This is a genomic window from Pseudomonas sp. GL_090 (assembly GCF_057837765.1).
Map to the genome: position 1 here is coordinate 2758997 of NZ_CM174452.1, position 226354 is coordinate 2985350.

Annotated in this window: 205 protein-coding genes, 3 tRNA genes, 5 pseudogenes and 2 riboswitches (2 of these 215 cut by a window edge); of the genes and pseudogenes, 89 read left to right on the plus strand and 124 right to left on the minus strand. The window is 59.8% G+C overall.

Translation table 11 applies throughout. The features are described from left to right. From AC3ITA_RS12335 to AC3ITA_RS12345, 3 genes are all read right to left on the minus strand, one after another. Window positions 1-829, minus strand: the 5' portion of a protein-coding gene (locus tag AC3ITA_RS12335) for a LysR family transcriptional regulator (RefSeq protein ID WP_151213699.1). 35 nt of this gene lie to the left of the window's left edge; only the first 829 of its 864 coding nucleotides appear in the window; it begins with the start codon at window positions 827-829; its stop codon lies beyond the left edge, outside the window. Window positions 830-968: 139 nt separating this feature from the next. Then, window positions 969-1283, minus strand: coding sequence for an SCP2 sterol-binding domain-containing protein (locus AC3ITA_RS12340; RefSeq protein WP_007946492.1), 315 nt, complete (start codon window positions 1281-1283; stop codon window positions 969-971). 64 nt (window positions 1284-1347) lie between these two features. Then, complete coding sequence (locus AC3ITA_RS12345; RefSeq protein ID WP_489280453.1) at window positions 1348-2058, minus strand: histidine phosphatase family protein; 711 nt, start codon at window positions 2056-2058, stop codon at window positions 1348-1350. Window positions 2059-2259: 201 nt separating this feature from the next. On the opposite strand from AC3ITA_RS12345, the gene sohB reads away from it, so the two are divergent. Continuing rightward, window positions 2260-3282, plus strand: coding sequence for a protease SohB (sohB, locus tag AC3ITA_RS12350; protein ID WP_414927814.1), 1023 nt, complete (start codon window positions 2260-2262; stop codon window positions 3280-3282). Window positions 3283-3424: 142 nt separating this feature from the next. Here sohB and AC3ITA_RS12355 read toward each other — a convergent pair whose 3' ends face one another. Next, window positions 3425-4012 (minus strand): hypothetical protein, encoded by a 588-nt coding sequence (locus tag AC3ITA_RS12355; protein ID WP_414927815.1) that lies wholly within the window; start codon window positions 4010-4012, stop codon window positions 3425-3427. Between the two features lie 286 nt (window positions 4013-4298). Here AC3ITA_RS12355 and AC3ITA_RS12360 point away from each other — a divergent pair, with 286 nt between their 5' ends. Next, entirely contained in the window at window positions 4299-8186 is a 3888-nt protein-coding gene (locus AC3ITA_RS12360; protein ID WP_489280455.1) for a dermonecrotic toxin domain-containing protein, read from the plus strand. Between the two features lie 51 nt (window positions 8187-8237). On the opposite strand, the gene AC3ITA_RS12365 is transcribed toward AC3ITA_RS12360, so the two are convergent. Together AC3ITA_RS12365 and AC3ITA_RS12370 are read right to left on the minus strand one after the other, a co-directional pair. After that, on the minus strand, window positions 8238-8732 hold the full coding sequence (locus AC3ITA_RS12365) for a DUF934 domain-containing protein (protein WP_095941879.1): 495 nt from the start codon (window positions 8730-8732) through the stop codon (window positions 8238-8240). Continuing rightward, window positions 8716-10374: a nitrite/sulfite reductase gene (locus tag AC3ITA_RS12370; RefSeq protein WP_095941880.1), complete on the minus strand. Its 1659-nt coding sequence runs from the start codon at window positions 10372-10374 to the stop codon at window positions 8716-8718. Before AC3ITA_RS12370 ends, AC3ITA_RS12365 begins: the two co-directional genes overlap by 17 nt. Window positions 10375-10896: 522 nt before the next feature. Here AC3ITA_RS12370 and AC3ITA_RS12375 point away from each other — a divergent pair. Further along, complete coding sequence (locus AC3ITA_RS12375) at window positions 10897-11982, plus strand: ABC transporter substrate-binding protein (RefSeq protein ID WP_095941881.1); 1086 nt, start codon at window positions 10897-10899, stop codon at window positions 11980-11982. Between the two features lie 6 nt (window positions 11983-11988). On the opposite strand, the gene AC3ITA_RS12380 is transcribed toward AC3ITA_RS12375, so the two are convergent. Then, window positions 11989-12207 (minus strand): DUF2970 domain-containing protein, encoded by a 219-nt coding sequence (locus AC3ITA_RS12380; RefSeq protein WP_095941882.1) that lies wholly within the window; start codon window positions 12205-12207, stop codon window positions 11989-11991. A gap of 167 nt (window positions 12208-12374) precedes the next feature. On the opposite strand from AC3ITA_RS12380, the gene AC3ITA_RS12385 reads away from it, so the two are divergent. Further along, window positions 12375-16700, plus strand: coding sequence for a dermonecrotic toxin domain-containing protein (locus AC3ITA_RS12385; protein WP_489280457.1), 4326 nt, complete (start codon window positions 12375-12377; stop codon window positions 16698-16700). Window positions 16701-16743: 43 nt separating this feature from the next. Further along, on the plus strand, window positions 16744-19038 hold the full coding sequence (locus AC3ITA_RS12390; protein ID WP_489280459.1) for an NEL-type E3 ubiquitin ligase domain-containing protein: 2295 nt from the start codon (window positions 16744-16746) through the stop codon (window positions 19036-19038). 152 nt (window positions 19039-19190) lie between these two features. Here AC3ITA_RS12390 and metH read toward each other — a convergent pair whose 3' ends face one another. Continuing rightward, complete coding sequence (gene metH / locus AC3ITA_RS12395; protein ID WP_150673385.1) at window positions 19191-22901, minus strand: methionine synthase; 3711 nt, start codon at window positions 22899-22901, stop codon at window positions 19191-19193. 156 nt (window positions 22902-23057) lie between these two features. Between metH and AC3ITA_RS12400 the strand changes: the two genes are divergently transcribed. Then, the gene (locus AC3ITA_RS12400) at window positions 23058-25355 is read left to right on the plus strand and encodes a fatty acid cis/trans isomerase (protein WP_489280462.1); all 2298 of its coding nucleotides are present in this window, start codon (window positions 23058-23060) and stop codon (window positions 25353-25355) included. 218 nt (window positions 25356-25573) lie between these two features. Then, complete coding sequence (gene nfuA, locus AC3ITA_RS12405; protein WP_007912592.1) at window positions 25574-26158, plus strand: Fe-S biogenesis protein NfuA; 585 nt, start codon at window positions 25574-25576, stop codon at window positions 26156-26158. A gap of 168 nt (window positions 26159-26326) precedes the next feature. Here nfuA and cobM read toward each other — a convergent pair whose 3' ends face one another. The 4 genes from cobM to AC3ITA_RS12425 form a co-directional block, all read right to left on the minus strand. Continuing rightward, window positions 26327-27073: a precorrin-4 C(11)-methyltransferase gene (gene cobM / locus AC3ITA_RS12410; protein ID WP_489280463.1), complete on the minus strand. Its 747-nt coding sequence runs from the start codon at window positions 27071-27073 to the stop codon at window positions 26327-26329. Window positions 27074-27156: 83 nt separating this feature from the next. Further along, on the minus strand, window positions 27157-27570 hold the full coding sequence (locus AC3ITA_RS12415; protein ID WP_150673387.1) for a cobalamin biosynthesis protein: 414 nt from the start codon (window positions 27568-27570) through the stop codon (window positions 27157-27159). Beyond that, a complete protein-coding gene (locus AC3ITA_RS12420) occupies window positions 27567-28274 on the minus strand; it encodes a CbtA family protein (protein ID WP_150673388.1) in 708 nt (235 codons plus the stop codon). The genes AC3ITA_RS12415 and AC3ITA_RS12420 overlap by 4 nt, the downstream gene beginning before the upstream one ends. Before the next feature lie 11 nt (window positions 28275-28285). Then, complete coding sequence (locus AC3ITA_RS12425) at window positions 28286-28477, minus strand: CbtB domain-containing protein (protein WP_095941889.1); 192 nt, start codon at window positions 28475-28477, stop codon at window positions 28286-28288. Window positions 28478-28598: 121 nt separating this feature from the next. Beyond that, a riboswitch (cobalamin riboswitch) is annotated at window positions 28599-28824 on the minus strand. A gap of 177 nt (window positions 28825-29001) precedes the next feature. Beyond that, window positions 29002-29214: riboswitch (cobalamin riboswitch) on the plus strand. Window positions 29215-29317: 103 nt separating this feature from the next. Here AC3ITA_RS12425 and cobW point away from each other — a divergent pair. The 5 genes from cobW to AC3ITA_RS12450 all read left to right on the plus strand — a co-directional run bounded on the left by cobW (window position 29318) and on the right by AC3ITA_RS12450 (window position 37887). Then, window positions 29318-30388 (plus strand): cobalamin biosynthesis protein CobW, encoded by a 1071-nt coding sequence (gene cobW / locus AC3ITA_RS12430; RefSeq protein WP_095941890.1) that lies wholly within the window; start codon window positions 29318-29320, stop codon window positions 30386-30388. Window positions 30389-30391: 3 nt separating this feature from the next. After that, entirely contained in the window at window positions 30392-34219 is a 3828-nt protein-coding gene (gene cobN, locus AC3ITA_RS12435; protein ID WP_489280466.1) for a cobaltochelatase subunit CobN, read from the plus strand. Between the two features lie 160 nt (window positions 34220-34379). After that, a complete protein-coding gene (locus AC3ITA_RS12440; RefSeq protein ID WP_489280468.1) occupies window positions 34380-35387 on the plus strand; it encodes a magnesium chelatase ATPase subunit I in 1008 nt (335 codons plus the stop codon). 119 nt (window positions 35388-35506) lie between these two features. Continuing rightward, a complete protein-coding gene (locus tag AC3ITA_RS12445; RefSeq protein WP_414927821.1) occupies window positions 35507-36052 on the plus strand; it encodes a vWA domain-containing protein in 546 nt (181 codons plus the stop codon). A 188-nt stretch (window positions 36053-36240) separates the two neighbouring features. Next, window positions 36241-37887 (plus strand): phospholipase D-like domain-containing protein, encoded by a 1647-nt coding sequence (locus AC3ITA_RS12450; RefSeq protein WP_489280469.1) that lies wholly within the window; start codon window positions 36241-36243, stop codon window positions 37885-37887. Between the two features lie 7 nt (window positions 37888-37894). Here AC3ITA_RS12450 and AC3ITA_RS12455 read toward each other — a convergent pair whose 3' ends face one another. After that, window positions 37895-39121: an NADH:flavin oxidoreductase/NADH oxidase family protein gene (locus AC3ITA_RS12455; RefSeq protein WP_150673393.1), complete on the minus strand. Its 1227-nt coding sequence runs from the start codon at window positions 39119-39121 to the stop codon at window positions 37895-37897. A 77-nt stretch (window positions 39122-39198) separates the two neighbouring features. On the opposite strand from AC3ITA_RS12455, the gene AC3ITA_RS12460 reads away from it, so the two are divergent. After that, complete coding sequence (locus tag AC3ITA_RS12460) at window positions 39199-39603, plus strand: MerR family transcriptional regulator (RefSeq protein ID WP_150673394.1); 405 nt, start codon at window positions 39199-39201, stop codon at window positions 39601-39603. Between the two features lie 86 nt (window positions 39604-39689). Here AC3ITA_RS12460 and AC3ITA_RS12465 read toward each other — a convergent pair whose 3' ends face one another. Then, a complete protein-coding gene (locus AC3ITA_RS12465) occupies window positions 39690-40418 on the minus strand; it encodes a hypothetical protein (protein WP_095941897.1) in 729 nt (242 codons plus the stop codon). Window positions 40419-40862: 444 nt separating this feature from the next. Between AC3ITA_RS12465 and AC3ITA_RS12470 the strand changes: the two genes are divergently transcribed. The 8 genes from AC3ITA_RS12470 to AC3ITA_RS12505 all read left to right on the plus strand — a co-directional run bounded on the left by AC3ITA_RS12470 (window position 40863) and on the right by AC3ITA_RS12505 (window position 47539). Beyond that, window positions 40863-41711 carry a transporter substrate-binding protein gene (locus AC3ITA_RS12470; protein WP_489280472.1) on the plus strand — a complete coding sequence of 283 codons (849 nt, stop codon included), beginning with the start codon at window positions 40863-40865 and terminating at the stop codon, window positions 41709-41711. A gap of 51 nt (window positions 41712-41762) precedes the next feature. Further along, a complete protein-coding gene (locus AC3ITA_RS12475) occupies window positions 41763-42425 on the plus strand; it encodes an amino acid ABC transporter permease (protein WP_353740840.1) in 663 nt (220 codons plus the stop codon). Between the two features lie 9 nt (window positions 42426-42434). Then, the gene (locus AC3ITA_RS12480) at window positions 42435-43097 is read left to right on the plus strand and encodes an amino acid ABC transporter permease (RefSeq protein WP_489280473.1); all 663 of its coding nucleotides are present in this window, start codon (window positions 42435-42437) and stop codon (window positions 43095-43097) included. Beyond that, window positions 43094-43888: an amino acid ABC transporter ATP-binding protein gene (locus AC3ITA_RS12485; protein WP_489280474.1), complete on the plus strand. Its 795-nt coding sequence runs from the start codon at window positions 43094-43096 to the stop codon at window positions 43886-43888. Before AC3ITA_RS12480 ends, AC3ITA_RS12485 begins: the two co-directional genes overlap by 4 nt. A 30-nt stretch (window positions 43889-43918) precedes the next feature. Further along, window positions 43919-44308 carry a RidA family protein gene (locus AC3ITA_RS12490; protein ID WP_150723638.1) on the plus strand — a complete coding sequence of 130 codons (390 nt, stop codon included), beginning with the start codon at window positions 43919-43921 and terminating at the stop codon, window positions 44306-44308. Window positions 44309-44452: 144 nt separating this feature from the next. Further along, on the plus strand, window positions 44453-45217 hold the full coding sequence (locus AC3ITA_RS12495; RefSeq protein WP_095941901.1) for an IclR family transcriptional regulator: 765 nt from the start codon (window positions 44453-44455) through the stop codon (window positions 45215-45217). A gap of 39 nt (window positions 45218-45256) precedes the next feature. Then, window positions 45257-46474, plus strand: coding sequence for an amino acid deaminase (locus tag AC3ITA_RS12500; RefSeq protein ID WP_095941902.1), 1218 nt, complete (start codon window positions 45257-45259; stop codon window positions 46472-46474). A gap of 132 nt (window positions 46475-46606) precedes the next feature. Further along, entirely contained in the window at window positions 46607-47539 is a 933-nt protein-coding gene (locus AC3ITA_RS12505; protein ID WP_489280476.1) for a sugar kinase, read from the plus strand. 28 nt (window positions 47540-47567) lie between these two features. Here AC3ITA_RS12505 and AC3ITA_RS12510 read toward each other — a convergent pair whose 3' ends face one another. The 12 genes from AC3ITA_RS12510 to AC3ITA_RS12565 form a co-directional block, all read right to left on the minus strand. Next, a complete protein-coding gene (locus tag AC3ITA_RS12510) occupies window positions 47568-47843 on the minus strand; it encodes a peptidylprolyl isomerase (RefSeq protein ID WP_007898282.1) in 276 nt (91 codons plus the stop codon). Between the two features lie 67 nt (window positions 47844-47910). Continuing rightward, window positions 47911-50448, minus strand: coding sequence for a PAS domain-containing hybrid sensor histidine kinase/response regulator (locus tag AC3ITA_RS12515; RefSeq protein WP_489280477.1), 2538 nt, complete (start codon window positions 50446-50448; stop codon window positions 47911-47913). 190 nt (window positions 50449-50638) lie between these two features. After that, window positions 50639-52594 carry an acetoacetate--CoA ligase gene (locus AC3ITA_RS12520; protein ID WP_489280478.1) on the minus strand — a complete coding sequence of 652 codons (1956 nt, stop codon included), beginning with the start codon at window positions 52592-52594 and terminating at the stop codon, window positions 50639-50641. A 123-nt stretch (window positions 52595-52717) separates the two neighbouring features. Continuing rightward, a complete protein-coding gene (locus AC3ITA_RS12525; RefSeq protein ID WP_095941906.1) occupies window positions 52718-53491 on the minus strand; it encodes a 3-hydroxybutyrate dehydrogenase in 774 nt (257 codons plus the stop codon). Window positions 53492-53498: 7 nt separating this feature from the next. Continuing rightward, window positions 53499-54890 (minus strand): GntP family permease, encoded by a 1392-nt coding sequence (locus AC3ITA_RS12530; RefSeq protein ID WP_095941907.1) that lies wholly within the window; start codon window positions 54888-54890, stop codon window positions 53499-53501. Window positions 54891-55175: 285 nt separating this feature from the next. Beyond that, window positions 55176-56591 (minus strand): sigma-54 interaction domain-containing protein, encoded by a 1416-nt coding sequence (locus AC3ITA_RS12535; protein ID WP_489280479.1) that lies wholly within the window; start codon window positions 56589-56591, stop codon window positions 55176-55178. Window positions 56592-56732: 141 nt separating this feature from the next. Then, window positions 56733-58310, minus strand: a complete 1578-nt coding sequence (locus AC3ITA_RS12540) for an ABC transporter ATP-binding protein (RefSeq protein ID WP_489280480.1) — start codon at window positions 58308-58310, stop codon at window positions 56733-56735. 27 nt (window positions 58311-58337) lie between these two features. Continuing rightward, on the minus strand, window positions 58338-59360 hold the full coding sequence (locus AC3ITA_RS12545; RefSeq protein WP_172435287.1) for an ABC transporter permease: 1023 nt from the start codon (window positions 59358-59360) through the stop codon (window positions 58338-58340). Next, window positions 59360-60421: a microcin C ABC transporter permease YejB gene (locus AC3ITA_RS12550; RefSeq protein ID WP_150673994.1), complete on the minus strand. Its 1062-nt coding sequence runs from the start codon at window positions 60419-60421 to the stop codon at window positions 59360-59362. Before AC3ITA_RS12550 ends, AC3ITA_RS12545 begins: the two co-directional genes overlap by 1 nt. Continuing rightward, window positions 60421-62289 carry an extracellular solute-binding protein gene (locus AC3ITA_RS12555; RefSeq protein WP_489280482.1) on the minus strand — a complete coding sequence of 623 codons (1869 nt, stop codon included), beginning with the start codon at window positions 62287-62289 and terminating at the stop codon, window positions 60421-60423. The genes AC3ITA_RS12550 and AC3ITA_RS12555 overlap by 1 nt, the downstream gene beginning before the upstream one ends. 135 nt (window positions 62290-62424) lie before the next feature. Further along, window positions 62425-62706 (minus strand): peptidylprolyl isomerase, encoded by a 282-nt coding sequence (locus tag AC3ITA_RS12560; protein WP_008051985.1) that lies wholly within the window; start codon window positions 62704-62706, stop codon window positions 62425-62427. Window positions 62707-62813: 107 nt separating this feature from the next. Next, window positions 62814-63695: an esterase/lipase family protein gene (locus AC3ITA_RS12565; protein ID WP_095941924.1), complete on the minus strand. Its 882-nt coding sequence runs from the start codon at window positions 63693-63695 to the stop codon at window positions 62814-62816. 335 nt (window positions 63696-64030) lie between these two features. Between AC3ITA_RS12565 and AC3ITA_RS12570 the strand changes: the two genes are divergently transcribed. Further along, on the plus strand, window positions 64031-65095 hold the full coding sequence (locus AC3ITA_RS12570) for a hypothetical protein (protein WP_489280484.1): 1065 nt from the start codon (window positions 64031-64033) through the stop codon (window positions 65093-65095). Window positions 65096-65156: 61 nt separating this feature from the next. Here the strand turns inward: AC3ITA_RS12570 and AC3ITA_RS12575 are convergent, their stop codons facing one another. Beyond that, window positions 65157-66233 (minus strand): 3-deoxy-7-phosphoheptulonate synthase, encoded by a 1077-nt coding sequence (locus tag AC3ITA_RS12575; RefSeq protein ID WP_489280485.1) that lies wholly within the window; start codon window positions 66231-66233, stop codon window positions 65157-65159. A 337-nt stretch (window positions 66234-66570) separates the two neighbouring features. Next, window positions 66571-66699, minus strand: coding sequence for a hypothetical protein (locus AC3ITA_RS12580; protein WP_489280486.1), 129 nt, complete (start codon window positions 66697-66699; stop codon window positions 66571-66573). A 93-nt stretch (window positions 66700-66792) separates the two neighbouring features. Here AC3ITA_RS12580 and AC3ITA_RS12585 point away from each other — a divergent pair. From AC3ITA_RS12585 to AC3ITA_RS12620, 8 genes and pseudogenes are all read left to right on the plus strand, one after another. Then, window positions 66793-67032: pseudogene (locus AC3ITA_RS12585) on the plus strand (GNAT family N-acetyltransferase); the annotation flags it as partial. A gap of 96 nt (window positions 67033-67128) precedes the next feature. Continuing rightward, entirely contained in the window at window positions 67129-67770 is a 642-nt protein-coding gene (gacA, locus tag AC3ITA_RS12590; protein ID WP_032829778.1) for a response regulator transcription factor GacA, read from the plus strand. Window positions 67771-67772: 2 nt separating this feature from the next. Then, window positions 67773-69596: an excinuclease ABC subunit UvrC gene (uvrC, locus tag AC3ITA_RS12595; RefSeq protein WP_150673990.1), complete on the plus strand. Its 1824-nt coding sequence runs from the start codon at window positions 67773-67775 to the stop codon at window positions 69594-69596. A 32-nt stretch (window positions 69597-69628) separates the two neighbouring features. Beyond that, a complete protein-coding gene (pgsA, locus tag AC3ITA_RS12600) occupies window positions 69629-70189 on the plus strand; it encodes a CDP-diacylglycerol--glycerol-3-phosphate 3-phosphatidyltransferase (protein WP_007992985.1) in 561 nt (186 codons plus the stop codon). A gap of 63 nt (window positions 70190-70252) precedes the next feature. Continuing rightward, window positions 70253-70328 (plus strand) — tRNA-Gly (locus AC3ITA_RS12605). Between the two features lie 46 nt (window positions 70329-70374). Beyond that, a tRNA-Cys gene (locus AC3ITA_RS12610) sits at window positions 70375-70448 on the plus strand. A 306-nt stretch (window positions 70449-70754) separates the two neighbouring features. Then, entirely contained in the window at window positions 70755-71264 is a 510-nt protein-coding gene (locus AC3ITA_RS12615; RefSeq protein ID WP_489280487.1) for a response regulator, read from the plus strand. Beyond that, window positions 71231-72181 (plus strand): hypothetical protein, encoded by a 951-nt coding sequence (locus AC3ITA_RS12620; protein ID WP_141249977.1) that lies wholly within the window; start codon window positions 71231-71233, stop codon window positions 72179-72181. The genes AC3ITA_RS12615 and AC3ITA_RS12620 overlap by 34 nt, the downstream gene beginning before the upstream one ends. Window positions 72182-72613: 432 nt before the next feature. Here the strand turns inward: AC3ITA_RS12620 and AC3ITA_RS12625 are convergent, their stop codons facing one another. After that, complete coding sequence (locus AC3ITA_RS12625; RefSeq protein WP_150673985.1) at window positions 72614-73027, minus strand: CBS domain-containing protein; 414 nt, start codon at window positions 73025-73027, stop codon at window positions 72614-72616. A gap of 351 nt (window positions 73028-73378) precedes the next feature. Between AC3ITA_RS12625 and AC3ITA_RS12630 the strand changes: the two genes are divergently transcribed. From AC3ITA_RS12630 to otnI, 8 genes are all read left to right on the plus strand, one after another. Next, on the plus strand, window positions 73379-74878 hold the full coding sequence (locus AC3ITA_RS12630) for a sensor domain-containing diguanylate cyclase (RefSeq protein ID WP_489280488.1): 1500 nt from the start codon (window positions 73379-73381) through the stop codon (window positions 74876-74878). A gap of 115 nt (window positions 74879-74993) precedes the next feature. Then, window positions 74994-75383: a YkvA family protein gene (locus AC3ITA_RS12635; RefSeq protein WP_489280489.1), complete on the plus strand. Its 390-nt coding sequence runs from the start codon at window positions 74994-74996 to the stop codon at window positions 75381-75383. A gap of 610 nt (window positions 75384-75993) precedes the next feature. Beyond that, window positions 75994-76080: transfer RNA gene (locus AC3ITA_RS12640), tRNA-Leu, on the plus strand. A 546-nt stretch (window positions 76081-76626) separates the two neighbouring features. Next, window positions 76627-77532, plus strand: coding sequence for an L-threonate dehydrogenase (gene ltnD, locus AC3ITA_RS12645; RefSeq protein WP_095945035.1), 906 nt, complete (start codon window positions 76627-76629; stop codon window positions 77530-77532). A gap of 10 nt (window positions 77533-77542) precedes the next feature. Beyond that, window positions 77543-78841 (plus strand): 3-oxo-tetronate kinase, encoded by a 1299-nt coding sequence (gene otnK / locus AC3ITA_RS12650; protein ID WP_150673977.1) that lies wholly within the window; start codon window positions 77543-77545, stop codon window positions 78839-78841. Beyond that, complete coding sequence (gene otnC, locus AC3ITA_RS12655; protein WP_095945037.1) at window positions 78838-79476, plus strand: 3-oxo-tetronate 4-phosphate decarboxylase; 639 nt, start codon at window positions 78838-78840, stop codon at window positions 79474-79476. Before otnK ends, otnC begins: the two co-directional genes overlap by 4 nt. A 189-nt stretch (window positions 79477-79665) precedes the next feature. Further along, the gene (locus AC3ITA_RS12660; protein ID WP_095945038.1) at window positions 79666-81126 is read left to right on the plus strand and encodes a GntT/GntP/DsdX family permease; all 1461 of its coding nucleotides are present in this window, start codon (window positions 79666-79668) and stop codon (window positions 81124-81126) included. 21 nt (window positions 81127-81147) lie between these two features. Beyond that, on the plus strand, window positions 81148-81936 hold the full coding sequence (gene otnI, locus AC3ITA_RS12665; RefSeq protein ID WP_489280493.1) for a 2-oxo-tetronate isomerase: 789 nt from the start codon (window positions 81148-81150) through the stop codon (window positions 81934-81936). A 44-nt stretch (window positions 81937-81980) separates the two neighbouring features. Here otnI and AC3ITA_RS12670 read toward each other — a convergent pair whose 3' ends face one another. After that, a complete protein-coding gene (locus AC3ITA_RS12670; protein WP_095945040.1) occupies window positions 81981-82802 on the minus strand; it encodes a DeoR/GlpR family DNA-binding transcription regulator in 822 nt (273 codons plus the stop codon). Window positions 82803-83064: 262 nt separating this feature from the next. On the opposite strand from AC3ITA_RS12670, the gene AC3ITA_RS12675 reads away from it, so the two are divergent. Next, window positions 83065-84612 carry a phospholipase D-like domain-containing protein gene (locus AC3ITA_RS12675; protein ID WP_489280495.1) on the plus strand — a complete coding sequence of 516 codons (1548 nt, stop codon included), beginning with the start codon at window positions 83065-83067 and terminating at the stop codon, window positions 84610-84612. A 164-nt stretch (window positions 84613-84776) separates the two neighbouring features. On the opposite strand, the gene AC3ITA_RS12680 is transcribed toward AC3ITA_RS12675, so the two are convergent. Both AC3ITA_RS12680 and AC3ITA_RS12685 read right to left on the minus strand, forming a co-directional pair. Continuing rightward, complete coding sequence (locus AC3ITA_RS12680) at window positions 84777-86366, minus strand: J domain-containing protein (protein WP_489280496.1); 1590 nt, start codon at window positions 86364-86366, stop codon at window positions 84777-84779. Between the two features lie 3 nt (window positions 86367-86369). Further along, a complete protein-coding gene (locus AC3ITA_RS12685; RefSeq protein WP_414927541.1) occupies window positions 86370-88067 on the minus strand; it encodes a molecular chaperone HscC in 1698 nt (565 codons plus the stop codon). Window positions 88068-88409: 342 nt separating this feature from the next. On the opposite strand from AC3ITA_RS12685, the gene AC3ITA_RS12690 reads away from it, so the two are divergent. Together AC3ITA_RS12690 and AC3ITA_RS12695 are read left to right on the plus strand one after the other, a co-directional pair. Then, a complete protein-coding gene (locus AC3ITA_RS12690) occupies window positions 88410-89870 on the plus strand; it encodes an MFS transporter (RefSeq protein WP_414927542.1) in 1461 nt (486 codons plus the stop codon). A gap of 254 nt (window positions 89871-90124) precedes the next feature. Continuing rightward, on the plus strand, window positions 90125-90730 hold the full coding sequence (locus tag AC3ITA_RS12695; protein WP_095945045.1) for a transglycosylase SLT domain-containing protein: 606 nt from the start codon (window positions 90125-90127) through the stop codon (window positions 90728-90730). Between the two features lie 274 nt (window positions 90731-91004). Here AC3ITA_RS12695 and AC3ITA_RS12700 read toward each other — a convergent pair whose 3' ends face one another. From AC3ITA_RS12700 to AC3ITA_RS12710, 3 genes are all read right to left on the minus strand, one after another. Then, the gene (locus tag AC3ITA_RS12700) at window positions 91005-91187 is read right to left on the minus strand and encodes a hypothetical protein (protein WP_095945046.1); all 183 of its coding nucleotides are present in this window, start codon (window positions 91185-91187) and stop codon (window positions 91005-91007) included. Window positions 91188-91422: 235 nt separating this feature from the next. Further along, window positions 91423-91617, minus strand: a complete 195-nt coding sequence (locus tag AC3ITA_RS12705; protein WP_150673972.1) for a hypothetical protein — start codon at window positions 91615-91617, stop codon at window positions 91423-91425. Between the two features lie 92 nt (window positions 91618-91709). Further along, a complete protein-coding gene (locus AC3ITA_RS12710; RefSeq protein ID WP_489280498.1) occupies window positions 91710-92552 on the minus strand; it encodes an NAD(P)H-binding protein in 843 nt (280 codons plus the stop codon). A 177-nt stretch (window positions 92553-92729) separates the two neighbouring features. Between AC3ITA_RS12710 and AC3ITA_RS12715 the strand changes: the two genes are divergently transcribed. Further along, window positions 92730-93395, plus strand: a complete 666-nt coding sequence (locus AC3ITA_RS12715) for a TetR/AcrR family transcriptional regulator (RefSeq protein WP_095945049.1) — start codon at window positions 92730-92732, stop codon at window positions 93393-93395. 193 nt (window positions 93396-93588) lie between these two features. On the opposite strand, the gene AC3ITA_RS12720 is transcribed toward AC3ITA_RS12715, so the two are convergent. The 7 genes from AC3ITA_RS12720 to AC3ITA_RS12750 form a co-directional block, all read right to left on the minus strand. Next, a complete protein-coding gene (locus AC3ITA_RS12720; RefSeq protein WP_007975977.1) occupies window positions 93589-93819 on the minus strand; it encodes a hypothetical protein in 231 nt (76 codons plus the stop codon). A 130-nt stretch (window positions 93820-93949) separates the two neighbouring features. Beyond that, window positions 93950-94171: a hypothetical protein gene (locus AC3ITA_RS12725; RefSeq protein WP_095945050.1), complete on the minus strand. Its 222-nt coding sequence runs from the start codon at window positions 94169-94171 to the stop codon at window positions 93950-93952. A 72-nt stretch (window positions 94172-94243) separates the two neighbouring features. Beyond that, on the minus strand, window positions 94244-95269 hold the full coding sequence (locus tag AC3ITA_RS12730) for a DNA topoisomerase IB (protein ID WP_371918286.1): 1026 nt from the start codon (window positions 95267-95269) through the stop codon (window positions 94244-94246). Between the two features lie 75 nt (window positions 95270-95344). Continuing rightward, entirely contained in the window at window positions 95345-96424 is a 1080-nt protein-coding gene (gene modC, locus AC3ITA_RS12735; protein ID WP_489280499.1) for a molybdenum ABC transporter ATP-binding protein, read from the minus strand. A 3-nt stretch (window positions 96425-96427) separates the two neighbouring features. After that, window positions 96428-97108 carry a molybdate ABC transporter permease subunit gene (modB, locus tag AC3ITA_RS12740; RefSeq protein ID WP_095945052.1) on the minus strand — a complete coding sequence of 227 codons (681 nt, stop codon included), beginning with the start codon at window positions 97106-97108 and terminating at the stop codon, window positions 96428-96430. Further along, window positions 97109-97876: a molybdate ABC transporter substrate-binding protein gene (gene modA, locus AC3ITA_RS12745; RefSeq protein WP_095945053.1), complete on the minus strand. Its 768-nt coding sequence runs from the start codon at window positions 97874-97876 to the stop codon at window positions 97109-97111. 122 nt (window positions 97877-97998) lie between these two features. Beyond that, the gene (locus AC3ITA_RS12750; protein ID WP_489280501.1) at window positions 97999-99066 is read right to left on the minus strand and encodes an NAD(P)H-dependent flavin oxidoreductase; all 1068 of its coding nucleotides are present in this window, start codon (window positions 99064-99066) and stop codon (window positions 97999-98001) included. 236 nt (window positions 99067-99302) lie between these two features. On the opposite strand from AC3ITA_RS12750, the gene acuI reads away from it, so the two are divergent. Continuing rightward, window positions 99303-100286 carry an acrylyl-CoA reductase (NADPH) gene (gene acuI / locus AC3ITA_RS12755; protein ID WP_150673965.1) on the plus strand — a complete coding sequence of 328 codons (984 nt, stop codon included), beginning with the start codon at window positions 99303-99305 and terminating at the stop codon, window positions 100284-100286. Here acuI and ada read toward each other — a convergent pair whose 3' ends face one another. The 5 genes from ada to AC3ITA_RS12780 form a co-directional block, all read right to left on the minus strand. Beyond that, window positions 100287-101351: a bifunctional DNA-binding transcriptional regulator/O6-methylguanine-DNA methyltransferase Ada gene (gene ada / locus AC3ITA_RS12760; RefSeq protein ID WP_489280503.1), complete on the minus strand. Its 1065-nt coding sequence runs from the start codon at window positions 101349-101351 to the stop codon at window positions 100287-100289. Between the two features lie 87 nt (window positions 101352-101438). Then, on the minus strand, window positions 101439-102119 hold the full coding sequence (gene alkB / locus AC3ITA_RS12765) for a DNA oxidative demethylase AlkB (protein WP_489280505.1): 681 nt from the start codon (window positions 102117-102119) through the stop codon (window positions 101439-101441). Further along, window positions 102109-102813 carry a 2OG-Fe(II) oxygenase gene (locus tag AC3ITA_RS12770; RefSeq protein WP_095945058.1) on the minus strand — a complete coding sequence of 235 codons (705 nt, stop codon included), beginning with the start codon at window positions 102811-102813 and terminating at the stop codon, window positions 102109-102111. The genes alkB and AC3ITA_RS12770 overlap by 11 nt, the downstream gene beginning before the upstream one ends. Window positions 102814-102930: 117 nt before the next feature. After that, window positions 102931-103098: a hypothetical protein gene (locus AC3ITA_RS12775; protein WP_008053023.1), complete on the minus strand. Its 168-nt coding sequence runs from the start codon at window positions 103096-103098 to the stop codon at window positions 102931-102933. 37 nt (window positions 103099-103135) lie between these two features. Beyond that, complete coding sequence (locus AC3ITA_RS12780; RefSeq protein WP_007912251.1) at window positions 103136-103438, minus strand: DUF1883 domain-containing protein; 303 nt, start codon at window positions 103436-103438, stop codon at window positions 103136-103138. Window positions 103439-103639: 201 nt separating this feature from the next. Between AC3ITA_RS12780 and AC3ITA_RS12785 the strand changes: the two genes are divergently transcribed. Together AC3ITA_RS12785 and AC3ITA_RS12790 are read left to right on the plus strand one after the other, a co-directional pair. Then, window positions 103640-103996: a hypothetical protein gene (locus AC3ITA_RS12785; protein WP_095945059.1), complete on the plus strand. Its 357-nt coding sequence runs from the start codon at window positions 103640-103642 to the stop codon at window positions 103994-103996. A gap of 72 nt (window positions 103997-104068) precedes the next feature. Further along, window positions 104069-104299 carry a hypothetical protein gene (locus tag AC3ITA_RS12790; protein WP_046038394.1) on the plus strand — a complete coding sequence of 77 codons (231 nt, stop codon included), beginning with the start codon at window positions 104069-104071 and terminating at the stop codon, window positions 104297-104299. Between the two features lie 11 nt (window positions 104300-104310). Here AC3ITA_RS12790 and AC3ITA_RS12795 read toward each other — a convergent pair whose 3' ends face one another. Both AC3ITA_RS12795 and AC3ITA_RS12800 read right to left on the minus strand, forming a co-directional pair. Then, window positions 104311-104592: a hypothetical protein gene (locus AC3ITA_RS12795; RefSeq protein WP_095945060.1), complete on the minus strand. Its 282-nt coding sequence runs from the start codon at window positions 104590-104592 to the stop codon at window positions 104311-104313. Between the two features lie 139 nt (window positions 104593-104731). Then, on the minus strand, window positions 104732-104920 hold the full coding sequence (locus tag AC3ITA_RS12800) for a hypothetical protein (protein ID WP_095945061.1): 189 nt from the start codon (window positions 104918-104920) through the stop codon (window positions 104732-104734). Between the two features lie 289 nt (window positions 104921-105209). On the opposite strand from AC3ITA_RS12800, the gene galU reads away from it, so the two are divergent. From galU to gorA, 3 genes are all read left to right on the plus strand, one after another. Next, a complete protein-coding gene (galU, locus tag AC3ITA_RS12805; RefSeq protein WP_095945062.1) occupies window positions 105210-106049 on the plus strand; it encodes a UTP--glucose-1-phosphate uridylyltransferase GalU in 840 nt (279 codons plus the stop codon). 335 nt (window positions 106050-106384) lie between these two features. Beyond that, window positions 106385-107899, plus strand: coding sequence for an MFS transporter (locus AC3ITA_RS12810; RefSeq protein WP_150673961.1), 1515 nt, complete (start codon window positions 106385-106387; stop codon window positions 107897-107899). Window positions 107900-107990: 91 nt separating this feature from the next. After that, window positions 107991-109349 (plus strand): glutathione-disulfide reductase, encoded by a 1359-nt coding sequence (gene gorA / locus AC3ITA_RS12815; protein WP_414927547.1) that lies wholly within the window; start codon window positions 107991-107993, stop codon window positions 109347-109349. Here gorA and AC3ITA_RS12820 read toward each other — a convergent pair. Next, on the minus strand, window positions 109346-110356 hold the full coding sequence (locus AC3ITA_RS12820) for a DNA-binding protein (RefSeq protein ID WP_489280508.1): 1011 nt from the start codon (window positions 110354-110356) through the stop codon (window positions 109346-109348). The genes gorA and AC3ITA_RS12820 overlap by 4 nt on opposite strands. A gap of 178 nt (window positions 110357-110534) precedes the next feature. Here AC3ITA_RS12820 and AC3ITA_RS12825 point away from each other — a divergent pair, with 178 nt between their 5' ends. The 3 genes from AC3ITA_RS12825 (at window position 110535) to ahpF (ending at window position 113865) form a co-directional block, all read left to right on the plus strand. Further along, window positions 110535-111473, plus strand: a complete 939-nt coding sequence (locus AC3ITA_RS12825) for a site-specific integrase (protein ID WP_150673958.1) — start codon at window positions 110535-110537, stop codon at window positions 111471-111473. Between the two features lie 138 nt (window positions 111474-111611). Further along, complete coding sequence (ahpC, locus tag AC3ITA_RS12830) at window positions 111612-112175, plus strand: alkyl hydroperoxide reductase subunit C (RefSeq protein WP_007975937.1); 564 nt, start codon at window positions 111612-111614, stop codon at window positions 112173-112175. Between the two features lie 127 nt (window positions 112176-112302). After that, a complete protein-coding gene (ahpF, locus tag AC3ITA_RS12835) occupies window positions 112303-113865 on the plus strand; it encodes an alkyl hydroperoxide reductase subunit F (protein ID WP_489280510.1) in 1563 nt (520 codons plus the stop codon). A gap of 183 nt (window positions 113866-114048) precedes the next feature. On the opposite strand, the gene gloA is transcribed toward ahpF, so the two are convergent. Next, window positions 114049-114570, minus strand: coding sequence for a lactoylglutathione lyase (gene gloA / locus AC3ITA_RS12840; RefSeq protein ID WP_489280512.1), 522 nt, complete (start codon window positions 114568-114570; stop codon window positions 114049-114051). 144 nt (window positions 114571-114714) lie between these two features. On the opposite strand from gloA, the gene AC3ITA_RS12845 reads away from it, so the two are divergent. Next, the gene (locus tag AC3ITA_RS12845) at window positions 114715-115233 is read left to right on the plus strand and encodes a DUF4946 domain-containing protein (protein ID WP_414927551.1); all 519 of its coding nucleotides are present in this window, start codon (window positions 114715-114717) and stop codon (window positions 115231-115233) included. 163 nt (window positions 115234-115396) lie between these two features. On the opposite strand, the gene AC3ITA_RS12850 is transcribed toward AC3ITA_RS12845, so the two are convergent. The 3 genes from AC3ITA_RS12850 to AC3ITA_RS12860 form a co-directional block, all read right to left on the minus strand. Beyond that, window positions 115397-115762 carry a histone-like nucleoid-structuring protein, MvaT/MvaU family gene (locus tag AC3ITA_RS12850; RefSeq protein WP_008051761.1) on the minus strand — a complete coding sequence of 122 codons (366 nt, stop codon included), beginning with the start codon at window positions 115760-115762 and terminating at the stop codon, window positions 115397-115399. A 234-nt stretch (window positions 115763-115996) separates the two neighbouring features. Beyond that, a complete protein-coding gene (locus tag AC3ITA_RS12855; protein WP_489280514.1) occupies window positions 115997-117529 on the minus strand; it encodes an EAL domain-containing protein in 1533 nt (510 codons plus the stop codon). A gap of 113 nt (window positions 117530-117642) precedes the next feature. After that, window positions 117643-118515: a LysR family transcriptional regulator gene (locus AC3ITA_RS12860; RefSeq protein ID WP_095945070.1), complete on the minus strand. Its 873-nt coding sequence runs from the start codon at window positions 118513-118515 to the stop codon at window positions 117643-117645. Between the two features lie 77 nt (window positions 118516-118592). On the opposite strand from AC3ITA_RS12860, the gene AC3ITA_RS12865 reads away from it, so the two are divergent. Both AC3ITA_RS12865 and hppD read left to right on the plus strand, forming a co-directional pair. Beyond that, window positions 118593-119537, plus strand: a complete 945-nt coding sequence (locus AC3ITA_RS12865) for a DMT family transporter (protein WP_489280516.1) — start codon at window positions 118593-118595, stop codon at window positions 119535-119537. A gap of 250 nt (window positions 119538-119787) precedes the next feature. Beyond that, window positions 119788-120864, plus strand: a complete 1077-nt coding sequence (gene hppD, locus AC3ITA_RS12870) for a 4-hydroxyphenylpyruvate dioxygenase (RefSeq protein WP_057714671.1) — start codon at window positions 119788-119790, stop codon at window positions 120862-120864. Between the two features lie 126 nt (window positions 120865-120990). On the opposite strand, the gene rarD is transcribed toward hppD, so the two are convergent. The 3 genes from rarD to AC3ITA_RS12885 form a co-directional block, all read right to left on the minus strand. Next, on the minus strand, window positions 120991-121872 hold the full coding sequence (rarD, locus tag AC3ITA_RS12875) for an EamA family transporter RarD (RefSeq protein ID WP_150673953.1): 882 nt from the start codon (window positions 121870-121872) through the stop codon (window positions 120991-120993). Between the two features lie 197 nt (window positions 121873-122069). Then, window positions 122070-123083, minus strand: a complete 1014-nt coding sequence (locus AC3ITA_RS12880; RefSeq protein WP_095945073.1) for an aldo/keto reductase — start codon at window positions 123081-123083, stop codon at window positions 122070-122072. A 207-nt stretch (window positions 123084-123290) separates the two neighbouring features. Further along, entirely contained in the window at window positions 123291-124601 is a 1311-nt protein-coding gene (locus tag AC3ITA_RS12885; RefSeq protein WP_150673951.1) for an MFS transporter, read from the minus strand. A gap of 170 nt (window positions 124602-124771) precedes the next feature. Between AC3ITA_RS12885 and AC3ITA_RS12890 the strand changes: the two genes are divergently transcribed. The 3 genes from AC3ITA_RS12890 to AC3ITA_RS12900 all read left to right on the plus strand — a co-directional run bounded on the left by AC3ITA_RS12890 (window position 124772) and on the right by AC3ITA_RS12900 (window position 128519). Further along, entirely contained in the window at window positions 124772-125893 is a 1122-nt protein-coding gene (locus AC3ITA_RS12890) for a sugar diacid recognition domain-containing protein (protein ID WP_150673950.1), read from the plus strand. Between the two features lie 207 nt (window positions 125894-126100). Then, on the plus strand, window positions 126101-127243 hold the full coding sequence (locus AC3ITA_RS12895) for a glycerate kinase (protein WP_095945076.1): 1143 nt from the start codon (window positions 126101-126103) through the stop codon (window positions 127241-127243). 88 nt (window positions 127244-127331) lie between these two features. Beyond that, window positions 127332-128519 carry a pyridoxal phosphate-dependent aminotransferase gene (locus tag AC3ITA_RS12900; protein ID WP_489280520.1) on the plus strand — a complete coding sequence of 396 codons (1188 nt, stop codon included), beginning with the start codon at window positions 127332-127334 and terminating at the stop codon, window positions 128517-128519. Between the two features lie 4 nt (window positions 128520-128523). Here the strand turns inward: AC3ITA_RS12900 and AC3ITA_RS12905 are convergent, their stop codons facing one another. The 8 genes from AC3ITA_RS12905 to AC3ITA_RS12940 form a co-directional block, all read right to left on the minus strand. After that, complete coding sequence (locus tag AC3ITA_RS12905) at window positions 128524-129501, minus strand: 2-hydroxyacid dehydrogenase (protein ID WP_414927558.1); 978 nt, start codon at window positions 129499-129501, stop codon at window positions 128524-128526. Window positions 129502-129522: 21 nt separating this feature from the next. Next, on the minus strand, window positions 129523-130821 hold the full coding sequence (locus tag AC3ITA_RS12910) for an MFS transporter (RefSeq protein WP_095945079.1): 1299 nt from the start codon (window positions 130819-130821) through the stop codon (window positions 129523-129525). A gap of 103 nt (window positions 130822-130924) precedes the next feature. Further along, window positions 130925-131911 carry a sugar kinase gene (locus tag AC3ITA_RS12915; RefSeq protein ID WP_489280523.1) on the minus strand — a complete coding sequence of 329 codons (987 nt, stop codon included), beginning with the start codon at window positions 131909-131911 and terminating at the stop codon, window positions 130925-130927. Continuing rightward, complete coding sequence (locus AC3ITA_RS12920; RefSeq protein ID WP_489280524.1) at window positions 131904-132686, minus strand: sugar phosphate isomerase/epimerase family protein; 783 nt, start codon at window positions 132684-132686, stop codon at window positions 131904-131906. The genes AC3ITA_RS12915 and AC3ITA_RS12920 overlap by 8 nt, the downstream gene beginning before the upstream one ends. Before the next feature lie 152 nt (window positions 132687-132838). Then, complete coding sequence (locus tag AC3ITA_RS12925; protein WP_489280526.1) at window positions 132839-133864, minus strand: LacI family DNA-binding transcriptional regulator; 1026 nt, start codon at window positions 133862-133864, stop codon at window positions 132839-132841. Window positions 133865-134004: 140 nt separating this feature from the next. Beyond that, the gene (locus AC3ITA_RS12930) at window positions 134005-134613 is read right to left on the minus strand and encodes a LysE family translocator (RefSeq protein ID WP_489280528.1); all 609 of its coding nucleotides are present in this window, start codon (window positions 134611-134613) and stop codon (window positions 134005-134007) included. 53 nt (window positions 134614-134666) lie between these two features. Beyond that, window positions 134667-135506 (minus strand): AraC family transcriptional regulator, encoded by an 840-nt coding sequence (locus AC3ITA_RS12935; protein WP_095945084.1) that lies wholly within the window; start codon window positions 135504-135506, stop codon window positions 134667-134669. 76 nt (window positions 135507-135582) lie between these two features. Further along, a complete protein-coding gene (locus AC3ITA_RS12940; RefSeq protein ID WP_150673945.1) occupies window positions 135583-136224 on the minus strand; it encodes a DUF1345 domain-containing protein in 642 nt (213 codons plus the stop codon). A 218-nt stretch (window positions 136225-136442) separates the two neighbouring features. Here AC3ITA_RS12940 and AC3ITA_RS12945 point away from each other — a divergent pair, with 218 nt between their 5' ends. Together AC3ITA_RS12945 and AC3ITA_RS12950 are read left to right on the plus strand one after the other, a co-directional pair. After that, on the plus strand, window positions 136443-136748 hold the full coding sequence (locus AC3ITA_RS12945) for an IS3 family transposase (protein WP_008047186.1): 306 nt from the start codon (window positions 136443-136445) through the stop codon (window positions 136746-136748). Next, window positions 136745-137581 carry an IS3 family transposase gene (locus tag AC3ITA_RS12950; RefSeq protein WP_489277972.1) on the plus strand — a complete coding sequence of 279 codons (837 nt, stop codon included), beginning with the start codon at window positions 136745-136747 and terminating at the stop codon, window positions 137579-137581. Before AC3ITA_RS12945 ends, AC3ITA_RS12950 begins: the two co-directional genes overlap by 4 nt. 86 nt (window positions 137582-137667) lie before the next feature. Here AC3ITA_RS12950 and AC3ITA_RS12955 read toward each other — a convergent pair whose 3' ends face one another. Beyond that, on the minus strand, window positions 137668-140766 hold the full coding sequence (locus AC3ITA_RS12955) for a multidrug efflux RND transporter permease subunit (RefSeq protein WP_489280531.1): 3099 nt from the start codon (window positions 140764-140766) through the stop codon (window positions 137668-137670). Between the two features lie 15 nt (window positions 140767-140781). Continuing rightward, window positions 140782-141939: an efflux RND transporter periplasmic adaptor subunit gene (locus tag AC3ITA_RS12960; protein WP_095945087.1), complete on the minus strand. Its 1158-nt coding sequence runs from the start codon at window positions 141937-141939 to the stop codon at window positions 140782-140784. A 267-nt stretch (window positions 141940-142206) separates the two neighbouring features. Here AC3ITA_RS12960 and AC3ITA_RS12965 point away from each other — a divergent pair, with 267 nt between their 5' ends. Together AC3ITA_RS12965 and AC3ITA_RS12970 are read left to right on the plus strand one after the other, a co-directional pair. Further along, entirely contained in the window at window positions 142207-142908 is a 702-nt protein-coding gene (locus tag AC3ITA_RS12965) for a response regulator (protein WP_095945088.1), read from the plus strand. A gap of 4 nt (window positions 142909-142912) precedes the next feature. Next, window positions 142913-144214, plus strand: a complete 1302-nt coding sequence (locus AC3ITA_RS12970) for an ATP-binding protein (protein ID WP_150673943.1) — start codon at window positions 142913-142915, stop codon at window positions 144212-144214. A 47-nt stretch (window positions 144215-144261) separates the two neighbouring features. Here AC3ITA_RS12970 and AC3ITA_RS12975 read toward each other — a convergent pair whose 3' ends face one another. The 7 genes from AC3ITA_RS12975 to AC3ITA_RS13005 form a co-directional block, all read right to left on the minus strand. Next, window positions 144262-145023 (minus strand): anti-sigma factor family protein, encoded by a 762-nt coding sequence (locus AC3ITA_RS12975; RefSeq protein ID WP_489280533.1) that lies wholly within the window; start codon window positions 145021-145023, stop codon window positions 144262-144264. Further along, window positions 145023-145505 carry an RNA polymerase sigma factor gene (locus AC3ITA_RS12980; protein ID WP_412072631.1) on the minus strand — a complete coding sequence of 161 codons (483 nt, stop codon included), beginning with the start codon at window positions 145503-145505 and terminating at the stop codon, window positions 145023-145025. The genes AC3ITA_RS12975 and AC3ITA_RS12980 overlap by 1 nt, the downstream gene beginning before the upstream one ends. 66 nt (window positions 145506-145571) lie before the next feature. Then, a complete protein-coding gene (locus AC3ITA_RS12985; protein ID WP_095946426.1) occupies window positions 145572-146114 on the minus strand; it encodes a tetratricopeptide repeat protein in 543 nt (180 codons plus the stop codon). Window positions 146115-146252: 138 nt separating this feature from the next. Beyond that, window positions 146253-147206: a D-2-hydroxyacid dehydrogenase family protein gene (locus tag AC3ITA_RS12990; RefSeq protein ID WP_489280535.1), complete on the minus strand. Its 954-nt coding sequence runs from the start codon at window positions 147204-147206 to the stop codon at window positions 146253-146255. Window positions 147207-147219: 13 nt separating this feature from the next. Continuing rightward, window positions 147220-148245, minus strand: a complete 1026-nt coding sequence (locus tag AC3ITA_RS12995; protein ID WP_489280537.1) for an alpha/beta fold hydrolase — start codon at window positions 148243-148245, stop codon at window positions 147220-147222. 85 nt (window positions 148246-148330) lie between these two features. Continuing rightward, window positions 148331-148765: a YqaA family protein gene (locus tag AC3ITA_RS13000; RefSeq protein WP_489280538.1), complete on the minus strand. Its 435-nt coding sequence runs from the start codon at window positions 148763-148765 to the stop codon at window positions 148331-148333. After that, window positions 148765-149211 (minus strand): DUF411 domain-containing protein, encoded by a 447-nt coding sequence (locus tag AC3ITA_RS13005; RefSeq protein WP_095946088.1) that lies wholly within the window; start codon window positions 149209-149211, stop codon window positions 148765-148767. The genes AC3ITA_RS13000 and AC3ITA_RS13005 overlap by 1 nt, the downstream gene beginning before the upstream one ends. Window positions 149212-149596: 385 nt before the next feature. On the opposite strand from AC3ITA_RS13005, the gene AC3ITA_RS13010 reads away from it, so the two are divergent. After that, a complete protein-coding gene (locus AC3ITA_RS13010; protein WP_095946087.1) occupies window positions 149597-150127 on the plus strand; it encodes a hypothetical protein in 531 nt (176 codons plus the stop codon). A gap of 28 nt (window positions 150128-150155) precedes the next feature. On the opposite strand, the pseudogene AC3ITA_RS13015 reads toward AC3ITA_RS13010, so the two are convergent. After that, window positions 150156-150242: pseudogene (locus AC3ITA_RS13015) on the minus strand (hypothetical protein); the annotation flags it as partial. On the opposite strand from AC3ITA_RS13015, the pseudogene AC3ITA_RS13020 reads away from it, so the two are divergent. Further along, window positions 150216-150326 (plus strand): annotated as a pseudogene (locus tag AC3ITA_RS13020) (LysR family transcriptional regulator); the annotation flags it as partial. The pseudogenes AC3ITA_RS13015 and AC3ITA_RS13020 overlap by 27 nt on opposite strands. Before the next feature lie 7 nt (window positions 150327-150333). Here the strand turns inward: AC3ITA_RS13020 and AC3ITA_RS13025 are convergent. Beyond that, window positions 150334-150471: a hypothetical protein gene (locus tag AC3ITA_RS13025; RefSeq protein ID WP_008054152.1), complete on the minus strand. Its 138-nt coding sequence runs from the start codon at window positions 150469-150471 to the stop codon at window positions 150334-150336. Between the two features lie 157 nt (window positions 150472-150628). Between AC3ITA_RS13025 and AC3ITA_RS13030 the strand changes: the two genes are divergently transcribed. Next, window positions 150629-150817, plus strand: coding sequence for a hypothetical protein (locus AC3ITA_RS13030; RefSeq protein WP_007970993.1), 189 nt, complete (start codon window positions 150629-150631; stop codon window positions 150815-150817). 8 nt (window positions 150818-150825) lie between these two features. Here AC3ITA_RS13030 and AC3ITA_RS13035 read toward each other — a convergent pair whose 3' ends face one another. Next, window positions 150826-151197 carry a fe2+ zn2+ uptake regulation protein gene (locus tag AC3ITA_RS13035; RefSeq protein WP_095946086.1) on the minus strand — a complete coding sequence of 124 codons (372 nt, stop codon included), beginning with the start codon at window positions 151195-151197 and terminating at the stop codon, window positions 150826-150828. Window positions 151198-151445: 248 nt separating this feature from the next. On the opposite strand from AC3ITA_RS13035, the gene pvdQ reads away from it, so the two are divergent. Beyond that, window positions 151446-153794 carry a bifunctional acylase PvdQ gene (gene pvdQ, locus AC3ITA_RS13040; protein WP_489280539.1) on the plus strand — a complete coding sequence of 783 codons (2349 nt, stop codon included), beginning with the start codon at window positions 151446-151448 and terminating at the stop codon, window positions 153792-153794. Window positions 153795-153851: 57 nt separating this feature from the next. Here pvdQ and AC3ITA_RS13045 read toward each other — a convergent pair whose 3' ends face one another. Continuing rightward, window positions 153852-154853 carry a FecR family protein gene (locus AC3ITA_RS13045; protein ID WP_095946084.1) on the minus strand — a complete coding sequence of 334 codons (1002 nt, stop codon included), beginning with the start codon at window positions 154851-154853 and terminating at the stop codon, window positions 153852-153854. A gap of 213 nt (window positions 154854-155066) precedes the next feature. Continuing rightward, entirely contained in the window at window positions 155067-159899 is a 4833-nt protein-coding gene (locus tag AC3ITA_RS13050; RefSeq protein WP_489280541.1) for a dermonecrotic toxin domain-containing protein, read from the minus strand. Between the two features lie 234 nt (window positions 159900-160133). On the opposite strand from AC3ITA_RS13050, the gene AC3ITA_RS13055 reads away from it, so the two are divergent. Then, window positions 160134-161174: an Ldh family oxidoreductase gene (locus tag AC3ITA_RS13055; RefSeq protein WP_095946082.1), complete on the plus strand. Its 1041-nt coding sequence runs from the start codon at window positions 160134-160136 to the stop codon at window positions 161172-161174. Between the two features lie 136 nt (window positions 161175-161310). Here the strand turns inward: AC3ITA_RS13055 and AC3ITA_RS13060 are convergent, their stop codons facing one another. After that, on the minus strand, window positions 161311-161628 hold the full coding sequence (locus AC3ITA_RS13060) for an ElaB/YgaM/YqjD family protein (RefSeq protein ID WP_489280542.1): 318 nt from the start codon (window positions 161626-161628) through the stop codon (window positions 161311-161313). A 164-nt stretch (window positions 161629-161792) separates the two neighbouring features. Here AC3ITA_RS13060 and AC3ITA_RS13065 point away from each other — a divergent pair, with 164 nt between their 5' ends. Continuing rightward, window positions 161793-162047, plus strand: a complete 255-nt coding sequence (locus AC3ITA_RS13065; protein ID WP_057400121.1) for a hypothetical protein — start codon at window positions 161793-161795, stop codon at window positions 162045-162047. Window positions 162048-162056: 9 nt separating this feature from the next. Here the strand turns inward: AC3ITA_RS13065 and AC3ITA_RS13070 are convergent, their stop codons facing one another. Continuing rightward, window positions 162057-162965: a LysR family transcriptional regulator gene (locus AC3ITA_RS13070; RefSeq protein ID WP_489280544.1), complete on the minus strand. Its 909-nt coding sequence runs from the start codon at window positions 162963-162965 to the stop codon at window positions 162057-162059. Between the two features lie 84 nt (window positions 162966-163049). Here AC3ITA_RS13070 and AC3ITA_RS13075 point away from each other — a divergent pair, with 84 nt between their 5' ends. From AC3ITA_RS13075 to AC3ITA_RS13100, 6 genes are all read left to right on the plus strand, one after another. Further along, entirely contained in the window at window positions 163050-163973 is a 924-nt protein-coding gene (locus AC3ITA_RS13075; protein WP_489280546.1) for a carbon-nitrogen hydrolase family protein, read from the plus strand. Between the two features lie 136 nt (window positions 163974-164109). Continuing rightward, window positions 164110-165774 carry an AMP-binding protein gene (locus AC3ITA_RS13080; RefSeq protein WP_489280548.1) on the plus strand — a complete coding sequence of 555 codons (1665 nt, stop codon included), beginning with the start codon at window positions 164110-164112 and terminating at the stop codon, window positions 165772-165774. Window positions 165775-165790: 16 nt separating this feature from the next. After that, window positions 165791-166552: an SDR family NAD(P)-dependent oxidoreductase gene (locus AC3ITA_RS13085; protein ID WP_095946077.1), complete on the plus strand. Its 762-nt coding sequence runs from the start codon at window positions 165791-165793 to the stop codon at window positions 166550-166552. A gap of 12 nt (window positions 166553-166564) precedes the next feature. Beyond that, on the plus strand, window positions 166565-167758 hold the full coding sequence (locus AC3ITA_RS13090; protein WP_095946076.1) for an acetyl-CoA C-acyltransferase: 1194 nt from the start codon (window positions 166565-166567) through the stop codon (window positions 167756-167758). 141 nt (window positions 167759-167899) lie between these two features. Continuing rightward, on the plus strand, window positions 167900-169027 hold the full coding sequence (locus AC3ITA_RS13095) for an acyl-CoA dehydrogenase (protein WP_150673936.1): 1128 nt from the start codon (window positions 167900-167902) through the stop codon (window positions 169025-169027). A 30-nt stretch (window positions 169028-169057) separates the two neighbouring features. Beyond that, window positions 169058-169831, plus strand: coding sequence for an enoyl-CoA hydratase (locus tag AC3ITA_RS13100; RefSeq protein ID WP_056724587.1), 774 nt, complete (start codon window positions 169058-169060; stop codon window positions 169829-169831). 741 nt (window positions 169832-170572) lie between these two features. Here the strand turns inward: AC3ITA_RS13100 and AC3ITA_RS13105 are convergent. From AC3ITA_RS13105 to AC3ITA_RS13115, 3 genes are all read right to left on the minus strand, one after another. After that, window positions 170573-171724 (minus strand): acyl-CoA dehydrogenase family protein, encoded by a 1152-nt coding sequence (locus AC3ITA_RS13105; RefSeq protein ID WP_150672446.1) that lies wholly within the window; start codon window positions 171722-171724, stop codon window positions 170573-170575. 3 nt (window positions 171725-171727) lie between these two features. Further along, complete coding sequence (locus tag AC3ITA_RS13110; RefSeq protein ID WP_489280550.1) at window positions 171728-172834, minus strand: enoyl-CoA hydratase/isomerase family protein; 1107 nt, start codon at window positions 172832-172834, stop codon at window positions 171728-171730. Between the two features lie 164 nt (window positions 172835-172998). After that, window positions 172999-173892 carry a LysR family transcriptional regulator gene (locus tag AC3ITA_RS13115; RefSeq protein WP_489280552.1) on the minus strand — a complete coding sequence of 298 codons (894 nt, stop codon included), beginning with the start codon at window positions 173890-173892 and terminating at the stop codon, window positions 172999-173001. A gap of 101 nt (window positions 173893-173993) precedes the next feature. On the opposite strand from AC3ITA_RS13115, the gene AC3ITA_RS13120 reads away from it, so the two are divergent. After that, the gene (locus AC3ITA_RS13120; RefSeq protein WP_150672449.1) at window positions 173994-175085 is read left to right on the plus strand and encodes a polyamine ABC transporter substrate-binding protein; all 1092 of its coding nucleotides are present in this window, start codon (window positions 173994-173996) and stop codon (window positions 175083-175085) included. A gap of 20 nt (window positions 175086-175105) precedes the next feature. Further along, window positions 175106-176065 (plus strand): agmatinase, encoded by a 960-nt coding sequence (gene speB / locus AC3ITA_RS13125; protein ID WP_095945610.1) that lies wholly within the window; start codon window positions 175106-175108, stop codon window positions 176063-176065. A 116-nt stretch (window positions 176066-176181) separates the two neighbouring features. On the opposite strand, the gene AC3ITA_RS13130 is transcribed toward speB, so the two are convergent. Continuing rightward, window positions 176182-177234 carry an aldo/keto reductase gene (locus tag AC3ITA_RS13130; protein WP_489280553.1) on the minus strand — a complete coding sequence of 351 codons (1053 nt, stop codon included), beginning with the start codon at window positions 177232-177234 and terminating at the stop codon, window positions 176182-176184. 158 nt (window positions 177235-177392) lie between these two features. Between AC3ITA_RS13130 and zapE the strand changes: the two genes are divergently transcribed. From zapE to AC3ITA_RS13145, 3 genes are all read left to right on the plus strand, one after another. Next, complete coding sequence (zapE, locus tag AC3ITA_RS13135) at window positions 177393-178511, plus strand: cell division protein ZapE (protein WP_489280554.1); 1119 nt, start codon at window positions 177393-177395, stop codon at window positions 178509-178511. Between the two features lie 26 nt (window positions 178512-178537). Next, window positions 178538-179119, plus strand: coding sequence for a DinB family protein (locus AC3ITA_RS13140; RefSeq protein ID WP_095945613.1), 582 nt, complete (start codon window positions 178538-178540; stop codon window positions 179117-179119). A 118-nt stretch (window positions 179120-179237) separates the two neighbouring features. Further along, on the plus strand, window positions 179238-179729 hold the full coding sequence (locus tag AC3ITA_RS13145; RefSeq protein WP_150672453.1) for a GNAT family N-acetyltransferase: 492 nt from the start codon (window positions 179238-179240) through the stop codon (window positions 179727-179729). A 60-nt stretch (window positions 179730-179789) separates the two neighbouring features. On the opposite strand, the gene AC3ITA_RS13150 is transcribed toward AC3ITA_RS13145, so the two are convergent. The 3 genes from AC3ITA_RS13150 to AC3ITA_RS13160 form a co-directional block, all read right to left on the minus strand. Further along, window positions 179790-179999: a hypothetical protein gene (locus AC3ITA_RS13150; protein ID WP_095945614.1), complete on the minus strand. Its 210-nt coding sequence runs from the start codon at window positions 179997-179999 to the stop codon at window positions 179790-179792. A 167-nt stretch (window positions 180000-180166) separates the two neighbouring features. Next, a complete protein-coding gene (locus AC3ITA_RS13155) occupies window positions 180167-181903 on the minus strand; it encodes a phosphoethanolamine transferase CptA (protein WP_489280556.1) in 1737 nt (578 codons plus the stop codon). A 216-nt stretch (window positions 181904-182119) separates the two neighbouring features. After that, window positions 182120-182284, minus strand: coding sequence for a DUF6026 family protein (locus AC3ITA_RS13160; protein WP_191628375.1), 165 nt, complete (start codon window positions 182282-182284; stop codon window positions 182120-182122). Between the two features lie 272 nt (window positions 182285-182556). Here AC3ITA_RS13160 and gnd point away from each other — a divergent pair, with 272 nt between their 5' ends. After that, window positions 182557-183537: a phosphogluconate dehydrogenase (NAD(+)-dependent, decarboxylating) gene (gene gnd, locus AC3ITA_RS13165; protein WP_150672455.1), complete on the plus strand. Its 981-nt coding sequence runs from the start codon at window positions 182557-182559 to the stop codon at window positions 183535-183537. Next, window positions 183534-185048 carry a glucose-6-phosphate dehydrogenase gene (zwf, locus tag AC3ITA_RS13170; RefSeq protein ID WP_095945617.1) on the plus strand — a complete coding sequence of 505 codons (1515 nt, stop codon included), beginning with the start codon at window positions 183534-183536 and terminating at the stop codon, window positions 185046-185048. Before gnd ends, zwf begins: the two co-directional genes overlap by 4 nt. A 115-nt stretch (window positions 185049-185163) precedes the next feature. Here the strand turns inward: zwf and nhaB are convergent, their stop codons facing one another. The 3 genes from nhaB to AC3ITA_RS13185 form a co-directional block, all read right to left on the minus strand. Next, window positions 185164-186666, minus strand: a complete 1503-nt coding sequence (nhaB, locus tag AC3ITA_RS13175; RefSeq protein ID WP_095945618.1) for a sodium/proton antiporter NhaB — start codon at window positions 186664-186666, stop codon at window positions 185164-185166. Between the two features lie 78 nt (window positions 186667-186744). Continuing rightward, complete coding sequence (locus AC3ITA_RS13180; RefSeq protein ID WP_095945619.1) at window positions 186745-188034, minus strand: NHL repeat-containing protein; 1290 nt, start codon at window positions 188032-188034, stop codon at window positions 186745-186747. A 285-nt stretch (window positions 188035-188319) separates the two neighbouring features. Next, the gene (locus tag AC3ITA_RS13185; protein ID WP_007970062.1) at window positions 188320-188586 is read right to left on the minus strand and encodes a hypothetical protein; all 267 of its coding nucleotides are present in this window, start codon (window positions 188584-188586) and stop codon (window positions 188320-188322) included. Window positions 188587-188928: 342 nt separating this feature from the next. On the opposite strand from AC3ITA_RS13185, the gene AC3ITA_RS13190 reads away from it, so the two are divergent. Beyond that, window positions 188929-190254, plus strand: a complete 1326-nt coding sequence (locus AC3ITA_RS13190) for a sigma-54 dependent transcriptional regulator (RefSeq protein ID WP_095945620.1) — start codon at window positions 188929-188931, stop codon at window positions 190252-190254. 53 nt (window positions 190255-190307) lie between these two features. Here the strand turns inward: AC3ITA_RS13190 and fapF are convergent, their stop codons facing one another. From fapF to pnuC, 9 genes are all read right to left on the minus strand, one after another. Then, the gene (gene fapF, locus AC3ITA_RS13195) at window positions 190308-191579 is read right to left on the minus strand and encodes a fibril amyloid transporter FapF (RefSeq protein WP_095945621.1); all 1272 of its coding nucleotides are present in this window, start codon (window positions 191577-191579) and stop codon (window positions 190308-190310) included. A gap of 46 nt (window positions 191580-191625) precedes the next feature. Next, window positions 191626-192387, minus strand: coding sequence for a fibril amyloid subunit FapE (fapE, locus tag AC3ITA_RS13200; RefSeq protein ID WP_150672456.1), 762 nt, complete (start codon window positions 192385-192387; stop codon window positions 191626-191628). Window positions 192388-192413: 26 nt separating this feature from the next. Then, a complete protein-coding gene (locus tag AC3ITA_RS13205; RefSeq protein WP_095945623.1) occupies window positions 192414-193094 on the minus strand; it encodes a C39 family peptidase in 681 nt (226 codons plus the stop codon). 61 nt (window positions 193095-193155) lie between these two features. Further along, on the minus strand, window positions 193156-194013 hold the full coding sequence (locus AC3ITA_RS13210) for a heme utilization protein (RefSeq protein ID WP_095945624.1): 858 nt from the start codon (window positions 194011-194013) through the stop codon (window positions 193156-193158). A gap of 65 nt (window positions 194014-194078) precedes the next feature. Beyond that, window positions 194079-194657, minus strand: a complete 579-nt coding sequence (gene fapB / locus AC3ITA_RS13215) for a fibril amyloid subunit FapB (protein ID WP_489280562.1) — start codon at window positions 194655-194657, stop codon at window positions 194079-194081. 1 nt (window position 194658) lies between these two features. Continuing rightward, window positions 194659-195096 (minus strand): hypothetical protein, encoded by a 438-nt coding sequence (gene fapA, locus AC3ITA_RS13220; RefSeq protein ID WP_095945626.1) that lies wholly within the window; start codon window positions 195094-195096, stop codon window positions 194659-194661. Between the two features lie 98 nt (window positions 195097-195194). Further along, window positions 195195-195401, minus strand: coding sequence for a hypothetical protein (locus AC3ITA_RS13225; RefSeq protein ID WP_489280564.1), 207 nt, complete (start codon window positions 195399-195401; stop codon window positions 195195-195197). Window positions 195402-195448: 47 nt separating this feature from the next. Continuing rightward, complete coding sequence (locus tag AC3ITA_RS13230; RefSeq protein ID WP_150672556.1) at window positions 195449-195973, minus strand: AAA family ATPase; 525 nt, start codon at window positions 195971-195973, stop codon at window positions 195449-195451. Continuing rightward, window positions 195970-196533, minus strand: a complete 564-nt coding sequence (gene pnuC / locus AC3ITA_RS13235; protein ID WP_095945628.1) for a nicotinamide riboside transporter PnuC — start codon at window positions 196531-196533, stop codon at window positions 195970-195972. Before pnuC ends, AC3ITA_RS13230 begins: the two co-directional genes overlap by 4 nt. Before the next feature lie 296 nt (window positions 196534-196829). On the opposite strand from pnuC, the gene AC3ITA_RS13240 reads away from it, so the two are divergent. Then, complete coding sequence (locus AC3ITA_RS13240; protein ID WP_095945629.1) at window positions 196830-197660, plus strand: undecaprenyl-diphosphate phosphatase; 831 nt, start codon at window positions 196830-196832, stop codon at window positions 197658-197660. Continuing rightward, the gene (locus AC3ITA_RS13245; protein WP_489280565.1) at window positions 197657-198085 is read left to right on the plus strand and encodes a DUF1294 domain-containing protein; all 429 of its coding nucleotides are present in this window, start codon (window positions 197657-197659) and stop codon (window positions 198083-198085) included. The genes AC3ITA_RS13240 and AC3ITA_RS13245 overlap by 4 nt, the downstream gene beginning before the upstream one ends. Before the next feature lie 11 nt (window positions 198086-198096). Here AC3ITA_RS13245 and AC3ITA_RS13250 read toward each other — a convergent pair whose 3' ends face one another. After that, on the minus strand, window positions 198097-198456 hold the full coding sequence (locus AC3ITA_RS13250; protein ID WP_095945631.1) for an MmcQ/YjbR family DNA-binding protein: 360 nt from the start codon (window positions 198454-198456) through the stop codon (window positions 198097-198099). Further along, window positions 198453-199361 carry a LysR substrate-binding domain-containing protein gene (locus AC3ITA_RS13255; protein ID WP_095945632.1) on the minus strand — a complete coding sequence of 303 codons (909 nt, stop codon included), beginning with the start codon at window positions 199359-199361 and terminating at the stop codon, window positions 198453-198455. Before AC3ITA_RS13255 ends, AC3ITA_RS13250 begins: the two co-directional genes overlap by 4 nt. A gap of 131 nt (window positions 199362-199492) precedes the next feature. On the opposite strand from AC3ITA_RS13255, the gene AC3ITA_RS13260 reads away from it, so the two are divergent. Continuing rightward, a complete protein-coding gene (locus AC3ITA_RS13260) occupies window positions 199493-200104 on the plus strand; it encodes an FMN-dependent NADH-azoreductase (RefSeq protein ID WP_095945633.1) in 612 nt (203 codons plus the stop codon). Between the two features lie 167 nt (window positions 200105-200271). Next, window positions 200272-201309, plus strand: coding sequence for an alpha/beta hydrolase family protein (locus AC3ITA_RS13265; RefSeq protein WP_095945634.1), 1038 nt, complete (start codon window positions 200272-200274; stop codon window positions 201307-201309). 123 nt (window positions 201310-201432) lie between these two features. Here AC3ITA_RS13265 and AC3ITA_RS13270 read toward each other — a convergent pair whose 3' ends face one another. From AC3ITA_RS13270 to AC3ITA_RS13285, 4 genes and pseudogenes are all read right to left on the minus strand, one after another. Next, a complete protein-coding gene (locus tag AC3ITA_RS13270; RefSeq protein WP_489280566.1) occupies window positions 201433-202620 on the minus strand; it encodes an MFS transporter in 1188 nt (395 codons plus the stop codon). Window positions 202621-202894: 274 nt separating this feature from the next. Then, complete coding sequence (locus AC3ITA_RS13275) at window positions 202895-204481, minus strand: ABC-F family ATPase (protein WP_008053703.1); 1587 nt, start codon at window positions 204479-204481, stop codon at window positions 202895-202897. A gap of 12 nt (window positions 204482-204493) precedes the next feature. Beyond that, window positions 204494-204711: pseudogene (locus AC3ITA_RS13280) on the minus strand (site-specific integrase); the annotation flags it as partial. Window positions 204712-204989: 278 nt separating this feature from the next. After that, window positions 204990-206078 (minus strand): acyltransferase family protein, encoded by a 1089-nt coding sequence (locus AC3ITA_RS13285; RefSeq protein WP_489280567.1) that lies wholly within the window; start codon window positions 206076-206078, stop codon window positions 204990-204992. Window positions 206079-206524: 446 nt separating this feature from the next. Between AC3ITA_RS13285 and lpxO the strand changes: the two genes are divergently transcribed. Next, entirely contained in the window at window positions 206525-207424 is a 900-nt protein-coding gene (lpxO, locus tag AC3ITA_RS13290) for a lipid A hydroxylase LpxO (protein WP_095945648.1), read from the plus strand. A 66-nt stretch (window positions 207425-207490) separates the two neighbouring features. On the opposite strand, the gene ku is transcribed toward lpxO, so the two are convergent. Continuing rightward, window positions 207491-208342, minus strand: a complete 852-nt coding sequence (gene ku, locus AC3ITA_RS13295) for a non-homologous end joining protein Ku (protein WP_489280569.1) — start codon at window positions 208340-208342, stop codon at window positions 207491-207493. Between the two features lie 192 nt (window positions 208343-208534). On the opposite strand from ku, the gene AC3ITA_RS13300 reads away from it, so the two are divergent. Together AC3ITA_RS13300 and AC3ITA_RS13305 are read left to right on the plus strand one after the other, a co-directional pair. Continuing rightward, window positions 208535-208882: a hypothetical protein gene (locus tag AC3ITA_RS13300; protein ID WP_489280571.1), complete on the plus strand. Its 348-nt coding sequence runs from the start codon at window positions 208535-208537 to the stop codon at window positions 208880-208882. A gap of 67 nt (window positions 208883-208949) precedes the next feature. Beyond that, complete coding sequence (locus tag AC3ITA_RS13305) at window positions 208950-210092, plus strand: PQQ-dependent sugar dehydrogenase (RefSeq protein ID WP_489280573.1); 1143 nt, start codon at window positions 208950-208952, stop codon at window positions 210090-210092. Between the two features lie 55 nt (window positions 210093-210147). Here the strand turns inward: AC3ITA_RS13305 and AC3ITA_RS13310 are convergent, their stop codons facing one another. Then, window positions 210148-210483, minus strand: coding sequence for a DUF2834 domain-containing protein (locus tag AC3ITA_RS13310; RefSeq protein ID WP_150672462.1), 336 nt, complete (start codon window positions 210481-210483; stop codon window positions 210148-210150). A 112-nt stretch (window positions 210484-210595) separates the two neighbouring features. Further along, a complete protein-coding gene (eco, locus tag AC3ITA_RS13315; protein ID WP_095945639.1) occupies window positions 210596-211078 on the minus strand; it encodes a serine protease inhibitor ecotin in 483 nt (160 codons plus the stop codon). A gap of 277 nt (window positions 211079-211355) precedes the next feature. Between eco and AC3ITA_RS13320 the strand changes: the two genes are divergently transcribed. Then, entirely contained in the window at window positions 211356-211622 is a 267-nt protein-coding gene (locus AC3ITA_RS13320; protein WP_095945640.1) for a DUF1652 domain-containing protein, read from the plus strand. Here AC3ITA_RS13320 and AC3ITA_RS13325 read toward each other — a convergent pair. From AC3ITA_RS13325 to AC3ITA_RS13395, 15 genes and pseudogenes are all read right to left on the minus strand, one after another. Next, the gene (locus tag AC3ITA_RS13325) at window positions 211619-212014 is read right to left on the minus strand and encodes a hypothetical protein (protein ID WP_095945641.1); all 396 of its coding nucleotides are present in this window, start codon (window positions 212012-212014) and stop codon (window positions 211619-211621) included. The genes AC3ITA_RS13320 and AC3ITA_RS13325 overlap by 4 nt on opposite strands. Window positions 212015-212105: 91 nt before the next feature. Beyond that, a complete protein-coding gene (locus AC3ITA_RS13330) occupies window positions 212106-212372 on the minus strand; it encodes a DUF2790 domain-containing protein (protein ID WP_095945642.1) in 267 nt (88 codons plus the stop codon). Between the two features lie 302 nt (window positions 212373-212674). After that, entirely contained in the window at window positions 212675-213619 is a 945-nt protein-coding gene (locus AC3ITA_RS13335) for a carbohydrate kinase family protein (RefSeq protein WP_414927577.1), read from the minus strand. Between the two features lie 6 nt (window positions 213620-213625). Continuing rightward, window positions 213626-215131, minus strand: coding sequence for a xylulokinase (gene xylB / locus AC3ITA_RS13340; RefSeq protein WP_095945644.1), 1506 nt, complete (start codon window positions 215129-215131; stop codon window positions 213626-213628). A 146-nt stretch (window positions 215132-215277) separates the two neighbouring features. Next, window positions 215278-216750, minus strand: a complete 1473-nt coding sequence (locus AC3ITA_RS13345) for a mannitol dehydrogenase family protein (RefSeq protein ID WP_150672465.1) — start codon at window positions 216748-216750, stop codon at window positions 215278-215280. Window positions 216751-216766: 16 nt separating this feature from the next. Further along, complete coding sequence (locus tag AC3ITA_RS13350) at window positions 216767-217870, minus strand: ABC transporter ATP-binding protein (RefSeq protein ID WP_095945646.1); 1104 nt, start codon at window positions 217868-217870, stop codon at window positions 216767-216769. Between the two features lie 189 nt (window positions 217871-218059). Then, window positions 218060-218890 (minus strand): carbohydrate ABC transporter permease, encoded by an 831-nt coding sequence (locus AC3ITA_RS13355; protein WP_150672466.1) that lies wholly within the window; start codon window positions 218888-218890, stop codon window positions 218060-218062. 8 nt (window positions 218891-218898) lie between these two features. Further along, window positions 218899-219825, minus strand: coding sequence for a carbohydrate ABC transporter permease (locus AC3ITA_RS13360; RefSeq protein ID WP_489280577.1), 927 nt, complete (start codon window positions 219823-219825; stop codon window positions 218899-218901). A gap of 153 nt (window positions 219826-219978) precedes the next feature. Then, a complete protein-coding gene (locus tag AC3ITA_RS13365; protein WP_489280579.1) occupies window positions 219979-221289 on the minus strand; it encodes an ABC transporter substrate-binding protein in 1311 nt (436 codons plus the stop codon). Window positions 221290-221579: 290 nt separating this feature from the next. After that, window positions 221580-221714: pseudogene (locus tag AC3ITA_RS13370) on the minus strand (AraC family transcriptional regulator); the annotation flags it as partial. Window positions 221715-221760: 46 nt separating this feature from the next. Continuing rightward, on the minus strand, window positions 221761-222627 hold the full coding sequence (locus tag AC3ITA_RS13375) for a phosphatidylinositol-specific phospholipase C domain-containing protein (protein ID WP_150672468.1): 867 nt from the start codon (window positions 222625-222627) through the stop codon (window positions 221761-221763). Between the two features lie 245 nt (window positions 222628-222872). Then, window positions 222873-223778, minus strand: a complete 906-nt coding sequence (locus AC3ITA_RS13380; protein WP_150672469.1) for an AraC family transcriptional regulator — start codon at window positions 223776-223778, stop codon at window positions 222873-222875. Window positions 223779-223839: 61 nt separating this feature from the next. After that, the gene (locus AC3ITA_RS13385; RefSeq protein ID WP_489280580.1) at window positions 223840-224730 is read right to left on the minus strand and encodes a phosphatidylinositol-specific phospholipase C domain-containing protein; all 891 of its coding nucleotides are present in this window, start codon (window positions 224728-224730) and stop codon (window positions 223840-223842) included. 105 nt (window positions 224731-224835) lie between these two features. Continuing rightward, window positions 224836-226134, minus strand: coding sequence for a glycosyltransferase (locus AC3ITA_RS13390; RefSeq protein WP_489280581.1), 1299 nt, complete (start codon window positions 226132-226134; stop codon window positions 224836-224838). Window positions 226135-226208: 74 nt separating this feature from the next. Next, a protein-coding gene (locus tag AC3ITA_RS13395; protein ID WP_414927582.1) for a response regulator crosses the window boundary here: on the minus strand, window positions 226209-226354 show its end. 217 nt of this gene lie beyond the right edge of the window; the window shows 146 of its 363 coding nt (coding positions 218-363); its start codon lies beyond the right edge, outside the window; the stop codon is at window positions 226209-226211.

Consider the following 226354-nt stretch of genomic DNA (forward strand, 5'->3'; position numbering starts at 1 on the left):
CGTCGGAGTCGATGACCTTGCGCAGCAGGTCGAAGGCGTGTTGCAGCGTCGGCGAGTCACGATCGCGCGAGTAGACCAGATAGGTCGGGTAGTTGAATTCCGGTGCCTTGGGCACCCGTTCCAGGGCGCCGCTTTGCAGATAACTCTGCACGACGCGGGTGCGAAAGTAGCCACTGCCGCCGTTTTCGAGAAGGTACTGCAAGCCCAGCGGACCGAGATTGAAGCTCAGCGCAGCCTTGGCTTTTTCCGGCAGCGCGGCATCGTGCTGGCGCCGGAAATCAGCGCCCCAATCGATGTACACATAAGGATCGGGCTTGTCGGCCTGGCGCACGAGAATCAGCTTTTCTTCGAGAATCTGCTCGACCTGCAGACGCGGCCAGTACTCGGGCTGATACACCAGCGCGGCATCCAGAACGCCCAGCTCCAGTTGCCGCAGCAGGTTTTCGCCGTCGCGGATTTCCATGCGCAGGGCGTGGCTGGGGATGTTCTTGCGGATTTCTCCGGCCCAGCCGAGCATCAGCGGGTTGCACAGACTCACCTCGCCACCGATGTGCAGCACATCGCGATAACCCTCGGGCAACGGCAAATCACGCCGCGCGGCTTCCCAGGTTTGCACCAGCTGATTGGCGTACACCACGAACGCTTCGCCGTTGGGCGTCAGACGGGCGCCGGCACGGTTGCGCACGAACAGGGTGCCGCCCAGTTGGCTCTCGAGTTTTTGCACCCGTGCGGTGATCGCTGTCTGGGTGACGTGGAGTTTTTCCGCGGCGGCAGCCAGGCTGCCATGGCGGACGATTTCGAGGAAGGTGCGGGCGAGGTCGATGTCCATGGGGTGGCCGGTGTGGGGAGTGCGGATATTGTATGAGCACCACCGAACCTGTGGCGAGGGGGCAAAAACGACGAATCCCGCCACTAAGGGCGGGATTCGTTTACAGCAGGCACGCTCCCGACGGCCGGGAGTCAGGTGCTTACGACGGGAACAGCTCGGACAGTTTCATCGCCAGCATCATGTCGCCTTCAGCGCGCAGTTTGCCGCCCATGAACGCTTGCATGCCGTCAGTCGAACCATCGACGATGCCTTGCAGGGTTTCGCCGTCCATCACCAGAGTCACTTGGGCGTCCGGGTTCTCGCCTTCCTGCAGCTCGCAGGTGCTGTCCTTGACGATCAGCGAGAAGTTCTTGGTGTCGTCGATGCGGAAACCGAAGACCAGGTCCAGACCGGCAGCGGCGGCTGGGTTGAACTTGGCTTTCATTGCTTGTACGGCATCAGCTACGGAGGTCATGGTTCGATCCTTTCTTGGGTAATAAGAGCTGGGTGATTACAGCCAGGGTCACAATAGTCCGGACTCAGCGAAACGTGATGAGTTCCGGGGCCTTCAACAGTTGCAGGTGTGCATGACTGTTGAAGGAAGCCAGCGACACCTCGCGACCACGAAACTTAAGCTGGTTGAGCGAGGTGTTGACGATTTGCCAGTTCAATTCAAAGGCCTGCCGGGCAGGCATTTGCGTAATCAGGTGGAGCAGGGCGGTGATAGTGCCGCCGGAGGTGAACACGGCGATTTTCTGAGTGTTGTCGGCCTGGTCGAGGATGCGCTGCAAGCCCGCCTGCACCCGCTCGACAAACCCCAGCCAGCTTTCCAGGCCCGGTGTGTCATAGGTTCCGGCCAGCCAGCGCTCGATGATCAGGGCGAAGATACGCTGGAATTCACCACGGTTTTGCGCGGCGTTGCGCAGGATGTCCAGGGCTTCGGGTTCGTCCGGCAGCATGGCCGGCAACAGCGCGCGGATCACCGCATCGGCGTCGAACTCGTTGAAGGCGGAGTCGGTTTCCAGCAGCGGCACCGGCAGGCCCGCCGCGGCGAATTGTTCCAGTGCGCTGTTGGCCGTGTGCTGCTGGCGACGCAGGTCCCCCGCCAGGCAGCGGTCGAAGCTGATCCCGAGTTCGGCCAGGTGCCGGCCAAGGATTTCAGCCTGACGAATGCCGGTCGGCGACAGGACGTCGTAGTCGTCTGCACCGAAGGAGGCCTGGCCATGTCGAATCAAATAGATGCTGCCCACGTCCGCGTCTTCCCGGTACGTTGAAGGTTTGGCGAGGTTATGAGGATGGCGGTGTGCTGTCAATGAAAAAACATACGCTTGTTTGAAATGCTTGTTACAGGCCTATTGCCAGAGGTTTCACGGCTGGTCGCAAGGTCGGCGCATGGGTATGCTGGAGGTATCCCGCGCGCGATCATGCCGCGCATCGTTTGAGGAGTCCCTGTGGAGTTTTTTTCCGAGTACGCCATTTTTCTGGCCAAGACCGTGACCCTGGTGATCGCCATTCTGGTGGTCCTGGCCAGTTTTGCGGCCTTGCGCAGCAAGGGACGGCGCAAGTCGTCCGGCCAGTTGCAGGTCAGCAAGCTCAATGATTTCTACAAAGGGCTGCGCGAACGCCTGGAGCAGACCTTGCTCGACAAGGACCAGCTCAAGGCGCTGCGCAAATCGCAGGTCAAGACCGAGAAAAAACAGAAGAAAAAACCCGAGGCCAAACCACGGGTTTTCGTGCTGGACTTCGACGGTGACATCAAGGCGTCAGCTACCGACAGCTTGCGTCACGAAATCACTGCGCTGCTGACGCTCGCCACGCCAAAAGATGAAGTGGTACTGCGCCTGGAAAGCGGCGGCGGCATGGTTCACAGCTACGGCCTGGCGTCTTCGCAACTGGCGCGTATCCGTGAGGCTGGCGTGCCGCTGACCGTGTGCATCGACAAGGTGGCAGCCAGCGGCGGCTACATGATGGCGTGCATCGGCGAGAAGATCATCAGCGCACCGTTCGCTATTCTGGGTTCGATCGGCGTGGTGGCGCAGTTGCCCAACGTCAACCGCTTGCTGAAAAAGCACGACATCGACTTTGAAGTGCTGACCGCCGGTGAATACAAACGCACCCTGACCGTGTTTGGTGAAAACACCGAGAAAGGCCGGGAGAAATTCCAGCAAGACCTGGACATCACCCATCAACTGTTCAAGAACTTCGTGTCGCGCTATCGCCCGCAGCTGGCGATCGATGAGGTGGCCACCGGCGAAATCTGGCTCGGTGTCGCGGCGCTGGACAAGCGCCTGGTCGATGAACTCAAGACCAGTGACGAATACCTGGCAGAGCGCGCCAAGCAGTCCGAGCTCTATCACTTGCACTACGCCGAGCGTAAGAGCCTGCAAGAGCGTATCGGCATGGCGGCCAGCGGTTCGGTCGATCGCGTGTTGCTGAGCTGGTGGAGCCGTTTGACCCAGCAACGCTTCTGGTAATTATGCGCTCAATCAACTAAACGCTATTGTCCGCTTTTGTACCATGAACGATTAAAAGGCCTTGAACGATGCCATGCAGGCAATATTCAAGGCCTTTTTTATGGAGACTGAAAACTTAAGGGGGCAAGTGTTTATCCGTTGCTCAGTGCTGCCATGTTATTTTTGGAGTTCGGACAAGGCTGTTATTGATATTCCAATCCAGGATCCTTCCATTATCGCCATAAGTGGCCGACGCCTTGATCAGTGAATCGATGTCGGCAAAGCGAATTTCATCCATGGCGCTGATCAGTCCTTTTCTCAGATAAACACTATCGTCATCAACCGATATTGGAAACGCCGATGGTCCTGGCGCATGGCGATTGAACTGAAACTGGAATTTATAGAGGCGGTCGAGCATAAACATCCCGGGTTCATTGAGTTGCTCTTGTAATGTAGTCGGGAGATCAGGATATGAAGACCATGGCAGCTCTAAGCTGTCCATTTCACCTGGAACCTGTTTAAAGCCATTTGCCTCCAGGGCATCAAGCAGGTTATCGAGGCTCTTGAAGCGAACATCGTCAATTTTTGGCCATTCCTCGTGTTTAATATAGATGAGAGTGTTATCAGTCTTGATGGGAGTGTAGCCAATATCGCCATTGGCATCGCAGTATAAAATGGCGAGATAACTAAGATCTTCTTCTTTCCAAAGTGTCTTGAATGCGGAGTTTCGGGCTTGATCGGAAATATACATTGTGCAAAATCCTTTTGCGGTTAGTTGGTGGGGCAAACTCTATCGCGAAAAACTTAAAAGTATTGCTCGGAGTTTATTACTGGGGTTTTCAAGTCAATATTGCGACGTTGGCTGTCTGGCCGATTAGCTGGTTTGAGTTGTGTCCCGTTTTTTTGCCTGCGAACGCTTGCCCGATGTCCTCCACGGCCTGGCGAAATCTCCGTAGGCAGCAGGCGACCGTTCCTGCTTTCGGCAAGGTAGCGGCTGGTTATGTTGGTGTTCCAAAAACAGTTGCCATGGAACGCACATGAATGACCATCGGACACCGCTTCACGCCGAACATCTGCCGCTGGGCGAAACACTCAAGTCTGTGGTGAGCGCGGCTTTGCCGCAGTCTCCCGAGCAGTTCGGTGCACAGTTGATCAAGGAAAAATGGGGGCAGGACATCGATCCGCACACAGCGCTGCTGGTCACCCTGGATTATCGCTATCGCGGGCACCCGCCGCAGGACGGTATCGAGCAAGGCCAGGTGGCAAATTCGCAAACCCTGGTGCAGGCGTTGCTGAAGAACTACCAGAGTGTCGGTGACGGGCGTTTTGCCGAAAGTCTGTTTGGCTTGTTCACGCCGCCCGATGTCGGTCCGTCCATTCGCATCGTGGATCATGTCGATGAATTCGCCGACCACGGCAATGGCAACCACCACACCTACGAAGGCATCTATCGCCGGACCACGCCCCAGGTGTATGGGCCGGCAACACAAATTGCCCTGAGGCCGGCGGCGTTCAAACAGTGGGTATGGGATCTGGATCTGCAGACCCGCTATCAGGCTTACCTTGATCGCGCCTGGCCCTCCGATAAGCGAATCCTCCAGGCGGCGCCTTTCGATCTGAGAACCTCGGCCAGGGCCGCTTTCATCATGAGCGCCTGCCTGCAACATCAGGAGGGCAGTTTGAGTCAGGAGGGGCTGGCCCTGGCCATGCAGGCCGCCGGTTTGCCAGCGGAGCAGGCCTGGAGTGCGTTGACCATCGAACAGGTACAGGTACCCACTCGCGTCAGCCCGCCGATCGAGGTCGGGCGGCTGACGATCTATCGTTACACATCGGACGATATCTGGTGTTATTGCCACCGCCGCAGCGGCCGGATCTTGTTGAATATCCCCGGCAACTCCTCACCCTTGCATGAGTTCGCCGACTGGTCGCAGCTGCGCCAATGGGTCGTGGCCCAAGGCCGGGTTGTCGCGACACGGCAAGCGCTGGTCGCGCATTTTGCGGAGGACGATCGTGAAGACGGCACTTTCCATGCGGGCGTGTTGACGGCGCTGGACGGCATGGCGGTGTACCCGAAGGAACACTGGCTGAAAAAGAACGCGGGGTTCTTCAACAACGATGGTTTCTGGGACCCGCAGGACTACATAGACCTTGAGCGTGCGCCGTCCGATACCGATCCGTTCGCGCAACTGGTGCTGACCATGAAGCAGGCTTCCATGGCCAGCGTCAAAACCATCCGCGACGATGCCCAGGTCAATCGCGACAACCTGAGCGCGGTGGTGGAGCCGCTCGTGCAGTGGATCAACCGGCTGGGGCCTTTGGCATTGTTCATTCCGGGCGGTGAGGGCGTCCTGGTGCTGGCCGGGCTGATCGACGCCGGTTACGGCCTCGATCAGGCCATCAACGGTAAAACACCCGGGCAGCGCTCCGAGGGCGTGACGCGCACGGTGTTCGGCTTGCTCAATGCGCTCCCGTTGGCCGGGGCGGTGGCGGCACTCAAGGGCGAAGAAAAAATCGCCGGAACGCTGCACGAGCCGGGGGAACCGGGGAGCGAACCTCATCCCGGTGCGCCGGCCGAGCCCACGCCCGGTTCGTCTGCGGTGCCCATGCCGACGCGTGTGGAGCTGATGCGAGGCGTTTGCGCACCGCTTGCTGCCTTCAGTGACGAGGTATTGGCGCAGATCGCCCGGGTCAGCACGGTCGACGACGATATGTTGCGCCTGATGCAGACCGGTCGCGCGCCGACGCCGATGCTTGCCGACACCATCACTCGCTTCAAGCTCGATCAGGCGCTCGAGACCGTCGCCGATCCGCAAGCGCGGGCCGGATTGTTCAATGCCCGCTATCAGGCGCTCCAGCACACGGATCAGGATTGGATTCGCCTGTTCCAGCGCGAGTACCAGGGTTTGCCGAAAAGTGCCGTGGAGCAGATCCTCGACCGTTCGGGAGTCGACATCGATCGGCCCATCGATGCTGTCGAGGCACTGCAACTGTTCAAGCGCCTGGACAACAAGGCGCGCGAGTATCAGCAGCATGTACGACTCAACCGGGCCTATGAGGGCCTGTACTTGCGCTCGGTCAGTCATCCCGATTCCGATGTCCTGGCGCTGCATTCCCTGCAGCGTCTGCCCGGTTGGCCGAAAGGCTTGCGCATCGAGGTGCTCGACGGGTCGATCAGTGGCCGGGTCCTGGACCGTTGTGGCCCTCGTGATTCAGCGGATTGCCGGCGCTTGATCAAGGTCGGTGATCGCTATCGGCCTACCAGGGTGGCAGCTACCGACGGCGAGGGTTCGGGTCTGTTTACCGCGCTGGTCGATCTATTGTCCGGGGAGGAACGCGCGGCGATGTCGCTAAGCGCGTCCGACACGGCCAGCCAGTTGCGTTTGCGTATTGGCGCGCATGCCTTGTCCCGCGCCGAACTGTTGCTCGGCCTGGATCGAATGGATTCGCGGCTGTCGTTCGAAGCCGGGGGATTGCGCGGCGGCGGCTTTCCGAACACGCCACCGGGCGCTGTGCTGGCTCACGAAATCATGCGCATGCAGGTCAGGGATCTGTATCCGGAATTCTCCAATGCCCAGGCGGACGAGTTACTCCTGACGGCGGGTGCCGGGGCCCTGGCGCTGTTGGATCGCCTGACGCTCGAGGTGCGGCAGTTGCATGCCGATCTACGTCACTGGGTTGACCAGGCCGTGCTGGATGTCAATGACATGGACGTGGATTTTCTCGCGGTGGGCGATGATGACGCGGCGGGGATGAGTCCTCAGCAGGTGGCGGCGCACAATGCCGAACTGCTGCAAAACGTGATCGACTACGAGCGTGAAATGCGAACCGAACTGGGCGACGAACTGATGAGCATCTGGCAAAAGTGCCCGCCCCAGATCAATCGAGTCTTGTCCGGCGAGGTGTTGCTCGGTTACAGACTGGACCTGGGGTATCTGGACTACCACCGCTTGCCGACAATGAACGTTCGCTTCAATGAAGTCGTAGAGCTTTCGATGCCGCGCCTGCATATCGTCGAGCGGGAGAGCCTGAACGCTTTTCTCGATAGTTTCCCCAATCTGCACACACTTAACCTGAAAAGCGTCGATCTGCGTCGGTTCAATGCAGATGATGTGCTGGAGGCGGTATTGCCTCCACCTGTTCGGCAAATGACTCGTCTCACAACGCTTAACCTGAGTTCCACCTTTCTTCGGCTTCAGGAGAACACGGCTTCGCAGTTTCGTGATCTGGTGAATTTGCAAACGCTGGATCTGAGTGAAAACCCGTTGACTGTCCCGCCCGTGGTATTGGGGATGAATGAGTTGCGTGTGTTGAACCTGAGAAACACCGGGATCAGCCATTGCCCGATTGGTGTCGCCGATCAGCCTTGTTTCACCTCCCTGGACTTGCAAGGCAACCGGATCAGCCGGGTTCCCTACGCGATACTCAATCAGGCGGTCTCCCGGGACCGGGTGAAACTGTGGGGTAATCCACTGACGGATGAAGAGACGTTGCTGCGTCTGGTCGATCATCGTGAACGCACCGGCATCAATCTGTGGCTGAGCGAGCCGGGTGCCGATTATGGCAGTGCGACGCCCTGGCTGGAGGAGAGTGATGAAAGCGTTCGCGAAGCGCGGCAACAGATCTGGCAACGATTGGTCGCCCTGCCATCGGGCAGTGCGTTGCTCCGGGTCATGGATGGATTGAGCCTGACGGCGGATTTCCAGGTCGGCTACCGGTCGTTGCAGGCACGGGTATGGCGCTTGCTGCAGGAAGCGGATACGTCAGAAGAGTTATGGGGTTGGTTGCGTCAGTGTGTCGAAACGCGGAGGGGCGATGCGCAGAATCCGTTCCGGTTGTTCGTGGTGCTGGAGGATCGAGTCCGGCTGTACCGCGATTGGGTCGCCATGGGGCGGCCAATGCCGCTGGCCGACTATCCGCTGTTTTAACGGGGAGGGTGAAGCGCCTTGAACCCTTAGCCTGGGTCCAAGGCGTAACGGTCAGCGACGACGGAACAGCGGCAGCGGTTCGTCGGTAGCGGCCTGGTAGGTCACCGAGAAGTCCTTGAGGCCTTCAAGGGCTTCGTGCGGGTCTTTGTCGGCGCGAATGGCAAACGCGTCGAAACCACAGCGATGCATGTAGTACAACTGGTCACGCAGCACGTCGCCAATGGCCCGCAACTCGCCCTTGAAACCGTAACGGTCACGCAGCAGGCGGGCGTTGGAGTAGTTGCGGCCATCGGTGAATGCCGGGAAGTTCAGGGCAATGACCTGGAACTGCGCCACGTCTTCGCCGATTTCCTCGGCTTCTTCATCGGCGTCCAGCCAGATGCCCAGGCCGCCATCGCGGGCCAGGAGCATGCGGCTGTGTTCGCGCCACAGCTGCAACGGCACGATGAGGTCGTCGCAGTTGCTGATCTCATCGATGTTGAAGTCCTTGGGCAGCAGGTGCCAGGTCTCGTCGACGACCTCGTTGTTCTTAATGATTCGCTGCATAGACACGCTCCTTGAAGAGGTCGATACCAATACGCTGATAGGTGTCGATGAAGCGTTCGTCTTCGGTACGTTGTTCGATGTACACGTCGATCAGCTTTTCGATCACGTCAGGCATGGCTTCCTGGGCAAAGGACGGGCCGAGGATCTTGCCCAGGCTGGCGTCACGGCTGGCGCTGCCGCCGAGGGAAACCTGATAGAACTCTTCGCCTTTCTTGTCCACCCCCAGGATGCCGATGTGGCCGACGTGGTGGTGACCACAGGCGTTCATGCAACCGGAGATGTTCAGGTCCAGTTCGCCGATGTCGAACAGGTAGTCCAGGTCGTCGAAACGGCGCTGGATCGATTCGGCGATCGGGATCGACTTGGCGTTGGCCAGGGAGCAGAAGTCGCCGCCCGGGCAGCAGATGATGTCGGTCAGCAGGCCGATGTTCGGCGTGGCGAAGCCTTGCTCGCGCAATTCGCCCCACATGGCGAACAGCTTGTCCTGCTCGACGTCGGCCAGGATGATGTTCTGCTCGTGAGAGGTGCGCAGTTGACCGAAGCTGTAGCGGTCGGCCAGATCGGCCACGGCGTCGAGCTGTTTGTCGGTGATGTCGCCCGGTGCAACGCCGGTTGGCTTCAGGGACAAGGTCACGGCCACATAGCCCGGCTTCTTGTGGGCCAGGGTGTTGCGCACGCGCCAGCGGGCGAAGCCCGGGTGCTGCTGGTCGAGTTCGGCCAGGGCGGCGCTCTGATTGTCCAGGGCCTTGTAGTCCGGGTCGACGAAATGCTTGGCGACGCGCTGCACTTCGGCTTCGGTCAGCGTGGTCTGGCCACCGCGAAGGTGCTCCATTTCCGCATCGACTTTCTGTGCGAAGACTTCAGGCGTCAACGCCTTGACCAGAATCTTGATCCGCGCCTTGTACTTGTTGTCGCGACGGCCATAGCGGTTGTAGACCCGCAGGATGGCGTCGAGGTAGCTCAACAGGTCTTGCCACGGCAGGAATTCATTGATGAATGCACCCACCACCGGCGTACGGCCCAGGCCACCGCCGACCAGGACACGGAAGCCCAGTTCGCCCGCGGCGTTGTGCACCGGCTCAAGGCCGATGTCATGGACTTCGATGGCGGCGCGGTCGGAAGTCGAACCGTTGACGGCAATCTTGAATTTGCGCGGCAGGTAGGCGAATTCCGGGTGGAACGTGGTCCACTGGCGCACGATCTCGCACCATGGGCGCGGGTCGATCAGTTCGTCGGCGGCGACACCGGCAAACTGGTCGGTGGTGACGTTGCGCAGGCAGTTGCCGCTGGTCTGGATCGCGTGCATCTGCACGGTGGCCAGTTCAGCGAGAATGTCCGGAATGTCTTCCACGGCCGGCCAGTTGAACTGCACGTTCTGCCGGGTACTGATGTGGGCGTAGCCCTTGTCGTAGTCGCGGGCAATCCTGGCCATCATTCGCACCTGGCGCGAAGTCAGTTGGCCGTAAGGCACGGCGACTCGCAACATCGGCGCGAAACGCTGGATGTAAAGGCCATTTTGCAGGCGCAGGGGGCGGAATTCTTCTTCGCTCAGCTCGCCTGCCAGATAGCGTCGGGTCTGATCACGGAACTGCTTGACGCGGTCCTCGATGATCCGCTGATCGTATTCGTCGTATACGTACATATAAGTCCTGTTCTCAGGCTTGGGCCGGTCGGAAACAGCGGCGTATTTTGGCTTGCTGGCGTCCGATAAAACCTCGGCAATTCTGCGCGCACGGCCGCGCACTCCCTACGGAGCCGGGGCAAGATACCAGTTTGCAGTTATGCGTAAAAGTGATGTTTGAGCATATGTAAAGAACCAAATCGCCTAATGAGAATCGTTGTTGCAAAGACCCTGTTTGTGATGCGGGCAATCGTCGTCTTTACTCTGCTCGAGTCTTTATGCAATCACCGATAAAACCGACAAGAGGCGATGCAATGAGCAACCCAACCAAAGCACGGAAAAGCGATAGCACTGTTGATGCATGGGCCATTTTGTTCCTGATCATTCTGGTCGTGGGGACGGCTGTTTTCTGGGTCAGTCATCAGTAAGCGACCCCGTCCGGGCCCGGTTCCGACGATTGTCTGACAAAAACCGGAAAAATCGCCGTTTTGCGGATGTTCGCTGGCTATAATGCGCGGCGAATTTCCGGGGCTCGGACGACCAATGTTGAAGTTTCTGTGTGGCATATTACTGACACTGGGCATGGTGGTGGGACATTGTGCCCAGGCGGCGTCTGTGCTGTTCCTGAACCCGGGAACCCCCACGGAAGCGTTCTGGATGAGTTACTCGCAGTTCATGCAGGCCGCGGCGACCGACCTGGGGATGGATTTGCGCATCCAGTATTCCGACCGCATCTCTGAAAACACCATCGGCCAGGCTCGCGAAGCCCTTCAGGGCCACCATCGCCCCGACTACCTGGTCTTCGTCAACGAGCAATACATCGCCCCCGAAATCCTGCGGCTGGCCAAAGGCAGTGGCGTGAAGCTGTTCATGGTTAACAACGCCCTGACCCCGGATCAGATGAAGTTGATCGACGCCCGTCCAGACAAATATCCCGATTTGCTCGGCAGCCTGGTGCCCAACGACGAGGAGGGCGGCTACCTGATGCTCAAGGAGTTGATCCGCCAGCACGGCCCGGTGGCCCCCGGCCAGACCATCGAGTTGCTGGCTTTTTCCGGATTGAAGATCACCCCGTCCGCGCAATTTCGCGAGAAGGGCATGCGGCGTGCCTTGGCCGAGCACCCCGAGGTGCGTTTACGGCAACTGGTGTACGGCGGCTGGACCCGGCAGCGTGCCTATGAGCAGGCCAGGTTGCTGTTCAAGCGCTACCCGCAGACGTCGCTGGTCTGGGCCGCGAATGACGAAATGGTGTTCGGCGTGATGCAGGCGTATGTCGAAGCGGGAGGTGTGCCAGGCAAGGGCGCGCTGTTCGGCGCGATCAACAATTCACCCGCGGCGTTGCAGGCGCTGCTGGACCATCGCCTGAGTGTCTTGCTGGGCGGGCACTTCAGCCTCGGTGGCTGGGCGCTGGTGCAATTGCATGACTACGATGAAGGCGTGGACTTCAGCCAGTACGGTGGCCGTGATCGCCAGATCCCGTTGTTGCAACTGATCGATCGGACACAGGCCAGGCGACTGCTGGCGATGGGCACTGCGCAGGACTTCGGCGTGGATTTCCACAAACTCTCGGCCAAGGGGCGTCCCGCGTCCTGGCGTTACCCGTTCACCCTGCAGACCCTGATGCACTGAGTACCGTCAAACCCCGGCCAGAAGCAGTACCAGCTTGACGATGCCGAACAGCGTCAATGCAAACACCGCCGTGAACACAATCCCCAGAATCACGAAATGACTCGGCTTGCCGTGAGTGAAATCACGGGCCCGGTTCTTCCCGCTCTGCACCCCGAACGCCGCCGCCATGACACTGTGCAGCATTTGCCAGAAGGTCGGTGGCTTGTTGTTGCCCGGATCGTCCATAAAACCCTCGCCTGAAATTGGGTCCCCACAGCATAGCCAATCTGCCGATTCATGCCGTGGCTGCCTGAAACGCTTTGTCTCGCCTTTTCGAACTTGCGGTAACTATGTACCGCAGGTGTCCAGGCTCGGGGTGGTGTCCTGTCGCTCCATTTACCAGGAGAGACAGTATGAGCATTTCATCCCGCACTTCGTCCCCGACGTCGAAGGTGCAGTCGCCTATTGAAGGTTCAGTGTCGAAGCCGTTGCTGCCCGGCAAAAGCAGTATGCACAGTGAATTGCTTGAACGCATGACCCCCGATTGGTTGATCGACGCCACGTCGCCAAGGCGCGCCGCGATCAAAGATAGCGCAACACGCCTGCCTGACTGGTACCGGCACGCATCCGGCGCGCAACAGCAGGCACTGAGGGAATGCTTCAACGCCAGTTTTATCTCGCAGACCCGGCTGGACCAGGCAATGTCCGCGCTGCACGACGCCGAAACATTCGCCGGGCCGATATTGACCAAGGCTCTCAAGGACAGGTTCTCGATCGACGTCGATGTCAACAAGACCTGGGTGTGCCTGCGGCGCCCCCTGGAGGTTGGCGTGCTCGAAGTCGAAATCACGTCTTTCGAGGTGTTGAAGCTGTCCTTGCTCCAGGCAGCATTGCACAACTTTGAGGCCTCGGAGTGTGAAGAAGGGGCCTTCCACCGTGATTCAGGCTTCGTCGTCGAAACGTCGACCCCCGGTACATTCCGGGATGTTGCGCTGGACATGACGGTCAGGCAGTTCTTGTCGCTGTGCAGAACCCTGGACATCGGAGCGCAGTATCAAACCTGCGTGAACGGATTTTTCCAGCCAGCCGATACGCAGGCGCAAGCCAACCTGCGCGAGCAATTCATCGACAGCCAGAAAACCGCGATGAGGGCGGCTGCCGAGTTGGCGTTGTTGAAAAAGGACATCGAACCGCAAGACTATTCGATGATCCTTTCGGTCATTGGCGGGGAAGTCCACCCCCGGATGGGCGACAGACAGGTCTGGTTCCGCGACCTCATCTTGATGAAGCGCCGGATGACCGGCTGTGTGGTGTTCAGCATCAGCGAACAGTATCGCTACACCAGCGATTTCATCGTCTACATTCCCCATGATCCCGAACATCCGCTCAAGCGCTACACCTCGGCGCAGTTGCGTGACGAATTCAAGCGCCAGTTCACGGCCGGCAATTCACGGTCCGCAAGCGATGGCAAGCCGACCGCGCACCAGCGGTTTTTCAGTCAATTCGTGGCTTACGCCGACCGCCCTTACTACTTCAGCCAGTTCACCCGCAAGGCCGCGGATTCTCCGAGCGATCCGTTGCACTCCATCTGGGTCAAGGTCGCCCGGTACATTCCACCGGCCTCTACGTTCGTCGGTATCAAGGAACTGCCCCCTGAGATCCAGGGCAAGCGCGAACCGGTGGAAGATCCTTACCTGGACCCAATGGGCACGACGCGTAAAGACGTAGCCGGAATCTGGTCCGCCAACACCGATCTGTGGACTTATCTCTACGAGCAAAACCGCGCCAAGGTCATTGCCGATGCGCGCAGCCATGCCGTGCCCACGGCTGACGTCGATGCAAAGGTGCGGGCAGAAAAGCTCAATCACCTGATGGAAATCGGCATGCTGGGCTTGAACTTGGTGTCGATGTTCGTGCCGGTGCTGGGTGAGATCATGCTGACGGTGATGGCCGGGCAATTGCTGTATGAATCGTTCGAAGGGGTTATCGAATGGAGTGAAGGTGATCGCGTTGCTGCCAAGGCGCATTTGGTCGATGTGGCAGAAAACCTGGCGCTGATGGCGGTAATGGCCGGGGGCGGCAAGGTACTGGGCAAGAGGGTGCGGGTTGCACCCGAGCCCGTGATCGAAGGGCTGGACGCCATCAAGCGCCCCGATGGTGCGACACGGCTGTGGAAACCCGACCTGAAGGCCTATGAGTCCAGCGTTGTGTTGGACGATGAAATCGTCCCCAATGCCCTGGGACAGTTTCGTGCGAACCGCAGGACTTACATCCGCCAGGCGGGCAAGGTGTATGAGATCACCTTTGATTCATCGGTGAGAAAGTGGCGCATCAAACACCCTTCCGATACCGGGGCCTGGCGACCGATTCTCGAACACAACGGCCACGGTGCCTGGCGCCATACGCTGGAGCGTCCTCTGAAGTGGGACCGACTGACCCTGTTGCGGCGCATGGGCCACGCGACCGAAGCCCTGACGGACGAACAACTGCTCACCATCGCCGATGCCAGCGGTATCAGTGACAATGCCCTGCGCAAGATGCACCTGGATCACCTGCCGCCACCTCCGGGGCTGGCCGATTTGTTGTCGGCGTTCGAGGCTGGCCCGGGGAGCACCGAGGCGGGCAAGGGGCCGGTGGCGATGTTGCAGCGTGCTTGCCCGGGGCTGAGTGAATCCGCTGCCCACAGGGTTTTGCTCGATGCCAATGCCGAGGAACTGGCGCGGTGGCAAGCGACGCGGCGGATCCCCTTGAACATGCTTGAAGAGGCCCGCTGGTATGCACGGCAAGGGCGCGTCAACCGTGCATTTGCCGGGTTGCCTCTGGAGCGCATGGCGTCGGCGGACAGCCGATGGCTTGCACTGCATTCCCTGGAAAAGCTGCCGGGCTGGTCCGACAGCGTGCGCCTGGAAGTGCGCGACGGCCACGTCGAGGGGCCGCTGATCGATGGCATTGGCAGTGAGACTGCCGACACGCGCAAATATGTGGTCAAGAAAGGGCCGGCTTACCAGGCGTTTGATGAGCGCGGTGAGGCGCTCAACGGCATTCCTCGAGATGGCGACAATTTTTACTCGTCGATCATGCATGCCTTGCCCGACGAGGCGCGCCAGGCGCTGGGCGTTCCCCACGTGGCTCAGGGCAGCCAGTTGCGCACGGCAATCATCGACCATGCCTTCGCCCATCGTGCCGAGCTGGCACAGAGCCTGGAGGCACGTACTGACAAGCATGCGACGTTCAAGCCGCCGGTTCGGGTCAACGAACGGTTGGTGGGGTACTACGCCAGCGGGCGCGGGCAAGGGATCAACCCTTCGCTGGCAACGCGGGTACGGGATGTCTATCCGGCGCTGACCGAACAGCAGGCCAACGGATTTGTCCTGGCGCAGTTGCGGGCGGGAAAAACCGACGCGCAGATTTACGGTTTGTTGCAGGCCCGCCTGCGCGAGTGGGAGGCGCTGGAAACGACGCTCGATCATTGGGTTGGCGAGCCATCGTCGGGCTCTGCCCTGGAGCGCATGTTGGGCGGCAAGGCCTCGGTCGCGCAGAGTCTCAAGGATAGCTGGCGCAACTCGCCGTTGGCCGCGGAGCACGCGCGCTTCACATTGCTTGACCTGACCTGTGATGAAGCGCTGCCTGCGTTGTCGGCGGATTTTTCCCATGTGCGTGATCTGTACGTCCGGGGCCGGTGCATCACCGACGCCAATGCCGATGCACTGCTGGGCAATTTCCCCAGGTTGAGAAAACTGCGGATCACCGCCACGGGTAATCAGTTCAGCAATGTGCCCGAGGTCATCGGCAGGATGCCGGAGCTCACCGACCTGAACCTGTATTCATCCGCTCCCTACGCCGCCGACATGCCGTCGAGGCTGGGTGCGCTGACCAGGCTTGAGTACCTCAATGTCCATTGTTCGGGGTTCGCGCCGATTGCGCTGGATGTCAGCCAATTGCGCAATCTGCGCCTGTTGGAAGTGCTTGCACCTTCGTTGTTTGAATGGCCCGCCGGGGTTCTCGATCTGCCGCGACTTGAGCGATTGAATCTCAAGGGCACCGGGATCAGAACCTTGCCCGACGGCATTTTCAGCGGACATGAAAAACTCTGGTCCGGACTGTCGCTGGACTGGTCGAATTTCCTTCGTGAAAACTTCAGGCCGGCGTATGAGTACGCCAAACGGCAATCCCCACACCGTGTTGATCTCGAGACAATGGTCAGTGATTACAGCAAGGGTGAGTTGAGACGCCTTGGGGATGGCTCCAACGAGAATTACGAGGCGTTACTCACTCAGTTTGTCGAGCAGTGGCAGGACGCCGAGGCGAGGTACGGGGCGATCGAAGCCTTGAGTGAGCAACACCATGTACTCAACCGCAACCTCAACGACTGGTCCTATCGTGTGTTTAAGGTACCGACGGCGATCAACGAAATGACAGGTCGGACATTGGCGGCGAATTCCCTGAGAGCCTGCTGGCGCAACGGCGTTTTCAAGCGCTACGGCGCCACAGTCAATGCCTCGGTGCTCGACTTGCCCAATCTGGGGCTCAGTGATTTTCCCGAGCTGCCGGCCGGTGCTTTCCAAGAGGTGCGAACGTTGTATCTGAGGGGGAGTAAAGCGCCCGCAGCACAGATTCGCGGTTTCATCAGCGGGTTTTCCGGTCTTCAAGCACTCGACTTGCGTAGTTGCGGCCTGACTGAAATCCCCATCGGTCCCCGGCGATCTCGGAAAATTGACTCAGCTGGATCTCTCCAGTAACGGGATTGTTGTCGATCCAGGGGTTCAGCAAGGTCTTGATGGGTTGCAGACGCTTGAGTATCTGGACCTGAGCAGCAACCCCCTGAACACCCTGGACCTCAGCGCAATGGCTCACCTCAAGGCCTTGAACCTGCGCGCGACTGGGCTGAGGGAATGGCCGGCAGGTGCTCAGAGCTTGCCGGAGCTGACCTGGCTGGACTTGCGCGACAGCAGGATTTCCGAGCTGCCGGTGGCGGTGCTGGAAAACGAGGTGTTGCTCAAAACCAATCTCGGCGGTTCGCCATTGACCCCTCAGGCTGGCGCAATGCTCCGGACCGCCTGGCAGCGAACGGAATTGGCCAGGGGGCTGCCAGAGGGCACCCTGCAGCGGTTCGACATGGAACCGATACCGCTTGCTTTCCCTCCGCCCGAGAGTGGGTTTTCCATTGCGCAGCATTTGCTGGTGCTGCCTGAGGTTCCGGCGGGAGAGGGGGGCGAGGTTCTGACAAAACGCCTGCAACGTTTGAAGCCGACACTGGCCGATGATGAAGCCTTGCAAGCACTGGAACAGATGCGTGAGCGCGGGGCGACCGAGGTGCAAATCAGCGAGCGCCTTGCCGGTTGGGAACAAAGCTTCGAAGCGCTTATCCGTCAGTTGAATGGCTGGATCTTTACACGGGGAGTCCGCGGCACAGGCTGGACAACGTCCTCAAGCATTCGCAGGTTGGGCGCCTTGCGCATCCTCGAATGCTGGCGCGAAGGCCTGGCTGGCGTGGAGAGGGTAGCCGATGCCGTATTGGATCTGAGCGGCCTGCAACTGGGTGATCTCCCGGAGATGCCGACAACGTTCGAGCACGTCGGCAGGTTGAACCTGACCGGTGTAGTACTGACCCGGGCAGGCTCCGACGGGTTCCTCACCGCCTTTACCCGGCTCAAGACCCTGGAACTCAACGGCAATGGGCTGGAGGCCATACCCGAGCCGGTCCAGCACATGGGTACGCTCGAACGCCTTGAACTGACTTCGAACCGGCTGAGTGATGCCGAACACCTGTACGCCTCGTTGAGCAATCTGGAACGTCTGAACCGTCTTGACCTGGGCTACAACGAACTGGACTCCTTCGATCTCGACATTTTCGAAGCGCTGGTGACACTCGATCTGCGCAATAACTATCTGACGCAATGGCCGGGGGGCGTGCTGGATGCGGCCCACCTCAGAGTCCTGAATCTGAGTGGTAACTACATCACATCGGTTCCGGCGCAGGTTCTGGATGGCAATCACAATGTCCTTATGATCGGCATCGACCTGAGTGACAACAACCTGGCGCTCGAGAGTCTCGAGCGCTTGAGGGCCTACCGAGACTCGGGAGCACGGGACACCGTGCTGGGGATCTCGCGGACTGAACTCGACGAGGCGCTGGATGATGCTCACGACCAAAGCGACAGCATCGAGTCGGATGAAGAGCTGCCTGAGGTTGAGCCTGATTCCGCGCAAAAGGCCCCTTGGTTAACCAATTTGACCCCGGAGGAGTTGGCCGGTAAAAGCCGGATCTGGGATCAACTGGCGGCCGAGCCGGACAATGCCGCGTTCTTTCATTTGCTATCACGATTGCAGGACACCCAGGAGTTCCGGGTGGCCAATGCCGACTTGACGCGACGGGTCTGGACAGTGATGGAAGCCGCGGCCAGTAACAGCGAACTTCGGGAAGTCCTGTTCGCCAGTTCGGCTACCCATGGCACCTGTGTCGACGGGCGAATCCTCACGTTCAGCGGGCTGGAAAGCAAAGTGTTCACCCACAATGCCTTGCTCGACATGCCGCCTGGAGGCTTGAGTGTGAAGGGCCAGGCATTGCTGAAACTGTCCAGGCAGTTGTTTCGACTGGACAGGATCGATGATCTGGCGACCAAGGCCGCGGCGAATACCGGCGAGGATGAGGCCGAGGTGCGCCTGGGCTATCGAATCGGCCTGACTTCAGGCTGGGATGACGGTCTGACCTTGCCGGGGCAGCCGAAACACATGACCTATGCCTCTGGTGTCACGCGGCAACAACTGGTGGACGCGCGCGTGGAGGTCGGTAATGCGGAGCGGTCCGACGGGTTTTTCGAAGACTTGATCCAGCGCGACTATTGGGTGGATTACCTCAAGGAGAAATACCCTGAAGAGTTCAGGGCACTCGATGAGGCGCAGAGTCAGGCAGGGGAGGATGACGGTGCCGATAGCGCCGATGATGGTGCATTCCTGAACCTGCTGTTCGAACAGGCGGCGGCGCGCAACGCGAAGATGATCGAGTTGTCCCGCAAGGAGGTTTTGGAACAGGCGGGTGGGGAGCCGCAGCCAGGGACATCGGCCAGGAATAGCTAAATCAGCCGCTGGCTAACTAATGTAGGAGCGAGCCTGCTCGCGATAGCGGTCTATCAGTCAACATTAATGTTGAATGTTACTCCGTCATCGCGAGCAGGCTCGCTCCCACAAGGGATCTTTACCGACCACGATGTTGTGGTCGGCAAAGCAGTTTAGTTGTCGTAACCCAGGTTCGGCGCCAGCCAGCGCTCGGTCACGCTCAATTCCTGACCTTTACGCGAGGTGTAGCTCTGCACCTGGTCCTTGTCGACCTTGCCCACGGCAAAGTATTGCGCCTGCGGGTGGGCAAAGTACCAGCCGCTGACTGCCGCCGCCGGGAACATCGCGTAGTGCTCGGTGAGGAACACGCCGCTGCGGCCTGCGCGCATTTCCTGGGCCTCTGGATCAAGCAGGGCGAACAGTTGGGCTTTCTCGGTGTGATCCGGGCAAGCCGGGTAGCCCGGTGCCGGACGGATACCGCTGTACTGCTCCTTGATCAGTGCCTCGTTATCCAGCGCTTCATCCTTGGCATAACCCCAGTAGTCTTTACGCACCTGCTGGTGCAGCCACTCGGCGCAGGCCTCGGCCAGGCGGTCGGCCAGGGCCTTGACCATGATCGAGTTGTAATCGTCGCCGGCGTCCTGGTAGGCCTTGGCCACTTCTTCGGCGCCGATCCCCGCGGTGGTGATGAAACCACCCACGTAGTCGGTCACTTCACTGTCCTTTGGCGCGACAAAGTCGGCCAGGGAGAAGTTCGGCTTGCCGTCGGTCTTGATGATCTGCTGGCGCAGGTGATGCAGCTTGGCCATCGGCTTGCCGTCATCGCCATAGAGCTCGATGTCGTCGTCATGCACCTGGTTGGCCGGCCAGAAACCGAACACTGCGCGGGCGCTGATCAGCTTCTCGTCGATCAGTTTGGTCAGCATTTCCCGAGCGTCTTTATAGAGCGAGGTGGCGGCTTCACCGACCACTTCGTCCTGGAGGATGCGCGGGAACTTGCCGGCCAGATCCCAGGATATGAAAAACGGTGTCCAGTCGATGTACTCGGCCAGGACGTTGAGGTCGATGTTGTCCAGCACCCGGGTGCCGGTGAAGGTTGGCTTGACCGGTGTGTAGCTGGCCCAGTCGAATTGCGGCTTCTTGGCGATGGCCGCGCCATAGCTCAGGCGTTCGGTGCGGGCGCTGCGGTTGGCAGTGCGCTCGCGAACCTCGATGTAGTCCTGGCGGGTCTTCTCGACGAAACCGGCCTTGAGCTCCTTGGACAGCAACTGCGTCGCCACGCCCACGGCGCGGGAGGCGTCGGTGACGTAGATCACTGCATCGTTGCTGTACTTGGGCTCGATCTTCACCGCTGTGTGCGCCTTGGACGTGGTCGCACCACCGATCATCAACGGCAGGTGGAAGTCCTGTCGCTGCATTTCGCGGGCAACGTGGACCATCTCATCCAGCGACGGGGTGATCAGGCCGGACAGGCCAATGATGTCGCACTTCTGTTCTTTGGCCACTTGCAGGATTTTTTCCGCCGGCACCATCACGCCGAGGTCGACGATGTCATAGCCGTTGCAACCCAGCACCACGCCAACGATGTTCTTGCCGATGTCGTGCACGTCGCCTTTGACGGTCGCCATCAGGATCTTGCCCTTGGCCTCTGGCTTGTCGCCTTTTTCCAGTTCGATGAACGGGATCAGGTGCGCCACGGCCTGCTTCATCACGCGAGCGGATTTCACCACTTGCGGCAGGAACATTTTACCGGCGCCGAACAGGTCGCCGACGATGTTCATGCCGGCCATCAACGGGCCTTCGATCACTTCGATCGGGCGGGCGAAGGACTGGCGCGACTCTTCGGTGTCTTCAACGATATGGGTGGTGATGCCTTTGACCAGCGCATGCTCCAGACGCTTGTTGACGTCCCAGTTGCGCCACTCTTCGGTCTCGGCTTCCTTGACGCTGCCGTCGCCCTTGTACTTGTCGGCGATGGCGAGGAGGGCGTCGGTGCCTTCCGGGGTGCGGTTGAGGATCACGTCTTCGACGGCGTCGCGCAGCTCCGCCGGGATCTGGTCGTAGATCTCCAGTTGCCCGGCGTTGACGATGCCCATGGTCAACCCGGCGCGGATCGCGTAGAGCAGGAACACCGAGTGAATCGCCTCGCGCACCGGGTTGTTGCCACGGAACGAGAACGACACGTTGGACACGCCACCGGAGGTCAGCGCATACGGCAGTTCGTCACGGATATAGGCACAGGCGTTGATGAAATCGACGGCGTAGTTGTTGTGTTCTTCGATACCGGTGGCGACGGCGAAGATGTTCGGGTCGAAGATGATGTCTTCCGGCGGGAAGTCCACTTCGTTGACCAGAATGTCGTAGGAGCGCTTGCAGATTTCCTTCTTGCGCGCTTCGGTGTCGGCCTGGCCGGCTTCGTCGAAGGCCATCACCACCACCGCAGCGCCATAGCGCTTGCACAGCTTGGCGTGATGGATGAACTGCTCGACGCCTTCCTTCATGCTGATCGAGTTGACGATGCCCTTGCCCTGGATGCACTTGAGGCCGGCTTCGATCACTTCCCACTTGGAGGAGTCGATCATGATCGGTACGCGGGAGATGTCCGGCTCGCCGGCAATCAGATTGAGGAAGGTCACCATGGCCTTCTTCGAATCGAGCATCCCTTCGTCCATGTTGATGTCGATCACCTGGGCACCGGCTTCGACCTGCTGCAGGGCGACTTCCAGGGCTTCGGTGTAGTTGTCTTCGCGGATCAGGCGGGCGAACTTGGCGGAACCGGTGATGTTGGTGCGCTCGCCGACGTTGACGAACAGCGAGCTGCGATCGATGGTGAACGGCTCAAGGCCCGAGAGGCGGCAAGCCTTCGGGATGTCCGGAATCTCGCGCGGCGCATAACCGGCCACGGCCTTGGCGATGGCTTCGATGTGGCCCGGCGTGGTGCCGCAGCAGCCGCCGACGATGTTGAGGAAGCCGCTCTGGGCGAACTCTTCGATGACCTTGGCGGTTTCCGACGGCAGTTCGTCGTACTCACCGAATTCGTTCGGCAGGCCGGCGTTCGGGTGCGCGGAAACGTGGGTGCCTGCCTTGTTCGACAGTTCTTCGAGGTACGGGCGCAATTCGCGGGCGCCGAGGGCGCAGTTCAGGCCGACGGAAATCGGCTTGGCGTGGGCCACGGAGTTCCAGAACGCTTCGGTGGTCTGGCCCGACAGGGTGCGGCCCGAGGCATCGGTGATGGTGCCGGAAATCATGATCGGCAATTCAATGCCCAACTCCTCGAACACGCCTTGCACGGCGAAGATCGCGGCCTTGGCGTTGAGGGTGTCGAAAATGGTTTCGATCAGGATCAGGTCGGCGCCGCCTTCGATCAGGCCTTTGGTGGACTCGGTGTAGTTCTCCACCAGTTCATCGAAGGTCACGTTGCGGTAGCCGGGGTTGTTCACATCCGGGGACAACGAGCAGGTACGGCTGGTCGGGCCGAGCACGCCGGCGACGAAGCGCGGCTTGTCCGGGGTTTCGAGGGTCTTGGCGTCGGCAACCTTGCGCGCCAGGCGTGCGCCTTCTACGTTTAACTCATACGCCAGGCCTTGCATGCCGTAGTCAGCCAGGGAAATCCGGGTGGCGTTGAAGGTATTGGTTTCCAGAATGTCGGCGCCGGCGTCCAGGTAGGCTTTTTCAATGCCGCCAATCACGTCCGGACGAGTCAGTACCAACAGGTCGTTGTTGCCTTTGACGTCGCTTGGCCAGTCAGCGAAGCGTTTGCCACGGTAATCCTGCTCTTCGAGCTTGTAGCTCTGGATCATCGTGCCCATACCGCCATCGAGAATCAGGATGCGCTCTTTGAGGGCGTGCTTGAGAGCTTGAAGGCGAACGCTGCGATCGGACATTTGGACTACTCGGTAAGACCATGACGAAGGGCCGGGATGATAGCAAACCTGTGCGCTTTTGGAGCATGACTCGAATTTGCATGAATATCGTTCATGTTGGTAAGGATGACAGACCGGTAGAATCGCGGCGTTTTTTCAGGATTCAGGACCAGGGACATGTCGTATCGCTTCGTCATCGGCACATTGCTGCTGTTTTTAAGCTGGGGCGCCGTGGCGCAAGGACCGGCGATTTCCTCTGCCATTTCATACAGCCGCGACATTCAACCGATCTTCACTGAAAAGTGCGTGGCCTGCCACGCCTGCAACGACGCCGCCTGTCAGCTCAACCTGGGCAGCGGTGAGGGCGCGGCACGTGGTGCGACGAAAGTCCCGGTTTATGACGGTGACCGCACTAAAGCGGTGGCACCAACCCGACTGTTCTATGACGCCTCCGGCAAACAGGCCTGGCAGCAAAAGGGCTTCTATTCGGTGCTCGATGCCCAGGGCAGCCAGGCTGCACTGATGGCGCGGATGCTGGAGCTTGGCCACAGGACTCCGTTGCAACCCAACGCGAAACTGCCGGAGGACATCGTCCTGGGCCTGAATCGGGAAAACATGTGTGCCATGCCCGCAGAGTTCGACGGCTACGCCGCCAGGCATCCGAAGGAGGGCATGCCGCTGGCAGTGACCGGCCTGACCGACCTGCAGTACCAGACGCTGCAACGCTGGCTGGCGGCGGGCGCGCCGATTGATCAGCAGGCGCTGGCGCCCAGCGCCAGGGAAGCCTTGCAGGTGGTGCAATGGGAAAATCTGCTCAATTCGCCGGGCGCCCGGGAAAGTCTGGTGGGGCGCTGGCTGTACGAGCACTGGTTCCTCGCCCATCTCTACTTCAGGGACGGCGAGCCTGGGCATTTCTTCCAGTGGGTGCGTTCGCGCACCCCGAGCGGCCAGCCGATCGACCTGATCAACACCCGTCGCCCCAACGATGATCCGGGCACGGAGTTCTACTATCGCTTGTGGCCGGTGCAGGGCGTGATCGTGCACAAGACCCACATCACCTATCCGCTGAGTCCAGCAAAGCTGGCGCGGGTCAAGAGCCTGTTCTACAGCGGCAACTGGCAGGTCGACGCGTTGCCGGGCTATGGACCGCAGAGCCGGGCCAACCCGTTTGCCACCTTCGAAGCGATTCCGGCCCAGGCGCGCTATCAGTTCATGCTCGATAATGCCGAGTACTTCGTGCGCACCTTTATCCGTGGGCCGGTGTGTCGTGGTCAGATCGCCACGGACGTGATCCGCGATAATTTCTGGGCGCTGTTCCAGGCGCCCGAGCACGACCTGTATGTCACCGATCCGAACTATCGCGGGCAAGCCACGCCGTTGCTGGCCATGCCGGGGCAGAACGATGATGTCGGCAGCGTCCTCAGCCTGTGGCACGACTACCGCGACAAGCGCAACGAATACGAAGCCTTGCGCCGGGACAGCTACGCCGATGAGCCGGCGCCGAGCTGGTCGACCCTGTGGGCCGGCAACGACAATGCGTTACTGAGCATCTTCCGCCATTTCGACAGCGCTTCGGTGACCAAAGGCCTGATCGGTGAGGTGCCGCAAACCATATGGCTGTTCGACTATCCGCTGCTGGAGCGCACCTACTATCAACTGGCGGTGAACTTCGATGTGTTCGGCAACCTGTCCCACCAGGCCCAGACGCGCCTGTATTTCGACCTGATCCGCAACGGTGCCGAGCAAAATTTCCTGCGCCTGATGCCCGCCGATTCCCGGGACGACTACCTGGATGACTGGTATCAGAATAGTGGCAAGTTCAAGATGTGGCTGGACTACGAGACCATCGATGACGATAAACCGACCGCGCTGAGTCTGAACCCGGCTGATCCCAAGCGTGACTTTGCCCATCAGTTGCTGGCCCGATACGGCGACCTTAATGCCAGGCCCGACCCGATCAACCGTTGCGATGGCGCTTACTGTTCGCGGCCGAACATCGACCCGGACCTGCAAAGTGCCGAGCAGGCGTTGAGCCGCCTGACTTCGCGTCCGGCCGCCGGGCTGAAGGTCATCGATCAGTTGCCGGAAGCCACCCTGCTGCGTATCGAAACCAGCAGCGGCAAGCGAGAGGTCTATAGCCTGCTACGCAATCGTGCGCACAGCAATGTGGCGTTTTTGCTCGGTGAGTCACTGCGCTACCAACCAGGTCTCGACACCCTGACGATTTTCCCGGGGGTGCTCAGCAGCTACCCGAACTTCATGTTCAACATCCCGGCCGGGCAAGTGCCGGCCTTTGTGGATGCGATGGAAAGCGCCAAGGACAGCGACAGCTTGGAGAAAATCGTCGAACGTTGGGGAATACGCCGCAGTCATGCGCAATTCTGGTTCTATTTCCATGACCTGAGCCGCTATATCCAGGAAAACGATCCGGTGGAAGAGGGCGTGCTGGACATGAACCGCTACGAGAACCTCTGATCCGCCACAAATCCCCTTGTAGGAGCGAGCTCGCTCGCGATGGTCTTAAGTGCTCCGCGTAAACCCGGGAGTGCGCGTTATCGTTGGCGACCATCGCGAGCAAGCTCGCTCCTACAGAAAACCAGGGGAATAGTCGGAATCTTTCCCGACAAAAATACTAGGACTTTGTCCGGCGCGTTGATTGGCGTAAACTGCGCCCAAGCCTGCGAGGAGTTTCCATGACCGCTATTACCATCACCGACGCCGCCCACGATTACCTGGCTGATCTGCTCTCCAAGCAGAACACCCCGGGCATCGGCATCCGCGTCTTCATCACCCAGCCTGGCACCCAGTACGCCGAAACCTGCATTGCCTACTGCAAGCCGGGCGAAGAAAAACCCGAAGACACCGCGCTGGGGCTCAAAAGCTTCACCGCGTACATCGACCACTTCAGCGAAGCCTTCCTGGACGATGCCGTTGTCGACTACGCCACCGACCGCATGGGCGGCCAGCTGACCATCAAGGCGCCAAATGCCAAAGTACCGATGGTCAACGCCGACAGCCCGGTCAACGAGCGCATCAACTACTACCTGCAAACCGAGATCAACCCGGGGCTGGCCAGCCACGGCGGTCAGGTCAGCCTGATCGACGTGGTCGAAGACGGCATCGCCGTTCTGCAGTTCGGCGGTGGTTGCCAGGGCTGCGGCCAGGCCGACGTGACGCTGAAGGAAGGCATCGAGCGCACCTTGCTCGAGCGCATCCCGGAGCTCAAAGGCGTTCGCGACGTGACCGACCACACGCAGAAAGAAAACGCCTACTACTAAGGTGTTCGCTGCGAATTGAAAAACGGCGCCCCGTGAGCGCCGTTTTTTTATGGGTTGAATTCATTGACGCCTTCGCGAGCAGGCTCGCTCCCACAGTAGATCTTCAGTAACCAGGGACTTGTGCCCCGCACAGACCATTGTGGGAGCGAGCCTGCTCGCGAAGGGGGCTTATGGGCGATAGAGATGCGCATGCCCGGCGCGATACAGCGACGACTCACTGAAGTGGTCACTGCCCAGCACCCGACCCACCAGAATCAACGCGGTACGGCGAAAGCCCTTGGCTGCAACCTTCCCGGCAATATCCTCCAGCGTGCCTACCACCCAATCCTGATCCGGCCAGCTCGCGCGGTGCACCACCGCAATCGGGCAATCGGCGCCATAATGAGGTAGCAGTTCCTCAACGATCTTCGCCAGGTGATTGACCCCCAAATGAATTGCCATGGTCGCGCCGTGCTGCGCCAGGCTGGAGAATTCCTCTCCCGGTGGCATGGCGGTCTTGTCGGCGTAGCGAGTCAGGATCACGCTCTGCGAAATGTCCGGCAGGGTCAGCTCCGCGCCCAGGAGCGCCGCGCAAGCGGCGGTGGCCGTCACGCCGGGTACGATTTCGAACGCAATGCCCAGCTCACGCAGATAGCGAATCTGCTCGCCAATGGCGCCATACAGGCTCGGATCGCCGGAGTGCACCCGGGCGACATCCTGGCCTTTGGCGTGGGCGCTCTTGATCAGGTCGATGATCTGTTCCAGATGCAGTTCGGCGCTGTTGACCACCTGTTCGGCACAGTGACCTTCCAGCACGGCGGCGGGCACCAGGGAGCCGGCATAAATGATCACCGGGCAGCTGCGAATCAGCCGCTGGCCCTTGACGGTAATCAGTTCGGGGTCGCCGGGACCTGCGCCAATGAAGTAGACGGTCATGGTCGGTTCCTGTGGGGAAATAGAGGCTGAACAGGGCTTCAGATGAAGAATGTTCATGATCAAAGGCGGGGATTATCGGTTTTTTACGCAGCGCCGGCCAATGCCAGTGTTGCCTGGGCGTATTTTTGTCGTGGAATCAGCAGTTTTGCCGGGGCCTGGGCCAGTTGTTCCGCCAGGGCCAGTGCGGCGCTTTCCGCCACGCCGTAGCAACCGGTGCGTTCAAACGCTATTTGCGATTGATGACTGAGTTGCGGTTCATAAGCGGCCAGTTGTTCACTGCTGAAATACATCAATTCCAGGCCAAGCTGCTGAGCCAGTTCGATTAACGCAGGTTCGTCGCGCTTCGAATCGATGCTGGCCAGTGCCTTGATTTCATGACGCCCAATCTGGTGCGCCTCCAGCGCCTGATCGAGCAGCGCCAACAACGTGCTGACAGGGCAGCCTCGCTGGCAGCCCAGGCCGACCACCAGGGTCGGCGCTGTGCTGATATCGGTCATGCGTGGTATTGACCATCGCTTTTGCGACGGAACAACCAGGCGCTGATCAGGCCCAGGGCCAGCCAGAACGCCACGTTGGTCAGTTGCGAAGCGATTTTGAACCGGGTTTCCAGCGCCTCTGGAGCGAGCATCGAATGCACTTCCGGTTGCGGTGCGCCAATCACATGGGGAACGGCGAGGATCGCTGCACCCAGGACTTTCATCAGCCAGTGACGGCTGAACACGATCAGTGCGATACCGACGGCGGTGGAGGCGGCGGTACCGACCCACCACAGTTGCCGTTGTGCCAGGTCGGCGGCGGCGGTGCCGGGCAGTTCAGGTGGCAGGCCGAGGGTCGGCGCGAGCACGAAGGTCGCGTAACCGGCCAGGCCCCAGAGCAGGCCTTGCGAGGTTCTGGTCGGCGCACGCAAGGTGTACAGGCCAGCGAGCATCAGGGCGAAACCGACGGCCACCACCAGGTTGCCGCCAGTGGTCGACAGCACGCGCTGCCAGCCGTCTTCCGGCTCCCAGGCTTGCGCATCGTGAGTGTGGGCAGCCGTCGCACCGTCGGCGTGTTCATGCATTTCAACAGCGGCCGGTTCGGATTTTTCGTAGGTCTCGGCCTGCAAAATCAGCGGGGCGACCCAGAAGCTTTGCAGCAGGGTCAACAACAGGGCGGCCAGCAGCCCTGTGAAACCTGCGGTTTGCGCAATACGCTTGATCATGTCGACAGCTCTCAATGGCACGGGAACGCGGAGCTGTGACGGGTATCGTGGGCGGCGTTGTGCACCGCTTCGATGTGCGAGAAACCGGCAAAATACACAAGGCAGGCGCCCAGAATCGACGCGCAGACGGCGGCGGTCAGACGTTGGGTCAGGGTTGAGGTGGTGCTCGCGGCTGTGTGTTCGGCGCTGCTGATGATCGACATGGCGTTTCCCTCTGGTCTGTCAGCGGGGAATAAGAGCGCATGCAAAAACCCGCACGACCAGGCGCGCAGAGGTTCAAACAGCGCCCGCCCACCGCGGGTTTGTTGGTTCAGTGACCGTACTGGTCACTTTGTGTTGCGGGCCGGTCTCCGGGCTCACGAGGGGCAAAGGCTTTGGCCTGAACCTGAAAACATCACCTTCCCATACCTTGCAGGCACAGTGGATCTGACGCTTCGCTCGCTTACCGTTGCGGGGGCAGCACCGGACTGACATGGCTTAAGAGTAAAGCACATGATTCACCGGTTTCCCGTTTCACCCTGTGAAGGGCACCCGTAACAAGGCGTGTAGGAGAGCATGGGCGGGGGTTGGGCGTCAATTGGCAAGGGTTCTCAACTCGAAACCGAGGTGACTTCATCGCGAGCAGGCTCGCTCCCACAAGGGACCGCATTCCAATGTGGGAGCGAGCCTGCTCGCGAAGGGGGCACCGCCGATTTCAAGTGAACATTGACCCGCCCCAAGACCATGCGTAGCCTTGCGCTTTCGAGGTTCTTCGGCGTTTGTCGAAGCTAAGAAGGGAACGCGGTCGATGCCGCGGCTGCCCCCGCAACTGTGAACGGTGATGTTCGTTGCCACGCCACTGCAGGCTCAAGTCATGAGGCCGGCGGGAAGGCGCAGCGAATGCCAGGCTCAAGGCCGGCACACCGTCAGCCAGGAGACCTGCCTCGTCACAGATTCTCACTTTCAACCGGGCGGGGTGATCCGGTGGCGAACTCTTCAGGCACGCGCGTCCGTGTTGCCGGTCGTCGTCCCGTATGCCCGCCACTTAAGCCATAGGGCATCCGATGAAAACACTGGCCAAACTCCCCGTCACCATCGTCACCGGCTTTCTCGGCTCGGGTAAAACCACGCTGCTGCGGCACATGCTCGACAACGCCCAGGGTCGCCGCATCGCGGTGATCGTCAACGAATTTGGCGAGCTGGGCATCGACGGCGAAATCCTCAAGCAGTGCTCCATCGGTTGCACCGAAGAAGAAGCCAACGGCCGTGTCTATGAGCTGGCCAACGGCTGCCTGTGCTGCACCGTCCAGGAAGAATTCTTCCCGGTGATGCGCGAACTGGTGGCCCGTCGCGGCGATCTGGACCACATTCTCATCGAAACGTCCGGCCTGGCGCTGCCAAAGCCGCTGGTGCAGGCCTTCCAGTGGCCGGAAATCCGCAGTGCCTGTACGGTGGATGCGGTGATCACCGTGGTCGACAGCCCGGCCGTGGCCGCCGGCACCTTCGCCGCGTTCCCGGATCAGGTCGACGCCCAGCGCAAACTTGACCCGAACCTGGACCACGAATCGCCGTTGCACGAACTGTTCGCCGACCAACTGGCCAGTGCTGACCTGGTGATCCTCAACAAGGCTGACCTGATCACCCCGGCGGACCTGGCCCGCGTGCGCCTGGAAGTCGCCGAGGAATTGCCGCCAGCGGTGAAAATCATCGAAGCCAGCAGCGGTCGCCTGCCGCTGGACGTGCTGATCGGCCTGGGTGCCGGCTCCGAAGAACACATCGACGGCCGTCACAGCCACCACGACCATCATCACGATGGCGACGACGATCATGACGACCACGATCACGACGCCTTCGATTCGATCTCCATCGAACTGCCGCAAGCCGACGAAAGCCTGCTGCTGGACGCGTTGACCCAACTGGTGGTCCAGCACGGCATCCTGCGGGTCAAGGGTTTTGCGGCGATTCCGAACAAGCCGATGCGCCTGCTGATCCAGGGCGTGGGCACGCGTTTCGACAAGCATTTCGACCGCCAGTGGGGCGCCGAAGAAGCGCGAGTCACCCGCCTGGTGCTGATCGGCCAGCAACTGGACGCCACTGTTCTCGAAGCGCAATTGCGCGCCGCGCTCAGCGTGTAAGCCATGCACCTGCTCAGGACCCAGCCCGGCGGTTTCGTGTCGGATGACAATATCGCCGACCTTGGACAAACCCCCGCCGAGCTGGTGGTCCTGTGCAGCGGCGATTCCAGCCTGGCGCTGCTTGCCGAAGCGGCGCAACAGTTGCCCGACGATTACCCGAGCGTGCGCCTGGCCAACCCGATGCAGGTGCAAAACCATGCCTCGGTGGATTTGTATGTCGATGAAGTGCTGCGTCACGCCCGGGTGATCCTGATTTCGCTGCACGGCGGCATCGCCTATTGGCGTTATGGCATCGAGCGCCTGGTCGAGCTGTCGCAGCGCGGTGTGCAGGTGATTCTGGTGCCGGGCGATGATCGCCCGGACCCGGAGCTCAGTGACCTGAGCACCGTCGGTGCCGAAGATCGCGACCGGCTCTGGCAGTTTCTGCGTCAGGGCGGTATGGGCAACGCCCTCGATTTCTTCCGCTGCCTGGCCAACCGCTGGCTGGCCCGTGATTACACCTGGGGCGAGCCGCAAACCCTGCCACGCACGGCGGTTTACCATCCGCACAAACATTCTGCCGCACTGAGCGACTGGCAGGCCGACTGGCAGGCCGGTCAACCGGTGGCGGCGGTGTTGTTTTACCGCTCGCATTTGCAGGCGGCGAACACCGCGTTCATTGATGTTTTTTGCCAGCGTTTGCAGGCGGCGGGGTTGAATCCGTTGCCGATTGCCCTGGCCAGCCTTAAAGAGCCCGGTTGCCTTGGCGTGGTCGAGGACTGGCTGGACGAGGCCAGCGTCTCGGTGATCCTGAACACCACTGGCTTCGCCCAATCCAGTCCCGAAGCACCGCATCTGCGCCCGTTTCGCCGCGATATTCCGGTGATCCAGGCGATTTGCGCCCAGGACAACGAACCGGGTTGGCGCGCCAGCGAACAGGGCCTTGGCCCCCGTGATCTGGCGATGCACATAGCCTTGCCTGAACTGGACGGACGCATCATCAGCCGCCCGATCAGTTTCAAGGACCTGGCGTGGCGCAGTGAGCGCAGTCAGTCGGATGTGGTCTGCTACCGGGCCCAACCTGAGCGCATGGACTTCGTTGCCGAACTGGCGCGGCGCTGGGTCGATCTGGCGCGGGTGCCCAATGCTGAAAAACGCATTGCCTTGATTCTCGCCAATTACCCGACCCGCGACGGTCGCATCGGCAATGGCGTCGGCCTCGATACCCCGGCCGCCGCGCTGAATATCCTGCGGGCGCTGCATGCCGAAGGTTATCCGTTGCCGGCTGAGTTGCCGGACAGCGGCACCGCGCTGATCCAGCAGTTGCTGGGTGGCGTCAGCAACGATCTTGAGACCCTCGACCTGCGCCCGTGCCAGCAAAGCCTGGGCATGGATGATTATCTGGCGATGTTCAACGCACTGCCCGAAGCCAACCGTGCGGCGGTGCTCGAACGTTGGGGCGCGCCGGAAAGCGACCCGATGTGCCGCAGCGGACGGATGATGATCGCCGGCCTGCGCTTGGGCCTGACCTTCGTCGGCATTCAACCGGCGAGGGGTTATCAGGTCGATCCGAGCGCGGTGTATCACGACCCGGACCTGGTGCCGCCCCACGGTTACCTGGCGTTCTACTTCTGGCTGCGCAACGCCTACGGCGCCCACGGTGTGATCCACGTCGGCAAGCACGGCAACCTCGAATGGCTGCCGGGCAAAGGCGTCGGGCTGTCGGAACATTGTTGGCCAGATGCTTTGCTCGGGCCGCTGCCGAACATCTATCCGTTCATCGTCAACGACCCGGGCGAGGGCGCCCAGGCCAAGCGGCGCACCCAGGCGGTGATCATCGATCATCTGATGCCACCTTTGACCCGCGCCGAAACCTACGGCCCGCTACGCAACCTCGAATTGTTGGCCGATGAATATTACGAAGCGCAGTTGCTGGACCCACGTCGTGCCCGAGAGTTGCAGCGCGACATCCTGCAGCTGGTGCGTGACACCCACATCGACCGCGAACTGCAACTGGACGAGCAGCTCGACAGCGATGCCGACGCGGCGATCTGGTTGCCGCGGCTCGACACCTACCTGTGCGACTTGAAAGAGTCGCAGATCCGCGACGGCCTGCATGTGTTCGGCGAATCGCCCACCGGTCGTTTGCGCATCGATACCTTGCTGGCGTTGTTGCGCATTCCAAGGGGCGATGGCCGGGGGGCGCAATCGAGCCTGCTGCGGGCACTGGCCAAGGCCTTCGGGCTGGGGTTCGATCCACTGGATTGCGCGCTGGCCGAGCCCTGGACCGGGCCGCGTCCCGAGCCGCTTTTGCTGATCAGCGACGAGACCTGGCGTACGGCGGGGGATACCCGCGAACGCCTCGAGCTGTTTGCCACACAACTGATCTCGCAGGCATTGGCCGACCCATGCAGGAGCGAGCCTGCTCGCGATGGAGTGTCAGCCACATTGATGCCAACTGACACTCCATCGCGAGCAGGCTCGCTCCTACACGAGGTGCAAGCCATCATCGACAACCTGCGCGAGGTGGTCGCCCCGCGTCTGGACGCCTGCGGTCCGGCGGAAATGCGCGGATTGCTCGATGCCCTGGGCGGTCGCTTCGTCCCGGCCGGTCCCAGCGGCGCGCCGAGTCGTGGTCGCCTGGACGTGCTGCCCACCGGTCGCAATTTCTATTCGGTGGACGTGCGCAACCTGCCGACCACCACGGCGTGGCGCATCGGGTTCCAGTCGGCCAACCTGATCCTCGAGCGGCACCTGCAAGACCACGGCGATCATTTGCGCCAGCTCGGCCTGTCGGTGTGGGGCACCGCGACCATGCGCACTGGCGGTGATGACATCGCCCAAGCGATGGCGCTGATGGGCGTGCGTCCGGTCTGGGCCACCGGCAGCCAGCGGGTCGACGATTTCGAGATTCTGCCGTTGAGTTTGCTCGACCGTCCGCGGGTGGACGTGACTTTGCGCGTGTCCGGTTTCTTCCGGGATGCCTTTGCCAATCTGATTCGCTTGTTCGACGCGGCGGTGCAAGCGGTGGCCGACCTCGATGAGCCGGACGACCTCAACCCGTTGGCGGCCAAGGTACGCGCCGAGCGTGCAGCCTTGCTGCAGTCAGGGCTCGATGAAGAGGCTGCGCGACGTCAGGCCGGCTGGCGGATATTCGGAGCCAAGCCCGGTGCCTACGGCGCGGGCGTGCAGGGCGCCATCGACGGTCGCCTGTGGCAGAGCCGTGAGGACTTGGCGGAGGTCTACCTCAACTGGGGCGGCTACGCTTACGGCGGTTCCGACGAAGGCACCGCCGCCCGCGAACAGTTCAGCCAGCGCCTGAGCCAGGTACAGGCGGTGCTGCAAAACCAGGATAACCGCGAGCACGATCTGCTCGACTCCAACGATTACTACCAGTTCCAGGGCGGCATGCTCGCGGCGGTGGAAAGCCTGAAGGGCGAGGCGGCGGCCAGCTATCATGGCGACCACAGTCAGCCGGACCTGCCGAAGATTCGCACCTTGAAGGAAGAGCTGAACCGGGTGATCCGCTCCCGGGCGGCCAATCCGAAGTGGCTCGAAGGCGTTAAGCGTCACGGCTACAAAGGGGCGTTCGAAATGGCCGCGACGGTCGACAACCTGTTCGCCTTCGACGCCACCACGCAGTTGATCGACGATCACCAGTACGCGTTGCTGGCCGATGCCTATCTGCTCGATCCGGACACCCGGGATTTTGTTCGCGAACACAATCCCCATGCCTTGCGCGACATGACCGAGCGCATGCTCGAGGCGCAACAGCGCGGGATGTGGAAGGAGCCCGGCGAGTACCGCGAGGCACTGGAAAATCTGTTGCTGGATATAGAAGAAGACGGCTAATTACCGCAAATCCTGTAGGAGCGAGCTTGCTCGCGATGGACTTAAGGGCGACGCGTTTTTCCAGTAAACACGCGTCATCGTTAACGACCATCGCGAGCAAGCTCGCTCCCACAGGGATTGGGGCGCCAGTGAGATCACCGACCATGACCGAGATAAAACAATGACCGACATCCCCCATTTCCCGCTCTCCGCCGTGGTCGGCGCCGACGATTTGAAACTGGCCCTGTACCTGACCGCCATCGACCCGAAAATCGGTGGCGTACTGATCGAAGGCCCGCGTGGCATGGCCAAATCGACCCTGGCCCGTGGCCTGGCGGACCTGCTGGCCAGCGGTCAGTTCGTCACATTGCCGTTGGGTGCCACCGAGGAACGCCTGGTCGGCACCCTCGATCTCGACGCAGCGCTGGGCGAAGGTCGCGCACAGTTTTCCCCCGGCGTACTGTCCAAGGCTGACGGAGGCGTGCTCTACGTCGACGAGGTCAATCTGTTGCCCGATCACCTCGTTGACCTGCTGCTCGATGTGGCCGCCAGCGGCACCAATCTGGTGGAACGTGACGGTATTTCCCATAGGCATTCGGCGAAGTTCGTGCTGATTGGCACCATGAACCCGGAAGAGGGTGAACTGCGTCCGCAATTGCTGGATCGTTTCGGCTTGAACGTCGCCCTCGGTGGCCACACCGCGCCGACCGAGCGCGGCCAGATCATCCGCCGTCGCCTGGATTTCGACAGCGATCCGCAAGGTTTCTGCGCCGAATGGGAATCCGCGCAGGCGTCTCTGCGCGAACGTTGCCAGAACGCACGCAACGCACTGGCAAAGATTCCTCTCGATGACCAGGCGCTGGCACACATCACTGAGCGCTGCTTTGCCGCCGGCGTCGATGGCTTGCGCGCCGACCTGGTCTGGCTGCGTGCCGCCCGGGCACACGCCGCCTGGCGCGGGGCGCATACCATCGCCGAGGACGATATCGACGCCGTTGCCGAGTTCGCCTTGCGCCATCGTCGTCGCGAGCATTCACCACCGGCACCTCAGCCATCCCAGGCTGCGCAACCCGCTGCACCGCAGAACGCCAATCCGAGCGAAGGTCAGGGCCGGTGGGGCGAGTTGCCTGCCCAGGCGCTCGCGGTCGGCGCACGACGTGAAGTGCCGAGCTGGCCAAAAAAGCCCTAGGCATTCGCCCTCGATCAGATGCGGGGGCGAATGCCAGACCCCGTGCCGGGCGGCTGGACCACGGCAAACAGGGCAAGCGACACGCAGCCCCCGGCGGCTCCGTCAACTGGCCTGGCACATTGCTCAATGGCCGACCGCGTCAGCGCGACGACCTGTTGTTTCACCTGCGTACTCGCTCGCCCCATGAACTGTGGCTGGTGATTGTCGATGCGTCGGCTTCAACCCGCCGTCATCAGGCGTTGAGTGATGCCAAAGGCTTGCTGGCGCAGCTGTTCGATGATGCCTACCGCCAACGTGCGCGACTGGCGTTGCTGACCGCCAGCGGCTCGGTGCCCAAGTGGCAGGTGCAAGGGTTGAAGGCTTCCAACGGTTTGCGCCATTGGCTCGATGGGCTCGGCGCAGGCGGCGGAACGCCGTTGCTGGCGGCGCTGGGTGAGGCGAGGCACTGGCTGGCCGCGCGGCAAAAGCGTTTTCCGGCGGAACAGCAAAGATTTTTATTGGTGACCGATGGGCGGCTGAAGGACTGGTCCATGCTGCCGGCAATCGAATGTCCAGGGCTGGTGATCGACATCGAACGCGGGCCGATTCACCTTGGCCGGGCAAAGGTGTTGGCAGCGCAGATGCAGGTTGATTATCGACACATCGATGAGCTGATTTCAGGTTGAGTTTTGTGCTGACAGTGCCGGCCCCATCGCGAGCAGGCTCGCTGCCACATTGGAATGCACTCTCCTGTGGGAGCGACGGTGCGACGATTCGACCTGCTCGCGATGGCATCCCTCGGGTATTGGATAATTACGGTTACCCGCATCGCTGCCCTATGCTGCTGTAAGCAAGCCATCCACAGGAGTGACCCATGCGCGTTCTAACCCGCAATGATCAGGACGATTTTCGTGTCAAAGCCTACGCCGGCACCAATGGCGTGCTGTTGGCCATGGACCTGGCCGAATCCCGTCGCATTGGCCTGTTGGGTTTTGCCATTGAAAAACAGCAGGGCAGCAAACCCTGGATGTTTCTGTTCAATAGCCTGACATTCCCGGACAAGGACCATACCTTCCCCCGGTTCCACGCCACGCCCAGCGATATTGCGCCGTTACAGAAATTCCGTGGGGCCGATTACGCGGTCAATCCGGGGATGACGATCCACTATCGGGTCTATCCGGTCTACGGCAGCCACAATGCGCCACAACTGGGTGAGTGCCTGGCGGTAACGGTCACCTCCGACGATGGCCATCCTGGCAACCAAAGCGTCAACTTCAACCGCGCAGTAGCCGCCAGTCAGGCGTTCGAGCGCAAGTTTCCCGATCTCGATGCACTCATCGGCAAAAAGCACAAGCTGCCCATCGAAGCCTGGCCCGATGCCCCGCGTAGATGGTTGGAGAACGGTTTGCTCGGGCGCTTGTTGGGGTTTATCGAGCGTGCTGTCGATGGCCAGTGGGCGCTGGATATCGCCATCTATGAGTACCAGTTGCAGGTGATTGTCGACGCAGTGGAGGCTGCGCTGGAACGCGGCGTGAAAGTTCGCGTCCTTTATCACGCGCAACCGGGCGAAGACACTACCGCCTTGAACGAGGTCAGTCTGAAAAATATCCCCCAGGCGAACAAACGCGGGCGGGTCACCCACAATATCTTTCACAACAAGTTCATGGTCTTGAGTCGGCTTGACGCAGCGGGGCAGCATCAGCCCGAAGCGGTACTCTGCGGCAGCACCAACTTCACCCCCAACGGCGTTTACCGTCAGGCCAACGTGGTGCATGTGCTGGACGATACGCGGCTCAGTACCCTTTATCTGCAAACCTTCGAGCAGGTCTGGAGCACGCCGGCAGATGTCGGCGCCACGCGGCAATGGATCACGCAGCACAACCCGATGGATCCGACGCAGGCCCTTTTCGCCGGGTTCTCGCCGCGCTCGGGCGGGGGGGATCTGGATGAATTCGTCTCGATCATCAATGCCGCGAAAAAGGACGTGCTGTTCGTCACTGCGTTCGCCTTGCCCGACGCTATCCTCAACGCCTTGCTCGGCTTGCCCCATGACGATATCCTGCGCTATGGCCTGCAAAATACCACCAGCGAAATCACCGGGTTTCACGCCGACCGCACCGCTGAATTCACCACCGTTGCCCTGCTCGACAAAGGGCTGGAAGGCTGGCTCCAGGAAAGCAGGGAGGGTCAGAAGGGCAATATCCTGGTGCACACCAAAGCCATCGTCACTGACTTCACCAGTGATGCGCCGACGATCATCAGCGGTAGCCACAACCTCAGCGCCGCAGCCAGCAACGGCAATGACGAAAACTATCTGATCATTCGCGGCGATACCGATCTGGCAGACCGTTATGGCCTGGAGTTGCTGCGGTTCTACGAGCATTACCGCTTTCGCTATTTCGCGAAAAAGCTTGCGCTCAAGCAGGTCCAGCCGTTGGCGACGGATAACAGCTGGACTGATGACTATTACCGCGCGGGGAATCTACGGATGTTGTCGCGACTGCGGTTTACCGGCCAATAGCGATCCATCATTGCGCGCTCATGGCCCGGCGATACTGACGCGTGCGTTTGGCGATGTATAACTGATCAATAATCAACGCCAACAACGCCGAAACCTTGGGTCGGGTTTTGCGCCCACGGCTCAAGCGATGCAGCTGGAACTTGACCACCGCCATGCTCGCCAGCGCCGCCAGGGGCTTGCGCTTCCAGCGGATCGGCGGCAGTTGCGGATGACTGTCCCGGCCTTCGCGCCAGTGCTTGACCAGGTGCGGTTCCACGGCCAGCGCGGTGCCGATGCCAGCCATGGCAATGCCGCTGTCGAGCACCTGTTCGACGATTGCCAAACGGCGGATCCCGCCGGTCACCATCACCGGCATCCGCGCCACGCTGGCCAGTTCACCGGCCATTTCCAGAAAGTACGCCTCCCGTGCCAGGGTCCGGCCGTCGCGCGCTTCGCCTTGCATGGCCGGTGCTTCGTAACTGCCACCGGAGAGCTCCAGCAGGTCGATCGCTTGTTCGTTGAGCCACTGGATCACTTGCCGTGCATCATCGGCATCGAAACCACCGCGCTGGAAGTCCGCTGAATTGAGCTTCACCGACACACAAAATTGCGGCGACACCGCCTGGCGAACCGCCTCGACAACGGACAACAGCAGACGCGCGCGATTTTCCAGGGCGCCGCCCCATTGATCGGTGCGCCGATTGGTGAGTGGCGAAAGGAACTGGCTGATCAGGTAACCGTGGGCGGCGTGGATCTGCACTCCGGTAAAACCGGCTTTCTCGGCCAGTGCGGCGCTGGCGGCGAAGCGTTGGATCACCTCTTGGATATCGTCCTCGGTCATGGGCTTGGGTTCGGCGAACATCTTCGAGAACTGGCCGAGATCCAGCGCGACCGCCGATGGCGCCAAGGCTTGCTGGCCGAGGTTGGCCATGGTCTGGCGGCCAGGATGGTTGAGCTGCACCCAGAAGTGCGCACCGCCGGCCCGACCGACACTGGCCCACTGGCGGAAACGATCCAGGTGGCGCTCGTCTTCCAGGGCTACACCGCCGGGGCCGGTCATGGCGCGGCGGTCGATCATCACATTGCCGGTCAGCAACAAGCCGGCTTCACCCTCGGCCCAGGCCTGATACAGGCGCAACAGCGCCTGGTCGGGCACCTGATCGGTGTTGGCGAGGTTCTCTTCCATCGCGGCTTTGGCAATGCGATTGCCGATGGTCTGGCCGTTGGGCAAATTCAAGGTTTGGAAGGGTGACATGCTTGACTCCTCAAAGTGATGAGCAGAGGCTAAGCTTAAAGTTAACTTTAATGTCAAGCAGGTAAAATGAGGCCGCAATGAAAATTGGCGAATTGGCGCAGTTGAGCGGGTTGACCGCATCACGCATCCGTTTTTACGAGTCTCAGGGCTTGATCCGGCAGGTCGAGCGTTCTTCCAACGGTTATCGGCGTTACTCGCAACAGGCGCTGCAAACCCTGCAACTCATCCAATGCGCACAACAAGCCGGTTTCAGCCTGGAGGAACTCAAGCAGTTGCTGCCGGATACTGTGACGGGCGCGTTCAAGCACGACGAGTTGATGGCCGGCCTGCATCGCAAGATCGAGCAGATCGACGAGATGCAACGGCACCTGGCCCATAGCAAGGCGCAGTTGCTGGGCTGGATCGACACCATACAGGCCAGGCCCGAAGGCATGAGCTGCGATGAGAATGCCGAGAGGGTGATGACGACATTCAAACACTAGGTCGGGCAAGGACACGGGAACCGGATTGCGCATCAGCGTAGCGGCCCCACGTGCGTCCGACTGTGAACACATTGTTCGCAGGACTTTTACTGTTGAACGGGCAAAACAGTTTGTTTGACTGGATAGGCAAAAGACTCGGTGTTATCGATAGTCGCATAAACGGTCTGCTCATCTCCTGGCTTTATGGGAGCAGGAACGTTAGGAAAAGAACTGATGTATCGGTCTTCACTCCAGCGCGTTGTATATAAACCCATGAGATACGGGAGCAAGGTAGCCCCGGTATAAAATTCCCCAGGTGAAACAGAAAAAATGGTGGTGATGGAGGTTTTGATTGGAAAAAAGATCGCACTTGGATAAGTGCCACATAACGGATAGTTTGGATCGTTACGGGAGCATGTTGACGGTGGCTCCTGCCCGACGACCAGTTTGGTGGGCGGTGAGCTGATACCGTTTACAAATACCGAAAATGAAATGCCCTTTCCCGGCAGGTTTTGCAGATTCAATTGAGACATCGTGAAGTCGCCGTTAGACAGCGTGGATACCTGCTTCAAGATGACGCCATCACTGGTTACCGCCGTTACCATGAAAGGACCTGCAAACGTGGTTCCAACGATAGTCCCCGAAATGGATGTGGCACTTTTTGAAAGTGGTGTCGTGACACAAACTTCAGGGCCATTCTGGCCGATGAACTTTCCATTGACCAAGCTGCTGCATTCTTCGCTGACCGTGGAAACAGTCGCGTCGGGATCAACGTTGCAAGCTGTCAAACCCATTCCCAGCGTCGCGCAAAAAAATAAAGTTTTCGCCGTATTCATGTTCGATTCCCTTTGGTGTCGACAGTCAGATACGCCGCCAGTATTTCCTCGCCTACTCCGAAGCGTCTACTGTCATAGTTGACAGTAGTGATCAGTTTGTCCGGGTTTAAACAGATGTTTTTCAATGGGCACACAGCGTTCGGCTAGTGATGAGAAACGCTATGTGCCGAGGGTGGGATAGATCATTTTTTGATTGTCTTGAATTGGTTCATTGCGCGCTCGGTTGTGAACCAGATACCCGCCCTTTGTAGCCAACGGTAGCGGTCTGGATTCCGTGCGTTTGGTAACATTTTTTCCTGTTTGCACGCATCCCTCTGATTCAAAACAAATTTCATTCCCCCTCACATTCCCTTCACATCCTGTGGCACACTTTCTGCTGTCTATTCCGTTGTTACATACTTGGTTCCGGTATAGCGGAATAAACATTACCCTGGAGTGCTTGCCATGCATCGCCGACCTACCTTGTTCAAAGCGTGTGTTTTTCTGTTCGCGGCTTCTGCCGCTGCCATGGGCGTGGCCCAGGCAGCGGACAGCAAGCTCGATAGCGTTCTGGCCCGTGGCAAACTGATTGTCGGCACCGGCAGTACCAACGCGCCGTGGCACTTCCAGGGCGCGGACGGCAAGTTGCAGGGGTTCGATATCGATATCGGGCACATGATCGCCAAGGGTTTGTTCAACGATCCGACCAAGGTTGAGTACGTGGTGCAGTCGTCCGATGCGCGGATTCCCAACCTGCTGACCGACAAGGTCGACATCAGTTGCCAGTTCATCACCGTGACGGCCAGCCGCGCCCAGCAAGTGGCGTTCACCCTGCCGTACTACCGCGAAGGTGTCGGCCTGCTGCTGCCAGCGAACAGCAAGTACAAGGAAATCGACGACATGAGAGCCGCCGGTGACAGTCTCACCGTGGCGGTGCTGCAAAACGTCTATGCCGAAGAGTTGGTGCATCAGGCATTGCCCAAGGCCAAGGTCGATCAGTACGACAGCGTGGACCTGATGTACCAGGCGGTGAACTCCGGTCGCGCCGATGCCGCCGCCACCGACCAGTCTTCGGTGAAGTACCTGATGGTGCAGAACCCTGGCCGTTATCGCAGCCCGGCCTACGCCTGGAGCCCGCAGACCTATGCCTGCGCGGTCAAGCGCGGAGATCAGGACTGGCTGAACTTCGTCAACACCACTCTGCACGAAGCCATGACCGGTGTTGAGTTCCCGACTTACGCGGCATCGTTCAAACAGTGGTTCGGTGTAGACCTGCCTACCCCAGCCATCGGTTTCCCCGTCGAATTCAAATGATCCCGTGAGAGTGGGGCGCCGCTGAGCGCCTCGCTCAAGGTACTGCTGACCATGAACTATCAGTTGAACTTTGCCGCCGTGTGGCGCGATTTCGACACCTTGCTGGTGGGGCTCGGTATGGGCCTTGAACTGGCCCTGGTGTCGATCGCCATCGGCTGCGTGATCGGCCTGATGATGGCGTTTGCTTTGCTGTCGAAGCACCGCGCATTGCGGGTGCTGGCGTCGGTGTATGTCACGGTGATCCGTAACACGCCGATCCTGGTGTTGATCCTGTTGATCTACTTTGCGTTGCCGAGCCTGGGGATCCGGCTGGACAAGATCCCCTCGTTCATCATCACCCTGTCGTTGTATGCCGGGGCGTACCTGACCGAAGTGTTCCGTGGCGGTTTGCTGAGCATTCCCAAGGGCCTGCGTGAAGCCGGGTTGGCCATCGGCCTGGGCGAGTGGCAGGTCAAGGCCTACGTCACCGTGCCGGTGATGCTGCGCAATGTGTTGCCGGCGCTGTCGAACAACTTTATCTCGCTGTTCAAGGACACTTCGTTGGCGGCCGCGATTGCCGTACCGGAGCTGACCTATTACGCACGCAAGATCAATGTCGAGAGCTACCGGGTGATTGAAACCTGGTTGGTGACCACGGCGCTGTATGTAGCGGCCTGTTACCTCATTGCCATGATGCTGCGTTACCTCGAACAGCGTCTGGCGATTCGCCGATAGGAGGCCCCCATGTACGAATCCCCCAGTTGGTTGCTTGAGTTGTGGGTGGCGCGGGAAGTGCTGTGGCAAGGCTTCCTGACCAGTGTCCAGGTGTCGGTGCTGGCGATTTTGCTCGGCACGCTCGTTGGTGTCGTCACCGGTCTGGTGCTGACCTACGGCAAATTCTGGATGCGCGCGCCGTTTCGTTTTTATGTCGATGTGATTCGTGGCACGCCGGTGTTTGTGCTGGTGCTGGCGTGCTTCTACATGGCGCCGGCACTGGGCTGGCAGATCAGCGCCTTCCAGGCCGGTGCGCTGGGTTTGACGCTGTTCTGCGGCTCCCACGTCGCCGAGATCGTGCGCGGTGCGTTGCAGGCATTGCCGCGCGGGCAGATGGAGGCGAGCAAGGCCATCGGCCTGACGTTCTACCAGGCGCTCGGTTACGTGCTGTTGCCCCAGGCGTTGCGGCAGATCCTGCCGACCTGGGTCAACTCGTCCACCGAGATCGTCAAGGCCTCGACCCTGTTGTCGGTGATCGGCGTGGCGGAGCTGCTACTGAGTACCCAGCAGATCATTGCCCGGACGTTCATGACCCTGGAGTTTTACCTGTTCGCCGGTTTCCTGTTCTTCGTCATCAACTACGGCATCGAGTTACTCGGCCGGCACATTGAAAAGCGGGTGGCTTTGCCATGACTCAGACTCAAACCCATGCACAAAACGGCCAGCCGCTGCTGGATATTCGCGGGCTGCACAAGCGCTACGACCAGCTCGAAGTGCTCAAGGGCGTCGACCTGAGCATGCAGCGCGGCAACGTGGTGACGTTGATCGGCTCCAGCGGTTCGGGCAAGACTACGCTGCTGCGCTGCGTGAACATGCTTGAAGAGTTCCAGGGCGGGCAGATCCTGCTCGACGGTGAATCCATCGGTTATGACGAGGTCAACGGCAAACGCATTCGCCACGCGGAAAAAGTCATTGCCCGCCATCGCGCCATGACCGGCATGGCGTTCCAGCAGTTCAACCTGTTTCCGCACCTGACGGCGTTGCAGAACGTCACCCTGGGCCTGCTCAAGGTCAAGAAGCTGCACAAGGACGAGGCCGTGGCCCTGGCCGAGAAATGGCTGGAGCGCGTTGGCCTGCTGGAACGGCGCGATCACTTTCCCGGTCAGTTGTCTGGCGGTCAGCAGCAGCGCGTGGCGATCGCCCGGGCGATTGCGATGAACCCGAGCCTGATGCTGTTCGACGAAGTGACCTCGGCGCTGGACCCGGAACTGGTGGGCGAAGTGTTGAGCGTGATCAAGGGCCTGGCCGAAGACGGCATGACCATGCTGCTGGTGACCCACGAAATGCGCTTTGCCTTCGAGGTTTCGGACAAGATCGTATTCATGAATCAGGGGCGTATCGAAGAGCAGGGGCCGCCCAAGGACCTGTTCGAACGCCCGCAGTCGCCACGATTGGCGGAATTTCTCAAAAGTACCCGTTTTTGATCCTTCAATTTTCAATCAGGAGAAACACTCATGAGCATTACTCGTTACGGCACCGGCAGCACCGCCGCGGGCGGTCAGCCTCGCCCTTTCGCCCGCGCCGTTGAAGCCGATGGCTGGCTGCACGTGTCCGGGCAGGTGCCGGCGGTGGACGGCGAGATCATTACTGGCGGCATTGTCGAACAGACCCACCAGACCATGAAGAACCTGATCGGCATTCTGGAGGAGGCCGGTTATGGCCTGGAAGACGTGGTGCGTGCTGGCGTATGGCTGGAGGATCCGCGGGATTTCACCAGTTTCAACAAGGTCTTTTCCGAGTACTTCAAACCCGAGCACGCCCCGGCGCGGGCCTGTGTGCAGGCGAACATGATGGTCGACTGCAAGGTCGAGATCGACTGTATTGCCTACAAGAAAAAGGCCTGAACCGAGGTGGCTTCATCGCCAGCAGGCTGGCTCCCACATTTGGAATGCGTTTCCCTGTGGGAGCCAGCCTGCTGGCGATGGCGGCCTAACAGTCGCCGCCGCACTCTGGGTAAACTCCCGGCATTACGAATGGGAACCACTGAAATGACCGAAGACACCATCAAGCGCCGGGCACGCGGTCTGGACCGGGCGTTCGATATCCTCGATTTCCTCAAGGAGATCGGCCAGCCCCTGCGCCCGAACGACATCGCCAACGGCATCGGCAGCCCAAAATCCACGGTCTACGAACTGGTGGCCTCGCTGCTGGAACGACGGATCCTGGAGCCGGTGGGCAAGGACGGTCATGTCTACCTCGGTCGTCAGTTGTACTTTCTCGGGCAGGCACACCTGCGCCATTTCGACCTGACTCGCGAGGCCGATCACGCCTTGCAGGACATCGTCAGCCAGACCCATGAAACGGCGCAGATGTGCCTGCTCAACGGGCGAAAGTACACCGTTGCGCTGATGAAGGAGGGGGAGCGGCACTTCCGTATTTCCTCGGACATCGGCGAAAACGCGCCCATCCCCTGGACCGCATCCGGGCGCCTGCTGCTGGCGCACCTGAGCGACCAGGCAATCGTCGACCTGATCGACCACGACGACTTCATCCTGCCCGACGGCGAACGCTTGCCTCTGGAGCAGTTTCTCAAGGAAATCCGCCAGGCCGGTATCGATGGCTTCTTTTCCTTCGATAGCGTCGCCGACACCTTTACCCATTGCTTCGCCGCGCCGGTCAAAGACCCCAACGGCGTGGCCATCGCGACCCTGTGCATCGTCGCCCCACGGGCGGATGCGAAGAAAAACTACAACGACTATCGCCAGGTGCTGATCGAAAGCGCCAACAGCCTGGCCCGTCGCATCAACGAGTAACAGCGGCTGCCTGCGGCCGCGTGAACGAGGAGTTCGACCATGTCTTCTGCCCCCCATACTGCCAACGTCGACAAAGGCGCTGCCCCGATCGGTGCCAGCCTGGTGCGTGACGTCAGCCTGCCCGCGCTGGTACTGCACCGCGAGGCGCTGGAACACAACATTCGCTGGATGCAGGCGTTCGTCAGCGATAGTGGCGCGGAACTGGCGCCCCATGGCAAGACCAGCATGACCCCGGCGTTGTTCCGCCGCCAACTGGACGCCGGTGCCTGGGGCATCACCCTGGCGAGCGCCACGCAAACTCGCGCGGCCTACGCCCATGGCGTTCGCCGGGTGCTGATGGCCAACCAGTTGGTCGGCACGCCGAACATGGCGCTGATTGCCGACCTGCTGGCCGACCCGACGTTCGACTTCTATTGCATGGTCGACCACCCGGACAACGTCGCCGACCTCGGCGCCTATTTCGCCTCACGCGGCGTACGCTTGAACGTGATGATCGAATACGGCGTGGTCGGTGGTCGTTGCGGTTGCCGCAGCGAGCAGGAAGTGCTCGATCTGGCCAAGGCCATCGCCGCGCAACCGGCCCTGGCCCTGACCGGGATCGAGGGCTACGAAGGCGTGATCCATGGTGATCACGCCGTGACCGGCATTCGCGATTTCGCCGCGTCACTGGTGCGTCTGGCAGTGCAGTTGCAGGACAGCGGAGCCTTCGCCATTGCCAAGCCGATCATCACCGCGTCGGGGTCGGCCTGGTATGACCTGATTGCCGAGTCCTTCGAAGCACAGAACGCCGCCGGGCGTTTCCTCAGCGTACTGCGTCCGGGCAGTTATGTGGCTCACGACCATGGCATCTACAAGGAAGCGCAGTGCTGCGTGCTCGACCGTCGCAGCGACCTGCACGAAGGCCTGCGTCCTGCGCTGGAGGTGTGGGCACACGTGCAGTCGTTGCCGGAGCCGGGGTTTGCGGTGATTGCCCTGGGCAAACGCGACGTGGCCTACGACGCTGGTTTGCCGGTGCCATTGCTGCGTTACAAGGCAGGCGCCGTGCCGGCCAAAGGCGATGATGTGAGCGCCTGCAAAGTGACCGCAGTGATGGACCAACATGCGTTCATGACTGTGGCGCCGGGGGTTGATCTGCGGGTGGGCGACATCATTTCGTTCGGTACTTCGCACCCGTGCCTGACGTTCGACAAGTGGCGTGTCGGCTGCCTGGTGGATGAGCAACTGAATGTCATCGAGACCATGGAAACCTGTTTCTAAGGGTTTGAGACCGAGTTGCGGCCATCGCGAGCAAGCTCGCTCCCACAGGGGAATGCATCCCAATGTGGGAGCGAGCCTGCTCGCGATAGCGGCGGCCCAGACAACAAAGAAACACCAGAGACCCCCACAACAATGAACACCATCAACACCCTGGGCCCCAACATTCCACGCATCGCCCTGATCGGCGAATGCATGATCGAGTTGCAGCATCGCGCCGACGGCAGCCTGCAACAGAGCTTCGGCGGCGACACCTTGAATACGGCCGTGTACCTGTCCCGGGAGCTGGGAGAGGATGGTTCCGTGGACTACGTCACCGCACTGGGCGATGACAGTTTCAGCGACGCGATGTGCCAGAACTGGGCGGCCGAAAATATCGGGCTCGGCATGGTCCAGCGTCTGCCCGGACGGCTGCCGGGTTTGTATTGCATCCAGACTGACGCCGCCGGTGAGCGCCGCTTTCTGTACTGGCGCAACGAGGCGGCGGTACGCGATTGCTTCACCACCCCGGCCGCCGCGCCGATTCTTGCTGCGCTGCCGGATTACGATGTGTTGTATTTCAGCGGCATCACCCTGGCGGTACTCGGCGTGCAAGGTCGGGAAAAACTGCTGGAAACCCTGATCGAAGCCCGTCAGCGCGATGCGCGGATCGTGTTCGACAACAACTACCGGCCGCGGCTGTGGGCATCGCTCGAGGAGGCACAAACGGCGTATCGCCGTGTGCTGGCGCATGTCGACCTGGCGTTGCTGACGGTGGATGACGAACAGGCGTTGTTTGGTTATGCCGATTGTGAGGCGGTGTTTGCCGCGTACGAGCAGATCGGCACGCCGGAAGTGGTGCTCAAGCGCGGCGCCCAAGCGTGCCTGATTCGTTGTGATGGCGAGTCATTCGAGGTGCCGGCGCAGAAGGTCGAGCGGGTGATCGACACCACGGCGGCGGGGGATTCGTTCAGCGCGGCGTACCTGGCTTCGCGGCTCAAGGGCGGTAGCCCCGAAGACGCCGCCGAGGCCGGGCATCGGTTGGCGAGCCGGGTGATTCAGGTGCCGGGGGCGTTGATTCCAAGGTGAGCGGCGATGGCGCACTAAAGCCAACCGATCAATCCCGGTAAAACACCTGTACCAGGTGATACCCGAACTTGCTCTTGATCGGCCCATGCACCACCCGCAGCGGTTTCTTGAAGATCACCGCATCGATCACGCCAACCATCTGCCCCGGCCGCACTTCACCAAGATCGCCGCCGCGCTTGCCTGATGGGCAGGTCGAATATTTCTTGGCCAGCACATCGAACGCTTCACCCTTGGCGATGCGTTGTTTGAGCTGCTCGGCTTCTTCCGAGGTTTTCACCAGAATATGGCGGGCTTGAGCTTTCATGGGGCGGTTACCTTGCAACGGTGGTGGCTATGTGGGTGCTAGCGGGGGCGCGCGATTATGCCTCAACTCAGTCCGGTTGACTGATCATCGTGCGAATCTTGTTGGCCAGCAGGTCGATGGAAAACGGCTTGGCCACCATGTCCATGCCCTCTTCGAGAAAACCCTGGCGTTCGGCCGCGATCTCGGCGTAACCGGTCATGAACAACACCTTCAGTTCGGGACGGTGCTGGCGGGCGATTTCCGCCAGTTGGCGGCCGTTCATGCCCGGCAGCCCGACGTCGGTCACCAGCAGGTCCACCCGCAGGTCCGACTCCAGCAGCGGCAGGGCGCCCTTGGCATCTTCGGCTTCATGGGCGCGGTAACCGAGTTCCTTGAGCAGGTCCAGCACCAGCATGCGCACGGCCGCATCGTCCTCGACCAGCATCACGGTTTCGCCGGCAATCGCCGCAGGTGCCTCGCCGGCGACGGGCGACAGGACTTTTTCCGGCTCGCTCGAATGCAGGCGCGGCAGGTACACGCGCACGCTGGTGCCCCGTCCGGGCAGGCTGAACAGGCTGACGTGGCCCCCCGTTTGCTGGGCAAAACCGTAAATCATCGACAAGCCCAAACCGGTGCCCTGGCCGATGGGTTTGGTGGTGAAGAACGGGTCGAATGCCTTGGACAGCACCGTGGGCGTCATGCCGGTGCCGTTGTCGCTGACGGCAATCATCACATAGTCACCGGCCTTGACCGGTTCCAGGGTGGTGATGTCGCTACCGTCGAGGTACACATTGGCGGTTTCGATCTGCAGCTCGCCTCCATCGGGCATGGCGTCCCGGGCATTGATCACCAGGTTGAGCAAGGCGTTTTCCAACTGGCTGACATCGGTGCTGACCTGCCAGATGTCCTCGGCCAGTTGCAGTTTGAGTTCGATGTGGTCGCCCTTGGTACGCCTGAACAAGTCTTCGAGCGAATGAATCAACTCGTTGGGGTTCAGCGGCTTGCGGTTGAGCGACTGGCGCCGGGAGAACGCCAGCAAGCGATGGGTGAGGGCGGCGGCACGGTTGGCCGAGGACACGGCCGCCTCGGTGAACCTGCCTATCTCGCTGGTGCGGCCGTCGGCAATGTAGCGTTGCATCAGGTCGAGGCTGCCGATGATGCCGGTGAGCATGTTGTTGAAGTCATGGGCGATGCCGCCGGTAAGCTGGCCGACCGCTTCCATTTTCTGTGCATGACGCAGGGCGTCTTCGGCACGTTCGCGCTCAAACATCTCGTTTTGCAGACGCTCGTTGGCCTCGGCCAGTTGGCGGGTGCGGGCGGCAACCCGCTCTTCAAGGGTTTCGTTGAGGATGCGCAGGGCTTCTTCGGTCTTTTTGCGCTCGGTTTCGTCGATCACGAAGATGTAGAAACCGTTCACCGCGCCATCCGCGCCGTGGCGTGGCAGGTAATTCATCAAGGCCTGGCGGATGCTGCCGTCGCGGTGTGGTGTGCTGATGCTGAAACAGCAGGGCCGGCCGGACAGTGCCTCAATGATGTACGGGGCGCGCAGCGCATAGGCTTCTTCGCCAATCACTTCAAGAATGGTTCGCCCGTAAAGCTCTTGCGGCGTCAGCCCGTACCAGTCGAGGTACGCCGCATTGTTCAGGCGAAAGCGTTCTTCGCGGTCGACGTAGCTGATCAGGACCGGCATGGCGTTGATGATCAGTTGCAGCTCGGTCTGGCTCTGGCGCAGGGCCTGTTCGGTGTGTTTGCGCTCGGTCAGGTCCAAAGCGGCGCCGAGGAAGCGCATCGGCCGGCCGTGGTGGTCCTTGTAGCAGCGACCGCGGGCAAACACCCAGCGCATCTGGCCGTCGGTCTGCAGCAGGCGATATTCCTCGGCGTATTCGGTGCCGTGGGTGATGCAATGCTTGATGCTGCGGGCGATCAGGGCGCGGTCTTCGGGGTGTACGCCGTGCAGGTATTCACTGATCGGCAACTGACTGGCCATGATCGGGTCGATGCCGTGCAACTGGGCAAAATGCGCATCGGCGATGAAGCGGTCCTCGCTGATGTCCCAGTCCCAGGTGCCGACCGCATCGGTGGCGGCGAGGGCCAGTTGCAGGCGTTCCTCGGTTTCGCGCTGGGCCTTGAGGCTGGCCGCCGAGCGCTGTTCGAGTTCCAGGGCGATGCGCCGGCGTTCATTGGTTTCGATGGCGGTGACCAGAATCCCGGCCACCTCTGCGCCTTCATCGCGGATCGGGCTGTAGGTCAGGTCGAGCCAGACGTCAGATTCCCGTCCCCCGCGCTGCAGGGTAAAGCGCTGCTCGCTGTAGGTTCGCACCTGACCTTGCAGGACGGCGCTGTAGATCGGGTCGGTAAAGTCTTGCAACTCTGGCCAGATCAGGTGCGTCGGTTGACCAAAGGCGTGTGGATGCTTGCTTCCGGCGAGCAGGGCGAAGCCGTCGTTGTAGATCTGCGTCAGCTGTGGGCCCCATAGCAGCAGCATCGGCATCGGTGAGTGAATGACGATGTCCACGGCGGTTCGCAGGCTTTGTGGCCAAGTGCTGGCAGTGCCCAGCGGGCTGCTTGCCCAGTCGGTTCGGGCGATCAAGGCCTGGGCATCGCTGGCGGTGGGTGTTGCGTTCATCCGGGAGTCCTGCACATGAGTCGCTTTGGCTTGGACTATTCTTGCACAGGTGACAGGCACAGGTTGATTCAGAGGTCTGAGCGGTAAATGTGGGAGCGAGCCTGCTCGCGAAGAGGGCGATCCACTCAAAGTCAATGTCGCCTGACGCTACGCCATCGCGAGCAGGCTCGCTCCCACAGGTAATCTCATTTCAATCCATCAGTTCGGGCCGGTCGCGAAATTGCTCCAGCGCCTCGGGATTGGCCAGCGCATCAGTGTTCTTCACTTTCTGTCCATGCACCACATTGCGCACCGCCAGCTCAACGACCTTGCCGCTGATGGTCCGGGGAATGTCCGTGACTGCAACAATTTTCGCCGGCACATGACGCGGCGTGGTGTTGGCGCGAATCACCTGGCGGATCTGCTGTTGCAGGGCTTCGTCCAGTTCGAGCCCGTCGCGCAAGCGTACGAACAGCACCACCCGCACGTCGTCCTGCCACTGCTGACCGATGGCCACGCTGTCCAGCACCTGGGGGACTTTCTCCACCTGACGATAGATTTCCGCCGTGCCGATGCGCACGCCGCCGGGGTTGAGCACGGCATCCGAGCGACCGTGGATCATCATCCCGCCATGGGGCAGTTGTTCGGCGTAGTCACCCTGGGCCCAGACGCCGGGGAACAGGCTGAAATAGGATTGGCGCAGTTTCTCGCCATCGGGGTCGTTCCACAGACCAATGGGCATCGCCGGGAAATGACGGGTACAAACCAGTTCGCCTTTTTCGCCGATCACCGGCTGGCCCTCGTCGTTCCACACTTCGACGGCCATGCCCAGGCTCTTGCCCATGATTTCGCCGCGCCGCACGGGCGACATCGGGTTGCCGTTGACGAAGCACGAGACGATGTCGGTGCCACCGGACATCGAGGCCAGGCACACGTCAGCCTTGAAGTCGCGATAGACGTAGTCGTAACTGTGGGGCGACAGTGCCGAACCGGTGCAGAGCAACGTCTTGAGGCAGCTCAGGTCATGACTGACACGGGGTTTGATACCGCTGCTTTCCAGCGTCGCGAGGTATTTGGGGCTGGTGCCGAAGACGCTGATGCGTTCGTCGTCGATCAGGTCGATCAAACGTTGCGGCTCGGGGTGGAACGGTGAGCCGTCGTACAGCACCACGGAGCTGCCTGTCGCCAGCGCCGATACCAGCCAGTTCCACATCATCCAGCCGCAGGTGGTGTAGTAGAACAGCCGTTCACCGGGGCCGAGATCACCATGCAGGCCGTGCTCCTTGACGTGTTGCAGCAACACGCCGCCGGTACTGTGGATGATGCATTTGGGCACACCGGTGGTGCCGCTGGAGTAGAGGATGTACAGCGGATGGGCGAAGGGTACGGGGACGAAATCCGGTTCGCCGCCGGGTTCGTAGAAATCATCCCACAACGTCACGTTGGCCTGGGTGTGGAACTCTTCGATGTGTGCGTGTGGACGTGCGTAAGGCACGACGATCAGCTGTTGCAGCGAAGGCAGGCGCTCAAGGATCTCGTTGACCTTGGCGGTCTGGTCGATCTTCTTGCCGGCATAGTGGTAGCCGGCGCAGGTCACCAGCACTTTCGGTTCGATCTGGCCGAAACGGTCAACCACCCCCTGGGTGCCGAAGTCCGGTGAGGAGCAGGACCAGATGGCGCCAAGGCTGGTGGTGGCGAGCATGGCCACCAGGGTTTGCCAGGTGTTGGGCATGCACGCGGCGACCCGGTCACCCACACCGACGCCGGCCGCTATCAGACCGTTTTGAAAGCCGGCAACATGTTCCGCGAGTTCGGCCCAGGTCAAATGTTCACGCTGACCGTTTTCGCCAACGGCTATCACAGCGATCGCATCATCGCGACGTTGTAGCAGGTGTTCGGCAAAGTTCAGCGTTGCGCCGGGGAACCACTGGGCGCTCGGCATCCGCAGGCCTTCGAGCAGCACGGCGTCGGGTTGCTCGTGGAAGCGGATGTCGAAGAAATCGACGATGGCCTGCCAGAAGTCCGGGCGTTGCTCGATGGACCATTGGTGCAGGGCAGGGTAGTCGTCGATCTTGAGGTGGTGTCGCTGATTGATGAAGCGCCGGAAGGCCTCCATGCGGGTCTTGCCAATGCGTTTGGCGTCGGGTTGCCAGAGGATGTCGGACATGGTTTGCCTCTTTTTGTTGGCGAGTGCTGTGCACTCGATCGCGAGCAGGCTCGCTCCCACAAGGAGATGCGATCCCCTGTGGGAGCCTGCTCGCGAAGAACGATAACGCGGTCTGGCAGATGATTACTGCGCCAACCAACCACCATCAACATTCCACGCCGCGCCGCGTACCTGGCTGCCGGCTTCGCTGCACAAAAACAATACCAGTTCACCCAGTTGCGGCGGTGTCACGAACTCCAGTGATGGCTGCTTTTCAGCCAGCAGATCATGCTGCGCCTGCTGCGGGTCAACTCCACTGGCGGCACGATCATCAATCTGCTTTTGCACCAGCGGCGTCAATACCCAGCCAGGGCAGATAGCGTTGCAGGTGACCTGGGTGGTCGCGGTTTCCAGCGCGACCACTTTGGTCAGGCCGATCACCCCGTGCTTGGCGGCGACATAGGCTGACTTGCCCACCGAGCCCACCAGGCCATGCACCGAGGCAATGTTGATCACCCGGCCCCAGCCCTTGGCACGCATGCCCGGCAGGCTCAAGCGGGTGCTGTGGAACACCGACGACAGGTTGATGGCGATGATCGAATCCCAGCGCTCCACCGGGAACTCATCCACCGCCGCCACGTGTTGAATGCCGGCGTTGTTGACCAGGATGTCGACGCCGCCGAACTCGCGCTCGGCGTAGGCGATCATGTCGGCAATCTGTGCCGGATCACTGACATCGGCCGGGTGATGGCCGACCTTGCCGCCAAACTGTTCGACTTCGGCAATCACCTTGGAGGCATCGCCGAAACCATTGAGGATCAGGTTGGCTCCAGCCTTGGCCAGGCTGAGGGCGATCCCCAGGCCGATGCCGCTGGTGGAACCGGTGACCAGTGCGGTCTTGCCCGAAAGAGTCGTCATGAATACCTCACACAATGCCAGTGGCGTAGAAAGTGCCGATCACCACGAAAACCGCCAGGGTCTTGATCAGCGTAATACAGAAAATGTCTTTGTAAGCTTCGCGGTGGGTCAGGCCGGTGACCGCCAGCAGGGTAATCACCGCGCCGTTGTGCGGCAGGGTGTCCATGCCGCCGCTGGCCATCGCGGCGACCCGGTGCAGCACTTCCAGGGGAATGTTCGCCGCATGGGCGGCGCTGATGAACTGCTCGGACATCGCCGCCAGCGCGATGCTCATGCCGCCCGAGGCGGAGCCGGTGATGCCGGCCAGCAGGGTTACGGTAATCGCTTCGTTGACCAGTGGGTTGGGAATGCTCTTGAGCCAGTCGGCCAGTACCAGAAAGCCCGGCAAGGACGCGATCACGGCACCGAAACCATATTCCGAGGCGGTGTTCATTGCCGCCAGCAGCGCACCGCTGACCGCGCTTTTACTGCCTTCGGCCAGCTTGCGGCTGATCGCCTTGTAGCCGAACGCCAGGACCATGAGGATACCGACCAGCAAGGCTGCCTGGACCGCCCAGATCGCCGTGAGTTTGGCGATGTCCGTGGTCACCGGCGCGGCCATGCCCGGCAGCGCGAGGCTGTGGGTCTTGCCGTACACCTGTGGAATCCAGTGGGTGAACAGCAGGTTCATGATGCCCACCGCCAGCAGTGGCGAGAGCGCCAGCCACGGGTTGGGCAGCTTGAGGTCGGCGGCGGTTTCCGGTTCGTTGCGCAGGTCCGAACCATAACCTTCACCGGCACGCTGGGCCTTGTTGCGCTGGCGCTGCAGAAACAGCATGCCGGCGCAGAACACGAAGATCGTGCCGATCACCCCCAGCCACGGCGCCGCCCAGGCGGTGGTGTTGAAGAAAGTGCTGGGGATGATGTTCTGGATTTGTGGCGTGCCGGGCAGAGCGTCCATGGTGAACGAGAAGGCGCCCAGGGCAATGGTCGCCGGGATCAGCCGTTTGGGGATGTTGCTCTGGCGGAACATTTCTGCGGCAAACGGATAGACCGCGAACACCACCACAAACAACGAGACGCCGCCGTAGGTCAGCAGGGCGCAGACCAGCACGATCACCAGCATCGCCTGGCGGGTGCCGAGCAGGCGAATCGCCGCCGCGACGATGGAGCGCGAGAAACCGGACAGTTCGATCAGCTTGCCGAACACCGCGCCGAGCAGGAACACCGGGAAATACAGTTTGATGAAACCGACCATTTTTTCCATGAACACCCCGGTGAAAGCGGGGGCGACGGCAGACGGGTCGGTCAGCAGGACAGCGCCGAGGGCGGCAATCGGGGCAAAAAGGATAACGCTGTAGCCACGGTAGGCAGCCAGCATCAGCAGCGCGAGGGCTGCCAAGGCAATGATCACACTCATGGTGTGTCTCCTGGGTTGTTATTTTTGTTGGGTGAAACCTGGTAGGAGAGGCGTATAGCGAGTTTTGTGCCATCTTGTTAAGTTGTTGAAATATAAGGATATAGTTGATTGTTGTGGGCTGAGTTTGAATGTTTTGTCTCTAATCTGAGATTTCTGGCGCTAGTGCTGGCCTCATCGCGAGCAGGCTCGCTCCCACAGTTGACCGAGTTGATCGGTAGAGCGCCATCTCCTGTGGGAGCGAGCCTGCTCGCGAAGGTCTGTCTAACAATGGAGATGCATGTCTCTTTATGGAGACTCTGCGATCCCCAACGCCGCCATCTTCTTGTACAACGTCGACCGCCCAAGCCCCAGCTGCGCCGCCGCATCAACCACCTTGCCCCCGCATTGCGCGAGGGTCGCTTCGATCAGCTGCCGGTCAAACCGCTCCCGCGCCGCGCTGAATGTCTCATGGGCAAGCGGTTCGATGGTCAAGGGTGCCTCGCGTTCCACCGGTGTGAATGTACCAATCGCCGCTCGGATATCCGCTGTCGTCAGGCGCAAGTCATCGCTGAGCAGCGCGGCCCGCTCCAGCACGTTGCGCAGTTCCCGGATGTTTCCCGGCCAGGCGTGTTGGCCCAACAGTTCCAGGGCTTCGTGGTGCAGTTCATGCTGGCTGCGCAGTTCTTCGAGAATGGCTTCGCTGAGCGCCGGCACGTCATCGAGGCGGTCGCGCAGGGGCGGGACCTGGATCGGCAGCACGTTGAGCCGGTAGTACAAGTCGGCGCGGAATTCGCCGCGTTTGATGGCCGCTTCCAGGTCCGTAGAGGTCGCGGCGATCACCCGTACATCGCTCTGGATCACTTCGTTGGAGCCCACCGGTTCGAATTCCTTTTCCTGCAACACTCGCAGCAGTTTGCTCTGCAGGGGCAGCGGCATGTCGCCGATTTCGTCGAGGAACAGTGTGCCGCCCTGGGCGATCTGCAATTTGCCGGCGCGGCCCTTGCGGTCGGCACCGGTAAACGCGCCCGGGGCGGTGCCGAAGAATTCGGCCTCCAGCAACGATTCGGGAATCGCCGCGCTGTTGATGCTCACAAACGCCTTGTGCGCGCGGGGCGAGGCATTGTGGATCGCCTGGGCCAGCAGTTCCTTACCGGTGCCGGTTTCGCCGAGCAGCAACACCGGCGATTCGGTGCTCGCACTGCGCCGGGCGCGGCGCTTGACTTCCAGGCTGGCGGCGCTGGTGCCGATGAAGTGGGCGAAGTTGTATTTGGTCTGCCGCGCCCGCAGCAGCGAGCGGGTGGAGGCCAGTTCTTCCTGCATGCTCATGTAGCGCTTGAGCATCGGCGACAGACTGCGCAACTCGTCGAACAGGGCAAAACCGATGGCGCCGATCACCACGCCGGCATCGTCGTGAATCGGCAGGCGCATGACGACCAGCGGCTCTTTGGGGGTGTCCTGCATATCCAGCAGAATCGGCCGGCCGGTGCGCACCACTTCACGCAGCAGGCTGCCGGGGATCACGCTTTCACAGGGCTTGCCGATCGCGACTTCGGCCGACGGCAGGCCGAAGCGCCGGGCGTATCGCTCATTCATCCAGACGATGTTGGCATCGCGGTCGACAATCACCGTGCCTTCACTCGATTGCTCGATGATTTCGAACAACGAACGGATCGCCAGCAGGCGAACGCGCTGGTAGTCCTTGAGGCTTTCGGTGGTGTTCATCGGTACATGATCCTGGTTGTGTATTGCCTGTGCCGGCCTTTTCGCGAGCAGGCTCGCTCCTACAGTTGATCTGCGTCGTTCACAAATCCCCTGTGGGAGCGAGCCTGCTCGCGATGGCTGCGATGCGGTCTAACGACCAGATTATGCCTGCCCCAACATCGCCGCCGCCAACAGCTCCTTGGTGTACGGATGCTGTGGTGAGTCAAACACCTCATGGCTGGCGCCGCGCTCCACCACTTTGCCGTCCTTGATCACGATCATGTCGTGGGCCAGGGCGCGCACCACAGCCAGGTCATGGCTGATGAACAGATAGGTCAAACCGTATTTTTCCTGAAGCTGGCGGAGCAGGGCGACCACTTGTTTTTGCACCGTGCGGTCCAGCGCCGAGGTCGGTTCGTCGAGCAGGATCAGCGCTGGCTTGAGCACCAGCGCCCGGGCGATGGCGATGCGCTGACGCTGACCACCGGAGAACTCGTGGGGATAGCGATGGCGACTTTGCGGGTCAAGGCCGACTTCGCTCAGTGCCCGGATCACTTCGGCATTGCACTCTTCAGTGCTCAACTGGCTGTGCACTTCCAGGCCTTCGCTGATGATCTGCGCGACCGACATTCGCGGGCTGAGGCTGCCGAAGGGGTCCTGGAACACCACCTGCATCTTCTTGCGCCACGGCCGTAGCTGTTTTTGCGTCAGGCCATCCAGCGCCTGGCCTTGAAAGCGGATGCCGCCTTCGGAGTCGAGCAAGCGCAGAATCGCCTGACCCAGGGTGGACTTGCCCGAACCGGACTCGCCGACGATGCCAAGGGTCTTGCCGCGCTGAATGTTCAGGCTGATGCCATCCACGGCCCGCAACCAGGTCTTGCGCTGAAACAGGCCGCCACCGACGGGAAACCGCACCTGCAGGTTGTCCACCTCCAGTACGTTTTCGCGCTCGTCCCGGGGTAAGGCTTCGCCCTCGGGTTCGGCGTGCAGCAATACGCAGCTGTAAGGGTGTTTGGGTTCGGTGAACAGTGTTTCGCAAGGCGCCTGCTCGACGATTTCCCCAGCCTTCATCACGCACACCCGCTGAGCGATGCTGCGCACCAGATTGAGGTCATGGCTGATCAGCAGCAGCGACATGCCCAGGCGCTGTTGCAGGGATTTGAGCAGCAGCAGGATCTTGCGCTGCACCGTCACATCCAGTGCGGTGGTCGGTTCGTCGGCAATCAGCAGTTCCGGTTCGCACGCCAGGGCCATGGCGATCATCACCCGCTGGCGCTGTCCGCCGGACAATTGATGGGGATAGGCCTTGAGACGTTCCTCGGGTTTCTGGATGCCCACCAGGTGCAGCAATTCGAGGATCCGCGCTTGCGCCGCTTTGCCCGCCAGGCCTTTGTGCACCAGCAAGGTTTCGCCGATCTGTTTTTCAATGCTGTGCAGCGGGTTGAGGGAGGTCATCGGCTCCTGGAAGATCATCGCGATGCGATTGCCGCGCAGTTGTCGCAACTTGCCGGTATCGGCGCCCACCAGTTCCTGACCGCGATAGCGGATGCTGCCCGTCGTCTCGGTATCGGTTTGCGGGAGCAATTGCAGGATCGAGTGGGCCGTCACCGACTTGCCCGAGCCCGACTCACCCACCAGCGCCAGGCATTCGCCGGGGCGGATGTCCAGGCACAGATTGCGCACCACGGTCTGGCCACTGAAGGCCACGCTGAGGTCACGGATTTCGATCAGGTTGATCATTTCAACATTCCGAATCAAGAACGCGGGTCAAGACCGCGGATCAAAAGCGTCGCGTAGCGCTTCGCCAATGAACACCAGTAAAGAAAGAATCAGCGCCAGGGTGAAAAACGCCGTCAGGCCCAGCCACGGCGCTTGCAGGTTCTGCTTGCCCTGGCCGATCAGTTCGCCCAGTGAAGCGCTGCCCGCAGGCATGCCGAAACCGAGGAAGTCCAGCGCCGTCAGGGTGGAAATCGCCCCGGTCAGAATGAACGGCAAGTAGCTCAAGGTCGCGTTCATGGCGTTGGGCAGAATGTGCCGCACGATCACCTTGCGGTCGGTCAGGCCCAGCGCGCGGGCGGCCTTGACGTATTCCAGGTTGCGCCCGCGCAGGAACTCGGCGCGCACCACGTCCACCAGGGCCAGCCAGGTAAACAGCGCCATGATCCCCAGCAGCCACCAGAAATTCGGCTCGACGAAGCCCGACAGGATGATCAGCAGGTACAGCACCGGCAACCCCGACCACACCTCCAGCAGACGCTGGCCGAGCAAGTCCACCCAGCCGCCGTAATAGCCTTGCAGAGCCCCGGCCGCGATGCCGATCAGGGCACTGACAAAGGTCAGCATCAAGGCAAACAGGATCGACACCCGGGCACCGAAGATCACCCGGGCCAGAACGTCCCGCGCCTGGTCGTCGGTGCCCAGCCAATTGACGCCAGAGGGCGGGCTGGGGGCGGGCGTGTTCAGGTCGTAGTTGGGTGTGTCGTCACTGAACGGAATCGGTGGAAACAGCAACCAGCCGCCATCCTTCTTGATCAGTTTCTGCACGTAGTCGCTGCGGTAGTCGGCCTGGAACGGCAGGTGCCCGCCGAAGGCCTGTTCGGTGTAGCGCTTGAAGACCGGGAAGTACCACTGGCCCTGATAGCTGACCATCAGCGGCTTGTCGTTGGCGATCAACTCGCCGCCCAGGGTCAATGCGAACAGACCGATAAACAGCCACAGCGACCACCAGCCCCGACGGTTTTTCTTGAAGCGTTCGAAGCGGCGACGCGCCAGCGGTGAAAGCTTGAGCATCAGGCGTTCCTCGCGGCGAAGTCGATACGCGGGTCGACCAGGGTGTAGCAGAGGTCGCCGACCAGTTTTATCAGAAGGCCGAACAGGGTGAAGATGAACAGCGAGCCGAACACCACCGGATAGTCCCGGGATACCGCCGCTTCGTAGCTCATGCGGCCCAGGCCGTCGAGGGAGAAGATCACCTCGATCAGCAGGGAGCCGGCAAAAAACACACTGATGAACGCCTGGGGAATGCCCGACACCACCAGTAGCATGGCGTTGCGGAACACGTGTCCGTAGAGCACCCGTCGTTCACTCAAGCCTTTGGCCCGGGCAGTGACCACGTACTGGCGGGTGATTTCATTGAGGAACGAGTTCTTGGTCAGGATGGTCAGTGTGGCGAATCCGCCGATCACCAGCGAGGTCACAGGCAACACCAGATGCCAGAAGTAGTCGGCCACCTTGCCAAGGGTCGACAGCGATTCGAAGTTGTCCGAGACCAACCCGCGAACCGGAAACCAGTTCAGCGAAGTGCCGCCGGCAAAGACCACGATCAGAAACATCGCAAACAGGAACGCCGGCATGGCATAGCCGATGATGATCGCGGTACTGCTCCAGATGTCGAAATGGCTGCCATGGTGCACGGCCTTGCGGATGCCCAGGGGAATCGACACGAGGTAGGTGATCAGCGTCGCCCAGAGCCCGAGGGATAGGGTCACGGGCATTTTTTCGAGGATCAGGTCGGTGACGGTGGCGCCGCGGAAGAAGCTCTTGCCGAAGTCCAGGCGCGCGTAGCTGGTGAGCATCAGCCAGAGGCGTTCGTGTGCCGGTTTGTCGAAGCCGTACTGTTTTTCAATGTCCTTGATCAGCTGCGGATCGAGCCCGCGGCTGGAGCGGGACTTGCCGCTCATGGAGTCGCCGGAACCGCCGCCAACCGCGGCGCCGCCAATGCCTTGCAGGTGCGCGATGGCCTGTTCCACCGGCCCGCCCGGCGCGGCCTGGACGATGACAAAGTTGACCAGGAGAATGATCACCAGGGTCGGAATGATCAACAGCAGACGCCGCAATATGTAAGCCCACATCAGTGCGGCCCTCCGGGTTTGCCACGGCTGATACGCTCGGCCGTCATCTGTTGGTTGGTCAATGGCGTGGTGCTCATTTCCCACCAGCTTTCGATGGCTTCGTCATTGCTCGCCTGTACGTTCGGGATACCGAAGCGGTTCCACCACACCGTCGAGGTGCCCGGTGGGTAATAGTTGGGAATCCAGTAGTAATTCCATTGCAGTACCCGGTCCAGGGCATGGGCGTAGTGCAACATGTCAGCCTGAGTATTGGCGCGGATCAGCCCGGTGATCAGGGTGTCCACCGCCGGGTTCTTCAACACCATGTAGTTGTTGGAGCCTGGGTCGGTAGCCGCCGCCGAGCCGAAATAATTGACCAGTTCACCTCCTGGAGAGGTGGTGACCGGGTAGCCGGTGACGATCATGTCGTAGTCGCGGCTCATCAGGCGATTGACATACTGGGACGAGTCGATACGACGGATGTTCAGGTCGATGCCGATCTGTTTCAACGTGCGTTTATAGGGCAACAGCAGGCGGTCCATGCCGTTCTGGCTGACCAGGAAGGTGAAGCTCAGCGACTCGCCGGCGGCATTGACCAGTTGGTCGCCATCGGGTTTCCAGCCGGCCTGTTCGAGCAAGTCCAGGGCTTGCAGTTGCTTGTCGCGAATCACGCCGCTGCCGTCGGTCTTCGGCGCCTCGAACACCTGGGTGAAGACTTCATCGGGAATCTGTCCGCGCAACGGTTCGAGAATCGCCAGCTCACCGGCATCCGGTAGTTGCCGGGCGGCGAGGTCGGTATTGGAAAAGAAGCTCTGCTGGCGGATGTACATGTCGCGCATCATCTGCCGGTTGCTCCATTCGAAGTCCCACAGCATCGCCAGCGCCTGGCGCACGCGACGGTCCTGGAACATGGGTTTTTGCAGGTTGAAGACAAACCCCTGGGATGGCTGCGGCGCCTCGGTGGCGAGGTGGGCCTTTTGCAGGCGCCCGTCGCTCAGGGCAGGGCTGTCGTAGCCGATGGAATAGCCGGTGGCGGAAAATTCGCGATTGTAGTCATAGGCGCCCCCGCGCAGGACCTGGCGCGCCACGTCGGTATCGCCGAAGTACTCGATGCTGAAATGATCGAAGTTGTACAGGCCACGGCTGACCGGCAGGTCCTTGCCCCACCAGTCGGGATTGCGCTCGAAGGTGATGCTGCGCCCCGAATCGATCTTGCCGACCTTATAGGGGCCGCTGCCCAACGGCGCTTCATAACCACCGCCACCGGCGAAATCGCGGCTCTTCCACCAGTGTTCGGGAAACACGGGCAGGGTCGCGATATCCAGGGGCAGGGTGCGGTTTTCGTTGTTCTTGAAATCAAAACGCACGGTCAGTGGCGATTCCACGTCGACGCTTTTGACGTCGGCGAACTGGGTGCGGTAGCGCAGGCTGCCCTGGGTCATCAGCAGGTCGAAGGTGTATCGCACGTCTTGGGCGGTAATGGGTTTACCATCGGCAAAACGTGCCTTGGGGTTGAGGTAAAAGCGCAGGGACAGGCCGTCCTCGGAGCGCTCCATCTTCTCCGCCACCAGGCCGTACACGGTGTAAGGCTCGTCCAGGGAGCGTTGGGCCAGCGGTGAATAGAGCAAGCCGTCGATCTGTGTAACGCCGATGCCTTTGTCGATGTAAGGCAAGACATGGTCGAACTGACCGATTTCGATCGCCGAGCGTCGCATCGTGCCGCCCTTGGGGGCCTGCGGGTTGGTGTAGGCGAAATGACTGAAGCCGGCAGGGTATTTCGCCGGTTCGCCGTATACGGTCATTGACGGTTGCGGTGCCGCATGCACACCCGGGGTACCCATCAACAGGGCCACGGCCGTGAACAGCAAGGTAGGGAAAGCCAGTCGCATTGTCAGCCTTAGAGCCGGGTGGTCGTTAACGACAATTTGTACGCTAGCGGCGCGTCCCTCGCCAGCCGTATTGCGCATCACAAACACAACGGCCCACCAATAGGCGGGCCGTCGTGTGAATAGCTCAGGCGTCAATCAGTCCTGACGGCTGGTCACTTCCAGCAGGTGGAAACCGAACTGGGTCTTGACCGGGCCCTGGACCACGTTGAGCGGTGCGCTGAAGACCACGGTGTCGAATTCCTTGACCATCTGGCCCGGACCGAACGAACCCAGGTCACCGCCCTGGCGGCTGGATGGGCAAGTGGAGTTTGCCTTGGCAACTTCGGCGAAATCGGCGCCAGCCTCGATTTGGGCCTTGAGTTCGTTGCACTTGGCTTCGGAGGCAACAAGGATGTGACGGGCAGTGGCTTTAGCCATGGGAAGATACTCCTTTCAATACTCGATAAAGTGCTGAGCCTACCGGATTCAGTGAGCTATTTCTCCTCAAAGTTCCGTTCCGCGCGGGATCCACGGCAGGCGGGACCTCAAAGGCCGGCGTCCTTCAGGCGTCTGGCATGCTGGACATACAGTTCAACCGGGTCGACACCTGTGCGCAACTGACCGGCCGGCTGGCCAATGGTGTCCAGATGATCCAGCGCATAGTCGGACCGGATAACCGTGCCCAGGTGGGAACTGAAACGACCGACCAAACCGTCGTTCTGCTCGCTTTCCGTGACGAAATAACCGGAAAGGGCCCGGCAGAAGGCGTTGAGCGGATCGAGCGCATAGAGCCCTTCTTCGAGAACATTCGGCAACAGCACGCCGCTCCACGAGTAGTAACGAACACCGTTGACCTGTTCGCAGCCCTTGCCACCCCAGGTGGTGGGCAGTCCTTGCGGGTATTTGTCGTTGAATGCGCGTACGCCTTCGGTGGTCAGCGCATTGAGGGCGGCAATGGCGCTGCGCGGTTGATACTGGTGGTCGCTTAATGTCGCGAGGAAGTCGGCGAACAAGGTTACCACCGTCTCGGCCACATGTTCCGGCAGGTCACCCGGTGTCAATGCCTTGCGCAGGAAATCGGCCAGTTCCGAACCATGGTTCGGCCCGCTGACGGAGGTGACCGACGCCACGCTGTGTGGCGCAATCGCTGCGGCATAACGTGCGGTCAGTGCGCCCTGGCTATGGCCTATGAGGTTGACTTTGCGTGCACCGGTTCCCTCCAGTACCCGCTCGATCTGTGCGAGCAATTGGTCTCCGCGTACCTCGTTGTCATGGACGGCCGACAAGTGGGGGACGAACACCCTCGCTCCGGCGTTCCTCAGCGCCTGCCTGATGTCGTGAAAGAGCTCGAATTTGCCGATTCTTTCGAAGCCGAAAAGGCCGTGGACCAGCAGGATTGGATAACAGGTGCTTGCATTCCTTTGCATGTTCATACCTTTACGCAGAAGTTCATTGGGACTGCATGGCGCTTCACTCTAAAACACTCGAGGTTGGCGCGATGTATGAAAAGTCCGCCGAAACTTGCGGAAAACGGAATAGAACAAGTGCGAATGCTCAAGGGTGGCTGAAGCCTTGGTCGGAATAGTTTGAGGACTTTTCGCGCCAATCAGGTTGCTACTGATCAAAGACCTACTTTGCATGTATCGACTTTCCGAGCGGACCAGAGTGAGAGGCCGACATCGCGACTGTTTGCCATGGGGTTAAATAACCGTCCGGAGCCGGCCAACTGACCGGTGTTTATTCCAGGGAATGGAGCGAATGAATGACTGTTTATGAACCCGACACCTCGAATCTCGCGCAGCAACCATTACCACCTCCCATGCTTGAGCAGGCGCAAAATGGCGTTCTGAACCCCTCTGACATAAAAGCCGTCATCAGGGTCCGGCCATATCCCGGCATGACCTGCGGCGACAAACTGCTATTGAATTGGGCGGGGCTGGATGCCGATGGCTTCGCTCACAATCATCAGGTTGCGCGTTTTGTCAGTGAGGAACGGGTTGGCGAGGACATGATTTTTGCCGTGGGGTGCGCACATATCGCTGCGCTTGAGGGCGGTTCACTGGACATCGGTTACTCACTCACGAGCACTCGATTTACCGGGCCGGTGCACTCCCATCGTTTGCAGTTGAGTGTCGGTGATGTGCAATGCGACCTGTTGCCCGCGACGGTGGGCGATACGGTGGGTCGAACGCTTGATCCGGATCGGGTGAAGGAAGGGGCGATCGTTACGATCAAACCCTATGCGCGCATGGCGGCGGGCGACTGGGTGTTGCTGACCTGGGCGGGGGTTACGGTCGAAGCAAGCTTCAGTGATGCTCTCAAGGTCGAGGCTTTCGCTGTGGGGGACGAACTGTCGTTCTGGGTCAGTCCAGAGTGCATTGCGCTCAATCTGGGCTCTTGCGTGTCCGTCGACTATTGCGTCAAGCAGGCAGGGCAGGGGCCTCGTTATTCTGAAGTAACGGCACTGATGATTGGCATCCTGGAGCGGCGACCACTGCAAGCACCCGCTGTGCTGGAAGCCGACGAAGGTTGGGTGGATCTGCATGATGCGCAGGATGGCGTGACCGTCGTCATCGAAAACCCCGGGGCTGAAAAAGGAGAACGGATTTACCTGACATGCGACGGGGAGAAATTTAATCACGGTGACGACCGTGAAATAACCAGGGACACCGCGGGAGAGCCGTTGGTGTTCATCGTTCCCTACCCGTTCTGGAGGGAACATCGAGATTGCGCGATCCGTGTTTCCTGTTCAGTCCAGCGCCTTGACGGCACCCGTCAGCAATCGGGGGTGACACTGGTTCAAGTGCAGTCCCTGTTGGGGCATTGATTTACCATTTGCCCTCCAGTCTTTCCATGAAGGCTGGAGGGCGCACGGAGGATGCCGATGATCAGGCGTTGTTTGACGCTCGCAGCCGGTCTGCTGCTTCAAGCAACAGTTGTTCTGTCTCGGCCCAACCAAGGCAACCATCGGTTACCGACACGCCGTATTGCAGCGTCGAACCCAGCGGCTGGCAGCCTTCGAACAAATGACTCTCGATCATCATGCCGATCAGCGAACGATCACCTTGCAGGCGTTGTTCAAGTACATCGTTGAAAACGGCTGGCTGGCGCAACGGGTTTTTGCCGCTGTTGGCGTGACTGCAATCGACCATGATTCGAGCCGGAATCTTCAACCTGGTCAGGTCGCTGTTCACCTGGGCGACGCTGGCGCTGTCGTAGTTCGGCCCGTGATGGCCGCCGCGCAATACCAGGTGTGTGTCCGCATTGCCCGGGGTTTGAATGATCGCCGGATGTCCCTGGCTATCGACACCGAAATGGCGATGGGGATGGGCGGCGGAGAGCATGGCGTCGCTGGCGACACCGACACCGCCATCTGTCCCGTTCTTGAACCCTACCGGCATGCCCAGGCCGCTGGCCATTTCCCGATGGATCTGCGACTCCGTCGTGCGTGCGCCAATCGCCACCCAACTCAGCAGGTCGTCGAAGTAACCGGCCGCCATCGGTTGCAACAGTTCGGTGGCGACGGGCAGGCCCAGGCGGAGCATTTCGCGCATCAGCTCGCGGGACAGCGTCAGGTCGGCAGCCATGTCATCGCTGCCATCGAGGTGCGGGTCGTAGGCCAGGCCTTTCCAGCCAACCGTGGTGCGGGGCTTTTCGACGTAGGCGCGCATCACCAGCAGCATTTCGTCGCTGACTTCGGCGGCGAGGCGGGCAAGGTTACCGGCGTATTCGAGGGCTGATTCCGGATCGTGTATCGAGCAGGGGCCGACGATGACCAACAAGCGGGAATCTTCACCGTTGAGGATCGCGCGAACCGCCTGGCGGTGGGCGGTGACTTGCCGGGTCAGGGCGCTGCTGAGGGGCAATTGCTGTTTGAGTTGCAATGAGCTGGGCAGGCGCAGGGTCAGCGCTTCATTGGCAGGGCTCAAGGTGGACAGCGGCAGTGCAGAGACGGACGAGTTCATATTCAAGGCTTCCTGGGCTGGCGGCGGGTTCGTGCCCGCGCGCTCGGCCCTACTGGGGTGTTCGACAATTGGCCGGATTGGCTGCGTGTGTGTGCTTGCCACCTGTGGGTGACCGATCGGAGGCGGCAGGCTGTCCCGAGCGGAGGGTGGTAAATCGCCAGGCGGTAAAACTGTCGTAGCGGTAATAAGTGGCGTAGTTCATGTTCTGAATCCTCTGAATGTCTGGTGTGTCGTTAAATGTGTTGGGGCTGAAAAAACAAAACCCCCGGTCGGGAGGCCGACCGGGGGTTGAGAATTCTCTGGTGGCGACCCGTTTAAAGTGGGCGCCGTGTGGGTATCAGGCGCGCCAGTGGCTAAACCAATACCCAAAATAAAAGCTGACCGGAGCACAACCGTCGTTCACCCGGGCAGCCGCAACCGAGCGCAGGGCGCTGTCGGTACGAAGCTGTAAGAGGGCGTTGAACATGGTCTGTCTCCGATGGATGGTCCGAGCTTACTAGAGGCAGGTACGCAGATTCAATCAGAAAATACTATCGGCCAACGACGGCGCTCTCTATTCGTCGAAGCGTTTCGTGGGCAGGGTGCTGGATCCTGGGCGATCGATCAGGTACTGGCTCTGGCGCGCCAGGAGCGGCGCCCGGCGTTGCGCCTGACGGTTTTCGAAAACAACCCGGCGCAAGCGTTGTACGAGCGCAAGGGATTGAGGGTGGTGGGCAAGGACGAGTGTTTCCTGAGGATGCAGCTGGATATCCCCGGCCTGGATCGCTGCGACACGCTTGCGACAAGCCTTTCAAGATGAATTGAAACTTTTAATCTGACGCTTTCCGCTAGGTCTGCCAGATGCTTTTTGCTAAGGTGTCTGGCAACCAATAAGACCATATCGCGAGGTGTCTGCTTGATTAGGGTGCTAGTAGTCGATGACCATGATCTCGTTCGTACAGGCATTACACGAATGCTGGCTGACATCGATGGCCTGCAAGTAGTCGGCCAGGCCGAGTCGGGTGAGGAATCCCTGATCAAGGCGCGCGAGCTGAAACCCGATGTGGTGTTGATGGACGTCAAGATGCCGGGTATCGGCGGTCTTGAAGCGACTCGCAAATTATTGCGTAGTCATCCGGATATCAAGGTCGTCGCGGTGACCGTGTGTGAAGAGGACCCGTTTCCTACGCGGCTGTTGCAGGCCGGTGCGGCAGGTTACCTGACCAAAGGGGCAGGTTTGCCGGAAATGGTCCAGGCCATCCGCCTGGTGTTTGCCGGGCAACGCTATATCAGCCCGCAAATTGCCCAGCAACTGGCGATCAAGTCCTTCCAGCCCACCAATGATTCGCCTTTCGATGCCTTGTCGGAGCGGGAAATCCAGATCGCGCTGATGATCGTCGGTTGCCAGAAAGTACAGATCATTTCCGACAAATTGTGCCTGTCCCCGAAAACCGTGAACACCTACCGTTACCGCATCTTCGAAAAGCTTTCGATCAGCAGTGATGTCGAGTTGACGCTGTTGGCGGTTCGTCATGGCATGGTCGACGCCAGCCTCTGAAAATGAACGACACCTTTGATCCGAGCGCCTTTCTGTCGACCGTTAGCGGGCGCCCCGGCGTGTACCGCATGTTCGACAGCGAAGCGCGGTTGCTCTACGTCGGCAAGGCGAAGAACCTCAAGAATCGTCTGTCGAGTTACTTTCGCAAGACCGGGCTTGCCCCCAAGACCGCCGCACTGGTAGCGCGTATCGCTCAGGTCGAGACGACGATCACCGCCAATGAAACCGAGGCCTTGCTGCTTGAGCAGACGCTGATCAAGGAATGGCGCCCGCCCTATAACATCCTGCTGCGCGACGATAAGTCCTACCCCTACGTCTTTCTCTCCGACGGAGAGTTTCCGCGCCTGAGCATTCATCGTGGTGCGAAAAAGGCCAAAGGCAAGTACTTCGGGCCTTACCCGAGTGCCGGTGCGATCCGCGAAAGCCTGAGCCTGCTGCAAAAGACGTTTTTCGTTCGCCAATGCGAAGACAGTTTTTACAAGAACCGCACGCGCCCTTGCCTGCAATACCAGATCAAACGCTGCAAGGCGCCCTGCGTCGGGCTGGTGGAACCCCAGGTGTACGCCGAGGATGTGCGCCATTCGGTGATGTTTCTTGAAGGGCGCAGCAATGCGCTCACTGACGAGTTGTCCGCCGGGATGGAAGAGGCGGCGATCAATCTCGAATTCGAACGAGCAGCCGAGTTGCGGGACCAGATTGCGTTACTGCGCCGGGTCCAGGATCAACAGAGCATGGAAGGCGGGACCGGGGACGTCGATGTGGTTGCCGCCTTCGTCAACCCGGGCGGTGCCTGTGTTCACTTGATCAGCGTGCGGGGCGGGCGGGTACTGGGAAGCAAGAACTTCTTCCCTCAGGTCGGTATTGAGGAAGACGTCAGTGAAGTCATGGCAGCGTTTCTCGGCCAGTACTTCATCAGCAGCCCTGAACGCGACTTGCCCAGCGAGTTGATCGTCAACGTGGTCCATGATGACTTTCCCACACTGATCGCCGCCATCGACGAGTTGCGCGGTCGTGAACTGACCATCAGCCATCGCGTGCGGGGCACGCGGGCGCGCTGGCAGCAATTGGCGGTGACCAATGCCGAGCAGGCACTGAGTGCGCGTCTGGCGAACCGTCAGCACATTACGGCACGCTTCGATGCGCTGGCCGAGGTGCTGAAACTGGATGAGCCTCCACAGCGGCTTGAGTGCTACGACATCAGTCACTCCAGCGGCGAGGCGACGGTGGCGTCCTGCGTGGTCTTCGGCCCCGAAGGCCCGATCAAGGCCGATTACCGCCGGTACAACATCGAGGGCGTTACGGCCGGCGATGATTACGCGGCGATGCACCAGGCGTTGACCCGACGCTTCAGCAAACTGAAGGACGGGGAGGGCAAGCTGCCGGATATCCTGTTGGTGGACGGCGGTAAAGGTCAGTTGTCCATGGCCCGCGACGTGCTCGATGAATTGGCCGTGCCTGATCTCATTCTGTTGGGCGTGGCGAAAGGTGCGACGCGCAAGGCCGGTTTCGAAACCCTGTACCTGAACGACGCTGCGCATGAGTTTACCTTGCGCGGTGATTCTCCCGCGCTGCACCTGATCCAGCAGATTCGCGACGAAGCCCACCGGTTTGCCATAACCGGGCACCGCGCGCGGCGTGGAAAAACCCGCCGAACGTCTACACTGGAAGGCATCGCCGGCGTCGGACCTACACGTCGGCGTGATTTGTTGAAACATTTTGGTGGATTGCAGGAGCTGTCTCGTGCAAGCATCGAAGAAATTGCCAAAGCCCCCGGGATCAGTAAAAAGCTCGCAGAGTTGATTTATGCAAATCTGCACAGCGAGTAGAATGCCCCCTCACCTCGTAGCCAGTTGTGCCGATGAATATCCCTAATCTGATTACCGTTCTACGCGTTCTGCTCATACCGATCTTCATTTTGCTGTTCTACCTGCCTTACCAATGGAGTTACCTGGCCTCCGCCTCGGTCTTCGCATTCGCTGCCGCGACCGACTGGCTGGACGGGTATCTGGCCCGCCGTCTGGAACAAAGCACACCGTTCGGGGCTTTCCTCGATCCGGTTGCCGACAAGCTGATGGTTGCGGTTGCATTGGTCCTGTTGGTGCAGGAACACGGAAACCTGTGGCTCACGCTGCCGGCTGCCGTGATCATCGGTCGCGAGATTGTCGTCTCGGCACTGCGCGAATGGATGGCCGAACTGGGCGCTCGTGCCCACGTTGCCGTGTCGAACCTGGGCAAATGGAAAACCGCCGCGCAAATGCTGGCGCTGGTGATCCTGCTGGCCAATCCCAAGGATTTCAGTTTCTGGGTCTTGCTGGGCTACACCTTGCTGATGGTGTCGGCTGGCCTGACTTTGTGGTCGATGGTCCAGTACTTGCGGGCTGCCTGGCCACATCTGAAGACCGACGTTGAAAAGAAATAAAACTTTTTTGAATCAAAGGGTTGACGGGGCTTCTGGATTCTATAGAATGCGCCACACCAAGACGCGGGAATAGCTCAGTTGGTAGAGCACGACCTTGCCAAGGTCGGGGTCGCGAGTTCGAGTCTCGTTTCCCGCTCCAAGTTTGTACGCATTTGATGTCGCGCTACTGACAGCAGATGTTTTGAGGCCGAGTAGCAAAATGGTTATGCAGCGGATTGCAAATCCGCCTACGCCGGTTCGATTCCGACCTCGGCCTCCACTCTAAACAACCCCGTAGATCAGTGATCTACGGGGTTTTTTATCGTCTTCAAAAAAGTGTTCCCACCCGTTCTCCGCACTCTGCGGTAAACGCCCGGGCATCATTGAATCGTCCTGATCCAGCCTGCCTGTAGTGGGAATCACTACAAGCGCTTGGCCGATATCTCCACAAAAACGTCCTGTTAACGTCGATAGTGGGCTCCATTCTGCTTAAGCATATTTACCCCTGCGCAAAATTTCGTTCGCTGAATGGAGTCGTCTTCTATCAGCGTCTTGTATCGCCATGTCAAAAAAGTGAGGTGAAATCATGCAGGTCACCAACACAGAACCATTGACTGCGCTGATGCCAGCCAGAGATCCAGGCCCTTTGCGCCTGTTTGTCGTTGAGGATTCGAACGTCGTGCGAGCGCTGCGGCGCACGCTGTCGCCGCCGATCGCGGGGCTGTCACTTGCCGGGGTGTTCCATCGCGCATCGACCGCCATCGGCGCCATCCGGCATGAACCACCCGATGTCGTCTTGCTGGACATCAACCTCAGCGACGGTAATGCCATGGAAGTATTGCGTGTGGTCGCAGCCGAGTATCCGCTGACCAAAGTCATAGTGGTCAGCAATTGCGCGGATCCGACACATTGGAAGTACTTTACAAAAGCGGGAGCCTACGCCTTCTACGACAAGAACCATGAACTTGCCATCATGCGCCGCATGTTGGAGCGTTTAGCCAAGTCCCTGCTATCAAATTATTTTTCCTGTTGGCAATCATCACCAAATGGGAGTAGTACCCCATGGAACCAATCAGCAAAGAACACGACTTTCTAGCCGTGCTGCAGCAGGTCGTATCACATGGCGTCATCACCTTGCTCGCAATGGCCATAGCGTTTGCCACGCCGGGTGCTGCGCGGTACATCCTCTATGTATGGTGGCCGCGCGTGGAGTTGAACGCCAATCTGCTGCTTGCAACAGAAATCGCGATGGCCTCAACCTTGATGGTTCTGTTCTATCTGTGCAAGCGCGCATGGGACAACCGCCATCGTTTGACAAGCGCGAAGATGGCCTCTCTGCTCTTCACGAGGCATCCTCGCAAGGGATGGCTTTCGAGCCTTCAGGAACGGAATCTGGTCCGCTCTTTACCGGCGGCGCGTGACGCCTCCATCCTTTCTCTCACGGGATACGAAACCCTGACTGCACCGGATAGCTTGTTGAAGGGCGTCTTCGCGACGGCGTATGAAATCCGCGTCATGCTGCTTAATCCGCTCAGCGAAGCAGCACGCAGGCGAGTCGACTCACTTCCAGAGGAAATTACGACCCTGACCTTTCAAGAGGAGCTTGCCGCCAGCATTGCGTTCCTGAATGAGTGCCGCAGAAGTGGAAAGAAAGTTTCGCTGAAGTTCTACGACCACGACCCGTTCTGGAAGGTTGTCGTCCTCGACGACCTTGCCTGGGTCCAGCATTGCCATAGTGGTCGTGAAATGAAGGACCAGCCCGAGTACGTGTTCGGGCTGCAATACGCAGAGCCGAGCCAGGGACTGTTTGTGCCGTTTTATACCTTCTTTCTCCACAAGTGGAATGAGGCAGGCCACTGGGAATATGACTTCGACGCCGCCGAGCTGGTCCGGCGGGATGCGAACACTGGCAGCGAGACTGAGCGAGCTCCACTCGGACTCTCCATTTATGATCCCGCATCTCCCCCCCTGGCGGCCGCCCGAACCTTCTCGTCCGCTTCAGGATATGCGTGAGACCAAATTGCACGGGTCAGAAAAGACTCAGGAATCGGTATTCGCAAGTTGAGCACGGAGTGCACGCTGCATTCATGTTGAATCAATGTTTTAAATGGAGGAGATCATGATGATCGGCTATTGATTGTGTGAGCGGCGATGTCAGCTGCTGGCACTTCCGTCTGGGCGATCGCAATGCGCACAAGGCGGTGGCGACCAAGTATCAGGACAAGAAGAGCGACCGGACTGGATGCATCAACATCCGGCCCGGTCGCGGTCCCTGCAGATGCTCCCTGCAAGTCCCGCCAAGGCTCTTTTTTCATACATGAAACGCTGCAGTCCTGCAATCTGTTTGTCCATACAGTAAAGGTCTTGCTTTCTATATTTACTCCCATCATTACCTGGATAGGCGGCAAACTTCACCGGCTTGCAAAATGCCGAAAGTATTGGGTATCAATGTGCTTGCGCAACACTGCGGAGCAAATTGGCGCTAAGTTTATCGGTGTTACACGTAGCGATATTGGCTAGCGAGATTATGCCTACCAAGCGTTTATCCCGATTGACGACTGGTAGTCGGCGTTTTTCGATCTGTGCCATGTTCTTGGCTACGTGATCGACCTCTTCATCGTCGTAGCAAAAGCACACATCGTCGCTCATGAGAGCGTTGATATGGGTAGACAAGTCCAAGCCATCTGCCACGCCCCGAATGACAATGTCGCGGTCGGTTATGACGCCGCTCATTCTATCGTTGTCATTAATCACCAAAGCACCAATATCTGCCTGCCGCATGATTTCGGCGGCCTCACGCAAGGTGGTCGAAGGCGTTACAGTGCGTACTTCGCGGCTCATGATTTCGCTGATTTTCATGATGTTCTCCATTGGCGAATTCTTGATGGATACCCCTTTTGATAAATACAAATAATTAGTGAGGTATTTGAGTATTCAATGAGACGGTCATAGGTCAACCTATTTCTGAATCAAGGATGGCGTTGGTTTGGTGACACCATACTGGTGTTGAAAAATTGTCCTGTGAATAGTTCGAATTGATTTGGTGGTTTTTGACTGATGAGAGTCGTTGTCTTGAGACGCCATAATCTGTTGCTGCAACTATGCGTCACTGCTTGTATTCTTATTCAGGACGAGAATAAGCAGTTGCCGTTATGGCCTTGCTCCAACAGCAACTGGAACGGAAAACCGGACTTTCCATAAGGTAGAGACGTGAAGCGTGATACCCGCCTGGTTGTGCTTTTGCTGTTGGTTATCTGCTGTTCTCTGGCATCGCTGACTGTCTGGAAGGTGCTGGCCTCCCGAGATCGGGTGTTGGAGGACGTGAGCGTCCACGGATTGAATCTTACCCAGGCACTGGCAACCTACTCCGAAGGCATTGTGCGCCAAAGTTCCTTGCTTTTGCTCGGTCTCGTCGAACGCCTGGAAACTGAAGGTAGTGGCCCAATACAGATCCAGCGGCTAAGTGCGCTGGTCAGTAAGCAGCAGCCTCTGATGCCACAACTCAGTGGTATTACCATCTACGACAATCAGGGACGTTGGTTAATGTCCTCCAATCGGCCGATTCCGGTCGGGGCGAATAGCAGTGATCGTGCCTATTTCATTCATCATCGCGACGATCCGTCCGGTGAGACCTTTATCGGTCCACCCATCCAAAGCCGTTCCAATCACGAGTGGGTGATCACAGTCAGTCGACGTTTCAATGATGCTCACGGAGAGTTTGCCGGGGTGGTGGCGGTAACATTGGGAATAGAAAACTTCCTGCGGCTGTTTGGAAAGATCGACGTGGGGCAGGAGGGAGCCATCGGGCTATCCTATACCGATGGTACATTGCTGGTTCGCTATCCCTTCCGCGAGCAGGACATGGGGCGCAACTTTTCGAAGTCGCCAATCTATGCCAAGTATCTTGTGGACCAAACAGTTGGCACCGCCTCGTTTACCTCCAGCCTGGACGGTGTGGAGCGGCTCTATGCGTTCCGAAAGAGTGACAAGCTGCCGCTGATAACTACCGTCGCTATCGGGAGGCGCGAAGCGCTCACTGCATGGCGAATAGAGGCACTGTTGTCGGCAATAGTGGTGTCTGGTCTGCTGGGGCTTACCGGTCTCATCGGTTGGTTTTTGATCCTGGATATCCGTCGGCGAACCAAGGTTGAAGGTCGGTTAAGGGGCACTCAGCAGCAATTGCTCTCATCGAATCGGCAACTGGAGCTACTGGCGATGAAGGATGCCCTAACCGGTTTGGCGAATCGACGCTACTTTGATGTCACATTGGCCATGGAGGCGCGACGAGCACAGCGAGAGGGGGCGTCTTTGGCGCTACTGATGATTGACATCGACTATTTCAAGCTGTTCAACGATTCCTATGGGCATGTTGCCGGCGACGCCTGTCTGCAAAGTGTCGGCAAGATCGTGGAGGCGTGCGTACGTCGACCATCGGATCTAGTGGCGCGATATGGTGGTGAAGAGATGGCCGTAATCATGCCTGATACGGACATATATGGTGCGCAGATTGTGGCGCAACTCATCCTGGACCGATTGAAGCAAGAGAGCATTTCCCACGAAGCCAGCCCATTGGGTCAAGTGAGTCTAAGTATAGGGATCGCCGCTGCCGCTGGTTCCCGATTGGACCGATTGCAAGGTTTAATCGAAGCTGCAGATCAGGCGCTGTATAGCGCCAAGGCACTTGGACGAAACCAGGTTGTGAAGCACTGAAGCACTGTAAGGAATGACACGCAGCATTGACGGTTTTTACACCGCCTCGACCCATAGCCGTCAATCACCCAAGGCGCTACGCTCGCACGCTCCTTAAGGTACTGACAATTACGACATGAAACGCATACTTGATCGTTTACGTGGCTGGGCCAGAAAGCTAAAACGGCAAACCATGGTTCTCTGGTTTTGCTATCAGCATCCGCAAACACCTTGGTTACCCAAATGGATTTCGGTTTTTGTCGTGGCGTATGCGTTGAGCCCAATCGACCTCATTCCTGATTTCATTCCTGTACTTGGATACCTGGACGACGTGATCATTTTGCCGCTTGGCATTCTGCTCGCTATTCGCTTGATGCCTGCGCAGGTGCTCGATGAGTGTCAGGTCAAAGCGAGTGAGTGGGAGAAAAGCCATGTGAAACGGCCAATCAACATATTTGCTGCGGTAATCGTTGTATTGGTTTGGTTCGTTACTGCGGGGATCTTTGGGGCTTGCTTTTTTGAATAGAGATCGCCAGGGACGAGTTGGTTTTCATTGATTTTGAAGAGCAGGGAAGGGCGCAGGTCTCAGTCAGGCATCGTGAATTCTTCGTGGTCAGTTCAGCATAACCGTCGAAAATTGCGCTGCAACGGGGAGATGCAAAATCATGAGGTCCGCGCAATCGGCCCACCAAAGCGGATGATATGCCAATGGTTCGCTGTTTTCTGTCATCGGCCCAAGGACAACCTTGATGAGGTTGAGTGCGGCTAGCACCGGAAAATGGCTCCAGAGCTTAAAACCCGCTTGTTGAATACCGTTGGACGTAGCTCGTTGTAAATCAGTAGCTTGCGCAATGCATGTCATGCTAACCTATTGATCTACTTGGCTTTGTTGGTCGATAGCCAATCGGCCAGCGCCGGTTCGATTCCGACCTCGGCCTCCACTAATAAACAATCTTCGTAGATCCATGATTTACGTAGCTTTTTTATTTGCAATAGCCTGCAAGATTTAGTCTTGAAAAGGGTATTTGCGAACTTGCTTCACCGGGGCGGGATGTATATATTTCCACCTCTGCTGCACAAGCGTCAGATCTGCCGGATCGTTATCTGGCAAAACCTGAACGCTTCACCGCGCTACCGCCCGAATGGCGAAACTGGTAGACGCATGGGACTTAAAATCCCCCGCTCGTAAGGGCGTGCCGGTTCGATTCCGGCTTCGGGCACCATGAATATCAAGGGCTTGCGTGAGATACCTCATGCAGGCCCTTAGTTTTTTCTGCAATCAAAACATCCTTTCCGCAATTCGCTACTGACTACCTCCCTCGCTTCATAAAACCTGTTCCTGAGCACGCCAGTGGTCATCGGCTGTCCGGTATCCATGACCACCAGGCGCGCTGATCTAATCCTGTTCCCAGTGTTTCGAGCCACTCTCACATCACGCAAGACGAGCCACTCTTTGCGGCCCGACTGCTTTTGGCTGCTTGTAATCCGTAGGGAGACCCCATCTCGTTCCTGTGCGGTGAGGCAATGTTAAAAAATGTTATTGGTAAAAAATACTTCACATAATCCGATCACTGGTAGATGATCTGCAGCATCCGGTATGACAACCTGATAACACGACAAAAAAAGGATGGCCTTGATGTTCCGTCCTGAATCACAGCGCCCTTCGGCTGGTTGGTCTGCACGGTGCTGATTCTGTCTGGCCCTATTCACAAAGCGGCCAACGTCTGTGCCTCGCAGGCGGCAGTCGCTGCTTTCCACTGGAGTACCCCATGAATAACAAGAATGTCGGTGTAGTCGGTCTGGGCGCGATGGGGCTGGGTATTGCCCGCTCGTTGTTGCGCAGCGGTTTTAATGTGCATGCCTGTGATGTGCGTACTGCCGTAACAGAGCAGTTCGCCGGGGAGGGTGGTGTGGCTTGCCTGTCACCGTCGCATATGGCCGCTGAGTGTGACGTGATCATCACTGTGGTGGTCAACGCCGAGCAGACCGAGACCGTATTGTTTGGTGAGGGTGGGGCCGTGGCCTCTCTGCGCCCGGGCAGCCTGGTGATCGGCTGCGCCACAGTCGCTCCGACCTACGCCGTGGATCTTGGCCAGCGTCTGGCCGCGCTGGGCCTGCTGTATCTGGATGCACCGATTTCCGGTGGCGCGGCCAAGGCTGCGGCTGGCGAGATGACCATGATGACCTCGGGCCCGGCCGACGCCTACGCCAAGGCTGAGTCGATCCTGGCTGGCATGGCCGGCAAGGTTTATCGCCTGGGTGACGTTCATGGCCTGGGTTCGAAGGTCAAGATCATCAACCAGCTTCTCGCCGGGGTACATATTGCCGCTTCTGCCGAAGCCATGGCGCTGGGCCTGCGTGAAGGGGTCGATGCCGATGCGCTGTATGAGGTGATCACCCACAGCGCCGGTAATTCCTGGATGTTCGAAAACCGCGTGCCGCACATTCTCAAGGCTGACTACACGCCGTTGTCCGCCGTGGATATTTTCGTCAAGGACCTGGGCCTGGTGCTGGATACCGCCCGGGCCAGCAAATTCCCGTTGCCGCTGTCGGCCACCGCTCACCAGATGTTCATGCAGGCATCCAGTGCCGGCTTCGGCCGCGAGGACGACTCGGCGGTCATCAAGATTTTCCCGGGCATCGAATTGCCAACCGCCAAGCCTGAGCCTGTTTGAGGAACACCCCATGACTAACTCCACCGCACGCCCGCTGCTGGGCTGCATCGCTGACGATTTCACCGGGGCCACGGACCTTGCCAACATGCTGGTGCGCGGCGGTATGCGCACCGTGCAAAGCATTGGCATTCCGAGCGCGGAAGTGGCGGCCGGGCTTGATGCCGATGCGATCGTCATTGCCCTGAAGTCGCGTACCACGCCGGTCGCCGAAGCAGTCGAGCAGTCCCTCGCCGCACTGGCCTGGCTGCGTGAACAAGGCTGCGAACAGATTTTTTTCAAGTATTGCTCGACGTTCGACTCCACTGCGGCCGGCAATATCGGCCAGGTCAGCGAAGCACTGCTGGCCGCACTGGGTAGCGACTTTACCCTGGCGTGCCCGGCGTTCCCGGAGAATGGCCGGACGATCTTTCGCGGCCATCTGTTTGTGCAGGATCAACTGCTCAGCGAGTCGGGCATGCAGAACCATCCGCTGACGCCAATGACCGATGCCAATCTGGTGCGCGTCCTGCAATCGCAGACCCGTCTGAATGTCGGCCTGTTGCGCTACGACACGATTGCCCGTGGCGCTGAGCAGGTGCGGGCGCGAATCGCCGAGCTGAGGGCTCAAGGTGTCGGCATGGCCATTGCCGATGCCTTGTCGGACAGCGATCTGTACACCCTGGGTCGCGCCTGCGCCGATCTGCCGTTGTTGACCGGTGGCTCGGGGCTGGCCCTGGGCCTGCCGGAAAACTTCCGTCGCGCCGGCAAGTTGCGCGATCTCGACGCCTCGAAACTTCCGGCGGTGTCCGGCGGGGAAGTGGTGTTGGCCGGCAGTGCTTCGATCGCCACCAATGGGCAAGTGGCGGCCTGGCTCGAAGCCGGTCGTCCGGCTTTGCGGATTGATCCGTTGACCTTGGCGGCGGGGGAAGCGGTGGTGGCGCAAGCCTTGGCCTTCGCCCGTGATAACGAGCAAACCGTATTGATCTACGCCACCTGCTCACCGGAGGAGGTCAAGTCGGTGCAACAGCAATTGGGCGTCGAGAAGGCTGGCAGTCTGGTGGAAAACGCCTTTGGCGAAATTGCCCAGGGTCTGCGCCAGAGCGGCGTGCGCCGCTTCGTGATTGCCGGCGGAGAAACTTCGGGCGCTGTGGTCCAGGCGTTGGGCGTGCAACTGCTGCAAATCGGCGCGCAGATCGATCCGGGTGTTCCAGCGACGGTCAGCAGTACCGACGAACCACTGGCGCTGGCACTCAAATCGGGCAACTTCGGTGGCCGGGATTTCTTCAGTAAAGCCTTGAACCAACTCGCCCAGGCCGGAGGTGTGCAATGAGCAACGAGAACGCCCTGCGCGAAGAAATCTGTGAGGTTGGCCGCAGCCTTTACCAGCGCGGATACACCGTCGGCAGCGCCGGCAATATCAGCGCGCGCCTGGATGACGGCTGGTTGATCACGCCGACGGATGTCTGCCTCGGGCGCCTTGATCCGGCCACCATCGCCAAGGTCAATCTGGCGGGTGAATGGGTGTCCGGTGACAAACCTTCAAAGACTCTGGCGTTGCATCGCCAGGTCTACGACCGCAACCCGAATGTCGGCGGCGTGGTGCATACCCACTCCACCCATCTGGTGGCGTTGACGCTGGCCGGTGTCTGGCAGGCGAACGACATTCTGCCGCCGCTGACGCCGTATCAGGTCATGAAAGTCGGGCATATCCCGTTGATTGCCTACCAGCGACCCGGTTCGCCGAAGGTTGCCGAACAGGTCGCGCTGCTGGCCAACAGCGTTCGCGGCGTGATGCTCGAACGGCTGGGGCCGGTGGTCTGGGAAAGTTCGGTTTCCAGGGCCAGCTACGCCCTGGAAGAACTCGAGGAAACCGCACGGCTCTGGCTGATGAGCAATCCCAAGCCTGAACCGCTGGATCAGGTGGCGCTGGACGAACTGCGAACAACCTTTGGTGCGCACTGGTAACGCATTGTCTTAACACGACAGATCGATAACACAGGCTCTGCCCGGGAGACGCACAGGGACTCTCGACGCCCCCGGCTTGCCTTAAAAAACAATAACAACAGGAAATCCAAGCATGACTCACCTTCACTGCGGCAGCTTCAGATCCAGTGGCAGTACCCTTTCATTTACCCGGTGTGGAGGGTTTGTGAAATGAGCCCGTTAATCCTGATGATTACCGCCGGGGCAGGCATTGCGCTGTTGTTGTTCCTGGTGCTCAAGTACAAGTTCCAGCCCTTCGTGGCCTTGATGCTGGTGAGCATTCTGGTGGCGCTGGTGGCCGGGGTGAAACCGGCCGATCTGGTTGCCACCATTGAAGGCGGCATGGGCAAGACCCTGGGTCATATCGCAATCATCATTGCCCTGGGCGCGATGATCGGGCGGATCATCGAGCTTTCCGGCGGTGCCGAGGCGCTGGCCAAGACGCTGATTGCCCGCTTCGGCAACCGTCGTACGCCCCTGGCGTTGACGATTGCCGGCTTCATGGTCGGGGTACCGGTATTCTTCGAAGTCGGCGTTATCATCCTCATGCCGCTGGCCTATGGCATTGCCCGGCGCGCACGCAAGCCGCTGTTGGTGTTTGCGTTGCCGATGTGCGCTGCGTTGTTGACCGTTCACGCCTTCCTGCCGCCGCACCCGGGTGCAGTGGCCGCTGCCAGTCAATTGGGTGCGGACCTGGGTCGCGTGCTGATGTTCGGCTTGCCGATCACCGCGTTCCTTTGCTTTGTCGGCTACCGCGTGGCCGGGCGCATGACCCGTCGGGCGTACCCGATGACTGACGATATTCGTGCCGAGGTCTATGGCCCGCATGTCACCAACGAGGATCTGGCGGCCTGGTCCAATGGCAACGACATCAGCGCTGAGCGAGCGGCTGAAGCCGTGTCACACATGGGCCTGGAAGAGTCGACCAGCAGCATCGTTTCCAAATTGCCGCCGGCACCGGCACCAGGTTTTGGCCTGATCGTCAGCCTGATCCTGCTGCCGATCATTCTGATCCTGCTGGGGACGCTGTCTACCTCGTTGCTGCCTGCCGAATCGATTCTGCGTGGCATCATGACCGTGCTCGGTGCGCCACTGGTGGCGCTGCTGATCGACACCTTGCTGTGTGCCTGGCTGCTCGGTTCGCGCCGGGGCTGGAGCCGCACTCAGGTATCGGACGTGATCGGCTCGGCGTTGCCCGGTGTGGCCATGGTGATCCTGATTGCCGGCGCCGGTGGCGTGTTCGGCAAGGTGCTGGTGGATACCGGGATCGGCGCCGTGGTCTCCGACATGCTGCGCACCACCGGTCTGCCGGTGCTGGCCCTGGGTTTTCTGCTGACCATGCTGTTGCGCGCGGTGCAGGGCTCGACCACGGTGGCGCTGGTGACCACTGCCGGCATCATCAGCCCGCTGATTGCGACCCTCGATCTCACCCCAAACCACATGGCCCTGCTGTGCCTGGCCATGGGCGGTGGCGGGTTGGCCATGTCCCATATCAATGACGCCGGTTACTGGATCTTCACCAAGCTGTCAGGCCTGAACGTGGCCGACGGTCTGCGCACCTGGACAGTGATGACCACTTTGCTTGGTACCTTGGGTTTCTGTATTACCCTGCTGATCTGGCCCTTTGTCTAACCCTTTATCTCAGGAGCTACCATGCCTCGTTTTGCTGCGAACCTCAGCATGCTCTATCCGGAACATGAGTTTCTGGATCGCTTCGCCGCCGCTGCCTCTGACGGCTTCGAGGCGGTGGAGTACCTGTTTCCCTACGACTACAGCGCAGAAGAACTCAAGCAACGCTTGAGCGACAACGGCCTGGTGCAGGCACTGTTCAACGCGCCGCCCGGTGATTGGGCCGCGGGGGAGCGGGGCACGGTGTCATTGCCGGGCAGGGAGAGTGAATTTCGTAGCGGTTTTGATCGCGCCCTGGATTACGTCAGTGTATTGGGCAACTCACGCATCCATGTCATGGCCGGGCTGTTGCCGTCAGAAAGCGATCGCCCAAGGCATCACGGCGTGTATCTGGAGAACCTCGCCTACGCCACCGCCCGGGCGGCCAAGGCAGGCGTCACCGTATTGCTCGAACCGATCAATACGCGAGACATGCCAGGCTTTTTCCTCAACCGCCAGGATCAGGCCCAGGCCATCTGCAAGGAAGTGGGCGCCAGCAACCTGAAGGTTCAGTTCGACTGCTACCACTGCCAAATCGTCGAGGGCGACCTGGCGACTAAACTGCGTCGCGACTTCGATGGTATCGGCCATATCCAGATCGCCGGTGTGCCGGATCGGCATGAACCGGACTTGGGGGAAGTCAATTATCCCTGGCTGTTCGAGCTGATCGACCAGTTGGGTTATGACGGCTGGGTGGGGTGCGAATATCGGCCGCGAGGCAATACGTCCGCCGGCTTGCAGTGGTTGCGCGACTGGAAAGCGCGGGCGCTATAGAGGAGGGCGGCGACGGGCTCCGCTGGATGCCGGAGCCCGTCCTTTCACGCCGGTGAGTTGTCGGCCGGCAGCAACAGTTCGACACCCTGCTTGCGGATGCCGTCGGCCGCGGCAGCGGTCAATGCGTCGTCGCTGAGGATGATGTCGAACTGCTCGAGTCCGGCAATCCTGTACATGCTGAAGGTGCCGTATTTCGAACTGCTGGCCACCAGCACCACTTGCGCAGCCGATTGCATCGCGGCTTGCTTGACCTCCACCTTCAGCGCCGAAGGCGTGGTGAGGCCGCGACGCAAGTCCCATGAACTGGTCGAGATGAACGCGATGTCGGTGACGACCTGACGCAAGGTGGCAACCGCCAGACCGCCCACGCACGATTGGTTGGAGTGATCCAGCTGCCCGCCGGTATGAATCACCGTGACATGGGGGGCTTCGATCAGTGCCTGGACAATCCCGAAGTCATTGGTCACCACGGTCATGCCGGACAGCGCCTTGATATAGGGGACGATTTCCAGCGTGCTGGTTCCCGCGTCCAGGTAAATCGTCATGTCGGCATGCAGTAGCCGGGCGGCGAGCCTGGCCATGGCCTGCTTCTGCGGCAACTCGACCACCGCCTTGATCTGATGGCTGGGCTCACTGTGCAGCTGGCTGGCGATCCGCACCCCACCCGTTACCGAGTAAGCACGACCTTCCTGCTCCAGCAACGCGATGTCGCGGCGTATGGTCATGTGCGAGCAGTCGAACATTTCCATCAATTGATGAACGCTCAGCACCTGATGCTTGCGCAACTGTCGCAGCATCAACTCACGGCGCTGTTCAGGGATCATCGGTGCGCCGCTTTCGGCGGCGATGTCCTTTTGACTAGGCATTCGGGCTCCAGAATGAAGTAATCCGCAGACAGGGAAGGCGGGTAAACATAGTAGCGAATCTGCCGCCGGATCAGTAGCGCGACGAGGCACCGGGGTGGTTTCATGCTCCGGGTGCAGTTGCCGGAAAATTTCGACACGTTGCATCAAAAGGGGCTTTACTGGAACAAGTCGTGCGGATTATCGAGGGCTGCGTTTTCTTGGCAGCCAGCACTGGCTGGATGCCGAGTTCAAATCTACACCCGTCCAGGTTGAGGACCAGCCCATGTCCCGGTTCCTCTGCGCCATGCTGTTCGCGCTGCTGCTCGTCGGCTGCGCCACCACGCGCTTGCCCCACGAATTCAGCGAGGCGATACCCGCCGGCGATTCGGCTTTCGGGCGCTCGATCCAGGCTCAGGCCGCCGCGCATGAGGGGCGCTCGGGGTTTCGTTTGCTGCCCAATAGCAGTGAAGCATTCCGGGCGCGCGCCGAGTTGATCCGCAATGCGCAGAAATCCGTCGATCTGCAGTACTACATCGTGCATAACGGCCTTAGCACCCGGGCACTGGTGCGTGAAATGCTGCTGGCTGCCGATCGCGGTGTACGGATACGCATTTTGCTCGATGACACGGCCAGCGACGGCCAGGCAGAAGTCATCGCTACCCTGGCGGTGCACCCGAACATCCATATCCGTGTCTTCAACCCGTTGCATCTGGGGCGCAGCACCGTGGTCACCCGAACCATGGGCCGTCTGCTTGATCTTTCCCAACAACACCGACGCATGCACAACAAACTGTGGCTGGCCGACAACAGCGCAGCCATCGTCGGCGGACGCAACCTGGGGGATGAGTATTTCGACGCCAAGCCCGATCTCAACTTCACCGACATGGACCTGCTGTGCATCGGCCCGGTCGCCGAACAGTTGGGGCACAGCTTCGATCAGTACTGGAACAGCGCCTTGAGCCAGCCGATCAGCGACTTCCTGCGCAACAAGCCAACAGCACAAGACTTGCTCGAGAGCCGCCAACGCCTGGAGCAGTCGCTCCAGACCTCACGTATCGAGAGCAAGGTGCTGTACAACCATCTCATGACCTACCAGGCTCAACCGCAACTCGAGACCTGGCGCAAGCAGCTGATCTGGGCTCATAACAAGGCGATATGGGACGCTCCGAGCAAGGTTCTGGCCGACGGCGAACCGGACCGCGCGCTGTTGATGGCCACGCAGCTGCGACCTGAACTCGATGGCGTCAATAACGAGCTGATCATGATCTCGGCGTATTTCGTCCCGCAAAAGCCGGGCATGGACTATCTCCTGGGGCGTGCCGATGCCGGCGTTGATGTGCGCCTGCTGACCAATTCACTGGAAGCCACCGATGTGCCGGCGGTGCATGGCGGCTATGCACCGTATCGCAAGACTCTGCTCGAACATGGCGTGCAACTCTATGAACTGCGGCGCCAGCCGGACGATCCCGGCCGCAGCTCTTCGTTTGGTTTCAGTGGTGGTTCGGACTCCAGCCTGCACACCAAAGCCATGATCCTGGACCAGCAGAAAGTGTTCATCGGCTCGTTTAATTTCGACCCGCGTTCAGTGTTCTGGAACACTGAAGTCGGGGTGCTGGTCGATAGTCCCGAGCTAGCCGGCCAAGTGCGCCAGCTGGCGCTTGAGGGCATGGCGCCGGCCATGAGTTACCAGGCCCGACTGGAAAACGGCGAAGTCGTCTGGCTCACCGAGGACGACGGTCGCCAGCGGACCTTGCGCAAGGAACCCGGCGGCACATGGCGTAGCTTCAAAGCCTGGCTCAGCGACAAGATCGGCCTGGAGAAAATGCTCTAGGTCGAAACCGGTTATCCATGACCCAGGGTCGATGGATAGCTGTTGCGCTGCATGGGTGATCTTTTCAACGCTGGCAGGCGGGTTTTTTTCTGTGTGGCGCAAGTTCATAAAATCTTCAAACACCTTAAACAGGTGATCCATGTCGATTCCCTGTGATGCGATTTTCAGCGCAATCGACCTTGAGTCAGCAGGGTGCCGGGCATATGCAGTTGCACATAGCCAATGACCAGCACCATTAACAGGCAGAACAGCCATTGCAGCCGGCTGAGCCCGGCAATCCGGTAGATCGCCTGCAGGGGCTTTCGCCAGCGGTACTGGCGGTCCGTGGGGACTGCACTGGCGGGCTGCAGCAAGCCGATCACTCCGGTGATCACATAAGTCGCCAGCCCCAGTACCCCGAGCCAGTTCCAGATAACCAAGGCCAATGCCAGCAACGGACCGCCATTGCGTATCACCAGGTAACGACGATCGGCCGTCAGTTTGTGTCGTACACACCATTCGCTGGCGCGCAGGTCGAGGTCGTACAGGTTCTCCGTCAAGGTGGTCCAATGGCTGAGCAGCCATTTGCCGACCTGCGCCGCCAACCAGCCACCCAGTGCGTAGAGTGGCAGCATGAGCAGCACAATGAGTCCGGAACTGCCCAGGTTGTTCAGTACAAGGGCGATGGTCAACACGCAGGCCGCGCGTTTCACGCCATAGGGTGGGTCCTTGTGACCGATGAGTGCCTTCCAGAACCACGGATCGTGGTTGGGGAACATGCCCAGCAAGTCGGGGAAACGCGTGGCAAAGGTCTCAGCCAGCTGTTCGCAGGCTTGCCAGTCCGCCTCGACGAAACCCAGGGCCAATTCCGCCTGCTGCGCGGGTTGCGTCGACAGCAGAAACAGCGCGGCGGCGTTGGCGCACGCACTGGGGTGTTGCTGGCGTTGCTGCATCAGGGAGCGCAGTTCGCCGAGCCAGGCTTGTTGCTCGCAGCGCCTGTGCAAAGCTTGCCACTGGTCCTCGGCAATGGGCACAACCGCCGCTTCGACATCCCAGGCGAACAATTGACACACTCGTTGGAACAGTTGCGCCGACCAGTCCTCGGTATTCAGGAACAGGTTCAGAACCTGTACCTGAAGCGCCTGACGACATGCGAAATCACCGAGCCAGGGTTGGCGGCTGTGGTGTTCCAGGAAGTCCAGGAAGTACTCTTGCTCGCCACTTGCCAGCAGATGATCAAGCTTGCGGTACAGCGCTGCGGTGAGGGCGCGGGTCAACTGCTGCTGGTGAAACTCACTGGCGGGGATCTGTTGCCAGGGCGTCAACCATTGACGTTGTTCAAGGCCCCAGCTCAGCAGGGGCCAATGTGCTTCAGGGTCGTCCACGCAACGCTGGAACAGCAGTCGTTCGAATTCGGCGTTGCAGCCCCTGGCCGATGCCTCGGTCCAGTAGCGATCAACCGCCTGATCTTCAAATCCGGATAACAGTTCAACGGCCTGTTCGTGCAGGGACCGCGTGGGTGTCAGGTTCGGGTGCGGCCGGTGCTGTGTTATGGACGCAGCGGCAACGTCAGCGGCAACCTTATGAACTTCGTCGGGGCCCTCACGCAGGATTTGCAGGGCTTGCTCATAGGCTTCACGCAGTTGCTGGAAGGCGACGGGATCCTCATCCGGACGTCTGACCTTGAGCAGCCTGGCGTATTGGCGCTTGATGCTGCGCTCGTCGGAGCGGGCGGGCAGGTCGAGGACTTCCCAGCAATCGAAAACAGGTTCCATGGCTTAGAATCCACCACCGGTTTCGAGCAGGCCGATGCGCTCGCTCAGATTGTTGCGAGCCTGGCGGATGACACGCTCGTCCTGGCTTGCCAGTGCCTGCTGAAACAGGCTTGCCCATTGGTCAATCTGCTCACGAAGCTCGCCCAGGCTTTCTTGATACAAACGCTCCAGGCGGGCTACCAGTAGGGTATTGATCTGCTGATCGCGGGGATGCACCTTGAACTCGGCCAGCGCTTTCAGGCGCTCGGCGATTTCTTCGCTACTGAGCACGCCCGGATTGTTTTCGATCACCAGGGTGCGCTGTTCACCGGTCATGGGAATGCTCACCTGACACTCCAGAATGCCGTTGTTGTCGTAGGTGAAGCGCACGTCCAGTTCGACGACGCAACCGGTATTCACCGGGACCGGAATCTCCAGCTCACCCAAGGCGATGTTGTCGCGCACCAGGCGACTCTCACCCTGGTAGATCTTCACCAGTACGCTTTCCTGCAAGTCATGAACGGTGCACACGGTTTCTACCCGGCTGACCGGGACCGTACTGTTGCGCTCAATGATCGGCAGATAGTGCCCTGGCTCATGGTGTTGACCCACCCGTTGCGAGACTGCTATGCCCAGGGTGTAGGAGCAGACGTCGGTCAACACCACTTCTTCCAGGGCGGTGCTGCGGGACTTCAGCGCCGCCTGGATCGCGGCGCCATGAGCCACGGCTTCGTCGGGGTTGATGTGGATGGACGGGAAGCGGCCAAACAGCCCCGCGGCCAGTTTGCGCACCAATGGCATGCGGGTGGTGCCGCCTACCAGCAGCACTTCGTCGAGCTCGTTGATACGGATTCTGGCATCGCGCAGGGCGCGTTCAATCGGATTGCGCAGGCGCTCGAGCAAGGGCGCGAACAAAGTGGCCATCTCGTCCTGGGTAAAAACATGCTTCCACTGCTGGCCGTCCACACGCAAGACAAACTCGCTCGCCAGTTCCTGCCCCAGCGCCTGGCGTACCCGCTCGGCTTCGCGGCGCAGCGCTTGGGCGATCGATTGCACTGGCGGAAATCCTGGCTGGTCGCACTGGGTCTGGATAAAGCGCTCGGCCAGCACCTGGTCGAAATCTTCACCGCCCAGATAGTTGTCGCCAGCGCTGGCCCGCACCTCCATGACGCCGTCGAACAGCTCAAGGATGGACACGTCGAAGGTGCCGCCGCCCAGGTCGAAGACCAGGAACGAGGTTTCCTTGCCATGCTGCGGCAAGCCGTAGGCCAGTGCGGCAGCGGTCGGTTCGTTGATGAGCTTGTCGACTTTCAGGCCGGCCAGTTCGCCGGCGATACGGGTGGCCTTGCGCTGCGCGTCACTGAAGTACGCGGGGACGCTGATGACCGCCTCGGTCACCGGTTCGCCGTAGGCACGTTCGACGTCTTCCTTGAGGCTCCCGAGCACCAGCGCCGAAAGTTCTTCAGGGCGCAACGTCTTCGTACCCAGTTGCACGGTGCGCGCGCTGCCCATATGACGCTTGAACAGCGCGGTGGTCATGCCAGGGTGGGTGTGCAGGCGCTCGCGGGCAGCCTGGCCGACCAGAATCCGGCCTTCATCGTCCAGCCCCACGACCGAAGGGGTCAGCCATTGACCCAGTGCGTTAGGTACCAGAACACTGGCATCGTTATGCCAGACAGCCACCAGGCTGTTGGTGGTACCCAGATCGATCCCGACAATCATCAGTGCTTTCCTTTTCCATGGCTTGACTTAACGAGCCTGTTCTTCCTTGACCAGCAGAGGCAGATCCTAGTCACCTGCGATCATTTTTTCCAATGAAGGTTCAATATCCGCATGCTGGATAAGTGGACCGGGTCGCGACCTGTAAGTGATGGACATGTTTGAGTTGAAGCATGGCCATGAGGTTTTTTGGCCGATTGCTGTCGGTTGAGAAGGGCTGCAAACGACTGTGGATTCAACCGGTCGATGCGACACAAGCAAATTCTGTGTGAGCGGAATTTTGAACTCCCGATCCAGAGCCCAACTCCTAACTCACAAGGCACTGCACACGACAATGATGTGGCGATGACCCACCAACAGCTGCATAGCCGCGAGCCCGGCGCGATATTCGAAACCGATCTTCCAGCACGCCTGGACCGCTTGCCGTGGGGCCGCTTTCACTCCCTGCTAGTGTTCGCGCTGGGCATCACCTGGTTGCTCGACGGTCTGGAAGTGACCCTGGCCGGCTCGGTGTCCGGCGCGCTGAAAAACAGCCCCGACCTGCGCATGAGCAACTTCGATATTGGCTTGGCCGGGGGCATCTACATCGCCGGCGCAGTGCTCGGTGCCTTGCTGTTCGGCTGGCTGACCGATCGCCTGGGGCGGCGCAAGCTGTTCTTCGTAACTTTATGGCTGTATGTAGGTGCCACGGCGGCCACGGCGTTCTCCTTCAACCTGGAAAGCTTCCTGCTGTTTCGCTTCCTCACGGGCATGGGCATCGGCGGCGAATACACGGCGATCAATTCGACCATCCAGGAATTCACCCCGGTACGCTATCGCGGCTGGGTCGACCTGAGCATCAACGGCACATTCTGGTTGGGCGCAGCGCTTGGTGCCGGCGGGGCCATCGTTCTGCTGGACCCGCACGTGGTCGGCGGCGAGCTGGGCTGGCGCCTGTGCTTTGGCATCGGTGCCGCGTTGGGTGTGTTGATTCTGGTGATGCGCCTGTGGTTGCCGGAAAGCCCGCGCTGGCTGCTGGTCCATGGTCAACACGATGTGGCGCGAGGCATCGTAGAAGGCATCGAAGCGCGTCTGCGCGAACAAGGCCATGAACTGCCGGCGGTGACCAGCAAACCACTGCGCCTGCACGCGCGGGACCACACGCCGCTGGCGGAGGTCTTCCATACCCTGTTCATCAGATTCAGCCGCCGCGCGCTGGTGGGGATGACCCTGCTGACCGCGCAGGCCTTCTTTTACAACGCGATCTTCTTCACCTATGCGCTGGTGCTCACCGATTTTTACCAGGTGCCCGCCGAGCAGGTCGGCTGGTACGTATTGCCCTTGGCACTGGGCAATTTCTGCGGGCCGTTGCTGTTGGGGCGCCTGTTTGACGTGGTCGGCCGACGCGTGATGATCAGCTTCACTTACGCGACGTCCGGGGTGTTGCTGGCGCTCAATGGCTACGCCTTCCAGCAGGGCTGGCTGGATGTCACCCAGCAAGCCGCGGCGTGGATGGTGATCTTCTTTTTCGCTTCGGCAGCGGCCAGTTCGGCTTACCTGACGGTGGCAGAAACCTTCCCACTGGAAATCCGTGCCTTGGCCATCGCTGTGTTTTACGCGTTTGGCACTGGCCTGGGCGGCATCATCGGGCCGACGCTGTTTGGCCAACTGATCCAGACCCAGCAGCGCAGCAGTCTGCTGATGGGTTATCTGGCAGGCGCTGCACTCATGTGTGTGGCAGCGGTGGTGCAAGCGGTTTGGGGGGTGGCTGCCGAGCGTCGAGCGTTGGAGCAGGTGGCCAGGCCTTTGTCGCAGGCTGGGGATTGAGTGGGGGACTACTGGCAAAAGAGCCGTTTGAGAAAACCGGATTTTTAACAGAATCGGCCGATTGTTGCCTGCCGCGACGGGCACCAACCACCCCATCCCGACCTGCCACAGCAACCGGAAATCCAGGGACGATTCACTCAAAAGGGTGACGCGGTCGAGCTGGATGTCTTCTGACGTTTTTGCCTGCACCTGCATGACTCGGGCTTCTTGCAGTAAACGGAGGGTACCTATGCCCTTACTTTTGAGGGTAATGAATGAAACAAGGACAAGTTCTGCTGTTGGCTTTGTTGTTTATGTTTTTGACCGGTTGCACGACGACACCACCAAAAGATCAAGGCAATCTCTGCAGTATTTACCGTGAGTATCCCGACTGGTATGAGGATTCGCTGCAAATGCAGAGTGAATATGGGACGCCTCTGCATGTGGCCATGGCGATCATGAAGCAGGAAAGCAGCTACGTGGCGGACGCATTGCCGCCTCGTGACTACCTGCTCTGGGTGATCCCCTGGGGGCGAGTCAGTTCCGCCTATGGTTATGCGCAGGCTCAAGACCCGGTGTGGGGTGAGTACAAGGACAATACGGGCAACGGTGGTTCGCGTGACAGTTTCGACGACGCGATCATGTTTATCGGTTGGTACACCACTGGCACCCAACGTCAGCTCGGAATCTCCAAATGGGACACCTACAATCAGTACCTGGCTTATCACGAGGGGCGCGGGGGCTTTAGCCGCAATACCTATCGCAGTAAACCGTGGCTGATGCAGGTTGCCCAGAAAGTGCAAAAGCAGTCAGAGATTTACAGCGCGCAACTAAAAGTGTGTCGCCAAGAGTTGGAAGATGATCGTAGCGGGTGGTTTTAACGTCTTTACGAAAAAATCCCCGCACCTCCTGGGGGAAGATGCGGGGCAAGGTATTACACATGGTGAGGAAGGTCGGCCTCCTCAAATGCAGACTGGCTGTATTCGAAGCGTCCGTTAAAGGTGTCACCTGTAAACCTCACCTTGGCCAACGCCCCCCCTCGACGCCTATTTAAAGTCGAGGGAGCGGGGCGAGCGAAATCAATAATTATCAAAAACAGATTAAAAAATACGGAAATGACGTCGTGGATAGCTTCTCGGTGATGGCATCGCGTGGTTAAGCCAGTTCCAAAAGAAGTCTGGCGGTGCTGCCAGGCAAGGGGTGAGGTGCATTGATCCGGGCTTCCAATCTGCTCACGAACGCCAGGGCTTCTGCGTAGCTGCGAAATTCAACGCACCACGTGTTCATCCATACGTTCCAGCCTTCCGGTTTGCTCGCTTTCTCGATTTTTATCAGCATCCTGGAATCCCTCCAAGTGGTGGTTAAGCCGACATTTAAAGCCGATAGAGGGGGGTATTTGGAAATTAATAATTATCAAAAATGGATTACGGCGGCGGTGGGATTCAGACGTTTGAAGCGTGTTTGCGTTCGATTGGGCATACTCTAAACCAAGGGCTTGCAAGCGAAAGCGTTACAAACCCTCGTATGTTTCTGTTCCAGAATTGCTAGCTTGATCGTGGTTACCGGATTCCTTTCAGGAGGCCGGTTCGGCTTTGCGTCGATCGTTGCCGGCCGGATTGCCAATATCGATCAGCCTTCTTTCCAGCAGTACGTTTTCCAACGCCTGGCGGTCAGACGGGTTCATCTGATGTTCTCGCTCCTTGAGTTCCAACAGGATCGGGGTCGACCACTGGCGGTAGGTTTGTTCAGCACTACGATTGAGTGACATGGGTTCCTCCTTGATCAGGCTCCTGCCAATAAAGGCGCCGCACTTCGATACGCCAAAAACCCTAGTCGACGAAGCGGGTTCCCGCCACTGCTTTACGTCGGACGGCCATTGCCCCAGATGCCCGTAGCGGCAGTGCGCCGTACGTAGTCGCCGAAGTCGCGGGCCGGGCGTCCCAGTGCCCGCTGTACGCCATCGGCCACGGGCGTGTTGCGCCCGTCCAGTACAGTCGTGAAGAGATACAACACCAGATCGATCAACGCCGGGGGAAGTTGTTCCCGTTCCATTGCCTGTCGATAGGCGTCCGGCGATACGGCCACGAACTCGATATTGCGACCCGTGGCGCGGGCAATCTCGGCCACGGCTTGAGCAAAGGTCAACGCTCGCGGGCCGGTCAGTTCGTAGAGCTGGTTAGTGTGTCCGGGTTGAGTCAGTGCCGCGACGGCACACTCGGCGATGTCTTGCGCATCGACGAAGGGTTCAGCGATCTGGCCGACGGGGAGTGCGAGTTCACCTTGCACAATGGGTTCAAGAAAGTGTGCCTCGCTGAAGTTCTGGCAGAACCAACTGGCCCGCAGAATCGTCCAGTCAATCCCGCTGTCCTGTACGACACGTTCGGCCTGTTGCGCTTCAACTTCGCCGCGCCCGGATAACAAGACCAGTTTGTGTACGCCGCTTTTCACCGCAAGTTCGGTGAACGCCTGGATGGTTTCAGGGGCGCCTGGGACGGCAAGATCCGGTTGAAAGGAAATGTAGACCGATTGAACGCCATCGATCACGGCGTCCCAGGTTGATCGGTCTTCCCAGTCGAAGGGTGGAATGGCGTCGCGCGAGCCCCGGCGAACGGGCAGGCCGGCCGCTTCGAGTCGTTGTGTGATGCGCCGTCCGGTTTTGCCGGTGGCACCGAGGACCAGCGTGATTGGTTGAGCCGTTTTCATCGCGTTCACCTCCATCGATTAATGTGAGTAATGCTCACGTTTAAAAGATGATAGATGCTCACGTTTTTCCGTCAACCCATCGGATCTCATTCCCCGACGTGTGGCATCTGCTATTGGGCGCAGGGCTTGGCGATGCTAAGGTGAGTACATGTCATGTTTTTGATCGGGAATTGACTCGTGCGCAAAAAAACCTCTGGAACCCTCGAACAGCCTGCTGCAGAAGCGGTCCGCCGCAATCCTACGCAACAGCGCAGCCGCGATCGTCAGGAGCGGATTTTGGCGACGGCTGCCGAGTTGATCGCGGACAAGGGCAGCGACCCACTCAAGATGAGTGAAATCGCCGAGCGCTCCGAGATCTCGATCGGTTCCCTTTATCAGTATTTCCCCGACAAGAGTTCCGTGATCCGCACGCTGGCCGAGCGCTACAACGCGCAGAGCCGCCGATGCATTGCGGAGGCAATGGAGGTCGTCGAGGACGCCCGGGGTTTGCAGACCGCCTATTCGCAGTTGCTCGATCAGTACTACGAGATTGTGATGGCGACACCGGTGATGCGTGACATCTGGTCCGGCATGCAGGCCGACAAGCAGTTGTTGCAGCTTGAGTTGGGGGAGAGTCGGGTTGCCGGAGCGCTGTTGTCCCAGGCGATGCTTCGCGTTTATCCCGACTGTGACGAACAACAGGTCCAGAAGTCTGCGTTTTTGATCTGGCACCTGGGGGAGGCGACCATGCGGTTGGCGGTTACTTGTGCACCAGAGGAGGGGCGCGCACTGGTCGAGGCGTTCAAGCGCATGTCCCTGCGCGAGATCATGGAGCCCGTGCGCAGGAACATCGACTCGCCGTAAAGCCTGGCGGCTATTTCATATTCCCTAAACGAATGGACGTTCGATTGGTTTTGCGCAACAAAAAATCCCGGTTCCAGGCCGGGTTGTGAGAAAGGATGGAAATCCAGCAGGCAGCCAAAGGTTCGGAGACGTCAGTGTCACCGATCATGCTGCCCGAATCAGGCCTGTCCTCGCACCGTAAATCCGTGTCGGATCATCTGAACCGAGGCAGAGGCCGGTCGACAGGCTGCAGAGACGACAGTGTGTGCCGGATCAGCGGCGTGTCCTTTTCGATGTCGTTCAGGCGATCACGAATTCTGAGGGCGGTGGGATGTCCGCCTTGATGATCGACCCAGTCGGCGATTTCCTTGCAGGCCGCAGCCAGGCGAGCCTGACGGGAGTCCAGCAAGGTGAGCAGGGTGGTGATGGACTCTTTTTCGGACATGGGAGACACCTCCGTTCAAGAAACCTGGGTGTGGCAGCAAAAAGCCCGCGGGGGAGCGAGCTTTCTGCCGAATGGGTTACTGATCCTTCAACCATTTCAGTATAGACCCGTTAAAAAATGGTGAGAACCGTCAACTTTGTCGGGCTGTTACTTGTGATTTAGCGTTCAACTGACGGCAAACACGCACGGCATCTTCTTCAATATCGTAGCCATCTCCGATGAAGCCTTGGGTGCGGGTATCGGCGATGCGGTACCAGACTGCGGCGTCCGGTGGCAGGTGGTCAACTTCACCCTCACGGCGGCCATGGATGATGATTTTGTTGCAACGCTTCACAACGAAAATGTCTTCCATGGCGTCTCCGTAGCGGATTCGTGTTCAGTTCAACTATAGAAGCCATTGCTGATCGTGCAAAAAATAGGCAGGTCAATTCGTCGGTTCAGGCGCTGCCAGCGTTCTCTCCAGAAAATTCGCCAGCCCGACTTCCTCGGCCGAGAGTCCCTTGCGCGCTCTCGGCCTGGGTAGTTGCGCCAACGCGCCCAGAAGGAAACCATCCAGCACCGCCGGGTGGATATAGCACTTGCGGCACACCGCCGGGGTGTTGCCCAGTTGCCTGGCAACGTCCTTGACCATTTCCACCTGATGCCGCCTGGCGTCCGTTTCAGGCTCCCAGCGCCGCTTGCGCAGTATCGACAGGGCCAGAACGCTGCCGGCCCAGGTGCGGTAGTCCTTGGCGGTGAAATCGGCACCGGTGAGCGTTTGCAGATAGCTGTTGATGTCGGATGAACTGATGGTGTGCCGGTCGCCGTTTTCATCCAGATACTGAAACAGATTCTGCCCGGGTATTTCCTGGCATCGCTTGATGATCCGGGCCAGTCGCCGGTCTTTCACGGTGATCTGGTGTTCGACGCCACTTTTGCCGCGGAACTGGAACAGGATGGCACTGCCGTTGATTTCTACATGGCGGCTGCGCAAGGTCGTCAGGCCGTAGGAGCGGTTGTCCCGGGCATATTGGCTGTTGCCGATACGGATCAGTGTCGAGTCCAGCAGGGTAATGACCGTGGCCATGACTTTGTCGCGACTGAATCCCGGTGTCGCCAATACGGCTTGCAGTCGTTGGCGCAGTTTCGGCAGGGCCAGCCCGAACTCACGCAGGCGCAAGTACTTGTCGGCGTCGCGTACCTCCCGCCAGCGGGGGTGATACCGGTATTGCTTGCGACCCCGGGCATCCCGCCCGGTGGCCTGCAGATGCCCGCTTGGATCGGCGCAGATCCACACGTCGGTATAGGCGGGTGGCACCGCGAGGGCGTTGAGGCGCTTGATGGTCTCGGGGTCGGTGATGCGCTGGCCGGCCGGGTCGAAATAGGCGAATTTCCCGCGCAGTTTCCTGCGGGTAATGCCCGGCTGAGCGTCATCGACATAATGCAGGTCAGGTGGCAGTCCATCGGACATGACAAGCGTCCTGGGCAGGGAGTCACGGAACGTTACAGCCATTGACCTCGCCCCGGTGCAGTCGTGCCTTTGGATTTACGCCAGCACGGCGACGGCCTTTATTTGCGCCCAGAGTGGCTGGCCAGGATGGACGTTCAACTGATCACGGGAATAACGCGTGATCCGCGCAAGCAGCGGCGTGCCGGCGGCGTCCAGGCGAATCAGCACGTGCGCGGCGTTATCGGCGTTCATTTCAGTGACCACGGTGACCGGCAGGCGATTGAGAATGCTGCTGTGCCCGGCATTGTCCAGGCTCAGGCTCACATCCCGCGCCTGGACTTTGCAGCGCAGTGCCTGGCCCGCGTCCATTGGCGTATGGGGCACACGAATGTCGAGAGTGGTGTTGGGCAGTTGCAGGCTGAGCAATTGATAGTCGGCGTCATAGGCGCTGACGCGACCCTCGATTACCACACCGGCGTCATCCCCCATTGCCAGCGGCAAGTCGAGGCGAGCCAGGGTCTGGCCGATCGGGCCGCTGGCCAGGGCCTTGCCGTTGCTGAGCAACACGATATGGTCGGCCAGTCGCGCGACTTCATCCTGGGAATGGCTGACGTACAGCACCGGGATGTCGAGTTCGTCGTGCAGGCGTTGCAAGTAGGGCAGAATTTCACTTTTGCGTTGGGCATCAAGTGCGGCCAAAGGCTCATCCATCAACAACAGTTTCGGGCTGGTGAGCAAGGCGCGGGCGATGCCGACTCGCTGACGCTCTCCGCCTGAAAGGTGTTGCGGGTGCCGGTCCAGCAAATGGCCGATGCCCAGCAACTCGGTGGCGTGGGCCATGTCGACCCGACGCTGCGGCTTGGGGATGCGCTTGAGGCCGAACGCCAGATTGTCCAGCACCGACAGATGGGGAAACAGGCTGGCTTCCTGGAACACGTAGCCCAGCGCGCGTTTGTGCGGCGCTACGAACACCTTGTTATCGCTGTCTTGCCAGACTTCATCGTTGACCTGGATAAAACCTTGATCGGCCCGTTCCAGGCCGGCGATGCAGCGCAGGCAAGTGGTCTTGCCGGAGCCTGAGTGGCCGTAAAGTGCGGTAACGCCACGGCCCGGCAGCTGCAAGTCGACGTCCAGGGCGAAGCCCGAATAACGTAGTTTCAGACGCATTTGAATCATCGATCAGCTCCAGCCCGCTTTGGTTTGACGGCTGGAATACAACGCCAGCAGGACGACGAACGAGAACACCAGCATCGCCCCGGCCAGCCAATGGGCCTGGGCATATTCCATGGCTTCGACGTGATCGTAGATCTGCACCGAGACCACGCGGGTCTTCTCGGGAATATTGCCGCCGATCATCAGCACCACGCCGAACTCGCCGACGGTGTGGGCGAAACCGAGAATGGCCGCGGTAATGAAACCGGGGCGAGCCAGGGGCAGTGTCACGCTGAAAAAAGTGTCCCAGGGATTGGCCCGCAAGGTCGCGGCCACTTCGAGCGGGCGCGTGCCAATCGTGGAAAAAGCGTTTTGCAGCGGCTGGACCACAAACGGCATCGAATACAGCACCGAACCGAAGACCAGCCCCGCAAAACTGAACGTGAGGGTGCCAAGGCCGAGTGACTGAGTGAGTTGGCCGATGTACCCATGTGGGCCGAGGGCCAGCAACAGATAAAAACCAATCACCGTCGGTGGCAGCACCAGGGGCAGGGCGACAATCGCCCCGACCGGGCCGCGCAACCAGGAGCGGGTGCGCGACAGCCATAACGCAATCGGAGTGCCGACAATCAGCAGGATGACGGTCGTCAGGGACGCCAGTTTCAGGGTCAGCCAGATGGCGGAAAAATCGGCACTCGATAGCGACATTTAGATTTCGTAACCGTAGGACTTGATGACAGCTGCCGCTTTCGGCCCCTTGAGGTAGTCAACCAGCGCCTTGGCGGCCGAGTTGTCCTTGCCCTTGTTGAGAATCACCGCGTCTTGCTTGATCGGGTCGTGCAGGCTGGCGGGAACGATCCAAGCCGAACCGCTGGTGATCTTGCCGTCCCTGTAGATCTGCGACAGGGCGACAAAACCCAATTCGGCGTTGCCGGTGGAGACGAATTGGTAGGCCTGGGAAATGTTCTGGCCTTCTACGATCTTGTCCTTGACCTTGTCGGTCAGACCTTCTTTTGCCAGTACCTGGGTCGCCGCGAGGCCATAAGGCGCGGCTTTCGGGTTGGCAATGGACAGGTGCTGGTAGGCATTCTTTTGCAGCACATCGCCCTTGGCATCGACGTAGCCTTCCTTGGCCGACCACAGCGCCAGCGTACCGACCGCGTAGGTGAAGCGCGAACCCTTGACGGAGTCGCCTTCGGCTTCAAGTTTTTTCGGGGTGCTGTCGTCTGCCGAGAGGAACACTTCGAACGGCGCGCCGTTTTTTATCTGGGTGTAGAACTGGCCGGTGGCGCCAAAGGATGCGACCAGTTTATGCCCGGTGTCTTTTTCGAAATCAGCCGCGATGGCCTGGATGGGCGCGGTGAAGTTGGCGGCGACAGCGACCTGGACTTCGTCCGCCTGGGCTGAGCCGAAGGCGAATACGGCGAGAAGGCTCGCCAGGCAGGTCGGGGCAAAACGTGAGGCACGAATGGTCATGAAACGGCTCCGTTAAAGGCAATTGCAGCAGGTTAATCGTTATGTACAAAAATATATAGCGAATTGCCTTTGAACGGAATGCCTTGCCGTCAAATTGTATACAACTTTAACGAAGCTGATGCTCAGGAGCGACCTGACAGCCTCGCTAACCCTTCTTCAGCCAGTTTTCGAGTCAGTGCCTCGGTGGTCAAATCGACGCCGAGGGTAAAGGCCTGACCGGCCCAGAGGTTGCTGAAGTCTGCTTCACCTTTGGCCCGCAACGGCATCAGCGCGCCACCGGCAAGGGGGAAGGCCGGGGCCTTGGCGCTCATGGGGCCCAGCTCACGCATCACCCGGTTGAGAATGCCCCTGGCCGGGCGACCGGTGAACACGTTGGTGACGGCCGTCTCGCTTTCCCTGGCGGTACGCAACGCTTTGTGGTGGGAAGGGCTGACCTTGGCTTCAGGGGTGAACAGGTACGCCGTACCCACCTGTACCGCCGAAGCGCCGAGCATGAAGGCCGCGGCAACGCCTCGGGCGTCAGCGATACCGCCAGCGGCAATCACCGGTACTTTCACCGCATCGACGACTTGCGGCACCAGGGCGAAAGTCCCCACCTGACTGCTCAGGTCATCGCTGAGAAACATCCCGCGATGGCCCCCGGCTTCGTAGCCCATGGCAATGATTGCATCGCAGCCATGCTGCTCCAGCCATACGGCTTCTGCGACAGTGGTGGCCGAGGACAGCACCTTCGCACCGGTGGCCTTGACCCGGTCGAGCAGGGATTCTTCCGGCAGGCCAAAGTGAAAACTCACCACTTCAGGGCGAAATTCTTCGACCACTTCGCAGGCCGCGTTATCGAACGGCGCTCGGTTGGACACCGGCGTCGGCGCATCGAAGTCGGCGCCGAGTTCCTGGTAGTAGGGTTGCAGCAGGTTTTTCCAGTCCTGTGCGCGTTGCTCATCCGCAGCAGGTGGCTGATGACAGAAGAAGTTGACGTTGATCGGGCGCCGGGTGTGTTGGCGGATGGTTTTGAGCTCTTCGCGCAGTTGATCGGTGCTGAGCATCGCCGCTGGCATCGAGCCCAGGCCGCCGGCATTGCAGGTGGCAATCACCATGGACGAGTTTGTGGCACCGGCCATCGGCCCCTGGATGATCGGCAGTTCGATCCCGAGCAGGTCAAGGATGCGGGTATCTGGCCACTGGTTCATGTGCTGTGTTCTCCGACGTTGGACCCGGGCAGGGACGGTAGAACAGGATTTGTAACGCAACGACTGGCGCAAGGCCAGTCGTCTTTTCAGCGGGTAAGGCTTTTTCAGGTTCTTCACGGAGTCTCGGGAAACGCGGAAACAAGAACGCCGATTGGCTTAAAGTCGGGTACGGCAATCCGTTGCCATGTGTTATTTCAAATGCACCACCACCAGACTGATTCCATTGAGAGGCCGTCATGTTCAAAGGCATTTTGATCGACAAAGACGACAGCGGTTATCGGGCCACACTGCAAGAGATCCAGGACGATCAGCTGCCCGAGGGTGATGTCACGGTGCGTGTTGCCTACAGCACGCTGAACTTCAAGGATGGCCTGGCGATCACCGGCAGCAGTCCGGTGGTGCGTAAATTCCCGATGGTGCCGGGCATCGACCTGGCCGGTGTCGTCGAAGTCAGCGGGCATCCGGACTACAAGGTCGGTGACCCGGTCCTGCTCAATGGCTGGGGCGTGGGCGAAGGGCATTGGGGTGGATTGGCGCAGAAGGCTCGCCTGAACGGTGACTGGCTGATTGCGCTGCCCAAGGCGTTTACCGCGGCCCAGGCGATGGCCATCGGTACGGCGGGCTACACGGCCATGCTGTGTATTCTTGCCCTTGAGCACAATGGCGTAACGCCTGAACAGGGCGAAGTTCTGGTGACCGGCGCCAACGGTGGCGTCGGCAGTTTCGCCATCGCCTTGCTGAGCAGGCTCGGCTACCGGGTGGTCGCGTCCACCGGACGCACCTCGGAGCACGACTACCTGAAGCAACTGGGGGCCAGCGAAATCATCGATCGCGCCACCTTGTCCGAGCCGGGCAAACCATTGGCCAAGGAGCGCTGGGCAGCCGTCATCGATTCGGTCGGCAGCCACACCCTGGCCAACGCGTGCGCCGGCACCAAGGCCAATGGCACCGTCGCGGCCTGCGGTCTGGCCCAGGGCATGGACTTTCCGGCCTCCGTTGCGCCGTTCATCTTGCGTGGCGTGACCCTGGCCGGCATCAACAGCGTGACCCAGCCCAAAGCCAAGCGCGTGGAGGCCTGGAATCGCCTGGCCAAGGATCTGGACTTCACCCTGTTGCCGCTGATCAGTCACGAAATCGGCTTGAGCGAAGCCATCGACGCCGCGCCGCGCTTGCTGGCCGGGCAGTTGCGTGGTCGCGTGGTGGTGGATGTGAATCGCTGATCACTGCGACTCGCGCTCCAGCAACTGCCGTTTGCGCTCGACACCCCAGCGATAGCCCGACAGATTGCCATCGCTGCGCACCACGCGATGGCAAGGGATCGCCACGGCCAGGTTGTTCGCACCGCAGGCCTGGGCCACGGCGCGAACGGCTTTTGGTTGACCGATACGCTGGGCGACATCGGCGTAGCTGGCGGTGCTGCCCACGGGAATCTCCCGCAACGCTTGCCAGACACGCTCCTGAAACGCCGTGCCGCGTACGTCCAGCGGCAAATCCAGGCCAATGGCCGGCGCCTCGATAAAGCCGACGACCCTGGCAATCAATTGCTCGAATTCATGATCGGCGCCAATCAGGTTGGCGCGGCGGAATTTGTCTTGCAGATCACAGACCAGTTGATGCGGATCATCCCCCAGCAGGATAGCGCAGACCCCGCGCTCACTCTGCGCCACCAGAATCGCACCCAGCGAACACTGGCCGACGGCAAAACGAATGTCGTTGTTTTGACCGGCCGCGCGGTAGTCCCCGGGTTTCATTCCCAACAGTTGGTCTGCCGCTTCATAAAACCGGCTGTTGGAATTGAAGCCGGCGTCATACAGGGCATCGGTCACCGAGCCACCGTCTGCCAGTCGCTCGCGAACCTTGCGTGAACGATGGGCATCGGCGTAGCCCTTGGGCGTCAGGCCGGTGACAGCTTTGAACACGCGATGGAAGTGAAAGCTGCTCAGGCCCGCCGCCTCGGCCAATTCGCCCAGGGCGGGCAGCGTTTCGGCGCTTTCGATCTGGCGGCACGCGGCGGCCACGGTGGCGGCATGTTGCGCGGCGAGTTCGCTCTGATCCTTCGTCGCGCGCTTGCTCGGACGATAACCCGCGGCCCGGGCCTGTTCGGCGCTATCGAAAAATTCGACATTCTGTGGCTTGGGCAAGCGCGCGTGGCTGCTGGGATTGCAGTAGATGCCTGTGGTCTTCACGGCATAGACAAACTGCCCGTCAGCCTTGGGATCGCGGGCGACCACGGCGGCCCAGCGCGGATCGTTTTCGATGGTGATCTTGGTCGATTGGGTTGTCATGGCGTCACGTCCATTGAGGGGTTGCCTGCACATTAACCATGGGACAATTCCCACACACTCCGCCGCTTGCGGTCAAATTCGAAGTCTTTATCCGGCGGTACGGAAGGTGAAGTTGATGCGTTGCTCGCCGAGTTTCGGATGATGGCCGTCCTTGATCGGTAACACACCGTGATAACGCAGGCGATCCACGCCACCCCAGACCACGATGTCACCATGGAACAGGGGAACGCGCTGACTTTTGTCGCTGCGTGCAAAGCCGCCGAACAGGAACATCGCCGGCAAGCCCAGGGATACCGAAACGATGGGGGCGGCGTAGGAATGTTCGTCCTTGTCCTGATGCAATGACATTTTTGCCCCTGGGATATAGCGGTTGATCAGGCAGGAATCCGGTGCAAAACCGTTGAAACCTGCTGCCTGCGCCGCCGCTTGCGCCATTTGGAAAAACACCTCAGGCATCATTGGCCAGGGCCGGCCGGTCTGTGGATCGTCGCGGGTGTACCGATAACCGCTGCGGTCAGTGGTCCAGCCGAATGTGCCGCAACTGCTCAGGGCGACCGACATGGTGAAACCGCCGGGTGTGACCATCTGCCGAAACGGCGCGGCCGCCAGCACTTCGTCCAGGGCAGGCAGCAAACGCTCCAGCCAGGGCAGGGCGAAGCCCCTGAGCACCCAGGACTGTTCGCCGATCTGCTCGCGCCTGGGCTGTTGCTCGGGTTCTGCATCGGCAAACAGATCGAAAGTCAGCGGATTCATGGGTTCATGACGCATCGTGAAAGATGATTCCAAGGGTATGCCGTTTGCCGCTGTGCAGGCGACTCACGCCGTGACGCAGGGTCACGCGGTAGTAACCGCGTGTCCCTTTGACCGGCCGCTGGTTGACTGCAAAGATCAACCCGTCACCTTGCTTCAGGCCGATGACCATCGGGCGTGACTGCATGCGCGGGCGCTGTTCAGTCAGGACAAATTCGCCGCCGGTGAAGTCTTGATCCGGGTCTGACAGCAGAATCGCCACTTGCAGTGGGAAAACGTGCTCACCGTATAGATCCTGATGCAAACAGTTGTAGTCCTGCGGACCGTATTGCAGCAACAAGGGTGTCGGACGGTCCTGACCAGCGGCATGGCAGCGTTCGAGGAAGGCTGGATGGGATTCAGGAAAGCGGACCAGCAAGCCCATCTGTTCATGCCAGCGATTGGCGATGGGCACCAGTCGCGGGTAGAGCGTGCTGCGCAAGCGGGCCACCAGTTCCGGCAGCGGGTAGCTGAAATACTTGTACTCGCCTCGGCCGAACCCGTGGCGAGCCATCACCACGTGGGAGCGAAACAGCTCGGTTCGAGGGTACAGGGCGCTGACCTGCTCGCAAGCCTTGTGGCTCAACAGTGACGGGATGACAGCGTAACCGTCCTGATCAAGTTGCTGCTCCAGCCGGGGCCAGTCCAGCCTGTCCAGATATTGCTCGCTCATTGCCGGGCCTCTTGTCGTTGAGGTGGCCAGTCTGCAAGGCACGGACGAAGCTGGCACTCCGCTGCTTGCGGTCGAACTGCGAGCGGGAGCCGACGTCCATTGTCGCTCCGAATCGTGTTATAGCGCTTTGCTGACGCTGATTTCGCTGATGACGTCGTCCTGTCCATGAATGGCATCCAGCGCCGCCCTGGCTTCTTCCGGGGTGCCGTTTTCAAGCTGGGCAAACTCGAAGCGGCGCTCACCGTTGAGTTTGTATTTGATGACGTACTTGGTCGTTTGGGCCACGGTTGTATCTGCCTGTCTTGTGTTTCGGGTTCGCTGATCAGCTCAGTTTCGTGCTGGAGCGGCGAATGATTTTGATCGAGTGCGTCAGGGTGGGTTTGCGCGTCACGCTGATAGCGCGGCGGTTGACGGTGTCGATCGTGATGTTCCAGAAGCCGGTGCTCGGGGCCGTGATGCGGGCCGGAAACGTGTCGAATGCACCGCCGTGATAGGTGTGACGACCGCCATTCTTGAAGCTGCGGAAGTTGGCGTCGTTCATCAAGCGGATGTTGCACATTTGGGAGCATTGAATGACGACAATGTCGTCTTCATTGAGGTGCTCGCGCTGATGGATAAATTTCATGAGGCGCCTCCAGAAGGGCTTTTTCTACAAAATCAAAACGATAGCATGGGCGATTGGCGCAGTTTATCAGCCCGAACGCCTTATTATCCGGCCGCTTCGACAATAAAAAATGCTTATTTCACATTTGATGAGCGATAAATCAGTTTGTCTCGGAGAAAAATCGCCGTTGCGCTGTCCGAGGGTCTTTATCGGAGGTTTGGTATGAAGTGGGGTTTGTGGGTGTTGCCGATGGCATTGACGATCAGTGGTTGTGCGAACGTCTCGGACATCAACGAGTCCTTGCCGACGATGAACGTGATTTCCGGCAAGAAGCCCCATGAATACGCGCAATGCCTGAGCGAAAAGCTGGCCGATAGCCGTGGCGCCTTGCAGATCCAGCCGCACAAGGATGGCTTGCGCGTGATCGTGCCGCTCAAGTTCTCCTCCGGTCCGTCCGCCGTGTTTGACATTGAAGAACGCTCCGGCGGCAGCAGCATCAAGCTGCACGAGAGCATGTCCAATGTCCCGGTAAGGCCAAAGGACGTTCAGAAAGCCGCCAACGAGTGCATTTCCGGCTGATAGACTATCGACCATCAGCACCGATGCCGCCCGAGCCCTGCTTTGGCGGCATTGTTATTTCTGGAGTCGAACATGAAGCGAGAGCAGGTCCGGGAGCGTCACGCAGAGGGTTTGATCTCTGCCACCCATGTGATTCAGAACCCGGCGGAGCTGGGGGAATGGATCGTGTTTTTCAAGAAAAGCGCCGGGCGCAGCTATTTCCTGGTGGATGACAATGATGAAGTCGAGTCCTTCAGCCGCCTTGATGATCTGATCGATACCGTGCGCGGGCTTGGAATCAAATTCGCCGAAATCCATCTGTAGGGCGTGGCGCCTTACCTGCAGATCACCACCACGTTGCGGCTCTTGTAGTTGCCGACATCGGCGCCGAGGGTCTTTTCGCTCTCTTTGAGCGCGGGGGTGCCATCGGTCCCGACAATCTTGTAGCCGGTGCCCGCGCAGGACGCATCGGCCTTTTCGTAGCACGCAGCCCAGGAGTTGGCTTCCCCGGAGCAGTCAATCGACAGGCCTTGCTCTCCGTTAGCCAGGTAGGTTGGTTCCGACGTTGCGCAGCCGCTCAGGGCCAATACCGTTAGCAAAGGCAAAACTTTATTCATGGCTTGATAACCGTCAGGGGGGGGTGGGCTAAGGCTGAGACAGCGTCCCAGGCAAAAGGTTATAGCGAAAGGCCACTTCTTTTTCGGTGATCATGAAAAAGCCCTGCTCACTGGCAGGGCTTTTCCCATCGGGCATCGATCAGCTGTTGTCCTTGCCGCGTCGCTTGGGTTCCGGGTGCTCAAGCTCCAGCACCGAGGCCACTTCGATTGCCAGGGCTTCGGAAGGGAAAGGCCCTGCGATATTTTCACCAGCAACACTGGCCACCCACCATTGGCCGTCCTTCTCCTGATTGATCAGAAATCCGTTGACGCTTTTTACTGCCGACATCTACTTGCCTCGTTGTCTGGTTCAATCGCGCCATGATACCGCCAAACGCACTCAAGGGGTGCCGATGGGCGTATGGTGGTTGGTTCCGGGCGCTAGAAAACCGTGCATTTGCGCAGGTCTCTGCTATGCATAAGAGGCTGTGCAGCGACCTGCGCACTCTCGCAGGGAACTATCGGCAGGAATATTTCTCTATGTTGACATCGGTTAGCCAGCGCGGGGCATTGTAAGGTGCCCGCCGCCTGATTAGACTGCGCCGAAACTCGTACACACAGCCCTTTCAAGGACTTATATGATCAAGAAATGCTTGTTCCCAGCAGCCGGTTACGGTACTCGCTTCCTGCCAGCGACTAAAGCCATGCCCAAAGAAATGCTGCCGGTGGTGAACAAGCCACTGATCCAGTACGGCGTCGAAGAAGCACTGGATGCCGGTTTGACCGAAATCTCCATCGTCACCGGTCGCGGCAAGCGCGCCCTGGAAGATCACTTCGACATCAGCTACGAGCTGGAAAACCAGATCAAGGGCACCGACAAGGAGAAATACCTGGTCGGCATCCGCAAGCTGCTCGACGAGTGCTCGTTCTCCTACACCCGCCAGACCGAAATGAAAGGCCTGGGCCACGCGATCCTCACCGGCCGTCCACTGATCGGTGACGAACCGTTCGCCGTGGTACTGGCGGACGACCTGTGCGTCAACCTCGAAGGTGATGGCGTACTGACCCAGATGGTCAAGCTCTACAAGCAGTTCCGCTGCTCGATCGTCGCGATCATGGAAGTCGATCCGTCAGAGACCAGCAAGTACGGTGTAATCGCCGGCGAGATGATCCGCGACGACATCTACCGCGTACACAGCATGGTTGAAAAACCAAAGCCGGAAGACGCACCGTCGAACCTGGCCATCATCGGCCGCTACATCCTGACCCCGGACATCTTCGACCTGATCGAACAGACCGAGCCAGGCAAGGGTGGTGAAATCCAGATCACCGACGCCCTGATGAAACAGGCCCAGAACGGCTGCGTGATGGCCTACAAGTTCAAGGGCAAGCGTTTCGACTGCGGCGGCGCCGAAGGCTACATCGACGCGACCAACTTCTGCTTCGAGAACTTCTACAAGACGGGCAAGGCGTACTGATCGCCTGAGTTGCTCGTGTTGGAAATCGAACTTCGTTCTGTGTGAAAACACAGATGAGGGATCAAGCAAACGCCCCGACTTCGTTCGGGGCGTTTGCTTTTGTGCGGACTCAGTTACGCAGGAGAGCGAAAGGTAGGTATCGCCTGACATCCATCGGTAGGAGATACGAAAGAAAATCCTGATTTGTTAATTACCGGCGAAAACGATGATTGTTGCGGCTAAAAACCGCTGTATTAAATGAAGTGTGCAAGAGCCGGCTTGCCCGACGTGACTGATGTCAGGCCAAGGGCGCGCTTAAAGTCGCTGGGGTTTTATGAGGAAATGGAGTTTCGTGAATGGCGTTAACAGGAAGCGTGACCCTAAAACGGTGGTTGGCTTTAAGCGTACTGATGCTGCCTGTACTGCTGGTAACAATTGACAATACGGTGCTTGGATTCGCATTGCCAAAAATTGCCGAGGCCCTGCGCCCTAGCGCTAGCCAGCAGTTGTGGATGATCGATGTTTATTCGCTGGTATTGGCGGGGTTGCTGGTGTCGATGGGTAGTCTGGGAGATCGTGTCGGTCATCGTAAGTTGTTGTTGGCCGGGTCCTTGGGTTTTGCGATTGTGTCGGTGCTAACCGCGTATTCCGATACCGCCGCGCAACTGATTGCCGGGCGAGCTTGTATGGGCGTTTTCGGTGCAATGCTGATGCCCTCGACATTGGCGTTGATACGTTCGGTGTTCGAGGACCGAGAAGAACGCAGGTTGGCAGTCGCGATCTGGGCAACGACATTGACAGTAGGTTCGGCACTCGGTCCTTTGGTGGGCGGTGTATTGCTGGAGTTCTTCAGTTGGGGGGCGATTTTCCTGTTGGCGGTGCCCGTGTTGGTGCCACTGCTGATATTGGGCCCAATGTTGTTGCCCGAATCCGAGCGAGATGCTTCAGGACCGCTTGATCCAATTAGCATCTTGCAATCGATGCTTGCCCTTGGTGCCATCGTTTATGGCATTAAACACAGTGCCAGTATTGGTATCGACTGGATGGCACTGACAGCGTTTGCAGTAGGCGCAGTTGCGGGCTGGATGTTTGTGCGTCGACAGTTACGTCTGCCAGTGCCGCTGATGGACCTGACTCTATTCCGCAGTGGCACCTTTAGCGGCTCTGTCGCGATCAATTTGATGAGTCTCGCGTTTCTAGTCGGCTTCGTATTCTTTACCACTCAGTTCCTGCAGATCGTTCTTCAGATGTCGCCCTTGAGTGCTAGTCTCGCGTTGATTCCTGGTCAGGTCATGGCGATTGTGGTGGGGATGGCGGTCGTGCCTGTCGCACAGCGATTACAGGTGCATGTGCTGATACCGATTTTGATGGCGTTTGCTGGAGCGGCGTTTTTGCTGGTCGCCAGCATGGGCAGTAGCCTGACCGTTCTAGTGGTGGCTTTTGCCTTGTTGAACATTGGCGTGGGCGCGATCGCGACGGTGTCCAATGATGTGATTTTGTCAGCCGCACCACCGGCAAAGGCGGGCGCCGCGTCTGCCATTAGCGAAACGGCCTATGAAGTGGGTGTGGTTTTGGGGACGACAGTGCTCGGCGGTGTCGTCACCGCCTACTATCGCGGTGCATTGCAGCTTCCGGGGTTCCTGAGCGAAGTGCAGATGATGCTGGCGAGTGAGACGCTGTCTGGCGCCTATCATGTGGCGGCAGACTTGTCAGGTGATCAAGCAAGGGAATTGATGGCGCAGGCGGGAAGGGCATTCGAAGGTGGAATCGGTTTGGTTTCTTGGGTGACGTTCGGCTTGGCACTCATGGCGATTTTGATTGCTTGGCGCACTCTGGGGACATCGAAAACGCAATCTGCAGAGGGGCATTGATCGAAAACGAAGATTGGGCCGCGCATTTCAGCACAATGCTTGCTCAGCGGCCGTCCGCAGGTATGCTGTTGGCCTGCCGAGGAGATTGAAAATGGCCTACGATTTTGACCTTTATGTGATTGGTGCCGGTTCCGGCGGTGTGCGGGCTGCGCGGTTTGCCGCCGGGTTTGGCGCGAAAGTGGCCGTGGCCGAGAGCCGCTATCTGGGCGGGACCTGCGTGAACGTCGGCTGCGTGCCGAAAAAATTGCTGGTCTACGGTGCGCACTTCGCCGAAGACTTCGAGCAGGCTTCCGGTTTTGGCTGGAGCCTGGATGAGGCGCAGTTCGACTGGCCGACGTTGATCGCCAACAAGGACCGCGAGATCAATCGCCTCAATGGCATCTATCGCAATCTGCTGGTCAACAGCGGCGTGACCTTGCATGAAGGCCACGCGAAGATCGTCGACCCGCATCAGGTCGAGATCAATGGCGAGCGCTTTACCGCCAAAAACATCCTGATCGCCACCGGCGGCTGGCCGCAGATTCCGGAGATTCCGGGGCACGAGCATGCCATCAGTTCCAACCAGGCGTTCTTCCTCAAAGAGCTGCCCAAGCGCGTGCTGGTGGTGGGCGGCGGTTACATTGCGGTCGAGTTCGCCGGGATCTTCCACGGCTTGGGTGCCAAGACCACGCTGCTGTATCGCGGCGAATTGTTCCTGCGCGGCTTCGACGGTTCCGTGCGCAAGCATTTGCAGGAAGAGTTGACCAAGCGCGGCATGGACCTGCAATTCAATGCGGATATCGAGCGTATTGACAAGCAGGCCGATGGCAGCCTGAAGGTCACGCTCAAGGATGGTCGCCAGCTGGAAGCCGATTGCGTGTTCTACGCCACGGGTCGTCGTCCGATGCTGGACAATCTTGGGCTGGAAAACACCGGGGTCAAACTCGACGGGAAAGGCTTTGTCGAGGTCGATGAGCAGTATCAGACCGCCGAGCCGTCGATCCTGGCACTGGGCGATGTGATCGGCCGTGTTCAGCTGACACCGGTGGCCCTGGCTGAAGGCATGGCGGTGGCGCGACGCCTGTTCAAGCCGGAACAGTATCGTCCGGTGGATTACAAGATGATCCCGACGGCGGTGTTCAGCCTGCCGAACATCGGCACCGTGGGTTTGACCGAGGAGGAGGCTCGCGAAGCCGGCCACGAGGTGCAGATCTTCGAAAGCCGCTTCCGGCCGATGAAGCTGACCCTGACCGAGTGCCAGGAGCGCACGCTGATGAAACTGGTGGTGGACGCCAGGACCGACAAGGTCCTGGGTTGCCACATGGTCGGCCCGGAAGCCGGTGAAATCGTTCAGGGCCTGGCGATTGCCTTGAAGGCCGGCGCCACCAAGCGCGACTTCGACGAAACTATCGGGGTGCACCCGACGGCCGCCGAAGAGTTCGTCACCATGCGTACGCCGGTCGCCGGTTAAACGTCCTTCGCTGCGTCTGCCGCTGCCGCAAGGGTCGCGGCCAGACGCACGCGTTCTTCCAGATCCGCCCGGGTCTTGGCCAGATCCATTTCCAGTGACCTGTTGAGCTGCGACTGCTCGTCGACGTTCTGTTTGAGTGCCTGGCTTTCCAGCAGGGCGACCCGCAGGCGTTCCTGGAGGAGGGTGCGCTCGCCGTCAACGCGGGTGGCCTGTTCCAGCAACTGGTCCTGACGGGTATTGCTTTGCTTGAGCTGCTCTTGCAGCAGGCTCAGTTCTCGCAGGGTGCCGCGGTTTTCAGTTAGCAAGCGCTCATTGTCACGGTGCAATTGGGTGATTTCATCCTGGCGCACCAGCGCGCTTTGTTGTGCCTGGCGCAGTTCCATCTGTAACTGTTGCACCTGGCCTTCATGGCGACTCATTTCCTGTTCGCGCTGTTCCTTGACCGCATTGCGGTAGTGCTCCAGCGCGTCGCGAGTGTGCAGGTGCTTTTCTTCAAGGGAGCGGATCTGCTCGTCCTTGTCTTTCAAGCGCAATTCGAAATCGGCCAGCGCCTGGTTCAGCCCGGCGTTGCGGGTCTGCTCCGTTTGCAGCAGGGCGCGGGTTTCTTGCAGGGCCTCGGATTCCTGGGTCAGCGCCAGGCTTTGAAATTCGTATTGCTGGTGCAGTTCGCTGTTGGCCTCTTGCGCTTCGCTGAGCTGGTTATCCAGCGCTTTGCGTTGTTCCTCGTACTGCGTGCGTGCCTGGTCGATGGGTTCTTGCGCCTGCTCCTTGAGTCTCTGTGCGAGCCGCGCCACCAACGCCATCAGTTCGTCGTCGATCGGTTCCGACGGAGCTTCGACAGGTTCGACCCTGTCATCGAGCTCCTTGAGGTAGCGATGAATCGTGGTTTTCGAGCCGGTATTGCCCATCTCGATGCGTACGGCATCGATGCTGGGGTTTTCGCCGCGGGCGAGGATCGCCAACCGAGCGGCTTGAACCACCGCTTTATTTACACCGCCGCGTGCCATGAGATCTCCCGGGTTTTGATGATGTGGTACGTACCACGAAAATACACATTGTACCATTCAATTCATAAAGTTAAATGTTGAATGTAACTGACACGGGATATACTGGTATTACCCCGTGTGATACACCCAATGCCGATTTTTGACCCGTTAAAGCAGTATGAATTCAAGAGTTGACCCCATGACCGAGCTGGATCGTTACCTGCAAGCCGCGACACGCGACAACACCCGTCGCAGCTATCGGGCAGCCATCGAACACTTCGAAGTGACGTGGGGCGGTTTTCTGCCGGCCACCGGCGATAGCGTGGCGCGCTACCTGGTGGCCCATGCCGGGGTGTTGTCGATCAATACGCTGAAGCTGCGCTTGTCGGCATTGGCCCAGTGGCACAACAGCCAGGGTTTTGCCGATCCCACCAAGGCGCCGGTGGTGCGCAAGGTGTTCAAGGGCATTCGCGCGCTGCACCCGGCCCAGGAAAAACAAGCCGAACCCTTGCAGCTTCAGCATCTGGAGCAGGTGGTCAGTTGTCTGGAGCTGGAAGTGCAAGTCGCCATGGCCGCAGGCGACCGAGCGGGTTTGCTGCGGGCCAGGCGCGACATGGCCTTGATCCTGCTGGGCTTCTGGCGCGGCTTTCGTAGCGATGAGTTGTGTCGGCTTCAGGTGGAACACGTGCAGGCCAGCGCCGGTTCCGGCATCAGTCTCTATCTGCCGCGCAGCAAGAGTGATCGCGACAACCTCGGCAAGACCTATCAGACGCCAGCCTTGCAACGCTTGTGTCCGGTGCAGGCTTATATCGACTGGATTACCGAGGCGGCACTGGTGCGGGGGCCGGTGTTCCGTGGCATCGACCGCTGGGGGCATCTGGGCGAGGAGGGATTGCACGCCAACAGTGTGATTCCGTTATTGCGTCAGGCGTTGGCCCGAGCAGGTATCGCTGGCGAGCTTTACACCAGTCACTCCTTGCGTCGCGGTTTTGCCACCTGGGCGCATCAGAGTGGCTGGGATTTGAAGTCGCTGATGAGCTATGTGGGCTGGAAAGACATGAAGTCAGCCATGCGTTACATCGAAACCAGTCCGTTCCTCGGCATGGCGCGCATCACGGAAAAGCCGGTGGAGTCCTAGATACCGGTTTCTTCTATTAATACCGCTGGCTAATAGCGAAAGCCAATCAGCAGCATCAGGTTTGCCAATGAGTCAACCGTCCGTCGAGTGGGTAAAGTTCTCTCCATCAACTTCTTAACCCCTGACGGAGAGTCAACGATGCCTATCATCAACAGCCAAGTTAAACCGTTCAAAGCTGACGCATTCAAAAATGGCGACTTCGTAAAAGTCTCGGACGCTGACCTCAAAGGCAAGTGGTCTGTGGTGTTCTTCTACCCGGCCGACTTCACCTTCGTCTGCCCGACCGAGCTGGAAGACCTGGCCGACAACTACGACGCATTCCAGAAACTGGGCGTCGAGATCTACAGCGTTTCCACCGACACCCATTTCGCCCACGCTGCCTGGCACAACACTTCGCCAGCCATCGGCAAGATCCAGTACACCATGATCGGCGACCCGACCCACGCCATCTCCCGCAACTTCGACGTGCTGATCGAAGAAGCAGGCCTGGCTGACCGTGGCACCTTCGTGATCAACCCTGAAGGCCAGATCAAGATCGTTGAACTGAACGACGGCGGTGTAGGTCGTGACGCTTCCGAGCTGCTGCGCAAGATCAAGGCTGCCCAGTACGTCGCTGCTCACCCAGGCCAGGTTTGCCCGGCCAAGTGGAAAGAAGGCGAGGCCACTCTGGCGCCGTCACTGGACCTGGTCGGCAAGATCTAAGTCTGTGACGCGCTTCATCAGGGCGCACTTGCGCACCTTCTAAGCAAGCTGCACCGCCCAATAAAAACGCCCGGGCGAGATTCGCTCGGGCGTTTTTTTGTCTCAAGAATTCAAGGAAATCGCCCGTATGTTGGACACCAATCTTAAAGCCCAGTTGAAATCGTACCTGGAACGGGTCACCCAGCCGATCGAGATCGTTGCTTCCCTCGACGACGGTGCGAAATCCCGGGAAATGCTCGAACTGTTGAAAGACGTTGCCAGTCTTTCTACCCAGATTACCTTGCTCGACAATGGCGATGATGCACGCAAGCCGTCGTTCTCGATCAATCGCCCCGGGGCCGATATCAGCCTGCGTTTCGCCGGCATCCCGATGGGCCACGAATTCACGTCCTTGGTGCTGGCCTTGCTGCAGGTCGGCGGTCACCCGTCCAAAGCCAGTGCCGAAGTGATCGAACAGATACGCTCGCTCAAGGGTGAGTTCAACTTCGAGACTTACTTCTCGCTGTCCTGCCAGAACTGCCCGGACGTGGTCCAGGCGCTGAACCTGATGGCGGTACTGAACCCGAACATTCGCCACGTCGCCATCGATGGCGCGCTGTTCCAGGCTGAAGTCGATGAGCGCCAGATCATGGCGGTCCCCAGCATCTACCTCAACGGTGTGAACTTCGGCCAGGGCCGCATGGGCCTGGAAGAAATCCTCGCCAGGATCGACACCCGCGGCGCCGAACGTCAGGCCGAGAAGATCAGCGCCAAGGAAACCTTTGACGTGCTGGTGGTCGGCGGTGGTCCGGCCGGTGCTTCGGCGGCCATCTACGCGGCCCGCAAAGGCATCCGTACTGGCGTTGCGGCCGAGCGTTTTGGTGGGCAGGTGCTGGACACCATGGCCATCGAAAACTTCATCTCGGTGCAGGAAACCGAAGGGCCGAAACTGGCCGTGGCCCTGGAAGAGCACGTCAAGCAGTACGACGTGGATATCATGAATCTGCAACGCGCAGACAAATTGATCGCTGGCAAAGACGGTCAGGTGCACGAAGTCCACTTCGCCAGCGGCGCGAAGCTCAAGGCCAGGGCCGTGATCCTCGCAACCGGCGCGCGGTGGCGTGAAATGAACGTGCCGGGTGAGCAGCAGTACCGCAACAAGGGCGTGGCGTACTGCCCGCACTGTGACGGCCCGCTGTTCAAGGGCAAGCGCGTGGCGGTGATTGGCGGCGGCAACTCCGGCGTCGAAGCGGCCATCGACCTGGCCGGTATCGTGTCCCATGTCACGCTGCTGGAGTTCGACGTGCAGTTGCGAGCCGATGCGGTATTGCAGCGCAAGTTGCACAGCCTGCCGAACGTCACCGTGATCACCAGTGCGCAAACCACTGAAGTCACCGGCGATGGCCAGAAGGTCAACGGCCTGCGCTACAGGGATCGTCAGAGTGACGAATTGCGCAGTGTGGAACTGGAAGGGATCTTTGTGCAGATCGGTTTGTTGCCTAATACCGATTGGCTCAAGGGCACCATCGAGTTGTCGCCCCGTGGCGAGATCATCGTCGACGCTCGCGGTGAAACGTCGGTGCCGGGGGTGTTCGCCGCCGGCGACGTGACCACGGTGCCGTACAAGCAGATCGTGATCGCGGTGGGCGAGGGCGCCAAGGCTTCACTGAGTGCCTTCGATCACTTGATCCGCACTTCTGCACCGGCATAAACCCCGGCACTGAAAACACAAAACCCCATGAGCGATCATGGGGTTTTTTTGTGCCCGCCATGCGCGGTGTGCCTCTGTAGGAGCGAGCCTGCTCGCGAAAGCGGAACGGTCAGTCACATCAATTTTGTATGGACTGGCGCTATCGCGAGCAGGCTCGCTCCTACAGTGGGTTTGTGGCGGATTTTAGAGCGGTGCGGGCTGAATGATCTCGACCCAGTAGGCGTCCGGGTCCTTGATGAACGCCAGGCTCTTCATGCGGCCATCGCTCAGGCGTTTCTGGAAATCGCAGCCCAGTGCTTCAAAGCGCTCGCAGGCGGCGACGATGTCCGGTACCGAAATGCAGATGTGGCCGAAACCGCGTGGGTCGGTGTTGCCATTGTGGTAGGCGAAATCCGCATCGTTCTCTGTGCCGTGGTTGTGAGTCAGTTCCAGAATGCCGGGGATCGATTTCATCCACTCGGTGCGTGCGGCGGCGTCCGCCGGGATCTGGTTCTTGTCCACCAGTGCCAGGAAATAAAGGCTGAATTCGGCTTCCGGGAAATCGCGTTTTTCCACCAGGGTAAAACCCAGGATGCGTGTGTAGAAGTCCAGAGACCTGGTGATGTCCTTGACCCGCAGCATGGTGTGGTTGAAGACAAAATTCTGTGTAGCGGTGTCCGGTTGGGCGGTGACGCCGGGGAATGTGTTCAATTCGTGCAGGCTCATGGGCCCTCCGGGAAATATGTGGGCTAACGAATGGTGACAATGATACGCAAGGGTTCGGACATCACCAAACCCAAACAGTCGGCTATTGCCTGACAGCCGGCCTGGGCCCAGACTTTACGGCTTGATCCTTGAGTGCCCGTTGCGATGATTCGACTCCCTAATCTGCTGTTCATCCTGCTAAGCGTGTTTTCGCTGGCTGGCGTTGCTCGTGCAGATGCGCCAGTAGTCACCTGGCCGGAAGGCTGGCAGGTCGAAGAAGTGCCTGAGTCGGCGTCGGGGGTCAGTCGCCAGCGGGCGGTGAAAAATGATCAGAATGGATCGCCGCTCATGGTGATGGAACTGACCATGAGCCCGGTGCAAAGCGATCACCGGGTAAACCTCGAAGGCGTATTGCTGGAGATGCGCAAGTCGGTTCAAAAAGACTTCTTTCAGGGCGGGTATCAAAGTGTCTGCACGCGCATTCATTCGACGACCTTGAGTCGATTGGCCGCGCTGGAAACAACCTGCACCATCACGCAAAACGGCAGGCATGTGCTTTCTCAAACATTGGTGGCCGCAGTGGATGCCGATAAGGCCTATGTTCTTTCCTACGCAGGGCAGGCTGAGGCTTATAAGGCGAGCCAGGGCGAAATAGACGCTGCCCGTAACAGCTTGAAACTTTAGTGCGCGACAGTGCTTTTTCGATGCATGAAGAAAATTTTAGATATCCAAATGGATTAAGCACAAAGTTGCTGGCAGTTCGATAATTGTGCGGTGTCCGCCTTCAGGTTTTAGATGGCCCATGAAAAAGCCCTGCATGAGCAGGGCTTTTTTGTCGCCGCAAGAGTTAGCCGCGCAACCAGGAATCAACGGTGGCTGCACCGTACTGTTCTTTCCAGGCTTTCAGGCCGCGGTGGTTGCCGCCCTTGGTTTCAATCAGCTCGCCGGTGTGCGGGTTCTGATAAACCTTGACCACACGGGCGCGGCGGGTTTTAGGGGCTGCTGCCTGCAACAGGCCGGATTTTGCCGGGTTAGGGTCGAGAATGGCGATGATGTCGCGCAGGCTCTTGCCATAGGTTTTCATCAAGCCCTGGAGCTTTTCTTCGAATTCGATTTCTTTCTTGAGCCCGGCATCGTTCTTCAGGGATTCCAACTGCTTGAGCTGTTCTTGAAGGGCCTTTTCGGCTGCACGAAATTCAGCGAGTCTGGACAATATCTTTACTCCAATAGTGTGTTTGGCTGAGACCAACCGCAAACAAAGCTATAAGCCAAGAGCCTTGAAGCGACTCGGTGATAGTGGCTCACCTGCCAATTTAGCGCAGGCATGAAAAATTGTAGTAGTTAATTGTCCAAGAGTAAATCCTGTCTTTTTCTTCATGTAACGTCAGTAGTGTTTTGATTCAAATTGGTGCGGGTAATCGTTTGTTTTGGCGATTGAATTTGCGAGTTAATGCTTGCTTAATGCACTAATGAACTCCGCCCCGGGCATGGGTTTGCCGTAAAGGTAACCTTGCAGGAAGTTGACCTGACGAATGCTCAGGTAATCACTCTGCTCGCGGGTTTCGACACCTTCGGCCACCAGGGCAAGATCGAGTTTGGCCGCCAGTTCGATGATGCTGTCCAAGAGGTGGCTCGAGAGCGTGTCGATGCCGATCATGGCGACAAAGCTCTGGTCGATTTTCAGAAAATCGACATTGAACTGTCGCAGGTAGCCAAGGCTTGAGTGGCCCGTGCCGAAGTCGTCGATGGCGATTTTCACGCCCAGTTCGCGAAGTTGCTCGAACAGTTGCAGGGTAATGGCCGTGGGCTCGATCAGTTCACGTTCGGTCAGTTCCAGTACCAGATGGATCGAGCCCGGCTCGAACGCATCGAGAAACTCGCGGCAATCCCTCACCAGTTCCAGGTCCTGGCAATGGCTGGCGGTGATGTTGATGCCAATGTGAAACGGCTTGTTGAAGCTGGCTGATCGCGGTGCGAGCAGGGCGGCGGTTTGTCGCATCAGCGAGCGGGTCATTGGTACGATCAGCCCGGAGTGCTCGGCAAACGGAATGAACAGATCCGGACGCACCAGGCCTTCCTTCGGGTGTTGCCAGCGCATCAGCACTTCAGCGCCGGACCAGCTTTTGCTGTCGCCCTGGACCACGGGCTGGAAATACGGAATGAACTCTGAAGCTTCCAGTGCCCGCTGCATTTCATAGGTGGGTGACGATGAGCGCTTTTGCAGGAAGTGACCAATTGCCCCGGCAATCACGCCGAAGAAAATCAGCAGGCTGAACAGCGGCGGATATTCGCTGCTCATGTATCGCCAGGTTTCGCCTTTGGGGAAACCCGCTTCCACGGCAAACGCATAGTGCCTGGAGGTCAAACGACTTTGCGCAACGGGCAACTCAGGCACGGCGCCGGTATGAAACTTGCCGTCGGCGGACAACCAGTCCGGGCCAACTTGCAGCAACAGCAAGGTCTTGCGGCCGATCAGGCGCAGGATATTGCTCAAGTGATAACCGTCGAGGGTTGTCAGCGCGCCTTTTTTGCCTTCGCTCAGGCGGTACACCAGCAAGGCGGTGTTGGGCGTTACCGGATTGCCGTTCATGAGCCATAAGGCGCCCTGGGTGTAGTCACCGGGGTTGACCGTCTCCTGGTAGTCGCCGAACAGAGAGCTGCAATAGAGGTTGTTGTCCCACACCAGATTGGTTGAGCGAACGAAGGGGCGGCGGGTGACCTGCTCGCGCAGCGCCAGTTTGACATCAGCGCAACTTTGGCCGGCCAACGGCAGCAATTCACGCGCGGCCTGGGCGGTGTTGTCGAGCATCAGGTCGAACTGGCGAATCGCTTCTTCGGCGGTTTGTTCGGTGTCTTGTTTGAGCGCACGCCCTGCTTGCATGTAAAGAATGGCGGCCCCCAGCAGCATCGGGAGCAATCCACTGATCAGGGTGACCGCCATTCTTTTTCTGCGACTGCGGGTTTTGGCTTTCAGCGGCATTCGCGAGTCCTGTCACGAAGAAGTAAGGCTCTCAATTGATGGCGGGGCAAAAACGCCTCCCGTGAAGAGTTCGGGTATGGTCCATGATAGTTGGCCGTTGGCGGTTATGCCGCTCAATGCAAGTCCAGGCTTTCGGCCAGCTTGATAAAGGCCAGCGTCGCGGGTGATGCCTGGCGTCGATCGAGCACCGCCAGGCCGACCTCGCGCAACACCACCGGCGACAGCGGTTTTTTCACCCAGCGGCGGTCAACCTGATCGGGCAATGAACCCTCGGCAACCACCGTCACTGCATCGCCACGAGCGACGACATCCAGGGTGCTGATCAACTGCGAGCAGCGATAACGGATGTTGGGCGTCAGTCGGGCCGCCGTGAACAGGCGTGAAACCAGCTCCGAAGAACCGGCTTCGGTCAGCACGAACGGGGAATCGCACAGGTCCTTCAGGCTCAGGCTGTCGTGATCCGCCAGCGGATGGCCTTGGGGCAGCAGCGCGACCATCTGGTCCTGGATCAACGAGACCGTGTCGAAACGCTCCTCGGGCAGCACCACAAAGCCGATGTCGATCCGACGTTCCTCCAGCCACTGGAGCACCTGGCGGTCGGGGCCTTCGTCGATATGCACCTCGATGCCGGGATGGGCCGCGCGGTACTGCTGCAGAATCAACGGCAGCAATTTGATCGATGAAGTCGGCCCGAAGGAGCCGATGCGCAGCGTGCCGCGTTTCATGCCCCGCGCATCGGCCGCTTCCTGGCGCAGGGTGTTGGCCAGGCCGAGCATCGCCCGGGCGCGCAGCAGCAACTGCTGGCCAATGTCGCTCAATTCGACCCGGGATTGATGCCGGCGCAACAACTCGACACCCAGCTCCAGCTCCAGGGACTTCAACGCATGGGACACCGCCGATTGGGAAATACCCAGGCGATTGGCTGCTGCCGTGAAGCCTTGGAGTTCGGCGACCAGGGAGAAAATCTCCAGTTGAGTGAGGGTCATGAGTGATTGCTCATTTTACGATGACTGGGGATTAGTCGAATGATACGGCATCTCTCTGACATCCGGACCTGGAATCCATGACCATCTGCGAGCAAGGCCTGTCAAAATCCTCGAATCTGCCGGTGTACCTGAAACTGGCGGCAGTCACCATGGTATGGGGTGGCACCTTCGTCGCCGGGCGCTATCTGGCTGGCGGCCTCAGTCCGTTACTGGCGGCCAGCCTGCGGTTTCTGCTGGCCAGCGTGGCGTTGCTGCTGTTTGTGCACATGGCGCGGACACCGCTGGTCCGGCCCAGCCCCCGGCAATGGCTGCAATTGTCATTGCTTGGCTTTTTCGGGATCTTTTTCTACAACCTGTGCTTCTTTTACGGCCTGCATTACATCAACGCTTCACGGGCGTCCTTGATCGTGGCGCTGAACCCGGCGGTGATCGGCCTGGCTTCCTGGCTGCTGTTCAAGGAGCGTTTGAACCGGGCCAAGGTCGTCGGCATTGCGGTCTGCATGGCGGGCGCGAGCATGGTGATCTTTAGTCGTGACCCGCAACTACTGGCCGGCGGTGCCGACACCTGGCTTGGGGACTTGTTGATTTTTGGCTGTGTCCTCGGCTGGGGTGTCTACTCGCTGTTCTCCAAAGAGCTGAACCACACCCTGGGACCGGTGCAAACGGTGACCTGGTCGATCTTGCTGGGCACCGTCATGCTCTGGATGACCTGCATCGTGCGCGGTGAGGTGAGTGTCGTCGCGATCGCCAACCTCGATGCGCAGCAATGGCTGAGCCTTTTGTACCTGGGCGTGCTGGGATCGGCGCTGGCGTACATCGGCTATTACGACGGCATCCGCAAAATCGGCGCAACCCGTTCCGGGGTGTTCATTGCCTTGAATCCGTTGACGGCGGTGATCCTTGGCTCGCTGCTGCTGGATGAGCCGCTGACGCTGGCCATGTGCCTGGGTGGCGGGCTGATCCTGGCGGGGATTTTCCTCTGCAACAAACCCCTTGCGCGGGCATGGAAAAAGGGGATTTGATACAGAAGGCGGACAAACTGATTTACGCTGTGTAGAATCGGTTTACGCATACAATAATAATCGTCTTCTGGCAGCAGAAGCCTCGCCCGCAAGAGCCTTGGGTCGATAATGAAGATATTCGGGTTTCAACTGATCTACGGTGACTTTCTCGCCCGCAGTGTGCGGGGCATCTCCTGTGCGCCACCCACCGGTCTCAGCATTGCTTACAACTAACCTTTGTTAATTGATAAAAAATGATGAGGCGCCGACCATGGCAGATTTATACGAAAACCCAATGGGCCTGATGGGCTTTGAATTCATCGAACTCGCATCGCCGACCCCGAACACCCTGGAGCCGATCTTCGAGATCATGGGCTTCACCAAGGTGGCGACCCACCGTTCCAAGGACGTGCACCTGTATCGCCAGGGCGCGATCAACCTGATCCTCAACAACGAACCCCACAGCGTGGCCTCATACTTCGCGGCCGAGCACGGTCCGTCGGTGTGCGGCATGGCGTTTCGCGTCAAGGATTCGCAAAAAGCCTACAAGCGTGCCCTGGAGCTCGGCGCCCAGCCGATCCACATCGAAACCGGCCCGATGGAACTGAACCTGCCGGCCATCAAAGGCATCGGTGGTGCGCCGCTGTACCTGATCGACCGTTTCGGCGAAGGCAGTTCGATCTATGACATCGACTTCGTGTTCATCGAAGGTGTCGACCGCCATCCGGTCGGTGCCGGCCTGAAGATCATCGATCACCTGACCCACAACGTGTATCGCGGTCGCATGGCCTACTGGGCCAACTTCTACGAGAAACTGTTCAACTTCCGCGAAATCCGCTACTTCGACATCAAGGGCGAATACACCGGCCTGACTTCCAAGGCCATGACCGCACCCGATGGCATGATCCGCATCCCGCTGAACGAAGAGTCGTCCAAGGGCGCCGGGCAGATCGAAGAGTTCCTGATGCAGTTCAACGGCGAGGGCATCCAGCACGTTGCGTTCCTGTCCGATGACCTGATCAAGACCTGGGACCACCTGAAAAGCATCGGCATGCGCTTCATGACCGCGCCGCCGGAAACCTACTACGAAATGCTCGAAGGCCGTTTGCCGAACCACGGCGAGCCGGTGGACCAACTGCAGGCGCGGGGCATTTTGCTGGACGGTTCGTCCGAGTCGGGCGACAAGCGTCTGCTGCTGCAGATCTTCTCGGAAACCCTGATGGGGCCGGTGTTCTTCGAGTTCATCCAGCGCAAGGGCGACGACGGTTTCGGCGAAGGCAACTTCAAGGCGCTGTTCGAATCCATCGAGCGTGACCAGGTTCGTCGTGGTGTTCTCTCTACCGACTAAATCCTTGCAGATGTAGTAACCGTAGGAGCGAGCCTGCTCGCGATAGCTATCTGTCAGCCAATATCTATGTTGAGTCTGAAGACGCCATCGCGAGCAGGCTCGCTCCTACAATTGTTTTGCGTGTACTTAAGACCTGCGCTGGCGCACCAGATGCTTGAACCCTTCGAACACCAGCACCAGCACCGCCATCCAGATCGGGATGTAGGTCAGCCATTCGCCGGCCTTGATGCTTTCTCCCAATAGCAACGCCACGCCCAGCAGCAACACCGGTTCGACATAGCTCAACAAGCCGAACAGGCTGAACGGCAGCAGGCGACTGGCAATGATGTAGATCACCAGTGCCGATGCGCTGATCACGCCGAGCATCGGGATCAACAGCGACAACCATGGATGCTGATCAAACACACCAAAACCTTGCGCGCCGCTCTGGACGAACCAGAAGGCCACCGGCAGGGTCAACGCCATGTCCAGCCATAACCCGCCGAGGTTGTCCGCCGCCAGCCGTTTGCGCAGGATGAAGTAGGTTGGATAGCCAATGCAGACCAGCAAGGTCGCCCAGGAAAAACCACCGACCTGATACACCTCGTTGACCACCCCCAGGCAGGCGAACACCACGGCGACTTTTTGTAGGTACGACAGGCGTTCACCGTAGGCCAGGCGGCCGGTCAGGACCATGGTCAGCGGCAGCAGGAAATAGCCCAGTGATACGTCGAGGCTGTAGCCGTTCAACGGCGCCCACATGAACAGCCATAATTGCACGCCGAGCAGGGCAGAGGAGGCGATCAGCGCGCCCATCAGTTTCGGATTGGACTTGGCGCGCCGAACGATCTCCAGCACGCGCTTCCATTCCCCGGACACCACCATGAACACGGTCATGCACGGGACGGTCAGCAGCATGCGCCAGCCGAAGATTTCCACACCGCTCAAGGGGGTGAGCAGCGACGTGTAGTAATACATGACGGCAAACAGCACCGAGGCTGAAACCGATAGAGCGATACCTTTAGACAAGCTGTCCTCGCGAGGTTGAAGGTGAAACGGGGGGCGCAGGATACGTGGTTTTCGGGACGAATATTGACCCATCGATCAACACGGACCCATTGTAGGAGTGAGCCTGCTCGCGATGGCGATCTGTCATCCAACATCTCTGTTGAATGTAGTACCGCTATCGCGAGCAGGCTCACTCCTACAATGGGTTTTGTGTTGTGTCAGGTACTGTGCGGTTTACGCCCTGACACAAAATGGCTCACATCATTGAACCCCGGTGTCGACGCATGTCCCGGTGTCACCAGCGAATCGATGAACGCCTCGTCCTCGGCCGTGATCTTCACCGCCTGCGCCTTAGTGTAGGCGTCCCATTGCGCTTCGGTACGCGGCCCGACAATGGCCGAGGTCACGGCGCTGTTGTTCAGCACCCAGGCAATCGCGAACTCGACGATGCCCACACCGCGCTCCTGGGTGTACTGCTGGATCTGCTGAGCGATGCGCAGGGATTCGACACGCCATTCGGTTTCCAGGATGCGTTTGTCCTGGCGTCCGGCACGGCTGTCGGCATCAGGTTTCACATCCGGCGCGTATTTGCCACTGAGCACCCCGCGCGCCAGCGGGCTGTAGGGCACCACGCCAAGACCGTAGTTTTGCGCGGCCGTGATCTGCTCCGTTTCAGCCTGGCGGTTGACGATGTTGTACAGCGGCTGGCTGATCACCGGCCGGTCAACGCCAAGCTTGTCGGCCACGCGAATGACTTCGGCGATGCGCCAGCCACGGTAATTGGACAGGCCCCAGTAACGGATTTTCCCTTGGCGGATCAAGTCGCCGATGGCCGAGACCGTGACCTCCAGCGGCGTGTTGTGGTCTTCGCGGTGCAGGTAATAGATGTCGAGGTAGTCGGTGCCCAGGCGCGTCAGGCTGGCATCGATGCCGTTGAACAGATGCTTGCGGCTCAAGCCGCTGCGGTTGGGGACGCCGTCCACGGGACCGAAGCCGACCTTGGTCGCCAGCACCCATTCATGGCGGCGGCTGGCGATGGCCTCGCCGACGATTTCTTCGGAGCGGCCGTTGGTGTAGACGTCGGCGGTGTCGATGAAGTTGATGCCCTGGTCCCAGGCCTTGTCGATGATTCGCAGGGAATCTTCGGTGCTGGTCTGTTCGCCGAACATCATGGTACCCAGGGTCAGGGTGGACACCTGCAGACCCGATTGACCCAGCGTGCGGTAGCTCATGAGCAAATCCTTTTACCAGTGGGAAAGGTCCAATCAGATACCAGAACCATTGCCGGGAGCAAACGCAAATCTCAAGCACACTCGAATCAAACTGTAGGAGCGAGCCTGCTCGCGAAGAACTGCAGGACACCACGTTTATCCAGGATAAACGCGTTATCGTTGACGTCCATCGCGAGCAGGCTCGCTCCTACAGTGGTCAGGTGGTGCTTAGGCGCGCAGGGTACGGGTCATGCGCAACGCCAGCAAACTGCCGCAGACGATCACACCCGCCAGCAGGTACAGCGCCGCATCGGTCGAACCAGTGCTGTCCTTGACCCAACCCACCAGGTACGGGCTGAGGAAGCCGGCCATCTGTCCCATGGAGTTGATCAGCGCCAGGCCGCCAGCCGCGGCACCCGCGCTGAGCAGGGCGGTCGGCACTGGCCAGAACATCGGCAGGCCGGTGAGGGCGCCCATGGTGGCGATGGTCAGGCCGAGAATGGCGATGGCCGGGTTGGCGGCGAAGTTCACCGCGATCAGCAGCCCCAATGCCCCCATCAGCATCGGCACTACCAAATGCCAGCGACGTTCCTGGCGCAGGTCCGCCGAGCGACCCACGACCAGCATGAACACCGCGGCCAGCAGATACGGAATCGCACTGAGCCAGCCGATCACCAGGTTATCGCTGAAGCCCAGGTTCTTGATGATCGACGGCAGCCAGAAGTTGATCGCGTACACGCCACTCTGGATGCAGAAATAGATCAGGCCGAAGGCCCAGATCGCCGGGTTCTTGAACACCGCCAGTAGCGAATCGGTGGTGGTTTTCGGCTTGTTGGCCAGGTCTTCAGCGTGGTCGGCTTCCAGCACCGAGCGCTCGAACGGGGTCAGCCACTTGGCGTTGGCATAGCTGTCGCTGAGCAGGAAGTAAGCCAGCGCACCCAGGATGACGGTGGGAATGCCTTGCAGCAGGAACATCCACTGCCAGCCAGCGAGGCCGCCTTGACCTGCGGCGAAGTGGTTGAGAATCCAGCCGGAGAACGGGCTGCCGAGCAGGCCGGAGACCGGGATCGCCGACATGAACAAGGCCATGATGCGGCCACGGCGGAAGGTCGGGAACCACTGCGAGAGGTACAACACCACACCCGGGAAGAACCCGGCTTCGGCCGCGCCGGTGAACAGGCGCAGGGTATAGAACTCGGTCGGCGTGGTGACGAACAGCAGACAGGTCGACAGGGTGCCCCAAGTGATCATCATCAGTGCGATCCAGCGCCGTGGGCCGAACCTGGTCAGGGCCAGGTTGCTTGGCACGCCGCACAGTACGTAGCCGATAAAGAAAATGCCGGCGCCGAGGCCGTATACGGTTTCGCTGAACTTCAGCGCGTCGAGCATCTGCAGTTTGGCAAATCCAACGTTTACCCGGTCGAGGTAGTTGAACAGGTAGCAGATGAAAATGAAGGGGATCAAGCGCAGGGTAATGCGCTTGTAGACGGCGTTTTTGTCGTCAGCGATGGCGTCGGACGCTACGGCGCTCTGTGTCATGGCGGCTCTCTCTTTATTATGATTTTTTGCGATGCAAAGGGTAACGTTGATCGCCCAGAGAGTCTCGACCACCCTCCGGGTGGCTGTCTTTGTGCCTGAGCACAGGGTTTGCAACCAAGGCCTGTGCGGGTGAACAACCCGCTCCATCACCGTCTTCAAGGATCACTTGCATGTTCGAACTCGATCACGACCTGGCCCAGGACATCGTCGACCGGGCGATGGCCATCCTGCCGTACAACGTCAACGTCATGGACAGCCAGGGCTTGATCCTGGGCAGCGGCGAGCCGGAGCGGGTCAACACCCGGCATGAAGGCGCGCAACTGGTCCTGGCCAATGGCCGGGTGGTGGAGATCGATGCGCAGACGGCGATTCATCTCAAGGGCGTGCAGCCGGGCATCAACTTGCCGTTGATGCTCGACCAGCGCCTGATCGGCGTATTGGGCATCACCGGCGAACCCGAGCAACTGCGCACCTACGCCGAGCTGGTGCGCATGACCGCCGAAATGCTGGTGGGCCAGCGCAATCAGCAGGCCGAACAGCAATGGCGGCGCCAGCGCTGCGATGATCTGCTGGCGTTGTTGCTCAGCGAAGCCGGGGATGCTCCGCGCCTGGTCGATGAAGCGCAGCAGTTGGGCCTCAAGCCCCAGATGACCCGGGTACCGTACCTGTTCGAACTGGGCCTGGAGCATGCGCCAGGGCAAACCGTCGAGGCGCTCAGCGCCTGGTTGACCACCCGCCACCCGGACAGTTGGTGCGTGAGCTCGGCCAAGACCTCGTTGCTCTGGTGCCGGCCGGCGAGCCAGTCGGTGGAGAACGAGCGCTTGCTGGACAAGCTCGACGGCCTGGGCTGGAACATCCTGCGCATTGCCGTGGGCGGGCAGGCCGATGGACTTTCCGGCTTGCGGCGCTGCTATCGCCGGGTCGGTGACTTGCTGGCCTACGGGCGCGAAGTGTTGCCGCGCTCCCGATTGCTGACGCTCAACCGCTATCGGTTGCCGGTGATGCTCTGGCGCCACCGCAACGACGACGCCCTCGATGAATTGCTCAATCCGCTGCGCAAGGTCATTGCCAAGGACAGCAACGGCCAGTTGCTGGCAACCCTGCGCAGCTGGTGCGAACACGACGGCCAGAGCCAGGCCTGCGCCGATGCACTGGGCATCCATCGCAACAGCCTGCGCTATCGCATGGAGCGGATTGCCGAGTTGAGTGGGGTTGATCCGTTGCGACTGGACGGCATGCTGGCGTTGTACTTGGGCGTGCAACTGCTGCCCCAGACAGACGCTAACCCCTGAACCATGCACATCCCCTGTGGGAGCGAGCCTGCTCGCGATAGCGGCGCATCAGTCAGCATGAATGTCGCTGACACACCGCCATCGCGAGCAGGCTCGCTCCCACAGTTGTGGAAATGAACAATAATCCTCAACACCGCTTGTGCAGCGGCCCGGCGTTATTGTTCATGGCGGCTGGCAGCATGTGGACATTGGAACTGGAGAATTCCCATGAAAATCGTGATCGCCCCCGACTCGTTCAAGGACAGCCTCAGCGCCCAAGGCGTGGCCGATGCCATTGCATTGGGATTGGCGCAGGTCTGGCCCGATGCCCAACTGATCAAATGCCCGATGGCCGACGGCGGGGAAGGGACTGTCGAGTCGATTCTTGCGGCGTGCGATGGCGAGCTGCGCCGCAATGAGGTGCGTGGGCCTCTGGGGGCTACGGTGAGTGCCGCTTGGGGCTGGTTGCCCGATAGCCACACCGCGATCATCGAAATGGCCGAGGCCAGCGGTTTGCAATTGGTCCCGGTGGCGCAACGGGATGCGTGCATCAGCAGCACCTTCGGTACCGGGCAACTGATCCGCGCCGCGCTGGATGCCGGTGCGCAACGGGTGATCCTGGCGATTGGCGGCAGTGCGACCAATGACGGCGGCGCCGGTGCCATGCAGGCCTTGGGCGTGAAATTGCTCGACGCCCAGGGGCAGACGCTGTCACCGGGAGGCCTCGCCCTGGCGCAATTGGCCCGCGTCGACCTGAGCGATATCGATCCGCGTCTGGCCCAGGTCCGCTTCGACATCGCCGCCGACGTCAACAACCCGCTGTGCGGCCCCCACGGTGCCTCGGCGATCTTCGGCCCGCAAAAAGGCGCCTCGCCCGCGCAAGTCGAGCCACTGGACCGCGCCCTCGGACACTTTGCCGACCATTGCGCGAGCACCTTGAACAACGACGTGCGCGACGAACCGGGAAGCGGCGCGGCGGGTGGCCTGGGGTTTGCCGCCAAAGCGTTCCTGGGGGCGCAGTTCAAGGCCGGGGTCGAGGTGGTTGGCGAGCTCGTGGGCTTGGCGGGCGCCGTTGCAGGGGCCGATCTGGTGATCACCGGGGAAGGGCGTTTCGATGCACAAACCCTGCGCGGCAAGACGCCGTTTGGTGTGGCGCGTGTCGCCAGCCAGCAAGGCGTGCCGGTCATCGTCATCGCCGGCACTCTGGGCGACGGCTATCAGGCGCTCTATGAGCATGGCATCGACGCCGCGTTCGCCCTGGCGAGCGGACCGATGACCCTGGAACAGGCCTGCGCCGAAGCCCCGCGCCTGCTGCGTGAGCGGGCGACCGATATCGCTCGCGTCTGGCGGATGGCCGTTCGCAAGCACTGACTTATCCATGTTTTGAACGCCATGGTGGCGCGTTTCGTGATTTGAGATAGGGTTGTGGCTGGGAGTACCCGCGCGACAGGAGAAAGACATGCGCTACTCAGCCTTGACCCAACGAATCGCCGGTGACGGAGCGGCGGCCTGGCAGATTCACGATCGAGCGCTGCAATTGCGCGAACAGGGCGTCGACGTCCTGCTGTTGTCAATTGGCGACCCGGACTTCGATACGCCGCAACCCATCGTCCAGGCCGCCATTGCCAGCCTGCTGGCCGGTGATACGCACTATCCTGAAGTGCGCGGCAGTCGAGGACTGCGCGACAGCATCGCCCGTCGGCACCGGCAACGCAGTGGTCAGGTGGTGGACGCCGAACATGTGATCGTCTTTCCGGGCGCGCAGTGCGCGGTGTATTCGGTGGCGCAATGCCTGCTCGATCCGGGCGATGAAGTGATTGTCGCCGAGCCGATGTACGTGACCTATGAGGGCGTGATCGGCGCTTGTGCGGCCACAGTGGTCCCGGTGCCAGTGCACCCGCAGAACGGGTTTCGCGTCGCCCCGGCGGATGTCGCGGCTCGGATCACGCCAAAGACTCGCGCCATCCTGCTCAACAGTCCGAACAATCCATCCGGCGCCAGCTTGTCACTGGCGATCTGGCAGGAGCTGGTAGCGCTGTGCATTCGTCACGATTTGTGGCTGATCAGCGATGAGGTCTACAGCGATCTGCTGTACGAGGGCGAGCACATCAGCCCCGCGAGCCTACCGGGCATGGCCGAGCGGACGGCGACGATCAACAGCCTGTCCAAGTCCCACGCCATGAGCGGTTGGCGGGTGGGCTGGGTGGTCGGGCCCAAACCCATGGCCGAGCATCTGGTGAACCTGTCGTTGAGCATGCTGTTCGGCATTCCGGATTTCGTGCAGAACGCCGCGCAACTGGCATTGGATGAAGACCTGCCCGAAGTGGCGATGATGCGCGAGGAGTATCGCCAGCGCCGTGACCTGGTGTGTGCAAGTCTGGGCCAATGCCCGGGCCTCAGGCCGATTCGCCCGGATGGCGGGATGTTCGTGATGGTCGATGTGCGCCAGACCGGTTTGTCGGCCCAGCGCTTTGCCGAGATGCTACTGGAAGGCTATGGCGTGTCGGTGCTGGCCGGAGAAGCTTTCGGGCCGAGTGCGGCGGGGCATATCCGCATCGGGTTGGTGGTGGACCAGCGTAAACTGGCCGATGCCTGTCGGCGCATTGCATTATGCGCGGCGGATTTGCTGATCGCGCGCCGTGCCTGATCCCTCAAGCCTTCCACGCTTTTGCGTTCACCAGATTGGCCGGCCGTTCACCCGCCAGCGCCGCCAACAGGTTGTCCACCGCGCATTTGGCCATGGCCTCCCGTGTTTCATGGGTGGCCGAGCCGATGTGTGGTGTCGCCACCACGTTGTTCAACTGCAACAAAGGCGAGTCCTGATCCAACGGTTCGCGTTCGAATACATCCAGCCCCGCCGCGCGAATCTGGCCTGCGCGCAAGGCTTCGATCAGCGCGGCTTCGTCCACGACCTTGCCTCGTGAAATATTGATGAAGATGGTCTCGGGACGCATCAGGGCGAACTGTTCTGCGCCGATCAGCCCTTCGGTTTGCGCGGTCAGCGGCAACGTCAGGCAAACGAAATCGGCCTGTTGCAACAGCTCCGGCAGGCTTCGATAGTGCGCATTGAAACGCTGTCCCACCGCAGGTTTCGGTGACTGGCTGTGATAGATCACCGGCATGCCAAACCCGAAATGCCCACGCTGGGCGAGGGCTTCGCCAATGCGGCCCATGCCAATGATGCCCAGGGTCTTGCCGTGCACATCGCTGCCGAAATGCATGGGGCCGATGTTGCGGGTCCACTTGCCTTCGCGAATCATGTTGGCCAATTCCACAACGCGCCGGGCCGTTGCCAGAATCAGCGCGAAACCGGTGTCGGCGGTGGTTTCTGTCAATACATCCGGCGTGTTGCTGAGCAGGATGCGCCGCTCGGTCAGGTAGTCGATGTCGTAGTTGTCGACACCCACCGAAACGCTGGCAATGGCTTGAAGGTCGGGTGCCAGATCGAGCAGTTCGGCATCCAGTTTCAGGCTGGCACCCAGCAAGCCATGGGCGTGGGGCAGGGCATCGCGCAGTTTGGCCAGACCCTCGGCACCAAGGTTTTCGATCAGCGTCACTTCGGCCTGCTCGTGCAGGCGAGCCATCAGCAGCGGCGAGAGTTTCTTGTACAGGACGACCTGCTTTTTCATCGTTGAGATCTCAAATTCAATTCAGGAATGTGCCGTGGCAGTGCGCGTTACCGTGGCCGTGGGCCGCTCCCGATCACTGGCGCCGGGCTTGAGGCAAATCGTCAGTACCACCGAGAACATCAGCGCGCCGCTCATCAACAGGTACGAGGCGCCGGGCGAGCCGGTGGAGCTGTTCAGGTACCCGACCAGGTAGGAGCCGCCAAAGGAACCGAGGGCGCCCATGCTGTTGATCAGCGCCATGGCGCCGCCGGCGACGTTGGCCGGAAGGATCTCCGGAATAATCGCGAAGAACGGCCCATAGGGCGCGTACATGCAGGCGCCGGCAATTACCAGCAGGGTGTAGGACCACCAGAAGTGTTCGGCACCCAGGGCGTAGGAACCATAGAAGGCAATCGAGGCGATCAGCAGTGGCGGCCAGACGAAACGCTTACGTTTTTGCAACTTGTCCGACCCCCAGGACACCAGCAGCATGCCGATCACCGCCGCCAGGTACGGCAGCGCCGACAGCCAGCCGGCCTGGACCATGTCCATCTGCGCGCCGGCCTTGAGGATCGACGGCAACCACAACACGAAGCCGTACACGCCAATGCTCCAGCAGAAAAACTGCAGTGCCAGGATGATCACTTTGGGTGAACGGAACGCTTCTGCGTAGTTCTTCACGGCCTTGATGCCGACCTGTTCGGCGGCCAGTGCGCTTTCCAGGTCCTGTTTTTCCTGATCATCGAGCCACTTGGCTTGTGACGGACGATCATCGGCCAGACGCCACCAGATGAATGCCCACAACACCGCTGGCAACCCTTCGACGATGAACATCCAGCGCCAGCTGTAATGCTGCACCAGATAGCCCGAGACCACCGACATCCACAGCATGGTCACCGGGTTGCCGAGGATCAGGAAAGTGTTGGCCCGGGAGCGTTCGGCACGGGTGAACCAGTGGCATAGATAAATCAGCATCGCCGGCATCACTGCCGCTTCGACCACGCCGAGCATGAAGCGGATGACGATCAGCCAGTAGGCATTGGAGACAATCCCGGTCAACGTCGCCAGGCTGCCCCAGAGGATCAGGCTGACGAAAATCAGTTTCTTCACACTGTGTTTCTGCGCGTAGATCGCGCCGGGTACCTGGAAGAAAAAGTAGCCGAGGAAGAACAGCGCGCCGAGCATCGACGACAGGCCTGGTGTGATCATCAGGTCCGCCGCCATACCGGACGCGGCGGCGAACCCATAGTTGGCGCGATCCAGATACGCCAGGCTATAGGTGATGAACACGATGGGCATGATGTACCACCAGCGGCGGGTGGCGAGCGTTGCGGTTTTCATGGTGGTGCTCCTGAGCTTGTTGTTTTTGTCGCAGCAGGTAACGGTTTGAATATTCGGTGCCTTTATTGGCCTCATCGCGAGCAGGCTCGCTCCTACATTGGATCTAGGTTCGACACAAATCCTCTGTAGGAGCGAGCTTGCTCGCGATGGCGGCCTCGAATTCGCTGACCATTTCGGATCGGGTCGGCAACCCCTCCATATCCCCCCGGCTCTGCACCGCACGGCTGCCAATCCAGTTGGCGCGTTTCACGGCCTCGACAACGCTTTGGTTTTCCAACAGCGCGCTGATCATGCCGACGGCAAAACCATCGCCGGCACCCACCGTATCGACCACTGTTTGCACCGGTACGCCGGCCACGAAACCTTGATCAAGATGTGTGCGGTAGAAAGCCCCGTGTGGGCCAAGCTTGATCACCACGGCTTCGGCGCCCTGGTCGAGGTAGAAGGCGGCGATGTCGGCCGGGTCTTCGAAACCGCTGAGCAAGCGACCTTCGCTCAACCCCGGCAGCACCCAATGGGCGAGGGCGGCGAGGCGGTTGATCTCGGTGATCATTTGTCGTTCGCTGGCCCACAGGCTCGGGCGCAGGTTCGGGTCGAAGGACACACTGCGCCCGGCCTCGCGCATGCGGGTCATCAACTCGAACGACATTTGCCGCGCCGACTCCGACAGCGCCGGGGGAATGCCGGTGGCGTGCAGGTGTCGGGCCTTGAGCAATTCGGGCACGATCGAGTGTGGCGACAGGTGACTGGCCGCCGAACCACGGCGGAAGTACTCGACCACCGGATCGATGCCATCATCGTTGCGTGACTTGAGCTGAAAACCGGTCGGGTGGGCGGTGTCGATGTCGACGTGACGGCAATCCAGGCCTTGTTTTTCCAGGGCGTCGACCACGAACCGGCCCAACGAATCGGCACCGACACGGCTCAGCCATGCCACGTTGAAGCCCAGACGGGAAAGGCCAATGGCGACGTTGCTGTCAGCCCCGGCAATGCGTTTGTGGAAAGCGCCGACGCTGGCCAGATCACCCACCTGTTCGGCGACGAACATCGCCATGGTCTCGCCGAAGGACAGAACATCGATCTCAGACATGGGCGCTCTCCAGTTGCGACTGGCCGAGGCGGGCGAGGGCGGCAACGTGTTCGGTGGTCAGTTGCACCAGGTCATCGCCTTGCAGCGGATATTCCGCGGCCCGCATGACGCCGTGGGCCATGTGCCGCAACAGGTGTTCCCACTGTTGCAGGTCACTGGCGGCGGGCGGGATGGCGACCAGTTTGCCGTCGGCTCGGCGCGTGACCGCTTTGCAGTGCACATAACCGACGTGACGCCCGAGCAAGCGCGCGGCGCTGGCGGCGGACTGGTCCTGCCAGTGCCAGTTGCCGATGTCGAAGGTCATTTTGATCGGTAGCTGGTGCTGCTCGACCTGCGCGAAAAAACGCTGGAAGGGTTCAATGCGGCCGCCGTGCAGGGTCTGGTCGTTTTCCACCAGCAACTGTACGGCGCTTTCGCCCAGCACCCGGGCGAGGGTTGGCAGATCGCTGTTGTCGGTGAAATAGCCCAGCGATACCTTCAGCCATTTGGCGCCGAACGCCCGGGCGCGTTGCAGGGCGGTGATCAGTTCGGGATTGGGTCTGGATTGCCCGGCCAGCCAGAGCTCCATGGGCGACGAATAGACGCTCTCCAGGCCCTCTGCTTGTGTAGCATCGGCCAGTTGAGCGGGGTCCTCGATGGTCAGCAGTTCTTCGCGCCACTCAATGCGCGTGGCACCGGCGGTGGCGAGAATCTCGATGAAGCTGCCCTGGCCGCGTTGACGCACGAGGTCTGCGCCGTAGCTGGAAAGACTGATGGAAACGGCTGGTGTGTTCATTGTTTTTCTACCTCTGAAACCGGTTTCATTTTTGTTCAAATTTTTTTGTGGTGCTAGTCAGGGCCCCATCGCGAGCAGGCTCACTCCTACAATGGGCCTATATTCACAAATCCACTGTAGGAGCGAGCCTGCTCGTGATGGCGTCTTAACATTCAACGCAAATTCCCAAGGGTCGACCCCCGCACAACCAGCCGCGCCGAAAAATCCAGCGTCCGCACCGCCCCGTCATCCCCGCGCAACCGCTTGAGCAGACACTCAAAGGCACTGGCGCCGATCACGGTGGTCGGCTGCGCGAGGGCGGTGATGCCGCTGCCCACCAACGGGTACCAATCCAGGTCATCGAGGGCGATCAAGCCCACGTCATCGAACAGGTTGCACTCGAGTTCACGCAACGCATGGGTACTGGCTAGCGCCGCAACCCCGTTCGCGCAAAACAGCGCTTTCGGGCCGGGGCCAGGCGTGTCGAGGAAGGCTTTCAATTGTGCGGTCAGTTCGTTGCCGGTTTCGATGTGCGTGCCGCGAAGCGCCGGGCGTTGCCCGATTTGCGCCTTGAAACTGTTGACCCGCTCAATCCGCGAACTGGTGCCATCAAACGGCTCAGTCACCAGCAACACATCGCAGTAACCGCGCTCTTCAAGGTGGTCAAGGGCCATGCCAACGGCCTGCGGGTTGTTCAGCCCGACCATATCGCTTTCAAGGTGCTCCACCTTGCGATCCACCAGCACCAGGGGCATTTCGCGGTGCAGTTCGTGCAATTCGTCACGATGATGCCCGAGGGTGTTCACGATCAGACCTTCGATGTTGTACGAGCGCAGCAGGGCCAGGTGCTGGCGCTCTTGCTCGTCGTCGCGGTCGGTGTTGCACACCACCAGGCTATAGCCGTGTTGACGGCAGGCGGTTTCCACCCCGTGCATCACGGCAATTGAATAAGGGTTACGGATATCCGCCACCAGCATGCCGATCAGGCGAGTGCGTCCGCGTTTCAGGCCTCGGGCCATCTGGTTCGGGCGATAGCCGAGTTCGGCGATTGCCTGTTCGATGCGTTGGGCAATGGCATCGGAGAGCAGGGCACGATCATCGCCAATGAACCGCGAAACGCTGGCCTTGGAGACCTTGGCGTGTTCGGCCACGTCGAGCATGGTCACGCGGCTGCGCTGGGCGGCGGAGAAGTCATTCACGGTCTGAAACCTTCTTATTGGATTTATACGGTTGCGTGCATCATGAGATAACACTGAAACCGGTTTCAGAAGACACCAAAAGCCATTTCGCCGTCAAGCCCCGGATGGTTGATTGTCGAATAATGAGCGACAAGTGGCGCTCAGGCCAACACGCTCAACCACGCAGAACCCAGCAACAGCAGGCCCATGCCGCGATTGAAGCGTTGCATGGCACGGGGTGAGCGCAACCAGCGGCTTGAACCGGCACCGAGCATGGCCCAGGCCGCGAGACATGGCAGGGAAACCAGAAAAAACACCAGCGCCAAATACGCCACCTGCACGGCGCGATGCTCGCCACCTCCGGCGAATACGCTGACCACCGCCAGCGCCATCATCCAGGTTTTTGGGTTGACCAGTTGCAGGCTGGCGGCGCCCACCCAGCCGAGACGTGCTTCGCTGTTGCCGGCGGCAATGGCCGAAGCCGGGGCGCTGAAAATCTGCCAGGCCAGATAACTCAGCCACGCTACACCGGCCCACTGCATGACGCTTTGTACGGTGGGCCACGCGCTGATTGATGAGCCAATCCCCGTGCCCACCAGCAATACCAGGGTCGCGGCGCTGGCACAGGCACTGAGTATGATCGGTACAGCCGCACCCAACCCGTATCGAGCGCTGTTGCTCAGCACCAGGATGTTGGTCGGGCCGGGGGTGATCGAGGCCACGAAGGCAAACAGCAGGAAAGGCAGTAACGTCGGGAACGAGGGCAGCATCGTGGGCAAACTCCGGTGAAGATCAGTGAAGTCGATCTTCACAATCCCCGGGCTTATCTGTCTGGAAGATTTGAGCAGCGCTTGCGGTACAGCGCCGGCGTCAGGCCGTAGGCGCGCATGAACCAGCGTCCCAGATGGCTCTGGTCGGCAAAGCCCAGCGCCATCGCCACCGCTGCCGGTTGTTCGCCACGGGCCAGCAGGCGGCGGGCGGTGGCCAGGCGCAATTGCACCAGATACGCGTGGGGCGCCATGCCATAGGCAGCCTTGAACGCGCGGGTCAGGCGGAAGCGATCGACGCCGGTGACGGCGGCCAGTTGATCGAGGCCGATGTCGTATTGCGCGTTGGCATGCAGGTATTCCCGGGCTTTTTGTGCCACCTGCGGCAGACGCGGGTCCTGGCCATCGCGGGCGCGCCAGTGCAGGTGGCTGGTCAGACATACGAGCAAGCTGTCGAGGGCGGTCTGGCGGACGATCCTCAGTTCACCGCGATGCAGGGTCTCAAACGCCAGGCTGGTGGCCTGGGCCAGGCGCGCATCGCTGGCCAGGGTGGCGGCGAAGCTCAGCTGGCTGTTATCGGGGGCATGATCGAACACGGCGCTGAGTTCGCGTTGCAACCATTGCGGGTCGAGGTACAGCATGCGGTAGGTGAAACCGTCGGCGGTCGGTGCTTCGCCGTCATGGATGTCTCCGGGCTCCAGCAGAAACACCTTGCCCGGCGTGCTCTGGTGCCTGGCCCGTCGGCAATTGAATTGCTGGACCCCTTGCTCGGTGACGCCCACCAGATAGCTGTCATGCCAGTGCGGGTCGTAGGCGTGGCCTTCGAAATGCGCGCGCAGGGTCTCGATGCCGGTGTCGGCATCCTGGGCCAGGTCGATCCAGTTGTGAGCGCTCATGGGGCACCTGTGGGGCGGATTGCCGGACTATTTAACGCCCGCACCGTGGGTGATGCCTAGAACGTTTGTGCAGTCATCAGGCGAACAGTCCTGCGGCGATGTTGATCGAGAACCCGAGAATGGCGGTGTTGAACAGAAACCCGATCAGCGACTGGGCCAGCACGATCTTGCGCATGCCCCGGGTGGCGACACCGACATCCGAGGTTTGCACCGCCACGCCGATGGTGAACGAGAAGTACAGGAAGTCCCAGTAGTTTGGGGTCGTCAGCCCTTCGGCAAAACGCAGCGCCGGTTCCTTGCCGCCCCAGGTGTAATACAACCTGGCGTAGTGCACGCTGAAAATCACCCCGATCAGCAGCCATGAGCCGATGACGGTCAGGGCGGTGAAGCCGTAGTGCAAAAGCTTGCGTGTGGTTTCCAGGTCTTTGCTGCCGGCCAGTTCGAAGGTGATGGTCGCGAGGCTGGCCAGTGCCGCAATGCACACCAGCGCCAGCACCAGCCCGGCATTTTCGTCCTCGATTTCGGCGATGCGTTTCACGTCGGTCGCTTTCGATCGCACGGTGAGCCACAGCATCAGCAACAGATAGATCCAGACGCCGGCATTCCAGCCGATGAGGATCTTGCGGATGGGCGAATCGGCCGGAACCAGAATGCCCACCGCGATGCCCAGCAGGATGGCGGCGGACAGGCGAGGGTGAGTGCGGGTGAGGAAGGACATGGAGGCTCGACAGGTAGGGGCTTTGCAATCACCTTAGCCCAGGTACCCCCAATCTTGAAGTCACAGAGATCCCTTGTAGGAGCGAGCCTGCTCGCGATGGCGAACTGACAGTCAACATAGTCATCGACTGACACACCGCCATCGCGAGCAGGCTGAACTGGCCTAATAATTCCGGACACCTCTTAAGGGCGATATGATTTCGCCAACTTGGAGGTTCCATGAACGAAAGAAAGGTCTATACCCGCGAATTCAAGCTGCATGCTGCCAGCATGGTGCTTGATGATAACTGCCCGGTTCCAGACGTGTGTGCATCGCTGGACATCGGGCCCACCGCTTTACGGCGCTGGGTCGATCAGGTTCGCAAGGAACGCGAGGGACAGCCCGTCAAGGGCACCAAGGCGATTACCGAAGATCAACGGCAGATCCAGGAACTAAAGGCCAAGATCAAGCGCATGGAGATGGAAGCCGAGATCTTAAAAAAGGCTACCGCTCTCTTGATGTCGGATCCCGATCGTTTTCGATGATTGCGGAACTAAGAGAGTCATTCCCGACTGCCATTGTGTGTCGTGTTTTCGAGGTGAAGCGCAGCAGCTTTTATGAGTGGCTTCAGCGGCGAGCCAAACCGCGGATCAGACGCGAAGAGCTCAAGCTGAAAGTGGTTGAACTGCACAGCGAAAGCCGGGAAGCCATGGGTTCCAGAATGATCAGCAAGAACCTGAAGTCCCAAAACATCGCGATCGGAAGAGGCCTTGTCAGAGTGCTGATGAGGGAGGCCAACATTGTCAGTAAACAACGTCAGCCTCACCCATTCAGATCCAAAGGCGTTGAAGCATTTGTCGCGCCCAATCGGCTCAAGCGCAATTTCAAGCCGGCTGCAGTCGATCAGGTTTGGTGTGGCGACGTTACCAGCTTGATGGTGGGCAAACGCTGGGTTCATCTGGCCATCGTGATCGACTTGTTTGCTCGCCGCGTCATTGGCTGGGCGTTTTCGCTGGTCAATGACGCCCACTTGGTCAGCAAGGCGCTACGCATGGCAGCAGAGGTTCGAACGTGTCCTCCGGGACTGATGTTCCATTCGGATCAGGGCTGTCAGTACACCAGCCGCAAGTTTCAAGAAGAACTGAAGCGTCGTGACATATTGCAAAGCATGAGTCATCGCGGGCAGTGCTGGGACAACGCTCCAACAGAGCGGTTTTTCGGCACGCTGAAATCAGAATGGGTGCCTCGCAGTGGTTACAGCAAGATCGAGGAAGCAAAAACCGATATGGTGCGCTTCTTCATGTACTACAACCGCACCAGGCTCCACAGCTACAACAACTATCTGTCGCCAATAGCCATGGAGCAAAAAGCGGCATAAACACCGTAACCGGTGTCCGGGATTACTTGACCAGTTCAGGCTCGCTCCTACAGGGACCAGTGTTTCCCACAGGGACCAATGTTTGGTCAGGTGGTTTTATGTCGCTTGCGCACCAGCTTCATCACCACCACAAAAAACACCGGCACGAACACCACGGCCAGGGTCGCGGTGATCATCCCGCCGATCACCCCGGTGCCGATGGCTTGCTGGCTCGCCGAACTGGCGCCGGTGGCAATCGCCAATGGCACCACGCCGAGGATGAACGCAAGGGAGGTCATGACAATCGGTCGCAGCCGCAGGCGCGCGGCTTGCAGGGTGGCGTCGATCAGGTCGTGGCCTTCGTCGTACAGGCTCTTGGCGAACTCGATGATCAGGATCGCGTTTTTAGCCGACAGGCCGATGATGGTGATCAGCCCGACCTTGAAGAACACGTCGTTGGGCATCCCGCGCAAGGTCACGGCCAACACCGCGCCGAGCACGCCCAGCGGTACCACCAGCAGCACCGAGGTCGGGATCGACCAGCTCTCGTACAACGCCGCCAGGCACAGGAATACGATCAACAGCGACAGCCCGAGCAGGATCGGTGCCTGGCTGCCGGATAACCGTTCCTGCAACGACAACCCGGTCCATTCCTGGCCCAGGCCCGCCGGGCCTTGCGCCACCAGGCGCTCGATCTCGGCCATGGCCTCGCCGGTGCTGTGGCCTGGCGTCGGTTCACCGGAAATGCTGATCGCCGGGTAGCCGTTGTAGCGGGTCAACTGCGCCGGGCCCTGGGTCCACTTGGCTTGCACAAAGGCCGACAAGGGCACCATTTTTTCTTGGGTGTTGCGCACGTGAATCTTCAGCAGGTCAGCCACTTGACTGCGTTGATCGCCCTCGGCCTGCACCACCACGCGCTGCATCCGCCCCTGATTGGGGAAGTCGTTGATGTAGGCCGAGCCCACGGCCGTGGACAGCACGTTGCCGACGTCGGCAAAGGACACCCCCAGCGCGTTGGCCTGCTTGCGGTCGACCACCAGTTGCACCTGCGGTGCCTCGGCCAGGGCGCTTTCGCGAACGTTCATCAGGATCGGGCTTTTTTCCGCCGCAGCGAGTAACCCGGTGCGGGCTTCCATTAGCTTCTCATGACCGAGGCCACCGCGATCCTGCAGGCGGAACTCGAAGCCGCTGGACGTACCCAGGCCATCCACGGGCGGCGGCAGTACGGCAAAGGTCACCGCGTCCTTGATCTGGCTGAGGGCGACGTTGGCCCGGTCGGCAATCGATGCCGCCGAGTCGTCGCTGCTTCGCTCGGACCAGTCCTTGAGCGTGCTGAACGCCAGCCCCGCATTCTGCCCGCTGCCGGAGAAGCTGAACCCGAGAATCACCACGCTGTCGCGAATACCCGGCTCGCCGGCGTTGTGCGCTTCAACCTGCTCGGCCACCTGCACCGTGCGATTCTTGCTCGCACCCGGCGGCAACTGGATGTCGGTGATGGTGTAACCCTGGTCTTCCACCGGCAGGAACGAAGAGGGCAAGCGACTGAAGGCCAGGCCCAGACCGATCAGCAACACGCCGTAGATCAGCAGGTAGCGCCCTGTGCGTTTCAACGCGTAGGCCACCCAACCCTGATAGCGCGTGGTCAGTTGCTCGAAGCGACGGTTGAACCAGCCGAAGAATCCGGTTTTTTCATGGTGCTCGCCTTTGGCAATCGGCTTGAGCAGCGTCGCGCACAGGGCCGGGGTCAAGGTCAGGGCGAGGAAGGCCGAGAACAGGATCGAGGTGGCCATCGACAGCGAGAACTGCTGGTAAATCACCCCGACCGAGCCCTGCATGAACGCCATCGGAATGAACACTGCGACCAGCACCAGGGTGATGCCGATGATGGCCCCGGTGATCTGCTGCATGGCCTTGCGCGTGGCCTCCTTGGGCGACAAGCCCTCGGTGGCCATGATCCGCTCGACGTTCTCCACCACCACGATGGCGTCGTCCACCAGAATGCCGATGGCCAGCACCATGCCGAACATGGTCAGCACGTTGATCGAAAACCCCAACGCCAGCATCGTCGCAAAGGTGCCCATCAGCGCCACCGGTACCACCAGCGTCGGAATCAGCGTGTAGCGGATGTTCTGCAGGAACAGGAACATCACCGCGAACACCAGCAGCATGGCCTCGCCGAGGGTGTACACCACCTTGGTGATCGAGACTTTGACGAAGGGCGAGGTGTCGTACGGAATCTTGTACTCGACGTTCGCCGGGAAATAGCGCTTGAGTTCGTCCATCTTTGCCCGCACCAGGGTCGCGGTGTTCAGGGCGTTGGCGCCGGGCGACAGTTGCACGGCGACGGCGGTTGACGGCTTGCCGTTCAGACGCGTGGAAAACTGGTATTCCTGGCTGCCGATCTCGACCCGCGCCACATCGCTGATGCGCACGGTCGAGCCGTCCGGGTTGGCCTTGAGGACGATATCGGCAAATTCTTCGGGGGTCGAGAGCTGGCCCTTGACCAGAATGGTCGCGGTGATTTCCTGGGTGGTGCGGGTCGGCAGATCGCCGATGCTGCCCGCCGACACCTGGGCGTTTTGCGCGACGATGGCGGTGTTGACGTCCGCCGGCGTCAGGTTGAAGGCGAGTAGTTTCTGCGGGTCGATCCAGATCCGCATCGCCCGTTCGGCGCCGTAAAGCTGCGCCTTGCCGACGCCGTCCAGACGCTTGACCTCGTTCATCACGTTGCGCGCCAGGTAGTCGCTGAGCGCCACGTCGTCGAGTTTGCCGTCGCTGGAGGTCAGGGTGATCAGCAGCAGGAAGCCGGAGGAGACTTTCTCCACTTGCAAACCTTGCTGGATCACCGCTTGCGGCAGGCGTGACTCCACGGCTTTAAGGCGGTTCTGCACGTCCACCTGAGCCAGTTCCGGGTTGGTGCCCGGCTGGAACGTAGCCTTGATGGTGGCGCTGCCCAGGCTGCTCTGGGATTCGAAGTACAACAGGTGATCGGCGCCGTTGAGTTCTTCCTCGATCAGGCTGACCACGCTCTCGTCCACGGTTTGTGCCGAAGCGCCCGGGTACACGGCGTAGATTTCGATTTGTGGTGGCGCAACATCCGGGTATTGCGCCACCGGCAGTTGCGGAATGGCCAGCGCACCGGCCAGCAGGATGAACAAGGCAACCACCCAGGCGAACACCGGGCGGTCGATAAAGAACTGCGGCATAAAAAAGCGTCCTGCTTACTGACCAGTCGCCTGGGCAAGTGGAAGAGGGGTGTCGTCGATCTGCACTTTCTCGCCGGGGCGGGCGTGCTGCAGGCCCTCGATGACAATGCGGTCGCCTGCTTTCAGGCCACTGGTGACGATCCAGCGATCGTTCTGCACGGCGCCCAGTTCGACCGGTTGCTGCCCGACCCGTTGTTCGGCATCGAGCAGCAGCACCTGAGCGATGCCGGCGCTGTCACGCTGGATGGCCCGTTGCGGCACGCTGATACCCTGCTGGTTGACCGCCTGCTCCAGGCGTACGCGCACGAAGCTGCCGGGCAGCAAGTCGAGGTCGGGGTTGGGGAACTCGCTGCGCAGGATGATCTGGCCGGTGCCCGGGTCGACGGTGATGTCGCTGAACAACATCTTGCCCGGCAGCGGGTAGAGGCTGCCGTCATCCTGAATCAACGTGGCCTTGGCCTGATCCTGGCCGACCTGCTGCAACTGACCGGAACGGAAGGCGCGGCGCAGTTCGTTGAGTTCGCGGGTGGACTGGGTCAGGTCGGCATGAATCGGGTTCAGTTGCTGGATCAGCGCCAGCGGCGTGGTTTCATTCTGCCCGACCAGCGCGCCTTCGGTGACCAGCGCGCGACCGATACGCCCGGAAATCGGCGCGGTGACGGTGGCGTAACCGAGGTTCAACCGGGCTCGCTCCACCGCGGCCTTGTTGCCGGCGACGTCGGCGGCGGTCTGCCGGGCGTTGGCCCGGGCGTTGTCGTAGTCCTGACCGCTGATGGCCTTGTCGTCGATCAACCGGGCGTAGCGTTGCTCCTGCAACCTGGCCTGGAACGCGTTGGCTTCGGCCTTGCGCAACGCCGCTTCGGCGCTATCCAGGTCAGCCTTGAACGGCGCCGGGTCGATGCGGAACAACACATCGCCCTGTTTCACGTCACTGCCTTCACGGAAGGTGCGCTGCAAGACCACGCCAGCCACGCGGGCACGCACTTCGGCCATGCGTGGCGCGGCAATCCGCCCGCTCAGTTCGCTGCTGATGGTCAGTGGCCGCGCTTCGATGGTCTCGACGCGAACCGTGGCCAGCGGCGCCTGTTCCTCGGCGTTCGAGGACTTGTCACACGCGGCCAGTGTCAACGCCAGTGCAATCAGGCTGAGCCTGGCAAGCAGATTTTTCGACATGTAATACCCCAATAAAGACTCCCAGCATCCTACTGGGCGAAGGCGAGGGTAGCGGTGAAGCTTTGTTGGTGCTGTGTGAAATTGTGTAAGGGTTTTACTCAGAGACGAGTGAGGGCGTATATCCTTCAGTCCTTGATTTCTATTGCGCCTTACAGGCCGCCTTCGCGAGCAGGCTCGCTCCCACAGTTGAAATGCGGTCCCCTGTGGAAGCGAGCCTGCTCGCGAAGAGGCCGGTGGGGACGTCACAGCTCTTTCTGGAAACACCCCATGCCCAACATCCTCCTGGTCGAAGACGACACCGCCCTCGCCGAACTGATTGCCAGCTACCTGGAACGCAACGGTTATTCCGTCAGTGTGATCGGTCGCGGTGACCATGTGCGCGAACGTGCGCGGCTCAATCCGCCGGACCTGGTGATCCTCGACCTGATGCTGCCCGGCCTCGACGGCCTGCAAGTCTGTCGCCTGCTGCGCGCCGATTCGGCGGCCTTGCCGATCCTGATGCTCACTGCTCGCGACGACAGCCACGACCAGGTCCTTGGCCTGGAAATGGGGGCCGACGACTACGTCACCAAACCCTGCGAGCCGCGGGTGCTGCTGGCCCGGGTGCGGACCTTGCTGCGCCGCAGCAGCCTCAGCGAGCCGCAGACCGCCAACGACCGCATTCTGATGGGCAACCTGTGCATCGACTTGTCCGAACGCACCGTGACCTGGCGCGAGCAATTGGTGGAGCTGTCCAGCGGCGAGTACAACCTGTTGGTGGTGCTGGCCCGGCACGCGGGTGAGGTGCTGAGCCGCGACCAGATCCTGCAACGCCTGCGCGGCATCGAATTCAACGGCACCGACCGTTCGGTGGACGTAGCGATTTCCAAGCTGCGGCGCAAGTTCGACGACCACGCCGGCGAGGCGCGCAAGATCAAGACCGTGTGGGGCAAGGGTTACCTGTTCAGCCGTTCTGAATGGGAATGCTGAGTCGATGTTCAGAATCCTCTTTCGTTTGTACCTGGTGACCATCGTCTCGTTCAGCGCCGCGATCTATCTGGTGCCGGATCTGGTGGTCAAGGTGTTCCACGAGCGCTTTGTCACCTACAACCTCGATTATTCCCGTGGGCTGCAAACGCTGATCGTCAAACAGTTCCACGGGGTCCCGGCCGAACAGTGGCCGACCCTGGCCGCTGAAATGGACAAGGACTTCTCTCCTCTGCACATCGTGCTCAGCAGCAATGACGACAGCAGCCTGACACCGGATGAACAGCAGCGCTTGCAACGCGGCGAGAACGTCGTGCGCGTGGGCGACTGGGGCTGGCGCACGCTGGCCGTCGCGCCGCTCAATGAGCGCACCGTGGTGCAAATGGTCGTGCCACCGGATCCGCTGGACGTCAACCTGTTGTACTGGAGCATCAACGTCCTGATCGGCGCGACCATGCTCGCGTGCCTGTTGCTGTGGCTGCGCCCGCACTGGCGTGATCTGGAACGCCTCAAGGGCGCGGCCGAACGCTTTGGCAAGGGCCACTTGGGCGAGCGCACACAAATCTCCCCGAGTTCCAACATCGGCAGCCTGGCCAGTGTGTTCGACACCATGGCCGGTGACATCGAGAGCCTGCTCAACCAGCAGCGGGACTTGCTCAATGCGGTGTCCCACGAGTTGCGCACGCCGCTGACGCGCCTGGATTTCGGCCTGGCGCTGGCCCTGTCCGACGACTTGCCGGCGGCCAGCCGCGAGCGCCTGCAGAGCCTGGTGGCGCACATTCGGGAACTCGATGAATTGGTGCTGGAGCTGCTGTCCTACAGCCGCCTGCAAAACCCGGCGCGGCTGCCGGAGCAGGTCGAGGTGTCGCTGGATGAGTTCATCGACAGCATTCTGGGCAGCGTCGACGATGAACAGGAATCCCCGGAAATCGTCATCGACGTGCTGCTCCACGGCCAGTTCGAACGCTTCAGCCTGGACCCGCGCTTGACCGCCCGTGCCTTGCAGAACCTGCTGCGCAACGCCATGCGCTACTGCGAGAAGCGTATTCAGATCGGGGTTCAGGTTTATACCGGCGGCTGTGAAATCTGGGTCGACGATGATGGCATCGGCATTCCGGACGACGAGCGCGAGCGGATCTTCGAACCCTTCTACCGCCTCGACCGCAGCCGCGACCGCGCCACGGGTGGCTTCGGGCTGGGACTGGCGATCAGCCGCCGGGCGTTGGAGGCTCAGGGCGGCACGCTGACGGTGGAAGCCTCGCCGCTGGGCGGGGCGCGGTTTCGCTTGTGGTTGCCGGCGTTGGCCTGACGCGCTTTGCAGGCGCTGTCGCAGCGCCTGCGTTGAGCCAAGGGTTTTCAGGTACTGAGGCGACTACGCAACGTCTTCGCCATCTCCTCCAGATCCGCCATCGGCTGATGCCCGATCAGCATCCAGGCGTGCTCCATGTCAGCCCAATACACGATATTCAACTCGCGTCGCTGTTCCCGGGCGAAATGGCGGCTGCCGCTGTTGGAGCGGGTGACGCACAGCGCCATGGGGCCGTGCACCGGATCGAGATAGGTGATCTGGGCGATGGGCGCACCGTCGTATTCGAGGATTTGCGCGCGCTTGAACTCGGCACGGGGCAGGCTCAGTTTTGCCGGCGCGAGGTTGAGGCCCAGGCGCGCATCGATGGTGCGCAGTTGTGCCCGTTGGGCGGCTTCATCGCCGGGCAAGTGATCCAGGGTTTCCGGCACGTAGAGCGCCATGTAGTCGGCCACCAGGCCGCGCCAGTTATGTGTCTGCCGGCTTGCTTGCCAGCCGAGGAACAAACGGTCCGCCAGCACGCCGCCGGCCAACAGCCCGGCCGCGGCGGCCAGGAACCAGCGTCGACTGAGCCCGGGGCGGGCGGGTGAGGGCAGCGTGGCGAGCATGGCTTGCAGGCGATCCACCGGCGCCTGCCGGGTCAGTTCATCGTAGGCGGCCTTGAACGGCAGGCTGCTGCGATCGAGCCATTGCAGGCGCAGGCCGAGCATCGGATCGGCACTGATGGCCGCGTCGATGCGCGCGCGCTGCTCGGTATCGAGGTGGTTGTCGAGGTAAGCCACCAGTTGTTCGTCCGAGGGTATCGTGTTCATCAATGTTCTCCTCGGTTAGGGGTGGGCACCGTGTGCAACGGTGGATACTCGGCCAGTTTCGCCCGGGCAGTGGCCAGGCGGCTCATGACCGTGCCGATGGGCACTTGCAGCACCTCGGCGACTTCGCGGTAGGACAAGCCTTCGACATAGGCGAGAAACACCGTTTCGCGCTGTGCTTCGGGCAGGGCATCGACGCGACGGATGACCTGTGCCGCCAACACGTGGGTCTGGGCCACGGATTCACCGTCGAACGACAAGGCCTGATCGGCGTCTACCTGGCCCTGACCCTGGCGCACCCGCCGGGCGCGGACTTCGTTGAGCCAGATCGAATGCAGAATGCTCAGCAGCCAATGGTCCATGCGTGTGCCCTGCACGTATTGCCCGGCCCGTTCCAGCGCCCGCACGCAGGTGGCTTGCACCAGGTCATCGGCGACATGCCGTTGCCGGGACAACAGCAGGCCGTAGCGCCATAAACGCGCCAGATGCTGGTTCAGTTCCGTTCGTATTGCCTGATCGCTGGCGATGGCGACCTCCGTCCGCTCGGGTTGTCAGGTTTTCGATGACCCGTCGATGGCTTCGGCCAGATCCTGGTACTCCTCGCATTGAGTACCGCCACAGATGGATTTGATCTGCTGCAGTTGCTCCTGTGCAAGATCCAGCCGGCCTTTGACCACATAGGCTTCGCCGAGGTACTCGCGGACCTGCGCGTACTGCGGGTCGAGTTTCACCGATTGCAGGTAATAGCCGATGCCTTCGTCGGTACGTCCCAGTTTACGCGTGGCGTAGCCGCGATAGTTCAATGCTTTTGCGGTATTTGGCTGTTTCAGCGTATCGAGCAGGGCCAAGGCTTCTTCGTAACGTCCGTCCTTGGCCAGTCGATAGGCATAGTTGGTGCGGTCTTCGTCCGGTACCAGGCTGCTGGTCTGGCGGACGCAACGCTTGGATTTACTATCGAACACCTGGCCTTTGGGGCAGTTGGGCCTGATGGGGGCGTCGTCGTCCCCGCCACCACCGTTGGCCAGGGCGAGGGAGCCGGACAACGCAACGCTCAGCAACACTGGCGTCATCAGAACAGCAAAACGATTATTCATGGGCTTTGCTCCACAGGTTCACGGGTTTCGGATCAGATCGCGTCCCGCCGGACGCAGCGCAAGGTCGATGTGATGAGAACACCGCAGCCTGAACAATTATTCGTTGTGGGAGCGAGCAAGCTCGCACACATTGGAGTATCAACCCAGCAAACGAATCGGAGCGCCCGCCGCCCATGCCTGAATGTCCTCGATCATTTGCGAGAAAAACAGCTGGTAGTTCTGCTGGCTCACGTACCCGACATGGGGCGTCGCCAGCACATTGTCCAGGGTCCGGAACGGATGGTGGGCGGGCAGTGGCTCCTGCTCGAAGACGTCCAGGGCGGCACCGGCCAGCCGTTGTTTCTGCAGTGCCTTGATCAGTGCCGCTTCATCGACAATGGGGCCGCGAGCGGTGTTCACCAGCAATGCCGTGGGTTTCATCCAGCCCAGTGCCTGGGCGTCCACCAGACCGCGACTGCGTTCGCTGAGTACCAGGTGCACCGACAGCACGTCGGCCTGTTCGAACAGTTCCTGCTTGCTGACGCAGGTCACACCGACCTGCGCCGCACGTTCGGCGGTGAGGTTTTCACTCCAGGCGATGACGCGCATGCCGAACACCTGACCGAACTGCGCGACACGCTGGCCGATGCTGCCCAGACCGAGGATGGCGAGTGTCTTGCCATGCAGGTCGCCGCCCAGGCCTTGTTGCCATTGGCCGGCACGCAGGGCATTGGCTTCGACCACCAGGTTGCGGGTCGCGGCCATGATCAGCGCCCAGGTCAGTTCCGGCGCGGCGTGTTTGTAGCTGTCGGTGCCGCTGACCGAAATGCCCAGCGCAGCGGCGGCTTTCAGATCCAGGGCCGCATTGCGCATGCCGCCGGTCACCAGCAGCTTGAGCGTCGGCAGGCGGCGCAGCAGGTCCTCATCGAACCGGGTGCGCTCGCGCATCACGCAGATCACTTCAAACCCGGCCAGGCGCTCTGCCAGGGGCTGGTTGTCGGCGGGGTAGTCATGGAGAAAACTCACCTGGCCAATGCTGTCCAATGCCGACCAGTTCACCACGTCCCGCGCCACATCCTGCCAATCATCGATCACTGCAATCTGCACAGGCATCCGCCTTTCCTCTTCAATGCACGGGGTTGGTCTTGTTCAGCCAGGCGAGCAGGGCCTGGTGGAATTGTGCCGGTTCTTCCATCTGTGGCGCGTGGCCCATGCCAGGGAACTCGACCAGCGTGGACTGGGGAATCAGCCTGGCCACTTGTTTGCCGAGGACGTCGTAGTGCCCGATCTTCGCCTTGACCTCGGGCGGGGCGATGTCACTGCCGATGGCGGTGGTATCGGACGTACCGATCAACAGCAGGGTCGGCATCTTCAGGTTGTGGAATTCGTAAAACACCGGTTGGGTGAAGATCATGTCGTAGATCAGCGCCGAGTTCCATGCGACTTGCGTATGCCCGAGGCCTTTGTTCAGGCCGGCGAGCATGTCGACCCAGCGATCGAATTCCGGTTTCCAGCGACCGCCGTAGTAGGTGGTGCGTTCGTAGTTGCGGATACCCTCGGCGCTGAGCTTGAGTTCACGCTCGTACCATTGATCAACGGTACGATAGGGCACACCGAGGGCTTTCCAGTCTTCCAGGTCGATGGGGTTGACCAGCGCCAGTTGCTCGACCTGTTCGGGGTATTGCAAGGCATAGCGCGTGGCGAGCATGCCGCCGGTGGAATGCCCCAGCAGGGTGGCTTTCTGGATGCCCAGGGTCTTGAGCAATTGCTGGGTGTTCGTCGCCAGTTGCTGGAAGCTGTACTGATAGTGCGCCGGCTTGCTGGAGGTACAGAAGCCGATCTGGTCCGGGGCGATGACCCTGTAGCCGGCGTCGCTGAGGGCTTTGATCGAGCTGTCCCAGGTGGCGCCGCAGAAGTTCTTGCCGTGCATCAGCACCACGCTGCGACCATTGGCCTTGCCGTGGGCAGCAACATCCATGTAACCCATTTGCAGGGATTGGCCCTGGGATTCAAAGGCGAAGTGCTTGAGCGTGTAGGGGTAGTCGAAACCTTGCAGCTCGGGGCCGTATTCCGGTTCTTCGGCGTGAGCGATGACGGGCAGGGCGGCGGTCAGTAAAAGGCTGGGCAACCAGCGGGAGAAGGGGCGCGACATGAGAGGGCTCCATGGAAATTCCGCCGATGCTGGATCGACTCGATTAGGGCGGCATTAAACACAGGCAACCGCCGCTCTGGATGGTTCAACCCATCCAGCCCAGAGTCGCCATGGCCAGCACGCCGTAGCGGGCACCTTTGGCCAGGGTGACGATCAGCAGGAAGCGCCCCAGCGGCTCGCGCATGACCCCGGCGACCAGCGTCAGCGGATCGCCAATCACCGGCAACCAACTGAGCAGCAATGACCAATGGCCGTAGCGTTGGTAATGCAGCCGGGCTTTCACCAGATGCCGGGGGCTCACCGGAAACCAGCGACGGTCGCGGAACCGCTCGATCCCGCGCCCCAGCCACCAGTTAAGCAGCGAGCCCAGAACGTTGCCGAACGTTGCCACCGCCAGCAGCGCCCAGAGCCAATAGCGATCGCTGAGCAGCAGTCCGACCAGCACGGCTTCCGATTGCAACGGCAGCAGCGTGGCGGCACCGAATGCCGCGAAAAACAGCCCAAGGTACGCGCCGGACATCAATGGGCGGGGTAGTCCGCAACCACCACGTCAGTGCCGTCCTTTTTCAGGCCGATGACCTGATAGGCATCGCTCATGCCGTCCATTTCCATGCCGGGCGAGCCCATCGGCATGCCGGGCGCGGCGACGCCCAGCAGATCATCGCGCTTGCTCAGGGCCAGGACCTGATCGGCCGGGACATGACCTTCAACGAATTTGCCGTTGATCAACGCGGTGTGGCACGACGACAGGCGCGGCGGTACCCCGTGCTGCTGCTTGAACTCGCTCATGTTGGCTTCGACGTGGTCTTCGACCTTGAAACCATTGGCCTCCAGATGGCTGATCCACTTCTTGCAGCAACCACAATTGGCGTCGCGATGAACCTCGATCCCAATGAGGTCGGCAGCCTGGGCCAGGGAGGACATGAACAGAGCGCTCAGGGCGATCAGACGCAGAGGGTTTCGCATGGGATTCGTCTCGGCTAACGGGCAAAAAAACGCATTCTGACCATTTTTACTGGTCAGGCATTCAAGGAGTGTTTCGAATTGCTACAAAGCTCCGCTGTTAGATGATGATAGATCATCGCTGTCAGGCAGATGAGGGGCACATTACAAAATCGTCAGGTTGAAATGCCGAGGGTAAGTATCGGTGTTGATTAGGACCAACTAGCCGCTATGTAAGAAAAGTCTGAAGGACCATTCTTTAATGTGCCAAGACCCAATAAACAAGAAGTTTTACAGTATGTATCTTAATTGTACGAAAATTGTTAAAGCTCTGAATTAAAGTTTGGTGGCCTCAAGTGCTCCGGCCGATACTCCTGACCTCCTAACTTGGTCAAACAAGGAGTTTTCAATGACTATCGGTTATACCGGCGCCTGGACCGCGAAAACGGGCCTGTTGGTTCGAGATACCGCCAGCAGATCAAAGTCTGTTCCCCAGAACGTCAAGGTCAGGCAGATGCTTGACCTGGTGGGCAACAATCCAGTTGAGTTGGATACAGTCAAGATGGACAAGATGAAATTGCGCAAGCAGATGAAAGGTTTTGATCCTACTAATATTTCAGTCAAATCCATGGGTAGTATCAGTGTCTTTTTGAAAGAGCGTGGCCTGATCACCGATGTCACGGCGGTCACGCTGAGCAATGCCGGTGACAAGTTCGACCGGTTTGGCATCAAGGATCCTGATGCGAAGTTCAATGCGCTGGAATATTTCGCTACTCAACTGGAGAACATTCAGCACAACAATGTGAAGGGTAATAAGTACGCCAACTATTTGGTTCCAGAGTTCAAAAAAGCGATTTACGTACTGCAAAACCTGGAAATTTACGGCAAGAACAACGGCCCCATGGTGAGGCCAGACAGTGTTCTCTCGGACGAGGCCTGAGGCCATGTTGCCCGGCCCGCCCGGTTCCTTCCAGGTACTTGCGTTGCTTGGTACCCGGAATCGGAATCAGGTAATCACCCTGAGCCAGCACCCACGCCAGCGCCAGTTGGCCCGGCGGGTGCGTGTGTTCGTCGATTGGCTGGTGGAACTGTGTGCTCAGCCCGGCAATGACTTTTACCGCAAGGATTCAGGCCGTTGAACCGCAGTTAACGATGCTGGTAGTAACCCGGTCCGCCATGGTTGTCATAGTGGTCGTGGTGCCAGCCCCCATGGGGGAAAACAATGCATCCGCTCAGGGTCAGGATGGCCAGCAGGGGAATCAGCAGTGTGATTCGACGCAACATTTGAAAGTCCTCATGGTTATCGCCGCAATGAAGCCAAAACGCTTCATCGGCTGTAATATGAGACCCCCGCTCGTAGCCGCTTATCCCCGAAACAGGGTAAGCGCTTGGCATGCGCGTCGATACAAACCGGATACATTTTCAGATTCAGGAACCCGCAATGACTCAGTCGCAACGTTTGAAATACTCGATTCTGATCTCCCTGGTGGTGCTGGGGATCATGTTTGGCCTTTCCTGGTTGCAGAACACCGGCGTCATCAGCGAAAAAATGTTCCAGTACATCGCCATTGGCGTGGCGGTGATCGTGGTAGTCATCAATGGCGTGATGCGCCGCAAGGTCAAGCCCTGATCATTCGATCATCGGTTGCGCAGGATGGCTGCAGCCTGAGGATGCAGGCTGTAGCTCTTGTCGGGATTGAGGACAATCACGCCTTCGCTGCACAAGCGCTTGAGCACTTCACGTACACTGAGAAATGACAGGGGAACATCCAGGTCCAGCAATTGGCTGTGCACGCCGCGCACCCCAAGGCTGCGATCGTTTTCGGCGGCCGTCAGCAGGGCGTCGATGACTTTCAGGCGGATCAGACTGGTTCGAAGGCCAAAGCTTTTGAGCAGGACCCGGATCCGCTCGTTGCCGTGGCGATCGGTACGCGGCTCGAATACACCGACTCCCATGGAAGTACCCTTTGGCGCATTGCTACCGTCCGTTGGCAGTTGCGAGTTGTACATTGCAAAACTCCTTTCAGAGCCTGATCAGGAAAAAATGGGCGCTCTTACAGGGTTAGACGTATGAGCACTCCGAATCATGAAGGCTCGAATGTAGAAATTTTGTCGCCATCGTGTGATCAACCTGTCAGTCCGTGGTCCGTTGCGCAGTAAATCCCTAAATTTTTGTGGTGAGCTTCGTCCCTACAGGGAGGCTCGGCGCGCATGGATATGCGCCGCTGTGGCCATCGTTTTTTCGATCAGGAGCGAGCGTGATTATTTCCAGGCAGTTAACCAGGTTGAGCCTGGCGGGTGTGACTCTGGGGTTGGGCCTGGGGCTGAGCCTTGCGGCAAGCGCGAGTGGTGCGCCTGCGCAAACGAGCGCGGACATCCGCCGAACCGGTTTCGGCGTGCCGCACATCCGCGCCGACAATGAGCGCGGGCTCGGCTACGGCATCGGCTATGCCTACGCCCAGGACAACCTGTGCCTGCTCGCCAACGAAATCACTACCGTCAACGGCGAACGTTCGCGGTACTTCGGGCCGGATCAGTTCACCGTCGAAGAGCGGGAGAACCTGATCAGCGATGTGTTTTTCACCTGGTTGAACACCCCGCAAGCCGTCGCCCGCTTCTGGCAGGCCCAGACCCCCGAAGTGCGTGAGCTGGTCGAAGGCTATGTGGCGGGGTACAACCGCTCCTTGAGCGAGCGTCGCGCCCAGGGTTTACCGCCGCAGTGTGAAGGCGATTGGGTACGCGACATCACCCCCTCGGATCTGGTCAAGCTGACCCGACGCCTGTTGGTCGAAGGTGGCGTCGGCCAGTTTGCCGAAGCCCTGGCTGGTGCCACGCCACCCAAGGCCGTGGCCCAGGCGTCGAACGCACAGGCAGCGTTCCAGGTGGCCGCCACGCGGATGCAGCGCTTTGCCCTGGACCGGGGCAGCAACGCCGTCGCGGTCGGCAGCGAGCGTTCCTTCAACGGACGCGGCATGTTGCTGGCCAATCCGCACTTTCCGTGGGTGGGCGGCATGCGCTTTTACCAGATGCACCTGACCATTCCCGGCAAACTGGACGTGATGGGCGCGGCGTTGCCCGGCCTGCCGGTGATCAACATCGGTTTCAATCAACATCTGGCCTGGACCCACACCGTGGATTCGTCCAGGCATTTCACGCTGTATCGCCTGCAACTCGACCCCGGGGATTCGACCCGTTACCTGCTCGACGGCCAGTCCTTGCCGATGGACAAGCAGACCGTGACCGTCAACGTCAGGCAGGCGGACGGGCAGGTCCGGGCGATTTCCCGTGTGGTCTACAGTTCGAAATTCGGTCCGGTGGTGCAATGGCCGGGGAAACTGGATTGGGATCATCAGTACGCCTTCAGCCTGCGCGACGCCAATCTGGACAACGACCGGGTTCTGCAGCAGTGGTACGCGATGAACCGCGCTGAAAACCTCAAGGATTTCCAGGCTTCGGTGCACAGGATCCAGGGCATCCCGTGGGTCAACACGCTGGCGGCGGACGATCAGGGGCAGACGCTGTACATGAACCTCTCGGTGGTGCCCAACGTCAGCGTCGACAAGCTGGCGCAATGCAGCGATCCACGAGTGGGCTTGCAGATGATCGTTCTCGACGGTTCCAACAGCGCCTGTGCCTGGGACATCGATCCGCAGGCGCCACAACAGGGTATCTATGCGTCCGACAAGTTGCCGCAATTGCTGCGCAAGGATTTTGTCCAGCACTCCAACGACTCGGCATGGATGGCCAACCCGGCGCAACCGCTGACCGGCTATTCGCCGTTGATCAGCCAGGATAGCCAGCCATTGGGACTGCGCTCGCGCTTTGCCCTGGATCGTTTGAGCACGCTGGCCCAGGCCGGCAAGGTCGGGGCCGCGGACTTGCAACGCATGGTCATGGACGATGAGGTGTATCAGGCGGATCAAGTGATGCCGGACCTGCTGCAGTTCTGCGCGGCGGATCTCGGTACCGATGCCAAAACCCTCGCGCCACTGTGCGCCAGCTTCAAGGCCTGGGACCGCAAGGCCAACCTGGACAGCGGCCTGGGCTTTGTGCACTTGCAGAATGTCATGGAGGCGTTGGAGCCAGTGCCGGACGTATGGCGTGTGGCATTCGATCCGCAAGATCCACAACATACTCCACGTGGAATCGCAGTCGAGCACCCGCAGGTGGCAAAGGCGCTACGGGCAGCGATGCTGGCTTCGGCTGAACAGGTCAAGGCATCAGGACTGACACCCGATAGCCGTTGGGGTGATATCCAGGTGGTCAGCAGCGGCGGACAGCAAACACCGATCCACGGCGGCCCGGGGACGCTCGGGGTCTACAACGCCATCCAGAGCGTGCCGCGCAGCGATGGCAAGCGCGAAGTGGTCAGCGGCACGAGTTACCTGCAAGTGGTGACCTTTGACGAGTACGGACCGCAGGCCAAAGGGCTTCTGGCGTTCTCGTTGTCCAGCGACCCGGCCTCGAAGTTTTCACGGGACCAGACGCTGGCCTTTTCCAGGAAGCAATGGAGCGTGCTGCCTTTCACCGAGCAACAGATCCTGTCCGATCCGGACTATCAGGTGCGGACGATTCGCCAGCAGGACGCCAAGGTGACCGCGCAGTAATGTAGTGGGGTTTTACATGAACGCTGAAGGCCGCACCCCGCAAGGGTGGCGGTCTTTTCAGCTTTTCGGGGAGGTTTGCGGAATCGCGTTGACCACCAGGTTACCGTTCTGATTGCGGGTCAGGTAGACCGGCAGGACCCGCGGCAAGGACTTCACCAGGCCATTGATCTCCTTGATGTTGTAGATGCCGCCGATATGGATCGAGCCGGTGCTGTTGTCAGCGACCATCAAGGGTTTGTCCAGGTAGCGGTTGATCAAGGGCAGCGCATCGCTGAGCGCCAGATCGTCGAGCACCAGCTTGCCCTGGCGCCAGGCCAGCGAGCTGTCATTGTCATAGGTCTGGCTGATGCGGGGGATGAAGTCGCCGTGTCGATAACTGGCCTGCATCGCCGGGTCCAGGCGCAAACCGTCGCCTTGCCGGTCGGCATTGCTGCTGACCAGTACCGAACCTTCGATCAGGTTGACCTTGACCTGGTCTTCATACATCCAGACGTTGAACTGGGTGCCGGTCACGCGAATCCGGCCTTCTGCGGCCTTGACCACGAAGGGGTGGCGAGTGTCATGGCTGACACTGAAGAAGGCTTCGCCTTTTTTCAGCGTGACTTGCCGCTGATCCTTGTAGTTGCTGTAGGTCAGCTCGCTGCCCAGGTTCAGTTCCACCTGACTGCCGTCTTTCAAGGTGACTGTTCGAACATTGTCGGTCGCTTCGAAGTGCTGGTACGCGTTCGGTACCCAGCCCAGGTGCCAGCCGCCATAACCCGCCAAAGGCAGCGCCAGGGCACAGACCGTCGCTGCAATGGCCAGGCGGCGCCACGGTTTTTCGGATTGGGGGCGAACCAGCGGCACGACGGGCTCGGGACGCGGCAAGTCGCCGGCCACATCCCAGATCTCCAGCATCGCTTCGTACTCGAAGGCATGGAGCGGATGCGCATTACGCCATTGCTCAAACGCCTGGCGTTCTTGCTCGGTGCAGTCATTGGCGTGCAAACGCATACACCAATGCGCGGCGGCATCGGTGATGGCATCGTATTCAGCTTCCGAGAGCGTGTGGTCGGTCATTGGCCCTTCCTGGTTTCCTGCATTCTAACCTTGGGGGGAGTCTGCGAGAACATCAGTCATGGCATTTAACTATCAAAGTGTTGTTTTTTTAACGCCAGGTCTTTGGAATTCCTGTTGTCGGGTAACAGTATCCAGGGGTGCGTGAAAAAAAGATCAAAACAGCCACCGCTGTGCAGCGCAGATCCGTGGATCTGCGCATTTATTACGTCGTGATCAGGTTTCGGAGGTTGCAGCGACCGATAGCGGGTCCAGTTGCCGGCCCATTTCGCAGATCAAGAAAGCGATCGAGTCGGCATTGTGCAAAATGACGTCGATGCGCAGCTTCGAATCCTTCACGTTAAAAAACGCTTCCCTTGCCTTATCCATCGTCTCGCTGCCCGTCAGCCGCAGAATGTCCTTGCCGATGTGGTAAGTGCTCGGTATGGAGTCCAGGCTGATCCACGATTGCAGGCCACTGTTCCAGCGCGCGAACAGTTCGTCCTTTGGCGTTTTCATCGACAAGGCTTCTCGCTGGAAGTCCACTTGAGACTGTTTCTTTGCTGCGCCATAGCCGGTGACCGCCTCTACCAGATCGCTGAACGGTAGCCTGGCCTCAAGGTAGGCGATGTCCACGGCCTTGGAAAACAAATGAGCGAACTCGTGTATCAGCGTCGCGGCCTGGCTGTGGCCGTCGACATCGAAAGGTTGGGTCAGGCTGGATTTGTACCAGTCCAGTTGTTGATCGAAGAATTTTTCCGTGAAATACACATTGCGCTGTTGATCCTTCTCCACGACAAACGCGACGAGGTTGTCCTTCGAATCCCGGCTTGAACCCACGATAAAGCGTTGCGAGTTCATCCAGTCGTCATCGGGGTCGACCAGCGCGTTGCAGATGGGAACGACGGCCTGTCTGATTTTCTCGATCAGTGCGTTGTCGACCTGGTCCACATCAAAGAACTGTTTGAGGAAGGTATCGAGCCTTGTGCCGGGGACGAGCTTCTTGAGTTGCACCAGATTGTGCAGGCTGTTGAACGCGTAAAAACGGGCCATGTCGATGGCCTGCACGATCATGCGGGCTTTTTCGGGATGTCTTGCCCGGATTTCCTCCATCCCCCGGGCCTCGATGTTCAGCACCTCCCTGGCGACATAGAAGTTGACATACTGATTGCGCATTTTCGAGACAGCTTTGCCGAAGTGAACGGTGTGGATATCCGGGTCGATCACCAGTTGCTTGTCGGATGCCGTCTGTAACACAGGGCCTTCTTCTTCGCCTTTGATTATTTTCCAGACCGCCCCGATCTTATCTACGCCGTACACCTTGCCGGCAATGGCGGCGAAGGATCTGTTGCTGGTCGCTTCAAGGTAGGTACCGTCGGTGCTGCTTTTCGTCAGGTCCTTGAGTTCGACCGTGGTTTCGAACGGTTGCAGCCGCGTGCGCAGCGGTGCTGTTGACCGGACCTGGGACCAGGGTTGCGCGGTTACTGGGGTGGCAACCGGTTCAGTCACCGCTTCGCCGGTTGCCTCGGCGGTGTCTGCCCATCCTTCGAGGGACAGCCGGCCCAAAGTCACGATTTGCGCCGCACCGGCGATGAAGGTACGCAATGCCGCTCCCCAGTGATGGTCCTGCAAGCCTTCGGCGGAGTTGAGTTCGTCTTTGTAAGCCTTCCAGAGAAACTGCACATACGCGAGTTTGCCCGGCAGAAGGCCTGAAATGCGCTCAATGCCGGAGACGAACAGGTGTTCGACGGCCTCCCAGTCAGACTGAGCGGTAGCGTCTGCCTGGCTGCCGAGCATCTTCACCAGCAGATTAGTGTTGTCATGGAACAAACGGGTGAGCAGGTTGCCGCCGATGGGGTTGGACGCGAGGGTGATTTCGCTCGACTGGCCGACGGTGGACTCGAACAGGTTGCGAAACACCGTTTGCTCATTCTCTGGCAGGCGACGAATCAACATGTCCTGCAACGGCCCCGGCGTGTTGAGCGCTGAGACAATGCTGGCCTCATTATCAAACTCAACGAACGGTGAGCCACCGGGGTGGTAGGGGGCATAGAGGATTTGCGGGCCGGCCTTGCCTTCGCCGGGACCCACCAGGTACAGGCCCAGCGCCTTGACGGCGGAGGTACCGCTTGTCTTGAGCAGTTCCAGTGGTCGGGCAATGGCGTGTGCGCCTTCTACGGCCGCCCGGGCGATGGCGTCCGGCATGTCGAATACTTGCCGAAGCAAATCGAAAGCACTGTCGGACAGTCGCTGCTGCAGTTTCAGTTCGTGGGCGTGTTGCAGCAGTTGCCAGGGCAGTTGTTTGGCGAAGCGCAACACCCTGCTTTCGACGTCGGCCGCTTGATTCGACAAGCTGTCCGTGACCTGTTTGGCGTAGTGCTGCGCTATGTCCAATGACAGCAACAGTTGGCGGACAGCCGCCTGGTCCAGACCCCGGGGCAGCGATTGAGTGGTTGCCGACCCGACCTTGAACCCGGTGCCTTGCGCAATGTTGACGTGGTGCAAGGCGAACTCGGTGAGGGTCCGGGCGGGGCCGACCAGGGCCAGGTTCGGGGTGATTTCAATATTGTCAGGGTCCAGCGCTGTGGCGGGGAAGCGGCTGGCGAGCAACGACTTCAGTGTTTCATGCACATACGACTTGAGGGGTTTGATCCCGTGTAAATAGTCTTTGTCCTCAACAACGCTGTTGCGGTATTGCTCCAGCAGTTCAAGGTGCAGTCGCTGCTCTTGCAGCGGAGCCATTCCCAACCAGGCGGGCAGGGACTGCTGTTGGCTGATCGCCCGGGCGATCGACGTGGCTCTTCGCAGGTTGGTGTTGAGCACCGTTGTGGTCAGGGCTTTAAGGGCTTTTTTCTTCTTCGTGTCGCTCAGATCGAAAGTGCGTACGTGTTCGCAGCGAGCCAAAAAGTGCTCGATGGACGATTGCGCGACCCGCTCCAATGCAGGCCCTTCAATCAGCCGCAGCGGACCCAATGAGTAGCGCTGGTGAAAGATGCGTTGGGTCGGGGTCAGGTTTTCCAGCAACACCAGGCGTTGTTGCGGTTCGAGCAGGCGCCGGTTCAGTTCCAGCCGTGCACGATTGATGGTGTCAAAGACTTCCAGGCCCTCGGCGGGTGTCCACAGGATCGTCCGGCCGGAATGCGAGGGGTCGAGTCCGCCACGCTCGGTCAACAGTAGGCAATGGGCCAGAGGCAGGACATCCTCCTGGCCGGAGCACTCCAGCGTCAATGAGTAGGCATCGGGTCGGAAGCCCTTTCGGGACGGACGGTTTAGCCGGTCGGTCTGGTCCGGATTGAATACCGTGTCGACAATGTCCCGATCCGCATCCCGCAACGTCGAGTCGAGTACCCGCAGGCTGGCTTCGCCACGCAGGCCAACGGACAGTGCATGGGTCAGGCGGGGTTTGATGTTTTCCAGATAGACCCGTTGCAAGGCCAGAGAAGCGACCGGTTGTGCTGCGAAATCTGCGTTGATCTGTGTTTCGATGTCGCTGAAGGTCTTGACGAAAGTCTCCGCCGTATCGGCCAGCACAGTTGAGGGATGCTGATCGCCGGATAACACGGGCCGCGTGCTCCAGCGTTCGTCGGTAGTCAGTATCAGCAGGCGCTCGCTGATCATCGAGCGGATATCCAGCGCCTTGTCGAACAGAGCATGGATGTCCACGCTGCCGTCACTGTGACGGAACACTTGCAGGGCATATTCCAGGTTCTGCAGTTGCTTGCCGATGATCCGGTCGAAGAGCTTGGGGAAGATCTCGCCGGAAATCACTTCGCCGGTCACATTCGGCCGGTCAAAACCAATGAAACACTGGCGCTCCTCCAGGCTCAGCAGGCCGTAGAACTCATCCTCGTGACCGGCTGCGCTGAACTTGCTCAGCACCGTATCGCGCAAGTCCTGATAGTCCTTGAGCACCTGCAGGCCTGCGGTGGGCGTGTAGAGAAACGCATTGCTGGCGCTGACCATCAGTGAGCCGGCCAACTCCACATAGTTGGCCTGGTACTCCCACAGGCGCACGGTTTCGACGGACATCGATTCGTTCGTCCGGCTAGCCGTCGAGATCAACGCGTGCAAATCCTGGCTTTGCTCAGGAGTGATGATCCCGGCTTCACGCTTGAGCAGCAGTTGCACTCGCGCCTGGTCGGCAATGGCCTGGCCGAAGAACTGGTGACGGGATGCGCCATCGGCGCTCGGCGCAGCCCAGAAACCTTCGAGCTGCCCGACCAGCAGGCTGATCAGTTGGCGCGAGATCGTCGTGACGCCTGCCTCCCAGAGTGGCTGGTCGGTTTTTGCCGGGGACTTTTTCGGATGGGAAAACTCAGGGGAAGACCCGGCTGGCCAACGCTGATGGCGATAGTGCAGGAGGACGGCCTCACTCAGGGACAGGGAGCTGACCCAGCGTCGCGCCGCATGGTTCTCGTCAGCATTCTCTGGCGTCGTTGCCAGGTAGAAGTTCACTTGGCTTTGGCTCTGATCCAGACCTGGAAACGACGCCGCCAGCTTCTGATTCAGCAATGTGTCGAGCAGCGAGGTCAGGGACGGCAGCGCTTTCAATTCGTCGAGCAGGGCCTGGTCGTTGAGTTGCTGATGGGTGGAGAGGGTGTCGCGCTGGTCTTCGAACACGTCGCCGTCGATGGTTCGAAAGTCCAGTTCGATGTCGGCGGCGTCCACCACGGTCTTGCGTTGGGACAGCGCCATGAAGGCCAGCAGGTCGTCGTCTTCGCCGGCCGCCTTGAGTTGCGTCACCAGTTGTTTGGTCAGGGCCGTACGGTTGGCGAATTTTTTGATTCCGGCGTACGGGGTATAGAGAATCACGCCATTGTCTTCGGGCGTCGCGGTCAGTACAAAGCTGCCAGCCAGCGCCACGGGTTCCAGGTCCTGGATTTTCAGCAGGATTTTCTTCGCCAGCATGGGCGGCGTCTGCTTATCGCGCAGTGCCTGGTTGGCCAGTTCGATTTGGCTGAACCATTCGAAGTCCTTTTGCGTCAGACCGTGGGTTTTACCCAGTTCTTTCCAGAGGCCGCGCGACGTCAGCGCCTCGGGGAAAAACAGCGGAGTTACTGGTGTAGGCATCGTCGAGTCTCGTTCAAGGTGCCACTCAAAGGCGCCTGTGGATTGAGCTTCGAGACTAAAGGCCGGTGCGTTGGCGCAGGTGGTAAATAGATAACGCACGGGGCGTGGACATTCGTGACACGGATATATCTCATCGGCCCTGAGCGAAAGGTTGACAGGTCGCTCGCCGCACGTTGTTAATCGGCGGGTCTTTGTACGCTGTTGTTCCCTCCAATAATCAGTCTGGAGCTTCAGATGTCTGCGCCAAACGATCATGCCTCTACTGCGATCTCGTCACACCTGTCATTCGAAGCGCTGAGCGCTTTGCTGGAAAAGATTTTTCTGCGTCACGGCACGTCGGCCGAGGTTGCCCGGGTGCTGGCGCAAAACTGCACCGGTGCCGAGCGCGACGGCGCGCACAGTCACGGGGTATTCCGTATTCCCGGTTATGTTTCGACGCTGCAAAGCGGCTGGGTCAATGGCCAGGCCGTCCCGGTGGTCGAAGACGTGGCTTCAGGGTTTGTGCGGGTCGATGCCAATAACGGGTTTGCTCAACCGGCCCTGGCGGCGGCACGCGAGCTGCTGGTGCAGAAGGCCCGAAGTGCCGGCATTGCGGTGCTGGCGATCCGTAACTCACACCATTTCGCGGCCTTGTGGCCGGATGTCGAACCCTTCGCCGATGAAGGCCTCGTGGCATTGAGCGTGGTCAACAGCATGACCTGCGTGGTGCCCCACGGTGCCGATCGTCCGCTGTTCGGCACCAACCCGATTGCCTTCGCTGCGCCGCGGGCTGATGGCGCGCCGATTGTCTTCGACCTGGCCACCAGTGCCATTGCCCATGGCGACGTGCAAATTGCCGCTCGCGAAGGTAAGCACTTGCCGGAAGGGATGGGCGTGGACAGCCTCGGCCAGCCGACCACGGACCCGAAGGCGATTCTCGAGGGTGGCGCGTTGCTGCCGTTTGGCGGGCACAAGGGCTCGGCGTTGTCGATGATGGTCGAGTTGCTCGCTGCGGCACTGACCGGCGGCAATTTTTCCTTCGAGTTCGACTGGAAGAACCACCCTGGCGCCAAGACCCCCTGGACTGGCCAATTGCTTATCGTGATCGATCCGGGCAAAGCGGCGGGGCAAAGCTTTGCCGAACGCAGCCAGGAACTGGTGCGGCAAATGCACGGTGTTGGCTTGAAGCGTTTGCCGGGGGACCGGCGTCATCATCAGCGCGCCAAATCACAGGTCAACGGCATTGAACTGGATGCCCGGACGCTGGCGAATTTGCGGGAGCTGGCGGGAGACTGACGCTGTCAACAGAAGGTGAGACCCTGTGGGAGCGAGCCTGCTCGCGAAGAGGTCTTGTCAGTCAATATCCATGTTGATTGATCAACCGCCTTCGCGAGCAGGCTCGCTCCCACAGGGGTTCAGTGTTTGCCAGGGCTTAACGCCGCCCCAACAACAACCCCACCACCAAACCAAACCCGGCGGAAATCGCCACGGTTTGCCATGGATGCCCGCCGATATAGGTTTCAGTGGCCTCGACCGCGGGCAGGGTCCGGTCGCGTACGCTGGTCACCGAATCCCCTGCCTGCCGGAGTTTCAGGGCGATTTGTCCGCGAAGGGTCTCCGCTTCTTCCCCGACCAGTGAGGCGCTGCTTTTGAGCAGCTTTTCCGACTCTTCGATCAGCGATTGAAGCTCGCTGAACGCTTGATCCTTGATTTGATCTTCGGCGGCTTGCGCGGCGGGTTTGCGGGCCATTGAAGTACTCCTTGCAGGTAGGTGGACAGTGAACAATGGAGTCTGCCGTCGTCGGAAAAGTTGCAGCTATTTTGCCCGGTGAGGGCATCTTGCTGAAAAACCGGCGCAGGACATTTCGTCCTACAGTGTAAGATGTCGCCTATTTTACGCAGCAGGAAATTCCCATGAGCTTCAATCTGGCCGACAAACCCCTCGCCGAGCGCGCAGCGCTTGAAGACGAGAAATCCCGTCTGTTCGAACTCTGGCAAAACAACCTGGGCAAAGCCAAGGGGGAGGCCGCGCGGTTGTTCGGCGAACGGGCCAAGCGCAAAGGCAAATGGGCCGAATGGGTGCGCGCCGAGCTGGACGGCATGTCACCGCCGGAATTCGCCAACATGGTGCGCAGTGAAGTCAATCGCCTGATGGCGGCCAACAAATAATATCGGCCGTCAGGCGAAGCTCGCGACGATCGCCGCGCGCACTTTCAATAGCACCGGGTCGAGCTGGGTGCTGGTCCGCCAGCCCAGTTCGATCGGGTAGCGCGGCAAGGCCAAGGGACAGGGCAGCAGTGCCAGCCCGCTGAGCGTTGCGATGCTTTGGGCGGCATGGGCCGGAATGGTCGCCACCGCCCGGCTGCCTTTGAGCAAATGGGGCAACGCGGCAAAATGCGTGGTCGAGGCGCACACTCTTCGACTGAGCCCCAGCGCCGCCAATCCCTCATCGGTAATCCCGATAAAACCGCCGGACGACACCAGAATGTGTTCGCGGGCCACAAACTCCTCAAGACCGATGCTTTGCTGGCCCTTGACCAAGCTCGACGGGTCCGCCAGGCACAGATAGCCACCTTCCCCCAGCACCTGACGGCTGAGCAACCGCTCGGCAAACCCGCCCGCGGTAATCGCCAGGTCAATGCTGCGCTCCAACAACGCCTGGGCGACGATCTGGCTGTGGGTCTGGCGGAAAATCAGCCTCAGCTTCGGCGCGCAACGGGCGATTTCTTCGATCAGCCGCCGGCCGTAGGCAATTTCGAAATCATCCGACATGCCCACGGTGACCGAGCGACCTTCGTACTGTTGCGCAGCTGGATCGACCATCGCCAGGCTCTGCCGGCATTTGTTCAGGGCATCGCTGACTACCGGCTTGAGCTGATTGGCCTTGAGCGAGGGAGCCAGGCCGCGCCCGGTGCGCACGAACAACTGATCGCCATACAGCTCGCGCAAGCGACGCAAGGCCGCGCTGACGGCCGATTGCGTCACGCCCAGGCGCAGTGCGGCGCGGCTGGCGCTGGACTCCTCGTGCAGTGCTTCGAAGACTTTGAGCAGATTGAGGTCAACGTTGGTGATATTCATATGGCTCATATCATTCAGCAGTGAATCGGTCTTTATTGATGATTGCCTGACGCCGGAGAATGAGCAACACCTGATGCGAATGGAGTTTCCAAGATGCCAAAGTCAATCGTTGCTGCCCTGCAGATCGGCGCCTTGCCCGGCGGCAAGGCTGAAACCCTGGAACAGATCCTGTCCTATGAAAACGCGATCACCGAATCCGGCGCCGGGTTGGTGGTGATGCCGGAAGCCTTGTTGGGCGGTTATCCCAAAGGTGAGGGCTTTGGCACCCAATTGGGCTATCGCCTGCCGCAAGGTCGCGAAGCCTTTGCCCGCTATTTTGCCAATGCCATCGACGTCCCCGGCGTGGAAACCGAGGCACTGGCGGGGCTGTCCGCGCGCACCGGAGCGAACCTGGTGATCGGCGTGATCGAGCGCGCCGGCAGCACCTTGTACTGCACCGCGCTGTACTTCGATCCGCAGGCCGGGCTGGTGGCCAAACACCGCAAACTGATGCCCACTGGCACCGAACGGCTGATCTGGGGCAAGGGCGATGGCTCGACCTTGCCGGTGATCGACAGCCAGGTCGGGCGCGTCGGTGCAGTGGTGTGCTGGGAAAACATGATGCCGCTGCTGCGCACGGCGATGTACGCCAAGGGCGTGGAGGTGTGGTGCGCGCCGACCGTGGACGAGCGGGAGATGTGGCAGGTCAGCATGCGCCACATTGCCCATGAAGGGCGCTGCTTCGTGGTCAGTGCCTGTCAGGTCCAGGCGTCGCCCCAGGACCTGGGCCTGGACATCGCCAACTGGCCTGCGCAGCGGCCGTTGATTGCCGGTGGCAGCGTGATTGTAGGTCCCATGGGTGACATCCTCGCCGGACCGTTGCGCGACAGCGCCGGGCTGCTTACCGCGCAAATCGACACGGACGACCTGGTACGCGCCCGCTACGACTATGACGTGGTCGGCCACTACGCCCGGCCGGATGTGTTCGAACTGACCGTGGACGAGCGCGCCAGACCCGGGGTGCGCTTCATCGCTTGATACCCGGCGGGCTTTGGCCAAAGCAGTCAGGCAACTTGATAGCTTTGACCATTGCCCGACACCCCGCGCAGAGCGAGTATTTCCCTGTTGATTACGGTTCCCCCAACCTAATAAGAAACACAGAGGGATTCTGGCAATGCGCGCTTACTTGTCTGCTACTGCTCGGTTCAATTATCAGCACACCGTCGATGCCGCGCTCGCGGGCGACCTGACGGCCCTCAATGCCTGTGTCGAATGCTGTGACCGGCACGCCTTGCCGGGTCGCATCGCGCTGTTCTGGGAAGGACGCGACGGGACCGGTGCGACGTACACCTTCACTGACTTGCAGGACAAGGCCGCGCGTTTCGCCAACTACCTGCGGGCCCAGGGCGTGAAAAAAGGCGACAAGGTCGCCGGCCTGTTGCCACGCAATATCGAACTCCTGATCACCGTGTTCGCCACCTGGCGCATCGGCGCGGTGTATCAACCGCTGTTTACCGCGTTCGGCCCCAAGGCCATTGAACACCGTCTGGGCTGCTCTGGCGCCAAGGTGGTGGTGACCGATGCGGTGAACCGGCCGAAACTTGCTGAAGTCGCCGATTGCCCGACCATCGTTACCGTCACCGGTGCCAAAGGGCAGGGCCTGGTGCATGGCGATTTCAGTTTCTGGGCCGAACTGGCCAATTATTCCGCCGACTGCGAACCGGTGCTGCTGACCGGCGAAGACCCGTTCCTGCTGATGTTCACCTCGGGCACCACCGGCCCGTCGAAAGCGCTGTCGGTGCCGCTCAAGGCCATCGTTGCGTTCCAGGGCTACACCCGCGATGCGGTGGATCTGCGCCCTGAAGACGCCTTCTGGAATGTCGCCGATCCGGGTTGGGCTTATGGCATTTATTTCGGGGTTACGGGGCCAATGTCCATGGGCCATCCGATCACCTTTTACGATGGCCCGTTCACCCTCGAAAGCACCTGCCGGGTGATCAACAAGTACGGGATCACCAACCTGACCGGTTCGCCGACGGCCTACCGTTTGCTGATTGCCGGCGGCGATGAGTTCGCCAGATCGATCAAGGGCAAGCTGCGTATCGTCAGCAGCGCTGGCGAGCCGCTGAACCCGGAAGTGATCCGCTGGTTCGCCGACAACCTCGACGTGGTCATCCACGACCACTACGGCCAGACTGAGCTGGGCATGGTGCTGTGCAACCACCACGGCCTTGATCACCCGATCCACATGGGCGCCGCCGGTTTTGCCTCGCCGGGCCACCGCATCGTGGTGCTGGATGACGAGTACAAGGAGCTCGGCGTTGGCCAGCCGGGCATCCTGGCCATCGACCGCAGCCAGTCGCCGATGTGTTGGTTCGCCGGCTACGAAGGCGGGCCGACCAAGGCCTTTGTCGGCAACTATTACCTCAGTGGCGACACCGTCGAGTGGAACCCGGACGGCAGCATCAGCTTCGTCGGTCGCAGTGATGACGTGATCACCACCTCCGGCTACCGGGTCGGCCCGTTCGACGTGGAAAGTGCGCTGATCGAACACCCGGCCGTGGTCGAGGCCGCGGTGGTCGGCAAGCCCGATCCGGAGCGCACCGAACTGGTCAAAGCCTTCGTCGTGCTCAGCGCGCAATACCGTGCCGCCCCCGAGTTGGCCGAAGAGTTGCGCCAACACGTACGCAAGCGTCTGGCGGCGCACTCGTACCCCCGTGAAATCGAATTTGTCAGCGAGTTGCCGAAAACCCCCAGCGGCAAATTGCAGCGCTTTATCTTGCGCAACCAGGAAATCGCCAAGGCTCAAGAGGCTGCGGCGAAGAACGTTCCAGCTTGAATCCAGGGAAACAATGATGCAGATCGAGAACAAGATTTTTATTGTCACCGGTGGCGCTTCCGGACTTGGTGCCGCCACCGCCGAGGTGCTGGTCGCCGCTGGCGCGAAAGTGATGCTGGTGGACATGAATGCCGAAGCCGTTGCAGCCCAGGCCCAGCGCCTGGGCGCGCAGAGCGTTGTGGCGGACATCAGCCACGAAGCGGCGGCCGAAGCCGCCGTGCAGGCGACGGTCAAGGCCTTTGGCGGCCTCAATGGCCTGGTCAATTGCGCCGGCATCGTGCGTGGCGAGAAGATTCTCGGCAAGAACGGTCCACATGCATTGGCCAGTTTCAGCCAGGTGATCAACGTCAACCTGATCGGCAGCTTCAACATGCTGCGCCTGGCGGCAGCGGCGATTGCCGAGACCGAAGCGGATGCCGACGGCGAACGTGGCGTGATCATCAACACCGCGTCTGCTGCGGCCTATGACGGTCAGATCGGCCAGGCAGCCTACGCGGCGTCCAAGGGCGCGATTGTCAGCCTGACCTTGCCGGCGGCCCGCGAACTGGCGCGTTTCGGCATCCGTGTGATGACCATCGCCCCGGGTATTTTCGAAACGCCGATGATGGCCGGCATGACCCAGGAAGTCCGCGATTCCCTGGCCGCTGGCGTGCCATTCCCGCCGCGTTTGGGCAAACCGGGCGAGTATGCCGGGCTGGTCAAGCATATTATTGAAAACAGCATGCTCAACGGCGAGGTGATCCGTCTCGACGGTGCCTTGCGCATGGCCGCCAAGTAAGGAGGATTTGTCATGACAATGTCCAACGATCCAATTGTTATCGTCAGCGCCGTTCGCACCCCGATGGGCGGCTTCCAGGGCGAGCTGAAAAGCCTGACGGCGCCGCAACTCGGTGCTGCCGCCATCAAGGCCGCCGTCGAACGTGCCGGTGTTGCCAGTGATGCCGTCGATGAAGTGTTGTTCGGTTGCGTGCTGCCGGCAGGTCTTGGCCAGGCCCCTGCGCGTCAGGCGGCGCTGGGCGCGGGGCTGGATAAATCGACCCGCTGCACCACCCTGAACAAGATGTGTGGCTCCGGCATGGAAGCGGCGATTCTGGCCCATGACATGCTGGTGGCGGGCAGTGCCGATGTGGTGGTCGCCGGTGGCATGGAAAGCATGTCCAACGCGCCTTACCTGCTGGACCGCGCCCGTGCCGGTTACCGCATGGGCCATGGCCGGGTGCAGGACTCGATGTTCCTCGACGGCCTCGAAGACGCCTACGACAAGGGTCGCCTGATGGGCACCTTCGCCGAAGAATGCGCCGAAACCAACAGCTTCAGCCGTGAAGCCCAGGACGCGTTCGCCATCGCCTCGACCACCCGCGCGCAACAGGCGATCAAGGACGGCAGCTTCAAGGATGAAATCGTGCCGTTGACTGTGACAGTCGGCAAAGAGCAGGTGGTGATCAGCAATGACGAGCAGCCGCCAAAAGCCAGGCTGGACAAGATCGCTTCGTTGAAACCGGCGTTCCGCGAAGGCGGTTCGGTGACCGCGGCCAACTCCAGTTCGATCTCCGACGGCGCGGCCGCGCTGGTGCTGATGCGCCAGTCCCAGGCACAGAAGCAAGGCCTGAAACCCTTGGCGGTGATCCATGGCCACGCCGCGTTCGCCGACACCCCGGGTCTGTTCCCGGTGGCGCCAATCGGTGCAATCAAGAAATTGATGAAGAAAACCGGCTGGTCGCTCAATGACGTCGATCTGGTGGAAGTCAACGAAGCCTTCGCCGTGGTCGGCATGGCCGCGATGACTCATCTGGAAATCCCCCACGAGAAACTCAACGTGCACGGCGGTGCTTGCGCCCTCGGTCACCCGATCGGGGCGTCCGGCGCGCGGATTCTGGTGACCCTGCTTTCGGCCCTGCGCCAGAAAGGCTTGAAGCGCGGCGTTGCAGCGATTTGTATCGGCGGCGGTGAAGCGACGGCCATGGCCGTGGAATGCCTCTACTGACTACGCAATCCCTTGTAGGAGCGAGCCTGCTCGCGATGGGCGTTAACGATGACGCGGGGTGCCTGGAGGAACGCGGTGCCCTGGCGTCCATCGCGAGCAGGCTCGCTCCTACAGGGGGCAATTAAATTTCAAGGATTCACCATGATCCCCAATGACGACCAACAACAAATCCGCGACATGGCCCGGGACTTTGCCCAGGAACGCCTGAAGCCGTTCGCCGCCGAATGGGACCGCGAGCACCGCTTTCCCAAGGAAGCCATCGGCGAGATGGCCGGGCTGGGCTTCTTCGGCATGCTGGTGCCGGAGCAGTGGGGCGGATGCGACACCGGTTACCTCGCCTACGCCATGGCCCTGGAAGAAATCGCAGCCGGCGATGGCGCCTGCTCGACCATCATGAGCGTGCACAACTCCGTGGGTTGTGTGCCGATCCTCAACTACGGCACCGATGAGCAGAAGGAGCGCTTTCTCAAACCGCTGGCCAGCGGTGCGATGCTCGGCGCCTTCGCCCTGACCGAACCCCAGGCCGGTTCTGATGCCAGCGGCCTGAAAACCCGTGCCCGCCTGGAAGGTGATCATTACGTGCTCAACGGCTGCAAGCAGTTCATCACTTCCGGGCAGAATGCCGGGGTGGTGATCGTGTTTGCGGTGACTGATCCGAACGCGGGCAAACGCGGCATCAGTGCCTTTATCGTGCCGACCGATTCGCCGGGCTACACCGTCGCTCGGGTTGAAGACAAGCTCGGCCAGCACGCCTCCGACACCTGCCAGATCCTCTTCGAGGACGTGAAGGTGCCGGTGACCAACCGTTTGGGCGAGGAGGGCGAAGGCTACAGGATTGCCCTGGCCAACCTTGAAGGCGGTCGTGTCGGCATCGCTTCGCAATCGGTGGGCATGGCCCGCGCTGCGTTCGAAGCGGCGCGTGACTATTCGCGGGAACGCGAAAGCTTCGGCAAGCCGATCATCGAGCACCAGGCCGTGGCCTTCCGCCTGGCGGACATGGCCACCCAGATCGCCGTGGCGCGGCAAATGGTGCACTACGCCGCCGCCTTGCGCGACAGTGGCCAACCGGCCCTGGTCGAAGCGTCGATGGCCAAGTTGTTCGCCTCGGAAATGGCCGAGAAGGTATGCTCCTCGGCGCTGCAAACCCTGGGCGGTTACGGTTATCTCAACGACTTCCCGCTGGAGCGGATCTACCGCGACGTGCGGGTTTGCCAGATCTACGAAGGCACCAGCGATATTCAGCGCATGGTCATTTCGCGCAATTTATAAGAAGGAGTCCCCCCTGTGAGCGACAAAGAGCTGAACTACGAAACGATTTTGCTGGAAACCCACGGCCGCGTTGGCCTGATCACCCTCAACCGTCCACAAGCGCTGAACGCGTTGAACGCACAGATCGTCAGCGAACTGAACCAGGCCCTCGATGGCTTCGAGGCTGACTCGAACATCGGCTGCATCGTCCTGACCGGTTCGAAAAAAGCCTTCGCCGCCGGTGCCGACATCAAGGAAATGGCCGAACTGACCTATCCGCAGATCTACATCGACGACCTGTTCAGCGACAGCGACCGCGTGGCCAACCGCCGCAAGCCGATCATCGCGGCGGTCAACGGTTTTGCTTTGGGCGGTGGCTGTGAACTGGCGCTGATGTGCGACTTCATCCTGGCCGGCGACAACGCCCGATTCGGCCAGCCGGAAATCAACCTCGGCGTGCTGCCGGGCATGGGCGGTACCCAGCGCCTGACCCGCGCCGTGGGCAAGGCCAAGGCCATGGAAATGTGCCTGAGCGGTCGCCTGATCGATGCCGTGGAGGCGGAGCGTTGCGGGATTGTCGCGCGGATCGTGCCGAGCGATGAGCTGCTGGATGAAGCGCTGAAAGTCGCAGCGTTGATCGCCAAGAAGTCGCTGCCGATTGCGATGATGGTCAAGGAAAGCGTCAACCGTGCCTTTGAAGTGAGCCTGGCCGAAGGCGTGCGCTTTGAGCGCCGGGTGTTCCATGCGGCGTTTGCGACGCAGGATCAGAAGGAAGGGATGGCGGCGTTTATTGCCAAGCGTGAGGCTGAGTTCCAAGGTAAGTGATGTAGCGTTCTTGCGAGCCTCATCGCGAGCAGGCTCGCTCCCACATTGGACCTCAGTGTTTATGAGATCCCTTGTAGGAGCGAGCCTGCTCGCGAAAAGCCTGAGGGCACCGGGTTGATTCAGGTGCCCCGCGTCATCGTTGACCTCCATCGCGAGCGAGCGCGCTCCTACAGGCCTTCACACCAGGTAGTTCTTCAGTTCGCGGGCAATCACCATCCGCTGAATCTCCCACATTGGACCTCAGTGTTTATGAGATCCCTTGTAGGAGCGAGCCTGCTCGCGAAAAGCCTGAGGGCACCGGGTTGATTCAGGTGCCCCGCGTCATCGTTGACCTTCATCGCGAGCGAGCTCGCTCCTACAGGCCTTCACACCAGGTAGTTCTTCAGTTCGCGGGCAATCACCATCCGCTGAATCTCCCACATTGGACCTCAGTGTTTATGAGATCCCTTGTAGGAGCGAGCCTGCTCGCGAAAAAGCTGAGGGCACCGGGGCGATTCAGGTACCCCGCGTCATCGTTGACCTCCATCGCGAGCGAGCTCGCTCCTACAAGGTTTCAAACCAGGTAGTTCTTCAGTTCGCGGGCAATCACCATCCGCTGAATCTCCCACATTGGACCTCAGTGTTTATGAGATCCCTTGTAGGAGCGAGCCTGCTCGCGAAAAGCCTGAGGGCACCGGGTTGATTCAGGTGCCCCGCGTCATCGTTGACCTTCATCGCGAGCGAGCTCGCTCCTACAGGCCTTCACACCAGGTAGTTCTTCAGTTCGCGGGCAATCACCATCCGCTGAATCTCGCTCGACCCTTCGTAGATCTGCGTGATCCGCGCATCCCGATAGTATTTTTCCACCGGATAGTCTTCAAGGTAGCCATAGCCGCCATGAATCTGAATGGCGGACGAGCAGACCTTTTCCGCCATTTCCGACGCAAACAGCTTGGCCTGTGACGCCTCCGACAGGCAGGGTTTACCAGCGGTGCGCAGGCGTGCGGCGTGCAGGATCATCAGTCGCGCGGCGTTCAACTGCATGTGCATGTCGGCCAGCAGATTGGCGATGCTTTGGTGTTCATTGATCGTTTTTCCAAACTGCACGCGGTCGCGGGAGTAGGCCAGTGCCGCTTCGAACGCCGCGCGGGCGATGCCCAGCGCCTGGGCGGCGATGCCGATGCGGCCGCCTTCCAGGTTGGACAAGGCGATGGCCAGGCCCTTGCCGCGTTCGCCCAGCAAATTGGCCTCAGGGATACTGCAGTTGTTCAGGGTGACGGCGCAGGTATCGGAAGCACGGATGCCCATCTTGTGTTCGGTGCGGTCGACGATAAAACCGGCAGTGTCGGTCGGCACCAGGAACGCCGAGATGCCACGTTTGCCCAGGTCCGGATCAGTTACGGCAAACACAATCGCCAGTTTGGCCCGCTTGCCGTTGCTGACGAATTGTTTGGCGCCGTTGATCACCCAATGGCCGTCGCGCAGTTCGGCGCGGGTGCGCAGGTTGTGCGCCTCGGAACCGGCCTGGGGTTCGGTCAGGCAGAAGCAGCCGATGACCTGGCCGCTGGCAAGGTCCGCCAGCCAGGTCTGTTTCTGTTCTTCGCTGCCGTAGTTCAGCACAGGCCCGCAGCCCACGGAATTGTGGATGCTCATGAAGGCGCCGGTAGCACCGTCGCCGGCGGAAATCTCTTCTACCGCCAGGGCGTAGGCCACGTAGTCGACATAGGTGCCCCCCCACTCCTCGGGGACCACCATGCCCAGCAGACCCAGTTCGCCCATCTTCGCCACCAGACCGTCGTCGATCCAACCGGCCTTTTCCCAAGCCTGGGCATGGGGCGCGATTTCGCCGCGGGCAAAATCCCGGGCCATGTCGCGGATCATGACTTGCTCTTCGCTCAATTCGATATCGTGCATGGCTCAGCTCTCGTTCTGGTCAAACTCGCTGAAGAAGCTCGCCACGTGTTCGGCGTCCAGCGCCTGGAGGGTGGGCGGGTTCCAGCGTGGTGTCTTGTCTTTGTCGATCAGCAAGGCGCGCACGCCTTCGATCAGGTCGCCGCGCTCGAACCACTGGCGGTCCAGGTGCAGCTCTAGGGCGAAACATTGTTCCAGCGGCAGCTCGCGTCCGCGACGGAGCATTTCCAGGGTCACGGCCATGGCCAGCGGCGAGCGGGTTTCCAGCAGGTCGGCGGTGGTCACGGCCCACTCATGGCTGTCGGCAACCGTTACCTGGCGCAGTTGTTCCACAATACTCGGCACGTCGACCTGGGCGAAGAAGTGGTCGATGGCCGGGCGCAAAGTCGCCAGTGGCGCATCGGGCAGTTGCTGCACGCCGAGTCTTGCCAGCAGGCTTTGCAGATCCTTGAGTGGTGTGTCGTGCCATTCGAGCTGGTCGAGTTTTTCGTCCAGCGTGCCCAGCCTTGCGCTTTCCAGGTACCAGTCGGCCAGGCCGCAATACAGCGCATCGGCGGCGCGAATCTGCACACCGCTGACCCCGAGGTAAATCCCCAGTTCACCGGGAATGCGCGGCAGGAAGTAACTGCCGCCGACGTCCGGGAAATAGCCGATACCGACTTCCGGCATGGCCAGGCGGCTTTTCTCGGTGACTACCCGCAGGTCCGCGCCTTGCACCAGGCCCATGCCGCCGCCAAGGACAAAGCCGTCCATCAGGGCCAGCACCGGTTTGCGGTAGTGATGGATCGCAAGGTCCAGGGCGTATTCCTCGACGAAGAAATCTTCGTGCAGGGTGTCGCCGCTTTTGAAGCTGTCATGCAGCGAGCGAATGTCACCACCGGCACAGAAGGCTTTTTCCCCGGCACCGCGCAGGACCACGGCATGGACTTGCGGATCCTGGGCCCAGGCGTCGAGCTGGCGGTGCAGGTTGCGCACCATGTCGAGGGTGAGGGCATTGAGGCCGGCGGGGCGGTTGAGGGTCAGGTGACCAATGTGGTTGCGAACCTCGGCCAGTACTTCGTTTTGCGTGGCATCCATGGACTGAGTCCCTGGAGAAGTAACCTGAGCAGTCATCACTAACTCCCTGCTTTTATTGTTCTTTATCGAGATGCTCGCGCGCGAGCGATGGCGGATCGTATCAGTGCAAATTTGCCTTGTACAACCCGAATAAGTGCAGGTTGTCTGTGCATTTTTGCATGCCGGTGTCCGGTATTGTTACAGCGTAGACCAAGGCGAATTCAGGCAAACGCTGCGAGCAGATCCTCTTCGAACGCTTTCTGCGCCTCACCGGCCACCTGTGCGCGGTGCCGGGCCAGATGAAACGCGACGTCGAAACTCATGTCGCCTCCGCGCACAGCCCTGAGCAAACCCTTCTCTTCCCAACCACGGGCGAAGTGGCTGGGCAAGTAACCGACATGCTTGCCGGAAAGGATGAAGGCGAGGGTGCCTTCGACTTGTTCGGAGCGCGCCGAACACAACTTGCCCTGGAAAGGTTCGTCACTGCGCAGGAAGCGGTAGGGGTGATCGACCCGGTCGCAGGCCTGCAAATCCTGATCGTCGGGGGCCGGATTGGTGAACAGCGGATGGCCGGGGGCGCAATACAGATGCTGGGTTTCAATGAACAATTGGCGGTAGTCAAACGCGCTTTGCACTTGGGAGAAATAGCCGATGGCCAGGTCCAGCCGCTGTTGCAGCAGCAAACGCTCCATTTCACCAGGCATGGCGCTGATCAGTTCGATGCGCACGGACTCGTCCCGCTCACGGAAGCGCCGGATCGCCTCGGCCACCCGTTGCAACACCGATTGATCCAGGGCTTCGGACAGGCCCAGGCGCACTTCGCCAATCAAGCGCCCGGCCACGCCGTTGGATTGATGACGGAAGGCTTCGATGGACTGGAACAATCCACGGGTTGCGCTGAGCAGTTGTTCTCCCTTGGGCGTGACCCTGAACCCTCCTTTGCCGCGACTGCATAGCCGATAGCCCAGGCGGGTTTCAAGTTTGGCCATTTGCTGGCTGATGCTCGACTGGCTCAACCCCAGTTCGCCCTGGGCGGCGCTGAAACCGCCGCACTCCACCACGCTGACAAACAGACGCAACAATTGCAGATCCAGATCGTGGAGTTGGCCGAGCATCAAACATTACTCCGTCATAAAGTCAGGTTAATTAACTTGATATTTTACCAATGTATCCGACGACGCATCCTGCCACCACTTCCTCTGGTCAGGTGTTCGTCATGGCTCCCATGTTCAAGCTGTGTTTACCCGCGCTGTTCCTTGCCATGGCCGCATCGGCCCAGGCCGAAGACAAGGTGGTCAATCTGTACAGTTGGGCCGATTACGTGGCCCCCGAAACCCTGCAACGGTTCGAGCAGGAGACGGGTATCCATGTGCGCTATGACACCTTCGACTCTTCGGAAGTACTGGAGACCAAGTTGCTCACCGGCGGCAGCGGTTATGACGTGGTGGTGCCGTCCTCCAGCGTACTGGCCCGGGGGCTTGCGGCCGGGGCGTTGAAACCGATTCCCCACGAAGGACTCAAGGGTTACGCCAACCTCGACCCGGACTTGCTCGAAAAACTCGCCGCTGTCGACCCGGGCAACCGCTATGGCGTGCCTTACACCTGGGGCACCCTGGGTTTGGGCATGAACGTCGAGGCGGTCAGGCAGCGCTTGCCGGATGCGCCGCTCAACAGCCTGGACCTGCTGTTCAAACCCGAGTACGCGAGCAAGTTGAAGGACTGCGGCATCGCCATTCTCGACTCGCCCCAGGAGGTGATCGGACTGGCGTTGCACTACCTGGGTAAAGATCCCTACAGCACGGACAAGAACGATCTGTCAGCCGCCGAGGCGTTGCTGCATCAGTTACAGCCGAACGTGCTGTACGTCGCCACCGGGCGGCAGATCAGCGACCTGGCCAATGGCAGCGTGTGCCTGGCGCTGACCTACAACGGTGACGCGAGCATGGCTGCCGACCAGGCACGCAAGGCCGACAAACCCTTTGAAATCGCCTACCGGATTCCCAAGGAAGGCACCCTCGTGTGGCAGGACAACCTGGCGATTCCCAAGGACGCGCCGCACCCCGAAGCCGCCCGCGCCTTTATCGAGTTCATGTTGCGCCCCGAGTCCGTGGCGGCACTGACCAACACCTTGTTCTTCGCCACGGCGAACCAGGCCGCCACGCCGCTGGTGGATGAAGCGGTGCGCACCGATCCGGACATCTACCCGCTGGCCGACGTGCGGGAGCGGCTGTACGCCGACCGCAGCATGAACCTCAAGGACATGCGCCAGCGTACCCGCTTGTGGACCACTTTCCGTAGCCGCCAATAAGAAAAGAGAAGGAGCCTTCAATGGACGTCCCGATGCAGAACGATCAAGCCCTTACCCGTGACAGCCTTTACGGCACGGCCGCCGAAAGTACCTACGCCGGCATCACCAGTTTCATGCGTCGGCGTTACAGTCGCGACCTGCGTGGCGTTGATGTGGCGGTCAGTGGCGTGCCGTTCGACACCGCCACCAGCAACCGCCCAGGCGCTCGCTTCGGACCACGTGGCATTCGTGCGGCCTCTGCCGGGATCGCCTGGGAACGGCACTGGCCATGGACGTTTGATCCGTTCGATCACCTGGCGGTCATCGACTACGGCGATTGCGATTTCGATTACGGCTCGCCGCAGTCGACGCCCGAAATGATTGAGGCCCACGCCGAGCACATTCTCGATGCCGGCACGGCGATGCTGACCTTTGGCGGCGATCATTTCATCACCTATCCGCTGCTCAAGGCCCATGCCCGCAAGCACGGGGCCTTGTCGCTGATCCACTTCGACGCCCACAGCGACACCTGGCCGGACGAAGAGGGCAAGCGCATCGATCACGGCACCATGTTCTGGCACGCGGCCAAAGAAGGGCTGGTGGATCCATCGCGCTCAGTACAAATCGGCTTGCGCACCACCAATGACGACCATCAAGGCTTTCAAGTGCTCGACGCGCGGCAGGTGCATCGCCGTGGCTGCGAAGCGATCGTCGAGGCGATTCGCGCCCGGGTCGGCGACAACCCGGTGTACCTGACCTTCGACATCGACTGCCTCGATCCGGCGTACGCCCCAGGCACCGGAACCCCCGTGTGCGGCGGCTTGAGCACGGTGCAGGCGCTGGAGATTCTCGGTGGCCTGCGCGGGATCAACCTGGTGGGCATGGACGTGGTGGAAGTGGCTCCGGTCTATGACAGCGCGGAGATCACGTCACTGGCGGCGGCGACATTGGCGATGGAAATGCTGTGTCTGTATGCGGCCAGGCATAAGGTCGATAAGTAGTACGCGGTCGAAATGCAGGAGCGAGCCTGCTCGCGATAGCGATCGTTCAGCCAACATGGATGTTGAATGTTCCGCCCTCATCGCGAGCAGGCTCGCTCCCACAGTTTTGATTTGTGTCAGGCCACTGGAATCATTGGCAGGTCGAGGATCTGACCGCCGCTGAACCGTGCGGACGAACCGGAAATGGATTCGTGCGGCACGCCTTTGGCCACGTCACTGACGGCGTCCAGTCGTGCCATTTGCTCGGTGCTCAACTGCACATTCAGCGCACCTAACGTGGCGTCCAGTTGCTCCCGGGTCCGGGAACCGAGGATCGGGATCAGCGCCGTGGTCGAGCGCCTGGCTTTTGCCCGCAGCCAGGCGATGGCCACGTGGGTCGGGCTGGCGTCCTGTTCGGCGGCGACATCGATCAAGGTGTCGAGCAGGGCGGTTTCGCGGGCGCTTTTTTCGGCATGAATCAGCACGCCGAGCTTGTTCGCGCGATTGTCGCCCTCACTGTTGCGATATTTACCCGTCAGGAAGCCGCCACCCAGCGGCGACCACAAGGTCGCTGCCAGGCCAAGGGCTTCGGCCATCGGCAGTTGTTCATGCTCGGCAGTGCGTTCGGCGAGGCTGTACTCGACCTGGATCGCGGCAATCGGCGCAAAACCACGCACCTCGGCCAGCAGGTCGGCACGGGCGATGCGCCACGCGGGGAAGTTCGACAGCCCGGCGTAATGAATCTTGCCGGCACTGACCAGATCGTCGAAGCCGCGCAGGATCTCTTCCATGGGCGTGACGCCGTCGCTCATGTGCGCCCAGAACAGGTCGATATGCTCGGTCTTCAGGCGTTTCAGGCTTTCTTCGACGGCGCGCACCATGTTCTTGCGGCTGTTGCCAGTGTGGGAAATGCCGTCCGCCGGTGTAGTCCCGAGGGTGTATTTGGTGGCGATGACCAGGCGATCCCGTTCTGCGGCAATGAATTCGCTGAGCATGGCCTCGGACTGTCCGCCCTGATAGCCATTGGCGGTATCGATGAAATTGCCACCGGCCTCCAGATAGGCATCAAAAATCCGCATGGCTTCGTCACGCTCGGCGCCATGGCCCCAGCCGGTACCGAAGTTGCCGGCACCCAACGCCAGTTCGGAAACACGCAAGCCGGTTTTACGACCGAACACTTTGTAATGCATGGGATGACTCCAGATGGGTGGCGACAAGATTCAATAGATTGCATATGACATCTATAAATATGATGCTGATAATCTAATGCGTCAAGGCGCTTTTCCTTCCTGCATAAATTCGCCGATCACTGGTCGCGTTATCGATACGCAATGGCATACTGCCGCCCATGACTATCGATTCCCCCTTAAGCGCCTGGCAGCATGCCATCGAACAAAAGGGCTTCGTCCAGGACGAGGCTCAGGAACATGCCGTGTGGGCCCTGCAAAAGTGCCACGAGGCGCTGCGTGAAGGCCGCTCGTCCATTTCCGGCGTGTACCTGTGGGGGCCGGTGGGGCGGGGCAAGACCTGGCTGATGGACCAGTTTTACCAAAGCCTGCGGGTACCGGCGCGGCGCCAGCACTTTCACCACTTCATGGGCTGGGTGCACCAGCGCTCCTTTCAACTGACCGGCACCGCCGACCCGCTCAAGGCGTTGGCCCGGGAACTGGCCGAAGAAGTGCGGGTGCTTTGTTTCGATGAGCTGTTCGTCAATGACATCGGCGATGCGATCATTCTCGGGCGCCTGTTCCAGGTGATGTTCGAACAGGGCGTGGTGGTGGTCTGCACGTCCAATCTGCCGCCGGACCAGTTGTACGCCGACGGTTTCAATCGCGACCGTTTCATGCCCGCCATCGCGGCGATCAAGCAGCACATGCAGGTGATTGCGGTGGATGGCGGGGAAGACCATCGCCTGCATCCGGGGGCCGGTTTGCAACGTTATTGGGTGGCCGAGCCCGGTAACCTCGGCGCTTTGGGTGAAGTATTCCAGTTGTTGAGCGTCGGCCAGTCAGTATCGAGCGAGCCAGTCAAGGTCGGTCACCGTTCCCTTGAGGTGATCGAGGCCAGCCCGACGGTGCTCTGGATCCGTTATGCCGCGCTGTGCGAGCAACCCTTCGCGGCCATGGATTTCGTCGCCCTGTGCGATACCTACGGCGCTATTCTGTTGAGTGACGTGCCCAACCTCAGCGCAGAGAAACGCGCCGGGCGTATTGCCCGTGGCACAGAGGACGGTGTCGAGCGGGTGGAAGCGGGGGACCGTGAGTTGCCGCAGTTGTCGGTGCATGACGACGGTGTGCGACGGTTCATTGCCCTGGTGGACGAGTGCTACGACCGCAAGGTGCCGCTGTACCTTGAAGCGCAAGTGCCCATGGCGTCGCTTTACACCGAGGGTTATCTGGAATTCCCGTTCCGCCGTACCCTCAGCCGATTACAGGAAATGCAACTGCAACGGTTTGCCGAAGTTTGATCAGGATTTGATCGGGAGCAGCGAACATGAATCAGCCCCTGTCACACCATTTGCTGACCATGGCCTATCAGAACGCCTGGGCCAATCACCGCCTGGCCAAGGCCTGGCGTCAGTTGAGCCCGCAGGAACTGAGCGCGCCCCGGATCAGTTTCTTCCCGACGATCCGCGCCACCCTCAACCATATCCTCACCTGTGACTGGCTTTATGTGGACGCCCTGGAGCGCGAACTGCGCGGCGACGATCCGCATCCCGATTACCGGGTGTTCTTCAAGGAAGACGAGCCCTGTCTTGTTGCGCCAGACCTGGTGGGCGAACAGGCCCGTGTCGACCGCCGGCTGATCGCCTACTGCGAGCAGATGCGCGATGCCGACCTCGGCAAAATCGTGACCATCGCCCGCGACACCCCGCAATACGACAGTCGCTTGCGCCTGCTGTCCCATTTGTTTGAGCACCAGATCCATCACCGCGGCCAGGTTCACGCCATGCTCAGCGGCACTTCGGTCAAGCCACCGCAACTCGACGAGTTTTTCTGCGCCGGTGAGTCGCACTTGCGCGCCGAGGACTTTGCCGAGTTGGGATGGACCGAAGCCTTGATCTGGGGCGCTTGAGCGGCAAAAGATTTCCTCGGTTGCGATTGTCGTCGGCACGGTGCTCGCGCTATGGTCAGCGCGCACTTCAGCGTGAAATACATGCTGGGGGCTACTTCATGAGTGATCGAGGATGGAAATGGACTTCGCAGAAATTCTTGTGCTTCAGGCCAGTTACACCAATCCGGTGCATGCCGAGGCTATTTGTCTGGTGTTGAACCACTACGCCGCGGACCCGATGGGGGGCGGCCAGCCGTTGCCGGCCCATGTTCTGGAGCAACTCCCGGCAGAACTTGCCCGGCGTCCTCACGCCTTCAGTGTGCTGGCCTTTGTCGGTGGCGAGCCGGCCGGGCTGGTCAATTGCTTCGAGGGATTCTCGACCTTCGCCTGCCGGCCGCTGGTCAATGTGCACGATGTGTCGGTGGTGAAAAAATTTCGCGGCCTGGGCTTGAGCCAGAAGATGCTGCAAAAGGTCGAGGACATCGCCCGTCAACGTGGTTGCTGCAAGCTCACCCTGGAAGTGCTGGAAGGCAATGCCGTGGCCCAGGGCTCCTATGAAAAAGCCGGTTTCGCCGCCGGCATGTTCGACCCGGCACACGGACGGATGCTGTTCTGGACCAAGAGCCTCTGATTCAACAGGCAAAAAAGGGCGTCCATCAGGACGCCCGACAGTCTTCTTTGAAGCTAACGATCATTTCGGTCTGTAGGTTTCAGTCATTTGTGCGGTTTGATCGTCCGGAACCCTCAGCGCAGTGCTTTGGATAGGGTGCCCCAGGGCTTCTTGCTGGGCCAGTCGCAGGCTTTCGTAGTAATAGCGCATGCGTTCGGCCCCACCTTCGGCAAAAGCGCTGGTTGAGCCCAAGGCCATCAGGCCGGCGAGAATCATTGCGGTGTGTTTCATGGTTTGCCTCCCACTACAGATGTCGGATGCCTTTCGTCCATGAATCAATGAAGCAGTGTCGAAATGGCATTATCCGCCGATTCGGTTAAATGGGAATGAACTTCGCCAACGACCTGAATGGCTGCAGCGGGGCATGAAAAAGGGGCCGGAACCGGCCCCTGAAAGGATTACTGCTGGACGACCGTCGGTGGCGTCCTGGGCTTCATCAGACTGAAGTCGATCAACGCCCGTTGCTCACGCTCATAGGGGTTGCCGATCATCAATGGCCGGGGCTTGAAGCTGTCGCTGACCAGGCTTTTGCTGCGATCGAGTTCATCGAAACTCAGGCCGGCCAGGTCCGCCCAGGTGTGGATCAGGTGCGAGCTGCTGTAAGGACGCGAGAGATCATCGGCGAGGTTCCAGTCATGGGTTGCGCGCCATTTCGGCGAAGCCCAGGCCATGAACGGAATGGTGTACATCGGTGCTGTCGGCTTGTTCTCGTTGCGCCCCAGGGTGCTGTGGCCCACGGAATCGAACACGTCTTCGCCATGGTCGGACAGGTACAGCAGGAAGCCGTTGGGATCGGTCCTGGCGTAGTCCTTGATCAGGCTGGACACCACGAAGTCGTTGTACAGCACGGCATTGTCGTAGCTGTTGTACGTGGGCAACTGGTCATCGCGAATACCGGCAGGCACGCCTTCGCGGTCCTGGAACTTGTCGAAGGTCGACGGGTAGCGGTACTGGTAGCTCATGTGCGTGCCGAGCAAATGCACGACGATGAGTTTACGCGGTGCCCCGTCGGCGAGGGCCTTGTTGAACGGCTCGATCACGTCGCCATCGTATTGGGCGGCGTTCTGGTTGCGGTTGTTGTTCAAGTACACCTGCTCGTCGGCCTGTTCGGAGAAGGTCGTGAGCATGGTGTTGCGCTTGGTCATGGTCTGCTGGTTGGTGATCCAGAAGGTCTTGTAGCCCGCCTGTTTCATCATGCTGACCAGCGATGGCGTCGACAGGTACAGGTCCGGGTTTTCTTCGTCGGCGAAGGTCAGGACCTGCTGCAGCGCCTCAATGGTGTAGGGGCGCGGGGTGATGACGTTGTCGAAAACGTCCAGTTGATCCTTGAGCTTGTCCAGTTCCGGCGTGGTTGGCCGGGGATAGCCGTACAGGCTCATGCGTTGGCGGTTGGTGGACTCGCCGATCACCAGCACCAGGGTCGCAGGCGTGTTGGCCATGACGTCCTTGAGGTTGTGCAGCGGTGGAATCTTGCTGGCGCTTTCCAGCATGTCCTGCATGCCGGCCAGGGTGTCGAGGTAACGGTGATAGGCCACCGCCATCTGCCATGGCACCGCCGGTTCGATGCGGGTTTCGAACTTCTCGAAGCCGGCGGCGAAACTGCCGGTGCGCTGGGTCTGCTTGATCAGTGGATAGGCGACCACGGCGAACAGGAGGGCTGTTGCCGCGACCAGTGCCTTGCCACGCGACAGGTACACCGGGCGCAGGCGTGTCCACAGGAACCAGGAAAAAGCGCTGTGGGCCAGGAACGCCGGGACCATCCACCAGGCAAAGTATTGGGTCATGTACTCGCCGGCCTCAGCCACGTTCGACTCGAACATGATGAAGATGACGCTCTGGGAAAATTCCTGCTGATAAATGAAGAAGTAACCCAGGCTCGCCATGGAACACGCCCACAGCACGACGCCGATCACGGCAGCCATGACGCGGGTTTGCCGGGGGAACAGCAGCATCGGCGCCAGCCAGATGGCGCTCATGACGAAGGCCTGGCGGAACCCGGTAAAGCCGGAGGTGCCAGTCAGCTGGATCAGTAGTTGGGTGATGCCGGAAAAGTACCAGAAGAAGACAAACAGCCAGACAAATCCGGCCCAATCGAAACCTGCCGCAGTGGTTTTACTGCGTTTAAACCAAGACATTCAGCGCTCCAGCCGAGAATTCACTACCACCGCCGTGACTTGGATATCGCGGACGACGAACGAGGGCCGCGCGGAATCGGGCGACCTAAACGAGTAATTATCGTGGGGCAATTGTGAAAATTTTGTGAGTTGCCAAGGGTGGCAGGGCATGAGCCGGTGCGGAAACAGTGCAGACTGCTTCCGCTTCAAAGGAGGGAATCAGGTGAGCGGGGTGCGCTACACCGCAGCCAGGGGCTGCACTTGACTGGCTTGCAGCAATAGCCGCAATTGCGCCAGCTCCTGTTTCAACTGATCGCGTTCGTTTTTCAGCTGACGCAATTCATCGCGACGGATTGTGACGTAAAGGGTTTGTGCTGGCAGTGCGGTATGTACTGTGCCCATTGCTCACCTCGCAAATGGCGTGTCTCAACTGTGGGTACGCCTCGAAATCCGGGGCTGACCTACTATCGGCGCCAATTTTGATTTCTTTTGCCCCCAAAGGGAACTTTTTTATTTTTCATGGTCGTTGTGTCTTCGGTTTGATTCCCGACGTTATCCATCAGGATCGGGCACAATGCCCGGAAACTTCACGCCAACGCTCTGGACTAACCTCATGAGTCGCGTTGGGCTATAACCTTTGACACACTTTAATTTGTAGTAGGGAGCATCAGCACATGCAACTCGGGATTATTGGACTGGGCCGCATGGGCGGCAATATTGCGCGGCGCCTGATGCTCAACGGGCACACCACCGTTGTTTACGATCGCAATACCGCCTTTGTCGAAGCCCTGGCCACAGAGGGCTCCACCGGCGTCAGCGATCTGCCGGCGCTGGTCGCCGGCCTGGCCAGGCCGCGTGCGGTCTGGGTCATGCTGCCGGCCGGCGCGCCGACCGAAGAAACCATCGACACCCTGAGCACCTTGCTCGAAGCCGGCGACACCATCATCGACGGCGGCAACACCTTCTATAAGGACGATATCCGCCGGGCCAAGACCCTGTCGGAAAAAGGCCTGCACTACATCGACGTCGGTACATCCGGCGGCGTCTGGGGCCTGGAGCGCGGTTACTGCATGATGATCGGTGGCGATGCCGAGACCGTTAAACGCCTCGACCCGCTGTTCGCAACCCTGGCCCCGGGCATGGGCGACATCCCGCGCACCAAGGACCGCAAGTCCGAAGACGATCGAGCCGAACGTGGTTATATTCATGCAGGTCCGGCCGGCGCCGGGCATTTCGTGAAAATGATCCACAACGGCATCGAATACGGAATGATGCAGGCGTTTGCAGAAGGCTTCGACATCCTCAAGACCAAAAACAGCGAGAGCCTGCCGCAAGACCAGCGTTTCGACCTGAACGTCGCCGACATCGCCGAAGTGTGGCGTCGTGGCAGCGTGGTGTCCTCGTGGTTGCTCGACCTGACGGCCGACGCCCTGGCCAGCGACTCGAAACTCGACGGTTTCTCCGGGTCCGTGGCCGACAGCGGTGAAGGGCAATGGACCATCGAAGCCGCCATGGAACAAGCGGTGCCGGTGCCGGTGCTGTCGAATTCGCTGTTCTCCCGCTACCGTTCCCGTGGACAAGGCAGTTTCGGCGACAAGATTCTCTCGGCCCAGCGCTTTGGCTTCGGTGGCCATGTGGAGACCTCGAAAAAATGACCCACGCGATCCGCAGGAAATCCAAGGCTGAGCCCGCTCCACCGACCACGCTGTTTCTGTTTGGCGCCCACGGTGACCTGGTCAAGCGTCTGTTGGTACCGGCGCTGTATAACCTCAAGCGCAACGGGTTACTCGGGGATGGACTGCGGATCATCGGCGTTGACCATAACGCCATCAGCGATGAAGGCTTTGCGCAAAAGCTCGAAGAGTTCATTCGCAACGAGATGGCTGGCAAGGGTGACCACACCCTTGATCCAGCGGTCTGGTCAAGACTTGCCAAAGGCATCAGCTACGTCCAGGGCGATTTCCTGGACGACAGCACTTATCAAGCGCTGGCGGCGAAAATCGCCGACAGCGGTACCGGCAATGCGGTGTTCTACCTGGCCACCGCGCCGCGTTTCTTCAGTGAAGTGGCACGTCGTCTCGGTGCCGCCGGATTGCTGGAGGAAACTCCCGAGGCGTTCAGAAGGGTGGTGATCGAAAAGCCCTTCGGCTCCGACCTGCATACGGCCGAGGCCTTGAACGCCTGCCTGCTCAAGGTGATGACGGAAAAGCAGATTTACCGGATCGACCATTACCTGGGCAAGGAGACCGTGCAGAACATCCTGGTCAGCCGCTTCTCCAACAGCCTGTTCGAAGCGTTCTGGAACAATCACTACATCGACCACGTGCAGATCACCGCCGCCGAAACCGTCGGCGTGGAAACCCGTGGCAGTTTCTATGAGCACACCGGCGCGCTGCGGGACATGGTGCCCAATCACCTGTTCCAGTTGCTGGCGATGGTGGCCATGGAGCCACCCGCGGCGTTTGGTGCCGATGCAGTGCGCGGCGAGAAAGCCAAGGTCGTTGGCGCGATCCGCCCATGGACAGTCGAGGAGGCCCGCGCCAACTCGGTGCGCGGCCAATACGCCGCCGGTGAAATCGATGGCAAGGCGCTGCCGGGCTACCGCCAGGAAGACAAGGTCGCGCCCGACAGCAATACCGAAACCTATGTGGCCCTCAAGGTCATGATCGACAACTGGCGTTGGGTCGGCGTGCCGTTCTACCTGCGCACCGGCAAGCGCATGAGCGTGCGTGACACCGAGATCGTGATCTGCTTCAAGCCGGCGCCCTATGCACAGTTCCGCGATACCGAGGTCGACGAACTGCAGCCGACCTATCTGCGCATTCAGATTCAGCCGAACGAAGGCATGTGGTTTGACCTGTTGGCCAAGCGCCCCGGTCAGGCCCTGAAAATGGACAACATCGAGCTGGGGTTCGCCTACAAGGACTTCTTCGAGATGCAGCCGTCTACTGGCTACGAGACCCTGATCTACGATTGCCTGACGGGTGACCAGACGTTGTTCCAGCGCGCCGACAACATCGAAAACGGCTGGCGCGCGGTGCAACCGTTCCTGGATGCCTGGCAGCAGGATTCCACCGTGCAGCGCTATGCCGCCGGGGAAAACGGCCCCAGGGCCGGCGAAGAACTGCTCACCCGTGACGGCCGCGTCTGGCACCGCCTCGGATAATGTGGGAGCGAGCTTGCTCGCGATGGCGGCGGCACATTCAACATCCTTGTGTCTGACAGACCGCTATCGTCGGAACGCCGCCCGGAGCAAGCTCGCTCCCACAGGGTCGGTGGTGTCAGAGCCAGTAGCTCACCGCATACCACCCGAGCACGCCCATCACCACGGTGTACGGCAACGCCATCCAGACCATGCGCCCATAAGACAGGCGCACCAGCGGTGCAATCGCCGAAGTCAGCAGGAACAGGAACGCCGCCTGACCGTTGGGTGTCGCCACGCTCGGCAGGTTGGTGCCGGTGTTGATCGCAATGGCCAGGGTTTCGAAATGCTCACGGGTCATCTCGCCTGCCATGAAGGCGCGCTTCACTTCGGTGATGTAAATGGTTGCCACGAACACATTGTCGCTGATGGCGGACAACAGTCCGTTGGCGATGAACAGCATGCCCGGTTGCTGGTCTGCCGGCAGCATCAGCACCCAGTGGATCAGCGGGGCGAACAGTTGCTGATCGTGAATCACCGCGACCACGGCGAAAAACACCACCAGCAATGAGGTAAACGGCATGGCGTCCTTGAACGCGGTGCCCAGGCGGTGTTCGTCGGTGATGCCGGTAAAGGCGGTGATCAGCACGATCACCATCAAGCCGATCAAACCCACTTCGGCGATGTGAAACGCCAGCCCGGCAATCAGAATCAATGCGGCAAAGCCTTGCACCAGAAGCGCTGCGCGTTGGCGCGTGGTGCGCTCGGCATTGTCTTCGGCGGCGTAGTTGGCCAGCACCGCACGGACGTTATCCGGCAGCAGCGTGCCGTAGCCGAACCAGCGCAATTTTTCCAGCAGGACGCAGGTTACCAGCCCGGCAACCAGTACCGGCAGGGATACCGGCGCGACCCGGGTAAAGAACTCGGCGAAGTGCCAGCCCATTTCATGGCCGATCAGCAGGTTCTGCGGTTCTCCCACCAGCGTACACACACCGCCCAGCGCGGTGCCCACGGCGCCGTGCATCAGCAGGCTGCGCAGAAAGGCGCGGAACTGTTCCAGATCGCCCTGATGCAGGGTGGGCAGATGATTGTCGTCGCTGTACTCGCTGTCCTGACGCGGATCGTTGCCCGAGGCGACGCGGTGATACACCGAGTAAAAGCCTACGGCGGCGCTGATGATCACGGCGGTCACGGTCAGGGCATCGAGAAACGCCGACAGAAAGGCCGACAAAAAACAGAACATCAGGGCCAGCAGGGCCTTGGAGCGGACCCCGAGCAGCAGGCGCGAAAACAGGTACAGCAACAGGTCCTTCATGAAATAGATACCGGCCACCATGAACATCAGCAGCAGGATCACCGGGAAGTTGTGCAGTAACTCGTCGTACAGCGCCTGGGGCGTGGTCATCTTCAGCAGCAGGGCTTCAATCATCAACAGGCCGCCGGGCATCAGCGGGTAGCATTTGAGCGCCATGGCCAGGGTGAAGATGAACTCCAGCACCAGGAGCCAGCCGGCAGCCACCGGGCCCGCGGTCCACAGCACCAGGGCATTGAGAATCAGAAAGCCGACGATGCAGGCCTTGTACCAACGGGGCGAGTGCCCGAGAAAGTTGTGCGCGAACGCCTGGGCCATTGAACCGGACATCGGCTGCTCCTTGTCTTGAGAAGCGCGCAACTTGCCGTAAGCGCGCCAGAAGATCAAGCGCAGGAAAAACTCCGGTGTTTATCCCTGGAAACGGGCGATGACCGCCTTGTAGTTTCCGTGCAGCGAATAGCCTCCCACCACGATGTGTCCATCGACTTGCGCGGCGACACAGGTGGCGCTGTCCAGGCTGGGGCCGAGGCGGGTACGTGTATAGCCGCTGCCTTTACCAAAACGGCGATCGGGAAGGCCATTGGGCAGGCACCGCCCGAGAATGAAGTCTGCTTCGACGCCGCCGAGGGTGGCGCCCGCCGTGAGCACACTGCCATCGGGTTGTAACTGCGCGGCGGTCCACTGGCATCCGCTGTAACCGATTTCTCGCCGCTGGGGGTGTCCTCCGTTGCAATGACTGTCGGCTCGGCCGTTGCTGTGCAATTTGAATGTCAGGCAGTGCATCGGCTCGCGACTGCTGCCAAAACACAGGATTTCGCCTTCGTGTTGCTGGACCACCCGGCTGACCCGGGCGCCATGCCCTTGCGCCTTGAAGGTCACGAATCCATCCACGGCAAAACGGTCGTCGAGGCGCCCGTCCGGGTGATAGCGTGCCAGCAAGCCTTCCTCGGGAAAATTGATCGATCCACCGACCAGGATTCGGCCATCACGTTGCACCGTCAGGCTGCTGAGCCAGGTATTCATCAGCAGGTGCCTGACCATCACGAAACCGCGACCGTTGAACGAACAGTCCAGTGAGCCTTCGACATCCAGTCGTATCAACATACCGACGTGATCGGCCAGTTCGAAGTGATGGTTGGCCAGGATCAGGATTCGGCCGTCTTGCTGTACGGCCACATCGCAGGCTTCTGCGCCGGGCACACCGGGAGGCAGCAAGACATCGCGCATGCCCAGGGACAGGCCACCAGGCAATCTCACGACACGGCGGCCATTATCGCCAAAGCCTTGCACCAGGCCGCCGTCCTGGTCCAGCAATGCCAGGGCCGGGAGTGTGCGGTGCGCGTTTTCGTATTGCAGGCCGGCCAACAGGATATTGCCGTCGGGCAGGATCAGGACCTTGGTGCCCATGGCTTCGAACCCCGGTTCGAATTGCCCGATGACACTGCCTTGTTTACCGAACGTCAGGTCTGCGCACCCATCCGCCAGCAAGCGGGCCACGCCAAAGCGGCTGCCATCGGGCATGCCGACTTTTGCGGCTACCAGCAAGCGACCTTGCGCATCGATTGCAACGTCATTGGCCAGGCTGAAAAGGCTGTCGGCGAAATAGACCTGGGTTTTGCCATTGGCGGCAAACGACGTGTCGAGGGCCCCGGCGTTGTTCCGGGTGGCGGAGTAGGCAATAGCGGACTGGCTTGGCATGCACCGCACCTCCTTGCGAGTCGTCCTGATCCAGAAGTTTGGGTGGCGACTTGATAAGGAGATTATTCAATCCCTGAATGGGAATATGCACAACTGCAAGAACTAACAGACGGAGGGTCGTTGTGTGCCACAACAGTGTCTTTTCGAACCAATGGCGAGCCTGCAAAGTATCAGGCGTATGCAAAGTTCGAATTAAGCAGTGTCAAGTAGTGCGTGCGGCCAGAAAAACTGCGAACTAAAGAAAGGAAAAGGGCGCGGATTACCCCGGAGTAATCCGCAAAACGATTAGTGCGGCATCGACCACGACTGAAGCGTGTAACCTTCCTCGCTCAATTCGGCGCGAGCCTGTTCCAGCAGCAGTTCGAGTTGCGCGGGATCGGAATAGGCGCTGCTGGGGATCTGCTTGCGGCCAATGCTGGTGCTGGTGCGGTCGATAACGGTCAGGCTGAGCTCGCCATTACCGTCTTGTGGAGCCCAGGCCACGCACTTGAATGGTTTAAATGCGCGGTCGGCAATCAGAAGTGCTTCGTTGATACGCAGCGGGGCGTTCATAGGGTCTTCTCTCTGTGTGCCCAATCAAGTGATGTGCCGAGGGTTGGGCTTACCGTTCGGCTGGTTACTTGTACTGATGCCCGCAACCGGGGGTTGGGTCACACACATTCAAAAGAAATTTCCACTTTATTTCACAGACCCAGGAATGAGCCTGACATTGAAAGCTGAGTGAAAGGAAAGAGTCGTTAGGTGACTAACATAATCGCAACTTATAACTGGTTTAATGGCGTCCCTATAGTCAAACAGTACAAGGCCCTGTCAAATTCTTGCTAATGTTACAGTCGGGTCTGCCAAATGACTGTTTTTAATAAAATTTCGTAAATTTGGCGCCAAGGAACAGTCATGAGCGATGTGCCTGCCTTACGACGTTTGTTAGTGGTTGACCCCTGTGACGATTGCTATCGCCTGCTCCCTGGATTGCGCGATATCGGTTGGGACGTTGACAGCTGCACGCTTGAGAACGCCGTTGACCGAACCTGTGACGTAGGCTTGCTACGCTTGCAGCCCTCGCACCTTGAGCACCCGGAGGCAGTCAAAGAACTGATCAGCCGCAGCGGCACTGAGTGGATAGCCGTACTCAATCAGGAAGTGCTGCGGCTGCAAAATGTCGGCGACTTCGTCTGTGAGTGGTTTTTTGACTTTCATACCTTGCCGTTCGACGTGCACCGGGTTCAGGTAACACTGGGCCGGGCGTTCGGCATGGCGCGGTTGCGCGGGCAGGGTACGGTCCATGTTGATCAGCCCGAGCACGAATTGCTGGGCGACAGCAAACCTGTCCGTGAGCTGCGAAAACTCTTGAGCAAACTGGCTCCGACCGAATCTCCGGTGTTGATTCGCGGTGAAAGCGGCACTGGCAAGGAGCTGGTCGCGCGAACCCTGCATCGTCTGTCCCAGCGTCACAGCAAACCCTTTATCGCGATCAATTGTGGGGCGATCCCTGAGCACTTGATCCAGTCCGAGCTGTTTGGCCATGAGAAAGGCGCATTTACCGGCGCGCACCAACGCAAGATCGGACGGATAGAGGCCGCCAACGGTGGCACTCTGTTTCTCGACGAGATCGGTGACCTTCCACTGGAGTTGCAGGCCAATCTGTTGCGCTTCCTCCAGGAAAAACACATCGAGCGGGTCGGCGGCAGTCAGTCGATTGAGGTGGATGTGCGGGTTCTGGCGGCGACGAACGTCGACCTGGAAGCCGCCATCGAGAAGAAACGCTTTCGCGAAGACCTGTATTACCGCTTGAACGTACTGCAAGTGGCGACCGTTCCGCTGCGCGAGCGACCTGGCGACCTGGCGGTGCTGGCCAACCACTTCTCCCATTTCTACAGCCATGAAACCGGGCGTCGCCCACGCAGTTTCAGCGACGACGCGTTGATTGCCATGGGCAAACACGACTGGCCAGGCAATGTGCGCGAGCTGGCCAACCGCGTCCGTCGTGGATTGGTGTTGGCCGAAGGCCGGCAGATCGAGGCCCGTGATCTGGGGTTGATCAGTCAGCATGCGATCGCCGCGCCGATGGGCACCCTCGAAGAATACAAGTCCCGGGCCGAACGCCAGGCGTTGTGCGATGTATTGAATCGCCACAGCGATAACCTGAGTGTCGCCGCCAAAGTGTTGGGTGTGTCGCGACCGACCTTCTACCGGTTGTTGCACAAGCACCAGATTCGCTGAGCTCCGGCCGCAAACCAAAAAACCGTTGCGATTGCAGCGGTTTTTTGTTCGGGTCAGAAGTAGTAAGGGAGTTTCAGACTGAACTGGAAGTCCGGCGCATCGTCGGTCATGCCGATGGACAGATTGGGCACGATGGTCAGGTTGTTGGTGGCCGCAATGGTCATGCCGATGTTGAAGTAACCGGCATTGGCATCGCTGGAAACCACCGATTGCCAGTCCCCGCCGTCTTCCTTGAGCTTGCTTTTGCGTTGCACCAGGTCAGAAACCGAGAACGACATGCTCATCTTTTCGTTCAGGGCGAACGCGATACCGGCGCCGATCTGGAAGCTGTCGCCAATGCGTACCTTGCCCGGTGTCTTGACCGCCGGGTTGGAGCTGATGTCGTCGAAAGATTCTTCCAGGTTGTGCGTGTAGGACAGGCTGCCGAACAGCACTGCCGGATCGAACGTCTTGACCAGCGAGATCCCCGGCGTAATCGACCAGACGCCGTTACCGGTAGGCAAGGACTCAGGCACGGCCAGGTTTGAGTTGTCGGCCACCCGAACCAGCTTGATACCGAACGGGTCTTTGCCGGTGGGCGCCTTGACGCGCAAGGTCACCACGGCATCCGGCGTGTTGACTGACTCGTCGAGGAATTTGTAGGCGATACCGAAGTTGACGTCGCCTATGGTCGGGTCTTGCGTGACGGAATCTTCGGTCGTGACGTTTGCGGCTCCGCTATTACCGCCACCGGACTGGTACGTGGACTCACGGTAGACCACCGGCACGTTCAGATCGAACTGCCAACGATTGTTGAAGTTGTAGCGGCCGGTGAGGTCAAGCGTCCAGGTGTCGGCCTTGATCCGGTCCAGGTTGATGGCGCCCAGGAAGATCGAGTCCAGGGCGAGAAATCCATTGAGGATCAGTTGGCGGGTATCGTACCGGGAGTAGGTTATCCCGGTTTCGACGCTGAACTTGCCACCGCCGAAGAACCCGCTGGCTTCGTCATACAGGTTCGAAACGCTTTGCGCCGGTTGCGAGTCACTGGCCAGCGATTGTCCATAAGAACTGCCGCTGCCCCCGGCGGCGACCCCTGGATTGCCTTTGAGATCCGCTGGCGATTTGGCCAGGCGCTTGGGTGGGGGCGAAGCGGGCTGCTCTTCGACCTGGCGAACTCGCTGCTCGAGCACCGCCAGGGCCTTTTGCTGGACTTCGTATCGTTGTTTCAACTCCAGAAGCTCTTGTTTGAGCGCCTCCAGTTCCGGGTCAGGTGCTGCGTGCAATATCGCTGCCGGGAGCAGAGCACTCAAGCATGCAACTGCACGCAGTGATACTGATCGGTACATGAAATAACCCGTCCATTTGTGCCCAATGGTCCAGAGTCAGCGTAGTTCAATACCCCATGGTCCGTAACGCAGCGAGTTGGTTGAGGTTGCACTCCAGTACACCCGCACTCGGGCCATTGTTGTTGAGCACCACGTTGAGTTGAGTCATGTTGTCCACAATATTGCTGCTGCCCAGCAACCGGGTGTTTTGCAGCAACCCGCCCTGGGCGACCTGTTGCAGGCTTGTGCCCTGGTTGTTGTTGGCGGTAATGGACATCTGAACACCGCCGCCGGTCGCGGATACGGCGACACTGCCTGCGGCATTGCTGCCGGTAATGGTTTGGCCGGCTATCAGCGCCTGGCCCTGGCTCGGCACCAGTGCAGGGGCCGTGCTGGCCTCCTTGACGTTGATGGCGATGTTGTTGTTTGCGCTGTTGCCATCGCCTGCTGCTCGTGTGACCTGGGTTATGCCCCGGGAAGTGTTCAGCGCATCGCCCCCCGACACGTGACCGCTGCCCGACTTGGGCGAACCGCCATGACCGGATTGCTTGATGGTTGAAACATAGAACTGGGGTTTGACCGTTGCGGCTTGAAGCTGCATCGAGGTGGACGCTCCGATCAGGTCACCACTGGCATTGCGCCAGGTACTGCTCATGACAACACCGAAGCTGATGACCCGCCCCGGCATCACATACCGGCCACGCAATTCGGCCAGTTCATCGTCCTTGAGTTCGATGGGTCTGAACTCTTCAGCAAAACCTGAAGTGTTCGCTGCCAGAAAGGCAGCGACCACCCAATACGAGGTTTTCATTTGCTGCTCCCGGAGCATCCTGCCCCCTGTCATCTTGTTGGCGATTAAAAGAAGTCGCTCTGTATGAAACCAAAATCCATCAATTCAGCATCTTTGACCGGGTTGAAGTTATCCATCTTGTTCTTGGCAGTCAGCGGTTCCGGTGGACTGCGTAACGCATTGGTTTTGTCGTAACCGGGACCGACGATAGCGAAAATAATGCCATTCCAGCCTTTGACAAAATCATCATGGGCGTAGCGTTTGTGTCCGAGTACCGGGTCGCCGATATAGACCCAGTTCTTGTCCGCCCGCTGTAGCACCACAAAATGCTTGTAGCCGCGAATTTCCATCAGCACCACCACTGGAATCGTCACGGCTTCGAGTCTTTCCGGCGGGATCCTGTAGCCCCGGGCGCGCATGCCGATGCGTTCTATGTAGCGCTTCATGTCCAGCATGGAAAAACCCTGGGTACGCACAAGGTCCTGGTCTGCGGTGACCAGCATGCCTTTGATGATGTGTTCCTCATCGACGTCCAGCCAATAGGCCTGGCGCAATATCGTTGCCAGCGCGGCGGCGCCGCAGCTGAAATCGGTTTTTTGTTCGACGATGTCGCTGAACTTGCGCTCGCGCAAACTCTGTACGTGCTTGTACACCAGTACGCCACCGGGCAGGGCGGCAACCGGCATCTGTGCAGCCTGGGTCAGGCCAGACAGGCAGAGCAGGGCGAAAAGGACAGTCTTACGCATGATCGATACGCCTTGGGACAGTGGAAAAAAACCGTCGCCGGAGCTTCCATTGCAATCGCGGTTACTGACAAGACCTGCAGCCCGCGGCGATGGACAGCGAGTTGCTTTGCTGGTTGCCCACGCCAGACGATACGTTGGCTCCGCCGTTGCCGGAGAAGTTGTTCATCGAACCCGTTATCGAAGCATTGTTGGTTACAGGGGGTTTCCAGCCCTCTGGCGTCATCACCTGTTGAGTGGTTACGCCCGCCAGACCGAGTACACCCACGGTGACTAAATCAGTCGGGGTGCTGTCGTCATGCCTGGCGTTGTTGGTGACGTTCAACCCGGACGTACTTTGGTTGGCCGCCGCCGCCGCTTCTGCTACACGTCCGCCTGAAACGGCAATCGCCAGGTTGTTTTTCTGTTGGTTGAAGTCGCCGGTGGTCACGTTGATGCCGATGTTGCCGGAACCGCTGTTGCCTGCGTTGTTGAGCGTTGTGTTGTTGGTGTTGGAGTGGTTACTGGCGGTGTTGCCGGCGCTCTTCTGAGACGCGCTGGAGACGGCGACCGCGGTGCCGAAGATGAAGCTTTCGTCAGCCGTGGCAAGGGCGGCGGCGTTGTCTTGCTGGTTGCCGTTACCGGCTGCAACGTTGGCGCCCATGTTGCCGTTGGAGTTGTTCAGGGAGTCATCGATTCCAGCTTCGTTCCTGGTGTCCCGATTCAATACGCTGCTGCCGCTGCTTTTCTGCGAATCCAGCACGGCGGCCCCGGCACCTGCTGTTATCCGCATGATTTGTTCCAGCGTTGGGCCTTTGGGCTGATGGTTGTTGCCTTGTCCATTGCCCTGCTCGTGATCTTCAAGACCGCCGGCTTGTGCTGCGAATGCCATCACAGCTGCCAGAGCGAAAGCCAGAGGTTTGAGAGCCGTTGTCGGGTTCATGGTGTTTCTCCGTGCTCATTTGTCTGTCAAGTGTTGGTACTTCCCTGATCGCACTGTATCGGGGGTCAGTCAGCGACCCGGATGCTCAGGGTGTTAGCCATTCGGTTCCCCACTCCGGCACTTTGGTTCAGCTGGATCACTCCCCGGCTGCCGGTAAAGGCCTGGTCGCTTGTCACGACCTGGCGACTGCCGTGTGGGGTGCCAGTTGTTCCGAAGTTCGGTAGCAACGCCACGTTCTGTTGAGAAAGCGCACTATCGTCAATGGCTTGCGGTGCAGCGCTGATGCTGACGCGCATGGCGTTGGCCATCTGGTTGTTCGCCCCCACGCCCTGGTTGACGCCCAGTACGCCGTTGCCATTACTGAAGGAGGAGCCGCCGATAGTGGCCGTCGCATCCATGGACGGATTGGCGGGCGTGGTGATGTTCTGCTGGACACTGGTGGTCGCACCCGCCTGGGTACCCATGGCGATCGCGCGGACGTTGGCCTGCTGTTGTCGATCGCCAGCCGCCTGGTTGACGTTGAAGTTGCCCCGGTATTGAGTACCGGAATCCTGGAGGGTGGCGTTGTTCACCGAACTGACGACCGAATCCGCCATTACGCTGGTACAACCGAACAGGGCCAGTAGCAGCAGGGATCGACTCATCTCATTGGCCTCCCGCCATTCTGCCCAGTGAGCCGAGGCCGCTGCTCATGGCGCGGTTGATGGTTCCGGAAATCGCGCTGCCACTGCCACCGCCGTGGCCGACGGACATGCCGGGCAAACCGTTGGGGTTGGTGACGACGTTGAGGCCTTGCATGCCACCCGGGCTTTGACCGTTGTTGTGGCGAAGGGCCGTTCCGGTGGTGACCCCGGCGATGTCGGCATCGCTGAGTTCGCCGGTGACGCGGGTTGATGGGTTGGCATTGACGGTGTTCGGGTTCGGATCTCTGCCGCCGCTGCGACCGATAGGGGTTGAGTGAATGGTGCGATCAAGCACGATGACGCCGTTGCCTTCGGCGTGAACGTCGAAACTGAAAAGCGTGCCCGCAACGCTTGCGATCAGCAGCAGGCACGTCAAGACTCTCTTGTTGAGTATCCCCACGATGCTCTTTCCTTCTCATGTGGGCTGGCTCTGGTCGGCTGTGTGAAGGAGAGAGCGAAAGCTGTGCCGGTTTTTGAATGTCGTGTTGATTCAACGGCTTATGGATGTTGGCCGGATACCTTCTGTCGAGGATGTTTCAGCACTGAGACAAAAACCTGCGCAGGCAGCACGAAAATACAGATAAACCGCTCTGGAACAAGGGTGTCGGGGCGCTGTATCAATGACTTAACAAATCCGATGATCAGGCGGTGCAGGGCGCTGAAATGGGTGGTTTGAGGCAGGGAGGGTGTTTCAGGATCGGACACTTTCCCCCCCGGGACAAGGGGGGCGGGGGAATTGCCCCAAACGCCTGTCAGGCGCCGAGCAATCGGGTCACGGCGTGCAGCGCCTGGAATCGGCGTTCTGCCCAATCTCCGTGCAGTACCTGAACCGGTTGTGCATGGCGCTCGAGCCAGGCCAGGGTCTGGTCGAAAAATGCCTGGCGCTCACTCAATCGGGGCTGGCAACGTTGGCCGTCATCCGTCCATTCGACGTGTTCCGGCGACAGCAGCAAGTGCAAGTCGTAATGCCGGGCCAGTAGCGCTTGTTCGATCCAGGCGGGGCAGTCGCCAAACAGGGTCTGGCTCCAGAGGATATTGCTTAGCAGGTGCGTGTCGAGGATGAGCAGAGACGGTTGTTGCGCCCGCGCTTCGTCCTCCCATGCCAATTGACCGCTGGCGATGTCCGGAATGTCGGCCAAGGTGGTGTCCCGCGGATTCTGCTCGATGAACCAGCGCACATGCTCGTCGACCAGAACCCCGCCGAAACACTGTTGCAACTCGGCCGCCAGCCAGCTTTTACCGCTGGATTCCGGGCCTGTGAGTACCAGGACTTTCATGCGCGCAACGCCGGGTCGGCGCGCCATTCGCGCCAGCCCTGCACGGCGATGACCGCGAACAACCCGTACAGCGTGGCGGTCAGGTACAGGCCTTTATAGAGGAACAACCCGACGAAAATCACATCGAGAGTGATCCACAGCGGCCAGCATTGGAGCCGTTTTTGCGCCATCCAGACTTGCGCCACCAGGCTGAATCCGGTCAGCGCCGCATCGAGCCAGGGTTGCGCGGCGTCGGTCCAGTGGGCCATGGCCGCTCCCAGCAACAGGCTGCCGAGTGCGCCAATAGCGAGGCTCAACGCCATGGAGCGGGTATCGAGCCGACTGACTTCGCGGCCATGGGTCGTTTCACCCACCCGTGTCCATTGCCACCAGCCGTAAAGCTGCAAGGCGGCATAGACGACTTGCAGCAACATGTCCGAATACAGCTTCACCTCAAAAAAGATCCAGCTATAGAGCAGCACCATGACCAGGCCGATGGGCCAGCACCAGGGGTTCTGTTTGACTGTCAGCCAGACGGCAATGACACCGAGGGCGGCGGCAAACAGTTCAAGCCCGGACATGGAGGCTCCTTGGGAAAATCGAAAAGGGGGCCGATTGTAACCGGATTGGGGTCGGGAATCCCCTGGCGCAGAGTGTGCTTCATTGGCGCGCGATAACGCGGCAGCACCAATCGGACTTGTCTGATAGGATTTCGGCCCCGCACGGATAAGCCCGGATCAGGATTGTTTTTTTCACAGGATTTTGACGGTTCTGTGGTGATCCTTGATGCGCGGGGAATCAGCTACGCTGATCGCATTTCAAGCTTTTGAAAAATACTGACGGGGCATGCCGGCGCGCATAGCCTTTTGGGGGATTGATGGATTTTTGGACCGCCTTTCAGGCATTGATTCTTGGGGTTGTAGAAGGGCTGACAGAATTCCTGCCCATTTCCAGTACCGGCCACCAGATCATCGTGGCCGACTTGCTCGGCTTCGGGGGCGAGCGGGCAATGGCGTTCAACATCATTATCCAGTTGGGTGCCATCCTGGCGGTGGTATGGGAGTTTCGACGCAAGATCTTCGACGTGGTCATCGGCTTGCCGACCCAGCCGGGCGCTCGGCGGTTTACCGCGAACCTGTTGATCGCGTTCTTGCCGGCCGTGGTGTTGGGCGTGATCTTCGCCGACTTGATCCACGAATACCTGTTCAATCCGATCACCGTGGCATCGGCGCTGGTCGTGGGCGGGTTCATCATGTTGTGGGCCGAGCGCCGTCAGCACGAAGTCCACGCTGAAACGGTGGACGACATCACCTGGAAAGATGCCCTGAAAGTCGGCTTCGCCCAATGCCTGGCCATGATTCCGGGCACTTCCCGTTCGGGCTCGACGATCATTGGCGGGTTGCTGTTCGGCCTGTCGCGCAAGACCGCTACCGAGTTTTCTTTTTTCCTGGCGATGCCGACCATGGTCGGCGCGGCGGTGTACTCGGGCTATAAATACCGTCACCTGTTTGTCCCGTCTGATTTCCCGGTGTTCGCGGTCGGTTTCGTTACGGCGTTCGTCTTCGCGATGATCGCGGTCCGCGGGCTGCTCAAGTTCATCGCCAACCACAGCTATGCGGCATTTGCCTGGTATCGCATTGTGTTCGGCCTGATCATCCTGGCGACCTGGCAATTGGGCTGGGTCGACTGGAGCGCGGTCAAGCCGTGAGCTTCTCAAGCTCGCGCAATAACCCCGGGCGTCAGCCCGGGGGACAGACTCGCCATCCACGGCTGAAGTGGCTGGTGTTTGCAATCCTGTGCGCGTTGCCGCTGTCGGGTTCGGTGTCGTCATGGCTGCACGGGGTGTCGCTGATTCCCCTGGCGGCCTATGGCATCGTCAGCGTCGTGACGTTTTTTCTGTACTGGAGCGACAAACGCAAGGCCCGCGCCGAGCAATGGCGGACGCCGGAGAATGTCCTGCATGCGCTGGAGCTCGCCGGCGGCTGGCCCGGTGCCTTGCTGGCGCAGCAAGCGTTCCGGCACAAAACCCGCAAAGTCTCCTACCAGTTGGTGTTCTGGATCATCGTGCTGATGCACCAGGTGTTCTGGATCGATCACCTGTTCCTCGGTGCACACCTGTTCGCCTTGTTCTGATAAAGAACGCCCTAGAGCAACAGGCCGACTTGAGTGCGCTTAGGCAGTTTGCTCACCACCAACTGGTGGGAACGCTGCAGCAAGCCCTGTAGTTCTTCGCTACCGAGCGGGTAGGGCGTTTCCATGATGATCCACTGGGCGCGCGCCAGATAAGGCGCCGGATGAATTCCCGGGCGGTCGCAATGACCCAGAAACAGATCCTTGTCGACCTTGAAGGCCAGGGAATTACCTCGCAGGCCCTGCAAGGCGAACATCTTGTTCCCGGCAATCGAAAATACCCGTACGCCTCCCCATTTATAGTCTTCCCGCGCTCCGGGCAGGGTAAGGCAGAATTTCGCGACATCCTCTTCGCTCATCCGTGCGGCTTTCATAACAATCGTTCCCCACAGGCATTGAATGACTCGACCAGATGGTCAATCCAGGCGCGTACCGCCGGCATGACCCCGCGCCGATGAGGATAGACCGCTTGCAGCCAGCCACCGGGCAACGACCAGTCGGGCAACAACTGCACCAGTGAGCCGTTCTCCAGTTCCTGCTCGCAATACATCATGGGCAGCATCGTAAAGCCCAGGCCGGAGAGGGTGCTGGCCTTGCGCACGATAAAGTCATCGATGCCCAGCCGGGCCTCGAGCGCGAGTTCACAACTTTTGCCTTTTTGATCCAGCAGGCGGATGTGCACCATGCGGTCGGCTTCCAGGGCGCCGAGCACCGGCAGGCTTTTCAGATCCTCGGGATGGTTGATCTCACGTCCAACGAGAAAGCCGGGACTGGCGACCATCAGCATCTGCGCCTGACGCAGGCGGCGAGTGACCAGCAGCGGATCTTCGTCGCCCAGTTCCCGTACGCGCAGGGCCACGTCGATGCCTTCGTTCACCAGATCGACCCGCCGGTTGAGCAACATCACCTCCAGCTGGACTTGCGGAAAGCGTTCCAGAAAGTCGCTGATCACCCCCGGCAATATTTCATGGGCCAGCCCTACGGGGCAGGACACCCGCAAGCGTCCGCGGGGCTCGCTGGACATGCTGGCCACGGCCTCGTCGGCCATTTCCGCCTCCAGCAGCATCGCCTGGCAGTGCCTGAGATAGCGCTCACCGACGGCAGTCAGCTTCAGTTGTCGGGTGGTGCGTTGCAGCAGACGTGCGCCAAGGCGCTCTTCCAGCTCGGCGATGCGCCGTGACAATCGGGACTTGGGAATGCCCAGCAAACGCCCGGCTGCCGCGAATCCCCCGGCTTCCACGACTTTGGCAAAGTAATACAGGTCATTGAGGTCTTGCATGATGTGAATCCGATTGTTCTATCTGTGGGACGAACTATCGCATTGTTGCCGTCTAATCAGCTATTGGTTTCGTCTGTAGGATTAGTCCCATCAGATCGCCCTTGTGGGCGATCCTCACTTGGAGATCCCACATGAAACTGCTGCATATCGATTCGAGCATCCTGGGCGACAACTCGGCTTCCCGTCAGTTGAGCGGTGAAGTCGTCAAAGCCTGGCAAGCCGCCGAGCCAACCGCCGTGGTGACCTACCGCGACCTGGCCGCCGACGCCATCAGCCACTTTTCCTCCACCACCCTGGTCGCCGCCGGCACCACCGCTGAACTGCGCAACGCCGCGCAACAGCACGAAGCCGAACTGAGCGCCTCGACCCTGGCCGAATTCCTGGCTGCCGATGCCGTGGTGATTGCCGCACCGATGTACAACTTCACCATCCCGACTCAACTCAAAGCCTGGATCGACCGCATTGCGGTGGCCGGCCAGACCTTCCGTTACACCGAAGCCGGCCCTGAAGGCCTGTGCGGTGGCAAGAAAGTCGTTATCGTTTCGACCTCCGGCGGCATGCACGCCGGTCAGGCAACCGGTGTTGCCCACGAAGAGTACTTGAAGTTGCTGTTCGGCTTCATCGGCATCACCGACATTGAAATCGTGCGCGCCGAGGGCCTGGCTTACGGTGACGACGTGCGCAACAAAGCCATGAGCGCTGCCCACGCACAGATCAGCGAGCAGTTGTTCGCCGCCGCGTAAGGCTTTCGTAAAACTTGGCAACCGTTCAGGTAAAGCCCAAAAAACTCTGTATTCTGGTTACGCAAGTACCAGGTGCGGAGTTTTTTGTTTCTGGTAGTTTCAGATTGTGGCCCGACTTATGCTATTCAGGGTGTACGTCTCAAGTCCGGTAACAAGGTGGGGCATCCATGATGCGTCTTTGTGCAGCTTTACTGATTTGCCTGCTCAGCAGCCTGAATACAGTGCACGCCGCGCCTGCACCGCATCCTCACTGGAGCGCCGGCTTCCATGAGATGACTTTCCTCGACCCGCTGGACCTGCAGCCGATGCGCGCCATCGCCTTCTATCCTTCCAGTGATCGGGAACACACCAGCAAGCTCGAGGGTTACACCGTCGAAGCGGGGGAGGACACCAAGGTCGCCATCGGCCGGTTCCCGATGCTGATGCTGTCCCACGGAAACACCGGCACCCCGTTGGCCCTGCACGACCTTGCCACGTCACTGGCGCGCAAAGGTTTTGTCGTGGTGGCGGTGATTCACCCCGGTGACAACTCCAAAGACCACAGCCGACTCGGTACTTTGAGTAACCTGTACGGCCGGCCGATCCAGATTTCCGAAGCCATTACCGCGACCTTGGGCGACCGTATGCTGTCGCCGTTCGTCAATGCCGAGCAGGTGGGGGTCATCGGTTACTCGGCCGGTGGCGAGACTGCATTGATTCTGTCCGGCGCGACCCCGGACCTGGATCGCCTGCGCCGTTACTGCCAGGAGCGCCCGGACGATCGCGATGCCTGCAACACCCAGGGCGAATTGATTGTCGACCGCGACGATCTGCAACCAGTGGCCGACCCTCGCGTTCACGCCTTGATGTTGATGGCGCCGTTGAGCCTGAAGTTCGGCCGCCATACCCTGGCCGATGTGCATGTGCCGGTACTGCTTTACAGCGGCGATGGCGACAAGCTGGTGGCTGTCGACAAGAACGCCGCGGCACTGGCGCGCAAACTGCCGACCGCGCCTGACTTCAAGCTGCTGGCCGGGGCAGGGCACTTCGTGTTCATGGCGCCGTGCAATGACGAGCAGATCGTGATCATGCCCGCGCTGTGCACCGATGCCGATGGCGTCGACCGGCAAGACATTCACCGCAATCTGATCTCTGAAGCCGGAAGATTTTTCTCGCGCACCCTGGGCAGGCCGACCCGGGCCGGGATGCAGACGGCTGATCAATAATAGGCGCTTCAGCCCTTGTGGGAGCGAGCCTGCTCGCGATGAGGCCTTCTGATCCAGCATTGCAATCGCCTGACACACTGTAATCGCGAGCAGGCTCGCTCCCACAAGTGACTACACCAAGGCTTACGTCATCGCGCGGCGCTTGAGCAGCAACGTCAGCCCTAGCCCCGTCACCGACAACAACGCCGCACTGAAGAAAATCCACACATAACCCAGGTTCAACGCCACTGCGCCCATCAACGGGCCGGCAATGGCCAGCGCCAGATCGAAAAACACCGCATAGGCACTCAGGCCCGCGCCCCGGCTGGAGTTGGGCACCTGTTTGATGGCCTCGACACCCAGCGCCGGATACACCAGAGACAGGCCGAATCCGGTCAGGCCGGCACCAATGAGCGCATACCCGGTTGAAGGTGCCAGCCACAGCAGCACCAGGCCAACGGTCTCAATGCACATGCACGCGATGGCCGAGGTGAAGCCGCCAAAACGGCTGATGGCGGAAATGAACAGCAGCCGCGACAGTATGAAACACACGCCAAACACGGTCAGGCAGTAGGCCGCGCCGGTCCAGCCGCGGTTGACGTAATACAGGGTGATGAAGGTCGTCAGGGTGCCGTAGCCAATGGACGCCAGACTCAGGCTCGCGCCAAACGGCGCAATGCGCCCGAACACCGCCAAAAACGGCAAACGTTCACCGCGCACCACCGGCACCGAGGGCTTGTTGCGAATCAGCACCAGAGCAGCCAGGGCCAGCAACGACAGGGCGATGCCCAGGCTGGCGAAGCCGAGTTGTTGCACCATCACCACGCCCAGCGGTGCACCGATGGCAATCGCCCCATAGGACGCGATGCCGTTCCAGGAAATCGACCGCGCGGTATGCTCAGCGCCGACCTGGCCCATGCACCAACTGATGGTGCCGACGCCGATCAACCCTTGGGCGATCCCCAGTAACAGGCGCCCGGCGATCAGGATCAGCAGGCTGATCAAGGGAAAGCCCTGCAACAGGGTCGACAGCCAGGTCAGCGCGCCACTGAGCACAATCCCCGACAAGCCATAGATGATTGCGCGCTTGGTGCCGACGCTGTCCGACATCCGCCCGGCCATGGGTCGGCTGAGCAGGGTGGCGAGGTATTGCGAGCCGATGGTCAGCCCGGCGACGACCGCACTGAACCCGAGTTGTTCGTGGACATAACCCGGCAATACCGCGATCGGCAGTCCGATGCAGAGGAACGCAATAAAGGTATAGAAAACGATGGAGACGATCTGCAGGGTGATCGCCATGGAGCTTTGCGGAGGCACTTGCTGCACAGACATGAGGGCTCGTTCGCGGGCGGCGGTGGGAGACCTGCATCATGGCGCGGCGTTGCAATAAAAGAAAGCAGGCTAACGGTTTTGCTCGTCAGTGCCCTTGAGTCAGCCATCGCGAGCAGGCTCGCTCCCACATTTTGAAATGCATTCCCCTGTGGGAGCGAGCCTGCTCGCGATGATTTATGCACCAACAAGAAACCTTGGCCCGGAATGCAAAAAGCCCCGTCACATGGACAGGGCTTTCAACTTGCAGCTAGCAGCTTAAAACTGATGGCTACCCTTAGAACACCACACCCTGGCTACGCAGGTAGTCGTCGTAGGTGCCGCTGAAGTCGGTCACACCGTTAGGGCTCAACTCGATGATGCGGGTGGCCAGGGACGATACGAACTCACGGTCGTGGCTGACGAAGATCAGCGTGCCCGGGTAGTTTTCCAGCGCCAGGTTCAGCGCTTCGATCGATTCCATGTCCAGGTGGTTGGTCGGTTCGTCCATCACCAGTACGTTCGGCTTTTGCAGGATCAGCTTGCCGAACAGCATGCGGCCTTGCTCACCACCGGAGATGACCTTGACCGACTTGAGGATCTCGTCGTTGGAGAACAGCATCCGGCCCAGGGTGCCACGGATAATCTGCTCGCCCTGAGTCCACTGGCCCATCCAGTCGAACAGGCTGACGTCATCTTCGAAGTCATGGGCGTGGTCCTGGGCGTAGTAACCCAGTTCCGCGCTTTCGGTCCACTTCACGGAACCGGCGTCCGGGGTCAGCTCGCCCATCAGGGTGCGCAGCAGGGTGGTCTTGCCGATACCGTTCGGGCCGATGATCGCCAGGCGCTCGCCGGCTTCGACGGTGAAGCTGAAGTTCTTGAACAGGGTCTTGCCGTCGAAGCCCTTGGACATCTGCTCGATGGTCACGGCCTGGCGGTGCAGCTTCTTGGTCTGTTCGAAACGGATGAACGGGCTCACGCGGCTCGATGGCTTGACTTCGGCCAGCTGGATCTTGTCGATCTGTTTGGCGCGGGAGGTGGCCTGCTTGGCTTTCGAGGCGTTGGCCGAGAAGCGGCTGACGAACGTCTGCAGTTCGGAAATCTGGGCTTTCTTCTTGGCGTTGTCCGACAGCAACTGCTCGCGGGACTGGGTGGCCGCTGTCATGTACTCGTCATAGTTGCCCGGGAACAGGCGCAACTCACCGTAATCCAAGTCAGCCATGTGGGTGCAGACGCTGTTGAGGAAGTGACGGTCGTGGGAAATGATAATCATGGTGCTGTTACGCGCCTTGAGAATGGTTTCCAGCCAGCGAATGGTGTTGATGTCCAGGTGGTTGGTCGGCTCGTCGAGCAGCAGTACTTCCGGATCGGAGAACAGCGCCTGGGCCAGCAATACCCGCAGTTTCCAGCCTGGAGCCACTTCGGACATCGGGCCGAAATGCTGTTCCAGGGGAATACCCAGGCCCAGCAGCAGTTCGCCGGCGCGGGATTCGGCGGTGTAGCCGTCCATCTCGGCGAATTCGGTTTCCAGCTCGGCCACGGCCATGCCGTCTTCTTCGCTCATTTCCGGCAGCGAATAGATGCGGTCGCGCTCGGCCTTGACCTTCCACAGCTCTTCGTGACCCATGATCACGGTGTCGATCACGGTGAATTCTTCGTAGGCGAACTGGTCCTGACGCAATTTACCCAGGCGCACGTTCGGCTCCAGCATGACCTGGCCGCCGGACGGCTCAAGGTCGTCGCCGAGAATCTTCATGAAGGTCGACTTGCCGCAACCGTTGGCGCCGATCAGGCCGTAACGGTTGCCACCGTTGAACTTGACCGAAACGTTTTCGAAGAGCGGCTTGGCGCCGAACTGCATCGTGATGTTAGCTGTGGAGATCAATTACCTTACCTATCAATGGTTTAGAGCTGGTGTTTTTTTGCCTGATACCGATTCGATACCAATCTGGAGCATTTCCAGCTCCCCCAGTCTGAGCTTGAGTTGAGCCAACGCGCATAGGCCGTCAGCAACATTTGGACGCCGTGGCCAAGCTGCTGAGCGATGAATGCGGGGTTCAGGTTGGACTTTGAGCATATTGTCGCATAAGTATGACGGCAGTTGTACGGCGGTCGACAAGGCATCTCCGCCCGTTCAGAGGTGGCGCCGGTATTGGTGCGCTCCTCGACGACATACGTTGCAACGAGCGCCCGATGTCAACCTGGCGCCTCATCAGGCCATCGGGATGCCTTCGCAGTGCGGCCATCCCGGATGGGCCAGGTTCGCTGGAAAACGCGAAGCCTGGCCATTTCGTTGTGCTGGACAGTCGCAATAATACGAAACGGGACTTTACCGACGATCGGTTTCGCCCTGATTTACCGGTTGGTAATTGGCGGACCTGACCGGAGCTTTTTTAAAGCTCCTGCGTGGTACAAGTTGCTGTCCTTGGGATGGATAGTCGATGGAGTTTTTTCGCAAGCGTTGAGCCGTATTTCGAGCAGTTTTTTTCAATCAGCATCCACGAAGCGTAACCCAGTATGCAGCAGATGATCATTGCACTTATCTGGTTGAATATAAGGCCTTGCTCTGGAAAAAAGGCTACAAGAATCTGTTGGACGGGGAAACCCCAAAGATAGATCCCGTAGGATATATCAGATTTCATTTTCAGTTTGATCGTGAAGGCGAGGCTTGAAAGATAAAGTATTGATACAAATAGTGCGGAATAAAATAGGTAGGGGACGATTGAGGAGTTGTTTATCAGGAAGTAGAGGATCCACAATCCCGAAGTGACGTGAAGGTTGATATGTATATGGTCTTTAAGTAGGGCAAGGATTGCACCAGCAGCAAAGCACGGAGCTAGCATGACGGCCAGTTTGGAAGATGGCAGAAATGAAAGTTTAAGATACTCTGGCAGAAAAGGAGTGACGGCAATAATCAAAAATATTGAAATTGCAATCCATTTGCTTTTGGACGCCCCCAGCATAAAGAACGCGAGAAGCGCCGTATAAGCCGCTATTTCATATGGAATTGTCCATAGCGAACCATTGACCGCAGATTTGAAATAATTTGATTCAAACACCCCTGGAAGTGTATGAGTAATGGACATTGTAATGTTGTTGGTTACATATTTTAACGTGGCAGGGTCTTGAAAATATTGATCGATTGGTAGTGTGGTAACAATTGGCCCTATTATCGTTGCGGTTACCACTACTGTGAATATCAGGGCCGGCCAGATGCGGAATGCTCTGGCTATAATAAAGTCTATTGGGGACCGCTTTGAAAGGAGACTGTTAGTGACGACCAGCCCACTCAGAAAGAAAAAAATATTTACCGCGAGTGATCCTGAGTAATCAAATTTAAGAAGTCGGGCAATGAAGTCTGTTTCTTTACTACTGTGCGGGACGAGAGCATAGGCGTGACCATAAATAACCATACACGCGGCTATAACACGGAAAATATCGAGATTATTATTATCCCTGCTCAGCAAGGTAGAGAGCTTCATTTTTTTTCGTCCTGCTTCACGCTGTTGGTCGATTTTTTTTCGAGATTGTATGCATTTTGTATGATATTGCTACTTTTTTGTCTGGCGGATGGAGTTCGAGTTGGATGTTTTCATCGAATTTTCCGTTAACTCTAAATAAATCCTGGGGAGTTGACGCTTTGCGAGCGGAGCGAGAGGCGAGATTCTCCAAATCATCTCGATCCTTTACGATCAGGCAGTGAGGCCACTGCTATGGGGTGGCCGCGACAGGGACAAAATTTCACAGATGATAGCTAACAACTGGTTACAGATGGTGGCTAAAATGCCATCTTTCACCTTTGCCGACATTCGGCAGGGCTCAAGGACGGACGCCGGACCGCTGTATCGTTTTCAGACGCTGCGCAAGGCCCTGGACCGTTGACCTGCAGGGTCGAGCAATTTGTTCACTTCTGATGTGTGACGATTCCGTGAAACTGATCATTGCCGCTATCTACGTTGTCTCCATTGCGTATGTCCACCTGCGTGGCCGAGTGCGCCACAAGCTGGGGCGTCAGTTGAGTGATCACTCGACGTTTCTGGCGCCGATCAACTGCTTTCTTTATCTGTTTTCGAAAATCCCCAACAAACCGTATCTCGATCCGGCTGACTTTCCCGACCTGAGCCCGCTGCAGGCGCATTGGGAAGAAATTCGTGCCGAAGGCCAGAACTTGCTTCACGCCGGCGAGATCAAGCGTTCGAACCAGTACGACGACGTCGGTTTCAATTCGTTCTTCAAGACTGGCTGGAAGCGCTTCTATCTCAAGTGGTACGGCGATAGCCACCCGTCGGCCATGAAGCTCTGCCCGCGCACCACCGAACTGGTGCAGGGCATTGGCTCGATCAAGGCGGCGATGTTCGCCGAGTTGCCACCGGGCTCCAGACTGGTGCGCCACCGCGACCCGTATGCCGGTTCGTATCGTTATCACCTCGGACTGGACACACCCAACGCTGAAGGTTGCTACATCAATGTCGACGGCCAGAACTATCATTGGCGCGATGGCGAGGCGGTGATGTTCGATGAGACTTACATTCATTACGCCGAGAACACCACGCCACACAATCGCATCATCCTGTTTTGCGACGTCGAGCGGCCGATGAAGTACCGGTGGGCAGCGGCATTCAATCGCTGGTTCAGCCGCACTGTCATGTCGGCGGCCGGTGCACCGAACGAGGATGGAGACCACACCGGCGGGCTCAACCGACTGTTCAGCAAGGTCTACAAGGTTCGTCTGCGCGCCAAGGAACTGAAAAAACGCAACCGCAAGCTTTACTACTTCCAAAAGTGGTCGATCTTTGCCGGGTTGCTGGCGGTCTTCATTCTGATCTGATTTTTTCGGTGCCGCGTACCATGGCTTCGCGAGCCTGTTCGCGAAGAGGCTGGGACGTCCAGCGGATCACTTACTGACTTTTTTCCTGGCAACCGGTTTGCTGGCCGCCTTTGGCCTGGTCGCTGCTTTACCGCTACCGAGACTGCGCTTGAGCAGTTCGGTCAGGTCAATGACATCCGCCGTTTTGCGTTCCTCTTCACCAAAAGCGGTTTCGACGTCTTCGATCCTGCCTTCACGCGCCTTCTTGTCCACCAGGGCCATGATCTTGTCCTCAAAGCCGTCCCGATAGTCATCCGGCGTCCACTCGGCACTCATGTCCTCCACCAGGCGCCTGGCCATGTCCCGTTCGCCCTTGGCCAATTCAGGCCTGGTCACGTCGCTGCCCAGCGCCAATTCATCGAGACTTCGCACCTCGGCCGGCCAGCGCAGCATGACCAGGACCAGTGCCGATTCCAGTGGCATCAATGCAGCCAGATGCTGGCGGGTATGCAAGACCACGCGGGCGAGGGCGACCTTGCCGGTTTTGCTCAGGGTTTCGCGCAGCAGTGCATAGACCTTGCCGCCGCGCTTGTCGGGTGCCAGGTAGTAAGGCGTGTCGATGTTCTGCAAGGGAATCTGCTTGCCGTCGACAAAGGAAAAAATGTCGATGGTCTGGGTCGAGAGCGGATGAGCGGAACGGATTTCCTCTTCACTGAGCACCACGTACCGGCCTTTTTCGTATTGCACGCCCTTGACGATGTGCTCCCTGTTGACTTCCTTGCCTGTGACCTTGTTGACACGCTTATAGCCCACCGGGTCCATGCTGCGGCTGTCGAGCCAGTCGAAATCGACGCCTCGGGAGGACGTTGCCGAGACCAGCGCCACAGGGATGTGCACCAGTCCGAAGCTGATTGCGCCTTTCCAGATTGCCCGTGCCATGGTGGTCTACTCGTGAGTGATGTTCAGGTGACCGGCGGCTTTGGGTAAAAGTTTCTGTGATCAGCGCACCGGTTTCCTGGCCGGATCAACCTGGTGCCGCATCGTGCCGGAGAGTTTTTGGTTAACAAATCCGAACCTCGGGCGTAGCGTGGTATCGAAGTCCTTATCCACGCGGATGCAGGGAGGTACCCCATGAACCGATACGTGTTTGGCGCCATTGCACTGGCCTTGAGTGGCGTACTGGGCTCCTTGGTCCAGGCCGACGTCTCTGCTTCGTTGCAGTTGACCCAGAATCTACCGGGCAGCACCAACAACAACCCTTACAACAGTCCGATTCACCGGGCCAATCCCAACAGCATGCAAGGCACTCAACCCAGTGCCCCAACCATACGCGGACCCAATACCGTGCCGGTCCCGCGCCCGCCGACGCTGGACAACGGTGGCATCGGCAATCGCTACCCCGACCGGACAGCGCCCGCCGGCCCGCCGAAATTCATTACCAACCCGCCCCCTAGAGACACCGGTTCCAGCAACCTTTGAGTGGCAGGCATGACGACTGGCCGCTACTTTTCAGCAAGCCTCATTTTCATCGGAAAAGGAATCCTGCATGTTGCGTAAAAACTTTTTGGCAACCCTCTGTGCCAGCGTATTGATCAGCGCCACTGCCCCTGCGCCGGCCCAGACGATGAAAAGCGAAGACGGCACCCTTGAAGTCACCCCCATCGTGACGGGATTGGAACACCCCTGGGCCCTGGCATTCTTGCCGGACAGCAAAAACATGCTGGTGACCGAACGACCCGGCAACCTGCGGCTGGTGACCGCCGACGGCAAACTGTCGGCACCGCTCAATGGCGTACCCAGGGTCTGGGCCAAGGGTCAGGGTGGATTGCTCGACGTGGCGCTGTCGCCGGATTTCAGGCAGGACCGGATGGTCTATCTGTCCTATGCCGAAGGTGACGATAAAGGAGACAAGGCCGGCACTGCGGTGGGCCGTGGCCGGCTCTCCGACGATATGACGGCGCTCAAGGATTTCCAGGTGATCCTGCGTCAGGAACCCAAACTCTCGGTCGGCAACCATTTTGGCTCGCGGCTGGTGTTTGATCGCGACGGCTATCTGTTCGTGACCCTGGGGGAAAACAACGACCGTCCGACCGCCCAGGACCTCGACAAGCTGCAAGGTAAAGTGGTGCGAATCTACCCGGATGGCACGGTGCCCAAGGACAACCCCTTTTTCGGCCAGGCCAACGTGCGCCCGGAGATCTGGTCCTACGGGCAGCGCAACCCGCAAGGCGCGGCGCTCAACCCGTGGAACGGCACGTTGTGGGAAAACGAACACGGCCCTCTGGGCGGCGATGAAGTCAACATCATCGAGCGCGGCAAGAATTACGGCTGGCCGCTGGCGACCCATGGCATCAACTACTCCGGTCAACCGATTCCCGAAGCCAAGGGTGAGACCGTCGAAGGCACCGTCGCCCCGAACCACGTCTGGGAAAAATCCCCGGGCCTGAGTGGCATGGCGTTCTACGATGCCGATCGTTTCAAAGTCTGGCAGCGCAACGTGTTTATCGGCGCATTGGTCAGCCAGGAACTGATCCTCCTGGAGTTCGATGGCGACAAGGTGATACACGAAGAGCGCTTGCTCGGGGATATGAAAAAACGCGTCCGCGATGTGCGGCAGGGGCCGGACGGCTATTTGTATGTTTTGACCGATGAGGAGAACGGCGGGTTGTACAAGGTGGGTTTGAAGTAGTCAATCGTTGCTGCGGTCTGCAGCCGTCGTGGCGGCTGCAGCGCGGGTATTCGGGTCAGATCTGCCGAGTCGCGGCAACGGGTCTCTTTCGATCCTGAAACCCGCGTACCACCAGATAGAACAATGGCCCAATCGAAACAAACACTGCTGTGATCAGTAGATAAGGCACAACCGAAAGCGCCGACTGCCCGCGCTTTCGCGCATCCTGGTACATCCAGAGCCCCGCAAGCGTTGCAAGCAGATAAAGATCGATCACCACCTGTGCAGTATCGGGGCGTGACATCAGGCTGATGCCGAAATCGATCAGCGATTGTTCGGCCTGGAGCATCACCGAAACCGTGTAGCCGGCAAAAGCGATCAAGGCGATAAGGGGCAGGGCGATGGTTTTCATGTTTTCCTTCCTTGGGCAATGAATAGAACCGGTAGCCTATAGCGACCACCGCAAACCTGCCATTGACTTGCCGAGCGCGCCGCGTTGAGTGGCGCCCCGGCATGATGCCGGGTTATTCCTGCACGGCTTTCTCGACCTTGGTCGACGCCGACCAGATTCGGTAGCGCACTTCGATGTCCTTGGGTACGTACAGCACCAGCGGCAGTTTGCTGTTGTAACGCAGCAGGAAGCCGTCACCGACCACCGGTACAAAACCCTGTTTGCTGGTGCCGGCCGGGCAAGCCATCAGCGTGCTCATCGGGCCAATGACTTTTTCCAGGCGGTAGAACGGGTAGCCCCAACCCTCGAGGTTCTTCTCCTCGAGAATGCCGCCCAGACGCGGGTTATTGCAGTCTACGGTCATCGTCTTGCCGGCCAGGATCTCGACCTGCAAGTCGTTTTCCCGGGTCTGTGGCGCGAGGTGGATCACTTGGCGGGTAAACCCGCTTTCGGCCTTCGGATAGGGTGCGGTGTCTTCGAGTTTGGCGGCGTGCGCCACGCCGGCAAGCCCCAGTGTGACCAGCGCCGTGCAAGCGTTAACGGTCAAAGAATTCATGATGCCTCCTTGCTTGAAGTGAAGGGCGGCATTTTCACTGTCGTGTACAGCGAATGCAAATCCGGGATGCCCAGTGTGCAAATTGCAGGGTCGCCAGGGTCTATAATTGCAAATTGCATGACAGGCTTTACAGGTAACTCGCCGGACCCTTGAATTAACGATGAACTGCACAACGAAGTTCACGGCATGTTTTATGCTGTAGCTGTTCTTGAAGCTTGCCGGGATTTCAAATGAGCGAGCATTGATCGTCGGCAGTTTAATAAAGGAGGGAGTCGCCATGTTTCTTTCTGCCTTGGAAATTCGCAATATCATCGAAAGCAGTTTTCTGCCCAAGCGCTGCCAGTGCACCCTTTCACCGGATCTGTCGATGACCGTCAAGGTCTATGCAGACGGGCAAACCGATCAGCTCGATCTATTGGTCACTGGCATCGATGCCTCTGGACTCAATGGTTGCCGGGAAATAAACGAATTGATTGCCCAACTGCGTTCCAGACAACCTCACGTCGAGGTCGAACCGCACTCTATGCAGGGCAAAGCACTCTAGCCTGCTGTTTCGGGTTCCAGGGACACGCGCCGGGTCTGGAAGAACGCCAGGCCCAGCGCCAGTTCAAACCCCACCGCCAGCAAAATCCCCGGCCCGACATGGCCACTGATCCATTCGGCAAAACCCAGCACGGCCAATCCCCAGCTGCCGACGACGAAGCCGAGGCTCAGCGCATTGCGGGTCGCACAGGGGGGCGCGTTGCGAACCAGAAAAGAGAACACGCTCAACGCCCCAAACAGCACGGCGGTGCGTCGCGCGACCAATCCCACCGCGAATGAAAACTCAATGTCCCAGAACGACAACAACCATTGCGGTGTCAGGCCCCAGACCAGGCTCAGCACCAGACATATGGCGGCGGTAAACATCGACAACGTGCGAAACGACAACTGCATGGCCAATCCTTGCGGGCAGAGAGGGAGGCGCTAGAGCATAGCGCCGCAACCCTCAAAGGAATACCGCCAAGTGCCAAATCAGACTTTTCAGTCAGCCCTGGTTCTCGCAAGCGTCGGAAAGTTTGCGGTAGGAAATTTCTGCGGGTTTTCCCGAGTCATCGATGTACTTCATCTCGGCCGTCACCACTTTGCACTCCAGGGTGTCCGGCTCGGAAAGTGAAATCACTTTGCTGACATGCAATGGCATGCCGTAGTGATAGGGCACGGCTTGAGAGGTGGTGGTGTCATTGGCCTGAGCCAGGCCGGCAAACGCGGTGCAGGCGAGGGCGGCGGTAACCAGCAGGGTGCGAGTGTTCATCAGCGATCTCCGGTGCGGACGGAATGTCAGTTCGATGTGTCGCTTGTCGAACTTGCCGCACTGGGCGTCAGAACAGTCTGAGGGCGTGCGGTCCAGTGAAGTGTTGGATCGCACGGTTAAGCGAGGGTTAACCCGGCTGAACACCGCCTGTCGCGGGTGCGCGATCCTGTGTATCAGTTAAGACCATCGGGCGCCTGATGGAAAGTCATCGCGAACAAGGGTGGACACATGCTGTGAACGATCCGCAACCCTGTGGGAGCGAGCTTGCTCCGGGCGGCGATCCGACGATGAGGCCCTCGAACTCAGCGCAAATCCAGTTGCTGGCGATAAGGCAAATCCGGCCCGGTCTTGCTGCATGTCAGCGCCGCCGCCTGCACCGCGAACTTCAGCATGCTGTCGATCTGCTCGCGGCCAAGTTGCTTCACACCCTCCACTGAATCCAGCTGCTGTTCGGTCAACCAGGTAATCAGCGCCGCCTGAAAGGTATCGCCCGCGCCCACGGTGTCGGCGATTTTTACCCCACAGGCAGGAGTCGACCACGAACCGTGAGCCCGGCTGAACACACTCGCGCCTTCGCCACCCCGGGTCAGGAATACCAGCTGACAGCGGTGCTGCAACCAGCCTTCGATCACCCGCGCCGGGTCCTGGCCGGGGTACAACAGATGCAGGTCCTCGTCGCTGACCTTGATCAGGTCGGCCAGCTCCACCAGCGTCGCGATCCGTTTACGCCACAGGTCAATGTCCGGCTCCGGATTCAGGCGTACGTTAGGATCGAGGCTGATCAGGCGCTTGCCGCTTTCCCGGCGCACCAATGCCAATAGCGTGTCGGCAATCGGCTGCACCACCAGGGAAAACGAGCCGATATGCAGGCCGCGTACTTCAGGCCCGAGTGCCGGCAGGTGTTCCGGTTGCAATTGCCGATCCGCGCAGCCTTCGCCACGGAAGCTGTACTGCGGCGAGCCATTGGTTCCCACGGCAACCATCGCCAGGGTGGTCGGCGCGGCAAAATCCAGCAGGTAGTCCTGGCACACGCCTTCATCCAGCAACACTTGCAGCAGGCGCCGGCCCAGGTAGTCGGTGGATAACCCGGCCAACAGCGCCGCGTCCACGCCCAACCGGCGCAAGCCCACCGCCACATTGAATGGCGAGCCACCGGCAATGGCTTTGAAGTTCACTTTGGACGCCTGACCGCTGGCGTCGTTTTCACTGAAAAAATCAAACAGCGCTTCGCCACACACCAGGTACATAGTTGATCACTCTTTAATTAGGGTTGCGACTTGCTGTCGATAGCGTTCATACGCCTGCTGGCAGGCTTGCACATTGTCGGCGACCGGCAGGGTTTCACTGGCCGGGTCGAGTTTCACGCACCGCTCGCACAATTGCGCCAGGCTGTCTTCGCGCCCGTTCGCCCGGGAGACGCACCAGGCCGCCTGAATCGCCGCACCCAGGGCCGCGGCCTCGCTTTGTTCGGTGCAGATCACCGGTGTATTCATGGTGTCGGCGACAATCTGCCGCCAGACAGCGCTTTTCGATCCACCGCCGATCAGCCGAATGCTGCGGCTTTGTAAGCCATTGTTGCGTAGCAGGTCCAGTCCGTAACGCAAACCGAACGTCGTGCCTTCGACCACCGCGCGGCACAGGTTGGCCCGGGTCAGGTTGGTCATGGTCAAACCCGACAGGCTGGCACTGGCATGGGGCAGGGCGGGCACCCGCTCGCCGTTGAAGAATGGCAGCATGCAAACGCCTTCGGCACCGATCGGCGCCTGGGCAACGAGCTCGTTGAACTGATCGATGTCGAGGTCCAGCAGTTCACGGATCAGGCCGGTGGCATTGGTCAGGTTCATGGTGCAGATCAATGGCAGCCAGCCGCCACTGGAAGAACAGAAGGTGGCAACCACGGCATCTGCGGCAACGTTCGGTTGATCGGCGTAGGCGTACACCGTGCCCGACGACCCGAGGCTCATGGTGATTGCACCGGGCTGGATGTTGCCGGTACCGATGGCGCCCATCATGTTGTCGCCGCCACCGCTGCAGATCAGGGCCTTCGGGTTGACGCCCAAGTGTTCGGCGATGCCCGTTCGAATGGTGCCGACTGCCTGGGGTGCCTCGATCAGCTCCGGCAGCGCGGCTTGCAGGCGTCCGCTGGGGTCTATGTCACGCAACAATTGCACATCCCACTGGCGCGTACGCACGTTGAAATACCCGGTGCCCGAGGCATCGCCGTATTCGCTGCAACTGCGGCCGGTGAGCCAATGGTTGAGGTAATCGTGGGGCAGCAAGATGTGGGCGATCCGGGTGAAGACCTCGGGATGCTGCTCTTTGGTCCATAACAGCTTGGAGACGGTGTAGCCCGGCGCGATGACCACGCCGAGGCGTTCCAGCGAACCCTTTTCGCCACCCAGGTGGGCCAGCAGTCGGTCATTCTCCGGGGTGGTTTCGGTGTCGCACCAGAGTTTCGCCGGGCGCAACACCTTGCCCTGATCGTCGAGCAGCACCAGGCCGTGTTGCTGGCCGGAGACGCCAACGCCTTGAATCGACAGACCATCGACTTTGGCCGCGAGCAAGGCGCGGCGGGTGGCGGTGGCGAAGGCTTCCAGCCACTGCTGGGTGTCCTGTTCGCGGCGACCATCAGGGCCGCTGATCAGGTTATGGCTGGCGGCTCCCTGGCCGAGCACTTCACCACTGGCCGCGTCGAGGATGATGGCTTTGGTGCCCTGGGTGCCGCAGTCGATGCCGAGGAAGAGTTGTCGAATTGTCATGCAGGATCCTTGGATATCAGTAAACCCTCTTCGCGAGCAGGCTCGCTCCCACAGGGGGCTGAGGTGATCATCCGTTTTGCGGTTGAAACACAGTCAATGTGGGAGCGAGCCTGCTCGCGATGACGGCAGTTGCTACACCACCGACCTCAAGCCAGCACCCGCTCCAACGTCCGCGACACCCCCACCTCGCGCAAGCTGTTGCAGCACCACTCAAACGCCGCGACAAACTCCGGCGAGCGCGCAATGGCCGTACCGAAAATCTCCTCGACCGCCAGCAAACGCTGGGTAATCAGCACATCATCGGCCACCAGTGCCTGGCAGAACGCTGCCCGTGGATCCGCAATCGAGTAGGTCTCGCCATGCTCATCCACGCCTTTGAGGTACAGCGCCCATGCCGCCACCACCAACGCCGCGCGCTTGGTCTCGCGGCCATCGGCGATCAAGCGGTTGATGGTCGGTACGGTGAATTTCGGAAACTTCGACGAACCGTCCGAACACACCCGTTCAAGCTGATCGGCAATCGCCTGATTGGAAAACCGCGCCACCAGGGTGTTCTTGTACTCGGTCAGGTCGATTCCCGGCACCGCCGGCAGTTGCGGTGTCACGTCCAGGTCCATGTAGGCGCGCATGTAGCGCACGAACAGCGGGTCGTTCATGGTCTCGTGGACGAAGCGGTAACCCTTCAGGAAACCCAGATACGTCAACGCCAAATGACTGCCGTTGAGCAACTTGATCTTCATTTCTTCGTAGGGCGTGACGTCGTCGGTGAATTGCACGCCGACCTTTTCCCAGGCCGGGCGACCGTTGACGAACCTGTCTTCCAGCACCCACTGCGCAAAGGGTTCGCAGACCACCGGCCAGGCATCGTCCACGCCATGCTGGTCCGCCAGTTGCAGGCGATGAAGGGTGCTGGTCATTGGTGTGATGCGGTCGACCATGGCGTTGGGGAAACTGACGTTGGCGTCGATCCAGTCGCGCAATGGGTGGTCGTGCAAGGCGGCGAAGGCCAGCAGGGCCTTGCGGGTGACGTCGCCGTTGTGCGGCAGGTTATCGCAGGACATCAGGGTGAAGGCCGCTGTGCCAGCGGCGCGACGCCTGGCCAGTGCGGCACAGAGGAAACCGAATACGGTTATCGGGGCGCCAGGGTGCGCCAGGTCATGCTGGACCTGCGGCAAGTGCGCCATGAACTCGCCGCTGCTGTCGTCGATGCAGTAACCGCCTTCGGTAATGGTCAGCGAGACGATGCGGATCTCGGGGCTGGCCAGTTTGTCGATCAATGCCTGGGCACCGTCTTCGGCCAGCAGCATGTCACGGATGGCGCCGATCACCCGCACTTCGGTGTCGTCGCTATCGCCGAGTTCGTACAGGGTGAACAGGAAGTCCTGATCCTTGAGGTCGTCACGGGCGCGGCGGTCTTCAGCACGCAGGCCGACACCGCAGATGGCCCAGTCCCGGCCTTCGCCGGTATTCATCAAGGCGTCGGTGTAGTACGCCTGATGGGCACGGTGGAAACCGCCGACCCCGATGTGCGCGATGCCTTGGCGGGTGTCGCCCAGGGAGTAGGCGGGCAAGACCACTTCAGGGGCGAGGCGGCTGAGGTTTTGTTGGTTCAGTTTCATCGCAGGCTCTCTGAAATCAGGCGGCAACGCGCAGCGGGCGGGTCAACGCCACGCCGTCGGCATCGAATAAATGGCAGTGTTGCGCATCCAGATGCAGGCTCAGGGTTTCACCGTAGCGGCTGGCCAGATCGCCGCGAACGCGCAGGGTCAGCGCTTCGCCGGATGCCGTCCGGACGTGGCAGAAGGTGTCGCTGCCCAGGCGTTCGCTGACATCGGCGGTGACCTGCAAGGTGCAGTCACCGGGCTTGGCCAGTTCCAGATGTTCCGGGCGAATGCCCAGCGTCACCGCACTCCCGACGCTCAGGTGCCTGCCGCTCAAGGGCAGGTTGATACGGGTTCCGGCATCCAGCTGGACTTCACAGCCCTGGCTTTCAATGCGGGTGACCTTGCCCTTGAGGAAGCCCATTTTCGGCGTGCCCAGGAAACCGGCGACGAACAGGTTGGCCGGCTGGTGATAGAGGTCCAGTGGCGAGCCGACTTGCTCGATCTTGCCGCCATTGAGTACGACCACTTTGTCGGCCATGGTCATCGCTTCGACCTGATCGTGAGTCACGTAGATCATCGTGGCTTGCAGTTCCTTGTGCAGGCGCAACAGTTCCAGACGCATCTGCACCCGCAGGGCGGCATCGAGGTTGGACAACGGTTCGTCGAACAGGAAGATTTTCGGGTTGCGCACGATAGCCCGGCCAATCGCCACGCGCTGGCGCTGGCCGCCGGACAGTTGCTTGGGCTTGCGCTCCAGCATCGGCCCCAGTTCGAGGATGCGCGCCGCTTCGCCGACCTTCTTCTCCACTTCGGCTTTCGCGACGCCGGCCAGGTCGAGGGCGAACGACATGTTCTTGCGCACGCTCATGTGCGGGTACAGGGCGTAGGTCTGGAACACCATCGCCAGGTCGCGCTTGGCCGGGCTGACTTCGGTGATGTCGCGGCCGTCGAGTTCGATCGTGCCGCCGCTGACTTCCTCCAGCCCGGCGATCAGCCGCAACAGCGTGGATTTGCCGCAGCCCGACGGGCCGACGAAGACCACGAACTCCTTGTCGTTCACTTCAAGGTCGATGCCCTTGATGATGGAAAAACCTTCGAAGCCTTTTTGCAGATTCTTGATTTTCAGGTTGGCCATGGTGATGGGCCTCCGTTTGTTTTTATTCAGATTGAGCCGAGCAGGCTTTTCTGTAGGAGCGAGCTTGCTCCGGGCGGCGTTCCGACGATGAACGTTCAGGCGACGCATTCTTCCAGTCAGCCAGCGTTATCGTTCATGTCCATCGCGAGCAGGTTCGCTCCCACAGGGATCGTGTCGGGGCGGCGATCTTCATTTAACGGCGCCGAACGACAGGCCGCGCACCAGTTGTTTCTGGCTGATCCAGCCGAAGATCAGGATCGGCGCACAGGCCAGGGTCGAGACGGCCGACAACTTGGCCCAGAACAGCCCTTCGGGGCTCGAGTACGAAGCGATCAATGCGGTCAGTGGCGCGGCTTTCGACGAGGTCAGGTTCAGCGACCAGAACGCCTCGTTCCAGCACAGGATCAGCGACAGCAGCACCGTGGATGCCAGGCCGCCCTTGGCGATGGGCAGCAACACCCGGAGCATTTCCTGGGCCAGCGTTGCGCCGTCCAGCCGTGCGGCTTCGAGGATGTCCCTGGGGATGTCCTTGAAGTAGGTGTAAACCATCCAGACCACGATCGGCAGGTTGATCAGCGTGTAGATCACGATCAGCGCAATGCGCGTATCGAGCAGGCCGAAACTCTTGGCCAGCAGGTAGATCGGCATCAGCACGCCCACCGGCGGCAACATCTTGGTGGAAAGCATCCACAGCAGCGTGCCTCGGGTGCGTTGGGTTTCGTAGAACGCCATGGAGTAGGCCGCCGGCACCGCGATCAGCAGGCACAGGGCCGTGGCGCTGAAGGAAATCACCACCGAGTTCCAGGCAAAGCTGAAATAGTCGCTGCGTTCGTTGATGTGCAGGTAGTTCTCCAGCGTCGGCATGAAAATGAACTGCGGCGGCGTGGCGAAGGCATCGATTTCGCTCTTGAAACTGGTCAGCACCATCCAGAAGATCGGGAAGAAAATCACGATCGCGATGGCCCAGGCCAGCGTACCGAGCAATAGGCTTTGCAGGCGACGGGATTGTTGAAGAGTCATGGCGGGCCTCAGGCTTTGTCGGTCAGGTTTTTGCCGATCATTCGCACCAGAATGATCGCGGCGATGTTGGCGATGACCACGGCGATCAGGCCGCCCGCCGAGGCCATGCCGACGTCGAACTGCACCAGCGCCTGGTTGTAGATCAGGTAGGCGAGGTTGGTCGAGGCGTAGCCGGGGCCGCCGTTGGTGGTGGTGAAGATTTCGGCGAACACCGAAAGCAGGAAGATGGTTTCGATCATCACCACCACCGCAATCGGCCGCGCCAGGTGCGGCAGGGTCAGGTGCCAGAAAATCGCGACGGGCCCGGCACCGTCCAGGCGTGCTGCTTCTTTCTGTTCCTGGTCGAGGGACTGCATGGCGGTCATCAGGATCAGGATCGCGAAGGGCAGCCATTGCCACGAGACAATGATGATGATCGACAGCAGCGGATAGTGCGCCAGCCAGTCCACCGGTTGCGCGCCGAACAGCTTCCAGACGTAGGCGAGAATCCCCGACACCGGATGGAAGATCAGGTTCTTCCAGATCAGCGCGCCCACCGTGGGCATGATGAAAAACGGCGAGATGAGCATCACCCGCACGATGCCGCGACCGAAAAACTCACTGGCCTCCAGCAATGCACTGATCAGTACGCCGAGCACCACACTGATCAACAGCACACTGCCCACCAGCAGCAGCGTATTGGTGGCGCCGGGCAGGAAGCCCGAGTCGGTGAGGAAGTAGGTGAAGTTCTCCAGCCCGACGAACTCGTTTTCGCCGGGGTTGAGCAGGTTGTAGCGAATCATCGAGAAGTAGACGGTCATGCCCAGCGGCACGATCATCCACAACAGCAGCAAGGCCACCGAAGGGCTGACCAGAAACCAGCCGGGATTGGTCACGCGGCTTTTGCGCTGCGGTTGGGCAATGTCCATGTGAGCTTTTGCAGTTGATGTATTCATGGTGATCAGAACCGAGTCATACAGACTTATGGATATCCACTGTAGGAGCGAGCCTGCTCGCGATAGCGCTGGATCAGTCACCCACAATGTTGAATGGGAGCCCGTCATCGCGAGCAGGCTCGCTCCTACAGAAGGCAGGAGCGAGCTACGGGCTTACTTGGGATAACCCGCGCGCTTCATTTCGCGTTCGGTGGTTTGCTGGGCCGCCGCCAGCGCCTGGTCAACCGTGGTCTGGCCGATCAACGCCGCCGAGAAGGATTTGCCGACCTGGGTACCAATGCCCTGGAACTCGGGAATGGTCACCAGCTGGATGCCGATGTACGGCACAGGCCTGGCGCCCGGCTTGCTCGGGTCCGCGGCCTTGAGCGATTCCAGCGTGACCCTGGCGAACGGCGCGGCGCTCAAGTACGCCTCGCTGTAGGTCGAGGCCCGGGTGCCCGGCGGCACGTTGGCGATGCCGTCTTTTTCCGCGACCAGTGCGCCGTATTCTTTGGATGTGGCCCAGGCACTGAAGGCTTTCGCCGCGTCCTTGGCCTTGGAACTGGTCGGAATGGCCAGCGCCCAGGAGTACAACCAGGCCGAGCCTTTGTCAGTGACCTGATGTGGCGCATAGGTGAAGCCGACGTGATCGGTGACCTTGCTCTGGGATTTGTCGGTGACGAACGAACCGGCGACACTGGCATCGACCCAGATCGCGCATTTACCGCTGTTGAACAACGCGAGGTTTTCATTGAAGCCATTGCTCGACGCCCCCGGCGGGCCGGATTTCTTCATGGTGTCGACATAGAAGTTCAGCGCGTTTTTCCATTCGGGGCCGTTGAATTCCGGCTGCCACGTTTCATCGAACCAGCGCGCGCCATAGGCGTTGGCCACGGTGCTGATCAGCGCCATGTTCTCGCCCCAGCCGGCCTTGCCCCGCAGGCAGATGCCGTACTGTTCCTGCTCGGGTTTGTTCAGTTTGGCGGCGAATTCACCGATCTGCTCCCAGGTCGGGCGCTCGGGCATGGTCAGGCCGGCGTCCTTGAACAGGTCGGTTCGGTAGTAAGTGATCGAGCTTTCGGCGTAGAACGGCAGGGCGTACAGCGAGCCTTTGACCGACAGGCCTTCGCGCACCGACGGAAACACGTCGTCGAGGGCATAACCATCCGGCAAATCCTTCATTGGCTCCAGCCAGCCCTTGGCTCCCCAGAGTGCGGCTTCGTACATGCCGATGGTCAGTACGTCGAACTGCCCACCCTGGGTGGCGATGTCGGTGGTCAGGCGCTGGCGCAGGACGTTTTCTTCGAGGACCACCCAATTGAGCTTGATCTGCGGATGCTCGGCCTCGAAGGTTTTCGAGAGCTTTTGCATGCGGATCATGTCGCTGTTGTTGACGGTGGCGATGGTCAGTGTCTGTGCGCCAAGGCTGACGCTACTGAGGGTCATGCAGGTGAGGGCAAGCAGAGCTTTTACCGAAGGTTGCATCGTGCACTCCTTTTCTGCACCCGGCGGGAAACAGAAGGACAGTTATTGTTTTTGTGTCTTCCTGCGCAGGGAAGAATCTGTGCTGATTACATCCTTCAATGAAGGGCGATACAAATCATCCGTCGCACCTTGATCGATACTTTTTTGCACTGAGGTTTTTGGTGGTAGACACAGCGAAGGGCTTTTCAGCGATGAGGCGGTATTGAATCCGTACAGGTTTTAAGCTCGAAAACAGGTCGTAACCTGTGGGAGCGAGCAGGCTCGCTCCCACAGGGATTTTAGGTGTGCCTTCAGCCGAGATCTTCCCCGGTCAACCGCTGCACCACCAGGCGCCGGCAATGCGATGGCGTCATGCCCTTGAGCGGCTGGAAGCGCCGGTTGAAGTTGGAAATATTGTTCAAGCCCGATTCGAAGCACTTTCTTGTTTTCCAGACGCCAATCACGCACCCGCCCAGTTCCAGTTCGCTTCCCTTATGTCTTGCGCATCCCCCTGAAAAAGTTGATTTCCCTGCAATAGGCGACCAGTTGTGTGTCGCCAATAAAGTCGGCATTGATGATGCTGCACTTCGGCGCCCATCCGGAATTCGGGCCAAACCAATCGTTCAGCTCCTGGGTGATTCGTTTAACTCCGGTCAATTTACCGTAACTGGTGGCAGATAATGACCAGAACGAGTTTTTGTCGGGTGGGCTGAGGAGCGTGCGTTCGATGAACTGTTTTAGTGCTTCGGGGGATGTAATGTCATTGCCGCTCCAGCGGCTTTTTACTTTTGGCCAATACAGAGGAGAGTCCAGGTCTGGATGCCAGCCGCAGGCAAATACGATTCTTTGCAAATGACTTGTTTGTTTGAGTTTGCCCAATGTCAAGTGGCAATTTTTTTTAGGAATAAGCCGCGTACCCAACTCGCTCATAATGGCCTCTTGAAAGCCTTTGTAATCGAATTCGAGTTCATCGTGGCCTTGAAGTTTGCTGATATCCAATACGACGAATTCATCGGGGTTTTCATCGAGGAAAAAGTTAAGGCTTTTGAATAACTCAGTCAAAGAACGGCCAGTGAGGGTGTTGTAACCGTGAAAGGTATTAAACTTCCTGGCGCCTTGCCAGTGCTCGTTTGAGTAGAATCGCAAGTCAAGTGCCCGCACACCCTCATTGAGTTGCTGGATAAAGGGTCCATCCTGGCAGACGAACCAGTGTTTGGCCGGTTGTAGGTACGCAGGATAAGAGAAGTCATAGTCCACTCCGGCGTTATGGGCGCCGGGCCAGACCAACTCCAACAGGGTCAGGTTATCAATGCTGGGTGTCGCTGCCATCCAGCTTCTATAAGGGTAGTTAGTTGTCATTGTGCAATCCCTTGCTAAGTTAAAGTCAAAAGGTGCCCGATGTCATGGTTGCTGTCAGGCACTTCATTTTTGGTGGTGGTGCAAGGGTTATACAAGTGTTTAGTGATGTCGGAATGTTGTTGTGGATGACTGTTTTTGGTTTTTGTCCATTGCGACATGTATTCAGTGAATTTATACATGTGATGGCGCAGCATGCTGCCGGTAAAGTTATCTCGCCTGACACTGCACTTGTGGGAGGTGAGGTGTCAGCCGTGGTTTTGCTCGGTCAACCGCTGCACCACCAGGCGCCGGTAATGCGACGGTGTCATGCCCTTGAGCTGCTGGAAGCGCCGGTTGAAGTTGGAAATATTGTTGAAGCCCGATTCGAAGCAAACATCGGTCACCGGCTTGTCGCCATCGGCCAGCAACTCGCAGGATTTGCTGATGCGCAGGCGATTGACGAACTCGACGAAATTGCGCCCGGTGGCCTGCTTGAAAACCCGGCTGAAATAAGTCGGTTTCATGCCCAGGTGCTCGGCGACTTCCTCCAGCGTCAAATCCCGGGCGTAGTGGGCGAAAATGTAGTCCACCGCGCGGTTGGTGCGATCGATGTTGTGCTCGTCCGCCAGTTGCGGGGTCGTGGCGCCAGAGAGCAATTGGTAGTCATCGGTGGCCGCAAGCAACTCCAGCAGAATGAAAAAGTGTCCGAGACGGGTCACACCGGTGGTGTCGGCGATACGCTGCATCAGATCCATCGCCTTGGTGATGGTGTGCTTGCAGCGAAACTCGATGCCGTACTGCGCACGCTCGAGCAGCGGCGCCAGGGCCTTGAGTTCGGCGAACACCTGATAGCCGCTGTCGAATAACTCGTCGGTGAAGTTGACCAGCATGTCGCGCTTGGGCACCACTTCATCCTCGGCCACCTGGCTGATCCAGTTGTGGGGCAGGTTGGGGCCGGTGAGAAACAGTGTCTGGGGATAGAAGTTGCCGATGTAGTCGCCGATGAACACCTTGCCGGAACTGGCGACGATCAGGTGCAGCTCGTATTCCTTGTGGAAATGCCATCGCACCAACGGGCAAGGGAAACCATGCTGGCGATAGATGATGGACAAGCCGTTGTGGTCGTCCATCAACTCATAGGAAGGATCGGTGACTCTGGCGGTGCGGGTCATGTCAGGGCGCTTGTGTTGTTATCCCGCCCCGATCATGCCTCTTGCCGCAGGGCCAGCGCTACTACCGCCGGTGCGTCTGTTGATGCAAGGCACGGCCATAAACCGCTTTCATGCTGGTGGCGCTCCAGCAATAACGGACGATGTCGGATTCGTCGAAAAAATCGCTGCTGATGATGCTGCAACGCGTCACCCAGTTTCCCGTGGTGTTGAACCAGTCGTTGATTTGCCGCTTGATATTCCCGGGGCCGCCCAGTAGCGAGTAGGTGGTCGCCGACAGTGACCAGAGGAAGGTTTCGTATGGTGCATCTTCCAGGGTTTGCGTGATGTAGCGTTGCAGCTCGGCGGGGTCGGAGAATGTGTTGTCGCGCCATTTGTGCGGGATGCGTGGCCAGAAGTACTCGCCATCGAGTTCCGGCTGGGCGGGTGCCGCCATGATCACCCGGCGATGCCTGCTCGCAGCTTTCAGTTCTCCCACTGTTTTGAGTCCGTCGCCAGGCAGGATGGCCCGCAGCCCGATACGGCGCACGAGCCAGTCACTCAGTCTTTTATGATCGAAAGCTTGATTGCCATCGGCCAGTTGATGGAAGTCCAGCACGATGAATTCGTCCGGGTTTCGATCAAGGAACAGCAGTATCGCGTCGATCAGATCGTCCAGGACGCGATGCGAGCGATAGCCGTTGTGGTGAAAATAGAAACCTGATCGAGCCGCACTGGCCGTGTAGCCCAGGCGGATGTCGAAGGCGCGGGCGCCGTTGGCCAGCTGCCAGGAAAACGTGTCGTTCTGACAAGCGGTCCAGTTGCCAGTCACGACGTCGTAGTTCGGTGCTTTTTTGTCCATGCCGGCGTTATGCACGCCAGGCCAGACGATATCGGTGAGTTTGAGTTGATCGATTTCGAGGGTGTTGCTCATCCAGGTTTGCTTGTCGAGCAAACCACGCGTGTAGCCGGTCATGACCATTCCTTGTGCGAATCACCCCATCCATTGGGTGTGAAGCGCTCAGATTAACCGGTCGGGCACAGCTACGGTGGTAACTATGTATTGCACAATGGGAGTGGACTACTCCTGATTCAGTCGGTTTTTCGCCTCAATCCATTGCGCCATGTATTGAGTGCTCTTGTGCTGATGATGACGCAGCATGCTACCGGTGAAGTTATCTCGTCTGATGTTTGCCAGATCCCGTTGGCATTCGACCAGTCGCTGGATCAAGGCCGGGCCATGAACAGATTTCCGGTAGCGGCTGGCAAGCAGCGTGTGCGCGTGCGCCTGGGCGTGGAGCCAACGTGTCTTGTCGTTGTACAGTCGCACGGCATGATCGGCGAACTCCCGTGCCGAACGGGTCACTGCACCGGGCCACGCCTCGTCGCCGTGCATCGCCTCGGCACCCACTGGCGTCGTCACATTCGGCGTGCCACAGAGCATGGCATCGACAATCTTGCCCTTGATTCCCGCGCCAAAACGCAGGGGCGCCATACAGACCCGCGCCGATGACATGACTTGCAAAGCGTCCTCGGCCCAGTTCATCACATGAAATCCCTGGCTCGGGTTATGCAACGCAGTGGCCTTGGGTGGTGTGTAGGCACCATAGATATGCAATTGAGCGCCGGGTATCTGCTCGCGAATCAGCGGCCAGATAGCGGTTTTCAACCAGAGCACCGCATCCCAGTTGGGCGCATGGCGAAAGTTACCGATATGAAGAAAGTGCGCGCGATCTTCAAAGGGTACCGGCGCACGGGTCGGAACATCGACCATCAACGGGCACCAGTGCAATTGGTTACGGGGAAACCTGAACTGCTCGACCAGCAATTCGATTTCCACTTCGGAAACCATCAGCGTCAGATCACAACGATAGAATGAGGCGATCTCGCGCTTCGCCAGGTCGGTATCGGCCATGTGTTCGAACTCTTCACGCGCTGCCGGGGCGAACAGGTCGTTGAAGTCATTGTTGTCGTCACTGGCCTTTAAACGCTCCTTGAGGCGTTGATGCCGACCTTGCCTGAGGCTTTGCAGGTCGCAACTTTCGAGCACGCGCAAGGCATCGGGGCAATGTTTTTCGACCCGCCAGCCGAACTGTTCCTCCATCATGAATTGATCGAACAACACGATGTCCGGCGCCAGTTCGCTGATGAACGCGTCGAAACTGCTGTTGTTCAATTCGATAGGGACTTCGCGTATACCCAACGCCGCCAGGTCTGCGCGTTGCTCGCCGAAGCCTGCCGGGCTGCTGAACGTGATGTCCCAGCCTTGTTCCAGGAAAACCTCGAGCATCTGCATGACATGCCCGCTGGCCGCGGAAGAGCGGGGCTCGGGCCAGACGTAACCAATGATCAGGACTTTGGTTGCGCGGGGCTCAATCATGTACGGGAGTTCCTTGAAGCGAAGACAGGGCAGGGACGAAAAAGGCGCGCATTAAACCACAGCGCAGCGTAGCGTCACTCGAGAATACTTTTGACCTTGTCGCGCAACTGATCAATGGAGAAGGGCTTGCCGATCAAGTGCATGTCGACAGGAACTTCGATGTTTTCGGCATAACCGCTGGCGAACAGGATGGGCAGGTCAGGCCGTAGCGTGCGGGCGA

Bases quoted from the DNA above. Each gene is read 5' to 3' on its own strand.
- AC3ITA_RS12340 (WP_007946492.1), bottom strand. From the start codon at position 1,283: ATGACCTCCGTAGCTGATGCCGTACAAGCAATGAAAGCCAAGTTCAAC.
- AC3ITA_RS12355 (WP_414927815.1), bottom strand. From the start codon at position 4,012: ATGTATATTTCCGATCAAGCCCGAAACTCCGCATTCAAGACACTTTGG.
- AC3ITA_RS12360 (WP_489280455.1), top strand. From the start codon at position 4,299: ATGAATGACCATCGGACACCGCTTCACGCCGAACATCTGCCGCTGGGC.
- AC3ITA_RS12365 (WP_095941879.1), bottom strand. From the start codon at position 8,732: ATGCAGCGAATCATTAAGAACAACGAGGTCGTCGACGAGACCTGGCAC.
- AC3ITA_RS12370 (WP_095941880.1), bottom strand. From the start codon at position 10,374: ATGTACGTATACGACGAATACGATCAGCGGATCATCGAGGACCGCGTC.
- AC3ITA_RS12375 (WP_095941881.1), top strand. From the start codon at position 10,897: ATGTTGAAGTTTCTGTGTGGCATATTACTGACACTGGGCATGGTGGTG.
- AC3ITA_RS12380 (WP_095941882.1), bottom strand. From the start codon at position 12,207: ATGGACGATCCGGGCAACAACAAGCCACCGACCTTCTGGCAAATGCTG.
- AC3ITA_RS12385 (WP_489280457.1), top strand. From the start codon at position 12,375: ATGAGCATTTCATCCCGCACTTCGTCCCCGACGTCGAAGGTGCAGTCG.
- metH (WP_150673385.1), bottom strand. From the start codon at position 22,901: ATGTCCGATCGCAGCGTTCGCCTTCAAGCTCTCAAGCACGCCCTCAAA.
- AC3ITA_RS12400 (WP_489280462.1), top strand. From the start codon at position 23,058: ATGTCGTATCGCTTCGTCATCGGCACATTGCTGCTGTTTTTAAGCTGG.
- nfuA (WP_007912592.1), top strand. From the start codon at position 25,574: ATGACCGCTATTACCATCACCGACGCCGCCCACGATTACCTGGCTGAT.
- cobM (WP_489280463.1), bottom strand. From the start codon at position 27,073: ATGACCGTCTACTTCATTGGCGCAGGTCCCGGCGACCCCGAACTGATT.
- AC3ITA_RS12415 (WP_150673387.1), bottom strand. From the start codon at position 27,570: ATGACCGATATCAGCACAGCGCCGACCCTGGTGGTCGGCCTGGGCTGC.
- AC3ITA_RS12420 (WP_150673388.1), bottom strand. From the start codon at position 28,274: ATGATCAAGCGTATTGCGCAAACCGCAGGTTTCACAGGGCTGCTGGCC.
- AC3ITA_RS12425 (WP_095941889.1), bottom strand. From the start codon at position 28,477: ATGTCGATCATCAGCAGCGCCGAACACACAGCCGCGAGCACCACCTCA.
- cobW (WP_095941890.1), top strand. From the start codon at position 29,318: ATGAAAACACTGGCCAAACTCCCCGTCACCATCGTCACCGGCTTTCTC.
- cobN (WP_489280466.1), top strand. From the start codon at position 30,392: ATGCACCTGCTCAGGACCCAGCCCGGCGGTTTCGTGTCGGATGACAAT.
- AC3ITA_RS12440 (WP_489280468.1), top strand. From the start codon at position 34,380: ATGACCGACATCCCCCATTTCCCGCTCTCCGCCGTGGTCGGCGCCGAC.
- AC3ITA_RS12450 (WP_489280469.1), top strand. From the start codon at position 36,241: ATGCGCGTTCTAACCCGCAATGATCAGGACGATTTTCGTGTCAAAGCC.
- AC3ITA_RS12455 (WP_150673393.1), bottom strand. From the start codon at position 39,121: ATGTCACCCTTCCAAACCTTGAATTTGCCCAACGGCCAGACCATCGGC.
- AC3ITA_RS12460 (WP_150673394.1), top strand. From the start codon at position 39,199: ATGAAAATTGGCGAATTGGCGCAGTTGAGCGGGTTGACCGCATCACGC.
- AC3ITA_RS12465 (WP_095941897.1), bottom strand. From the start codon at position 40,418: ATGAATACGGCGAAAACTTTATTTTTTTGCGCGACGCTGGGAATGGGT.
- AC3ITA_RS12470 (WP_489280472.1), top strand. From the start codon at position 40,863: ATGCATCGCCGACCTACCTTGTTCAAAGCGTGTGTTTTTCTGTTCGCG.
- AC3ITA_RS12475 (WP_353740840.1), top strand. From the start codon at position 41,763: ATGAACTATCAGTTGAACTTTGCCGCCGTGTGGCGCGATTTCGACACC.
- AC3ITA_RS12480 (WP_489280473.1), top strand. From the start codon at position 42,435: ATGTACGAATCCCCCAGTTGGTTGCTTGAGTTGTGGGTGGCGCGGGAA.
- AC3ITA_RS12485 (WP_489280474.1), top strand. From the start codon at position 43,094: ATGACTCAGACTCAAACCCATGCACAAAACGGCCAGCCGCTGCTGGAT.
- AC3ITA_RS12490 (WP_150723638.1), top strand. From the start codon at position 43,919: ATGAGCATTACTCGTTACGGCACCGGCAGCACCGCCGCGGGCGGTCAG.
- AC3ITA_RS12495 (WP_095941901.1), top strand. From the start codon at position 44,453: ATGACCGAAGACACCATCAAGCGCCGGGCACGCGGTCTGGACCGGGCG.
- AC3ITA_RS12500 (WP_095941902.1), top strand. From the start codon at position 45,257: ATGTCTTCTGCCCCCCATACTGCCAACGTCGACAAAGGCGCTGCCCCG.
- AC3ITA_RS12505 (WP_489280476.1), top strand. From the start codon at position 46,607: ATGAACACCATCAACACCCTGGGCCCCAACATTCCACGCATCGCCCTG.
- AC3ITA_RS12510 (WP_007898282.1), bottom strand. From the start codon at position 47,843: ATGAAAGCTCAAGCCCGCCATATTCTGGTGAAAACCTCGGAAGAAGCC.
- AC3ITA_RS12515 (WP_489280477.1), bottom strand. From the start codon at position 50,448: ATGAACGCAACACCCACCGCCAGCGATGCCCAGGCCTTGATCGCCCGA.
- AC3ITA_RS12520 (WP_489280478.1), bottom strand. From the start codon at position 52,594: ATGTCCGACATCCTCTGGCAACCCGACGCCAAACGCATTGGCAAGACC.
- AC3ITA_RS12525 (WP_095941906.1), bottom strand. From the start codon at position 53,491: ATGACGACTCTTTCGGGCAAGACCGCACTGGTCACCGGTTCCACCAGC.
- AC3ITA_RS12530 (WP_095941907.1), bottom strand. From the start codon at position 54,890: ATGAGTGTGATCATTGCCTTGGCAGCCCTCGCGCTGCTGATGCTGGCT.
- AC3ITA_RS12535 (WP_489280479.1), bottom strand. From the start codon at position 56,591: ATGAACACCACCGAAAGCCTCAAGGACTACCAGCGCGTTCGCCTGCTG.
- AC3ITA_RS12540 (WP_489280480.1), bottom strand. From the start codon at position 58,310: ATGATCAACCTGATCGAAATCCGTGACCTCAGCGTGGCCTTCAGTGGC.
- AC3ITA_RS12545 (WP_172435287.1), bottom strand. From the start codon at position 59,360: ATGCTCAAGCTTTCACCGCTGGCGCGTCGCCGCTTCGAACGCTTCAAG.
- AC3ITA_RS12550 (WP_150673994.1), bottom strand. From the start codon at position 60,421: ATGTGGGCTTACATATTGCGGCGTCTGCTGTTGATCATTCCGACCCTG.
- AC3ITA_RS12555 (WP_489280482.1), bottom strand. From the start codon at position 62,289: ATGCGACTGGCTTTCCCTACCTTGCTGTTCACGGCCGTGGCCCTGTTG.
- AC3ITA_RS12560 (WP_008051985.1), bottom strand. From the start codon at position 62,706: ATGGCTAAAGCCACTGCCCGTCACATCCTTGTTGCCTCCGAAGCCAAG.
- AC3ITA_RS12565 (WP_095941924.1), bottom strand. From the start codon at position 63,695: ATGCAAAGGAATGCAAGCACCTGTTATCCAATCCTGCTGGTCCACGGC.
- AC3ITA_RS12570 (WP_489280484.1), top strand. From the start codon at position 64,031: ATGACTGTTTATGAACCCGACACCTCGAATCTCGCGCAGCAACCATTA.
- AC3ITA_RS12575 (WP_489280485.1), bottom strand. From the start codon at position 66,233: ATGAACTCGTCCGTCTCTGCACTGCCGCTGTCCACCTTGAGCCCTGCC.
- AC3ITA_RS12580 (WP_489280486.1), bottom strand. From the start codon at position 66,699: ATGTTCAACGCCCTCTTACAGCTTCGTACCGACAGCGCCCTGCGCTCG.
- uvrC (WP_150673990.1), top strand. From the start codon at position 67,773: ATGAACGACACCTTTGATCCGAGCGCCTTTCTGTCGACCGTTAGCGGG.
- pgsA (WP_007992985.1), top strand. From the start codon at position 69,629: ATGAATATCCCTAATCTGATTACCGTTCTACGCGTTCTGCTCATACCG.
- AC3ITA_RS12615 (WP_489280487.1), top strand. From the start codon at position 70,755: ATGCAGGTCACCAACACAGAACCATTGACTGCGCTGATGCCAGCCAGA.
- AC3ITA_RS12620 (WP_141249977.1), top strand. From the start codon at position 71,231: ATGGAACCAATCAGCAAAGAACACGACTTTCTAGCCGTGCTGCAGCAG.
- AC3ITA_RS12625 (WP_150673985.1), bottom strand. From the start codon at position 73,027: ATGAAAATCAGCGAAATCATGAGCCGCGAAGTACGCACTGTAACGCCT.
- AC3ITA_RS12635 (WP_489280489.1), top strand. From the start codon at position 74,994: ATGAAACGCATACTTGATCGTTTACGTGGCTGGGCCAGAAAGCTAAAA.
- ltnD (WP_095945035.1), top strand. From the start codon at position 76,627: ATGAATAACAAGAATGTCGGTGTAGTCGGTCTGGGCGCGATGGGGCTG.
- otnK (WP_150673977.1), top strand. From the start codon at position 77,543: ATGACTAACTCCACCGCACGCCCGCTGCTGGGCTGCATCGCTGACGAT.
- otnC (WP_095945037.1), top strand. From the start codon at position 78,838: ATGAGCAACGAGAACGCCCTGCGCGAAGAAATCTGTGAGGTTGGCCGC.
- AC3ITA_RS12660 (WP_095945038.1), top strand. From the start codon at position 79,666: ATGAGCCCGTTAATCCTGATGATTACCGCCGGGGCAGGCATTGCGCTG.
- otnI (WP_489280493.1), top strand. From the start codon at position 81,148: ATGCCTCGTTTTGCTGCGAACCTCAGCATGCTCTATCCGGAACATGAG.
- AC3ITA_RS12670 (WP_095945040.1), bottom strand. From the start codon at position 82,802: ATGCCTAGTCAAAAGGACATCGCCGCCGAAAGCGGCGCACCGATGATC.
- AC3ITA_RS12675 (WP_489280495.1), top strand. From the start codon at position 83,065: ATGTCCCGGTTCCTCTGCGCCATGCTGTTCGCGCTGCTGCTCGTCGGC.
- AC3ITA_RS12680 (WP_489280496.1), bottom strand. From the start codon at position 86,366: ATGGAACCTGTTTTCGATTGCTGGGAAGTCCTCGACCTGCCCGCCCGC.
- AC3ITA_RS12685 (WP_414927541.1), bottom strand. From the start codon at position 88,067: ATGATTGTCGGGATCGATCTGGGTACCACCAACAGCCTGGTGGCTGTC.
- AC3ITA_RS12690 (WP_414927542.1), top strand. From the start codon at position 88,410: ATGACCCACCAACAGCTGCATAGCCGCGAGCCCGGCGCGATATTCGAA.
- AC3ITA_RS12695 (WP_095945045.1), top strand. From the start codon at position 90,125: ATGAAACAAGGACAAGTTCTGCTGTTGGCTTTGTTGTTTATGTTTTTG.
- AC3ITA_RS12700 (WP_095945046.1), bottom strand. From the start codon at position 91,187: ATGCTGATAAAAATCGAGAAAGCGAGCAAACCGGAAGGCTGGAACGTA.
- AC3ITA_RS12705 (WP_150673972.1), bottom strand. From the start codon at position 91,617: ATGTCACTCAATCGTAGTGCTGAACAAACCTACCGCCAGTGGTCGACC.
- AC3ITA_RS12710 (WP_489280498.1), bottom strand. From the start codon at position 92,552: ATGAAAACGGCTCAACCAATCACGCTGGTCCTCGGTGCCACCGGCAAA.
- AC3ITA_RS12720 (WP_007975977.1), bottom strand. From the start codon at position 93,819: ATGTCCGAAAAAGAGTCCATCACCACCCTGCTCACCTTGCTGGACTCC.
- AC3ITA_RS12725 (WP_095945050.1), bottom strand. From the start codon at position 94,171: ATGGAAGACATTTTCGTTGTGAAGCGTTGCAACAAAATCATCATCCAT.
- AC3ITA_RS12730 (WP_371918286.1), bottom strand. From the start codon at position 95,269: ATGTCCGATGGACTGCCACCTGACCTGCATTATGTCGATGACGCTCAG.
- modC (WP_489280499.1), bottom strand. From the start codon at position 96,424: ATGATTCAAATGCGTCTGAAACTACGTTATTCGGGCTTCGCCCTGGAC.
- modB (WP_095945052.1), bottom strand. From the start codon at position 97,108: ATGTCGCTATCGAGTGCCGATTTTTCCGCCATCTGGCTGACCCTGAAA.
- modA (WP_095945053.1), bottom strand. From the start codon at position 97,876: ATGACCATTCGTGCCTCACGTTTTGCCCCGACCTGCCTGGCGAGCCTT.
- AC3ITA_RS12750 (WP_489280501.1), bottom strand. From the start codon at position 99,066: ATGAACCAGTGGCCAGATACCCGCATCCTTGACCTGCTCGGGATCGAA.
- acuI (WP_150673965.1), top strand. From the start codon at position 99,303: ATGTTCAAAGGCATTTTGATCGACAAAGACGACAGCGGTTATCGGGCC.
- ada (WP_489280503.1), bottom strand. From the start codon at position 101,351: ATGACAACCCAATCGACCAAGATCACCATCGAAAACGATCCGCGCTGG.
- alkB (WP_489280505.1), bottom strand. From the start codon at position 102,119: ATGCGTCATGAACCCATGAATCCGCTGACTTTCGATCTGTTTGCCGAT.
- AC3ITA_RS12770 (WP_095945058.1), bottom strand. From the start codon at position 102,813: ATGAGCGAGCAATATCTGGACAGGCTGGACTGGCCCCGGCTGGAGCAG.
- AC3ITA_RS12780 (WP_007912251.1), bottom strand. From the start codon at position 103,438: ATGAAATTTATCCATCAGCGCGAGCACCTCAATGAAGACGACATTGTC.
- AC3ITA_RS12785 (WP_095945059.1), top strand. From the start codon at position 103,640: ATGAAGTGGGGTTTGTGGGTGTTGCCGATGGCATTGACGATCAGTGGT.
- AC3ITA_RS12790 (WP_046038394.1), top strand. From the start codon at position 104,069: ATGAAGCGAGAGCAGGTCCGGGAGCGTCACGCAGAGGGTTTGATCTCT.
- AC3ITA_RS12795 (WP_095945060.1), bottom strand. From the start codon at position 104,592: ATGAATAAAGTTTTGCCTTTGCTAACGGTATTGGCCCTGAGCGGCTGC.
- AC3ITA_RS12800 (WP_095945061.1), bottom strand. From the start codon at position 104,920: ATGTCGGCAGTAAAAAGCGTCAACGGATTTCTGATCAATCAGGAGAAG.
- galU (WP_095945062.1), top strand. From the start codon at position 105,210: ATGATCAAGAAATGCTTGTTCCCAGCAGCCGGTTACGGTACTCGCTTC.
- AC3ITA_RS12810 (WP_150673961.1), top strand. From the start codon at position 106,385: ATGGCGTTAACAGGAAGCGTGACCCTAAAACGGTGGTTGGCTTTAAGC.
- gorA (WP_414927547.1), top strand. From the start codon at position 107,991: ATGGCCTACGATTTTGACCTTTATGTGATTGGTGCCGGTTCCGGCGGT.
- AC3ITA_RS12820 (WP_489280508.1), bottom strand. From the start codon at position 110,356: ATGGCACGCGGCGGTGTAAATAAAGCGGTGGTTCAAGCCGCTCGGTTG.
- AC3ITA_RS12825 (WP_150673958.1), top strand. From the start codon at position 110,535: ATGACCGAGCTGGATCGTTACCTGCAAGCCGCGACACGCGACAACACC.
- ahpC (WP_007975937.1), top strand. From the start codon at position 111,612: ATGCCTATCATCAACAGCCAAGTTAAACCGTTCAAAGCTGACGCATTC.
- ahpF (WP_489280510.1), top strand. From the start codon at position 112,303: ATGTTGGACACCAATCTTAAAGCCCAGTTGAAATCGTACCTGGAACGG.
- gloA (WP_489280512.1), bottom strand. From the start codon at position 114,570: ATGAGCCTGCACGAATTGAACACATTCCCCGGCGTCACCGCCCAACCG.
- AC3ITA_RS12845 (WP_414927551.1), top strand. From the start codon at position 114,715: ATGATTCGACTCCCTAATCTGCTGTTCATCCTGCTAAGCGTGTTTTCG.
- AC3ITA_RS12855 (WP_489280514.1), bottom strand. From the start codon at position 117,529: ATGCCGCTGAAAGCCAAAACCCGCAGTCGCAGAAAAAGAATGGCGGTC.
- AC3ITA_RS12860 (WP_095945070.1), bottom strand. From the start codon at position 118,515: ATGACCCTCACTCAACTGGAGATTTTCTCCCTGGTCGCCGAACTCCAA.
- AC3ITA_RS12865 (WP_489280516.1), top strand. From the start codon at position 118,593: ATGACCATCTGCGAGCAAGGCCTGTCAAAATCCTCGAATCTGCCGGTG.
- hppD (WP_057714671.1), top strand. From the start codon at position 119,788: ATGGCAGATTTATACGAAAACCCAATGGGCCTGATGGGCTTTGAATTC.
- AC3ITA_RS12880 (WP_095945073.1), bottom strand. From the start codon at position 123,083: ATGAGCTACCGCACGCTGGGTCAATCGGGTCTGCAGGTGTCCACCCTG.
- AC3ITA_RS12885 (WP_150673951.1), bottom strand. From the start codon at position 124,601: ATGACACAGAGCGCCGTAGCGTCCGACGCCATCGCTGACGACAAAAAC.
- AC3ITA_RS12890 (WP_150673950.1), top strand. From the start codon at position 124,772: ATGTTCGAACTCGATCACGACCTGGCCCAGGACATCGTCGACCGGGCG.
- AC3ITA_RS12895 (WP_095945076.1), top strand. From the start codon at position 126,101: ATGAAAATCGTGATCGCCCCCGACTCGTTCAAGGACAGCCTCAGCGCC.
- AC3ITA_RS12900 (WP_489280520.1), top strand. From the start codon at position 127,332: ATGCGCTACTCAGCCTTGACCCAACGAATCGCCGGTGACGGAGCGGCG.
- AC3ITA_RS12905 (WP_414927558.1), bottom strand. From the start codon at position 129,501: ATGAAAAAGCAGGTCGTCCTGTACAAGAAACTCTCGCCGCTGCTGATG.
- AC3ITA_RS12910 (WP_095945079.1), bottom strand. From the start codon at position 130,821: ATGAAAACCGCAACGCTCGCCACCCGCCGCTGGTGGTACATCATGCCC.
- AC3ITA_RS12915 (WP_489280523.1), bottom strand. From the start codon at position 131,911: ATGTCTGAGATCGATGTTCTGTCCTTCGGCGAGACCATGGCGATGTTC.
- AC3ITA_RS12920 (WP_489280524.1), bottom strand. From the start codon at position 132,686: ATGAACACACCAGCCGTTTCCATCAGTCTTTCCAGCTACGGCGCAGAC.
- AC3ITA_RS12930 (WP_489280528.1), bottom strand. From the start codon at position 134,613: ATGCTGCCCTCGTTCCCGACGTTACTGCCTTTCCTGCTGTTTGCCTTC.
- AC3ITA_RS12935 (WP_095945084.1), bottom strand. From the start codon at position 135,506: ATGAGCGCTCACAACTGGATCGACCTGGCCCAGGATGCCGACACCGGC.
- AC3ITA_RS12940 (WP_150673945.1), bottom strand. From the start codon at position 136,224: ATGTCCTTCCTCACCCGCACTCACCCTCGCCTGTCCGCCGCCATCCTG.
- AC3ITA_RS12945 (WP_008047186.1), top strand. From the start codon at position 136,443: ATGAACGAAAGAAAGGTCTATACCCGCGAATTCAAGCTGCATGCTGCC.
- AC3ITA_RS12950 (WP_489277972.1), top strand. From the start codon at position 136,745: ATGATTGCGGAACTAAGAGAGTCATTCCCGACTGCCATTGTGTGTCGT.
- AC3ITA_RS12955 (WP_489280531.1), bottom strand. From the start codon at position 140,766: ATGCCGCAGTTCTTTATCGACCGCCCGGTGTTCGCCTGGGTGGTTGCC.
- AC3ITA_RS12960 (WP_095945087.1), bottom strand. From the start codon at position 141,939: ATGTCGAAAAATCTGCTTGCCAGGCTCAGCCTGATTGCACTGGCGTTG.
- AC3ITA_RS12965 (WP_095945088.1), top strand. From the start codon at position 142,207: ATGCCCAACATCCTCCTGGTCGAAGACGACACCGCCCTCGCCGAACTG.
- AC3ITA_RS12970 (WP_150673943.1), top strand. From the start codon at position 142,913: ATGTTCAGAATCCTCTTTCGTTTGTACCTGGTGACCATCGTCTCGTTC.
- AC3ITA_RS12975 (WP_489280533.1), bottom strand. From the start codon at position 145,023: ATGAACACGATACCCTCGGACGAACAACTGGTGGCTTACCTCGACAAC.
- AC3ITA_RS12985 (WP_095946426.1), bottom strand. From the start codon at position 146,114: ATGAATAATCGTTTTGCTGTTCTGATGACGCCAGTGTTGCTGAGCGTT.
- AC3ITA_RS12990 (WP_489280535.1), bottom strand. From the start codon at position 147,206: ATGCCTGTGCAGATTGCAGTGATCGATGATTGGCAGGATGTGGCGCGG.
- AC3ITA_RS12995 (WP_489280537.1), bottom strand. From the start codon at position 148,245: ATGTCGCGCCCCTTCTCCCGCTGGTTGCCCAGCCTTTTACTGACCGCC.
- AC3ITA_RS13000 (WP_489280538.1), bottom strand. From the start codon at position 148,765: ATGTCCGGCGCGTACCTTGGGCTGTTTTTCGCGGCATTCGGTGCCGCC.
- AC3ITA_RS13005 (WP_095946088.1), bottom strand. From the start codon at position 149,211: ATGCGAAACCCTCTGCGTCTGATCGCCCTGAGCGCTCTGTTCATGTCC.
- AC3ITA_RS13010 (WP_095946087.1), top strand. From the start codon at position 149,597: ATGACTATCGGTTATACCGGCGCCTGGACCGCGAAAACGGGCCTGTTG.
- AC3ITA_RS13025 (WP_008054152.1), bottom strand. From the start codon at position 150,471: ATGTTGCGTCGAATCACACTGCTGATTCCCCTGCTGGCCATCCTGACC.
- AC3ITA_RS13030 (WP_007970993.1), top strand. From the start codon at position 150,629: ATGACTCAGTCGCAACGTTTGAAATACTCGATTCTGATCTCCCTGGTG.
- AC3ITA_RS13035 (WP_095946086.1), bottom strand. From the start codon at position 151,197: ATGTACAACTCGCAACTGCCAACGGACGGTAGCAATGCGCCAAAGGGT.
- AC3ITA_RS13045 (WP_095946084.1), bottom strand. From the start codon at position 154,853: ATGACCGACCACACGCTCTCGGAAGCTGAATACGATGCCATCACCGAT.
- AC3ITA_RS13050 (WP_489280541.1), bottom strand. From the start codon at position 159,899: ATGCCTACACCAGTAACTCCGCTGTTTTTCCCCGAGGCGCTGACGTCG.
- AC3ITA_RS13055 (WP_095946082.1), top strand. From the start codon at position 160,134: ATGTCTGCGCCAAACGATCATGCCTCTACTGCGATCTCGTCACACCTG.
- AC3ITA_RS13060 (WP_489280542.1), bottom strand. From the start codon at position 161,628: ATGGCCCGCAAACCCGCCGCGCAAGCCGCCGAAGATCAAATCAAGGAT.
- AC3ITA_RS13065 (WP_057400121.1), top strand. From the start codon at position 161,793: ATGAGCTTCAATCTGGCCGACAAACCCCTCGCCGAGCGCGCAGCGCTT.
- AC3ITA_RS13070 (WP_489280544.1), bottom strand. From the start codon at position 162,965: ATGAGCCATATGAATATCACCAACGTTGACCTCAATCTGCTCAAAGTC.
- AC3ITA_RS13075 (WP_489280546.1), top strand. From the start codon at position 163,050: ATGCCAAAGTCAATCGTTGCTGCCCTGCAGATCGGCGCCTTGCCCGGC.
- AC3ITA_RS13080 (WP_489280548.1), top strand. From the start codon at position 164,110: ATGCGCGCTTACTTGTCTGCTACTGCTCGGTTCAATTATCAGCACACC.
- AC3ITA_RS13085 (WP_095946077.1), top strand. From the start codon at position 165,791: ATGCAGATCGAGAACAAGATTTTTATTGTCACCGGTGGCGCTTCCGGA.
- AC3ITA_RS13090 (WP_095946076.1), top strand. From the start codon at position 166,565: ATGACAATGTCCAACGATCCAATTGTTATCGTCAGCGCCGTTCGCACC.
- AC3ITA_RS13095 (WP_150673936.1), top strand. From the start codon at position 167,900: ATGATCCCCAATGACGACCAACAACAAATCCGCGACATGGCCCGGGAC.
- AC3ITA_RS13105 (WP_150672446.1), bottom strand. From the start codon at position 171,724: ATGCACGATATCGAATTGAGCGAAGAGCAAGTCATGATCCGCGACATG.
- AC3ITA_RS13110 (WP_489280550.1), bottom strand. From the start codon at position 172,834: ATGACTGCTCAGGTTACTTCTCCAGGGACTCAGTCCATGGATGCCACG.
- AC3ITA_RS13115 (WP_489280552.1), bottom strand. From the start codon at position 173,892: ATGCTCGGCCAACTCCACGATCTGGATCTGCAATTGTTGCGTCTGTTT.
- AC3ITA_RS13120 (WP_150672449.1), top strand. From the start codon at position 173,994: ATGGCTCCCATGTTCAAGCTGTGTTTACCCGCGCTGTTCCTTGCCATG.
- speB (WP_095945610.1), top strand. From the start codon at position 175,106: ATGGACGTCCCGATGCAGAACGATCAAGCCCTTACCCGTGACAGCCTT.
- AC3ITA_RS13130 (WP_489280553.1), bottom strand. From the start codon at position 177,234: ATGCATTACAAAGTGTTCGGTCGTAAAACCGGCTTGCGTGTTTCCGAA.
- zapE (WP_489280554.1), top strand. From the start codon at position 177,393: ATGACTATCGATTCCCCCTTAAGCGCCTGGCAGCATGCCATCGAACAA.
- AC3ITA_RS13140 (WP_095945613.1), top strand. From the start codon at position 178,538: ATGAATCAGCCCCTGTCACACCATTTGCTGACCATGGCCTATCAGAAC.
- AC3ITA_RS13145 (WP_150672453.1), top strand. From the start codon at position 179,238: ATGGACTTCGCAGAAATTCTTGTGCTTCAGGCCAGTTACACCAATCCG.
- AC3ITA_RS13150 (WP_095945614.1), bottom strand. From the start codon at position 179,999: ATGAAACACACCGCAATGATTCTCGCCGGCCTGATGGCCTTGGGCTCA.
- AC3ITA_RS13155 (WP_489280556.1), bottom strand. From the start codon at position 181,903: ATGTCTTGGTTTAAACGCAGTAAAACCACTGCGGCAGGTTTCGATTGG.
- AC3ITA_RS13160 (WP_191628375.1), bottom strand. From the start codon at position 182,284: ATGGGCACAGTACATACCGCACTGCCAGCACAAACCCTTTACGTCACA.
- gnd (WP_150672455.1), top strand. From the start codon at position 182,557: ATGCAACTCGGGATTATTGGACTGGGCCGCATGGGCGGCAATATTGCG.
- zwf (WP_095945617.1), top strand. From the start codon at position 183,534: ATGACCCACGCGATCCGCAGGAAATCCAAGGCTGAGCCCGCTCCACCG.
- nhaB (WP_095945618.1), bottom strand. From the start codon at position 186,666: ATGTCCGGTTCAATGGCCCAGGCGTTCGCGCACAACTTTCTCGGGCAC.
- AC3ITA_RS13180 (WP_095945619.1), bottom strand. From the start codon at position 188,034: ATGCCAAGCCAGTCCGCTATTGCCTACTCCGCCACCCGGAACAACGCC.
- AC3ITA_RS13185 (WP_007970062.1), bottom strand. From the start codon at position 188,586: ATGAACGCCCCGCTGCGTATCAACGAAGCACTTCTGATTGCCGACCGC.
- AC3ITA_RS13190 (WP_095945620.1), top strand. From the start codon at position 188,929: ATGAGCGATGTGCCTGCCTTACGACGTTTGTTAGTGGTTGACCCCTGT.
- fapF (WP_095945621.1), bottom strand. From the start codon at position 191,579: ATGTACCGATCAGTATCACTGCGTGCAGTTGCATGCTTGAGTGCTCTG.
- fapE (WP_150672456.1), bottom strand. From the start codon at position 192,387: ATGCTCCGGGAGCAGCAAATGAAAACCTCGTATTGGGTGGTCGCTGCC.
- AC3ITA_RS13205 (WP_095945623.1), bottom strand. From the start codon at position 193,094: ATGCGTAAGACTGTCCTTTTCGCCCTGCTCTGCCTGTCTGGCCTGACC.
- AC3ITA_RS13210 (WP_095945624.1), bottom strand. From the start codon at position 194,013: ATGAACCCGACAACGGCTCTCAAACCTCTGGCTTTCGCTCTGGCAGCT.
- fapB (WP_489280562.1), bottom strand. From the start codon at position 194,657: ATGAGTCGATCCCTGCTGCTACTGGCCCTGTTCGGTTGTACCAGCGTA.
- AC3ITA_RS13230 (WP_150672556.1), bottom strand. From the start codon at position 195,973: ATGAAAGTCCTGGTACTCACAGGCCCGGAATCCAGCGGTAAAAGCTGG.
- pnuC (WP_095945628.1), bottom strand. From the start codon at position 196,533: ATGTCCGGGCTTGAACTGTTTGCCGCCGCCCTCGGTGTCATTGCCGTC.
- AC3ITA_RS13240 (WP_095945629.1), top strand. From the start codon at position 196,830: ATGGATTTTTGGACCGCCTTTCAGGCATTGATTCTTGGGGTTGTAGAA.
- AC3ITA_RS13250 (WP_095945631.1), bottom strand. From the start codon at position 198,456: ATGAAAGCCGCACGGATGAGCGAAGAGGATGTCGCGAAATTCTGCCTT.
- AC3ITA_RS13255 (WP_095945632.1), bottom strand. From the start codon at position 199,361: ATGCAAGACCTCAATGACCTGTATTACTTTGCCAAAGTCGTGGAAGCC.
- AC3ITA_RS13260 (WP_095945633.1), top strand. From the start codon at position 199,493: ATGAAACTGCTGCATATCGATTCGAGCATCCTGGGCGACAACTCGGCT.
- AC3ITA_RS13265 (WP_095945634.1), top strand. From the start codon at position 200,272: ATGATGCGTCTTTGTGCAGCTTTACTGATTTGCCTGCTCAGCAGCCTG.
- AC3ITA_RS13270 (WP_489280566.1), bottom strand. From the start codon at position 202,620: ATGTCTGTGCAGCAAGTGCCTCCGCAAAGCTCCATGGCGATCACCCTG.
- AC3ITA_RS13285 (WP_489280567.1), bottom strand. From the start codon at position 206,078: ATGAAGCTCTCTACCTTGCTGAGCAGGGATAATAATAATCTCGATATT.
- ku (WP_489280569.1), bottom strand. From the start codon at position 208,342: ATGGCACGGGCAATCTGGAAAGGCGCAATCAGCTTCGGACTGGTGCAC.
- AC3ITA_RS13300 (WP_489280571.1), top strand. From the start codon at position 208,535: ATGAACCGATACGTGTTTGGCGCCATTGCACTGGCCTTGAGTGGCGTA.
- AC3ITA_RS13305 (WP_489280573.1), top strand. From the start codon at position 208,950: ATGTTGCGTAAAAACTTTTTGGCAACCCTCTGTGCCAGCGTATTGATC.
- AC3ITA_RS13310 (WP_150672462.1), bottom strand. From the start codon at position 210,483: ATGAAAACCATCGCCCTGCCCCTTATCGCCTTGATCGCTTTTGCCGGC.
- eco (WP_095945639.1), bottom strand. From the start codon at position 211,078: ATGAATTCTTTGACCGTTAACGCTTGCACGGCGCTGGTCACACTGGGG.
- AC3ITA_RS13320 (WP_095945640.1), top strand. From the start codon at position 211,356: ATGTTTCTTTCTGCCTTGGAAATTCGCAATATCATCGAAAGCAGTTTT.
- AC3ITA_RS13325 (WP_095945641.1), bottom strand. From the start codon at position 212,014: ATGCAGTTGTCGTTTCGCACGTTGTCGATGTTTACCGCCGCCATATGT.
- AC3ITA_RS13330 (WP_095945642.1), bottom strand. From the start codon at position 212,372: ATGAACACTCGCACCCTGCTGGTTACCGCCGCCCTCGCCTGCACCGCG.
- AC3ITA_RS13335 (WP_414927577.1), bottom strand. From the start codon at position 213,619: ATGTACCTGGTGTGTGGCGAAGCGCTGTTTGATTTTTTCAGTGAAAAC.
- xylB (WP_095945644.1), bottom strand. From the start codon at position 215,131: ATGACAATTCGACAACTCTTCCTCGGCATCGACTGCGGCACCCAGGGC.
- AC3ITA_RS13345 (WP_150672465.1), bottom strand. From the start codon at position 216,750: ATGAAACTGAACCAACAAAACCTCAGCCGCCTCGCCCCTGAAGTGGTC.
- AC3ITA_RS13350 (WP_095945646.1), bottom strand. From the start codon at position 217,870: ATGGCCAACCTGAAAATCAAGAATCTGCAAAAAGGCTTCGAAGGTTTT.
- AC3ITA_RS13355 (WP_150672466.1), bottom strand. From the start codon at position 218,890: ATGACTCTTCAACAATCCCGTCGCCTGCAAAGCCTATTGCTCGGTACG.
- AC3ITA_RS13360 (WP_489280577.1), bottom strand. From the start codon at position 219,825: ATGAATACATCAACTGCAAAAGCTCACATGGACATTGCCCAACCGCAG.
- AC3ITA_RS13365 (WP_489280579.1), bottom strand. From the start codon at position 221,289: ATGCAACCTTCGGTAAAAGCTCTGCTTGCCCTCACCTGCATGACCCTC.
- AC3ITA_RS13375 (WP_150672468.1), bottom strand. From the start codon at position 222,627: ATGACAACTAACTACCCTTATAGAAGCTGGATGGCAGCGACACCCAGC.
- AC3ITA_RS13380 (WP_150672469.1), bottom strand. From the start codon at position 223,778: ATGACCCGCACCGCCAGAGTCACCGATCCTTCCTATGAGTTGATGGAC.
- AC3ITA_RS13385 (WP_489280580.1), bottom strand. From the start codon at position 224,730: ATGACCGGCTACACGCGTGGTTTGCTCGACAAGCAAACCTGGATGAGC.
- AC3ITA_RS13390 (WP_489280581.1), bottom strand. From the start codon at position 226,134: ATGATTGAGCCCCGCGCAACCAAAGTCCTGATCATTGGTTACGTCTGG.